Below are 228,790 nucleotides of genomic sequence, written 5' to 3'. Positions count from 1 at the left end.
CGGCCGCCTCTATGACATGGCCACCCGCGATGTGCTGACCGGCCTGCCCAATCGCCGCCATTTCCTGGAGATGGGGGAGCGGGAGGTGCGCCGCGGGCGCGAGGCGGGCCAGCCCCAGGCCCTGTTGATGATCGACATCGATCATTTCAAGGCCATCAACGATACCCTCGGTCACGCTGCGGGTGATCGCGTGCTGTCGCAGTTCGGCCGCTTGCTGCAAGGCTGGCTGCGCGCGGGCGAGGTGGCGGGCCGCATCGGCGGCGAGGAATTCGCCGTCCTGCTGCCCGACGCCGATACCGTGGACGCCGCCGCGCGGGCCGAAACCTTGCGCCGCGCGGTGGAGGCGGCGCCGATCAACGGCCATGCCACCCTGGCCTGGACGGTGAGCATCGGCGCCGCCCGGGTGTCCGGCGGGGCCGACGGTCTGGCCGACGCCCTGCGCCGGGCCGACCTGGCCCTCTACGCCGCCAAGGCCGCGGGCCGCAACCGCGTGCACCTCAGCGCGGATTCCTGATCGCCGCCTCCCGGGACCTCGGCAAGGTCGCGCCGCATCAGGCGTCGTAGCGGCCGGGGGCGGGGACGCGTTCCAGGGCCATGGGCCGCACCGGCAGGGAAAGGCCATGGGCGCCCAGGGCGCCGGCCATGGCGCGGGACGCCACCATCAGGCCGTCGGTGGTCCCCGGCCGCATCAGGTGCTCCACCAAGGCATAAAGCCGGGCGGCGGCGGTGGGATCGGCGGAGGGTTGTGCCAAGGCCAGCAGGCGCAGCAACTGGCGCTCATCCGGCGTCAGGTCCTGGCAACCGGGGCATCCCACCCGCGGCCGTTGCCGGGCCGAGCGGCCGTACAGCAGCAGAAAGGCGCGGAAGGTGGCCATCACCTCGTCCGCATCCTCGCCGCAGGCCTGCAGAAAGGCGTGGCGGATCAGGGGACAGCCGCGCCGGGCCGGGCTGGCATATGGCTGGGCCATGTGGCGCAGGCTCCATACCAGCAGCCTTTCCCCGGAACTCAGGCCTTCCAGCGGGGCAGGCTGGGGTAGGCTGTCACGGTAGGTGATCATCAGATCGTCGGGCATCTCGGGCCTGGCAGCTGTGATTTTCGATAAGACCACGATAGTGAGAATCATTATCAATTTCAATGCAGAGATTAATGGCTTTTTAGGGGGATGATTCACTACTTTTGGTCAGGCGGTTAAAGCCTTTACGCCGGGTTAACCTTTCCGGCGCGAGGCTGGACGCCAGGCCAGGGCCCGTATCGAGGGCGAAAGGAACGGCCTGGGACAGGTACTCGGGGGGAGGAATGCGATGCGCGACACGGGGCCCGTGACCAACCGTGAGGTGGAGTTGCGCGAGGGGGAACTGCTGGTCTCCCGTACCGACCCGTTGGGCCGCATCACCTATGCCAACCGCGCCTTCATCCGCGTCAGCGGATTCAGCCATGAGGAATTGATCGGCGCGCCGCACAACCTGGTGCGCCATCCCGACATGCCCAAGGCAGCCTTCGCCGACCTCTGGGCCACCATCCGCGCCGGCCGGCCCTGGGACGGGCTGGTCAAGAACCGCACCAAGGGCGGCGATCATTATTGGGTGCGCGCCAACGTCACGCCGGTGATGGAGGGCGGTACGGTCGCGGGCTTCATCTCCATTCGCAGCAAGCCCGGCCGGGATGAGGTGCGCGCGGCCGAGGCGCTTTATGCCGAGCTTCGCGCCGGCCGGGGAGCTCTGAAGGACGGCGCCGCCGCCGCCACGGGCCTGGGCCCCCGCCTGCGCCACTACGCCGGCAGTGTGCGCGGCCGCATGATCCTGACCATGGGCACCATGATCGCCTGCACCCTGGTGGCGGGCGGCCTGCGTTTCCTCGGGCCCTTTGGCGAAAAGCTGGGGGACGCGGGCGCCGACAGCACCCTGTGGCTGGGCGCCAACGCCGCCATCATCCTGGTGTCGCTGGCCGTGTCCGTGCTGGGCGGCAGCCTGATCCTGCGCACCCTGCGCCAAGCCCTGGGCCGGGTGGAGGGGCACTTCGCCGCCGTGGCGGCGGGGAAATTCGACCACGCCATGCCAGCGGATCCGGTGGCGGAGTTCCAGGCCATGACCGCGACGCTGCGGGCCCTGCGGGCGCGCCTGGCCTTCAGCACGGACGAACGGGTGGAGCTGATGGAGCGCACGCGCGAGGAGGCCCGCCTGGCGCTGCTGGAAACCTGCCGCGCCATCGAGGCCGACCTGACGGCCACCTGGATGGGGGTGGAGCGGGGCAGCCACCGGGCGGTGGACGGGGTGGAGCATCTGAAGCAGGCCGTGACCGTGGTGCGGGAGAACACGGTGGCCGTGTCGGCCGCGGCGGAGCAGGCCAGCGGCAACGCCGGCAACGTCGCCGCCGCGACGGAGGAACTGGGCGCCGCCGGGGATGAGATCGCCCGCCAGGCCGCCCGCTCCAGCGACGTGGCCCGCCGCGCCGTGGACAGCGCCCGCCTGGCCGCCGGCGCCATCGAACGCATGGAGGAGGCGACGCGCCAGATCGGCACCGTCACGGACCTCATCGCCGATATCGCCGGCCAGACCAACCTGCTGGCCCTGAACGCCACCATTGAGGCGGCGCGGGCGGGTGACGCCGGCAAGGGCTTCGCCGTGGTGGCGCATGAGGTGAAGTCGCTGTCCGGCCAGACGCAGAAGGCCACGGACGACATCGGGACCCAGGTGGCGGGCTTGCGCGGCGCCGTGTCGGCCAGCGTGGACGCCATCCGTGCCGTCATCACCGTGATCGGCGAGATCAACGAGGCCTCGTCCGCCACGGCAGCGGCCGTGGAACAACAATCCGCCGCCAATGCCGAGATCGGGCGCAGCGCGTCGGAATCCGCCGGCGCCGCCCGGCAGGTGTCGCACAGCGTGGGCAGCATCCGGGGGCAGTCCGATGAGATCGCCACCATCGCCGCCGACCTGGACCTGCGGGTCAGCGAGACGCAGACCGCGGTGGTGGATCTGAAGCGGCGCATGACCATCGCCTTGCGCCAGTCGCTGGCCGGTGACCGACGCGCCGCCGACCGCGTGCCATGCGACATGCCGGCGACGGTGCAGGTGAGCGGCCGTCCCTACGCCGGCCGGCTGCAGGATTTGTCGGCGCGCGGCGCCCTGGTGACGGCGGACGGCCTGCCCGCGCTGGCCGACCAGCAAGAGGTGGCGCTGGCCGTGGACGGCGTGGGCACGGTGGCGGCGGTGGTGGCGGGCACCAGCGAGCTGGGCCTGCATCTGTGCTTCATCCATGTCGACGCCGCGACCCAAGGCCGGCTGAAGGCGACGCTGGACCGGGCGCTGGAACGGCACCGCGGCTTCATCGACCTGGCGCTGGGCGCCGCCGGCCGCATGGGCCAAGCGCTGGAAGGGGCCCTGCAGGCGGGCGAGATCACCGAGACGGCGCTGTTCTCGCACGACCTCGACCCCATTTCCGGCACCGACCCGCAGCAGTACATGGCGGCCTATACCCCCATCACCGACCGCCTGTTCCCCGACATCCAGGAACCGGTGGCGGCGGGCGACCCGCGCATCCAGTTCTGCGCCGCCGTTGTGCCCTCGGGCTACCTGCCCACCCACATGAAGCGGGTGTCGCAGCCGCAGCGGCCGGGCGACTACACCTGGAACATGGCGCACAGCCGCAACCGCCGCCTGTTCAACGACCGCGCCGGCCTGGCCGCCGGCCGCAACACCGGCGATTTCCTGGTGCAGTCCTATTCGCGCGACATGGGCGGCGGGGTCATCGTCCGCCTGAAGGAGGTGGACGCCCCCATCCGGGTGCGCGGCCGCATCTGGGGCAATGTCCGCGTGGCGTTCAAGGACGAATAGCGTTCCCCAACCGCCAGGTGCGGTCATTAGGCGCCCTGTGTAAAATTTTTGACGCACCCACAAATTTGAACCGTCCCGCGCCGGGCGTCGCCGCTATGCGGCGGCGGCGGGGGTTGGCGGCTTTACCTGCGCGCGGGAGCGCATTACCAGGGAGGGACAAACGTTAAGCCGCCATCACCATCCCCGGGCCAACCGGGGTGAAGGCGGGCCGGGGCCGGGGGGCCTCGGGATGGGCCTGGGTTGAAGGGGGGGCATAAGCCATGCAGATCGTCAGCACCACCGACCGCCGGCGGCAAATGCCCATGGGCGACCGCATCCGCGCGCGGCGCAAGGCGCTGGGCCTGACCCTGCAGCAGGTGGCCGAGCGCTCCGGCCTGTCCGCCCCCTTCATCAGCCAGGCGGAACGGGATTTGAGCGTGCCCTCGCTGGTCTCGCTGTTGGCCCTGGCCGACGCCCTGACCGTGGACCTCACCTATTTCATGGAGGTGCCGGACAGCGGCACCATCGTTCACCGTGCGGCCAAGCCCCGGCGCATCGAGGTCGACAGCCCGGTGGATTACATCGATCTGGCCAGCAACCTGGCGGACCGCAAGCTGGACATCATCCTGATGCGGGTGCCGCCCGGCCATGCCTTCCCCACCGACCAGCGCAATGGCGAGGATTTCCTCTACGTCGTGGAGGGGGAGATGACGGGAACGGTGGGCAAGACCAAGGCCAAGCTGGGTGCCGGCGACAGCCTGCATTTCGACAGCCTGCAGCCGCACAGCGCCCGCAACGCCTCGGACCGGGACGTGGTGCTGCTGTACGTCGGCACACCGTCCATCTTCCGCAAGTCGGCCGACGGCGTCATCGAGGCCGGCGAGGCCGACGCCTGAGATCTCCTTCCGGATCACCCCCATTTGTCCTAAGCAGCGTATTGCATCCGGCCTCGTCCTGACCCACTACTAAAGGCAACAGACAGGGGCTGGGGCGATCCGTGGCAGCGGTCGGCCGCCCCTACGGATGGGGTTCATGAAAAACACGATCAGCGCACTTCTGCTGTCGCCCGGCCTGATGCTGGGGGCGACCGCCGCCTTCGCCGATTCCACACCCGCCACGCCGCCCACCGGCATCCCCGAGGACAGCCGGGCGTGGATGGAGGATATGAACAACGCAGACGCCCTGGCCTGGGCCAAGGCGGAAACGGACCGCTCCACCGCCGTGCTGCAGGCCGACCCGCGCTATCCCGCCCTGCTGGCGGAGGCGACGGCCATCGCCGAAAGCAAGGACCGCGTGCCGGGCGTCAGCTTCCGCGGCGACGCCGTCTATAATTTCTGGCAGGACGCCGACCACGTCCAGGGCCTGTGGCGCACCACCACCCTGGCCAGCTTCCGCAGGGACAAGCCCGACTGGCAGACCGTGCTGGACGTTGACGCCCTGGCCAAGGCCGAGGGCGTGAAGTGGGTGTTCAAGGGCACCGACTGCGACGAGGAAACCCGCCGCCACTGCGTCGTCCACCTGTCCAACGGGGGTGAGGACGCGGTCACGATCCGCGAGTTCGACATGAAGAGCCGGGCCTTCGTGCCCGGCGGCTTCACCCTGCCGCGCGGCAAGCAGAATGTCGCCTGGGCGGACACCGAAACCCTGCTGGTGGCCCGCGACTGGGGCCCCGGCACCATGAGCGGCGCCGGCTACCCCCTGGTCATCAAGACGCTGAAGCGCGGCCAGCCGCTGGACCAGGCGCAGGAGGTGTTCCGGGGCCAGCCGTCGGACATGTCGGTCGGCGCCGAAACCATGCGTGACGCCCAGGGCCACCAGGCCACGCTGATCACCCGCAACCTCAGCTTCTTCGAGGTGGAGACCTATCTGCTGGCGGGCGGGCAGCCGAAGCGTCTGGCCCTGCCGCTGAAGTCCCGCGTGCACGGCATCCACGAGGGCCAACTGATCGTGGAGGTGAAGCAGGATTGGACCGCGGGCGGCACCGCCGTGCCCCAGGGGGCCGTCGTGGCGCTGGATCTGGCGGCGGCCACGGCCGATCCGGACCATTTGCACCCGGTGCCGGTCTACACGCCGACCTCGCGCGAAGGCCTGAACGGCCTGGACTTCACCAGGCACCACCTGTTGATCAGCCTGACGGACAATGTGAAGGGCCGCGTCTATGTGGCCGACCGCAACGCCGACGGCAGCTGGCGCCGCGCGCAGCTGCAGCTGCCGGACAACGCCAACATCACCGTCACCGGCACCGACCGCGATCATGACCGCGCCTTCGTCACCGTGGCCGGCTTCCTGGAGCCGCTGACCCTGTCGCTGGTCGATACCAACACCGGGGCGGTCGAAAGGCTGAAGTCCACGCCGCCGCAGTTCGACGCGTCCAAGGCGGTGGTGGAACAGCGCGAGGCGGTGTCCAGCGACGGGACCCATGTGCCCTACTTTGTCGTGCGGCCGCGCGACGTGCCCTTCGACGGATCCACCCCCACCCTGCTGTACGCCTATGGCGGGTTCGAGGTGCCGATGCTGCCCCGCTACCTGGGCGCCACCGGCAAGATGTGGCTGGAACGCGGCGGCGCCTATGTGCTGGCCAACATCCGGGGCGGTGGGGAGTTCGGCCCCGCCTGGCACGAGGCTGGCCTGAAGACCAAGCGCCAGGCCATTTACGACGACTTCGTCGCCGTGGCCCGCGACCTGGTCGCCACCAAGCTGACCAGCACCCGCCGGCTGGGCATCGAGGGCGGCTCCAACGGCGGCCTGCTGATGGGCGTGCAGTTCACCCAGCATCCGGAACTGTGGCGCGCGGTCGTCATCCAGGTGCCGCTGCTGGACATGCTGCGCTTCCCCGTCATCGGCGCCGGCGCCTCCTGGATGGGGGAATACGGGGACCCGGCGGTGCCGGAAGAGCGGGCCTTCCTGGCCGGCATCTCGCCCTACCATAATCTCAAGGCAGGGGTGACCTATCCGGAACCCTTGTTCGTCACCTCGGCCAAGGATGACCGGGTCAATCCCGGGCACGCCCGCAAAATGGCGGCCAAGATGAAGGAGATGGGCCTGCCCTACCTCTATTACGAGAACACCGAGGGCGGTCACGCGGCCAGCGCCAACCTGAAGGAAACCGCCCGGCGGCAGGCGCTGGAGTTCACCTACCTTTTACGGAAACTCAAGGATTAGGGATCAATCCTGGAACGGGGGCAGAAGTTCCCTGCCTCCGTTCCGCCGTCCCCCTGACCCCGGCCGTCGCTGTCGCCAGGGGGATGGATCCCGATCCGCCGAGGCTGTCGCGTCCCATGCCGTCCGTTTGTTCCCGTGTCCTTCCGGCTTTGCTTTTGGCGCTGTCGCTGGCGGCATGCGCGCAAGATCCGGCTGTCGAGCCGGCGGCCCCGCTGTCCGGCCTGTCCTCCACCTACACCGATCCCTACGCCTGGCTGGAAACGCCCGACTCGCCGGATGCGCTGGCCTGGGTGGCGCGGCAGAACCAGCGCACGCTGGCGGAACTGACGCAGGACGCGCCCCTGTCCGATTTCATCTCCACCGCCACCCTGCTGGCGCATGAGGCGTCGGAAGAGGGTGGCAGCGGCGCGCTGCCCTCGGGCGGGGCGGTGGACGGCAAGGATCCGGCCGTCACCACCATCGACGGCGTGCGCCATGTCTATGCCGGTTCCAATTGCTACGGCACGGTCGATCCCGACGCGCCGTCCCCCGCCCCGGGGGCGGACCCGGTGGTCATGGGGCGCACCTGCCTGGTGTCGCTGTCGCGCACGGGCGAGGACGCGGTGGAGGTGCGGGAATACGACCCCGTGGCCAAGGCCTACGTGCCCGGCGGCTTCCACCTGCCCTACGCCAAGCAGACGGTGGTGTGGCTGGACCATGACACCTTGCTGGTGGCCCGTGGCTGGGATTCCAGCGACACCGCGCTGACCCGCTCCGGCTATCCCTACGTGGTCAAGGTGGTGCAGCGTGGCCAGCCGCTGGACCAGGCGCATGAGATTTTCCAGGGCCGTGTCACCGACACCTCCGTCAGCCCGGCCATCTTCCGCGACCGCCAGGGCCACCGCGCCATCGTGCTGGTGCGGCGGCCCAGCTATTTCACCACGGAACATTATCTGGTCGAAGGCCGCCACACCCTGAAGCTGGGCCTGCCGCCGCTGGCCGAGCTGGCGGTGCTGGCCAATGGGCAAATGGTGGTCAAGCTGGGGCAGGACTGGCAGACGGCCAGCGGCCGCACCTTTCCCGCCGGCTCCTATGTCTCGGTGGATCTGGATGCTGCCCGTCACGACCCGGCCAAGCTGAAGGCGGCCCCCGTCTATCTGCCCGGCCCGCGCGAGGCTGTGACCAACCTGGTGAAGGCCAGGTCACACCTGGTGGTCACCAGTGACGAGAATGTGCGCGGCCGCCTGACGGTGTTGACCCGCGTCGACGGCGGCTGGAAGACGACCCGTGTCGACCTGCCCGACATGTCGGCCGTCAGCATCAAGTCCAGCAGTGAGGACAAGGACAAGCTGACCGTGACAGTGGCCGGCTTCCTGACGCCCCAGGCGGTGTGGAGCGTGGATTTGGACAGTGCCGCCGCCACCCTGGTCAAGGCCGGCAGCCCTGGCTTCGACGCCAGTCCCTACACCGTGGACCAGTGGCAGGCCGTGTCCACCGACGGCACCGCCATCCCCTACTTCATCGTCCACCGCAAGGACATGGTGCTCAGCGGCGACAACCCCACCCTGCTGACGGCCTACGGCGGCTTCAACCTGTCGCGCCTGCCGACATATTCCGCCACCATCGGCAAGCTGTGGCTGGACCGGGGCGGCGTCTATGTCGTGGCCAACATCCGGGGCGGGGGCGAGTTCGGCCCCGCCTGGCACGAGGCGGCGCTGAAGACCCACCGGCAGAAGTCCTTCGACGACTTTACCGCCGTGGCGCGCGACCTGATTCAACGCCAGGTCACCCGGCCGGCACGTCTGGGCATCAGCGGCGGCTCCAACGGCGGCCTGCTGATGGGCGTGGCATTGACCCAGCATCCCGACCTGTGGGGGGCGGTGGCCATCAAGGTGCCGCTGCTGGATATGCTGCGCTATGAGGCCATCGCCGCCGGCTCGTCCTGGGTGGCGGAATACGGCAGCGTCTCGGTGCCGGAGGAACGGGCCTTCCTGGCCAGCATTTCTCCCTACCAGCGGCTGGATCCCACGCGCACCTACCCGGAAACCCTGATCATGACGGCCACCCACGACGACCGCGTGGGCCCCGGCCATGCCCGCAAGTTCGCCGCCCGCATGGAGGCGCTGGGCAAGCCCGTGCTGTTCTATGAAAGCGACGAGGGCGGCCACGGCACTCGGGGCCTGGATGACGCTGCCCGCGCCCGGGGCCCCGCCCTGGAACTGGCCTACTTCGCGTCCCGCCTCATGCCGCGGCATGCCGAGCGTTCCGTCGGCGGCCAAGTGGTGGCGGGGGCCGCCGACTAGGCATCGTTCCGCGAAAATCCTATCTATGTAGCCTCTCCGTCCGCGCCCTGGACGATGCGGCATCCGGATGCGACAAAGGTCCCCTGGCGGGAACAGCCGGGGCCTCCATGCCCCCGGCCTGTTGGGGGATGAGGAATGGCCTTGGGCTTGCGGCGGCGCCTGTTGCTGCTGCTGATCGGTACGACCGTGCCTTTCTTCCTGTTGCTGCTGGGCGAAAGCCGGGCCCGGCGGGACGAGGCCGTCGCCGCCGCCGAGGCCCAGGCGGTGGAACTGGCCCGCATGGCGGCGGACGAACAGGAACGCCTGCTGGACCAGGTGCGGCGGCTCAGCCTGGGCTTCGCCCAGCATTCCGCCCTGCTGCCCACGGACCAGTGTGTCGACGACGCCCGCATCCTGAAGGCGTCCCAGCCCTGGGTTTCCAACATCCACGTGGTCAAGCCCGATGGCTCGGTCATCTGCTCGTCGGCGGACCAGCCTTGGTCCAACTACAGCGACCGCGAATACGTGCGCCAGGCCTTTGAGACCGGCCGGGCCAGCACCAGCGACTATGTGTTCGGGCGGCCCAGCAACCGTGTGATCCTGGGCACCGCCCAGCCGGTGTACCGGCCGGATGGGCCGGCGGATTCGGGCAAGCCGGACGCCTTGGTGCTGGCCGGGCTCAGCATGGATTGGATCGAGAAGACGGGCGCCCGCTTCAGCCACGACGGGTCCCTGTTCCTGCTGGTGGACCGCACCGGCACGGTGCTGGCCCGCATCCCTGAACGGCGCGATCTGGTGGGACATAATTTCAAGGACAATCCCTTCATTCAGGCGGTGCTGAACGGGCCGACGGACCGGGGGGAATTCGTCACCCTGGACGGGGTGGACCGGCTGGTGGGCATCGCCGCCCTGCCCAGCAGCGGAGCGCACGTCGTGGTGGGCGCGGATCGCGCCGCCGTCCTGGCCCCCATCCTGGCCGATCAGCGGCGCACCCTGGCCTTTGGCGGTGTGGCCGCCCTCTGCGCCTTGCTTCTGGGCTGGGTGGGGGTGGAGGCGACGGTGCTGCGCGGCGTGCTGGCCCTGCGCCATGCCGTCTCCCGCTTGGCCGCCGGTGACAGGGGCGTGCGCGCCGCCATCGCGCCAGGCACGGCGGAGTTCGCGGAGCTGGCCCGATCCTTCAACGACATGGCGGCGGCGCTGGACCGGCACGAGCGTGAGATCGCCCAGCGCGAGGTCCAGTTCCGCGACCTGACGGAGGTGTCCAGCGACTGGTTCTGGGAAACCGATCCGGAAGGGCGCTTCACCCAGATGTCCCAGGGCGTCAGCAGCCTGGGCATCCCGGCGGGGCATTTCCTGGGCCGAACCCGCCGCGACTTCGCCCTCGATCCCGACAATCCCGACCTGTTGGCTTACGAGGAGCGACTGGCGGCGCCCCAGCCGTTCCGCAACCTGACCTACAGCCTGTACGGCGAGGACGGGGCGCTGCGTCACGTGGTGGTCAGTGGCAAGCCCTTCTTCGATGAAGCCGGCGTGTTCCAGGGCTTTCGCGGGTCGGGGCGCGACCGTACCCACCAAGTGGCGGCGGAAGAGCGCCTGCGCCTGCTGCAATCGGTGGCGGTGCACGCCACCGATGGCATCATGATCACCGAGGCCGACGCCCTGGACGAGCCGGGCCCCCGCATCATCTTCGTGAACGAGGCCTTCACCACCGTCACCGGATTCTCCTGGGACGAGGCGGTGGGCCGTTCCCCCCGCTTCCTCCAGGGGCCGCTGACCGACAGGGCGGCGCTGGAGCGTATCCGTCAGGCGCTGGTGGCGGGGGAACCGGTGCGCCAGCGCCTGCTGAACTATACCCGCGACCGTCGTCCCTTCTGGGTGGATCTGGCCATCTTTCCGGCCCGTGTGGGCGCCCGCGTCACCCATTACGTCGCCTTGCTGCGCGACGTGTCGGACCAGGTGGCGGCGACCCTGCACCTGAACGCCCAGGTGACGGAACTGGAGGCGGCGCGCGCCACCCTGCAGGCGCAGCGCACCCTGCTGGACAACGTGCTGAACGCCTCGCTGGACGGGGTCTTTGCCTATGACACCATCCGGGACGAAAACTTCGACGTCAGCGACTTCCGCTTCGAGCTGGTCAACGTCACCGCCGAGAAGATGGCCGGCTACTCCGCCCACGACTTGGTGGGCCGGGGCCTGAAGGAGCTGTTCCCCGATCTTGCGGCCGGTGGCCTGTTCGACCGCTATGTCCAGGTGGTGGACACGGGCCGCGCCGCCACCTTCGAATATCACCGGGACGAGGACGGGCGCTGGTTCCGCATCACCGCCGTGCCCTGGGGGCGCGGCCTGGTGGTGACCCTGTCCGATATCACGCGGGAGAAAAAGCGCGAGGGCGACCTGGCCGCCCTGGCCGATGACCTGGCCGGCGCCAAGCAGGCGGCGGAGGCGGCCAACCGCGCCAAGTCCGATTTCCTGGCCAATATGAGCCATGAGATCCGCACGCCCATGAACGGCATCATGGGCATGACCCAGATCCTGCTTGGCACCGCGCTGGCGACCGAGCAGCGCGCCTATGCCGAGGCCATCCACGACAGCGCCCAGGCCCTGCTGAACATCATCAACAACATCCTGGACATCTCCAAGCTGGAGGCCGGCAAGGTCGAGCTGGAGATGGTGGACTTCGTCCTGGATGAGGTGGTTGAGGGCGTGATGGCCCTGCTGACGCCCCAGGCGCGCGAAAAGGGGCTGGATCTGGACGTTTCCGTGGCGCCTGAAGTTGCCGGCGCCTATCGCGGCGACCCCACCCGCCTGCGCCAAGTGCTGCTGAACCTGATGGGCAATGCCGTGAAGTTCACGGCCGAGGGTCGCGTCAGCCTGGCCATCACGGCGGCACCCGCTGAAAACGGCGGAGATCGGGCGGACGACCGCCGACGCCTGCGCTTCACCGTCGTCGATACGGGCGTGGGCATGGGCGCGGAGCAGCAGGCCCGCCTGTTCGAGAAATTCACCCAGGCCGACACGTCCATCAACCGGCGCTATGGCGGCACCGGCCTGGGCCTGGTTATCTCGCGCGAGCTGGTGCGCCTCATGGGCGGCGGCATCACCCTGGACAGCGCGCCCGGCGCCGGCTCCACCTTCGCCTTCACCATCCCGCTGAAGCCGTCCAGCGTGCAGGTGGCCCGCCGCGCCGCGGCCGTGGCGGCGCTCAGCGGCCTGCGGGCCCTGGTGGTCGGGGCCAGCGGTCTGGTGAAGGCGCTGGAGCGCCTGGATCTCATGGTGACGTCCGTGGCGGACGCGGACGCCGCCGTGGCCGAGGTGGCGGCGGAGGAGGCCTGGGCCTTCGACATCGTGGTCATCGCCGAGCCCCCCTCCGACGCCGCCGTTGGCGCGGACGGTCCCACCCTGGCTGCCCGGCTGCGGACCCTGCCCCGGGCGGCGGCGGCCAAGATGGTGGTGGCGACCGGCCGGCCACAGGTGGCCGAAGCCGACACGGCGGTGGACGGCGTGCTGACCCAGCCGGCGCGGGCCCCGGCGCTGCGCGCCCTGCTCCTGCGCCTGTTCGGCGGCGGCGACGTGGTGGAGGCCGAGGTGGACGGGCCGCTGGCGCGCGACCAGGGCGCCCGCGGGCTGGGCCGCCGCCTGCTGCTGGTGGATGACAACATGGTCAACCGGTCCGTCGCGCGCATCATGCTGGAACGCGACGGCTATACCGTCGACATGGCGGAGGATGGCCAGGCGGCGGTGGCCGCCTGCCAGACCACGGCCTATGACCTGGTGCTGATGGACGTGCAGATGCCGGTGATGGACGGCGTGACCGCCACCCAGGTGCTGCGCCGTGACCTGGGCCTGCGCCATCTGCCCATCCTGGCCATGACCGCCAACGCCATGGTGGGCATGCGCGAGGAATACCTGGCCGCCGGCATGGACGACTACGTCTCCAAGCCTTTCGACCAGCAGCAGTTCCTGGACACGGTGGCGCGCTGGGTCGCCAGTGGCGCCGACCATGCCGCCAGCCCCCAGGCTGATGCGGAAGCCACGCCTCCGGCGGACCCGATGGCCGAGGACGACGCTACCCTGGCGCGGCTGGACCCCGCCGTGCTGGCCGGGTTGCAGGCCATCGTGCCGCCGGCCGACTTTCAGGTGCTGGTGGAGAATTTCATCGAGCACGGTCTGGCCCGGGTGCGGCGCATCCAGGCCCTGGCGGAGGCATCGGACCTGACGCCCTTGCGGGCGGAGGCGCACGACCTGATCTCCACCGCCGGCAATGTCGGCCTGGTAGGCCTGCAGGCGCTGGGCCGCCAGATGCACGAGGCCTGCGCCGACGGGGATATGGGCACTGTGCGGGCCCTGGCTGTCCGCGTCGGCCGTGTCGGCCCCGGCGCCTGGACGGCGCTGGGCGAACGGTTTATCGGTAAGGCGGTGGAGACGGCGGGCAACTAGCCCCCAGAGAATGCCGGCAGGACAGCATGAGCAAGGGCGCGATCGTATTCGCGGAGGATGAACCCGGCCTGCGGGCCATGATCGGCGCCTTGCTGAAGGCCGGTGGCTACACCCCGGTGCCCGTGTCCGACGGTGCCCAATGCCTTCGGATGCTGAGCCAGGTGCAGCCGCGCGCCCTGCTGCTGGACATCACCATGCCCACGCTGGATGGTTTGCAGACGTTGAAGGCAGTGCGGGGCAGCCACGCCCTGTCCATGGTGCCGGTCATCATGGTCACCAGCCATGCCGAGGCCGAGGTGCTGCAGGAGGCCCTGCGCAACGGGGCCGCCGGCGTGATCCTGAAGCCCTTCAAGGCCGAGGAATTCATTCCCCGCATGGAACGCTGCATCGCCCAGGCGCGCGGGCGGCGATAGACCGTGGCTTGGCCGTCCCGGATTGGTACAGTGTCGCCGACGCGTCGGCGATCATGAAAGGCAGGAGATGAGCGTGACGGCAGGGGACCAGGCGGCAACCGCGCTGGATGAGGCGGCGATCGGCCGTTGGCGGGATCGCATACGCCAGACCACCTTCGCCAATTATCATTTCGAGATGGGCATCGCCCTGCTGATGGGCGGCGACGCCCAGGCGGCCCACGGCGCCCTGCAGCGGGCCGTGGAGATCCAGCCGGACCTGGCCATCCTGTATCCCCTGCTGGCCTGGACGGAAGAGCGGCTGGGCCAAGCCGAGGCCGCGCGGCAGCGGCAGGCGGACCTGCAGGCACGCGCGCCGGCCTTGTGGCTGGACGGTTGTGCCAACCTGTCCGCTCGCCTGCTGAAGGACGGCAAGGCGGAAGGCGTGGCATGGGCCCGCCGCTTCGTGGAGCTGGCGCCCGCCACCGACATCCGCGTGTCGGCGCTGGCCGGCCTGGCAGCCCACGTCGAAGGACGCGTCCCCGATGCGCTGGCCGCCTGGGCGCACGCGCTGACGGTGGCGAGCGACATCCCGGCCAGTTCAGCCGACGACTTGGCGAGCGCCCTGGCCGATATCTCCAACACCCTTTTCGCCCAGTGGCGGGACGACCAGGTGCGGCGGACGGAGTTGGCGCTGGCGGCCGCGCGGGTCGCCAGCCGGCTGGTGCCGACCCGTCCGGATTTGCGCTTTCAGATCATCCGATGCCTGGTGCGCCTGGTGCGGCCACAGGAGGCGGTGCCCGAGATCGAAGGTTACGTCGCCCTGGTGGGCGCGGCCGCCGCGGATGACAAGAACCTGCTGCTGCAATGGGGCATGCGTGACCTGGCGGCCGGCGACCTGGCGGCGGCGGAGGAGCATTTCAGCCGCTGCGCCCAGGTTGACACCGGCTGGGCCCTGCCGGAAAGCCACCGCGCCCTCGTGGCGCTGCGCCGGGGTGACGCGGCCCAGGCGGCGGCCCACGCCCAGGCGGGCTGCGCCCGCGAGCCGCGCAACTATTTTGCCAACCAGTGCCGCGGCCTGGTGGAGTTTGAGGCGGGTGCCTTGGCCGAGGCCGTCGCCAGCCTGAAGCAGGCCAGCGCCCAGGCGCCCAACCAGCCGCTGGCCAAGCTGCTGCTGGCCATGGTGCTGGACGGTGCCGGGCAGGGGGCCGAGGCGGTGGCCGCCTATCGCGAGGCCGACGCGGAAGGTGGGGCGCTGATGCACCGTCAGTTGGCCCTTTACCCGGCCGCCTACCAGGACCGCGTGGCCAAGCTGGCCCAGAAGGCGGGTTGATGAAGGCGGTTGATCAGGTTGATGCCGGTCACGCCTTGACCAGGTGTTCCAGGGCCGCCACCACGCGGTCGACATCGCCGTCGGTCATGGCGGGGAACAGCGGCAGGGACAGGCACGCCTGGTACCAGCCGTCGGCGCCAGGCAGGTCCAGGCTGCCGTAGCGCTCCCGGTAATAGGGCTGGTGGTGCACCGGGATGTAGTGCACCTGGCTGCCCACGCCTTGGGCCTTGAGATCCGCCATGACGGCGGCGCGGTCCCGGCCCAGGGCCATGAAGTCGATCAGGACGACGTAAAGGTGCCAGGCGGGCTCTCCACCGCTGCGCCCCGCGTGCCGAATGAGGTGGGCCAGAGGCGCGAGGCGTTCATCGTAGCGCGCCACCATCTCCGCCCGCCGGCGGGCGAAGCGGTGCAGCTTGCCCAACTGGCTCAGGCCCAAGGCGGCGTGGATGTCGGTCAGGCGGTAATTGTACCCGGGCGCCGGCATTTCGTAATACCAGGGGTTGGCGGCACCGGTGGCGCCAAAGGCCGCCTTCCTGTCCTGGAAACTGCCGGGGTCACGCACCATGCCGTGGCTGACATCGCGCCGCAGGCTGCGCGCCAGGGCGTCGTCATTGGTGGTGACCATGCCGCCCTCGCCGGCGGCGATGGTCTTGACCGGATGGAAGGAGAAGCAGGCCATGGCGGAGCGGTCGCAGGCGCCGATGGCCACGGTTTCCCCATCTCCGGTGGCCCCGGCCCGGCTGGCGCGGCGGCTGCCCACGGCGTGGCAGGCGTCCTCGATGATGGCTAGGCCGCTCGCCTCGGCCAGGTCGCCCAGGGCGTCCAAGTCCGCCGCCTGGCCGGCGAAGTGCACCGGCGCCAGGGCGCGCACCCGCCAGCCGGCGGCCTGCGCCCGGGCGATGGCGGCCTCGGCGTCCGCCCGGCGCATCAGGCCGGTTTCGGGATCGACATCGGCGAAGGCCACCTCCGCCCCGCAATAGTGGGCGGCGTTGGCGGTGGCGAGGAAGGTGACGGCAGGCACCACCACGGCGTCACCGGGTTGCAGGTCCAACGCCATGCACGCCAGGTGCAACGCCGCGGTCCCATTGGCGCAAGCGACGGCGTGGCGGGCGCCCACGGCTTGGGCGAAGGCCTGCTCGAACCGGGTGACGGTGGGGCCTTGCGTCAGCCAGTCGCCGCGCAGCACGGCGGTGACGGCGGCGATATCGTCCTCATCGATGGCCTGCCGGCCATAGGGCAGATAGGGAGGCGAAGACGGGGTGTCGGCAGCCATTACGGCCTCTGCAGCAGGACGGCCAAGCGTTCGGGGGTCAGCCAGTCCGTGTTGCTGTCGCTGCGATAGCTGAAACCATCGGGTACCGGCTTGGCCCCCAGCTTGACGTAGGCCTGGCGCGTCCACCAGTTGAAGGCCGGCTCGATGACGTAGCGGTCCTCCATCTCGAAGGTCTGACGGCTGTCGTCCTCGGTGATCATGACCTCGTGCAGCTTTTCGCCGGGACGGATGCCGATGACCTTGTGCGGCAGGTCCGGCGCCATGCAGCGGGCCAGGTCGCCCACCCGCATGCTGGGAATCTTGGGCACGTAGATTTCGCCGCCCTGCATCATGCCGAAGCAGGACGCCACGAACTCCACCCCATGCTGCAGGGTGATCCAAAAGCGCGTCATGCGCTCATCCGTGATGGGCAGCTCGCCCGCGCCCTCGGCGATCAGGCGGCGGAACAGCGGGATGACGCTGCCGCGCGACCCCACGACGTTGCCATAGCGCACGACCGCGAAGCGGGTGCCCACCGATCCCGACAGGTTGTTCGACGCCACGAAAATCTTGTCGGACGCCAGCTTGCTGGCGCCATACAGGTTGATGGGGCTGGCGGCCTTGTCGGTGGACAGGGCGATGACCTTGCGCACCCCCGCCGCCAGGGCCGCGTGCACCACATTCTCCGCCCCATAAACGTTGGTGCGGATGCATTCGATGGGGTTGTACTCCGCCGTCGGCACATGCTTCAGGGCGGCGGCGTGGATGCAGTACTCGACCTCGCGCATCGCCATTTCCAGGCGGGACCGGTCGCGCACGTCGCCGATGAAGAAACGCAGCACGCCCTCGTGGGTCACGCCCAGCTGCTGCTGCATTTCATACTGTTTGAACTCATCGCGGGAGAAGATGATGATCCGCCGCGGCTTGGCGTGTTCCAGCAGATAGCGCACGAACTGGCGGCCGAAGGATCCGGTCCCGCCGGTGATCAGGATGGATGCGCCGTTGAAATCGGCCAGGGCCGATTTAAGGAACTTCGACGTCATGTCTGCCCCCGCCGCCGGTGGAACCGTCCCCCCGGGCCTGAAAGATCGCGGAGATCGCCCGGAGAGGACGGTCGCCGGATGGTCAGGGGGAGTATAGCGCCAACATCAGGGCAAGTATCAACAATCTGTGTGGTTTATGTAATCACCATACAACTGCTATCCTAACGGGGTGGTTACACGGGGTGGGCCTTCCGTTGGCGGCGAAACGGTGGTTGAACCTCCGAACAATGTTCCTGACAGGTGATGAATGGTCCATGGCGGCGCCGGCACGGGGGCGAAGGGCGACCGGCAGGCTGGCGGGCAGATCGCCGGCTTGCTGGCCCAGGCCATGGACCGGCACCGCGCGGGCGATCTCGCGGGGGCGGAGACGCTGTACCGCAGTATCCTGGCACTGGATCCGGCCCAGGCCGATGCGCTGAACCTCTGCGGCGTGGCCTGCCATCAGCAGGGGCGCTCGGCCGAGGGGCGCGCCTTGCTGGAACGGGCGCTGGCCGTGCGGCCCGATGACCAAGGCTCGCTGGAAAACCTGGGCCTGCTGCAGGTGCAACAGGGGGACGCGGCGGCGGCGGTGCCCCTGCTGCGGCACACCCTGCGCCTGTTTCCCCGCAGCGTTTCCGCCTGGATGTCCCTGGGCTTGGCCTATTCAGAGCTGAAGGACTATCCGGCGGCCATGGCCGCCTATCACAGCCTGCTGGATATCGCCCCCACCCATGTCCCCGCCCTGCTGAACCTGGGCGATCTGATGCGCCAGCTCTATGATGGCGAGGGCGCGGCGATCATGGCCCGGCGCCTGCTGGCGCTGGAGCCGGCCAACCCCCGGGGCCTGATGTCGCTGGCCAACGCGCTTCAGGTCCTGGGTGACCTGCCGGGGGCGGAGGCCGCCTTCACCCGGGCGCTGGCCCTGGACCCCCAGGATCCGGCGCTGCGCTACAACCGCTCCTATGTGCGGCTGGCGATGGGCCAGCTGTCGGGTGGCTGGGCCGATTATGGCAGTCGTTTCGCTACCGGAAATATCCAGCCGTGGCGGTATGCCGACCGTCCCCAGTGGGCGGGTGGTCCCTTGGACGGGCGCCGTCTCATGATATGGCGGGAACAGGGGCTGGGCGATGAGTTCATGTTCTCACCCCTCTATGTCCCGGCCCTGCGCGCGGCGCTAGGGGGGGCTGCCGGCGGCAGTGTCGTCATCCTGACGGAGCCCAGGCTGATCGGCCTCATGTCGCGCTACCTGCGGCGCGAGGTGCCGGATCTGGCCGGTCGGGTGGAACTGCGGCCCGAGCCGCTGGGCGGCAACGATTTCGACGTGCACCTGCCCGCCGGCGGCTTGCCCGCCCTGTTCGGTGCCCGCCTGCGCGATTATGCAGGGCGGGGCGGCGGCTGGCTGGCGGCCGACCCCCAGGCGGTGGCGCACTGGCGCCAACGCCTGGCCGACCTGGGCCCGGGGGTGAAAATTGGCATGTGCTGGACCTCCGGCATCAAGGCACCGCACCGCGATCCCAATTACCTCGGGCTGACGCGGTGGGCGCCGCTGCTGTCCCTGCCGGGCATCACCTGGGTGGATCTGCAATACAGCGACGTCACGGCGGAGCGGCGGACGGCGGCGGAACAGGGGCTACGCCTGCCGCATCGCTTCACCGACCTGGACCAGCGCAATGATATCGAGGGTGTGGCCGCCCTGATCTCCGCTCTCGACATGGTGATCACCGCCCCCACCTCGGTGGGTGAGCTGGCGGGTGCCCTGGGCGTACCCATCTGGCGCATGGAATTGCCGGGCGACTGGTCCATGCTCGGGACCCGGGTGCGGCCCTGGTACCCGGCCATGCGCATCTTCCCGGCCGAGACGGTGGCCGATGCCCTGGACCAGGTGCGTACAGCCCTGCTGGGGCTTGCTGATTTCGATATCGAAACAAATGACCGTGGGCCAGCGCCCCGGGCAATGTCCCGCCCCCCCGACTTGCCGACCCTGGCCCAGGCCTATGATCTGCTGACGGCCGGCCGCGCGACGGAGGCGGTGGCCGCCCTGGACGCGCTGATCGCATGGGGCGAATTGGCGCCGGCCGCCCGGGGGCAGGCGCTGCACCTGCTGGGACTGGCGCGCTTCCATGCGGGCGACGCCGCCGGGGCGGTGCCGGCCATCGTCCAGGCCCTGGCCCTGCTGCCGCCAGAGCAATCGGCCATGCCGGCCAACAACCTGGGCAACGTCCTGCGCCAGCTGGGCCGCCTGGCCGAGGCGGAGGCCGCCTACCGGCGGGCGTTGGCGCAGGACCCGGCCCTGGCGGCGGCGGCGTCCAACCTGGGGGCGCTGCTGCGGGACCGGGGCGACTTGGCGGGGGCGGAGGCGGTGCTGCTGCACGCCCTGCGGCTGGCGCCCGACCGGGCGGAAACGCTGGTCAACCTGGCGGGCACGATGACGGCGCTGGGGGCCCCGTGGCAGGCGGAATCCCTGGCCCGCCGGGCGGTGGCCCTGGCGCCGGGGATGGCGCATGCGCACGGCAACCTGGGTACCGCCCTGGTGGCGCAAGGCCGCCTGGTGGACGGAACGCGCCACCTGGCCGCGGCCGGGGCGCTGGACGCCGCTGATCCGCTGATCCAATTCAACCTGGGCTTGGCCCGCCTGGCGCAAGGGGACCTGGCGGCGGGCTGGCAGGGCTATGCCCGCCGCGACCTGGGCGGTGCGGCGGGTCCGCTGCCGGCGCCGCCGTGGCGGGGGCAGGATTTGGCGGGACGCACCCTGCTGGTGCGGCGCGAACAGGGCCTGGGGGATGAATTGCTGTTCCCCAGCCTCTACCGCGATCTGGCGGAACAGGTGGGCCGGCTGGCCATCGATTGCGACCCGCGTCTGGCCACGCTGTTCGCCCGCGCCTTTCCCGGCGCCGTCATCGCGCCGGCGGGCCGCGTGCTGGACGGTGGCGGCGCCCCGGCCCCCGACGCCGCCCTATCGGCAGGGGACCTGCCGGCCCTGCTGCGGCCGGACCTGGCCAGCTTCGCCGGGGCCCCGACGGCCTACCTCACGGCCGACCCCGCGCTGGCGGCACTGTGGGCCACCCGTCTGGCGGCGTTGGGCCGGGGCCTCAAGGTGGGTTTGTGCTGGCGCAGCGGCCTGCGGACCGAGGAACGCGGCCGGTTGCTGTACCCGCAGCTGGATGAGTGGGACCCGCTGCTGCGGCTGCCGCATGTGCACTTTGTCAGCCTGCAGTATGACGGCGCGGCGGCGGAGCCCGAGCTGGTGGCGGCCGAGGCGCGCCTGGGCATCCGCATCCACCGCTGGCCCGACCTGGATTTGCGCGATGATTTGGACGGTGTCGCGGCCCTGATCAGCGGCCTGGATCTGGTGGTGACGGCCGGCACCGCCGTGTCGGAACTGGCCGGCGCCCTGGGGGTGCCGTGTTGGCGACTGGGCGCCACCTTCGAATGGACCCGGCTGGGCAGCGGGGCGCGGCCCTGGTTCCCCGCGCAACAACCCTTCTTCCCGCCCGAGGGCGAGGTCATCGGCATGGTGCTGCCGCACCTCGCCTGGCGGCTGGCCGGCCTGGCCCGTACCGCTGCCGCCGAGGATCCCGTGTCGTCGCCCGCGGCACCGTCACCCGACACACTGTACGCCGACGGCCTGGCGGCGCGCGACGCGGGCCGGGTGGACCTGGCTGTGGAGCGGTTGGGCCAGGCGGCGGACGCCGGCCATGCCGGCGCCCTGGCGGCGCTGGCCGGCCTGCTGCGGCGGGAGGAACGCTGGGCGGCGGCGGCGGACCGTTACCGCCAACTGCTGCGCCTGCGCGCCGACAATGCCGAGGCGCTGTCCGGCCTGGGCCTGGCCCTGCAGGGCTTGGGCCAGGGGCCGGACGCCCTGCGCTGCCACGACCGGGCCGTGCAGCTGGCGCCGGATCGCGCCGCCCTGCACGCCAACCGTGGCCTGACGTTGACGGCGCTGGGGAATGACGAGGCGGCGGCCGAGGCCCAGCGCCGGGCGACGGAGGCCGATCCCGGCTGGGTCGGCGGCTGGGTCAACCTCGGTGTCGCCCTGACCCGGCTGAACCAGCCGGACGCGGCGCTTGAGGCCTTTCACCGGGCATTGGCGATCGAGCCGGCGTCGGCGGCGGCGCTGAGCGGCCTGGCCAACCTGCGCCTGCTGCTGGGCCAACCGGAAACCGCTGCCGCCCATCTGCGCGCCGTGCTGACGCAGCAGCCCGATGACGCCGACACCCATCTCAACCTGGGCCGGGCCCTGATCGACCTGCGCCTGGTGGAGGAGGCGCGCGACCATTACCGCCGCGCGCTGGCGCTACGGCCCGGCTGGGCCAAGGCCCGGGTGAACCTGTCCATGCTGGCGCTGGAGCTGGGCGACCTGGAGGCCGGCTGGCACGATTATCCCGCCCGCTTCGCCGTGCCCGACAGTACGGCCCGGCGGGACCTGGTGCTGCCGGCCTGGACCGGTGGCGACGTGCGGAACCGTGCCTTGCTGGTATGGGGCGAACAGGGTCTGGGCGATGAAATCCTGTTCGCCAGCTGCCTGCCCGGCCTGCTGCGCTGGCTGGGCGCGCGGGGCTGCCGCCGCCTGGTGGTGGAGGTGGACGCCCGGCTGGCCGGCCTGCTGTCCCGGGCGCTGGAGCCTCAGGTGCCGGCGGGCCTGGACCTGGTGGTGCGCGGCCGCACCGACACACCGCGCGACGCCGACATGCATGTGCCCATGGGCGGCCTGCCGGCCCTGCTGCGCCGCTCCCTCGGGGACTTTCCGGCGGAGCCGCCGCCCTGGCTGCGTCCCGATCCGCAGCGGGCGGCGTTCTGGCGCGGCCGCCTCGACGCCCTCGGTCCCGGTCTCAAGGTCGGCTTGTGCTGGCGCAGCGGCCTGCGCGGCCTGGGGCGGCAGAACCTGTACCTGACCCTGATGCAGATGGTGCCGCTGCTGACCGTGCCGGATGTCCGTTTCGTGGTGTTGCAGTACGACGCTCGCGCCGGCGACGCTGCGGCGGAGATGGCCGAGGTCCCCGCCGCCACCGGCGTGACCCTGCATCTGTGGGATGACCTGGACCTGCGCGACGACCAGGAAGGGGTCGCGGCGCTGATGGCGGGGCTGGACCTGGTGGTGTCGGCCGGCACGGCGGTGGGGGAGCTGTCGGCGGCCCTGGGCGTGCCCACCTGGCGGTTCCAGCACATGCCTGCCTGGGCGTCCCTGGGCACCGGCGCGCGGCCCTGGTTCCCGGCACAGCGCCAATGGTTTTCCGGCTGGGGTCCACCGGAGGTGGTCGTCCCGGCCATGCGCCAGGCCCTGCTGCGCCTGAGGGCGGCGGCGGCCGCCCCGCCGATGGATGACCCAGCCACGGTGGAGGCGGGCATGGCCGCCCATCGCGCCGGCGACCTGGCAGCGGCGGAGGCGATCTACCGGTCCGTGCTGGCGCGGGCGCCCGGGGATGTCGACGCCCTGCACCTGCTGGGCGTGGTGATGGTGCAGGATGGCCGGGTGGATGAAGGGGCCGGCCTGCTGCGCCGCGCGGTCGCGGCGGACCCCACCTTCGCCCAGGCGCACAACAGCCTGGGCGGCGCCCTGCGAGCCGCCGGCGATTTGCCTGGCGCCCTGGCCGCCTTCAGCCGCGCCACGGAACTGATGCCGGACTATGTCGAGGCCTGGGGCAACCTGGCCGGGGTCCATGTCGAGCTACGTGTCTGGGATGCGGCGTTGGCGGCGACGGGCCGCGCCCTGGCGCTGCGCCCAGGGTATGCCAAGGCCCTGGTGGAACAGGCCCGCGCCCTGGCCGGCCTGCGGCGCACGGCGGAAGGCCTGGCCGCCGCCCAGGCCGCCGTGGCGGCGGAGGAGACGCCCTACACCCTGACCAATCTGGGCCTGGCCCTGGGGACGGAGGAGATGTGGGGCCAGGCGCGGGCCTGCCACGAACGGGCCCTGGCCCTGGACCCCACCTACGTCGAGGCCGCCAACAACCTGGCCCTGACCTGGCTGGGCGAGCGTGGCCCCACGCGGGATGCCATTCGCCAGACCCAGAGCCGGGCCCGCTCGGGCTTCCAGCGGGCCCTTGCCCTGCGGCCGGATTTCGCGCCCGCGCGCTACAATCTGGCCATCCTGGACCTGGCTGAAGGGCGGCTCGCGGCTGGCTGGTCCGGCTACCAGGCCCGCTTCGACGCCGGCCAGGCCCTGCCCCATCGTCGCTTCCCCCAGGCCCGTTGGCAGGGGGAGGCGCTGGGTGGGCGCCGCCTGCTGGTGTGGCGGGAACAGGGCCTGGGCGACGAGCTGCTGTTCGCCAGCCTGTACCGGGACCTGATCGCCGCCCATCCCGAGGCCAGCTTCGTCCTGGAATGCGACGCCCGGCTGGCCGGCTATTTCACCCGCGCCTTCGTGGTCCCGGGGAGCGACCAAGTGACGGTGGCGCCGGACTTCATCACCGCCGCTGCCGCCGGCGCCGACCTGCACATCCCTGCCGGCAGCCTGCCCCAGGTGCTGCGCGGCGGCCTGGGCGCCTTCACGGGGCCGGCCTACCTGGCGCCCGATCCGGCGCGCCTGGCCTCCTGGCGGGCGCGGATGGACGCGCTGGGGCCGGGCCTGCGCGTGGGCCTGTGCTGGCAAAGCATGGTGCGCGACCTGGACCGGGACAGCGCCTACACCCGCCTGGCCGACTGGGCGCCCCTGCTGCGCTTGCCGGGAGTCATTCCGGTGATGCTGCAATACGGCGAGGTCGAGGAGGAGGTGCGGGCGGTGGAGGCCGCCCTGGGCGTCACCCTGCACCGCTGGGCCGACACCGACCTGCGCCAAGATCTGGAGGCGGCGGGCGCCCTGACCGCCTGCCTGGATTTGGTGATCACCGCCCCCACCTCCGTCGGGGAACTGGCGGGCGCCTTGGGGGTGCCGGTCTGGCGGGTGGGAACGCGCATGGACTGGTCCATGCTGGGCACCGCCGTGCGGCCCTGGTTCGCCGCCATGGCGGTGGTGCCGGCCCCGGCCGACGGCCGCGCCGCCGATGCGGTGACGACCGTGGTGGCTGCCGTGGATCGGCTACGCGGTGGGGCATCCGTACCCCCGCAACCGCCATCTTCCGATGTGGACGGCCTGCTGGCCGCCGCTGCCGTGCGCCATCAGGCCGGCGACGCCGCCGGCGCCCTGGCGTCCTATCGCGCCGTGCTGGACCGCCAGCCAGACCAGCCGGTGGCCCTGCATCTCCTGGGCTTGGCCCTGGCGCAGCTGGGCCGGGCGGAGGCGGGGCTGCCCTTCCTGCGTCGAGCCGTCGAGGTGGCGCCCGGCTATGCCGCCGCCCAGTCCAACTTGGGTAACGTGCTGCAGACCCTGGGTCGCGCGGCGGAGGCTGAGGGCCATTACCGCCTGGCGCTGGACGCGGAGCCGGACCGGCCGGACGTGCTGACCAACCTGGGCAACGCCCTGCTGGCCCAGGCGCGCGCGACGGAGGCGGCGGCGTGCCAGGAACGGGCCCTGGAGTTGGCGCCGGACCTGGCGGCGGCCGCGTCCAACCTGGGGACGGCCCTGCTGGCGTTGGACCGCCCATTGGCGGCCATCGACGCCTTCCGCCGGGCGCTGGGTGGCGCCTTGTTGCCGCGGGAGGTGCCGGACACTCAGGATCCCGTGGTCATCGACGCCCTCTGCGGTCTGGGCGAGGCCCTGCGCCGCGCCGGCGACATCTTCGCCGGACCGCCCTGGCTGGAGCGTGCCGTGGCCCTGGCGCCCGATCAGGCGACGGCGTGGAACAACCGGGGCCGCTGCCTGAACGATGCCGGCCGCTATGCCGCCGCCGGCGACAGCTATGCCCGGGCCACCGAGCTGGACCCGGCCCTGGCAACGGCGCGCTTCAACCGCGGCCTGGTCGATCTGCAACTGGGCGTCCTGGACCGGGGCTGGCAGGGCTATGCCTGGCGCTTCGCGGCCGAGGACAGGGGCGGTGCCCCCCGCTTCGACCGGCCGGCCTGGCGCGGGGAAAGCCTGGCCGGCCGCAGCCTGCGGGTGTGCCACGAACAGGGGTTGGGGGATGAGCTGCTGTTCGCCAGCCTCTATCCGGCCCTGGCCGCGCGGGCGGCACACCAGGGGGCCACGGCCGTCCTGGTGGAATGCGATCCGCGCCTGGCCGGTTTGCTGGAGCGCAGCTTCCCCACCCTGCGCTTCCTGCCACGGCCGCGCCGGCAGGGGGCGGCCGGGCTGGAGCCGGCGGGCGCCGACTTCGTGGTGGCTGCGGGCGACCTGGCGGCCCTTTTGGCGCCGACGCTGGCGGACTTTGCCCGCGACGGGACGGCGGCAGGCTATCTGCTGCCCGATCCCGTGCGAGTTGCCCACTGGCGGGGCCGGTTGGCGGAACTGGCTGCCGGGCCCGCCCTGGTGGTGGGAATCGCCTGGCGTTCCGGCCAGCTCAGCACCGAACGCTCGCGCGCCTATTCCACGCTGTCGCAGTGGCGGTCCATCCTGTCCCTACCGGGGGTTATGGCGGTCAGCCTGCACTATCAGCCGGCGGTGGAGGAGATCGCGGCGCTGAAGCGCGACCACGGCCTGACGGTCCATCGCTTCGCCGATGCCGACCTGCGCGACGATCTGGAAACGGCCGCCGCGCTGACGGCCGCCTGCGACCTGGTGATCGGCGCCGCCACGGCGGTGGGGGAAATGGCGGGGGCGGTGGGCACCCCCTGCTGGCGCTTCGCCTCGCGCGACTGGACGACCCTGGGCACCCCGGTGCGCCCCTGGTTCCCGTCGCATCGTCTGTTCGCGCTGGAGAAATACCGGCTGGAACCCGAACTGGCGCTGGAGGCCATGGCCATCCAACTCCAGCGCTTGTTGGGGTAGAAGGGGATTCAGCGTCCGGCGGGGATGTCCCATTCCTCCAGGGTGCGGCTGGCGGCGTCGCCGTCGTCGAAGCCGTGGATGGCGACGTGGGTGCGGCCGCTGCGATAAGCCCAGACTTCCGCCCAGGCGTACAGGCGGTCCATCTCCCCCGTGCCGCCCGCCTTGACCGCCGCCAGGGGCGACCCGCCGGACCCGATAATCACCTGCCAGGCCTGCCCACCCTGCGCCTTGGTCGGCTGCCAGGCGTGGAAGATATGCTCATGCCCGCAGAAATATGTCGCGTGGTGGCGTTCCACGATCTGCCAGAAGGTGTCGCGCATGGCCTCGCCGCCCGTTTCCAGGCCGGTTTCCTTCTCGGCTTTGCCCGCCTTGTCCTTCGGCACGGGGAAGTCGTAGTTGTAGGCCATCTTGTGGCCGAAGATGTAGATGTGGGTGGCGCCGCGCGCCTCGGCCGCCGTCAGGTCGGCCTCCAGCCAGGCGACAGGTGCCGTGCCGTCGGCGCCGCTGGGGTCGGTGTTGATGACGGCGATGTGGACCGGGCCGGTGTCGAAGCTGTAGGTCAGCTGGCGCTGGTCGCTGGTGATGCGATCGGTGCCGATGGCCGGCGTGTTGTCCACCGACCAATGGGTGGCGGGCATGCCCGTCAGGCGCTGCCACAGCGGGACGTCCAGCACCAGGTCGCCCATGTTCGCCCGCCAGGCATCCTCATTGGCGGTGTTGGCCAGCTTTAAGGTCTTGCCGTTGGGCTGCTTGACCTTGCTTTCCGTTTCATGGTTGCCGGCCACGGGCAGAACGTAGATGCCCGTTTCCATCAGCGGGGCCATCATGCCCCGCCAATAGGCGTATTCGCGGTCCAGCAGGGGCCGGTCGGGGGTGTAGCCCATGACCATGTCGCCCAGGAAGATGAAGGCCTGGGCGTGGGCCGCCTGCACCTCGCGGCTGATGCGGGCCAGCTGCCGCGTCGCCTGCAGGAACGGGGCATCATGCACGGTCAGGCGCGGATCCTCCGGATCCTGGCGGCTGTCGCCCACCGTGGCGAAGTGGAAGACCACCGGATCGTCGGCGGGCGCCGCCCGGGCGGGCAGGGCGGCGGGCAGGGCAGAGGACAGGCAGGCGCCGGCAAGCGCCAGCAGGCGGGTGGGGCGGATCATTGGGGGAATCCTGAAAATGGGAAAGGGGGCGGCAAGGCGGCCGCCCCCGACGGTTGCGCCCAGGCTCAGTATTTGACCTGGACGGTGCCCTGGATCTGGCGCCCGGCCTGGAAGGTGTAGAGGCCGCCGCCATAGGTGGTGATGGCCCGGTCGTTGGCCAGGTTGAAGGCCGCCAGCTTCAGCCGCACCATGCCGAAATCGTAGGAGATCGAGGCGTCGGTGGTGGTGTACTCGGGGATCTCCCACGCCTGGCCCGGCGCCAGGAAGGTGCCGTCGGCGGTGGTGGTGGCGGTGTTGCCGTTATAGGCCACGACTTGGCGGCCCACCTGCTTGCGGCTCAGCGTCATCTGCCAGGGGCCCTGGTTGAACAGCACGCCGACGGCGTCCGTCCACTTTGGCACCTTGGTCAGGCCCTGGTGCGCCGTCAGATCCTTGGCGGCGTTGATCGAACCGTTGACGAAGAAGGTCACGCCGTTGTCGAAGCTGTAGGCCGCTTGGCCTTCCACGCCGCTGTACCGGGCATTGCCGGCGTTGACGTAGAACTGGCCCGTGGGGTCGGCGACCGACAGGTTGGTGACATCGATCCTGTAGATATCGGCGTCGACCGTGACATTGTCGCGGCTCCACACCGCACCCAGCTGGTAGTTGGTGGTTTCCTGCGGCTTCAGGGCATTCAGGTCCAGGTTGTTCACATACAGCGTGGACAGGGACGGGATCAGGAAGCCGGTGGCGTACTGGGCGTAGACCGCCACATCCGGCGTGATCTTGTAGTTGGCCGTCAGGAACTTCAGCGTCTTGTCATAGACATTGTCGCCGTGCAGCGGCCCGCGGGTGAAGTTGGTCACGCCGCTGTTCTCCATGGCGGCGTCCACGGTGCGGTCGAAGTTGACGTACTTGACGCCCGGGGTGATGGTCAGCCGCTCGATGGGGCGCAGCTCAAAATCGGCGAACAGCTGGTACTGGAACCACGAGCTGTCCTCCAGCGTCTTGACGTTGGAGACGTTCTTCACCACCGGGGCCGTCAGGCTGGAATACTTCAGGTCGTCGATGCCCTGCGTCAGGTCCTGCAGCAGGTTGTGCCGGTCGGTGCTGGAGGTTTCCACCAGACCGCCCACCTTCAGCGTGCCGAAGGTCCAGTCCTTGTTGCCGCGCAGGATGTCGCCGAAGACGCGGTAGCGGTTGCCCTTGCTGTAGCCGCCGATGTCGGTCTTGGGCAGGTTCTTGTTGCCGACGGTGGAGGTGTTGACCGCCCCCACCAGGCCGGCGACATCGTTCACCGATTCCGTCTGGTTGGAATAGAAATTGGTATAGGCGTCGTTGTCGACGCTATAGCCGTCGCCCAGATCGCCCTTCAGGTTGATGTAGTCGAAGTCGCTGGATTTACGCTGCTGGTTGTACTTGTAGTAATGCTCGTCCTTGGGATTGTCGTTCAGCGCGAAGTCCTTGCCGTAGGCCACGACCTGGGCCCAGGTTTCGCCGGGGCCGGCGTCGGACTGGTAGAAGTGGGTACGGTTATGGGTGGCGAACAGCGTCGCCTGCCACTTCTCGCTGATGGGGACCTGGATCTTGATCAGCTGGTTCTGGGCGTCGCCGCCGGAAAAGCTCAGCTCGCCGTCCGACTGCCGCTCATCGAAGTTCAGCAGGATCTTGGTGCCGCCCAGCTCGTCCAGCTTGCCGGTCTGGATGGTGGAAACGAAGTTCTGGGTGTTGAACGAGCCGAAGGTAATCTTCTGCGACAGGCCGAACTTGTCGTCCACGGTGGGTGAGAAATAATGGATGGCGCCGCCGAAGTTGGCTTGGCCCAGGTCGCCCGCCGCACCCGGGCCGCGGTCCACGACGGCCGACCCGATGGTGGACGCCGGGAAGTACGAGGCGGGGTGGTGCGTGGGATCGTTGGTGTCGCCGAAGGCCATGCCGTCATAGGTCAGGTTGAACTGACCGTCGGCGAAGCCACGCAGAGTGACCTTGTTGGTCTCGCCAACGCCGCCGCCGTTGGAGGCGATGCCACCAATGCTGGGCGCGATCAGGACGGTGGTGGTGAAATCGCCGGTCTCGGGCGTCGCTTGCTCGATGTAACGGCGGCTGATGAAGGATTTCGGCTGGTTCTGATCCAGCGATGCCTTCACGGGCGCCTCGGCGGCGGCGCGGTTGCGCTCCGCCTCGATCAGGATGGTGTCCACGTCCACACCTTCCGAGCCGGTGCCGGCGGTGGACCGGCTGGCGCCCCCGCCTGTGTCCCCACTGCCGGTACCCCCACTGCCCGCGTCCCCATTGGCGCCGGCGTCCATGGCGGCGGCGGGTGCAGCCCAGGCCCCGCCGGTCCAGGCCAAGCCCACGGCGCTGCCGGCCAACAAGGCGGCGCGGAGGAAACGGCGGCTGCTTCTTGTTTTGTTGAACATTTTTCGGCTCCCCATGAAAAACGTGGCGCTTCACTAGGTTTCGCGCCTTGGGGGTGCACGTTAAATTTTAGTTGATTGTTTATTTCGGTATTATTACTGGGAAAGAAATTGTCTGGGGATTCGGTCGACTAACGACGACGTTATAAATTAAACATTCTGTTAGTTTTGACGCAATCGGCACGGGAATCCGGCGGAACCACTTGGTCCTTGTTGATCCGGCCTTAACGCCGATCATCGTTTGACATGAACGCCAGGAGCGATGCCAGCCTTATACTGATAATGATTTTCATGGCGCGCGGGCCGGCCCACTGCGCCACTATGACGCAGCGGGTCACCGACCCCACCCCGGTCGGTGGATCAGGATTCAGTGGATCGGGATTCAGCGGGTCAGGATGTTGACGGCCGCGAACAAATCCAGGATGTGGCGGGCGCGGACGTCCCAGGTATGGTGCGCGGCGGCCTGGCGGAAGCCCGCCTGGGCCACGGCCGCCAAGCCGGCCGGGTCGGCCAGTGCCGCCTCGATGCGTCCGGGCAGGGTTTCCAGGGCGGTCCAGCGATAGAACAGCATGTCACGTCCGTCGGTGTAGTGGCGGTCGTAGTAGCGGCTGATGTCGGACACCACAGCGGCGCCGTTGACCTGCGCCGCGAACACCCGTTCGTGCCCGCCCGCGACGAAGTTGTTGTTGCTGTTCAGTACCAGGCGGGTGCGGCGCAGCAGGCGCAGCGTCTCCTCGAAGCTGCCTTCGCCCCGCCAATCGAAGGCGGGGAAGGGCCGGTCCTCCCATCCTTTGCCATAGACCACCAGCGGCACCCCGGCGGCGTTCAGGGTCACCAGCAACTGGTGCCGGCGATAGGCTTCCACATAGCGGTAGACCTCGCGTGATTTGCGGATCAACTGGGTGCGGCTGGCGGGGGTCAGGCTGGTGTCGCGGGCGGCCACCACCTGGTCGATGGCGTCCTCCAGCGACAGCGTGTCCTGGCTCAGCGCCAGATCGGCGGCATCGTCGAACAGGGTGGTGACGAAGTTGCGCTCGGCGGTGTGCCATTCCCGCCGGGGTGTGCCCCGGTAGGTGCCGGTGAACAGCAGGGGGATGTCGCGCCGCGCCGCCCAGTCCTGGAACAGCGTTTCCTCGTCCGGCATGGCTGGGGGAATGCTGGTGTTGGCGCCCGGCGGCATCAGCGACAGCGCGGCGAAATGTTCGGGGGGGAAGCTGTCGCGCACCAGCTTCACATGGCTTTCGTCGAGGAAGCTGACGATAAGCCGCCGGTCCATCTTGATCTCCAGCCGGGGCCACAGATGCACCGGATGGTCGACATGCAGGGTGATGAACAGGCTGTCGACTGCATCGTACAGCGTCTGGTCGCCGACGCGCATATCCACCCCCATGCCGTTCAGGGAGTAGAAGAACTGCACCGGCTGGCTGAGTGCGGCGTTCAGCCGCGCCATTCCATCGGGGAGCAGCAGGTCGATCACGATGGCCTCGTGCCCCATGGCCGCGAGGGCCGCCGCCAGCTGGTCGATATGCAGCCGAAGCGAGCCGTACTGCGACTGGCCCTTGAACAGAACGATACGCATGACTTCTCTCCTGGGGCATCGGCCCTTGGCGCCTAAGGTGCCCCAGCCGGGCTGGTGACGCCAGCATCGGACGTCGGTGCCCAGATGGTCATGAATCGTTAACCAATATGTCGCCGTCTTTTCAAGCGGATGGCGTAACGGACGGTCTCCCCAACCCTCGCCGGATGATCGTCCATGACCTTGGTGAGCCGCCGCCGGGCCCTGTCGCTGTTGCCGCTGGGGGCCGCCGCCCCGCTGGCGCTGAGCGCGCACACTAGCCGCTGGCGGGTGCTGGCCACGGCCACCCCCGAGGTGGAGCGCCTACAACCCGTCTGACGAGGGCCGTATACCAAAATGTCACACCGTTTCCAGTAAACGGATCGGTAATCGCATTGTCTTAAAATATTCACATCGTGTTGCTATGCAGCATGCGCTTTCAAGCCGGGCATAAAGGTGGCCATATCACTTCTGTGTATTACCGGATGGGGAAGATTTTAAATAAATCGAAGGGGGAAATTCGATGCTGAAGAATCGGTTGTTGGCGGGTGTGTCTCTGCTCATCCTCGGTATTTCGAGCGCCACGTTCGCGCAGACGGCGCCGGACGCCGCGGCGGATGCCGACACGCTGCAGGAAATCGTCGTGTTCGGCCGGGGCGAAACCCGCCAGGTGCAGGCTATCACGCCCATGGACATGCAGATCGCCGTTCCGGGCGCCAGCCCCATCAAGGTGATCTCCAAGCTGCCGGGCGTGAACTACCAGGCCGCCGATCCCTACGGCGCCTACGAATGGGCGGTGCGCATCTCCGTGCGCGGCTTCAACCAGAACCAGCTGGGCTTTACGCTCGATGACATCCCGCTGGGTGACATGAGCTACGCCAACGACAACGGCCTGCACATCAGCCGCGCCATTTCGTCCGAGAATCTGGGCGTTACCCAGATGGCCCAGGGCACCGGCGCCCTGGACACCGCGTCCACCTCCAACCTGGGCGGCACGCTGAAGTTCAAGTCGGCCGATCCGGAGACCACCGCGGGCGGCCTGGCCGCCGTCAGCTACGGCAGCAACGCTACGGTGCGGGCCTTCGGCCGCATCGAAACGGGTGAGATCGACGGCGGCGGCCGCGGCTACCTCAGCTACGACTACCAGCACGGCAACAAGTGGAAGGGCCAGGGCGAGCAGTGGCAGCAACAGGCCAACGGCAAGTTCGTGCAGCCGGTGGGCGAGGGCACGCTGACCACCATGGTCAACTACTCCGACCGGCATGAGAACGACTACCAGGACCTGTCCTTGGCCCTGATCGGCAAGTTCGGCTACAAGCTGGACAACATCTCGGACAACTACACGCTGGCCAAGGCCATCGCGACCGCCTACCAGGCGGGCAGGCCTATTCCAGCACCCTACTCCACGCCCGACGACGTCTACTTCGACGGCGCCGGCAACCGTGAAGACATCATCGGCTCGACCCAGCTGGAATACCCCATCAACGACCGCCTGTCGCTGAAGGCCATGGTCTATGGCCATCATGACAAGGGCATGGGCACCTGGGATACGCCCTACCTGGCGACCCCCGCCGCCTTCGGTGGCTCGCCCATCTCCATGCGCACCACGGAATACACGGTATCCCGCATCGGCACGGTGGACAGCCTGACCTACACCCTGGCCGACCACACCATCGAAGGCGGCCTGTGGTTCGAAAACAACGACTTCGACCAGGCCCGCCGCTTCTACGGCTTGGGCATCAACAGCCCCGGCCGCACGGCCGATGAGTTCCAGGAGAACCCCTTCGCCACCCAGTGGCAGTACGCCTTCAACACCAAGACCTATGTGTTCCACCTGCAGGACACCTGGCAGGCCCTGGACAAGCTGAAGATCAACTACGGCTTCAAGTCAATGAAGGTCGAGAACGAGAGCCAGACGCAGCGCTACACCTCGGCCAGCGACATCATCAACGGCTCCATCGACACGTCCAAGGGCTTCCTGCCGCAGATCGGCTTCAACTACCAGCTGACCGACGAGGCCGAGCTGTTCGGCGACTACGCCAAGAACGCCCGCGCTTTCGTCAGCTCGCACACCGACGGTCCGTTCTCCACCACCCAGTCCGGCTTTAACGCCATCAAGGACAAGCTGAAGCCCGAAACCTCCGACGCCTTCGAAGTGGGCACCCGCGCCCATGTCGACACGTTCGAGGCCGTGGCCGCCGCCTACTACGTCAGCTTCCACGACCGCCTGCTGGCCACCACCGTGGGCTCGGGCATCCAGGGCAACCCGTCGGCCCTGTCCAACGTGGGCGGCGTCACCTCCAAGGGTATCGAACTGGCCGGCACCTGGAAGTTCGTGAAGAACTGGTCGCTGTACGGTTCCTACTCGTACAACAAGTCCACCTACGACGACGACACCCGGAACGGCGACGGCACCCTGTACGCCGCTACCAAGGGCAAGATCACCGTGGACAGCCCGCAGAACATGGTGAAGGCTGAGCTGTCGTTCGATAACGGCATGTTGTTCGGCGCCGTCTCTGGCAACTATATGAGCGAGCGCTATTACACTTACATCAACGACGGCAAGGTCCCGGGCTACATGACCGTGGACCTCAGCTTCGGCTACCGCTTCCAGGGCGGCGGCTGGCAGCGTGACCTGGAAATCCAGGGCAACGTGACCAACCTGTTCGACCGCCACTACGTCTCGTCCATCGGCACCAACGGTTACACCGTCAGCGACCCGACGGGCTCCTTCCAGACGCTGCAGGCCGGCGCGCCGGCCGCCGTGTTCGTCTCGGTGCGCAAGAAGTTCTGAGGTCGCGTAAATTGCATAAATGCGACATTTTGGGGGTGTGACCTTTTGCGGCCTCACTCCTTATGAGGAAAGACCTATATCTTTCAGGGGCCTCGCCGGCTAACCGGCGGGGCCCATTCTTTTTTTTCCGCGCAGGATGGGACGGATCGCATGCACCAGCTCACTTTTGGCGATCGCCTGCAAGCGGTGATCCGGGACGATGCCTGGCGCATGGGGCTGTTGGCCCATGTCCGCACTCTGGACCTGCCGGATTGCTGGATTGGCGCAGGCTTCGTGCGCAACGCCGTGTGGGATCAGCTGCACCGCCAACAGGCCGTCCCCGAAACGGCGGGCGAGGCGCCCGACAGCGACGTGGATGTGGTGTGGTTCGACGCCGCGTGCCCGTCCATCGCGGTGGATCGCGACCTGACCGACCGCCTGCTAGCCCTGGCGCCCGATGTCCCTTGGTCGGTGAAAAACCAGGCCCGCATGCATTGCCGCAATGGGGACGCGCCCTATACCGGCTGTGCCGACGCGTTGCGCCATTGGCCGGAAACGGCCACGGCCGTGGCGGTGCGCCTGACACCGCAGGATGCGCTGGAGGTCCTGGCGCCCTTCGGCCTGGACGACCTGTTCGGGCGCCTCATCCGCCCCACGCCGGCCTTCAGGGGCGCCAAGCGCGAAATCCTGCGTCAGCGGGTGCGCGAGAAGCGCTGGCTGGAACGCTGGCCTCTGCTGCGGGTGGTGGACGCGGACTGAAAAAGCTGCCGTCACCCCCCGCCCGAGGCCCCCCGCCCGGGGCGCGGCTGGTTTTCGAAACTAACCGTTTCCTATTTGAGCGATCCTCGGTACTGAAGACGGCTGTCCTTGTTCCCAGCACAGGTCCGCCGTCCCATGACCGTGTCGTCCGAAACCACACCCGGCCAGGTTGCACCTGGCCAGCCGACACCTGAGCAAACCGCGTCGCGCGGCCTGTCCGCCGGGCTGACCCTGCTGTTCGCCATCACCTGTGGCGCCGTCGTCGCCAACATCTATTACGTCCAGCCGCTGCTGGCCGACATCGCCGCCACCTTCCAGGTGGGCATGGGGACGGCGGGCATGCTGGTGACGGTGACCCAGGTGGGCTATGCCCTGGGCCTGCTGCTGGTGGTGCCGCTGGGCGACACCCACAATCGCAAGCGCCTGATCCTGACCCTGCTGGCCCTGTGCATCGTCCTGTTGCTCGCGGCCGCGGCCAGCCCCGGCTTCCTCATCTTCGCCGCCGCCTCGCTGGGCGTGGGCGTGCTGTCCTGCGCCGCCCAGGTGGCGGTGCCCTTCGCCGCGTCCCTGGCGCCGGATCACAGCCGGGGCCGCACCGTGGGCACGGTCATGAGCGGCCTCATCCTGGGCATCCTGCTGGCCCGCACCATCGCCGGCGCCATCGCCCATTACGCCGGCTGGCGCGCCGTCTATATCGCCGCCGCTGTCGTGATGACGGTGCTGGGCGCCCTGCTGGCGCGCGCGCTGCCGGCCGACCCCGTCCGTCCCAGCATCCCCTACGGCCGGTTGATGGCCTCCGTCCTGCACCTGGCCCGCACGGACGCGGTGCTGCGCTGGCGCTCGCTGATGGGGGCTCTGGGCTTCGCCGGCTTCAGTGTGCTGTGGACCGGCCTGACCTTCGTGCTCAGCGACGCGCCCTATCATTTCGACCAGGCCACCATTGGCCTGTTCGGTCTGGCGGGCCTGGCCGGCGCGCTGGCCGCCAGCCGGGCGGGCCGCCTGGCCGACAGGGGCCATGCCCACGCCGCCACCGGCCTGTTCGCCGCCGCCTGCCTGGCCGCCTGGGGGTTGATGGCCTTGACCCACTGGTCGTTGATCGCGCTGACCGCCGGCATCCTGCTGCTGGACATTGGCGTGCAGGGCCTGCAGATCACCAACCAGAGCGTCATCTACGCGGGCAATCATGGCGCCCGGGGCCGGGTCACCACGGTCTACCTCACAACCTATTTCGTGGGCGGCGCCTGCGGCTCGGCCGTGGCCAGCCTGGCATGGGACCTGGGTGGGTGGGTGGCCGTGTCGGCCACCGGCGGCGCCGTCGCCCTGGCGTTGCTGGGCAGCTGGCTGCTGGCCCACGCTCGCCGCGAGGAAGTGTGAGGCTCAAGGCCCGCTGACCACCAGCCGGTCGGCGCCGATGTGCCGGCGCAACACGTCGGCCAGGGCCGTGGCCTGGACGGTGCGGAAAGGGTCACGGCCGGTCAACACCAGGGCCACGTTGGCCGGCGTGATGTCCAGCACGGCGGCGATGGCCACCTGCAGCTTCAGCCGCCGCACCTCCGCTGCCAGGTTGTGCGACTGGCCAGGGTCGATATGCACCCCCTTCTCACCGGTGCGGAAAGCCAGTTGCACGGCGCCCGTGTTCGGCCGGGACGCCGGGGGTGCACGGGCGAGCAAGGGGACGGCATCCACCCGGCCGCCCTCGCCGGACGGCGTTTGCGCCGTGGAGAAGTCGGGCAGGGCGGGGCAGCCATCGGCCACCGCCCGCGCCAGGGCGCGCATATGCTCCAGCCGCGCCTGGCCGTCCTGGTCCAGCTTCGCCTCCAGCCCCTCCATTCCCGCCAGCCAGCGCTCCAGGACATGGCGCGTGCCCAGGGCGCGTGGCTCGGTCGACGCCGCCAGCTGATCCATCAGCGTGGCGCTGGTCTCCAGCTCCAGCCGGGCCAAGTGGCGTTCCAGCAGGGCCAATTGCTCCATCGCTTCGGTGCGGCGCGGTTCCTCCAACGCGTCCACCTGGGTGCCGATGACGGCGACGAACGACAGGACCTCGCTGAACAGGGGCGACAGGCGGCGCAGGGTGGCATACGCCTCGTCCACGTGCGGCTCCGCCGCCAGGGTGCGGGCGCAATCGGCGCCCAGGGCGCGCACGGCCTCGTTCAGCTGGGCGATCTTCTGGTGGGTGGCGCGATAGCGGCGGGATTGGTCAGCGTCACGCGGCCGCCGGCCCTCCTGGGGGCGGCGCCGGACGTCGGGGATAAGGGCCGGCGGTGATGCCGTTTCCCTGGACATGCTTGTGCGGCCTGGCCTCTTTGATCGAGACTGCGTCGACTATCGTTAGTTTACCATAAGTCGGTCCTCGCGCCAGCGGCGTGGGGAAGGGGCTCTCTGGGGCATTTTGGGGAAAGGGGTGTCGCCGTGGCGACCATCGCTGAGGCGCTGCAGGCCGCCTTGGATCATCATCAGGCGGGCCGCCTGGCCGAGGCGCGCATCCTCTATGGCCGGATCCTGGCTGCGGCGCCCGATACCCCCGACGCCCTTTACCTGTTGGGCGTGCTGGATGCGCAGGCCGGCCACTTCGACGCGGCGGCGGCCGGGCTGGAGCGGGCGCTGGCGTTGCGGCCGGAGGCCGTGGCTTATCGCCTGACCCTGGCCAAGGCGCTGATGGCGTCCGGCCGGGCGGAGGCCGCCATCCTGCAGTTCCGTGCCGTCCTGGCCCAGCAGCCGGACCAGGCGGAGGCCTTGGCAGCCCTGGCGCGGCTGTTGGCCGGCCGGGCCGAGCCAGGCGGCAAGGATGAGGCGGCCGGCCTGTTCGAACGCGCCGCCCGGCTGGCGCCGGCGGACGCAGCCTTGGCCCTGGACCAGGGGCGCTGCCTTCACGCTCTGGGGCGCCTGGACGCGGCGGCGGCCGCCTTGGCTCGCGCCCTGTCCCTGGCGACAGGGACGACCGCGGCCGGGGCCCACATCACGCTGGGCCGGGTGCGGGAGGCGCTGGGGCAGGACGACGCGGCGCTGGCGGCCTACCAGGCCGGGCTGGCCGTCCCCGGGCTGCCGGCGAGCGATCCCGCGATGGCGGCGCAAGGCCTGCAGGCCCAGGGCGCGCTGCTGCACAAGCAGGACCGGGCGCAGGACGCCGCCGCGGCCTATGAGGCGGCACTGGCGCTGGCGCCGGATCTGCTGCCCGCCCGCTTCGGTCTGGGCCAGGTGCTGGCCGGTCTGGGCCGGCTGGAGGCCGCCGCCGATTGTTTCCAGGCGGTGCTGGATCGCGACCCCGCCAACCTGATGGCGTGTGAGGCGCTGTGGCAGCTGCGTGAGCGTCAGGACCGGCCGGACCAGGCGCTGGCCGCCCTCGATCGCGCCCTGGCGCTGGCGCCGGACCGCCCCGACCTGCTGTTCGCCCGTGCCCGCCTGCTGCATCAGGACCAGCAGGACGGCGAGGCGGTGTCCGCTTACGCAGCTCTCATGGCCATGGGTGACCTGGCGCCGGACCTGCGTGCGGCGGCGGCCAGCAACCGCGCCACCTTGCTGGTCGCCCGCGGCGATATCGCGGCTGCGGCGGCCCTTCTGCCCGATGTCCAGGCTCTGGTTCCGGGCGCCGGCGCGGCGGGGATGGAGGACTGCCACCGCCTGGCCCGCCTGCTGGCCGACGTCGCGCCTGTGACGGATCAGGCGTGGGGCGCCCTGGGCCGCCTGGTCGCCTGGGTCGCGACGGAATGGCGGGCGCGGGACTATTTCTGGAAAAGCGCCTACTACCTGGCGCTGGAGACCGGCAACCATCTGCTGGGCAAACCCGATGGCGCGGCGCGCCTGCCCCGGCTGGTGGCGGCCGTGACGGCGGCGGCCATGGGGCGCGACCCTCTGCTGGACCCCTGGTTCACCTTCCTGGACGGATGCGTCGCCCTGCGCCTAGGGCATGAGAGGCGGGCACGGGAATGTTTCGCCGGCCTGGAACAGGCCCTGCCCTTCGCCGCCCAGGTTCCCCTGGGTGATGATTTCCAGCGCTGGACCGCAGCGGCCGCCCCTTTGCACGCGGGCTTCGACGCCACGCTGGATTGGGGGCGGACGGCGCCGGGCGACGCCGACGAGCCCGTGGTGCTGGTGGCGGCCGACAGCCGCTATGTGCGCCGCTTCCTGCCCTTCCTGGCGGCCTCCATCGCCGCCGTTGCCGCCGGCGCCCGCCTGCATGTCCATATCTGCGACCCGGCGACGGATGACGTCGACTTCCTGGCGGCGGCGGCCCCCGGCCTGCGCCTGGGATGGTCGACGGAGGCGCTGGATGCGGATCTGCACCATGAAACGCGCCTCACCTATCTAACGGCCGCGCGCTTCCTGCGGCTGCCTCAAATCCAGGACCGTTATGGCGCGCCACTGGTGGTCGCCGACATCGATGCCGCTTTCCTGTCCGACCCTGCCCGCTTCGTCGCCGCCCTGCCCGCCAGCCGCCCCGTCGCGGCCACCTGGGGCCCCGCCAACCTGGCGGCCCCCTACGACGCGGTCGGCGGTGGCCTGGTGGTGATCGGGCGGGGGGGCGTGGCCCGGGCCTTCGCCCGGGGCGTGGCCGACCTGCTGCTGTATCATTGGGACCGCAGCCGGAAAGGGGGACCGGTCCTGGGCTATTTCCTGGATCAGGTGGCCCTGGTGGCCGGCGTCCGTTTCGTGCTGACGCCCGATCGCCTGCTTCCCGTCCACCGGGCCGGGCGCGTCTATCGGCTGGATGGCGGCGTGGGGCCGGCGATGTTCGTGCCCATCGTGCCGGAGAAGGCCCTGCCCGATATCGATGCGCGCCTGGACCAGGCGGTGGCGGCGCTGCGGGCGGGTGTGGGGCGCCAGGCGCTGGAAGCGTTCTTCCAAATTCCGCCGCTGGCGGACGCCTAACCTTTTGCACCAGTCCCGGCACGCGCCGGTCCTGGCCTTCGCGCCGCGCTCCCGGCAGAAAATCGACAGGAACACCGGGTTGGACGCCCGGTTGTCGAGGATTTGGTAATCATTTGGCGTTAACCATGGCCGGTAGGTCGCCCGCCGCGGCGATTTCTTGGGAAGGGATTGCGGACCCGGTCATGATTGGGCGGCGCTTTTTGCGGGCGGGGGGCGCCCTAGCTGGGCGGTTGGGGGCTGGGCGGTTGGGCCTGGCGCTGCTGCTTGCCTGCGCCACCGCGTCGGCCTTTGCCGCCCCAACGCCCGGGCCCGCCGGCGCCCTTGATCCCTGGGCCCGCCTTTCCGGCCCCGAGTTCGACCATTTCCCCGCCGCCCTGCGCCTGCCCAGCGATGTGGTGACCAGCCTGGCGCAGACCCGCCACGGCGTGGTCTGGTTCGGCACCTTCGGCGGCTTGGTGCGGTTCGACGGCTATCGCACCCAGATATACCGGGGCTCGCCGGACACCAGTGCTGGCGGCGGCTCGCCGGCTGGCAAGCAGGGGGCCGGCGTGCCATCGCCCTCTTATGTCCTGCCAGATGCCTATGTGCGCAGCCTGCTGTACATCGACGACGGCGGCCTGCTGATCGGCACGAACGCCGGCGGCCTGGTACGCTTCGATATGGACGCGAATGGCTTCCGGCCCGTGCCCATTGCACACCGCGCCACCGCCGCGCGCATCATGGCCCTGGGGCCGGCCCGTGACGGCGGCGCCTGGGTGCTGTCGGATCAGGGGCTGGACCATTACGACCCGCGTACCGCCACGGCATCGCCTGTGGCCGATGCGGATGCCGGCGGTGTCAGCCCCCGTCTGTTCGCCGTGCTGGAGGACAGCCGGGGCGCCTTGTGGCTGGGCGGCCATCCCGGTCTGTTCCGGCGCGGCGCGGGTGAGACGGCGTTCACCCGCGTGGCCGCCCCGGTGGACGACCCTATCCTGGCGCGTGTGCTGGCCGACGACGTCTGGGCCTTGTATGAGGACGGCCAGGGCCGCGTCTGGGTGGGTACGGGCGAGAATGGGGCCTTCGCCCTGGACACCACCACAGGCCGCCCCCTGGCGATCAAGGGCCTCAGCGGTGCGGATAGCCTGGCGGCGCGCCACACCGTGCGCGCCATCACCGAGCCGGAAGGGCCCGGCGGTCCCCTGTGGCTGGCCACTGACGGCGTCGGCATCCTGACGCTGGATGCCGATGACCGGGTGGGCGTCCTGTCGCATTCCGAAATGGTGTCGACCTCGCTGGCTGGCGACGTCGTGCGCGCCTTCCTGCGCGACCGCAGCGGCAATGTCTGGGTGGGCACCCAACGGGGCGCCGACCGGGTGGAGGCGGGGCAGCGCCTGGTTTCCACCGTGCAGGCCGCCCCGCCAGGCGGGGTCGGCCTGGCGGATGCTGACGTGCATGCCCTGACCACGGACGCGCGGGGGCGCGTGTGGCTGGGACTGGGGCGCGGGCTGGTCGACGTGGTCGACCCCGCCGATGGCACCCTACGCCACGTCGTCCTGCCGGGGGTGGAGCAGGGCCGGGACATTTACAGCCTGGCGGTCCTCCCCGACGGGGCGGTGCTGGCAGGGGGGCGCGGTGTCACCCGCATCGATCCCGCCACCTTGGCCGGCACCTCGTCCTGGATACCGGCGCTGGACGGCGTCGTCGTCCTGTCCCTGGCGACGGCGACCACGCCCGCTGGAACCACCGTGCTGTTGGGCGGCTATGACGGGCTGTATATCCGCCAGCCCGACGGCACCCTGACCCATATGGTCCATGATCCGGCCGATGCGGAAAGCCTGCCCGCCGACCAGGTGAACAAGATCCTGGTGGTGCCCCCGGGCGCCGATGCTCCCCAGGGCACGGTATGGCTGGCCACATCCGGCGGCCTGGCGGTGGCTGACTTGGCGGGCCTGCCGCGCCCGCGCTTCCACACGCTGCGGCGCGCATCGCAGGCCGGCGCGATAGGCAGCCTGCCGCACAACGTGGTCAACGATGTCGTCGTGGATGGCGCCGGCAATCTGTGGGCCGGCACCTATGGTGGTGGCGTGGCCGTGCTGACGCCGGCGCAGATGCGGGACGCGCTGGCCGGGCGCGCGGGAATCGCCCCACTGGTGGTGGATGAGACGCAGGGCCTGGCCAACAACGCCGTATCTGCGCTGGCGGTGGACGGCGACGGCAGCGTCTGGGCCGCCGCCGCGGCCAGCCTGGTGAAGTTCAACGGCCCCGGCTTCCCGCCCCGCGTTCTGGGCGCCCGCGACGGCGTCATCGTCCGCGCCTTCAACATCAAGGCGGCGACCCGAGGTGCTGGGGGCGAGGTGCTGTTCGGCGGCATGGGCGGCCTGACGGTCATGCGCCCCGGAATGCTCCGTCCATCCGTGCCCGTCGGCGTGCTGGCCGTCACCGCTCTGGATGTGAACCACAAGGCACAGTCGCCGGGCCGCCTGCCCCCACCGGGCGGCACCCTGACCCTGGGCGCCGGTGTGAGGACCATCCGGCTGGCCCTGTCGCTGCTGGACTTCCGCGCCCCGCACGACACCCGCTACGCCTATTGCCTGGATGGGTTCGATGAGGATTGGGTGGAGGTGAACGGCGCCCAGCCCCAGGCCGTCTACACCAACCTGCCTCAGGGCGATTACACCTTCCGGGTGCGCGCCTGGACCGACCTGCCGGGCCTGGCCCTATCCAACAGGCAGGAGGCGACGGCCGGTTTCGATCCTGACGCCGAACCGGTGGCGCAGCCCGGCCAGAACACGGCGGACGCGCTGTCCATCCCACCCATGGCCGAGCTGGCCTTTCATATCAGGGTCTTGCCCCACTGGTACGAACAGGCCTGGTTCCGGCTGCTGATGGTTTTCGGCCTGGTGGCGCTGATTGCCTGCGTGCTGGCGATCCGGACGGAGGCGCAGATGCGCCGCGAACGGGCGCTGGGCCGCATCGTCGCCGCCCGCACCCGTGATCTGCGCGCCGCCAACACCAAGCTGGAACAGCTGGCCAGCACCGATCCGCTGACCGGCGTCCTGAACCGGCGCCGCTTCTTCGAACTGGCGCGGCTGGAATGCGATCGCTGCCGCCGCTACGGCCGAGTCTTCTCCGTCATCCTGTTCGACCTCGACCACTTCAAGCGCATCAACGACACCTTTGGCCACCTCATGGGGGACGAGGTGCTGCGGGCGGCGGTGGCGGTGGCGGCCAAGGCCTGCCGCACCGTGGACCTGCTGGCCCGCTTCGGCGGGGAGGAGGTCATGATGCTGCTGCCCGAGACGGACATCGCCGGCGCGCAGGTGGTGGCGGAACGCATCCGCACCAGCCTGGCGGAGATGGAGGTCGCCTACGACGGGCAGGTGGCCCAGGTGACGGCCAGCCTGGGCGTGGCCCAGTGGCGCAGCCCCGATGAGACGCTGGAGGATCTGCTGGCGCGGGCCGACGGCGCCCTCTATCAGGCCAAGAAGGGCGGCCGCAACCGCACCGTGCTGGCCTATAACGAGGTGGAACGGGCGGCCCGCATGGGCTGGGCCATCGTCCCGTCCGGCGACCCCACGGAGGATGAGGCTGCAGCGGCGCTGGTGGCCGACACCCCGCCGCTGGAGCCGCTGGCGAGGCTGGCCGGCCTGGGTGATGCCACGCTGGTCGACCCCTATGAACGCGAAACCTACGACCGGCCGGCATCCGGCCCGGATGAGGATGCGCCGCCCGAGCCCAAGGCGGCGTCCAGTTAGCTCGCACCAGCGGTATGAGCGGTGGCTCATGCGGTTGTAGGCCCCGACCGGGGCCGCCGGAAGTTTCCGGGGAGCGTCAGCGGACTGGAAACTGAGGATAAGCCAAGCCGGCGGATGCCGGCGCCCGGCGTTTGAGGAAGCTCACTAACGAGTCACCGGCCCGTGTACCAGGCCGGGCAGGGCCAGCCAATCCTCCGGACCGTCCAGCGACAGGCCGGGGTTCCAGGACCGGTCGTGGCCGATGGCCGCGCCCCAGCGTTCCAGGAAGGCCAGGCGCTCCTGCTCCACCCGTTCCCGCCGGTCGGACGCATAGGGTTCCAGCGCCGTCAGGACGGCGTGGGGCGTCCACAGCGTGGCGTAACCCGCCTGTTCCAGGCGCAGGCAGATGTCCACGTCGTTGAAGGCGATGGGGAAGGTGTCGGCATCGAAGCCGCCCACCGCCTCGAAGCAACTGCGGCGGATGGCCATGCAGGCGCTGGCCACGGCGCTGACGCGGTGGGCGCATAGGCCGATGCCCAGGTCGCCCACGGTATCGCCTGGCCGCCCGGCGAAGCGCGACCCGGCCAGGCGGGCGGCACCCGGACCGTTGCCCAGGCCCAGCACGATGCCGCCGTGCATGATGGTGCCGTTGGTCGACAGCACCTTGGGGCCCACGGCGCCGATGTCCGGGCGCAGGGCCTGCGACACCAGCTCGCGCAGCCATTCGGGGTGCTGCGGTTCCATGTCGTCGTTCAGGAACACCAGCACCTCACCGGCGGCGGTGACGGCGGCGCGATTCATCATGTCGGCGAAGTTGAAGGGGCCGCGATGCGGGATGACCCGGGCGCCCGGGCGGTCGCGCAGCGACTCCAGATAGGCCAGGGCCTCCGGGTCGCGGCTCTCATGGTCCATGACCAGCAGTTCGAAGGCGGAATAGCGCGTCTCGCCCAGGATGGCCTCGACACAGGGGCGCAGCAGGTCCACCCGGTCCCGGGTGGGCATCAGCAGGCTGACCACGGGCTGGCGATCCGGCAGGGGCCAGATGACGCGGCGGGCGGTGTGGCCCTCGCCCCTGGGGTCCTTCTCCGTCACCGGTTCGGCCACCGCGCCGGGATGGTAGGTCGCCAGGAAGGCCTGCAGGGCCGGCAGCCCGCCCAGGGGCAGGGGCCGGCGACGGCGCATCAGCACGCGCGGCATGTGGCGCACGTGCTCCCGTCCCGCCAGGTGCGTCGCCTCCAGCAACAGGCGGTAACGGTCCAGCCGGCCCGGCTGCTGGCCCACCGCCATGGCCCGGCGCGCCAAGGCGGTGCGCATCAGCAGCAACTGACCGGGATAGACGCCGCTGGACCCGTACAGCAGGTCAGGGTCGAAGGCGGGCTTCAGCACCGGGCGCAGGGGATGGCCCAGGCGGTCGGTCCATTCCTCGTCGGTGTAGAGGATCTGGGTGTCCGGGTTCTGCGCCATGGCCAGCACGCACAGGGCCAGGGCGTGGCGGGGCAGCAGGTCGCCGGGCGACAGCAGGGCGACGGTATCGCCCTCCACTTGGCTCAGGACGGGCAGGCCGGCGCCCCGGCGCTTCACGCGCGGGTCGCGGAAATCGGCGGCGGTGTCGGCCGGCAGCCATAATTCCCAATTGTCGTGGATCTGCCGGGTCAGGCTGTCGACCGTGCGGCGCACGGCGATGGCCCAGGCGGCGGGCTTGAGGCCGCTGTTCTCCGGCCCCAGCATGATCAGGCTGACGCGCGGCGGGGCGGGCAGGCGGGCCAGGGCCACGGATATCTCGCCGGCCTCGGTGCGGCGGGGGCCGTCGCGGCGCAGGGTCCAGGCGCGGTAGAACGACCGGGGCGCCAGCGACTGCCACAGGCGGCTGGCCACGTCGGCGAATTGGCCATGGGTCACCATGCGGCTCAACGCCCGGACCAGCGCCATGCCCGTGGGGCCGCGCAGGGGTTTCGTGGGCGGGGGTGGGGCCGCGTCTATGGCCGTGCCGGGCACGTGCACGCTGCCAGGGTGCGCGCCGAGGGGCGCCCCTTCAAGGTCATGCGCGGCCACCGCGTCTTGCGACCCCCTTGCCGGGGGGGGGTCCGGGTTCTTCTGATCCACGTGCCGGTTGCCCCGCCTCTTGGAAAACAGCTTCGGTCCCGTCGGCGCCCTCAGGCGCCCCGGTCCCCAGAAACAACAAAGCGCCAACCCCGCGCCCGGGTTCAACCCGGCACTGATCGGCGCTCCCCAACCGGCCGGTTCCCATCCCATCGGGGCCGCCCATGTCGTTATCAGGCGATTCATGGGGGACAGCCCGCCCCCGGGTCAAGCGGCAATGCGGGGTGCCTCTCTCCGGTGGCCAGCCGCTTAGAAGGGGTGTCGCCAAGGCCGGGGGCGGCTGCTATCCAAGATGGCCATGGACGCCCCCACCTTTGCCTCCGCTGCCCCGTTTCCCGGCCGTATCGCGGCCCTGGTCGTCGCCTACCGGGCCGATGACCGCCTCGCCACCTGCCTGGCCGCCGCCGCCGGCGCGGCCGACCGCGTTTTCCTGTTCCAACAGAATCGGGGACTGGACGCCGCCGATGACGCCCGGGTGGACCGGGCGGTGGCGGCGACGGGCGCGACCCTGCTGGCGGATCCGGCCAACATCGGCCTGGCGGCGGCGCAGAACCGCCTGATGGACTTGGCCCTGGCCCAAGGGGCCGACTGGTTGCTATTCCTGGACCAGGACAGTGTGCCGCGCCCCGGCCTGCGGGCCGCCTATGCCGCCGCCTTGGCAGCCGCCCCGCCGGACACCGGCTTGCTGGCGGCGCGCAACGTGGAACCGGATGACGGGCCCGACTCGCCCTGGGTGGTCAGTCCCGACGGCCAGCGCTGGGCGGTGGTGCGTCGACTCGACGGTCCGCTGCTGCCCGACCTTCTGTTGGCCCCCGCGTCCGGCAGTCTGGTCAGCGCCGAGGCCGCGCGGGCCTGCGGCCCCCTGCGCGACGATTTCTTCATCGACTGGGTGGATGTGGAATACGCCCTGCGCCTGCGCCGTGCCGGCTTCCGTCTGGTGGCGGTGCGCGATGCCCTGGTGGATCACCGGCTGGGCGCGGTCACCCACGTCCAGGCGGGCGGCCGGGCGCTGGCAATCACCCATCACGCCGCCCGCCGCCGGTGGTTCCAGGCGCGCAACGCGCTGTGGACCTGGCGGCTGCACCGGCGCGCGGTGCCGGCGCTGACCGGCTGGACACTGCGCATCCTGGCCTCCACCGCCATCAAGATCGCGGTGATGGAACGCGGGCGCCTGCCCAAGCTGGCGGCCTTCGCCGGCGGGCTGTGGCATGGGGTGTGGCAGGGCCTGCCGCGGCGTCCGCACCCCTAAAGCCGGGCTTGCCGCCGCCAGGGCCGCGCCGTATCAGTCGTGTTTCAGGCGCTGAGAGTTTCCTTCGCATGACCACCGACTGGACCCGGGGCTACGCCTCCGACATCGACTACACCCGGGGTTGGTACCGGGAGCTGTCGCCCCTGTGGCTGGACACCGCGCTGGTGCTGGCGGGTGTGGCGCCGCCCCAACCGGGGGAGCGTGGCCCGGTGTGGCTGGAGCTGGGCTGCGGCCATGGCCTCTCGGCCCTGGCTCTGGCGGCGGCCCGGCCGGACATGACAGTCATCGCCGTCGACTTCAACCCCACCCACATCCACGGCGCCCAGCGCCTGGCCCAGGCCGCGGGCCTGGCCAACATCCGCCTGATCGAGGCCGACTTCGCCGAGTTGGTGGAGGATGCGACCGGCCTGCTGCCGTCCCTGGACTACGTCGCCCTGCACGGCGTCTACACCTGGGTGGGGGCGGAAAGCCGCCAGCATATCGCCCGGCTCATCGCCCGCCGGCTGAAGCCCGGCGGGGCGGCCTATCTCAGTTACAACTGCCTGCCGGGATGGGCGGCGGCCATGCCGGTGCAGTTCCTGCTGAACGCCTACGGTCAGGCCCTGCCCGGCCCCAAGGCCGCCGCCGGCGACCAGGCGCGCGACCTGCTGCTGCACCTGCTGAACCAGGGGGCCGGCTATTTCAACGGCAACGCCGCCGCCAGCGCCCGGGCGGACCGCCTGCGCGGCGCCACGGCGCCCTACCTGGTGCACGAATACATGCACAGCGGCTGGCAGCCGGCCTACCATGCCCAGGTGGCGGACGACCTGGCGGCGGCCAAGCTCAGCTACGCCGGCAGCGCCGCCTGGGTCGAGAACTTCCCCGACCTGATGATGACCCGGGCGCAGCAGGACATGGCGGCGGCGGCGCCCACCCGGGCCCTGGCCGAGACGGTGAAGGACTACGTCACCAACCAGCCGCTGCGCCGCGACATCTTCGTGCGCGGGCCATTGGCCCTGGACGCCCGCCAGCGCGTGGCCCGCCTGGGCGCCCTGCGCCTGGTGGCCCTGGGCGAACCCGGCGCCGCCCTGCCGGACTTCACCCTGCCCTTGGGACCGCCCGATCCGGAGGTCTCGCGCCTGTTCCACCCGGTGCTGGCGGTGCTGGCCGGCGGGCCCGCCACCCTGGCGGACCTGGTGGAGCATCTGGCCCGCACGGTGCCGGATTGGGGCCATGACAGCGCCGGCTGGCTGCTGCGGGCCCTGGCCATCCTGGTGGCGGGCGATGTCCTGGCCCCTTGCCTGGCCGATGGCCAGATCCAGGCGGCCCTGCCCGGCGTGCGCCGCCTGAACCAGGCCCTGCTGGCCGACAGCCTGGTGACCGGTGCCACCTTGGATCCCGAAATCCGCTTGCCGGAACGCCTGGCCTCCGCCGTCACCGGCGGCGGCGTCATGGCCTCGGTGGAGGAGATGGGCGCGCTCGCCGCCCATTGGGCGGGCGAGGTGGTGATGCCGCCCGACGCCCTGTCCCGCCTGGCGCGGCTGGGCGTGCTGTGACGGCAATAACATGGCGCTTTGACGCCCCCAGCGGCGCATGCCGCTTTGACGCACGGGTTGCGGCGGCTTAATCTCCGCCGCCTGATCTATTGTCCCAAGACGACCCATCCATGACTCATGCCCCTTTCTCCCAGCCTGTCACCGCCGTGCGGAGTCATTGATGCTGGCGAAGCTGGTGCTCCTGGTCGGGTTGGTCGTCCTGGTGTGGAAAGCCTATCAGTGGGGTGCCCTGGCCCAGCGGCGCAAGATGGCCGGTGGGGCGCCTACCGCGCGGGCGCCGGGTGCCAGGGCCCCCCGGGCGCCGGAACCCGCCGCCGAGGATTTGCACGCCTGCGCCATCTGTGGCGCCTACGTCGCGCGCGGCTCCACCCCCTGCGGCAAGCCCGAGTGCCCGCAGCGGCGCTGACGGATATCGCCAGCGCCGCCGGATACTCAGCCTACAGCGTCACCACCACCCGGCCGTTGACCGTGCCGGCGCGCAGGCGGTCGAAGATGGTGTTGATGGTGTCCAGGGGCTGGACCTCCACCTCCGCCTTCACCTTGCCCTCGCCGGCGAAGGCCAGGGCCTCGGCCAGGTCGGCGCGGGTGCCGACGATGCTGCCGCGCACGGTGATGCGGTTCAGCACGACGTCGAAGATGGGCAAGCCGAATTCGCCGGGCGGCAGGCCGATCAGGGCCACGGTGCCATGGCGGCGGCTCATGCCGACGGCCTGGGTGAAGGCGGGGCGGGAGACGGCGGTGACCAGCACGCCATGGGCGCCGCCGATATCGCTGTGCAGGCGCTTGGCCGGGTCTTCCTTGCGGGCATTCACCGTCAGGTCGGCGCCCAGCTTCCGGGCCAGTTCCAGCTTGTCGTCGGCGACGTCGATGGCGGCGACGTGCAGGCCCATGGCCTTGGCGTACTGCACGGCCACGTGGCCCAGACCGCCGATGCCGGTGATGGCGACCCACTGGCCGGGCCGCGCTTCCGTCTCCTTCAACCCCTTATAGACGGTGACGCCGGCGCACAGGATGGGGGCGATCTCCTCGAAGCCCACGTTGTCCGGCAGGTGGCCGACGAAGTTGGGGTCGGCCAGGACGTATTCGGCATAGCCGCCGTTGACGGAATAGCCGGTGTTCTGCTGGGCGGTGCACAGCGTCTCCCACCCGGTCAGGCAATGCTCGCAATGGCCGCAGGCGGTGTAGAGCCAGGGCACGCCCACGCGGTCGCCTTCCTTCACATTGGTGACGCCGGCGCCCACGGCGGCGACGTATCCCACGCCCTCGTGACCGGGAATGAAGGGCGGCTGCGGCTTCACCGGCCAATCGCCGTCGGCGGCGTGCAGGTCGGTGTGGCAGACGCCGCTGGCCTGGATGCGCACCAGGATCTGGCCGGGGCCGACCTCCGGCACCGCCACCTCGCGGATGTCCAGGGGCTTACCCAGGGTATGGACGACGGCGGCCTTCATGGTCCGGGGCAAAGACATGGGGAATGGTCCTTCCTATCGGGGGCGAACGGCGGTGGCCGTTCGTTCGCCGACAGAAGATACCGGCGGGCCGCTCGCAGCCTTGAGATGGGTCAAGGACCGGACGGATCTACCTCTTCCGTGATGGCCAGCACCGTTTGGCGCACCTCGGGCGGCAGACGGTCCAGCACGCCGGCCACGCCGTGCAGGGCGGCGCGCAGGCTGTAGACCTGGTCGATCAGCGACAGCACCAGGGGCAGGGTGTCGTCGGCCACGCCCATGTCGTGGCGCAAATCGCGGATCAGGGCCACGCGGGCCACGTCCACGGGGTGGAAGCGCCAGTCGGCCGCATGCTCCGGTGCCAGGGGGCCATCGGGCCGCACCCAGCCTTGCGTCACCCACCAGTGGATGTCCTGCTCGCCCACGTCGGGGAAACGGGCGCACACGGCCTCCAGCGTCAACAGGGTCAGCGTGCCCATGGCTCAAGCTCCCTCACGGTCCAGGTCGGCCAGGCCGGCGCGCGGGTCGGCGTCATGCCGGGGCTTCCAGCCTTCCAGGAAGGTCGCCAGTTCCGGCTCCTCCCCTGGCGGCAACACCACCTTCAGCTCCACCACCTGGTGGCCAGCACGAATGCCCCGGCCCTTCAGGCGCAGGCGGGTGCCGCTGCTGGAGCGGGGCGGGATGGCCAGCATGACGCTGCCATGGATGGTGGGCACCTTGACCTTGGCGCCCAGCATCGCCTCCTTCAGGGTCACCGGCAGTTCTATGATGATGTCGTCGCCGTCGCGGCGATACAGCGGGTGGGGTGAGACCGCCACCTCCACGAAGGCGTCGCCGTGGGGGCCGCCGTTCACGCCCGGCCCGCCCTTGCCCGCCAGGCGCAGCGCCTGGCCGTCCTTCAGGCCGGCGGGAATGGTGACGTCCAGCACCTGGCCGTCGGGCAGGGTCAGCCGGCGGGTGGCGCCCCGGGCGGCGGTCAGGAAATCCACCGTCAGGGAATAGTGCGCATCCTGGCCTTTCAGGGGGAAGCCGCCGGTGCGGGGGCCGCCCCCGGGACCGCCACCGCCGCCCTGGTTGAAGGCGCGACGCAGCAGGCTTTCCAGGTCGTCATGGTCGAAACCGCCGAAGTCTTCGGCGCCGGCGGAATAGCGGGCGTGCCCCCCGTCCCCGGCGTACTGGCGGTAATAGCCGCCCCCGCCAGCGGGCCCGCGTGGGGCCGTCTCCGCCCCGGTGGCGTCGATCTCCCCCCGGTCGAAGCGGGCGCGCTTCTCGGCGTCCGACAACAGGGCGTAGGCGGCGGCGATCTCCTTGAACTTGGCCTCGGCCTCCGGCTTGCCCGGGTTCAGGTCCGGGTGGTGCTTCTTGGCCAGGGCGCGGTAGGCGCTGCGGATGGCTTTCTCATCGGCGTCGCGGGCGACGCCCAGCAAGGCGTAGGGATCCACCGTAGGCTACCTCATTCCAGGGAAGGGACCAGGGGATGCGATCATGCGGCCGGCCTTGGGGCGGCCCGTTGGGGTTCCCGCAGTGGGACGGCCCGCGGTGGGGCGGCCGGCCTCCCCCGCCGGGGGCAGCAGCAGGGCTTCCGCCTGGCGCAGCACCGTGGCCGGGGTGGGACCGGCGTCCAGGATAGCCCAGCGCACCTCGCCGGCGCCCTTGCGCATCTGGCTTAGCAAAACGGGCATATCCGCGTCCGACGCGTCCCGGGCCGGCCCCTCGCTCCGCCGGTGCAGCCGCTCCGCCAGCACCGCCTCCGGCGCTTGCAACCACAGTCCGGTGAAACGGACATGGGCCCGCGCCGCCACGTCCGCCGCCAGGGCGCGTTCGGCGGGGTCGGCGAACACCGCGTCCAGGATGACGCTGCGCCCGGCGGCCAGGCAGGCGGCGGCTTGGGTGTGCAGGCGGTCGTAGACGGCGGCGCTGACGGCCGGGCTGTAGGCCTCATCGGTCAGCGCCTGCTCCGGCGCCACGCCGAACAGCTGCTTGCGGATGACGTCGGTGCGCAGCACGCGGGCGCCCGGGGCCGTGCCCAGCAGGGGGGCCAGGGCCCGGGCCAGCGTGGACTTGCCGGTGCCGCTGAAACCGCCCACCGCCACCACGCGCGGCCGGTCGCGGCGCAGGAAGTCCAGCGCCAGCTGCAGGTAGCGGTCGGCCTCCACCGCCCCGGCGGTCTTTTGCGTGGGCGTGGTCTGGCGCCGGGCGGCCGCGGCCGTCACCTGGGCCCGCACCGCCGCCCGCACCGACAGGAACAGGGGCAGGGCCGGCAGCCCGCCCAGGGGCTGGCCTTCCCGTCCGGCCATATCCTCCCCCGTCAGGTCCAGGTAGCGGTTCAGCACCAGGCTGGCCAGGTCCGCGCGGTCGCGGAAACACAGGTCCATCAGCAGGAAGGCCAAGTCGTACAGCACGTCCGTGCAGGCGAGCGCGGGGTCGAACTCGATGGCGTCGAAGGGCGTGGGCGTGCCGTCCACCAGGCAGACGTTGCCCAGGTGCAGGTCGCCATGGCAGTCGCGCACCCGGCCCGCGTCCCGCCGGGCGTCCAGCAGGCCGCCTTGCGCCGACAGGGCCGCCTGCACCTTGGTGTTCCAGGCGCGGATGTCGGCGGCCGAGAAGGCGTCGCCCGGCTTCAGGTTGGCGCGGGTGATGGCGATGGCCTCAGCCAGGCCCTGGGCCCCGCCGCCCTCCGTGCGCCCGGGCTGCGCCCGGTGCAGGCGGGCCAGGCGGTCGGCCAGATCCAGCATCAGCTGCGGCGTCAGCCGGCCCTGTGTCGCCATGCGGTCCAGCAGGGCGTCCTGGTCGAAGCGGCGCATGACCAGCAGCCAATCCACCACCTGGGCGTCGGGCAGGGGCGGCTCATCCTCCCCCGCCGCCCATTCCGGTCCCAGGGTCAGGCCGTCGGGCGTGCGCAGGACGGGGCGCAGGCCCAGGTACAGGTTGGGGGCGAAGCGGCGGTTGACCGCCAACTCCGCCAGGCAGAAATGCCGCCGCCGTTCCACCGTGGAATAATCCAGATAGGAATAGCGCACGGCACGCTTCAGCTTGTAGGCGCGGTCGCCGGCGAGGAAGACGTGAGAGATGTGGGTGTCGATACGCTCCACCCGGCCACGGGCCCCGAAGGATTCCGGATGGGCCAGGAAGGCGAGCGTCTCGGTCTGGTCGTCCATGGGGGCAGACTCCCTGATTGCGGAAAGGCGGGACCCGGTGCTGCGGGCTCTCTTGGGGGAAAAGCATAGGCCCCCCGGCGGTTCCGCCGCTTTGAGCGGGATCAAGCGGCGGTGCGCCCCGTTCCCTTGCGGAACACGCGTGCCACACCCGCGTCAAAACGGGGCGCGCATGCGGGAAACGCGCCGGTCGCCGCCTTGATTTGGGGTTCGCCCGCCTTGTAAGGTGCGCCGCAACGCAACAAAGGGCCGGGGAGGACGGGTTTTCGAAGCCCAAAAGTTCCTTTTCCGCCCTTCCAGTGTGAAGACGGTCAGGCAATGGCGGCCTCAGGCGCGGCGAAGCTCAGTTTCCAGGGACTTATCCTGACGCTCCACCAGTTCTGGTCGGAGCAGGGGGCCCTGATCCTCCAGCCATACGATATGGAGATGGGGGCCGGCACCTTCCATCCCTCCACGACCCTGCGCGCCCTGGGCGCCACGCCGTGGAAGGCCGCCTTCGTGCAGCCGTCGCGCCGGCCCAAGGACGGCCGCTATGGCGAGAACCCCAACCGCCTGCACCAGCATCACCAGTACCAGGTGATCCTGAAGCCCTCGCCGGCCAACGTGCAGGAGATTTACCTGGAAAGCCTGCGCCGCGTGGGCATCGACCCGGCGCAACACGACATCCGCTTCGTCGAGGACGACTGGGAAAGCCCCACGCTGGGCGCCTGGGGCCTGGGCTGGGAGGTGTGGTGCGACGGCATGGAAGTGACGCAGTTCACCTACTTCCAGCAGGTCGGCGGCATCGAGTGCGAGGTGGTCGCGGCCGAGCTGACTTACGGCCTGGAACGCCTGGCCATGTACATCCAGAACGTCGAGAACGTGTACGACCTGGACTTCAACGGCCAGGGCGTGAAGTACGGCGACGTCTACCACCGCAATGAGCGGGAGCAGAGCGCCTATAACTTCGAGGCCGCCGACACCGCCATGCTGCTGCGCCATTTCGAGGATGCGGAGCATGAGTGCGCCGAGTTGCTGAAGCGCGGCCTCGCTTGGCCGGCCTATGAGCAGTGCGTCAAGGCCTCGCACAACTTCAACCTGCTGGACGCGCGCGGCGTCATTTCCGTGGTGGAGCGGCAGAGCTACATCCTGCGCGTCCGCAACCTGGCCAAGGCCTGCTGCGAAGAGTGGGTCAAGGGCGACAAGAAAGTGGACTGGACCCTGCCTGGGCCCGTTTCCGGTAAGGGGGCCTGAACCATGGCCGAGCTGCTGATCGAGCTGTTTTCCGAGGAAATCCCCGCCCGCATGCAGGTGCGCGCGGCGGACGATTTCAAGCGCCTGGTGACCACCAAGCTGGTTGATGCCGGCCTGGCCTTCACCGACGCCATCGCCCATTCCACCCCGCGCCGCCTGACCCTGGCCGTGACCGGCCTGCCGGTACGCCAGGCCGATGTGCGGGATGAGCGCAAGGGCCCGCGCGTCGGTTCCCCCGACGCGGCCGTCCAGGGCTTCCTGCGTGGCGCCAGTCTCGCCAGCCTGGACCAGTGCGAACAGCGCGACACGGGCAAGGGCGTGTTCTGGTTCGCCGTGGTGGAAAAGCCGGGCGGGGCCACGGTCGACGCCCTGCCGGGCATCATCGACGCCGCCATCCGCGAGCTGCCCTGGCCCAAGTCCATGCGCTGGGGCAACAACACCTTCCGCTGGGTGCGGCCGCTGCAGTCCATCCTGGCGCTGTTCGACGGCGCGGTGGTGCCGGGTTCCCTCACCCTGAAGACGGCCGAGCCGGCGCCCGAGGCGTCGGAGGGCAACGTCTGTCTGGGCGGGGAGCCCACGGCCGTCACCCTGCCCTATGGCAACACCACGCGCGGCCATCGCTTCCTGGCGCCGGACACGCTGACCATCACCGATTTCGCCGATTACCAGCAAAAGCTGGCCGGCGCCTTCGTCGTGCTGGACCGTGAGGCGCGCAAGGCCCGCATCCTGGAACAGGCCAACGCGCTCGCCGCCGCCGAGGGCCTGAGCTTGCGCGACGACCCCGGCCTGCTGGATGAGGTGGCGGGGCTGGTGGAATGGCCGGTGGGCCTGATCGGCACCATCGATCAGGCCTTCATGGACGTGCCGGCGGAGGTGCTGACCACCTCCATGCGCACGCACCAGCGCTATTTCGCCCTGGAGACAAGTGACGGCAAGCTGGCGCCGCGCTTCATCCTGATGGCGAACCGCACCACCGAGGACGGCGGCAAGGCGGTCGTGGCGGGTAACGAGCGCGTGCTGCGCGCCCGCCTGTCGGACGCCAAGTTCTTCTGGGACCTGGACCGCAAGGTGCCGCTGGAAGACCAGGCCAAGAAGCTGGCCGAGATCACCTTCCATGCCAAGCTGGGCACCACGGCGGCCAAGGTCCACCGGGTGGAGGGCCTGGCAGCCGTCATCGCGCGGGCCATCCATGCCGACGTGGACGCCACCCGTCGCGCCGCCCGCCTGGCCAAGGCCGATCTGGTGACCGGCCTGGTGGGCGAATTCCCCGAGGTGCAGGGCGTCGTCGGCCGCTACATCGCCTATGAGCAGGGCGAGAACGCGGCCGTGGCCGAGGCCATCGCCGACCATTACAAGCCCCTGGGCCCCAGTGACAGCTGCCCCACCGCCCCCGTCTCCGTGGCGGTGGCCCTGGCCGACAAGATCGATACCCTGGTGGCGTTCTTCGGCATCGATGAGAAGCCCACGGGGTCCCGCGATCCGTACGCCCTGCGCCGTGCCGCCCTGGGCGTCATCCGCCTGGTGGTGGAAAACGGTCTGCGCCTGGACCTCGGCGACCTGTTCCTGGTGGCGCGCGGCCAGCTCAACCTGGACAACGCCGCCCTGGACGGCGAGTTGCTGGCCTTCTTCGCCGACCGCCTGGTGGTGGCCCTGCGCGAAAAGGGCGTGCGCCACGACCTGATCGCGGCCGCACTTTCTCATGGAACAGGGGCCGGCCGGGCGGAGGGCGACCTGGTCCGCCTGCTGGCCCGCGTGGACGCGCTGGCCGGCTTCGTCAACACCGACGATGGCGCCAACCTGCTGGCCGCCTTCCGCCGCGCCGCCAACATCCTGCGCATCGAGGAGAAGAAGGACGGCCACGCCCATGATGGTGTGCCGGACGCGACCTTGCTGCAGGTGGATGAGGAAAAGGCGCTGGCGGCGGCGCTGGATGCCGCGCGCACCGCGTCGGAGCCGGCGCTGGCCGCCGAGGACTATGTGGGCACCATGGCCGCCCTGGCCAGCTTGCGCGGCCCGGTGGACGCCTTCTTCGACAAGGTGACGGTGAACGCCGACGATCCGGCCTTGCGGGCCAGCCGGCTGCGTCTGCTGGCCGGTATCCGCCGCACGTTGAACCATGTGGCGGACTTCTCGGTCATCGAGGGTTGAGTCGCGGGGGCCGGGAAACCGGCCCCCGTTTTCGTTTGGCGCTTGCGGTCACAATCTTGGCCCTTCCGTTGGCTCGGATAGTCTGCAAGGCTTTGATTTCAGTACGCGTGACAAAACGGGGCCCGGCTTGACCGGATCCTGAAAAAACACAAATCGCAGTGAAAAACTTCGGGGAAACTGGCGAGTGGCGGGCCATGAGCGAACTGGCCGACACTCCGCCGAACTCATCGGGTGAGGAACCATGAGCGTGTCCAAGTGGGTGTACAGCTTCGGTGATGGCAAGGCCGAGGGCCGGGCCGAGATGAAGAACCTTCTGGGTGGCAAGGGTGCCAACCTGGCGGAGATGAGCAATCTGGGATTGCCCGTGCCGCCCGGCTTCACCATCACCACCGAGGTCTGCACCTGGTTCTATGACAACGGCCGCCAATACCCGGCCGAGCTGAAGGACCAGGTGGCCGCCGGCCTGAAGGCGGTGGAGGGCATCATCGGCGCCACCTTTGGCGATGCCGGGAACCCGCTGCTGGTCTCCGTGCGCTCCGGCGCCCGCGCCTCCATGCCCGGCATGATGGACACGGTGCTGAACCTGGGCCTGAACGACGTCACCGTCCGGGGCCTGGCCAAGCGCGCCGGCGACGAGCGCTTCGCCTATGACAGCTACCGCCGCTTCATCCAGATGTACGGCAACGTCGTTCTGGACGTGGACCACCATCATTTCGAAGAGATCCTGGACAGTCACAAGCGCGACCGGGGCCTGAACTACGACACCGACCTGGAAGCCGGCGATTGGCAGACGGTGATCGAGGGCTACAAGGAGGTGGTGCAGGAAGCCTTGGGCCGCCCCTTCCCGCAGGATGTGCAGGAACAGCTGTGGGGCGCCATCGGCGCCGTCTTCGGCAGCTGGATGAACCAGCGCGCCATCACCTATCGCAAGCTGCACGACATTCCGGCCAGCTGGGGCACGGCGGTCAACGTCCAGGCCATGGTGTTCGGCAACATGGGCGACGACTGTGCCACCGGCGTGGCCTTCACCCGCAACCCGTCCACGGGTGAGAACGCCTTCTACGGCGAATACCTCATCAACGCCCAGGGCGAGGACGTGGTGGCCGGCATCCGCACGCCGCAGCACCTGACCGTCGCCGGCCGCCAGGCCAACGGCTCAGACCTGCCGGCCATGGAAGAGAGCATGCCGGAGGTGTTCCAGCAGCTGGACGCGGTGCGCCTGAAGCTGGAGCGGCACTACCGCGACATGCAGGACATCGAGTTCACGGTGCAGCAGAAGAAGCTGTACATGCTGCAGACGCGCAATGGTAAGCGCACCACCGCCGCGGCGCTGAAGATCGCCGTGGACATGGCGCGCGAAGGCCTGATCGATGAGGCCGAGGCCGTGCGCCGCATCGAGCCCAAGTCGCTGGACCAGCTGCTGCACCCCACCCTGGACCCCAAGGCGGAGCGCAAGATCATCGCCAAGGGCCTGCCGGCCAGCCCGGGTGCCGCCTGCGGCAAGGTGGTGTTCTCGGCGGACGAGGCGGAGCGCCAGTCCCAGATGGGTGAGGCGGTCATCCTCTGCCGCGTGGAAACCAGCCCGGAAGACATTCACGGCATGCACGCCGCCGCCGGCATCCTGACCACCCGCGGCGGCATGACCAGCCACGCTGCCGTGGTGGCGCGCGGCATGGGCCGGTCCTGCGTGTCGGGTGCGGGTGAGCTGCGCATCGACTACAAGACCGGGGTCATGACCGTGCGCGGCGAGAAGATCGCCGCCGGCGACGTCATCACCATCGACGGGTCGACCGGTGAGGTCATGCTGGGCCACGTGCCCACCATCCAGCCGGAACTGTCCGGCGACTTCGCCACCCTCATGGGCTGGGCCGACCGCTTCCGCCGCATGAAGGTGCGCACCAACGCGGAAACCCCGCTGGACGCCCGCACCGCGGTGAAGTTCGGGGCCGAGGGTATCGGCCTGTGCCGGACCGAGCACATGTTCTTCGATACCGAGCGCATCATCGCCGTGCGCGAGATGATCGTGGCGGAGACTGAGGCCGGCCGCCGCGCCGCCTTGGCCAAGATCGCGCCCATGCAGCGCCAGGATTTCGTGGAGCTGTTCCGCATCATGGCCGGCCTGCCGGTCACCATCCGCCTGCTGGACCCGCCGCTGCATGAGTTCCTGCCCAACAGCGAGGCGGAGATGGACGAGGTGGCCAAGGCCGCCGGCACGGACATCCAGCGGGTGCGCCACCGCGCCCTGCAGCTGCATGAGGCCAACCCCATGCTGGGCCATCGCGGCTGCCGCCTGGGCATCTCCTACCCCGAAATCTATGAGATGCAGGCTCGCGCCATCTTCGAGGCGGCGGTCGAGGTGGGCAAGGCCGGCCAGACCGTGATCCCGGAGATCATGATCCCCCTGGTCGGCACCAAGAAGGAACTGGACATCTTGAAGGCCGTCATCGACCGGGTGGCCGGTGAGGTGAAGCAGTCCTCCGGCGTGCAGATCGACTATCTGGTCGGCACCATGATCGAGCTGCCGCGCGCAGCATTGCGGGCGGCGGAGATCGCCCAGTCGGCCGAGTTCTTCAGCTTCGGCACCAACGACCTGACGCAGACGACGTTCGGCATCAGCCGCGACGACGCCGCCAGCTTCCTGCCCGACTACCAGCGGGCCGGCATCTTCGAGCACGACCCGTTCGTGACCCTGGACACCGAGGGCGTGGGCGAGCTGGTGTCCATCGCCGCCGAACGGGGCCGCAAGACCCGTCCGGAGATCAAGCTGGGCATCTGTGGCGAGCACGGCGGCGACCCGGCCTCCGTCTACTTCTGTGAGAAGGTGGGCCTCAGCTACGTCTCCTGCTCCCCCTATCGCGTGCCCATCGCCCGCCTGGCGGCGGCGCAGGCGGCGCTGATGGGCGAGAAGCCCGCCAGCGAGGCGTAAGCGCCCATTCCGCGTCGAAGGTTGAGGGCGGCGGGGGCGACCCCGTCGCCCTTTATCTTGTGCGCCCGGGAAAGCGGTTCAGCTCCCCGTGGCCGCCTTCTGGAAATGCTGGCGGGCGATGGCGTCCAGCCGGCCCTCGCGGTACAGCGCCTCGGCCGCGTCCCGCAGGATCGCTGTTTCGGGGGCGTCGCGGGTGGCCGGGTCGCAGGACAGCCAGGCCTCCATGGCACTGACCTGCACGCGGTCGCCCAGCTGGTCGGTCAGGTTGTTTTCCCGCGCCACCACGTCGATGACGGAGGAGATGCCCATCACGGCGTTCACCCGGCCGTGGGCCAGCATACGCAGGCCGTTCAGTGTGGACGGCACCGTCTGCACGGTGATCCCGTATTGCTGGATGGCCGGGACCAGGGCCTGGGTGCCCGTGGCCGTCACGGCCACCGGGCCTACCGCCCGCAGGTCATCGGGCTTCGCCAGCGTCACCCCCTGACGCGCCACCGCCACCAGCGGCACCCCCATGGTCAGGGCCAGGGGCACGATGGCCCGGTACGGGTCGCGGATGGGCACGGCGACCATGCCATAGACCTTGGGACCGCCCGGCGGCCGTTCCCGCGCCAGCTCGGCATACAGGCGCACCACCGGCAGTAGTTCGACGGTGGCGCGGATGCCCGCGCGATCCAGGATGGCCTGCGCCTGCTCCACCACCAGGCCCCTGGCCTCGCCGTCGGCGCCCCGCTCCCCCAGCACCGGCAGTTCCGGCACCAGCACGCGGATGGGCTGGGGCGCCGTCTGCGCCGCCGCGATACCCGACGCCATGCCACTGGCGGACAGTGCCAGCAAGATCGACAGGATGGTGCGGCGGGTGGGGGTCATGGTGTGGGCACGCCCGGCGAGGGGGAATTGCCCGGTCAGATGGTCAAGGTCCCCTGCCTGGACTACCCCAATTCAGCGCGCAGCTGCCCTAACGGCAGTGCAGTCGTCTCCTTGACGGTCGACACAGCCATCATCGAATTTATTTCGCGCACGCCCGGCAACTGCGACAGCTTCTTGAAGAACAGGGCCTCATAGGCCTCGACGTCTTTGGCGACGATGCGCAGCAGGAAATCCACCTGGCCCATCAGCACGAAGCACTCCAGCACCTCCGGTATGTCGGCGATGGCGCGGCGGAAGGCGTCCAGGCTATCGCCGGCGTGCGCCTCCAGCTTCACATGGGCGAACACCAGGAAGTTCAGGCCCAGTTCCCGCCGGTCCAGCAGGGCCACGCGCTGGCGGATCAGCCCCGTTTCCTCCAACCGCTGGATGCGGCGCCAGCAGGGTGATTGCGACAGCCCCACCTTGTCGCCCACGTCGGCGGCCGAGGCGGCGCCGTCCTGTTGCAGCACGTCCAGGATCTTCCAATCCAGCCCGTCCAGCTTGTGCCGCATGATCCATCTCCATAGGGTCAATTCAAAACATGAGTCATGTTGATAATGGCGATTTCAGACAGTCTTCGCAAAGACTATGCGCGCCTTGGCCGTTATTGTTGCTCTCATCCGAACACGATTTGTTGACGAGACGCCGCCATGCCCCCCCTGGATTGCCCCCCCGCCGACTATGCCGTCCTGCATCCCACCCTGACGCTGGTGCGCAGCGGCGATGGTTTCGTCGCCCTGGCCGTGAACCGCGCCGGCCCGGTGGACGTGACCCTGGATTGGAGCCGCCTCGACCCGCTGGAGAACACCGACGGCCTGGACGCCGCCATCGACTACGCCCTGTCGGTGGCCCGCCACCGGGGCGAGGCCGACCGCCGCGCCGGCCGGCCCTGGGCCACGGCCCATGCCGTCGTCGTCGGGTATGAGGGGGACGCGGCCGAGGCCGCCGTGCGCCGTGCCGTCGCCGTGGCCGCCGTGCCGGTCGCAGGATTGCCGGAGACCCGGGTATGACCGCCGCCGTTGCCACCGCCGCGCCGTCGAACGCCAGCCCCGTCATGCTGTCGGTGGCGGCCGACGCCAGCCCCGGCCTGCTGTCCCGTCTGATGGGCACCCTGGCCCGCCTGGACATCGTGCCCCTGCACGTCTATGCCCGCCGCCGCGCCGACCTGCCGGGCGAGGACATGCTGGAGGTGGACATCCAGCTGCCCGACACCGCGTCGGCCTACAGTGAGCGCGTGGCCGCCCTGTTCCGCGGCGTGGTGGGCGTGCATCAAGTCGCGGGGAGTATTTGAAATCGAGGATGGCCAAGCCCGCGGATGCGGGCGCCCGGCAATTGAGGGAACAGCTTAAAGCGGCTGCACGGCTGGTGCTTCCGTCCCAACCCGCCAGCTGCGCAGGCCCAGGATGGCCAGGACGATGAAGGCGGCGTAAAGGCCGGCGGTCAGGTACAGGTCCTTGACCACGTACATGGCGACATAGACCACATCGACGGCGATCCACAGCCACCAGTTCTCGATGTGCTTGCGCGCCGTCCAGTACTGCGCCACCAGGCTGAAGCCGGCCAGCGTGGCATCCAGATAGGGTAGGGAAGCGTCGGTCCACCGGGCCATGGCCAAGCCCAGGACGGCGCTGGCGGCCCCGCCGGCAGCAAGGCCGAGGATGGCGTCGCGAACGGATAGGGGCCGCACCACCACTTGGCCGTCGTCGCGCACCCCCCGCCACCAGCACACCCAGCCATAAACCAGGAAGGCGCCAAACACGGCCTGCAAGACCATGTCGGAGTACAGCTTGGCCTCCAGGAAGACCACGCCATAGAGCGCGACTGAGGCCAGGCCCAGGGGCCAGCACCACAAGGACCGGCGGGTGGTGGTCCAGACGGCCAGCGCGCTGACGATGACGGCGACGATTTCCAAGGGGGACATGGGGGAAGGGGCGCCGCTGTTCGGGGTTACAGGGTCAGGTCGCGGATGAAGGCCAGCAGGCCCTGGCCGTCGGCCCCGTGGAACCAGGCGGCGTGGCTCAGAAAATAGCCCTCGTACGCCAGGCCCGCGTTCTCCGCCGAGTGCGTGACGCCGTGGAAATAGTCGGTCTCCGCCAGGGCGAATTCCGCATGTACCAGGGGCAGCAGGGCCGCCAGCGCCTGGCGCCGGGGCGCATCCAGGGGACTGACGGCATGGTATCCCGCCATCAGCGCGGCTACCTGGTCGTGGTGCGCGGTGGGCTGCCGCCCTTCCGTCAGGGCCAGCCATTCCACCGTGTTGCGCTCGATGGCCGTGGCCAGGTCGTAAAGCGCCGTGGTGCGGTCGGCCAGGCCGAAGTCCAGCACCGCCGCCACCTTGGCCGTGGGGCTGGCATCCGTCCAGGTGAGGTTGGACGCGTGCGGGTCGTTATGCGTCCACAGGCTGGGCAACTGGTCCACGTGCGGCCGCAGCGCGTCATGGAAGGGCAACAGCAGGCGCTGGGTGTCGCGCCGCCAGGGGCGGGTTGACAGGTAATCGGCCAACGCCGGCCGGGCCGCCACATAGTCCGCCATGGCCGCCAGCGGGTCGTCGCTGGAAAACAGGGTGAAGCCCGACACCAGGGCTTGGTCCCGGCGATGCGGGCGGTCGAACCCTTCCGAGGCCTGGTGCAGGCGGGCCAGGGCGGTGCCGGCGGCGCGCGCATGGCCCAGGTCGCGGAAGGGCGTCCAGGATAGGGCGTCCCGGTAGAGATCCAGGCCCGGCGCCAGGCCGTGGACCTCATAGGTCCACTCGCCCAGGGTCAGGGCGCGGGCGCCGGTCGCCGTCGCCAGCACGTCGCAGATTTGCACGCCCAGGGGCGCGCCGCGCTGGCGCAGATGGTCCATGAAGGCGTGCTCATCCTCCAACTGGGCAGAGGTTCGCACCCGGGCATGGTGGCGCTTCACGAACACCGCCGCGCGCGCGCCACCCGCCGTCGCCACCACCGAGGCGGCGGAGAACGGGCGCGGACTGTGGCTGAGGATGCCGCGCACCGCGCCCACATCGGGGTAATGGCGCAGCAGGCCCGCCACCTCCGTCCCCGTCAGGGGCGGCCAGTCAGGCGACACCGCGCCCACCCCCATCCCATGGGCCATGCCATGGGCGTGATGCAAGCTGTCGAGAGTGGACCGGGCGGGGGAGGCGCTCATGAAGCGAGGATGAAACCTTACAGGGAATACTGCAGCGTGAAGCGCGCCGTGCGCGGCGCCCCCAGATGCAGATAGGCGTCGCCGGCGCTCTCGCCAACATCTTTCCAGTAGCGCCGATCCAACAGGTTGTCGACCGACAGCCGCAGGGTCAGCTTGTTGTCCAGCGCGCTGGGGGCGTAGCGCAGGCCGGCGTTGAACAGATGATAGGCCGGCGCTGTGGCCACGGCGTCACGCGCCGCCGCCCGTTCCCCCACGTATTGCCAGCCGGCCAGCAGGGCCAGCCCGTCCAGGTGCGGCAGGGTATAGTCGGCGTAAAGCGTGGTGCGCACGTGCGGCACGTTGATGGCCTGGTGGCCGTCATAGCTGGGGGTGCCGGTGCCGTAGGCCACGGCGTGCATGAAGGTGGCGCTGGCCGTGAGGCGCAGATCTTGGGTCACCTGGCCGGCGGCATTCAGTTCCAGGCCGTCGTGACGCTCCGTCCCCTGGCGCACATAGGTGAAGCCATATTCGCTGTCGTCGGGCTTGGCGTACTCATACGCCTTGCTCAGGCGGAAGACGCTGGCGCCCAGCAGCAGGCCGTTCCAGTCGTACTTGGCCCCCACCTCATCCTGCCAGGACAGGGACGGCGACAGGATCTCGCTGGCGTTGGTGGCCCAGGCCGGCGCCTGGCCGCCCAGGGACAGGCCGCGCGCATGGCTGGCGTACAGGGCCACAGCAGACAACGGCTTGTAGACCAGGGCAACCTGCGGCAGGGGCAGGGTTTCCGCTGTGTTGCGGACGGTGGCATGGTCGATGTCGTAGGCGCGCTCGCGCAGGAAGACAGTGCGCACGCCGGCGTCCAGCTCCAGCCCCGTCACCAGGGCGCCCAGGTCGATGCGGTCCATGGCGCTGATGGCGTACTGGCGGCTGTCCAGCCGTTCGTAATTGGCGCCGGGATTGTTGGGGGACGGCGCGAAGGCCAAGGGCGTGGGGTTGTAGATGTTGTCGCTGCCGACATAGTCATAGACGTAGTCGGTCTGCGTCACCGTGCGGCGGAAGACGCTGGCGCCCAGGGTCAGGCTGTGGCCGATGGCCCCCGTCGCCAGCTTGCCCAGCAGCTGGGCCTGGGCCTGGTCATCCTCCCGCGCGTCGTTGGGGCTGCGGTAGTCGTAGACGTCGAAATCGCCGTTGGGCGCGAAGTAATAGTCGGGCGAATCGCCGGCAGCACAGCTGGCCACGGCGTAGCAGCCATAGGCGAAGGCCACGTTGTCGTCGATGACGGTGCGGCTGTGGCCCACCTGCACCGTCAGGCGCCAGTCGTCGCTGAAGCGGTGCTCATACTGGCCGGACAGGTTCAGGGCGTTGATGGTGACGGGCTTGGTCCAGGGCTGGGTGCCCAGCATGCGCGACGGCGACACGGCGTCCAGCGCCGGCAGGGCCGTGCCACCCAGCAGCTGGTAGCCGGAGACGGAGTGCTGCACCCGGCGCTGGTACTCCAGGTCCAGATTGAAGGTGTCGTCCTCTGTCGCCCGCCAGTCGCCGGCGATGGACCCGAAATTGCGGTAGCCGTCGGCATGGTCGACGTAGCTGGCGATATCCTCATGCGCCGCGTTCAGGCGCAGGCCGTACTGCTTGCGCGCGCCGAACAGGCTGCCGACATCCACCGCGCTGTAGAACCCGCCGCGGTTGTCGGTGCCCAGGGTCAGGCTTTGCACATCCGCCGGCCGCTTGGTGACGTAATCGACCAGGCCACCCGGGGCCACCACGCCGGCGTCCACCCCGGCCAGGCCCTTCAGGAACTCCACCCGTTCCTTGTTTTCCAGCGCCACCGGCTGCTCACCGGCGATGGTCAGGCCGTTGATCCGCAGGCCGGTGGCCAGGTCCAGGGGGAAGCCCCGGATGGCGATGTCCTCGTAATAGCCCTCCGGCGCGTAGTTCTCCCCGATCGAGGCGTCGTTGCGGATCAGGTCGCTCAGGCGCCGGGCCTGCTGGTCGTCCATCAGGTCGCGGGTGACGACGCTGACTGAGGCCGGGGTGTCCAGCACCGTGCCGGCGGCACCGAACTGGGTGTCGGTGGCGCGGAAGCCCTGGTCGCGCACGCCGGTGACGATGACGGTGTTGGGCTGGTCCGCCGGATCGGCGTGCGCCGCTCCACTGATCACCAGGGCGATGGTCGCCACGGACTGCGTCAGACGGCGGGAGAAAATCGTCACGGGACTGTCATCCTGAAAGGGCGGCGCTGCCGTGCCCGCCGCTGGACGCGCGGGGGGGGCAAGCCACGAACAGCATTGAGATTGGCGGCTTTTTGGCGGATTCCCGCCGCCGGGTCAAACCTCTGCCTGCTCAGGGCCGGGTTGCGCCAGTGCCGGACCCAGCAATGAGAATGAGATTGATTCTTAATTTCATGAGTCATATAGCTGCACCAGGAACCAACCTGATGGGGAAAACAAGAATGCGGCAAACGCTGTTGAAGGCGACCGTTCCGGTTTGGCTGCTGGGGGCGCTGGGGGGCGCCACGCTGGCCCATACCGCGCTGGCGGCGGCTCCCGAACCGGCCCCCGCTGATGGCGCCGATGCTGATCCGGCGGCGACGATCACCGTGACCGCCACGCGCACGGCCAAGGACATCAGCGACGTGCCGGCCAGCGTCAGCGTCATCACCAGCCAACAGATCGACGAACAGCTGGTGACGGACATCAAGGATCTGGTGCGCTACGAACCCGGCGTCTCCGTCCGTAAAAGCCCGGCGCGCTTCACTCTGGCTGGTGGCGCCACCGGCCGTGATGGCGACAGCGGCTTCAACATCCGGGGGCTGGAGGGCAACCGCGTCCTGATGCTGACCGACGGCATCCGCGTGCCCGACGCCTACAGCTTCGGCGCCCAGAACATGGGGCGCGGCGACTATGTCGACCTGGGCCTGCTGAAGTCCGTCGAAATCCTACGCGGGCCGGCCTCGGCGCTCTACGGCAGCGATGGCGTGGCTGGTGCCGTCAGTTTCATCACCAAGGATCCGGACGATTTCCTGACCACAGGTACCACAGGTAAGGACTGGGCGGCCCAAGGCAGCGTCGGCTACACCTCCGCTGACGGGGCTTGGTCCAAGGGCGCATTGGCCGCCGGCAAGGTGGGCAAGCTGCAGGCCTTGGTGGCGTACACACGCCGCGACGGTAACGAAACCACGACCAACGGCAACAACAACGCCGCCAACACCGACCGTACCACCGCCAACCCGCAGGACCTTTATTCGAACGCCGTCCTGGCGAAGGTGGTGTACGAACCGTCGGATGCGCACCGCCTGCGCCTGACCTTCGACCATGACGACAACCACACCAACACCACGGTGTTGAGCGCCATCGCCAAGCCGCCGTTGGCTGCCACCAGCGTGCTGGGCCTGATCGCCCGGGACCGGGAGGATCGCAACCGCGTCAGCCTGGATCACCGCTACGATATCGGCGCGGACGTAATCGACAGCCTGCATTGGACGGCCTACTACCAGGAAACTCACGCCACTCAATACGGGGCGGAGGATCGCAACACTGCCGTTGACCGCACGCGCGACAGCACCTTCGACACGCGTGTCTATGGCTTCGACCTTCAGGCGCAGAGCAAGACGCTGGGCCACGACCTGACGCACACCTTCGTGTACGGCGGCGACTACTCCGTCACCCACCAGGAATCGCTACGCGACGGCACGGTGCCCTCGGCCGGCGACGCCTTCCCCTCGCGGGCCTATCCCACCACCGACTACACCCTGGCCGGCATCTTCCTGCAGGACGAGATCAACGCCTTCGACAAGCGGCTGACCCTCTACCCGGCCGTGCGTTTCGACTATTACGACCTGTCGCCCAAGAAGGACGACCCGCTGTTCACGGCGCTGACGCCCATTTCCAAGGACGACAGCCACGTCTCGCCCAAGCTGGGCATCCTCTATCATCTGCTGCCGGACGTGGGCGTGTTCGTGAACCTGGCCGAGGGCTTCAAGGCGCCGGCGCCGTCGCAGGTGAACAACGGCTTCGCTAACCCGACGCAGAACTACAAGTCCGTCTCCAACCCCAACCTGAAGGCGGAAACCAGCCAGACCATCGAGGGCGGCTTCAAGTTCAACGGGGGCTGGGGTGAAAAGACGGGGGGTGCTGGTGTCGGGAACGCCGTTCTGGGTGGCGGCCGCTGGGATGCCAGCGTCACCGGCTATGCCGGCCGCTACCGCGACTTCATCGACCAGGTGCAGGTCGGCGGTACCTTCACCGCCGCCAACCCGGCCATCTACCAGTACGTGAACCTGTCGCGGGTGACCTTGCAGGGCGCGGAGGCCAAGGGCCAGGTCACCCTGAACTCGGGCATCGGCGCCCTGGCCGCCTTCTCCTACACCCACGGCGAAAGCAGGTCGGGCGGCGTCACCACGCCGCTGGATAGCGTGGACCCGTGGAAGCTGGTGCTGGGCGTCACCTACCGCGACCCGGCGGGCCGCTTCGGCGGCCAGGTCACCATGACCCATTCCGGGGCCAAGGACCGGTCCGACGTCAGCAGCGCGACCTACTTCATTCCTGGGGCCTTCACCATCCTGGACGCCACCGCCTACTGGAACGTGACGGAGAACGCCAGCATCCGCGCCGGAATCTTCAACCTGACGGATGAGAAGTACTGGTGGTGGGGCGACGTGCGCGGCCAAGCGTCCACGTCGACGGTGCTGGACGCCTGGACCCAGCCGGGCCGCAACGTCGGCGCCTCCCTGACCCTGAAGCTGTGACCCTGAAGCTCTGATCCCGATCCGGCCGGCGTGGGGGCGCTTGGCCGGATCCCCGGTGGCGGCGGGTCCCGCCCGCGCCCGCCGCCACCTTCTTCCCCGATCGCATGACCTGCCCCAAGAGGCCACCCGATGACCCTGCATGACACCCTGAAGACGCCTGGCATCCTGAAGACTGGCCGCCGGACCTTCCTGACCGGCGCCGCCCTGCTGGGCGTGACCGCCCACTTGCCGCTGGCCGCCCGCGCGGCCGAAACCGCCGCACCCTCCACCGCCGCGCCGGAACAGGACCGTAAAGCCATCCTGGCCATGGCCGGCACCTACAAGGTAACTTTCGATTTCCGGGAAACCACGCCCTTCCTGGCCGACTACAAGCCCATCGCGCCCAAGGTCAGCGGCGGGGATGAGGTGGTGCGGGTGGTGGAGGACACCGGCTCCATCATCCGCCTGCAGCACATCCTGGTGGTGGATGGCGAGGACGGCCTGCCCGTGGTGGTGAAGCATTGGCGCCAGGACTGGGTCCACCAGCCCGCCACCGTGCTAACCTACCAGGGCACCGGCCACTGGTCGCTGACCCCGGTGGAGGGGGCGGCCGCCAGAGGCGCCTGGTCGCAGACCGTCTGGCAGACGGACGATTCCCCGCGTTATGGCGGGGTGGGCCGCTGGCGCCACGATGCCGGCGTCTCGCGCTGGACCAGTGATGAGACCTGGCGGCCCCTGGCCCGCCGCGACGCCACCCGGCACCCGCCCTATGACCGCTACAGCGGTACCAACCGCCACGCGCTCACGCCCGCCGGCTGGGTGCATGAGCAGGACAACGCCAAGATAGGGCCCCGCGACGGCACGTTGGTGACCTTCGTGCATGAGACGGTGGTCAACACCTACAACCGCTCCGACGACTTCCCCGTCGCGGCGGCGGAGGAGTACTGGGCCAGGACGTCCACCTACTGGGCGGCCGTGCGCGCCGCCTGGGACCAAGCCATCGCCCGGCACCAGGGGGTGAGCGTGACGGAAGAGGCCAACAACGGCTCCGTCACCGGCAAGGCGCTGATGGGCTTGGCCGACACCATCGCCAAGGGCGATAAAAGCACGCCGGACGCCGTCGCCGAGGCCCGCCGCGTCATCGCCGACGCGACGCAAGTCCCGGCCAAGTCCGGCGCCTGATGTCGCCCCAGCCGTGTCCGGTTTTCACGCCAGCCACAGCGCGGCAAGGGCCACGGCCGCCGGTAGGGCCTGGATCATCAGGATGCGGCGGCTGACGGACCAGGCGCCGTAAGCGCCGGCCACGATCACGCACAGCAGGAAGAAGGTCTTGATGTGCAGCGCCGCCGACGGGTCGGGATAGGACAGGCCCCAGACCAGGCCCGCCGCCAGGAAGCCGTTGTACAGGCCCTGGTTGGCGGCCAGCACGGCCGTCTGCGCCGCCCTTTCCGGGGAGTTGCGGAAGGTGCGCAGGCCCAGCGGCTTGGTCCACAGCACCATCTCCAGCACCAGGAACCAGGCGTGCAGCAGGGCCACGATGGCCACCAGGATGTTCGCGATAACGGCCATGGAAAGGACGTCCCCCAAAGGTTGTTATAGGCCCACTATGCCGGGTGCCGGGATGTTGGCAAACACCAAAGGAAAAGGCCGCCCAGTCGCCCGGGCGGCCCCCTCGATCACGCCTGGTTCAGGCGCTTACCACTTGTAGGCCACGCGGAAATAGTACATGCCGCCGTCGTACCCGAAGGGCGAGGTGTCCGGGTACTGGTCGCCATAGTTCAGGCGGCCGGCACTGCGGTTCTTCTGCGGATAGGTGTCGAACAGGTTCTGCGCGCCAACGGTGGCGGTCAGGTCCTCGGTCACCTTGTAGGCGATCTCCGCGTCGAAGATCCAATTGGGGTCGTAATGCTGGCCGGCGCTGGAATTGTCCTGCCAGGCGCCGTAGTAGCTGCCGCGGTACATGAGGCTGAACGCGCCGATGTCGTAGGTGGCGGTCAGGTTCACGCGGTAATGCGGCAGGCCGTTCTCGATGTCCGCCTTGCGGTTGGCATCGATCACGCTGGCGTCGTACTTGGTGACGTCGGTGTGGTTGATGTTGGCCGCCGCCGTCAGGTGCAGGTCGCCGTCATAAACTTCGAAAGTCTTGTTGGCGACGATGTCCACGCCCTGGCTGCGGGTGTCGAAGGCGTTGGCGAAGAAGTTCACGTTGCCCAGGGTGTTGGCGCCCGTCACGCCCAGCGCCGCCAGCTTGATCTGGTCGGCGGCGGAGACGGTGAAGTCGCTGGTGATGCCGATGCGGTCCTCGACCTTGATGTTGTAATAGTCGACGGTCAGGTTGACCCCGCCCGGCAGATCGAAGACCAGGCCGCCGGCGATGTTGAACGAGGTCTCGGGCTTCAGCGTCTTGGCGCCGTAGTACTGGGCCACCGCGCTGTCGACGGGGAAGGTGCCCAGCACGATGGGCTCCGGGCTGCCCGCCTTGAAGGTGGTCTGCGTGCTGCTGATGTGCGACTGGCCGGGCGTGGGGGCGCGGAAGCCGGTGTTGATGGACGATCGCACGGCCACCCAGTCAGTCAGCTGATAGCGGCCGAAGATCTTCCAATTGGTGGTGTCGCCGAAATCGTCGAAGTCTTCGTAGCGCAGGGCCACGCCGGCGCTCAGGTTCTTGATGATGTCGGCTTCGGCGTCGGCATAGAAGGCGTAGTTGCCGCGCGGGTACTGGCCGGCATCGGTGGCGGTGAAGCCGGGATAGCCGTTGGACCCGATGGGCATGCCGTAGGTGTAGTATTTGCCGGCCTGGTACGAGGCCACGTCGCCGGACTTGATGGTGTAGGTCTCACGCCGGTATTCACCGCCGCCCGCCAGCGTCAAGGGGCTGGCCAGCCAGCTGAGGTTTACCGGATAGGTCAGGTCCAGGTTCAGGTTGGTTTCCTCCTGAATCTGGGTGCCGACATAGAACTGGTGCGGGCTGCTGGGCCCGAGCGAGGGGTTGACGGTGTTGCGGATGCTGTAGCGCAGCTCATCCTTGCCGTAGCTGGCGCTGGCGTCGATGATCAGGCCGTTCTTCAGGGTCGTCTTGTAGCCACCGGTGATGCTGCTATCCAGGATGTCGCCGTAGAACCAGGGCGTGAAGCCATTGGGGAAGACGCTGTTCCACTTGAACGTGGCGCCGCTGTCCAGGGTGATGGGCGTGATCAGCCACGACACCGTGGTGGGGTTGCGGTAGTTGAAGCTTTCCTTGGCGTAGCTGTGGCCGAAGTTGCCGAACAGGTAGACCTTGGAATTGTCGCCCAGGTCGATGCCGCTGTTGATGAACAGCCGCTCCGCCTCCACCGCCGGGTCGCCGAAGCGCTGGGCCGGGTTGGGGATGGTCAGGCCCTGGGCCGTCAGCTTGGCGGCGTCGGGGCGCTGGGTCCCGCGTGAGGTCGGGTCGTTCTTCACATACTCGGCGCTGATGTTGACGAAGCCGCGGTCGCCCAGGGGCAGGCCGGAGTTGGCCTGGATATGGGCGCTGCCGCCGTCGCCGGCGTAGGTCTGGCCCCATTGGGCCACCACCGTGCCCTGGTCGGCGCTGTCCTTCAGGGTGAAGTTCATGACGCCGGCGATGGCGTCGGACCCGTACTGGGCGGCGGCGCCGTCGCGCAGCACTTCCAGCTGCTTGATGGCGATGGAGGGGATTTGTGCCAGGTCGGGGCCTTGCGAGCCCTGGGTCAGGCCGTTGGCGCCGATCTGCACCAGGGCCGAGCGGTGGAAGCGCTTGCCGTTGATCAGCACCAGCGTCTCATCGGGCGGCAGGCCGCGCAGCGTCGGCGGGCGCACGAAGGTCGACCCGTCGGAGATGGAGAAGCGGGCGACGTTGAACGACGGCACCAGTTGGCGCAGCAGGTCGTTGGTGTCGCCGCCGGCCTGGTGGGCCAGATCCTCGGGCGTGAAGACATCGATGGGCGACGGGCTGTCGGCGACCGAGCGGTCGACGCGGCGGCTGCCCGTCACCACGATTTCCGACAAGGCGTCGGCATCGGCGGCCGGCGCCGTGGCGGCGTTGGCCGTGCCCATGGCCAGCCATCCCGCTGAGCACAGCAGGGCGATACCCAAGGCTTTACGCGCACTTATGGCGTTGGTGTTGTTTGTAAGCGTCATGTTGGCCCCCTGATCTTTGGATGTTTTGTTAGATCACGGCAGCTTGATGGCGCGATTCCCCGCAAATTTTATGAAACGAAGCGACTCATTGCCCCGGCCGCCTCTTTTCAAATCCTCATCGATTGCGATGCGGAAGTAGATTTGCCTTTTTGAAAGGCGTCATGACTTACAGTCGTATTCCTTTCCCTTGCCTTGGCCCTTCCGGACCCTTTCCTGGATTTCGGGGCTTCCCGACCCCCATCCAGGAAAAGTGTCCTTCAAGACGCGTTGAACTCCAGGCCGACCGCCCCGATCAGTGGGTGACGGTCGGCGCCTTGTCCTGCGGATGGGCGTTCGCCTTCACTTGCGCAACGAAGCCCGGGTCCACGGCCGGCGCCTTGTTGCCCCAGGCCTGCCGGACGTAACTGATGATGTCGGCCAACTGCGCCTCGCTCAGCAGGGCCGCGAAGGTGGGCATGCCGCCCCGGCCTTGCAGCACGGTGCGCACCATCGGCTCGGGATCGCCCTGCACAAAGGGGTCGCCCGCCAGCGCTGGGAAGGCGCCCTTCACGCCCAGGCCGGTCTTCTGGTGGCAGGCGGCGCATTTGTGGTTGAACAGATCCTGGCCCTTGGCCACGTCCTGCGCCAGGGCCGGCGACGTCATGGCCAAGCCGGCGACACCAGCGGTGAGGATAGCGGCGGTGAGGATGATGGTCTGGCGCATCCTGTCCCTCACGCCGCCACGCGCTGATGGATCTGGGCGATCTGGTGCCAGGCGGACTCGATGGCCCCGGCCTGCCAGCCGCCGATATAGCTGATGTGCTCTCCCGCCAGGTAGATGCGGCGGTCAGGCTTGACCAGCACCGGGTAGGCGTTCGCCCGCGCCTCCGCGCTCCAGTTGCCCCAGCCGCCCAGATTGTACTGGATCAGGTGCCAGGAGGCGGAGAAGGCGGTCTCGAAGCTGTCCTTGTAGTGGGGGAAGATGCGCTGCCCCGCCTCCAGCGCGATGGCCGCGCGCTCCGCCGGGGTGTTGCCGCTCATGTCCGTCGCATCGGCGCCGAACATATAATAGCCCAGCAGCACACCCTTGGCCGACTGCCAGCCGGATGACGGCAGGCTGATCAAATTGATGCCGGGGGCGTCGGTGTAGACATGGCCGCCATAAATGGCGTCGTCCTCTTCCCAGAAGCGGCGTTTCATCTGCAGGCCGATCTTGCACACCGGATCATAGGACAACTGCCCCATGGCCTGCTTGTAGGCGTCGGAGAAGTCGGCATCGATGGTGCGCAGCACGCTGACCGGGATGGTGCACAGACAGTAATCGGCGCTGATCGTGGCGCGCTTACCCGTCTTGGTGTCCAGGTAGTCCACCGTGACGCCGCTGTCGGACTGGCGGATCCGCTCCACCTCCGCGTTGTACTTGATCAGATGGCCGACGTGCTTCTCGAAGCCCTTGGCGATGCGGTCCATGCCGCCTACGGGCTGGAACATGGTGTGCTGCTGGTCGAAGGTGCCGACCGACTGGACCATGCGCCACAGCCGGGACTGCACCAGATCAGGGAAGGCGTAGGGGGTGCTGGGCACGCCGGGACCGGGGTCATCGATGCCGGCGCCCGGGTTGACCTTGTAGCCGCGGCCTTCCGTGCCGCGATAGCTGAGGTCGCTCTCCAGATAGCCTTCGCCGCGCAGGTACTCAATGAACAGTTCCACGTCGTCCTTGGCCAGGCCGGTGTCCAGCTTGCCCGAGGTGGCGGCCTTGGCCACCAGTTCCGACGTGTAGCCCCGCATGTCGGCCCGTATCTCGAACTGGCGCACGCGCTTGCCGGCCAGGGGGCCCTTCACCGTGTCGAACTGGGCGTAGCTGGCGTCGTTCTCGTTGACGAAGACCTCCAGCGGGATGCCGAACGTCTTGGTGTAGTGCAGGGTGGAGCGATGGCAGAACGGGATGCGCCAAGGGCCGTGGTTCAGGTACAGGCCCTCATCGAACTTGCACTCCTGCTCCTCCCCGCCCAGCTCTGTCATCTTGAAGCCCTTGCGGGCGGTTTGGCAGCGGCCGCCGCCGAAGGCGCGGGCTTCCAGGATGGTGACCTGATAGCCCAGCTTGGACATTTCATAGGCCGCCGTCATGCCAGCCACGCCGGCACCCAGGATCAGTAGCTTGTGCCCCGCGCCTGACCCGCGCAGGGCTGGCGGCGCGCTGGTCATGGAGGCGATCCCCGCCCCCCAGGCGTTCAGCGCCGTCATCACCATGGCGCTGCCGCCCAGCAGCGCCGCCTTTTCCAGAAAATGGCGCCGTGTCACCCCGGCGCGGGGCAGGTCCGTCATGGCAGGCATATGCACCCTCCTTGTCCGCATCGCGGGACCGCCCGCCGGTTCGCGGCGGGTGTCACCAGGCCCTTGGGTCGCCGGAACGGCGTCAGGGCGCGCGGGCGGCGATCACCTCGATCTCGACCATCAGGCCGGGGGCCGCCAGGCCCGCCACCTGCACGGTGGTGCGGGCGGGCTTGTTGGGTTGTTCGGCCGTGCCGAAGAACTGCGTGTAGCCGGACATCATGCCGGCGAAATCCATCTTGCCGTCATGGGCCGGATCGCCCACCAGGTAGACGTGCATCATGACCACGTCACCCAGGGTCAGCTTCTGGGCGGCCAGCGCCTCCTTGATTTTGTTCAGGGTGCTGACGGTCTGGGTGGCGGTGTCGCCATAGGCCTGCGGGCTGCCCTTGGGCGCGCTGGGGTCGGCCACCGACGGCGTCATGCCGCTGAGGTACACCACGTCCGATCCCGCCGGCACGGATACCGCGGCGGAGATGGGGAAGCCACCGGCGGCGTCGGTGCGGGTGATGGGCTGCTTGGCCGTTGCCGTTCCGCTGGATGAGATGATGCCGGCTTCGGTGATGATGCCTGCCAGCACGGCGGTCAGGGCCAGGGCGCCCAGGAAGCGGGCCATGCGGCGCTCGGGACCGCGGGGGGGATGGGTGGTCAAGGCAAGGCTCTCCTGTTCCGTTTTTTATGGTCCTGTATCGACGGATGCGGCGCCTGATGGCGCGCGCCCGTGCCACTTTTGATTTCAAGCGGCGGGACTTGTCGTCTCCGGCCCGCCGGGCCGGGCCCGGCGGGCGGAGTGGGGTAATCGGCGGCGGCTTCGGACGTGTGCGTCGCACAATTTCCGTGAAGTCGCCGGTACAGGGGTGCGCTGCCGGGTCAGCGCCGCGCGCGGCTCCCGGGGCGTGTCCTCATGCTCTGGTTGACGGGGGTGTGAAAGGAAATGATCGCTTAAAATATGAATAGCCGCCCGCGTGGACGGCCACACCTGCAATATTATTATAGGAATATAAAATATCGCGAGTCGGAATCTTGCCGGCGCGCCGGCCAATCACCAGATCAGCGCGACCGGGAGTCCGGGAAATATTTTTGACAATGATGGTGACGGCCCGTTTCGTCATGCGTCTCTGTCAAATTGAGGAGTGGATGGAAGTCTGCTCGCGTTTCTCTTTATCGACCCAACTGCCAAAACCCCGGTTCCAGCCCCCCATTTCAGGGGGATGAGACCGTTTTCACTCTGTCAGGGTTTATCAGCAATAACCGGGCCAATTCGTTCGCGGCTGCGATATAAGCATTTCGGCCGAGGCAACGGCGAACCGGGCGCACAGCGATTGGGCAATTCAGGATTGTTACAGGCATGTTGCCGCAAAGCTGTGCAGACGCGACGGCCCTATGAAGCTTTAGGCTGTGGGGGGCTGACTGTCGGGAACGACACTGGACAGGCCGGTCGCTTGCTGTAAGCAGGAAGGGACCCCACGCGGCCACACTAATCCCGACGTCCTTTCGATGCGCCTGCTGAAACCTTTGGCCCACGGCCCCATCGCCCGTCTATGGGGCGCGTTGTCGCTGTCGGCGGTGGGGGACCAGCTGCATCAAATGGCGCTGGTCTGGTTGGCCGTGGGGCTGGTGGGGCCGGACACCGGGTATGTCGCGGCGGCCGACACGGTGGCGCTGATGACGGTGGCGCTGCTGGCGGGCGCCTGGGTGGAACGCTGGGACCAGGGCAGCGTCATGATGGCGGCCGACTTGGCGCGCGCCGGCTTGGCGGCGGTGCCGGTGCTGGCGGCGCTGACCGGCCATCTCACCCTGTGGACCCTGGTGGTGCCGTCGGTGGCGCTATCCGCCCTGGCGGGGTTGTTCGACCCGGCGCTGCAGGCTTCGTTGCCGCGGCTGACGGCGGACCGCAGCCTGCTGGCCGCGACCAACGCCCTTTTCGATGGCACCTTGCGTCTGGCGCGCCTGGTCGGTCCCACCCTGGCGGGCGCCCTGGCGACGCTGATGCCGCCGGTGGCGCTGATGGGGGTGAACGGCCTCAGCTTCCTGGCATCGGCCTGCGCCGTGTTCAGTGTCCGGTCGCATCTCGCCGACCCGGCGGGGAAGGCGCCTATGCGCGCGGCGGCGGCGGTGGACAGCCTCGCGGGCCGCTTGCTGGCCGGCTGGCGCCTGGTGCGGCGGGAGCCGCCCTTCACTTACCTGCTGTGGCGCAGCGGCCTGACCGGCGGCCTGTGGACGCTGACCATTTGGCTGGCGTTGCCGCTGCTGGTGCGTCAGCAGGGTTTGGCCGGGTTCGGCCTCAGCGGGCTGTCCGCCCTGGCCCTGCTGTTCTCGGCCTATGGCGCCGGCAACCTGATCAGCAACCTGGTGGTAGGCAGCCTGCCGCCGGGGGGCGTGCTGACCCGCCGGCCCATGGCCCTGGTGGTCGCGGGGGACGTGCTGGTGGGCGGCGGCTTCGTCGTCATGGCGCTGGCCACGTTCGTGCCCGCGCCATGGACATTGCCCGCCATCGCGCTGTCGGCCGCGGCCACGGCCACGGGTGGCCCGGTGTGCCAAATCCCCCTGACCACCCTGCGCCAGACGCGGTTCAGCGGGGGTGAGATTGCGGCCGTTTTCCGCCTGTTCCTGGTGCTGGACTGCCTGGGAACGCTGGTGGCCATGACGGCGGCACCGACGTTGTTGAACCTTCTGCCCACGCCCCTGGTCATGGCCGCGTGTGGCGCTGTCATCCTGGGCACGGCGCTGATCTTTGGCCGGCGGGCGGACCGGCACACCATGGCTGGGCAGACCATGGTTGCGGGCTAGGGCCATCGCGGTTACGCTCCCGTCATCCGCGTGACTGGCGTAAGCCCCGGATGACGGGGCCAGATGGAATACCATCGGGAAGCGCGGACGCACCCCGTGCCGCACGCCTGGGCCATCCACCCGTCACAACGGAAGGGGCGTCCCATGCTTGCCAGCCTGATCCCTATCCTCGTCGCCTTGCTGCTGGGGGCCATGGCCCCCGGGCCCAGCTTCGTGCTGGTCACCCGCACCGCCGTCACCCAATCCCGCCGCAACGGCCTGGCCGCCGCCGCCGGCATGGGCGTGGGCGGCACCTTCTTCGGCACGTTGGCCCTGCTGGGCCTGACCGCCCTGCTGACCCAGGTCGCCTGGCTGAACGTGGCGCTGCGCCTGGCGGGCGGCCTCTATCTGCTCTATCTCGCGCTGCGCATGTGGCGCGGGGCGGGCACGCCCCTGGGCAAAGCTGCGGGCACGCCCCTGGGCAAGGCTGCGGGCACGCCGCTCGCCATGAACGCGGGCGCCGCCACCGATGGCCGCGCGCCGTCGCTGGGCCGGGCCTTCGTCGTGGCGCTGGCCACCCAGCTCAGCAACCCCAAGACCGCCATCGCCTACGCCGGCATCTTCGCGGCCTTGCTGCCGTCCTCTTCGGTGTCGGGTGGGCCGCCATCCCACCTGCTGCTGTTCCTGCCGCCGGTGATCTTCCTGATCGAGGCCGGCTGGTACAGCGTGGTGGCCCTGGCCTTCTCGGCGGAGGCGCCGCGCCGGGCCTACCTCAAGGCCAAGGGCGGCATCGACCGGGTGACGGGCACGATCATGGGTGTGCTGGGCCTGCGCCTGATGGCGGATGCCGTGCGCGACATGGCCCTGGCGCGCTGAGGGGGGACATGAGCATGCCGGATATCAACATGCTGTTGGCGTTCAGCCTGGTGGCCCTGGGCATGGTGCTGACGCCCGGGCCCAACATGGTCTACCTGCTGTCCCGCACCATCTGCCAGGGGCGGGCCGCCGGCTTCGTCTCCCTGGGCGGGGTTGCGCTGGGCTTCCTGGTCTACATGCTGTGCGCCGCCTTCGGCATCACCGCCCTGGTGTTCGCCGTGCCCTACGCCTACGACGCCCTGCGCTTCGGCGGGGCGGCCTATCTGCTGTACCTTGCCTGGCAGGCGCTGAAGCCCGGCGGCCGCTCCCCCTTCCAGGTGCGGGCCCTGCCGGTGGACAGCCCGCGCCGACTGTTCAGCATGGGCTTTCTGACCAACCTGCTGAACCCCAAGATCGCCATGCTGTACCTGTCGCTGTTGCCGCAGTTCATCGTCCCGGGCAAGGGCAGCGTGCTGGCGCAGAGCCTGGCCCTGGGCGGCGCCCAGATCGCCATCAGCCTGACGGTTAACGCCCTGGTGGTGCTGACCGCCGGCGGCCTGGCGGCTTTCCTGGGCACGCGGCCCACCTGGCTCAGGATGCAGCGCTGGCTGATGGGTACGGTGCTGGCCGGCCTGGCCCTGCGCATGGCGACCGAGGCCCATCGTTAAGCTTTCGCCCCAAGGCCTCAGGATGCATCCCGGGGGGTCTTGGCCACCCGCAACAGCGGGCGCCAGAGCTTTCCGGCGGGCATGGCGCAATGGAGATCGGGGAAGGTGGGCGCGGACGCGCCCACCCGAACCGCATCAGGCCATGTAATCGTGCAGCACCCGGCCGAAGGGCAGGGTGAAGTCCACCACCTGGTGGCGGCCGCCGACGATGCGGCGTACCGGCAGGTCGGCCACGCGGCAGTTGACGTGGGGCATCAGGTGCAGGCGGGCCGGGCCGTCCCAGGCGCCGTGGACATGGATGTCGGTCAGGTTGTAGCCCACCAGCTGGGCCACCTTGGGGCCGCCGTCCACGTCGGGAATGAACTTCAGGTTCACGTTCAGCTTGCCGATGCCTTTGGCCACCTCATCCAGCCGATCGGCCAGGCTGAAGTGCTTGTAGGTCATGGTGCCCATGGCCACCCGCTCCTCATCGTAGTGCAGCGTGCCGGTCAGGGTGTCCTTCTGCACCTTCAGGCGGGGGATGCCGTACTTCTTGGGGAAGCCCCAGATCTCGCGGCCGGCGGTGATGGGCGGCTCATCGTCCAGATACATCTGAACCGAGAAGTTGCAGGGCTCGCCATTGAACTGGGCGACGATGCCGGTGCCGCTCTCCTCATAATCCCCGAAGCCGGAGCTGTCGGGCATCTTCATCCATTCATAGAAGCACAGGTTGCCCGGCGCCGGCTCCAGCGGTTCCGGCAGGGCCCGGCGGATGGCCTCCGGGTCGCTTTCATAGGTGATGATCAGATATTCGCGGCGGATGAAGCGGTAGGGCCCCCGGGGGTAGCTGGGGCTGAACAGGGGCATGGAACTGGCGGAGAGGATCTCGTCACGATTCATGTCGGCACTACTCCCAGGCATTCGGGGCCTAAAAGGGGGAAGCACCGGGACCGGTCGATAGGCGGGATGGTTGCTGGACCTTGGCGGCGGACCGATACCCGGACGAAGGGATGATCAGGATGGCGGATGCATTCCCGGAAAACCATTCCCTGTCCGAGTAATTTTTGTTGCGCCGCATCAAACGAAAGGCACACGGGGGGCGGCGAATGACCGCACCCCGTTTCCCTAGTGTTATCAATAACCGACGGTGAAGCGGCGGTTGGCGTGTGCCGGGCTCTCCACCTCATCCACCAGCGCGACCGCGAAATCCTCGTAGCTGACCTGGCTCTTGCCCGTGGCGTCGACCAGCAATTGGTCATCGGCCAGGCGGAACCGGCCGGTGCGTTCCCCGGCGAAGAAGAAGGCGGACGGCGACAGGAAGGTCCATTCCACGCCCTGGCCGGCACCCTGGCGCAGGGCGTTCAGCACATTGCGGCCGGCGCCGGCCTCGGCTTTGTAGGCGGCGGGGAATTCCGGCGTGTCGATCAGCGCCACGCCCGGCGCCACCTCCAGCGAGCCGGCGCCGCCGACCATCAGCAGGCGCCTCACGCCCGCGGTCTTGATGGCGCTGAAGAGCGAGGGCAGGTCCAGACCCTGGAAGTTCGTGCTGCTGATGACGGCGTCGTGACCGGCCAGCAGCGGGCCCAGGCCGGCGTCGTCGTTGGTGTCGCCGGCCTTGGCCGTCACGCCGTCCTGGACCGGCACCTTGGCTACGTCGCGGGCGATGGCGGTGACGGTGTGGCCGCGGCGGCGCAGCTCCGCCAGGATGCGGGTGCCGACATTGCCGGTGGCGCCGATCAGGGCGACTTTCATGGGATGTCTCCGGTTTGAGCGCTGGCGAACAGTCGCGCAGCGGACTAGGTTACGTTCGGTAACCAAATGCCATTTTGACCGCCAAGTTTGAAGAAGGCACGTTTCGGTGCCCTGGTTATCGCGGCATTACCACCCCACGCCCATACGAATTGACGCGCTCAGGACGGAGACACTCAATGGATGGACGCACGCCTGAAGCAGTTGTGGAACCCGTCATCGCCGGGGATGTGGTGGCCGCCGGCTACCGCCTGGACGCGGAGGACGGTGTCTGCCCCGTGCGTGATGTGCTGGACCGCTTGGGTGATGCGTGGAGCGTCCTGGTTATCCGTCACCTGGACGGGGGCCCTGCCCGTTTCAACGCCCTGCGCCGCGCCATCGACGGCATCTCCCAGCGCATGCTGGCCCAGACCCTGCGCAAGCTGGAACGCGACGGCTTGGCCAGCCGCACCGTGTTCCCCACCACCCCGCCTCAGGTGGAATACGCCCTGACCGATCTGGGCCGCAGCTTCTCCGCCCACCTGGCGCAACTGGCTCAATGGGCCTTCCTGCACCAGCCCGCCATCCGCGCCAGCCGCCGGGCTTATGATGCCGCGTCCGGCGACGATGACTAGGAATAGGAATTAGCCGCCGGCGGTGGCGCGCAGCTGCTCGGCGATGGCGGCCAGCCGGTCGCCCAGATCCTTGGTGGCGGCGGTGCTGGCCTGCTCGTGGGCGCGGCTGCTGTCCACCAGGGACTTCAGGTCGCCGGTCAAGTCCAGCAGGCCGCGGATGGTGCGGTCGGCCGCCTCCATGCGGATGCGCAGGCCATCGGCCAGGGACTGCACGGTGGCCAGGTTGGGATCGACGCGGGGCGTCAGCGCTTCCGTCAGTCCGCCGGTCAGGGCGCGCAGGGACTCCGTCGCCTCATCCTGGCGGGCCAGCGCGCGGTTCAGGGCGTTGGTGGCGCCGCTGGCGTCGGTCGCCAGGCTGGTGGCCTCCCGCTGCAGGTCGCGCACCGCTTGCTCCACCCGCGTCCCGGCGTCGCCCAGGCCGGCGGCCAGCATGTCCGACAGGCGGGTGGCGGTGTCGCCGATGCTGCCGGCCCGGTCGCCCAGGGCGTGGGCCGTGGCCTCCAGCCGCGCGATGGCCTCGTCGGCGGCGGCCTTCTGGTCGGGATCGGCGCTGCGGCGCTCCAGCTCGGCGCGCATGGCCTCCGATATCTTGCCGAGGCTGTCCAGGGTGCGGGTCATCTCGCCCGCGCGCAGCGCCACGCCCGCCGCCGCGCCCGCCAGGTCGCGCTGCACCGCCGCCAGGCTTTCCGCCACCGGCTCCAGGCGGGTGCTGTTGGCTTCGGCCGCGGTCTCGATCAGGCGGTTGGCGCGGTTCAGGCCGTCCAGCGCCCCCGACAGGTTGCGCGTGACCTCATCCGCCGTGCCGCGCAGCAATTCGGCCGAGCCTTCCACCCGGCCCGTCACCCGTTCCAGCCGATCGCCGGCGTGGGCCAAGGCGGCCTGCAGGTTGCGGTCGCTGTTGCCCACCGCCTCCGTCGCGCGCGTCAGGCCGGCGGTGGCCTCGGCGGAACTGCTGGCTAGCATCTCGCCCGAGGCGCGCAGCAGCTTGACCGAGGCCAGCAGCTTGTTCTGCAGGTCGCCCATGGCACTGTTCATGCGCTCGTTGGCCTGTTGCGCTTCGCTCGTGGCATGGCGCAATTCCCCCTCCGTCTCCGACAGGCCGCGCACGACGCGGCCCACGTCCTCGCCCGCGGTCAGCACGGTGTTGGCCACCAGGTCGGCATTGCGGCGCAGCGCCTCCACCAAGTTGTCCAACCCACCGCCGCCGCCCCGGTCGTCGAAGGCGTGAACCTGCAGGGCGGCGCGGCTCAACAGCTCCGTCGCCTCCTTGATCTCGCGGTTGCTGTCGCCGGCGGCCTTGGCCACGGCGCCGCACAGCTCGCCCATGCGGCGCACGCTGTCGGTCAACTCCTGCCGGGTGTCGCCCAGCAATTCCGTGAGGTCGCGCTGGGTGCCGCTCAGCAGGCCGGTCAGGTCGCGCCGGGTGTCGGCCACCAGGGTGGACACGGCATCGCCATTGCCGGCCAGGGTGTCACCGGCGCTGCGCAGGCGGGTGGTCAGCTGGTCGAACAGGTCGCCGGCGTCGCCGTCGAACTTCAGGCGCACGCGCCCGTTCTCGGTGATAATGGACACGTCGGGCAGATCGGCCACCTGGCGGCGGAAGCCCTCGATGGCGCGGGCCATATCGCCCAGTTCGTCCACGCGGTCGGTGCCGGCCACGGGCACGCGCCAATCCCCCCGGGCGACTCCGCCCACGCTGTCGCGCAACTGGGCCAGCGGCACCAGCAGGCGCAGGCGGATCAGCCACAGGGTCGCCGCCGCGGTGGCCAGCATGGCGCCCACGGCGGCGATTCCCAGCCAGAAGCCGGCGCGGGCGGGGCCGGCCAGCACGTCGGCCGTGGTCTGCACCTCCTGCCGGCGCAGTTGGGCGATGCGGTCGGCCACGGCGGCATGAAGGGTCATCAGCGACAGGCCGGTGGCGCCGGACAGGGCCTGCGGCTTGTCGCCGGCGGCATTCACCGCCGCGCGATAGCGGTCGATGAGGCGGTGCAGATCGCGCGCCAGATCTGATTCGGCCGTGGTCAGGCGGTTGCCTTCGAAGGCGCGGACGTTGCGGTCCGCCGTTTCCAGCGCCTGGGCGATGTCGGCCCGCGCCTGGGCGCTCCCGGTTTCGGCATACACGGCCAGCGCGTTCAGGAGCCCGCCGTTGCCCAGGGCCGACCGCGCCTCATCCAGGGCGCGGGATTTGGCGGCGGCTGCGGCCGGCGTCTCATCCAGCGACCGATCGACGCGGCTGAACAGGGCCATGTTGTAGGTCGCGGCCGCCACCAGGGCGACCGATGCGGCAACGACCAGGGCGGCGATCCAGCCGCTGGCGCGCCGCAGGCTGCCGGCGTGGCCCCCACTGGCGGCGCCGTGCGATGAACTGACCCCTGACCTCATACCCCCCACCCGCCTGTCGTCCTATTCCATACACGCCAGTCGCCAGGGGCGCCGTGCCCCGGCGACGTCGGCCCCGGCCCAGGGTGCCCCGGTTTAAGGCGCCCCGGCCCGAGGCGCCCCCGAGCCTAAGGCGCATGGTGTGGGAAGGCGCCCCATCTTCGTCAATCACTTTGTACTTAAGCACCTTGCGCCGGCTGGCACGATGATGGGTTGGCGTCGTCGGGCGCGTACCAAGACCGCGCGACCAGGGTGTGGGGATTGCGACCTTAATGCCGGGCGCGGGGCGGGGGCTTGCCCCCACGCCGGGCAGGGCGTAGGAAGGATCAGGTCGGGCGAGGTTGGTGCGCCTGGATCCTGGGTGAGGAGGCCCGGTTGTCTGCGCCGTTGTGGCTGCGCGGGTTTCGTATCGAGGGCCTGTATGCGTATCGTCCAGATCATATTGTCCAAAGGGTTCCGGGGGGCGGAGCGCCACGTCGCGGAACTGGCGATGGCCCAGGCGCGCCACCACGACGTTCTGCTGATCGTTCGGGCTGACTGCGCCGACGCGGGCGGTCGTTCCATCCGCGACCAGCTGCCGCCCTCGGGCGCGCTGCCGGGACTGCGGGTGGTGACGGTGGGGCCCGGCCTCATGGCGCCTGGGATCTGGGGCCATATCCGCCGCTTCCGGCCGGATGTCATCCATTGCCATGGCGGCCGCGCGGGTCAGACCGTGGGCCGGCTGCGGCCGCTGTTGCCGGGCCGCCCGTCCCTGCTGGCCACCATGCACCCCGACTACCGCCGCCGGTGGTACCAGAACCACGACGCCGTGGTCGCCACCACCGATTGGCAGGCGCAGGAGGCCAAGCTGGGCGGGTTCGAGGGGCGCATCGCCCGCGTGAACCTGTGGCGGCAGGCACATCCGGTCCCGCATGCCGGCCGCATCGCCGCACTGCGCGCGGAAATGGGTGCGGAACTGCCGGGCGACGTGCTGGCCTTGGGTGTGGGGCCGCTGATCCGGGAAAAGGGTTTCGACCTCTTGGTCAGCGCGGTGCGCGGGTTGGACCACCCGCACCTCAAGCTGGCAATCGTTGGCGATGGGCCCGAGATGGGCGCCTTGCGCCAGCAGGCGACCGACTGCCCGGCCATCCGCTTCCTGGGCTTCCGGGGCGATGTGAAGGATTTCTACCACGCCGCCGATCTGTTCTGTTCCCCTTCCCGGTTCGAACCGTTCGGCCTGGTGTTCCTGGAGGCGCTGGACGCCGGCGTGCCTGTGGTGGCCTCCGCCTCGGAAGGGGCCCGCACCATCCTGCAGCCCCCGTCGCAGGACGGAGGGGACGCGTTCAGCGCGGCCGACGGCGCGCGAACGGGCAACGGGTTGGCGCTGGCCCCGCTGGCGGCCCTGGGCGATGCCGATGATCTGGCGGAGCAGTTGAGCGTGGCGCTGGAGGCGGTGGCGCAGGCCCGTGGGGCGGGGCTCCGCCTGCGTCACCGGCCGGAGCTGCCCGCCTACAACCAGGCCACCAGCCTGGAAGCGCTGGAGCGGCTCTATGCCGAACTGGTCGCCTCGGCCGAGGCCGCCGCGGCCGCCGCGCTCAAGGCCGGGGCGCCGGCACCGGGCCACTGACCGTCAGCGGCACGCCGCCGCAGCTCAGGGCCACGTCGGGCTTTTCCACGTCCTCGATCCGCAGAACCGCGAGGCCCAGGGGCCCCAGGCTGCTGCGCATTTCGCCCACCTCGCGCTCCCCCCACAGCACCGGCGTGCCGGCGGCGGGCAGGGCCTGCCCGTCGGTTGCCGTCACCCGCATCAGGCGCTTGCGGATCAGGGCGCGATAGTGGGTGCGGGCGGTCAGTTCCTGACCCATGTAGCAGCCCTTGTCGAACGCCACGGCGGATAGGTTGTCCATGCCGTTCTCGAGGGGAATGGATTTTTCCGGCACCAGGTCCCGGCTGCCATCCGGCACGCCCAGGTCCAGCCGGCGCCGGGCATAGGCGTCGGCCGCGTCGGGCAGGCTCTCCGCCACCGGGCGGGGCAGCAGCAGGCGCAGGCCCAGGCCGGCATGGCGCGGGTCGACATAGGCGATGGCTGGGCCCTCCGGCGTTTCCATGATCCCCGCAGCACCTGGCGCGGCGCCCGCCGCGGCCCCATCCAGGGCCACGCCTACCGCCCACCGGGCGCTGGCATCGGCCAGGGTCACCTTGGACCGCAGCTTGTACATCGACAGGCGGCGCAGCAAGTCGGGCGCCCGCGCCGCCTCCGTCTCGATCAGCAGGGTTTCGTCGCCATCGGCATCCACCTGGGCGGTCACGAACAACTCGTGCAGGAACTTGCCTTGGGCGGTCAGGAACAAGGCGTAGATGGCGTGGGAAGGGCTGACGCGGCGGACGTCGTTGGTGATCAGCCCCTGCAGGAAGGTGCGGGCGTCAGACCCGGTCAGCGCCAGCACGCCCCGGTCGGCAAGCCGGCCCGCCGCCCCGTGCGCGAGCAGTGGCCAGGAAAATGCGACGCCTTCAGTCATGATGCCGGACCTGAACAGTTTTCCCATCGGGGTGCTTCAACAGGTAAGGGGTGGCGCGTCCCGCCGCAAGGGTTCCCACCCGTATGCAGGGGTCAACCGCCATCGCCGCATTGGCAAGCGTCTGAGGGCACTTGTATAAGGGGCCGGTCGCCGGGGTCATGCCGTGGGTTGGGGGCCAGTCTGTTGCGGGTTTTGTTCATCACCTCCACCCGTCTGGGCGACGCGGTGCTGACAACCGGCTTGCTGGGGCATCTGGTGGACCAGCTGCCGGACGCGCGCTTCACCATCGCCTGCGGTCCCATCGCCGCCCCCCTGTTCCGCGCCGTGCCCCGCCTGGACGAGATCATCGCCATGCCCAAGCGGCGCCTGGCCGGGCACTGGCTGGACCTGTGGCGGCAGGTGGCGGGCCGCCGCTGGGATTTGGTGGTGGATCTGCGCGACAGCGCCGTGTCCCGCCTGATCCTGGCCCGCCGCCGCGCCACCTTCCGGGGCGGTGACGATCGCCAGCCCAAGGTCGTGTCCCTGGGCCTGGTGCTGGGGCTGGAGCCGCCGCCCAACCCCCGCTTGTTTCTGAATGAGGCCATCCGCGACGAAGCGCGCGTCCTTTTAGGGCCCGACACCGGGCCCCCGATCCTGGCGCTGGGCCCCGCCGCCAACTGGACGGGTAAGGAATGGCCGGCGGATCGCTTCGCCGCGCTGGCCTTGCGGTTGGTGGCCGGCCCGCTCGCGGCCGGTCCCTGTCCCGCCCGGGTCATGGTCCTGGCGGCGGAAGCGGAACGGCCGCGCTGCGCGCCGGTGCTGGACGCTCTGAGGGCCGCGCTGGGTGCTGGCCGGGTCATCGACCTGGTGGGCCGCACCGATCCGCTGCTGGCGGGCGCCTGCCTGGAACGGGCGCGGCTGTTCGTCGGCAACGACAGCGGCCTGATGCACGTGGCCGCCGCGGCCGGCACGCCCACGCTGGGGCTGTTCGGGCCCACCCCCTCGCATCTCTATGCGCCGTGGGGTTCCCAGGCCCGGGCCGTGGTGGCGCCGGCAGCCGAGCCGGGCGCATCGCCCGAGGCCCGGATGGCGGCACTTTCCCTTGGCCAGGTGGCGGACGCCGCGGCAGAATTGCTGGTCCAGGTAACGGGCCGGCCCATGCCTATCCTGTGACCTGATGAAAAAGCGCTAGGACCATCGCCGTTCCCGAGTAAAAGGTGGGGGCCTTGGTGGCCAGGCTGGGGGGCCTTGGGCCACCGGAGAGATACGCTGGAGCAAGATGTCGTCAACCCAGACCACGCGCGAACTGCGGACCAGTGCACCGGTCATGTCCCCCTTGCCCGCCGCTACGCCTGCGGCCGGGCCCACCGCCGTCTCCCGGAAAGCGGCGCCCTTCAGCCTGGCATGGACGGGCCTGACGCTGTTCCTGCTGACCGTGCTGGGCTTCGTCTGCGCCCTGCTGCCCCTGGGCACGGCGCCCGCATTGATCAGCCTGTCCTTCCTGGGCGGCATCCTCTACGCGCTCACTGCCCGCCGGCTGCCCGCCCTGCTGACCGCCCGCGCGACCTGGCGCGCCACGCCGCTGCTGCCCCTGGCGCTGTGCCTGCTGCTGGGGGCGGTATCCGTGCTGTGGACGCCCGTGCGCAAGGACGGCGTGGGTCAGCTGCTGACCTTCCTCTACACCGTCGTGCCCTTCCTGTTCTGGATCGGCACCCTGCGCGAGGTGGATGAGCAGCGACGCTGGCTCCTCATCCGCTGGGCCGTCATCGGCATGCTGGTGGGCCTGGCCATCTTCGCCGTCGAGGTGGTCGGCGACCAGCCCATCTACCGCCTGGAAAAGGCGCTTGAAGGCACGAAAGTCGACCATGACCGGGCGCTGAACCGGCCCGCCGTGCTGTTCGCCACGCTGGCTTGGCCCCTGGGGCTGGGCCTGGCGCGCCTGGCCTGGGTCACGGGCCGGGGGGCCGTCGCCCGCCTGCCGGCGCTGGCGGCGATGCGGTTGCCCCCGGCGGGTCGGGCCATGCCGTGGGCCTGGGTGATGCCGGCGGCCTTCTTCCTGGCGGCGCTGGGCGGCACCAGCGCCTCGGCCAAGGTGGGCCTGGGCATGGGCCTGGTATTCTACGGCCTGGCGCGGCTTTCCGCGCGCGCCGCCCGGGTGGTGCTGATCGTGGCGCTGGTGGCCGGTCCCACCCTGTCCATTCCCATCTCGCTGGCCTTGCACCGCGCCGGCCTGACGGAAGAGGCGCGCATGCCGTGGAGCTTCCGCCACCGGGTGGAAATCTGGGACGTGGCCGCCCGCCGCATCCTGGAAAAGCCCCTGGTCGGCTGGGGACTGGACAGTTCCCGCAACATCCCGGATGAGGGCGAGGTCTCCAAATTTCACCCCGAATCCCCCATCATCCCCCTGCATCCGCACAACATATTCCTGCAGGTGCTGCTGGAGCTGGGGGTGGTGGGCAGCGTGCTCTACACATGGCTGGGCGTGGGGCTGGCCTGGGGCACGCGGCGCCTCCCGGCCTATGCCCAGGCCACGGCGCTGGCGGCCATCGCCGCCACCGTCGCGGTGGGCTGTTTCTCCTACGGCGTGTGGCAGACCTGGTGGCTGTGCGGCGTCATGCTGGCGGCGGGCCTGCTGGAACTGAACCTGCCGGCGGGATGGTGGACGCGGACCGGCAAGGCCTGACGCGGGCGGGCCGGCATTGCTGACGGCTTGCCCCCGGCGGGCTGGCGGGGGTAAATGGCAACCCCATATCCATTGCCCAACCGCCCTTCCTTTGAGGACCCGCCCATGCCGCCCGTGAAAAAGAACCCGCTGAACCTGAATGCCCTGCAGCTGAAGACCCTGACCCTGCTTCAGGTCCTGGCCGGGCTTGAGGGCGTGGGCCAGCCGGTGGTCGAGGGCGGCGTGATGGTCGATCGCTTCCCCCACGCGCACGGCAACCACTTCCACCTGGGGCCTTACACCGTGATGTCGGCCGATGCCACCGGCCTGTCCAACGAGGCCGCCTGGGTGGCGCTGGAGCGCAAGGGCCTGATCAAGTCGCAGTTCCCCAACGCCGCCATCGTGACCGAGGCGGGCCTGGCCTACGACACTGGCATCCGTGGCCAAATCCTGCACGGCTCCGACCACTAAGGCCGCTTGAAAGCAAAAAGGGGCGCGCCGGTCCGGCCGGCGCGCCCCTTCTTCATTTAACGGCCGCTTACAGGCCCAGCAGGCGCTTCCTGGCGGCCGCGTATTCGTCTTTAAGCTTCGCGATCAGGTCGGCGGTGGGCAAGACGTCGCCGATGGCGCCCACGCCCTGGCCGGCGCCCCAGATGTCCTTCCATGCCTTGGCGCCCGAGGCGGCCGCGCCGAAGTTCATCTTGCTGCGGTCCACCTGGGGCAGGTTGTCCGGATCCATGCCGGCGGCGACGATGCTGGACTTCAGGTAGTTGCCGGCGACGCCGGTGAAGAAGGGCGTGTAGACGATGTCGGACGCGCTGGCCTCCACGATGGCCTGCTTGTAGCCGGCGGCGGCGTTGGCCTCGGTCGTGGCGATGAAGCGGGTGCCCATGTAGGCCAGGTCCGCCCCCATCGCCTGGGCCGCCAGGATGGCGTCGCCGGTGGCGATGGCGCCGGACAGGATGATGGGGCCATCGTAGAAACGCCGCACCTCCCCCACCAGGGCGAAGGGGCTCAGCGCCCCGGCATGGCCACCGGCGCCGGTGGCCACCAGGATCAGCCCGTCCACACCGGCCTCCAGCGCCTTTTCCGCATGGCGCAGGCTGATGACGTCATGGAACACCAGGCCGCCATAGCTGTGGACATGGGGCACGATGTCGCCCGGCGCCCGCAGTGAGGTGATGATGATCGGCACCTTGTGGCGCACGCACACTTCCATGTCGTGCTCCAGCCGGTCGTTGGACTGGTGGATGATCTGGTTCACGGCATAAGGCGCGATCTTGGCGTCCGGATTGGCGGCGCGGGCGTCGGCCAGGGTGGTGTCGATGCGCGTCAGCCACTCATCCAGCGCTTCCTTCGGCCGGGCGTTCAGCGCGGGGAAGGATCCGACGATGCCGCCCAGGCACTGGGCGATGACCAGATCCGGGTTGGACACGATGAACATGGGCGAGGCGATGACCGGCAGCGCCAGGTTCTGGGCAAGGACGGGCGGCAGGCTCATGGAACGGCGTCTCCCCTAAGTTCTTGGCCTGTATTTCTTGAGCGGCCGCGCAGGGCCGGTCCAGCCTCAATGCCATGGGGTCGGAGGGCCGTCAATGCGGGGGACGGGGCCGTTTTCCGCCGAAAAGCTTAAAGCCCAGGCGCAGCCCACTGCCGTGCGCCAAGAAATTTTTAACGGCACCGGCGCAAGAAAATGGGTGGGGACCGGGGGCAGCCGGTCCCCACCCAAGGAGCCTCAGGCGGGAGGGGAACCACGTGTCTGAGGGCCGGGAGAACTTTAGGAGCTGAGAGAACTTTAGGGATAGTTGCGCGGCACCGGCGCCGGGGGCGGCGCCATGGTGCTGGAATTGGGCGGGGCGACACTGCCGATCAGGTTGTTGTCGGCGTCGTAAACGGCACCGCCGCCGGCCGGATAAAACACCACCTGGCCGGCGGTACGGCCGCGCTCATCCACCATGCGGTAACTGTGGCTGAGGTCCACCCGCTCGGGCCGGGACGTCCCGCAGGCGGCGACGGTGGTCAGGGCGGCGGCGGCCAGCAGGCCGCGCCACAGGAAACGGTGACGATTATTTTTCAAGATTTCCTCCGGTCAGCAAGGGTTTCAACGACGCCCCCAAGTCTTTTTCACGGATCAGGAAATAGGCCCGCAAATCACCAATCACAGGTGGAACGCTAGCATGGGCACCGCCACCTGTCATGAAGCAGTCCGACGTAGGCGGAAAGGCGGGTGAATTCTAGGGTTCTGCTTGCCCACGACGAAAAGGGGTGCCCTAGTACTAAGGCACCCCCATCCGGCCTACGCGGGTTGGTTTAGGAAACGACAGCACCGGGTCAGGTGCCTCAGGTTCACGCCACCTTGGGCGACAGCAGGTCCTCCAGCCCGATGCGGCGGAACATCTCGGCCCGCACCCGGTCGGCGACGCCGTTCACCACCTCCGCCCCGTCCTGCGACGGGTCGATATGGGTGCGGAAGGGGCGCTTGCCGTGGGGCAGGTCCACCACCCGCACGATGGCCTCGGCCACGCTGGCGGCGTCGGCATCCGGCGGCTCCAGCGCCGCCAGGCCCTTCAGCGCGCGATCCGGCACATCGGCATAGGGCCCCTGGTTGTATTCGGTGGCGCGGTCCGTGTCGGCCGGCGATCCCGAATGGGCGAAGTGGTTGGTGCCCTTGGTGAAGGCGCCCGGGACGATGATGGCCGTCTCGATGCCCCAGCGGGTCAGTTCCGAGGCGTAACTGACGGCCAGGCTGTCCATGGCGGCCTTGGCGGCGAAGTAGGGCGCCAGATAGGGCGGGGTACCGCCCCGGGTGCTGCTGCTGGACACCCACACCACCAGGCCCTTGGCCTGGCGGCGCAGGTGCGGCAGCGCCGCCCGGTTCAGCCGCTGGGTGCTCAGCACGTTGATGTCGAACAACTGGGCGTACTGTTCCGGGGTGAAGGCCTCGGCCGGGCCGAAGGACATGTGGCCGGCGTTGTGCACGATGACGTCCAGGCGGCCTGCTTCCTTGATGATCTGGGCGACGGCGGCCTCGACCGAGGCGTCGGACTGCACGTCCATCTCCGCCGTGCGCAGATCCACGCCATGTTCGGCGGCGTAGGCCTTGGCCTTTTCCACCTGTGGGGCGTTGCGGTCCCGGGTGTCCCGCATGGTGGCGTAGACGGTGTGGCCGGCCTGGGCCAGGGCGCGGGCGGCCAGGGCGCCGAACCCGCTGGAGGCGCCGGTGATGACGATGACTTGGCTCATGATCGCATGCTCCTCATTCCCTCTGGTGCCGGTTCAGATGATGCCGCCGTTGGCGCGCAGCACCTGGCCATTGATCCAGGCGCCATCCGGGCCCGCCAGGAAGGCAACGGCGGCGGCGATGTCCTCCGGCTGGCCCAGCCGCTCCAGCGGGGCCTGCTTGGCCAGGCGGTCCACCACTTCCTGCGGCTTGCCGTTCAGGAACAGTTCGGTGGCGGTGGGGCCGGGGGCGATGGCGTTGACGGTGATGGACCGGCCGCGCATTTCCCGCGCCATGACCACGGTCAGGGCCTCCACCGCCGCCTTGGTGGCCGCGTACACGCCGTACGTGGGCGGGTACAGCCCCACGATGCTGGAGGAGAAGTTGATGACCCGGCCGCCCTCGCGCAGGCGCTGCGCCGCCTCGCGCAGGGTGTTGAAGGTGCCCCTCAGGTTGACGTCCATCAGCTTGCCGAAGGCGTCGTCGGCCATGTCGGCGATGGTGCCCAGGGTCATGATGCCGGCGTTGTTGACCAGGATGTCGACGCCGCCGAACGCGGCCTCCACCCGGTCGAACATGGTCTTCACGGCGTCGGCGTCGGCCACGTCGGCCTGCACGGTCAGGGCGCGGCCGCCGGCGGCCTCGATCTTGGCGGCGACGGCCTCGGCGGCGGTGGCGCTGCCGGCGTAGTTGATGATGACGGTGTGGCCGTCGCGGCCCAGCCGCTCGGCGATGGCGGCGCCGATGCCGCGGGAGGCACCGGTCACCAGCGCGACCTTCTTGCCGTTCGTGTTCGTGGTCATGACGTGATCCTTTCCTTCGGTTCGGGCCCGGATTGTCGCGGGCTGCTGCAGTCGATGAAGGAAAGGTGCGCCCTAGCTGATTCTGGATAAATGGCGTATATTTGCCATCATTATCCAAAAATCATCAACAATCCGTTGGCAACCCATGGACCGCTTCGACGCCATGCGCGTCTTCACCCGCATCGTGGAACGGCGCAGCTTCACCGCGGCGGCGGAGGATCTGGGCATGCCCCGGGCGACGGTGACCCACACCCTGCAACAGCTGGAGGGGCGGCTGGGCACGCGGCTGCTGAACCGTACCACGCGGCACGTCAGCCCCACGCTGGATGGCGAGGCCTTCTACCAGCGTTGCCTGCGCCTGCTGGCCGATGTGGAAGAGGCGGAGGGCGCCTTTCGCGCCACCGATCCCAAGGGCCTGCTGCGGGTGGACGTGCATGGCAAGCTGGCGCGGCACTTCCTGTTCCCCGCCCTGCCGGAATTCCTGACCCGCCATCCCGGCCTGGACCTGAACATCAGCGAGGGCGACCGCCTGGTGGACCTGGTGCGCGAAGGCGTGGACTGCGTGTTGCGCGCGGGCGAGCCGCGCGACAGCGCCCTGATCGCCCGCCGCGTCGGCCTGATGCCCCAGGCCACGGTGGCCAGCCCCGCCTATCTGGAGCGCCACGGCGTGCCCGTCACGCCGGATGACTTGGCCAATGGCCATCAGGCGGTGAACTTCGTTTCGTCCACCACCGGCCGGCCCTTCCCCTTTGAATTCATGGTCGGGGAAGAGAGGCGCAGCCTGACCCTGCCGGGGCGGGTCAGTGTGGCCAGTGCGGAAAGCTTCACCGAGGTGGCCCGCCTGGGGCTGGGCCTGATCCAGACGCCGCGCTATCACCTGGGCCCGGACTTGGCGTCGGGACGGCTGGTGGAGGTGCTGTCCCTCTATCCGCCGCCGCCCATTCCCGTCTCCGTCCTTTATCCCCACAATCGGCAGCTGTCGCCGCGCGTGCGGGTATTCGTCGACTGGGCCGGGGGACTCTTCCGTTAATTCCCTCAGGCGCCGGGCGGCCACATCCGTGGCCTTGGCTTCCTCGCATTTCAGTCCGCTTGACGCTCCCCGAAATGCTGCGGCGGACGCGGTCGCGTCCTAGCGGCATGGATGCCGCTTAAAGGGTAGCGCGGGTCTCGTGCAAATAGGCCCGCACCGTGCGGGCCAGGGCCTCGTTCTGATTCAGGGGCGGCTGCCAGTCGAAGGCGGCGCGAAAGGCGCTGTCGTCGATCTCCAGCGATCCCGTCAGCCGGTCGGCGATGCCGGACAGGCGGGGAAGGTGGCTGGCCAGGCTCCAGAACGCTGCGGGCAGGGGGACCAGCCACGGCCGCCTGCCGGCGGCGGCGGCCAAGGTGGTCACCAAGCCGCTGGTGGACAGGGCGGGCTGGTCGGCGATCAGGAAGGTGCCGGTGATCTCGACCCGTTCCACCGCCCGGGTGATGGCATCGGCCAGGGTATCCAGGCTGACCAGGCTGCGCCGGTTGGCGATGCCACCCAGGGGCACCACGGGCCAGCGCGTGGCCAGGCGCAGCAAGGCCGCCATGTTGGCCTTCACCCCCGGCCCATGAACCAAGGGCGGCCGCAGGATGGCCAGCGACAGGGGGCTGTCCGGCGGGCATAGGGTGGTCAGCGCCTCCTCCGCCGCGCGCTTGGACTGCCCGTAGGCGTCCTCCGGCAGGGCGGGATCCAGTTCCGTCAGGGGACGGCCGGGGCTGTGGTCGCCCTGGGCCTTCACGCTGCTGACATAGACCAGGCGACGCAACCCCGCCGCCTGCGCTGCCTGGGCCAAGCGTACGGTAGCGGTGACGTTCAGGGCCTGCAGCGCGGTCGGCGTGACGTTGCGCTGATGCGCCAGGCCCGCCAGGTGGACCAGGGCCTGCGCCCCCTCCAGCACCGGGGCCCAGTCCACCGGGCCGGCCAGGTCACCCACGGCTACCGGGGTCACGCCCGCAGGCAGGCCTACGCCGGCGTTGCGCACCACCGCGATGACCTCGTGCCCGCCGGCCAGCAGCCGGGGCAGCAAGGCGCGGCCCACGAACCCAGTGGCCCCGGTCACCACGATCTTGGCCATGTCCGTTTCCTCGTGCCTGCCCTTGGATTCCGCCTCAATGACACGGACGCGGGCGGCAGGGCAACGGAGGAAACCGCCAAGCTTTACTGATAGTTCCGGATAACGCGGTCCAGCGTGCCGTCGCGCCGCAAGCCCTCCAGCGCCGTGCGCAGACGGGCCACCAGGGTGGGGTCGGTGCCCAGGTTGCAGGCGATGCCCACCGGCGCCACGCTGAAGGTCAGCACCGGCTCGATCGCCACCCCCGCCTGGCGGGCCAGCCAGCGGCCGCTGATGGCGCCGGCGGCGGCCAGGTCGGCGCGCCCGGCGGCCAGCATGGGCATCTGGTTCGCCAGCGACACCTCGGTGATGTCCAGCCCCTGGTCGCGCAGGGTGGTGGCAAGCATGGTGCCCACCGGCACCAGGATGGACAGCGGTGTCCCCCGCGCCTGGGCCTCGGCCGCCAGGGTCTTCACCTCGTCCAGGCTGGCCAGGGTGTGGGTGCCGTCGGGATGGGCGCGATGGTAGTGCAACCAATCCGCCCGGGCGAACAGGGCGGCGCCACCTTGCGCGATGGGCGCCACCCACTGGAATTGGGTTTGCCGCTCCGGCGTCTCGTTCGCCGCGAACAGGCAGGTTCCCGGCACCTCCTGCACTGTGTGATAGCCGCGGCGCCACGGCATGACCTGCACCTGGTAGGCGATGCCCGCCGCCGTCATCAGCGACGGCAGCAAATCGCCCATGATGCCCGTCAACCGTCCGGTGGCAGGGTCGGTATAGTTCAGCGGCGGGTTTTCCTCGGTGATCAGCGTCAGGGACACCGCCGCCTCCCCCGCCCGGGCCGCCGGCGGCGCTGTCCCCAGCAAGGCGCCCAGGCACAGCGCCGCCAGCCGCATGGGGCGGCGCGCACGCGGGGAACGGACTTGGGGGAAACGGACTGCGGCGGGGGGATGGGACATCGCTTCCTGGCGGCGGCGCTGCGGGGAAGATCCGCGCCGGGAAAGGGCGAACGAGGGGCCGGGCGGAAAAAGGCATTGTCCGCCCGGATTACCTTCTAATTTCTTAACGATGGCCCAATTTCTTAACGATGACGGGGCGCGGCTGCCGCCCGCGTCATTGCAGGTTTGCGGCGCTGGCGATCTTGTGCCGCACGACGCCGCTGGCCGCCGCCAGCGCCGCCGCGCGCTGCAACAGCCAGCCGCGCATTTCCGGCGGCTGGCGATCCAGGATGGCCTCCACCGCCAGCGCGTCGCCCGCCGTCATGTCGGTGGCGGCGTTCAGCAGCAGTTCCGCCAGCGCGCGGCAGTCCGCCGCCTGGCCCGCCGTGCCGGCCTGGAACAGATGGCGCATGCGGGCGGCCGCCCCATCGGGATCCTGGCTGTACAAGGGGCGGGCCGGATCGGTGACCTGAAGGTCGGTATCGGGGATGTCGGGTGGCGTCATCTGGCCGGTTCCTTCGGGGAAGAAGAGGTCGGTCGGGACGTCGGATACCCTAACATCGGCCCCCCGCCGGGGGGAGGCTGCCAAACGGAGAGGGCCGTTCGGGCTAGCCGCTCGCCGGCGGGGCGCTACACCGCTGCGGGGTTTTCGATGGGCGTCTCCGCCGGTGCCGCCGCCGGCGGGGTGCGGACCGGCATGGCGATGGCGCGCAGCGACTTCGACGTCAGGCCCAGGGCGACGATGCCCCACAGCGCCAAGCCGCTGCCCAGGAACATGACCTGCGGCGGGATGTAGCGCATGAGCCAGCCGCACAGGGCGGACGACAGGGGCGCCAGGCTCATGACGATGAACATGAACAGGCTCATGCCCCGGCCCAGCATGGCGGGCGGTATGCGGCGCTGGATCCAGGTGAAGACGCCGATCTGGATGAAGCCCGCCAGGCAGCCGGCGATGGCCATCAGCAGGGCCGCCTGCCAGGTGTGCTGGGCCAGGCCCATGGGCATGAACACCAGGGCCACCAGGCTGTCGATCAACAGGATGGTGGAACCCAGGGTGCGCAGGCGGAAGTTGGGCCGTGCGCCCGACACCGTCATGCCCACCAGGGTGCCCACGCCGTGCAGCCCCATCATCAGCCCGAACCCGTCGGCGCCGTCCGCCAACCGGTCGCGGGCGAAGACGGGCAGCACCGCCTGCAAAGGGCCGCCAATGAAAAAGGTGGTGGCCGAGAAATACAGGCACAGGGCCCTGAGCTCCGGATCCCGCCAGAAATGGAGGATGCCGTCGCCGATGGAGCGGAAGACGGCGCCCAGGCTTTCCCCCTTCCGCGCTGGGCCGTCGCCGGGCAGGGTCAGCATGCGCACCTGGTACAGGGTCAGGGCGGAGATGACGAAGGTGGCGCAATCCACCAGGAAGGCGGCGCCCAGGCCGGCCAGGTCGCTGGGCGCCCCCGACGCGGCAGCCTTGCCGCTGCCGCCCACCACGGCGATCAGGCCGCCGGCCATGAGCGGGCCCAGCAGCAGGGTGGCCTGGCGCAGGCCCATCATCATGCCGTTGGCGGCCTGCAGCTGGTCGCCCGGGACCACCCGGGGCAGGATGGTGGTACCGGCGGGGATGCTGAAGGCGCTGGCCAGGCCGATGCCGAAGGCCACCCCGCACAGCACGGGAATGGTCAGGGTGCCGGTCAGCACCCCGGTGCCCAATCCGCCGAGCAGGACGGCGTTCACGTACTTGGTCAGCAGCAGCACGCTGCGCGCGGGATAGCGGTCCACCAGGGCGCCGCCCACCAGCAGGAACACGGCGCGCGGCAGGCTGATCAAGCCCAGCACCAGGCCCATGGCCAGGGTGTCGTTGGTAACGGCCAGCACCAGCCACGGCATGGCCAGCAGGCTGAACTGGTCGCCCAGCATGGAAATGATGCCACCACCCAGCAGCCATAGGAAATTGCGGTTGCGCATCAGGGGATTGGGCGGACGCTTCGGCTTTGTCGTGGCGGACATGCGCTTGCCTCAGGACAACGGGGGTTTGGCGGTCTTGGCCGCCCGGGAACGTCTGGTCTTGGCCGCCGGTGGTGGGGGTACCGGCGGCGGGGGTGCTGGTGGTGGCGCCTGGGTGTATTCCGGGGGCAGGGGCGGCTGGCCCGTCGGAAACAGTCCCATCAGGCGTGCCCGGTCATAGTCGGGCGGCCGGATGTCGCCCGCCTCGATGGTTTCCACCAGCTTGGCCAGCCATGCGTTCTCCGTTTCCAGGTGGGCAAGGCCGTTTTCCAGGATGGCCCGCATGCCCGTGGATTGGACGGGCGCCAGATAGTCCGCCAACGCCTTCAGGGGACGGTGATAGTCCCGCTGCACCGCCAGGCGGTGGCGCAGCGCGTCCGCCACCGCGTCGGGATCGGCGTGGTGCAGGAACATCAGCGCGGGATAGAGCGGGTGATAGCGGGGCGAGACGTCGGCCAGCCGTTCCGCCATCAGGGCGTGGAACCGGGCGCGGCCGGCGGGCGTCAGCCCATAGGTGGTGCGTTCGCCCCCACGGGCCACCGCCTCCACGCCCTTGGCCTCGATCAGGCCGTCGCGCGCCAGGCTGCGCACGGCGTAGTACAGCGTGCCCACGTCCACGTCGATGTAATGGTCGACATGGGCCGCCGTCAGCCGCCGCTTGATTTCATAGGGGTGCAGGTCGCCGCCCTGCAGCACGCCCAGGATGAGGAGTTCCGCTTTCATAGTTTAAACAAACTAATATAGTTGGATTAAACTATCAATCGGCTTTTTACCCGGGTTTTATGGCCGTGACGGTTTTCCGTTCGGCCCCGCGCATGCCCCTTGCGGGCGGGCGCCACCCGCGATTCAATGCGCACCCATGAACCGCCTCACCCTCCGCATTGATTTCGGTGACCAGGGCGCCGTCGGCCCCGGCAAGATTCGTCTGCTGGAAGCCATCGCCGAGCACCACTCCATCTCCGCCGCCGGGCGGGCCATGGGCATGTCCTACCGCCGCGCCTGGCAGCTGGTGGACGCCCTGAACCAAACCTTCGCCCAGCCCTCGGTCACCACCCAGGTGGGCGGCGGCGGGGGCGGCGGCGCCGCCCTGACCGAGTTCGGGCAGGAATTGGTGGCGGCCTATCGCGCCATGGAAAAGGCGGCGGCCGAGGCCACGGCCGACATCCGCGCCGGCTTGGCCGGCCGCCTGCGGCCACCCGGCGCCTAAGGTCGCAAGCGGCCAGCTGGACAACGTTGTCAGAAGACGCCGCGCGGCCCTCGTGCTATCCCTCCCACCATAAGAATTGGCAGGAGGTACACCCATGCGTTTCGCCGGCTTCGCGACATTCGTCGCCGCCATGGCCACGGCCGTCATCGCCCATGCGGACGACAATGATCATTTCCGCAGCCGCATCACCCTGTTCGACGTCGCCAGCGGCAAGACCACGGTGCTGTTCACCGACGATACGGTGTGGGAAGCGCCGAACTGGGCGCCGGATGGCCAGTCGCTGCTGGCCAACAGCCAGGGCGTCCTCTACCGCATCCCGGTGGCGGGGCCGGATGCCGGTCATCCGAAGGCCATCTCCATGGGCGACCTGCGCTGCAACAACGACAAGGCCTATACCCGCATTGGGGACAAGATCGCCGCATCCTGCGGGGTGGGATCCATGCGCGACAGCTTCGTCTATGTCGTGGGCAAGGACGGCGTGGCCAGGACCGGGGAAGCGCGGCGCATGACGCCCGCGACACCCAGCTATTTCCACGGCTGGTCGCCGGACGGCCAGTGGCTGTCTTTCGTCGCCAAGCGCGACGGCGCGCAGACCTACAACCTTTACCGCGTGCCGGTGGACGGCCCGGTGGATGGAAGCGCCGAACAGCGCCTGACCAACATCGCCGCCAGCGACGACGGCCCGGACTACAGCCCCGACGGGCGCTGGATCTACATCAACTCCGACCGGCAGGGCGGCTGGGACATCTGGCGCCTGCCGGCCGATGGCGCGGGTCCCAAGGAGTCGCGGGCACAGCGGGTGACGCACGACGCGCTGGAGGATTGGTTTCCCCACCCTTCGCCGGATGGACGCCATCTGCTGATGCTGTCCTTCCCCGCCGGCACCAGGACGCATGATGGGCGCATTCCGGGCGTGCAGTTGCGCCTGATGGACCTGCCGGGCGACGGCGCGCCCAAGGCCGATGCCCCAATCCGCAGCCTGCTGACCTTTTTCGGCGGCCAGGGCTCCCTCAACGTCAATTCATGGTCGCCGGACAGCCAGCGCTTCGCCTTCGTCAGCTACGAACCCTTGCCTTAACTTCCCTGGTCGAGGGCAACCGCCTTGACGATGGCCCACAGCGGTTGGCCGGGGGTGATGCTCAGTGCGTCGGCGCTGGTGCGGGTGACGCGGGCCAGCACCGGGGCGCCCACGCATTCCAGGCGCACCACCCGGCTGCCGTCCGCGTCATCCCGCACGTCGGCGACGATGCCGGGCAGGATGTTCAGGGCCGACAGGCCCTGCGGCGCCCTGTCGGACAGCAGCACGTCGCGGGCGGGAATGCGCAGGCGGGTGCGGGCGCCCGACGTCAGGTGGGGCGGCAGGTGGGGGACCAGGATGCGACCCGCGGCCGTGTCCAGATGGAACAGCCCGTCGGCGGTACGTCCCCCCACCACGGCGTCCAGCAGCGACCCCGCCTCCGCCCCGCCCGTCAGGTCCATCAGGTCGGGGCGGGACCATAGGGTGCCGGGGGCACCCACCGCGCGTACCCGCCCCTGGTCCACCATCACCACAGTGGTGGCTAGGCGCGCCACTTCCGCCACCGCATGCGTGACGTACAGGATGGGCAGGCCGGCATGGTCGCGCAGCCGTTCCAGATAGGGCAGGATCTCGGCCTTGCGCGCCTCATCCAAGGCTGCCAGCGGTTCGTCCATCAGCAGGATGCGCGGGGCGGCCAGCAGGGCGCGGCCCAGGGCCACGCGCGCCTTTTCCCCGCCCGACAGGCCGGCCGGGCGGCGGCCTAGCAAGGGGCCGATGCCCAGCAGGTCGGTCACCGAGTCCAACGTTGGCGCCTCCGCCGTCACATGGCGGCGGGCGAACCAGCGGCCATAGAGCAGGTTCTGCCGCACCGTCAGGTGGGGCAGCAGCCGCGCCTCCTGGAAGACATAGCCGACGCGGCGGCGGTGGGGTGGCAGCCACAGGCCGGCCGCGGTGTGCACCAGCGGCACGCCGTCCACGGCGATGCGGCCCCTATCCGGGCGCTTCAGCCCCGCCACCAGGTCGATGAGGGTGCTTTTGCCTGAGCCTGACTGGCCGAACAGCACGGTCAGGCCCCGGCCGGCCGTCACTTGCGCCACCAGGTCGAAAGCGCCTTGGCGCAGGGTGACATCAAGGTCAAGGGCGGGCGGCGCGCTCATTCACGCCACCCCGCTGATGCGCCGGCTGACGCTGCGCGCCAGCGCTTCCGACAGCAGCAACGCCATCAGCGATAGCACCACCGAGACCGCCACCAGGCGCAGGGCGCCGGCGTCGCCGCCGGGCGACTGGGTATAGGCGTAGATGGCGCCCGACAGGGTCTGGGTGCGGCCGGGGATATTGGAGACGAAGGTGATGGTGGCGCCGAATTCGCCCAGCGCCTTGGCGAAGGCCAGCACCGCGCCGGCCAGCACACCGGGCAGCATCAGGGGCAGGGTCACGGTGGCGAACACCCACAGCGGTGGGGCCCCAAGGGTGCCGGCCGCCTGCTCCAGCCTGGTGTCCACCGCCTCGATGGACAGGCGGATGGCCCGCACCATCAGGGGGAAGCCCATGACGCCGGCGGCCAGCGCCGCGCCCGTCCAATTGAAGGCGAAGACGATGCCGATGCTGGCCAGGGGCTTGCCCACCCAGCCCTGGCGCCCCATCAGCAGCAACAGGGCATAGCCCGTCACCACAGGGGGCAGGATCAAGGGCAGGTGGACGACACCATTCAGCAGGTCCCGTCCCCAGAACCGGCCGCGGGCCAGCGCCAGGGCCACGGCGATGCCGGGGGGCAGCGACGCCAAGGTGGCCCAGATGGCCACCTTCAGGCTGAGATGGATGGCCGCCACCTCGTCCGGACCAAAACCGAAGTCGTTCATGAGGGCCGAGTGGTCAGGAAGGAATCACTTCGCCGACAGTACGGTGAAACCCTGGGCCTCGAACAGGGGTCGCGCCTTGGGGCCGGCCAAGAAATCCAGGAAGGCCCGCGCCTGGGCGTTGGTGGCCTCCTTGGCCAGGGCGATGGGATAGAGGATGGGCGCGTGGCTGTCGGCGGGGAAGGTGGCGACGATGCGCACGCCCGGTTCCGCCACCGCGTCGGTCTTGTACACGATGCCCAGCGGCGCTTCCCCCCGGGCCACCAGCGCCAGGGCGGCGCGCACATTCTCCGCCGGGGCCAATCGGTCCTGCACCTTGTCCCAGGCGCCCAGCTTTTGCAGGGCGGCCTTGGCGTACTTGCCGGCGGGCACGGCGGCCGGGTCGCCCACCGCCAGGCGGCCCCCCTTCTGTGCGGCATCCAGCGCCTGGTCCAGGGCGAAGCCGGGCTTGATCTCGATGGTGGTCTTGGCATCGGCGGGGGCCACCAGCACCAGGTCGTTACCCAGCAGGTCCCGCCGGGTGGCCGGCTGGACCAGCCCCTTGCCCGCCAGATAGTCCATCCAGTCATCATCGGCCGAGATGAACACGTCGGCGGGGGCGCCTGCTTCGATCTGCTTGGCCAGCGCGGAACTGGCGGCATAGGTGACGGTGGCCTTGGCCCCGCCGCCGGCGACGAAAGCCGCGTTGGCGTTGTCCAGCGCGTTCTTCAGGCTGGCGGCGGCGAACACCAGGGGGCCGGTGCCCTGGGCCAGGGCGGTATGGGGGCCCAGGGCCATCACCGCCGCCACCGCGCCGGCCATAGCCAGCCGACCCAGCATCCGCCGGCTCCACATTTCATGCATTGTCTTGCCCCCTCGCGTTGCAGTCACACGCTATATCCTGATGAATATAGCGTGTGACTGGGGCCATCGCCACGCGTATCCGCCGCCTGGATCGATCATTTCATCGCGGTGATGCAAACGATCGCCGTCCGCAACGGCGAACGGGCCAAAGGCTGTCGCGCGATTTGCAAGCGGACTGCATGCCCTCTTGCCGCTGGCGGCGGCTCCGGGGCGGCATCACCCTGGCCCCCTGTGATTCTGCGGAGACGTCTTCCGCGCCTATCTCATGTCCAATTGGGGGCTAACGCCATGACCAGCATTTCGTCCGGCACCAACATGACCGTCTCGCTCAGCTCCCTGCTGCAGGGTGGTGGGGCGGCGTCCAGCGGCGCATCGTCTTCGTCGTCCGCGGCGTCCTCCGACGGCAGCGGGTCGGCTGGCGGCGCCAGCGGCAGTTCCTCGACCAAGACGGTAACCAGCACGGTCACCACCACGGCGTCAGACGGATCGACCACGACCACCGTCACCTATTCCGACGGCTCCACCACCACGACCACCACACCGGCTACTCAGTCGGCCACCCAGTCGGCCAGCGGCAGCGGATCTCCGGGAAGAGCGGTTCAGCAGGACAGCGACGCCAGCGGCGCCAGCAACGGTGGCGGCCAGGGCGGGCAGATCAGCTCCGTCAACATGCTGGTGTAATCAAATTACCTTGCGCACAATATAATTATTCCTGTAGCCTCGCGGGACGATCGGGAATCCCTAGGGGCGCAGAACTCCGGGGGCTTCCCGCCAGCGCGGAAAACGGGGGAAGGCCATGGCCACGGTTTACGACTACACGGTGCGGGACGCGGCCGGCGGCCCGGTGGACATGGCGGCCTACAAGGGCAAGGTCGTGCTGGTGGTCAACGTCGCCAGCAAGTGCGGCTTCACACCGCAGTACAAGGGGCTGGAAGCCCTGTACCGCAAGTACAAGGACCAGGGCTTGGTCATCCTGGGCTTCCCCTGCAACCAGTTCGGCCAGCAGGAACCGGGCGATGCTCAGGAAATCCAGAACTTCTGCTCCCTGACCTACGATGTGACCTTCCCGGTGCTGGCCAAGGTCGAGGTTAACGGTGACAAGGCCGAGCCGCTGTATGAACACCTGAAGGCCCGCGCCCGCGGCTTCCTGGGCAGCAAGTCCATCAAGTGGAACTTCACCAAGTTCCTGGTGGGCAAGGATGGCAAGGTGAAGCGCTACGCCCCCCTGGCCAAGCCGGAACAGCTGGAAAAGGCCATCCAGGCGGCGTTGGGGGCTTGAACCTCCCCCCCCCCGGGGGTGCCAGCGGCATGAGATTTGGCGTTAGACCCGGTATTCCTGAGCCAGCAGGCCCATGACCAGGCTGTCGTGCCACTGGCCCAGCAGGGAATAGGTCTGCCGCTCCCGCCCCTCGATCTGGAAGCCCAGCTTTTCATAGCAATGGACGGCGCGGGTGTTGATGGCCAGCACCCGCAGGCCGATGCGGTGCAGGCCCAGAGGGCCAAAGGCATAGGGAAACAGCAGGCGCATGGCCCGCATGCCCAGGCCCCGGTCCAGCACGCCCGGATCCAGCAGCCCTATCCCCAGGCTGGCGGTGCGCAGGCCTGGTGCCAGCGCGTCGTTCACCCCGCCCAGGCGCACGCTGCCGATCATCCGATCCGGCAAGGAGCCGTCCGGGCCCTTCACCCCCGGCTCCGGCAGGGCGATGGCCCAGCTGTAGGGGAACTTCAACTGGTCGGCCATCCACAGGTCGGCGTCGGCCTGGGTGTAGCCCGCCGGTGCGCCGCTGCCGTCCCAGCCCATCAGGCGGTGGATTTCCAGATCGCGGCCCAGGGCCAGGCGGGCGACGACATCGTCCAGGCGCAAGGGCCGCAGGATGACGACGCCGTCGCCCAGGGTGGGCACAATCATTGGGGCGGGTATCGCATCCGCATCCGCCATGAGGGCATCCTTCCGTCACCAAGTCCCGCGTCCAGCTTCCCCGAAGGGATGCGGGAATGGCAAGGCGTCAGGCGGAATAGGAAGGCGATATAGGTCCGTCAGGACTCGATCTTGATCTGATCCGGGTCGGACACCACGATGTGGGTCTGGTAGTAGGATTGGCCGGTGCGTTCACCGCTCTGGTTCAGGTACCAGATGGTGACGCGCCGCGCCTCACCCAGCACGGTGATGCGGTGGCCCTTGAAATGGGCGTCGGCATCCTCGCCGTAGGCCTGTTTGAAGGCGGGCAGGGCGCCCGGCAGGATCTCGATCGAAAGATTGTGCGGGTCGCGATAATCCGCCTGCGAATTCAGGAAGATGCGGCCGTTCTGCCGGCCGGTCGCGACCACATCCAGGATGTAGGTGTCGGAATAGACGTCCGGCGCCACGGCGGCGGCGTAGTGGATGGCGTCCTCAGGAGTCAGCGGCTGGGTGGCGCAACCGGCAGCGAGAAGCGTGGAACCGAGAAGCAGCAGCGCGGCGGTCTTCATGGCGATGTCCCTGGCAAGATGAGGCGCGCCGGCAGGATACCCCAGGCCGGCGCCTTCCTTCAATTTCACGGCGACCCTGCGGCGTTTTTGCAACCGGGCCGGTGGCGCTGTCAGGCCGCCGGCGCCAGCAGCCACAACAGGAACAGCACCAAAGGTAGGTGGAACAGCAGCTGGGTAAAGCTGAAGCCCACAATATCCTTGGCCTTCAGGCCCAGCACGCCCAGCAGCGGCAGCATCCAGAAAGGGTTGATCAGGTTGGGCAGGGCCTCGGCCGCGTTGTAGACCTGCACCGCCCAGCCCTTGTGGGCGTTCACATCGATGGCGGCCTGCATGACGTAGGGCGCCTCGATGATCCACTTGCCGCCGCCCGAGGGCACCAGGAAGCCCAGGATGGCGGAATAGATGCCGATGACCACGGGGAAGGTGCCGCCGCTGGCCAGGCTGACGAACAGATGCGCCAGGTGATGGGAGATGGACTGCCCATCCGACCCCGGCACCTGGGTCAGCAGCTGGGCGATGGCGCCATAGAAGGGGAACTGGATCAGCACGCCGGCGGTGCTGGGCACGGCCTTCGACACCGCGTTCAGGAAGCTGCGCAGCCGCCCGTGCAGCAGCAGGCCCAGCATGATGAAGAAGAAGTTGTAGGTGTTGAGGTTGGAGATGACGCCGAGGGCCGGCTTGTTCTGGAACTCGTGTACCAGGAAGCCGGCGCCCAGCGCCACGATGACCAGCGGCAGGATGGGCGTCAGCTCCAGCCAATCGCCCGGCCGGGTGGCGGCACCTGTCTCGGCGGCGGCCTCCGTCACGTCCACGCCCAGGTCGGCGGCGGTGCGGGCCTGCGCGTCGCCGGGGGCGGAATAATAGGCGATGGCGACGGACACCAGCAGAATCACCAGGCCCATGACCATGGACTGCCACAGAAAGATGGTCTGGCTCAGGGGGATGATGCCGGTGATGTCCGCCACCGCCTTGGGTAGGCTGGCCGGGTTGGCCTGCAGCATGGCGGCGGACGAGCTCAGGCCCAGGGCCCAGGTGGCGCCCAGGCCCAGGTAAGCCGCCGCCCCCGCCGCGCGGTAATCCACGCGGATGTCCTGGCGCCGGGCCAGCGCCCGCACCAGCAGGGCGCCCAGCACCAGGCTGAGGGCGTAGTTGAGGTAGGAGGCCGCCATACTGACGAAGGCGGTGAAGGCGACCGCCCCCCGGCCGGTGGCCGGCACCCGCGCCAGCCATTCGATCAGCCGCAGCACGGGCGGCGAGCTGGCCACGACATAGCCGGTGATCACCACCATGGACATCTGGATGGTGAAGGGGATCAGGGACCAGAACCCATCGCCCACGCCGGTGGCGACGGCACCCACCGGCGCGCCCGTTGCCAGGTTGCCGGCGGCGACGATGATGACCCCCAGGACGACGAACACGAAGGCGTCGGGGAACCATTTCTCCGCCCAGCGGGTGAAGGCAACGGCGCAACGCGCCAGCACCCCTTCGTCGCCCGCCCCGGCGTCACCTGCCGTCTTACCGGCCATCTTGTTGATTGCCATTCACGTGTCCTCCACGCGGGTCTCCCCCGCCGCCATTAACCTTAGCGGCGGGGGCGGGGAAAACCAGCGGAAGGTGGGGTGTCAGGCGCTTGAAGTGGCGGACGTGGGGGGGCCCGCGGAAAACCCGAGTGCCGCACAGAAGGTCATGACCTGCTGTGTTCCTTCGCGTGAAGATCAGCAGTAGAACGTCTATGCCCAAGACAAAATCGGCCAAGAGAACGGCCCAATGGAAAGACTGATGAACGCCAAGATTGGCATGCTCCAGCCAAAAGGGAAGATTCAGCGGAAATAGGACGCCAATTCGCGCGAAGGCTTGGGAAAATGACAGACGTCCGCCATCGGGACGGCCCACCGTCAACCTCATAAGGCGCTTGCCCGGCGTTGCTTTTAGGGGGCTACTAATAAAAATAGTAGAATAAAGAAGCCATATCAGAGAATTAGTAATAGAGGCTGTCAATGGAAAATCGACTTGGCCGTCTGGCGATCGCTGCCCAAATATTGGATAACCAAAGAGGAGCGATAGTGCCCACATTGGCGGGAAAAGAATAAGCAAATCGAGCGCTAGGGCGCCGGCACGTGGCCAAAACCCCGCCCATTCCATTGCATCTGAGGACGCCTGGGGGTTTGGTACCAAGATGGTCAATACGGCTCCGAGCACGCTGATTGGAAGGGGGCAGTCTTCAAATTATATCCCCTCATCCGGGGTCTTGAATACCCGGGTGCCGCAGATGCGGTCATGGCCGGCGGTTTTTTGGTCGGTGAAGGCCACCATCAGGTAGTTGACCAGCAGGGCCACGCAGACGACCAGTGCCACCGCCAGATACAACAGCGGTGCTGTCTTGGCCTGGGATTGCATCAGCAGCAGCGGCAGGGTCAGCAGTTCCTGCACGCCGATGCGGGCGAAGGCGATGCCGGGGCCCACCCGTCCACCATCAGGCCGGGCCACGACCAGGGTCATGAAGCGCTTGCCCGGCGTCGCCCGCATGCCGCTGGCGACGAACAGCGTATGGTAGGTGAGGTACAGCGCGATGTTCACCACCGTCGCCGTGCCTAGGGCCACCGGTGGAGCCCCGGATCCGGCCGACATCTGCGGCGCGAGCGGATAGCCGAAAGCCACGGCCAGGGTCAGGGAGACGACGAACAGGATTAATGTGTCGATGAGGGCCGCGAGCGCCCGGCGCCAAAAGCCGCCGTAGGTCCAGCCAACGGGGATGGTGCTGTTTTGTAAGGGAAGGGTGGGGACGGCCGTCTCGACGCTCATGGTCCCTCTTGTCCGTTGGTTGAGGGGTGGGTCCATGAGGGTAGGCCCATCGGAGCATGTGGACAATGCCGCCACAACAAGTGTCACCGTCTTGAATGAGACGGGGCCGGTGAAGGCGGCGGCAGTGCCTGAAATATTATCGCCATTAAAGCGCCGTTTACGTTAAATCAGGATGGTTTGCCGAGTTAATTGGCCGTTCATCCCAAGTAAATGGCGCTGTGATTATTGTGTGGCGACTCTTATCACTCTCTCTCCAATAGGGCAAGGGGGTGAGCGTTACGATTTGTTGACTGCACGGCGACTTGTGACGAGTTGTGACGGTTCGCACAACGTCCTGGCGCCCTGGGTCAGCGCATTTCAATTCCCGAGGGGGCATTGCGGGCGGCTCGCCATAATCACCAGGGTGGGCAGGGCCCTGGCGTCGTGATGGGCACACGGCTCAGGGCTGCTTTTTATCATCCGCCTGGGGTGCGGGGGATTCGCCCTCCGCCGCTGGTTCCGCCTCCGGCGTCACCCGGCGCAGGCGTGGACCCATCACCTGGAAAACCGGACCGCCGACATACGAGAAATAAATCTTGCGTTGGCTGTGGGAGACGAACATGCGGTGGGCACGTAAAAAGTCCAGGCCCAGAAGCATTTCCGGTACCTCGCGACCGCCATGGCTGAACAATTCGCCGAAGCGCAGGCGGACGTGTTTAATCTCCTCATCCCCGAGGCGGAAGCTGTCGAACACGCCGATATAGTCTTGGACCTGATCGTCGCCGATGCCCGCTGATTTGCCGCTGCGCGTCACGCCGGGGCTTTCCGGTGTCAACCCTGCCCGGGCCGCTGCCCGTTCTGTTATCACCGAAGTGGATGCGCCGGTGTCGAGAATGGCGCGGATTTCCTCACCGTTGAGCAGGACCTTCAACCAGATCTTCGGATTCTCTTTTGAGAAGCGGCTGATTTCCGCCTCGTTGTAAGTATCAGTCCAATAGGCCAAGGCGACGTCGTCGCAGTTCTGGGGTTGAAAAAGACTGACTTTATTATGGACTATATCGATATCCAGGTCGAACTTGGAAAGGAAATTCTCCCCCATGAGCCCGAATATCTTCTCATTGTCCGACAGGTCATGATTGGTGAATACCGGATAGTCGATGTGATGGGCTTTCCAATCGCCCAGCCGCAGTTCGTCGATCCTGGCTTCCTCGACGCTGACCCGGCCCCCGACGCCTTCCATGTAAAATTCCCGGCACCCAATGCCCGGACAACTGCAACCTTTTCGCCGCCGGCTTGGTGATCGTGCCGAAAGTGGCGCCGGTGTCCATGATCAGATAGCCGTCCTGGCCATTCACACCCACGTCCAGCAAGGGCATGTTGGCGTCCATGGTCAAGCCTAGGGTGCCGACTCGCAGCAATTGGCACTTGTGCTTGTCTTCGCCCGCCTGGGCGTTGCTGTGCGCGCCCACCGTGGCGCAGGCCAGGGTCAGGCCCAGGGTCGCCACCGCCAGGTGGCGGAGGGTGCGACGGCGGCGCGTCGTCATGGTCATGCTTCTTCCTGCATTGATGGCTTCGGGCGGTTTGGTCGGGTGGTTGCTGCGCTGGGGCCGGCCATCGAATCCATGGGCTTCACCACCGGGCGGGTTCGCGCTGGTGCGGCCTTCAAGCATTCCGCCCGGCGCGCCGGCACCGGGACCATGCCGATCCCCAGCCGGGGCCGGTTTCCCCATCGTCACAGTCAGACTATCCCCTAGGCCATCGCACCACGCGCGGCCATTGCGAAAACAGTGCCACGACCCCTGCTGGTTGTGGAAGGTGGAACATATTGAAATGCAATTATGTCGCTGGTCCCGATGATCCAGCGCCAGGAACGACGTGACATCACTCGTTAGGGTCAGTCTGGCGGGCTTCAGTGCCCTTCCGTCTCCGCCGGCGCCGTATCGGCCGCCTGGTCGGCGCGAGGCAGCCGGGGGCCCATGACCTGGAAGATGGGCCCGCTGCCGACATAGGCGAAATAGAGCCGGTGCTGGCTGTGCGAGATGAACACGCGGTGGGCGCGCAGGAAGTCCAGGCCCAGCAGCATCTCGGGCACGTCCCATCCTCCGTTGCCGAACATTTCGCCGAAGCGCAGGTGCACGCGGCGGATTTCCTCATCCCCCAGCTTGAAGCTGTCGAACAGGCCAACGTAATCGTCGACCGCGTCATTGCCGATGCCGCCGGACTTGCCGGCGTGCGTGACGCCGGGAGTTTGCGGCGTCATGCCCACCCGCGCCGCCGTTTGCAAGGTCATAACCGATGTCTCGGCGCCCGTATCCAGGATGGCGCGCACCGGCTGTCCGTTGACCAGGACGGTCAGCCAGATCGGCGACCCATCCTCCCGCATGCGCTCGATCTTCGTGTAGTCGTAGGGGACGCCCCAATAGGACGCCAGGGCGGTATGCTCGCAATCCTCGGCATGGAAGAGGACCAGGCGGTTGTGGGCGATGTCGATGTCCAGGTCGAAATTCGACAGGAAGCGTTCGCCCAACACGCCGACGACGTCCGGCCCGTCGCCAATGTCGTGGTTGCTTAAGACCGGCATCTCCACCCGATGGACCAGCCAGTTGCCCAGCGTCATGTCGTCGATCTGGCTGGAATACAGGGCGACGCGGCCGCCCACACCCTCGACATGCAGGCCGGGCTCCCACCCATGGCGGAGCTTCAGCCGTTCGGCGGCCGGCCTGGTGATGAAGTTGGTATCGGCGCCGGTGTCCAGCAGCATGTGAACCTGCTGGCCGTTGATGCCCACGTCCACCAGGGGCATGTTCCGGTCCATGGTGATGGCAAGGTTGCTCACCGGCTGCAGCTGGCATTTGGACTTTTCGGCCGCGGCGGGTGACGCCGCCAAGCCCAGGCACAACAGGCCACCGACCTTGGCCAGCATGATGAGCCGACGCCATACCGCCGCGGGGCCCGCCACCGCGGCCGGGCCCGCACCCCTTGCAGTCAGAACCATATATGCCCCCCAATCCCCGTTCACCGGGGCCGGCGCGCCCCAGGCGCCGGTTTCTGGCGCCAGGATAGTACGGCACGGCCCCGGCAGCACCAGGGATTTGCGAGGCGGCGATCAGCCCTTGGCCGGGAACATCTGGGCCGTGACCTCGGCCATTTCTTCCGCCGAGGGCTTGCGGCGCGGACTGGACAGCGACCAATCCTGACCGAAGGGATCGGTCAGCTTGCCATACCGGTCGCCCCAGAACTGATCGGCCAGGGGCATGGCGATGGTGGCGCCGGCCGCCACGGCCCGTTCCCACGCGGCGTCCACGTCGGCCACGGTGATGTGCAGGGTGATGGAACAGATGCCGACGGCTCTCGGGCTACGGCTGCGGCCGCCGGCATATTCCGGAAAGTCGTCGTTCAGCATCAGCACGCCGCCGTCGGGGAACACCAGGCTGGCGTGCAGCACCCGGCCGTCCGGTGTCAGATGGCGGCTGGCCTCGGTGGCGCCGAAGGCGCGGGTGTAGAAGTCGATGGCGGCGGCAGCGTTGTCCACCGTCAGGTGGGGCAAGGGGTGGCGCGGATTGGGCTCGGTCATGGCTGGTCTCCTCCCGGTTCGGTGTCGTGGCCGGCCAGCTGTCCCTTGACCGGCGCCAACCATCCTACACGGTCGGGATGACCTCCCCACGCACCCTTCAGGATGCCTCCCAGGCCGCCGCGCGCACGGATCAGCGGCTCAGTAGAACCAGGGGTTGGCCTGGCGGTGGCTGGCCTCGAACGCGCGGATGGCCTGGGCGTGGCGGGCCAGCGTGGCGCTGACGCCATCCAGGCCCTGGATCAGAGCGTCACGGCGCAAGGCCTCGACGGCGAAGGGGATGGTGTGGCCGTCGGCGTCCACGGTGATGGTTTGCGCGGGAAGGTCGACGGTCAGGCCGTTGGCGCCCGGCCGGCTGATTCGGGCCATAAGGTCATTGATCACGGCGGCGTCCAGGGTCACCGTCAGGATGCCGTTGCGCTGGCAGTTGTCGTTGAAAATGCCGGCGAAGCTGGTGCCGATCAGGGCGCGGATGCCCAGTTGGGCCAAGCCCCACACGGCGTGCTCGCGGGAAGAGCCGCAGCCGAAATTGGGCCCCACCACCAGGAAGCGGGCGTCCTGCCAGCCGGGGCGGTTCAGGATGAAGTCGGGGCGCGGCTGGCCGTCGGCGCCAAAGCGCAAGTCATAGAACGCGCCCCGGTCCAGTCCCTTGCGGTCCACGCCCTTCAGGAACTGCTTGGGCATGATGACGTCGGTGTCGACATTGGGCTGGGGAAAGGGGGCGGCCGGGCCGGTGACACGGATGAAGGGCTGCATCAGGCGACCTCCTCCTGGGTGCTGAACGTACGGACGTCGGCCAGGTGGCCGGCGACGGCGGCGGCGGCCACCATGGCGGGGCTCATCAGGTGGGTACGGGCGCCCTTGCCCTGTCGGCCCTCGAAATTGCGGTTGGTGCTGGAGGCGCAGCGGTCGCCCGGCCGCAGCACGTCGTCGTTCATGGCCAGGCACATGGAACAGCCGGACTGTCGCCATTCGAAGCCGGCGTCGGTGAACACCCGGTCCAGCCCCTCGCGTTCCGCCTGCGCCCGTACCTGGGTCGACCCCGGCACGATGATGGCCCTCACCCCCGCCGCCACCCGCCGGCCGCGCAGGACACGGGCGGCGTCGCGCAAATCCTCGATGCGGGCATTGGTGCAGGACCCGATGAAGGCATGGCTGATGGCGATGCCGTCCAGCGCCGTCCCCGGCGCCAGGCCCATATAATCCAGGGCGCGGGTCAGGGCGGCGCGGCGGCCGGGTTCGGCTTCGCCCTCCGGCGCCGGCACTGTCGCCGTGATGACGCCCGCCTGGTCGGGACTGGTGCCCCAGGTGACCATGGGCGCCACGTCTTCCGCAGCCAGGTGGACCTCGCGGTCGAAGAGGGCGCCCTCGTCAGTCTTGAGCGCCAGCCAGGCCTCCGCCGCTTGGTCCCACAGCGCCCCTTTGGGGGCCCGGGGCCGGCCGTGGATGTAGGCCAGCACCTTCTCATCCGCCGCGATGACGGCACCGCGGGCCCCGGCCTCCACAATCATGGTGCAGACGGTCATGCGCCCCTCCACGCCCATGGCGGCGATGGCGGGGCCGGCGAACTCCACGGCGTAGCCGGTGGCGCCATCGGCGCCGATGCGGCGGATGACCTCCATCACCAGATCCTTGGGCGTCACGCCGGGGGCCAGCGCCCCGTTCACCGCGATGCGCAGGGTCTTCAGCCGGCGGTACACCAGGGTCTGGGTCGCCAGGTAATGCTCGATGTCCGAGGTGCCGATGCCGAAGCCCAGGGCGCCCAGGGCGCCATAGGCCGTGGTGTGGCTGTCGCCGGCCGCCACCACCATGCCCGGCATGACCAGCCCCTGCTCCGGTGCCACCACATGCTCGATCCCCTGGCGCGGATCCAGGATGTCGAACAGCTCGATGCCGAAATCGCGAGCGTTCTCGCGGAAATAGGCGATCTGCGCCGCCGCCTCTCTGTCCGCCACCTCCAGGGTGCGGTGGCTGGCGGTGGGGTTCACGTGGTCCACCACCATCAATGCGGCCGCCGGGTTCCACACCGGCCGTCCCGCCTCACGCAGGCCGCTGAAGGCCTGGGGGCTGGTGTACTCGTTCAGGATGGTGCGGTCGACGTACAGCAGCAGCTGTTCCCCTGCCCGCTCACTTTCCGGGCGGGGGCCGCCGTCATCCAGGCGGCAGACGGTATGGGCGTCGATGATCTTGTCGTACAGCGTGCGCGGCATGCGGCTTCTCCCTATGGAAACCACTATGGCGGCCGCCCCAGCCTTCGCCCAATGCCGTCTGGTTATAAGCTTATGCGGCGGTACCCCCGGCCACGTGCGCCCAGAACTTTTCCGCCACGGCGGATTGGCGCGCGCGCGACCGGTAGAGGTGGATTTCCATCGGGATGTCCCAGCCGGCGTCGCCCGCCCGGACCAACTCGCCGCGCTCCAGATGCTCCGCCACCAGGCTCAGGGGCGACCAGCCCAGGCCCCGCCCGTCCAGCGCCATGGTCACCAGCAGCTTGGCCAGGTGCGAGGTGAAGGTGGGCTTCAGGTGGGTGGCGGGCAGAGCCGTCTCCAGCGCCGCCGCCACGATGCGGCCCATGCCGGACTCCGGGCGATAGGCGACGTAGGACACCGGCGCGTCGGCGTCGCCGGGCAGGCTGTGCAGGGGCCGCCCCTCAGCGTTGGGCGCGCTGACCGGCACCAACACGTCGTCGCCGATATGGACGGAGCGGAACTGCGCGGACGCCAGCAGGGTGCTGGCCGCCGGATAATGGTGGCACAGCAGGAACTGCGACTGGCCCTGGATCATCATGCGTTCACAGATTTCCATGTGGTTGGCCACCATCTGGACGTTGATGTTGAAGGGCAGCGTTGCCTCCACCCGGCGCAGCCAGGCGGGGAAGAAGGTCAGCGACAGGGCGTTGGTGGCGGCGAAGCGCAGCAGCTCGGTATGGCCCTGCGCCACCTCCCGCGCCTCATCCCGGCCGCTGGCCAGGCGGCGCAGCGTCTCCTCCGCCGTCACCTGGAAGGATTCGCCGGCGGCGGTCAGCTCCACCGTGTGGGTGGTGCGGTGGAACAGGGGTGTGCCCACCCAGTCCTCCAGCGCGCGGATGCGGCGGCTCAACGCGGGCTGGGTGATGTTGCGGTTCTCCGCCGCGCGGGAGAAGCCGCCGTGCGCCACCACCGCCAGAAAATCCTCCAGCCACGCCACTTCCATATCCGGTTCCCGCCCTCGGTCGCCCATCCCTAGTCGACAAAGCGCTCCAACGCGCCAGCGTCGCGCACCTCAATGCCGCCATAGCCCCGGCGCACCAAGCCGGCCCGTTCCAGCCGGCCCAGCGCCCGGTTGGCCGTCTGGCGGCTGAGGCCCAGCATGCCGGCCAGATCCTCCTGCGACAACGGCAGAAGCACGGGCGCGCATCCCGTGTCATCCGGCGGCGCCTCCTCCAGGCGGCACAGCAGCGCCAGCAGGCGGGCGGTGCGCTGGGGCGTGGGCAGGGCCAGCACCTCGCCCAGATAATGGGTGGCCTGGCGCAGATGGCGGCTGAGGATGCCGGCGAAATTGGCCCAGCGGCGGGGATCGGCCCCGACGATCTGCGCGAAGGCCTGGGCCGCCAGGTGCAGCACCACGCTCTCCCCCCGCGCCACCGCCGTCTGCCCCCGGGGCAGGCCGTCGACCATGGACACCTCGCCGAACCAATGGCCGGGCCCGGCGTGCAGGATCACCACCTCCCGACCATCCTCCTGCACCGTGGCCAGCCGCATGCGGCCCGTGACCAGGGCGTACAGCCCATCCGGCGCGTCGCCGCCGCGATAGACCGCTTGGCCGTCGGCGTAGGTCCGCAGTCGCCCCCGCGCCAGGATCTCGGCGCGCAGATCCGCCGGTTGCTCCGCCAGCCACCCCCGCCCCTCCAGCACCTGGGCCACCGCGCGCTTGTCCACCTTCCACTCCCCCAAAACGGTTCGGCTCAGATTGTCAAATCCGCGACATTCTTGGCAACCATCCAGGCGTAGGCTGTGCGCATCATAAAAGCATCGGGAGGATTCCATGTTCGACACCGCGCCCAGGCTGGCCCCCACCGACCAGCCGCCCCTGCGTGACCGCGTCTCGGCCGAGGAATGGCGGCTGCGCGTCGACCTGGCGGCGGCCTACCGCCTGGTGGCCCTGTTCGGCTGGGACGATCTGGTGTTCACCCACATTTCGGCCCGGGTACCGGGGCCGGAGCACCACTTCCTCATCAATCCCTACGGCATGCTGTTCGAAGAGATCACGGCCAGCAGCCTGGTGAAGGTGGACATGGACGGCAAGGTGGTGCTGGACACCGGCTTCCCTGTCAATCCGGCGGGCTTCACCATTCATTCCGCCGTGCACCAGGTGCGCGAGGATGCGGGCTGCGTCCTACATCTGCACACCGCCGATGGCACGGCGGTCTCCACTCTGGAAGAAGGGCTGCTACCCCTGAACCAGACGGCGCAGCTGGTGATCGACGACCTGGCCTATCATGACTACGAAGGGGTGGCGTTCGAGCATGACGAGCGCCCGCGCCTGCAGCGCGACCTGGGCACCAAGAACACCATGCTGCTGCGCAACCACGGCACCCTGACGGTGGGCCGCACGGTGGCGGAGGCGTTCACCCGCATGTATTTCCTGGAACGGTCCTGCACCATGCAGGTGCGCACGCTCACCATGGGCCGGCCGCTCTACCCCGCCGCCCATGAAGCCATCGAGCGTAATATCCACATCAGCCGCATGGGCGTGTCCCAGGCCGCCAACCTGCTGGTCTGGCCGGCCCTGCTGCGCCGGCTGGCGCGACAGATGCCGGGGTATCAGGACTGATCCTAGGCAATGTTGGGTACGGCTCAGGAAATCAGGTTCAGGCCAACGGCGACGGCGGCCTCGGCGAGGGCGTGGTCAAGGGTGGCCAAAGGCAGAGCCTGTCGTTGCGCCAGTTCCAGATAGGCCGCGTCATAGACGGTCAGCCGGTGCTGGCGCGCCAGAGTTAGAACGGCGGTTTCATCCGGAGAACGCTCCACCATCACGCCTAGCCTGGCGAGCCGATACAGAAAGGCCGCCGTATCCTCCGGAGTAAGCCGCCGGCGGCGCTCGCTGACGATCAACGTATTGCGGACTTCAAAACACCAGAGGGCGGGGGCATGTGCGCGGTCCGTGCGAATTCGCTCAAGCGCGCGTGGCGATGGGGTGGTCTTCATCTCTGAAGGCCCAACAGGCGGCGACAGACGCGTCGATCACGAAGGGCATTAATATTTGTGCCCTTCGTGACGAGCCGACAGCAGGTCGTCCAGGGAAATTCGGCCAGTCTTCTGCTGAAGGCCGCGGATGCCCTCAATGGCCCGGTCGATCTCCTCCTGCCGGCTCTCCGCTTCAGGAATGAGCCGCGCGATGGGGCGGCCGTGCCGGGTGATGATAATGGTCTCCCCACGCTCCACCTCATCCAGGATTTGGGGCAGGTGGGTTTTGGCTTCCGACGATTGAACTTCGCGCATAACTTTCACTTTCGACCAGTCGAATCGACCAATCTCATTTTATATGAAAGCGACGGAACATTAATCAGCCTTGCACGGTCGAGCGGGGCCGTAGGGCTTCGCCAGGCCGGCTCGCCGTCAATACCCCTCATTCACCCAGTGTTGCGTCGACTTCTTGGGACGCTTGTAGCCGTTGTCCGGCTGGCGCGGGGGCAGGGGCAGTTCCACCGGGCTCAGATCCTTGTAGGGAATCTGGTGCAGCAGGTGGGCGATGCAGTTCAGGCGCGCCTTCTTTTTGTTGTCGGCGTCGACGATGTACCAGGGCGCATGGGCATGGTCGGTGTGGGCCAGCATCACGTCCTTGGCCTTGGAATATTCCACCCAGCGGCCGCGCGACTCCAGGTCCATGGGCGACAGCTTCCAGCGCTTCATGGGGTTGTGCATGCGCTCCACGAAGCGCTTCTCCTGCTCCTCATCGCTGACCGAGAACCAGTACTTGATCAGGATGATGCCGGATTTCACCAGCATCTCCTCGAACAGCGGGCAGGCGCGCAGGAACTCCTGATACTCATCCTCGGTGCAGAAGCCCATGACCTTCTCGACACCGGCGCGGTTGTACCAGCTGCGGTCGAACAGGATCATCTCGCCGGGGCCGGGCAGATGCTGGACATAGCGCTGGAAGTACCACTGGCCCTTTTCCCGCTCCGTGGGCGTGCCCAGGGCCACCACGCGGCAGATGCGGGGGTTCAGGCTTTCGGTGATGCGCTTGATCACGCCGCCCTTGCCGGCGGCGTCGCGGCCCTCGAACAGCACCACCACCTTCAGGCCCTGGATGCGCACCCATTCCTGCAGCTTCAGCAACTCGAACTGCAAGCGCGCCAGCTCATCGATATACTTGTAGTGCTTGGCCGGCCGGCCGGGCTTGCCCGGTCCCAGGATGTGCCAGCGGTCCTCGATGCGCTTATGTTCCTTGGCGTTGCGCAGGATTTCGCCGTCCAGCGGCGGGGCCGGGCTGATGTCTGCCATCTCTTCCGGTGTGGGCTCGCCCGCCTCGCCGCCTTGGGCGGCGCCATTCGTGTGCTGCGTGTTCTGGTTCGCATGCTTCTTGGACTTGCCGGCCATGGCGTCTCAGGCCTCCCAGTAATGTGCGCGGGTGAACCGTTGCGGTTCCTTGCCAGGCACCTTGTCCCTGAATGGGCACCCCATCCTTGCGCCATGTCAATGCGCCCTTCGGTTATGAGGATTGCATAATGAAAGTCACTGGGGCAGGATGGCGGGGACGCACTACGATCAAGAGGACCAACGATGGTTGTCCCGGGTGAGGCCGACAAGCAGGTGGGCGAGGCGGAGCGCATGGCGGCGCTGGCCCGCATGGACGGGCTGGATTTCCTGCGTGCCATGATGGCGGGCGACCTTCCGCCGCCGCCCATCTCTCACACCTTGGGCTTCACGCTCAGCCATGCCGAACACGGCTACGCCGTCTTCACCGGTACGCCGGCCCACGCCTACTACAATCCCATCGGTTCGGTGCATGGTGGCTGGATCGCCACCCTGCTGGACAGCTGCATGGCCTGCGCCGTGCAGACCACGCTGACCGGCGGGCGCGCCTATACCACGCTGGAACTGAAGATCAACTATATCCGGGCCGTGACCTCGGCCACCGGCCCGGTGCGGGCCGAGGGTCGCATCATCCACGCCGGCGGCCGCACCGCCACCTCCGAAGGCCGCCTTGTCGACGCCGACGGCCGGCTGTTAGCCCACGGCACCACCACGTGCCTGGTGTTCGACCCCCGGCCGCCCAAGGCCTGACCCACTTTGGGCTGGGCTGCCGGCGACTGGATTGTTGGCCGGTAAAGGCGCGGTGGGCGGTGTTCCGCCGCCCGCCCGCCCGTCCAGTTCCTCCACGATGCGCCGGTGCAGGGCGCCGTCCAGGGGATAGCCCGCCATCAACGCCAGGGTGGCGATGAACAGGCCGCAGGGCAGCAGGGACATGAGCAGGCGCAGGCCGCTCAAGGTTTCCGCCGACTGGGCGGCGTTGGGCACGAAGCCGATGGCGGACAGCAGCCAGCCCAGCAGGGCGCCGGCCAGGCCCAGCGCCACCTTCTGCGCCAGCGAGGCCACGCCGAATATCTTGGCCTCGTCCCGGCGGCCGAAGCGCCATTCGTTGTAATCGACCAGGTCGGGCAGCATGGCCCAGAAGCCCACCGCGTGGACGGTGCAGCCCACGAACAGGGCGGCGATGGCTGCCACCGCCAGGGCCGGCCGGTCGCTGGGCGCCGTCAGGAAGGCCAGGGAGGACAGCGCCGCCAGGCCCGTTCCCATCTGCCACGACACCTTCTTGCTGGTGCGGCGGGACAGCCATACCCAGAAGGGCACGCTGACGGCGCTGGCAGCGGAGAAGGCGGGCATGGCGTAGGCGGCCAGGTCCATGTCGCCCACGTCATACTTGAAGAAATAGACCAGGTTGCGGAACTGCAAAGCGCCCGCCACCTGGATGAAGCCGATGGAGACCAGCAGGCGCATCAGCGGGCCGGAGCGGGCCAACGTGCGCAGGAAGCCGACGACATCGCTGTCAAGCGTGGCGCGCGAGGCGGGCGTCAGGGCCGGGTACGGTTCTTCCTTGACCACGCTGGCGCACAGCCAGAACAGGGCGACGGACAGGGTGCCCACCACCAGGCCGCTGATGCTGTAGCCCAAACCCGCATAGGCACCCCCGTGTCCCCCCGCCGCCATCCGGTCGATGCGGGCGGCCAGGGCCGGCAGCAGGAAGGACACGGTGATGCCGCCGATGAAGGCGCAGGTCATGCGGTAGCCGGTCAGGCTGGAGCGTTCCTCCGCGTCCTGGGTGATGCGGGCGGACAGCGAGGCGTAGGGGATGGAGACGATGGTGTAGACGCCGCGCCAGGCCATGTGGCTCAGGATGGCGTAGGCGATCAGGCCGCCCTGGCCGAAGCCGGGCGCGGTGAAGCAGGCCGCCATGACGGCGCCCAGCGGCACGCCGCCCCACAGGATGAAGGGGCGGTACCGGCCCAATCGCGTGCTGGTGCGGTCGGCCCACACGCCCATCAGGGGATTGGCCAGGCCATCGGCGATGGCGGCCACCAGGAAACCCACGCCCACCCACACCGGGGGCACGCCCTGCACATCCGTCTGGAAATAGGCCAGGAACAGGGTCATCGCCTGCCAGTGCAGGTTCAGGCCCAAGTCACCGATGGCGTAGCCCAGCTTGGTCTTCAAGGCGACGGGCGCCTGTCCGTATGCCATCTTCCCCCCGGGGAATTCTTCTCTTGGGGCCAGGGTGGCGGCGGCAATGACAGCGGTGCCATCCTCCCGCTTCCGACCCAGGCCAATCCCAGGAAACAACATCCGGTGGCGGTCACGCCAGCATGCCTTTCGGACGGTGGCGGTCAAATGATGGACGGGCGCGCTTTTTTGCGCCATCGATGCAGGATTGCCGCAGCCTGGCGCTTTGGGCGATTGTGAGCGCGCGCCGGCCCCAGGGATGGGGAGGCGGCACCGATACAGGGATGGGAGTGACATATGGCGGGGCCTGACCGCAAGCCGACGATCATCGATGTGGCGCGCCTGGCGGGGGCGTCCATCAAGACGGTGTCGCGGGTCATCAACAAGGAACGCTATGTCAGCCCCGACATGCAGGAGCGCATCGAGAAGGCGGTGGCCGAGCTGGGCTATCAGCCCAACATGATGGCCCGCAGCCTGGCCAGCGAACGCTCCAACCTCATCGGCCACCTCTACGGCGACGCCGGCGGCCCTTACACCCTGGAAATCCAGGTGGGCCTGCTGAACCGCTGCCGCGCCCACGGCTATCATTTGATGATCGAGGAAATCGATTATCGCAGCCCCAACGTGGAACAACGGGCCAGCGCCATCGTGAACCAGATGCGCCTGGACGGCGTGGTGCTGACGGCCCCGGTGACCGACAACCCCATCGTGCTGCGGATTTTGGAGGAGGCGGGCGTGCCCTATGTCCGCGTCACGCCGCAGCAGGAATCGGAAACCTCCCCCTCCGTCCGCATTGATGAGCGGCAGGCGGCCTACACGCTGACCCAGCATCTGCTGGCCCTGGGTCACCGTCGCATCGGCTTCATCAAGGGCAAGGCCAACCACACCGCCACCATCCTGCGCTACACCGGCTATTGCGAGGCGCTGACCGACGCCGGCGTGACGGTGGACCCGGTGCTGGTGGAGCAGGGGGAGTTCACCTACGCCTCCGCCGTGGCCTGCGCCCGCCGCCTGCTGGACCAGCCGCACCGCCCCACCGCCATCTTCGCCAGCAACGACGAAATGGCCGCCGCCGTGGTGGCGGAGGCGCACAACCGCGGCTTCAGCCTGCCGGCCAACCTGTCGGTGGTGGGCTTCGACGACACGCCGCTGGCCGAGATGATGTGGCCGCCGCTGACCACGGTGCGCCAGCCCGTGCGGGAAATGGCGGAAACGGCGGCCGACATCCTGATCGGCCTGCTGTCCCAGCGCGGCAAGGTGGACTGGCCCAAGCCCGTGCCGCACCAGGTGCTGGCCCACACCATCCTGCTGCGCCAATCCACCGCCCGTCCGCCGGGCAAGGCCTGATCCCCCGAAGCATGGACCCCTAGCGGCGCCCGCCCACGGCCGGCGCGGCCTGGGGCGGGCGGAAGCCGTTGCGATAGACCTCCTCCACCAGCTCGCGGTGGGTGGGCAGGCTGGACACCGCCTGCGGGGCCACGGTGCGCAGGCCCCGGAACTCGTGCCCCGCCTCGTCCATGCGGCGGTGAAGGGCGCGCGCCGGCTCCAGGTCGGTTTTGAAGCCCATGCCGTACAGGACGTATTGGTAGCTGGCCGGCAGGAAGGTCTCGTGGTCGGCCACGAAGTCGAAGCGTCCGGGCGGCCGGTGCGCCCATACGGCCAGGCGGTCGCGCAGGCTCTCCGGTATGGTGGCCGGGTCGGCGTTGTCCCGCCAATAGGCGCTGTCGGTACGCCGGGTGATGCAATAGTGCAGCTTTAGGAAATCGACGATCCGCTCATACCGCTTGCCCATCAGCGCGTTGTAGGTGCGGGCGGTGGCGGCCATGGACGCGGCCGTCTGGGCGCTGTCCAGCCCCGTCTCGCCCCAGGGGAAATACTGGGCGATCATGTGGGCCGCCACCTCGATCAGCATGATGCCGGTTGATTCCAGCGGCTCGAAAAAGCCGCCGGACAGGCCCACGGCCACGCAGTTGCCCACCCATTGGGCGGTACGGCAGCCCGAGTCGAACTTCAGCAGGCGGACGTCGCGCCCCTCGGCCGCCGGGCCCAGGTAACGGCGCAGCACCTGTTCCGCCCGGGCGTCGTCGGTGTGGCGGCTGGAATAGACATAGCCGGTGCCCCGGCGGTCGTTCAGGCCGATGTCCCAGGTCCAGCCCGCCTCATGCGCGGTGGCCACGGTGTAGGAGGGGATGGGCGCGTCCGGCCGGTCATAGGGCACCTGCAGCGCCACCGCCCGGTCGTTGAACAGCACGTCCTGATAGGACTTGAAGGGCACCTTGAGGGCCCGGCCGATGATCTCCGCCCGGAAACCGCTGCAGTCGATGTAGAGGTCGGCGCTCAGGCTGCCGTGCTCGCGCGTTTCCACCCGTGCCACCGCGCCACTGCCGTCCAGCACCACGTCGGTGACGGTGCCCACCCGGTGGCGTACGCCCAGCTCGATGGCCACAGTGCGCAGCAACACGGCCAGGCGGTTGGCGTCGAAGTGATAGGCGTAGTTCAGGGGCGCCGCATAGGGCGGGTCGATGGGCCGCTTGGGTCCGCGCGCGGCGTCCGCCACCGCCTTCTGCAGGGTCACCGCCTCGGCGAAGGCCAGGTCGCCGGCCCCGCCCAGCAGCCAGTAGGGCAGCAATTCCGGCCCGTTGCCCTGGTGGGGAAAGTTGAACGGATGGAAATAGTGGGTGTGGCCGGCCACGGCGCCCAAGGCTTGGGTTGGCGACGCGTCGGGCGCGGGCGTTTCCGCCCAGTCCACGAAATGGACGCCCTGCTTGAAGGTGGCGGTGCTTTCCCGCAGGAAGCGTGCCTCATCGATGCCGATGGCGGCCAGGGTGGAACGGATGGTGGGGAAAGTGCCCTCGCCCACGCCGATGATGCCGATGTCGCTCGATTCGATCAGGGTGATTTCTGTCCCGCCGGACAGATTGGCGCCCAAGGTCTTGGCCAGGTAGGCGGCGGTCAGCCAGCCGGCGGTGCCCCCGCCCACGATCAGGATACGGCGCTGGGCGCCTTCCGCTGCGGTCATCACTTCCTCCCTAAGGGCCGCCTGCCCCTTGGCGGAACGGCGGCGGTTCTTATGTTTCTCAAACCATTTAGGGCGGGATCGTCGCTTTTTGGGGCAGCGCCCGCCAGCCTCGTCACCCAGGGGTTGCCGGTCGATTTGTTGCGCTGCCGCAGGCTTCGTCCTGCGCATGAGGCCAGAATACCACGGTTGCCGCCATATGACAGCGCTGTGCGACAACGTTGTCATAATTTTGTTGACAGCATTGTCAGCCCCGCTAAACATGCGACCCACAACGGCGCCGCATCCATTGGATGTGGGCGGTGACCGTCGAATATCCGCCTAGAGCAACCAGGCTAGAATAAAAGGGAGGAAGCGAGATGAAGGCGAGACTCGGACTCTATCTGCAAGCAGCGGCTGTGATTGCCCTGTCCGGCGGCGCGTACGCGCAGACCGCGACGGCCCCGGCCGGTCCCTCCGACACCATTGCCGAAATCGTCGTTACCGCGACCAAGCGTGAGACCAAGCTGCAGGAAACCCCGATCGCCGTGTCGGCGTTCAGCCAGGAAAGCCTGGACAAGCAGCAGGTCAAAGACATCACCGATCTGTCCAAGTTCGTGCCCAGCCTGCAGTTTGGCCAGCAGGGCGACCAGAACGCCATCACCCTGACCCTGCGCGGCATCGGCAACGACAGCGCCTACACCGAAGTGGCCGACCCCGAGGTCGCCATGTACGTCGACGGCATCTACTCGCCGCGCGCCCAGGGCGCCTCGGTGCTGATGTATGACATGGAACGCGTGGAAGTGCTGCGCGGCCCGCAGGGCACCCTGTTCGGCCGCAACGCCACCGTCGGCGCCGTCAGCCTGATCTCCGCCAAGCCGACCTTCGACAAGGAATACGGCAACGCCGAGGTCGTCGCCGGCTCCTACGGCCGCTTCGGCACCCGCGGCATGTTCAACCTGCCGGTCTCCGACAAGCTGGCGTTCCGCGTCGCCTTCGTGACGGACAAGCACGACGGCTACGTCGACTACCAGCCGGCGCCGAACGTCCCGGGCGTGAACCCGGCCGCCTATGTGACCAGCGGTCCGAAGTACTACGCCGGCGACCAGAAGTCGTTCCGCGTCAGCGGCGCCTGGCGCCCGACGGACCGCTTCAGCTGGGACCTGAACTTCGAGTGGTATGAGGACACCGGCACCCCGGTCGAGCCGCTGATGCAGACCCCGCGTCCGGGCACGAACCTGTGGTCGGTGCAGGCCGACACCGCGCCGTTCCAGGACCGCACCGCGAAGTCCGTCCACAGCAAGATGGACTACGACATCAACGACTACCTGCAGTTGTCCTACATCGCCGGCGCGTCCTGGCTGGGCGGCAACAACCAGGTGGACGCCGACAGCGGCGTGCTGCCGCCGACCAGCGCCACCACGCCATCCGGCGCGTTCGAGCAGAACAGCACCGTCTGGTCCAGCTACGACTTCTTCAGCCACGAACTGCAGCTGAAGTCGTCGGGCGTGCACACCATCGACTGGATCCTGGGTGCGTACTACTCGCACGAAACCAACAAGATCCGCTTCGACATCGACCAGGCCAACGGCTATCGCCTCGGCACCTTCAGCTGGGCCGGCAGCTTCATCCAGTCCGACCGTGAGATCGAGTCCGCCGCCGGCTTCGGCCAGGCGACCTGGCATGTCACCGATGACATCCGCCTGACGGGCGGCGTGCGCTACACCCGCGACGACAAGGAAGACATCGGCGGCCGCAACGTCACCTGCAACGGCTGCACCCAGGGCATCTTCGGCCGCGATCCCTACTCCATCCCCGGCTACACGGCGTCGCCCAACGACGTCTATGGCCAGTGGAGCAAGGCCACCTGGCTGGTCCGTGCCGATGCCGACATCATCAAGGACGTGCTGATGACCTATGCCAGCGTCGGCACGGGCTTCAAGTCGGGCAACATCGAGGACGGCGGCAAACTGGCCGGCCCCGAGACGCTGACCAACTATGAAGTCGGCGCCAAGACGACGCTGTTCGGCGGCCGGGCCACCTTCAACGTGGCGGCCTACTATGAAGACTTCACGGGTTATCAGGTGAACCAGGCGGTCACCACCCGTGACGCCGCCGGCCATGTCATCGGCTCGCAGATCGTGACCCAGAACGCACAGGGCGCCAAGGCCTACGGCCTGGAAGCCGAACTGGCCGCCAAGGTCACGCCGCGTGACACGATCAACCTGTCGCTGTCCGCCCAGCACACCGAGATGGAAGAGCTGCAGAGCATCGACGCCCGCCTGTACAGCGGCGGCGATGTGTCCCACCTGGTCGAGCTGAAGGGCAACGAGCTGCCCCACGCCCCGGCCCTGTCGGGCACCGTCGGGTACGAGCACGTGTTCGACCTGCCCAACGGCGGCACGCTGACCCCGCGCGTCTCCACCCATTTCGAGACCCGCAGCTACCTGTCCTTCTTCAACGCCGGCACGTACGACGAGCAGAAGGCCTATACCCGCACCGACCTGGCCGTCCGTTACGACGCGCCCAGCGGCAAGTGGTCCTTGGAAGGCTTCGTCCAGAACGTGGAAAACGCCAACATCAAGTCCAATGCCGGTGCTTTCGGCGGCCCGGCCACCCCGGTGTGGACGGCCGTGTACCAGCCGCCCCAGACCTGGGGTGTGCGGGCCCACGCCAGCTTCTGATCCGGTTCGTTCGCGTTGTTCGACCCCCGGGGCGCGAGGGGCTCTCCTCTCCCGCGCCCCGGTTTTTCCCTTCTTGGCAGGATACACTCTCCCCGAATCCTGCACCTTGATGGGCGGTGCCCCCGCACCGCCCATCCTTTATCCCCCTGTCGCCATCGCCGTCCGAAGCCACGATGACAACGCGTCACGTCGCCTGATTTCGCCCCTGATTTGGGAGACCCCATTGGCCCAGCCAGAGAAGCGGTCGATCACCATTCGGGAGGTCGCGGACCTGGCCAAGGTGTCCATCAAGACCGTGTCACGGGTCATCAACCGCGAGGCCGGCGTTTCCCACGAAACGCACGCCCGGGTCATGGACGCCATCGCCCGCCTGGACTACCGCCCCAACCTGAACGCCCGGGGCCTGGCCGGCGACCGCTCCTTCCTCATCGGCCTGTTCTATGACAACCCCAGCGCCCACTATATGAGCGACGTGCAGGCCGGTGCCGTGGCCCGCTGCCGCGAGGGCGGCTTCCACCTGCTGGTGGAGCCCTGGGACAGCACCGACTCCAACGTGGGTGACCAGGTCCTGAACCTCATTTCCCAGCTGCGGCTGGAGGGGGTCATCCTGACGCCGCCGCTGGTCGACCACGCCGGTGTGCTGGAGGCCCTGCGCGCCTCGCGCATTCCGCTGGTACGCATAGCGCCGGACACGGATCGCGAGACGGCGCCCTTCGTCTACATGGACGACTACGCGGCCTCCCGCCAGATGACGGCCTACCTCATCAGCCTGGGCCACCGCCGCATCGGCTTCCTGCTGGGCCATCCCGACCACGGTGCCACCGAACAGCGCTACCGCGGCTTCCGGGATGAACTGGCGGAACACCGCATCCCCCTGGATCCGGAGCTGGTGCGCCCAGGCCACTTCTCCTACCGCATCGGCATGGCTTGCGCGGAACAGCTGCTGACCCTGGCCGATCGTCCCACCGCCATCTTCGCCAGCAACGACGACATGGCGGCGGCGTCCGTCGCGGTGGCGCAGCGCCTGGGCCTGTCGGTGCCGGCCGACCTGTCGGTCGCGGGCTTCGACGACACGCCGGTGGCGCGCATCATCTGGCCGCAGCTGACCACCATCCGCCAGCCCATCAGCCGCATGGCGGCGGCGGCAGCCGACCTGCTGATCGACCGCGCGGTGCGGCGCCAGCCCTGGACCCATCCCATGCCCCGCCGGCTGCTGGAGTTCGAGGTGGTTGTGCGGGAATCGACCGCCCCGCCGTCCAGCGTGCCGTCCCTCGGCCGCGCTCGGCGCTGATCCAACCCAACACTCAAGGCGCGCGGGGACCGGTCTCGTGCGGGAGGACTGTCATGGCCAGTGATGTCAAACTTAAGGGCGGGCATGACGTGCACGCCGGCTCCGGCCTGGTGGTGATGCTGACCCTGGTCGCCACCCTGGGCGGCCTGCTGTTCGGCTACGACACCGCCGTCATCTCGGGTGCCGTGAAGTCCATCGACGCCAACTTCATCGACCCCTTGGGCTTGGCCGATACGGCGCGCGACAGCCTGTCCGGCTTCACCATCTCCAGCGCGCTCATCGGCTGCATTGTCGGCGGCATGATCGCCGGGTGGGTGGCCGATCGCTTCGGGCGCAAGCGCGGCCTGTTCCTGGCGGCCGTGCTGTTCCTGATCTCCGCCATCGGGTCGGCCCTGCCGGAACTGGGGCTGGGCACCATCGGCCGTATGGGGCCGGCGGCGCTGACGCCCTTCATCATCTACCGCGTCATCTGCGGCGTCGGTGTGGGCATCGCCAGCATGCTGTCGCCGCTGTACATCGCGGAGATCGCGCCGCCGCATGCCCGCGGCCGCCTCATCTCCTTCAACCAGATGGCCATCGTGCTGGGCATCGCCGGCGTCTATTTCGTCAACTGGGCCATCGCCGCCCAGGGCGACACCGCCTGGCTGAACAGCGTCGGCTGGCGCTGGATGCTGGGATCGGAGGCGCTGCCCGCCGCCCTGTTCCTGGTGCTGCTGGCCTTCGTGCCCGACACGCCGCGCTGGCTGATCAAGGTGGGCCGCACGGCGGAGGCGGAGGCCACGCTGACCCGGCTGATGGGCCCGGCCGAGGCCGCCCTCACCCGGCGGGAGATCGAGGGCAGCCTGGTGCAGCATACCGACCGTCTGATGGCCTACGGCGTCCTGGTGCTGGCGGTGGGCATCATGCTGTCGCTGTTCCAGCAGCTGGTGGGCATCAACGCCGTGCTTTATTACGCCCCGCTGATGTTCGAGAACATGGGGGCGGGCACCGACAGCGCGCTGCTGCAGACCGTGGTGGTGGGGGCGGCGAACGTGCTGTTCACCCTGGTGGCGATGTTCACGGTGGACCGGCTGGGACGCAAGCCGCTGCTGATCGCCGGCGCCGCCGTCATGGCGGTCGCCATGCTGGCCCTGGGTTGCCTCCTGAACCTGCATCAGATGGGCATCGGCGCCCTGGTGGCGGTGGTGGTCTACGTCGCCGGGTTCGCCTTTTCCTGGGGCCCCGTCGTCTGGGTGCTGCTGGCGGAGATCTTCCCCAACCCCATCAAGGGCAAGGCGCTCAGCATCGCGGTGGCGGCCCAGTGGGTCGCCAATTGGGTGGTGTCGTGGTCGTTCAAGGTGCTGGACGGCAACGCCACGCTGAACGCCATGTTCAACCACGGCTTCGCCTATTACCTCTACGGCGCCTTCAGCATCCTGGCCGGCCTGTTCGTCTGGCGCTTCGTCCCCGAAACCAAGGGTCGCAGCCTGGAGGAGATGGAGGGTGTGTGGAAAGCGACCGGCCGCTGAGCCTTCCTTCTGGCGGTTGATAGCGCTCACAGCTATAGGTTGGATGGCGCGCCAGGGCAGGGGCGTGCCGCTTCCTTTTCTTCGGCAAGGTGGTGCGGGTGGCGTCGTTGTTCGAGACTGGTCCCGGGGACGGGGACAGGGTGTTGGCCGACCGGCGGGCGGTGCTGGCCTTTTGGGTCGGGTGCGCCGTGGTGACCGTGGGCGTGGTCCTGCACCTGCCCATGTTCCTGATGGCCAAGGACGTCGGCTATCGCCTGGCCGACATGCCGATGGACATGGGCATGACCATCGGCATGGGCCTGATCATCGTGGGCGTCCTCATCGCCGCCTATGGCCTGCTGCCGCGCAAGACGGCGGTGGCGGCAGTCGACCTTGCCGTGGTGCATGATGACGGCCCGTTGCGCGCGGCGCACTGGCGGCTGATGGCGGTCATCGTCGTGGCCCTGGTCATCGACGTCATGAAGCCGGCCAGCCTGGGCTTCGTCCTGCCCGGCATGCGCGATGAATATGGCGTGGACAAGATGACCGTGGCCTGGCTGCCCATGGCGGCGCTGGCCGGCACGGTCGTCGGTTCCTTGATCTGGGGGGCGCTGGCGGACGTCTATGGCCGCCGCGCCTCCATCCTGCTGTCTTCCGTCATGTTCGTCGGCACCTCCATCTGCGGGGCCATGCCCGATTTCTGGTGGAACGTGGCCATGTGCTTCCTCATGGGGGCGGCGGCGGGCGGCATGTTGCCGGTGGCCTACGCGCTGCTGGCGGAAACCATGCCGCTGCGCCATCGCGGCTGGAACCTGGTGCTGGTGGGCGGCCTGGGGGGCATAGGCGGCTACCTGGCGGCCAGTGGCCTGTCGGCCCTGCTCCAGCCCTTGTATGGCTGGCGCATCATGTGGCTGCTGAACCTGCCCACGGGCTTGATCCTGGTTTTTCTCAACGGCCAAATCCCGGAATCACCCCATTTCCTGCTGCTGCGCGGCCGCCTGCGCGAGGCGGAGCGCACGCTGGCCCGCTTCGGCGCCGCCCTGACGCGCGGGGCGGAAGGCACGCCCGCGTCCAAGGGGGGCGAGACCCACTTTCTCAGCGGCCGCACCCTGGCCCTGACGGTCACCGCCCTGGCGTGGAGCTTTACCAATTTCGGGCTGCTGCTGTGGCTGCCGGCCGAATTGACGGCCCGGGGCATGGATGTGGTCGTGTCCAGCCGCCTGTTGGCGGCATCCGCCCTTATCGCTTGCCCGACCATCGCGGTGGCGGCGCTGCTCTATTTCCGCTGGAGTACGAAGTGGACGCTGGCGCTGATGATCGTCGTCGCCATCGCCGGCTTGGGCGGCGTCATGCGCCTGGGCGACGGGGCCGGCCTGTTGGACGTGGTGGCGCCGGTGGCGCTGCTGATCGTCGGCAGCAACGGCATCCTGGCCGTGCTGCTGCCCTATACGGCCGAGAATTACGCCGTGGGCCTGCGCGGCCGCGCCACCGGCTGGGTCGCCGGATGCAGCAAGGCCGGCGGCCTGGTGACCCAGTGCCTTGCCATCGCGGCGCTGGTACCAGGCCTCGGAACCCTGGCGCTGGCCATTTGCGGCCTGATGGCGGCCTCGCTTCTGCTGGTCATCTATTTTGGCTCCGAAACACGGGTTGGCCGGCGGGATGCGGATCCTCCATCGACGGCCGCAGCGGTGGAAACCAGCGGCGCTTGAGGCTGCCTTCTCCAACGGGGTACCCCGAACGTTCGAGTTCTCCCCGGCCTGCGGTAACGGCACCATAGCCATTCGGCGCTGTGCGAACGGGAGTGTTGGCGACGGCATGCCAAATCTGATCAACAAAATTGCGACCTGGTGGCTGGGCGAGGGTGAGCAGCCGGCGGCACCTGCCCGTCCCGCCCGTCCCGGTGCCGTCGAGCCCATCACGCCCGACGCTGGCCCGGATGATATCCAGGACAGGCTGGGCGCCATCCTGGAGCATCAGGCGCGGGTCAGTGCCGGAACCGTCCAGCTTCTGGGCCTGGAAAGTTTGAAGGAAAAGCTGGGATCCCGCTGGCCCTCGGTACGCGACCGCGTACACCAGTTGACCGAACGCCTGCTGAACCAGTCGCTGGGCCCCGGCGACGTGGTTTTCCCCTATGGCCCCGACACCTATCTGGTGGTCTTCGCCCAGATGGATGAACGCGCGGCCAGCCTACTCTGTGCCCGCGTGCTGCAGGACCTGCAGCGCCTGCTTCTGGGCGATGCCGACACCGCCACCATCGTGGTGCGCACCGCCGTGCGCCAGGTCACGGGCGACCTGGTGCTGAAGCCCCATCGCCTGGCCGACCTGCTGGCCGGCACCGCCCGCGCCGAGGCCGTGGCCAGGGAGCAGGAGGAGGAGGAGGCACCGGCGTCGGGAAAGGCCGCGCCCGGCTGGACCGATTTGCACGGCTCGCCGGGCCGCGGCGGGGGCGGCACCCTCATCCAGGACGCGGCCGGCGTTCCCGGCGCCCCCGGCTGGATGCCCTTGCCCAGCCAGGGCGGCCGGGCGGGCGGCGGCGCGGCGGGCTTCCGCCAGGGTGAGGTCACGACCGCCTGGGCGGCGCATGGCCAGCTCGGGCCGCTGGAAATCGTCTACCGCCCCGTCTGGGACGCCAACCACCAGGCGTTATGCCTTTATATCACCCGGGGGCGGCGCATGCGCCGGGGCGGGCAGGCGGTCTATGGCTATGACTCGATCCCCCAGGCGGCGGTTGGCGCGACCTTGTCGGCCGAAACCCTGAACGCCATCCTGGACCTGGATGAGGAAGCAATGCGCCAGGCCATCGCCGCCTACCTGGAACTCTACGACAACCGCTTCCGCTTCTTCCTTTCCCTGCCGGTGCATTACGAGACGCTGGCCGGGGTGCAGCGCCGTCGGTCCTACGTGGCGCTGGCCAGCCGCATCCCGTCCCACCTGATCCCCTTCTTGACCTACCATCTGGTGGGCCTGCCCGAGGGCACGCCCACCGGGCGGCTGGCGGACTTCGTCACCGCCCTGCGTCCCTTTGGCCGAAACCTGATGGTGGGCGTGGCCCTGGGCCGGCAGGACATGTCCACGCTGGCGACGGCGGGGGTGAAGGGCGTGGGCGTCATCCTGCCCGGCGCCGGGGACAGGACAGCCATTGATCACCCCGGGGCGGAGCGGCCCAGCCCGGAACGGGTGGCGACCGACCTGGGTCTGGTGGCGGCCGAGGCCCGGCGCCATCGCCTGAAACTCTATGTCGAGGGCGTGGACTCGGTGGAGATGGAGGGACTGGTGGACCGCGTGGGCGCCGACTTCATTGCCGGCGACCTGATCGGCGGCTGGACGGAAACGCCGGAACACATCGTGCGCATGTCCCGTGTCGATCTACTGGCCAATTCCCGGCAGCCGCCCTCTTAGAAAGCAGAGCTCTTAAAAGAGACGGACCCTATTGCGCCTTGGGCCCCGGCCGCTGGTCAGGGGGCAGCTTGGCCCGCAGGCGCCGCGCCTCCGCCGGGTCCTTGGGCGCGCCGTCGCCGTTCTCGTACATCTGCGCCAGCAGGGCTATGGCGCCCTGTTCGCCGCCGTCCGCCGCCTTGCGCAGCCAGTGCAGCGCCTGGGCGTCGTCGCGGGCGACACCCTCGCCCTGGCGATATTGGAAGCCCAGCGCGAACTGGGCGGGAACCCAACCGCGTTCAGCCGCCATCATGTTCCAGCGCGCGGCCTCCACCGGGTCCTTGGTGACGCCCACGCCGGCCAGGTAGATGGCCCCCATCTGGCCCTGGGCGCGGACGAAGCCCTGGCTGGCCGCCTGCTTGTACAGGCGCGCCGCCTCCGTGGGGTTGGGGGGCACGCCGGTGCCGTTTTGATACATCCAGCCCAGGTTGGTCTGGCCGGCGGGGTCGCCCTGGCGGGCGCCCAGGGTATAGAGACGCACCGCCTCGGCCACGTTCTTGGGCACGCCGCTGCCGTTCTCGTAATGCCAGCCCAGGCTGACCTGGCCACGGGCGTTGCCCTGGTCGGCCGCCAGCTTGTACAGGCGCGCGGCCTCCGCCGGGTCCTTGGGCAGGCCGTTGCTGCCCTGGTCGTACAGTACGGCCAGCCCCACCTGGGCCTGGGCGTTGCCCTTCTCCGCCGCCTGGCGCAGATAGGCCAGCGCCTTGTCCTGGTCCACCGGCACGCCCAGGCCCTGGCCGTAAATTTTGGTCAGTTCCACCATGGCGCCGGCGTCACCCTGGTTCGCCAGCTGGGTCAGCGTGGGCAGTGCCCCGGCGTAATCGCGCCTGGCCATGGCCAGGCGCGCCATGGCCAGGTCGGACGCGTTGTCGGCCCAGGCCGGTCTGGCGCCTCCGCCGAACGCCAGCAGGGCGGCAAGGGCCAGGGGTAGGGCCAGTTTCGAGAGGTGGTGGGCGGCTTGGCGCAGAAATCGCGGCATGGGGGCTGGTCCTTGGCCGAAAAATGGGGCCCGTCAGGTCGGGCGCAGAATGTCGCGCAGCCAGCGGTTGGCGGGGTCATCGTCACTGGCGCGATGCCAGTAGAGATTAAACGCCAATGGCGGCATGTCCAGAGGCAGGGGCAGGGTGACCAGGGCCCCCCGGCTGCCGTCCACCAGCGGTTGGCTGTGGTGTCGACCCATGGTCAGCAGCAAGCCGCCGCCTTTCAGGCCCGCTTCCGCTACCACGCGGCAGGCGGTCTCATACCGTTGGCAGCGCAGCGAAATTTTCCGCTGTATGCCCAGGCGCAGCAGGGCGTAGTCCTCCACCGCCGGACCGCTGCGGCGGGAGGAGACGGCGATGTGCGCCGCCGCCATATACCCCTCCAGATCAACGGGGACATGGCCTGCGGCCGCGACCAGGCAGTAGTCGTCGCTCAACAGCGGCAGGTGGCGCAGGTCGGGGTCGGGCGCCAGGGTCACATCCACCGCCAGGTCCATGCGGCCCCGCGCCAGATCGGCTTTCATGGTGGCCCGGTCCAGCCGCACGCTGTCCAGCCTGGGGCTGGATCCCTCCGCCAGGTGCCGGCGCAGGCGGGCCATCATGGCCGGCAGCAGGGCGGGTTCCACCGCCTCCGGCATGGCGATGACGGCCTGGCGCAGGTCGCGGTCCGGCTGGAAATCCTGGGCGTCGGCCAGGGCCCGGCCCAGGGCCGCCAGCGCCTCGCGCACCCGGGGGGCCAGGCGGCGGGCCAGGGCGGAGGGCGCCACGCCCCGGCCATCGCGGGGGAACAGGGGCTCATCACCTGCGCCCAAATGCGGGCCCAACTGGTCGCGCAGGCGGGCCAGGGCATGGCTGACGGCCGATTGCGACAGCGCCAGCTCATCCGCCGCCCGCGTCAAGCTACGCGCCCGGTAGACGGCGTCGAACACCCGCAGCAGGTTCAGGTCCAGCCGCGAAAGCAGGCGGATATCATGAACATCATTCATGGTTTATCGCGCATAAACTTCCCATCCGTTCATGTCAATCCGGCGCTACACTCCCCTCAACAAAAGGGAGAGAACGCCGATGGACTTCCAGCCCAGCGCCCGCGGCCAGGACTATCTGGATCGTGTCCGCCGCTTCATCGCCGACCACATCGCCCCGGTGGAGGCCCAGTACTGGCACGACGTGGCCGCCCATGACGGTCCCGACTGGACCGCCTGGCGCGTGCCACCCAAGATGGAAGAGCTGAAGGCCCGGGCCAAGGCCGAGGGCCTGTGGAACATGTTTCTGCCCGACGCGGAATTGGGCGCCGGCCTCAGCACCCTGGAATACGCCCCTATCGCCGAGGCCACGGGCCACAGCCTGATGGCGCCGGAGGTGTTCAACTGCAACGCCCCCGACACCGGCAATATGGAGGTGCTGTGGCGCTACGGCAGCAAGGACCAGCAGGAACAGTGGCTGAAACCCCTGCTGGCCGGGGAAATCCGCAGCGTCTTCAGCATGACCGAGCCAGAGGTGGCCTCGTCCGACGCTACCAACATGGCGGCCACGGCGGTGGTCGAAGGGGACGAGGTGGTGGTCACGGGGCGCAAATGGTGGTCCAGCGGCATCGGCGATCCCCGCGCCCGCATCGCCATCGTCATGGCCCGCACGCCGGATGAGAGCCGCGACCGCCATCACCAGCATTCCATGGTGCTGGTGCCCCTGGACGCGCCGGGCGTACGCATCGAACGCATGCTGCCCGTCTTCGGCGCCTGGGACGCCCCCCACGGCCATGGCGAGGTGGTGTTCGACCGGGTGCGCGTGCCCGCATCCAACCTGATCGCCGGCCCCGGGATGGGGTTCGAGATCGCGCAGGGGCGCCTGGGGCCCGGCCGCATCCATCACTGCATGCGCTGCCTGGGCGCGGCCGAGGCGGCGTTGGACCTCATGATCCGCCGGGGCACCAGCCGCACCGCCTTCGGCCGCCCCCTGATCGATCTGGGCGGCAACCGCGAACGCGTGGCCGAGGCCCGCGTGGCCATCGACCAGGCCCGCCTGCTGACCCTCTATGCCGCCTGGAAGATGGACAAGGTGGGAACCCAGGCGGCCCTGACCGAGATTTCCGCCATCAAGGTGGTGGCGCCCAGCGTGCTGGAACGGGTGGTGGACGACGCCATCCAGATGCACGGCGGCGCCGGCGTGTCGGGCGACACGCCGCTGGCCGGCTTCTACGCCCAGGCGCGGTCCCTGCGCTTGGCCGATGGACCGGATGAGGTGCACAAGGCCATGATTGCCCGCATTGAGCTGGCCAAGCGCGGCTACAAAAAGACACCGGCATGAGCCATCGGCTCTTGTCGGCGTAGGCCGCGACTGCCGCCGCCGGAGTTGTCCGGGAAGCGGAGCGGAACGGGAAACGAGGAAGCCAAGCGGCCGGATGGCCGCGCCCGGCGACTGAGGGGCCTTTAATCCCTGGATTAAAGGCCAATGAAAATAAGGGGAGGATTGACGGCATGGGCATCACGCCGAAGACGGGGCCGCAGGGCGGGCGTATCTTCATCACGGGCGGGGCCAGCGGCCTGGGCCTGGCGCTGGGCAAGCGCTACGCCCGGGCCGGCTGGCGCGTGGCCGTGGGCGATATAAACCCCGACGCCATGGCGGCGGCGGTGGCGGAACTGTCGGCCATCGCGCCCGACGCCTTCGCCATTCCCTGCGACGTGCGCGATGACGCGGCGCTGGACGCGGCCGCCCAGGCCCTGACCCAACGCTGGGGCGGGGTCGACATCGTCGTCAACAACGCCGGCGTGGCCCAGGCCGGCAACATCGACGACACGCCGCTGGATGATTGGCGCTGGATCATCGACATCAACCTGATGGGCGTGGTGCGGGGCTGCAAGGCCTTTACGCCGATGTTCAAGGCGCAGGGCCACGGCTATTTCGTGAACACCGCCTCCATGGCTGGCCTGCTCGATATGCCGACGATGAGCGCCTACAACGCCACCAAGGCGGCGGTGGTCTCCCTTTCCGAGACGCTGCAGCACGAACTGGCGCCCAGCGGCATCGGCGTCAGCGTCATCTGCCCCTCCTTCTTCAAGACCAACCTGGCCAGCAGCCTGCGCACCACCGACCCCCGCCTGCGCGCCCGGGTGGACAAGCTGCTGAACCGCCCCGGCATCACGGCGGAGGATGTGGCCGAGTACGTGTTCCAGGGCGTGGCCGCAGGCCGCTGCCACCTGCTGCCGCACAAGGAAGGCCGCCGCTTCTGGCTGATGAAGCGGCTGATGCCGCGCGCCTGGTACGTGGCCATGATCGACAAGCGGGCGCGCAGCATGGCAACACCGTCGCGCATCGCCGCCGGCCAGCCCCAGCAGCCGGCGGCCCCCTCGACCGGGTCGCGCGGATGACGGCGGCTTCCGCGGCGGGGGAGGCGCCGCCCCGTCCCGTGACCGACCGGGCGGGCCCGGTTCGGCCGGGTGAGGATCTGGACGTTGCGGTGGTCGACCGCTGGCTGAAGGAACGGCGGCCGGACCTGCGGGGCCTGCCGGCCGTGACGCAGTATTCCGGCGGGGCCAGCAACTGGACTTACCGCCTGGCCTATGGCGAGGACGGGGCGGAGGGCGACTTCATCCTGCGCCGGCCACCGGCCGGCACCAAGGCCAAGTCCGCCCATGACATGGCGCGTGAATTCCGTGTGCAGCAGGCGCTGAAGCCCGTCTTCCCCTGGGTGCCCACCATGGTGGGGCTGTGCCAGGACGACCGGGTCATCGGCGCCGATTTCTATGTCATGGAACGCATCGCCGGCATCATCCCCCGGGCCAACCTGCCGCGCGGCCTGGACATGGGGCCGGATGCCGTGCGCCGCCTGTGCCTGGCCATGGTGGATAAGCTGGTGGCCCTGCATCGCGTGGATCCGGAGGCCGCCGGCCTTTCGGCCTTGGGCAAGGGCGACGGCTATTGCCGCCGTCAGGTGGAGGGTTGGTCCGGCCGCTACCAGAAGGCGCGCACCTGGAACGTGCCCTCCTTCGCCAAGGTGCGGGCCTGGCTGGCCGCCAACACGCCGGCGGACAGCGCCGCATGCGTCATCCATAACGACTGGCGCTTCGACAATCTGGTGCTGGACGCGGCTGACCCCACCCATGTCATCGGCGTGCTGGACTGGGAAATGGCCACCATCGGCGACCCGTTGATGGATCTGGGCGGGGCGCTGGCCTACTGGGTGCAGGCGGACGACGACTTCTTCATGCGTTCCATCCGCCGTCAGCCCACCCACCTGCCGGGCATGCTGACGCGGGACCAGGTGGTGGCGCATTACCTGGCGGCCATGGGCGACCGGCTGGACGCGAAGGCGGTGGATTGGACCTTCTATGAGGTGTTCGGCCTGTTTCGCCTGGCCGTCATCGCCCAGCAGATCTATTACCGCTATCACCACCGCCAGACCCGCAACCCGGCTTTCAAGCGCTTCTGGCTGCTGGTGACCTATCTGGATTGGCGGTGCCGCCGCATCCTGCGCCGGGCGGGGCGCTGATCCCATGGTGGCGCTGCACCTCATCCGTCATGGCCAGGCCTCCTTCGGGGCGGACGATTACGACCGGCTGTCGGCGCTGGGCATCGCCCAGGGCCGGGTGGTGGGCCGGCAGCTGGGCGCCCGGTTGGGGGTGGCGGACATCGTCGCCGTCAGCGGCAGCCTGAACCGTCACCGCGACACCGCCGCCGCCTGCCTTGAGGCCATGGGCCGGGGCGGCACGGCCTTGTCCATCGATCCCGACCTGAATGAGTACGACCCGGCCGACGTGGTCGCCTGCCATCGTCCCGATTTGGCTGACGCCGCCGCGCTCAGGGCGGAACTGGCCACCGCGCCCGATCCCCGCCGCGCCTACCAGGCCCTGTTCGCCGAGGCGGTGGCCCGCTGGATGGGCGGGCAGCACGATGCCGACTACGCCGAATGCTGGCCGGTTTTCCGCAACCGTGTGCTGGCCGGCTTGGCCCGGGCGGCCCAGTTGGGCAACACCGTCCTGGTCTTCACCTCCGGCGGCCCCATCATGGCGGCGGTGCAGGCGGTGCTGGGTCTGGATGATGCCGGCGCCCGGCAGGTGCACTGGGCCCTGGTCAACGGCGGCGTCACCAAACTGCTGGCCTCATCCAAGGCCGTGGGCCGGGTAGGGACGGGCTGGTCGCTGTCCAGCCTGAACGAGCAGGCGGGCCTGGACGGGCCGGACGGCCTGCTGACATATCGCTGAGGAACAGAGATGCCAGCCAAGACCATCCTCATCACCGGTGCCAGCTCCGGCTTGGGCCTGGGCATGGCCCGGGAATTCGCCGCCCTGGGCCGCGACCTCGCCCTGTGCGCCCGCCGCACCGACAGGCTGGTGGCGCTGCGGGACGAACTGCTGCGGGCCCATCCCGGCATCCGCGTCGCCATCCGCCCGCTGGACGTCACCGACCATGCGGCAGTGTTCGAGACCTTCCGTGCTTTCGATACCGAAATGGGTGGGCTGGATCGCATCATCGTCAACGCCGGCATCGGCTCCGGCCGGCGCATCGGCACCGGGCACTTCGCCGACAATCTGGCCACGGCCCAGACCAACTTCGTGGCGGCCCTGGCGCAGTGCGAGGCGGCACTGGAATTGTTCCGACCCCGGAATAGAGGCCATCTAGTGGTCATCTCCTCCATGAGCGCCTTGCGCGGCCTGCCCAAGCATATGACCACCTACGCCGCCACCAAGGCCGGCCTGGCCGCCCTGACGGAAGGTATCCAGGCCGACCTGCTGCGCAGCCCCATCCGGGTCAGCAGCATCCTGCCCGGCTACATCCGCACCGAACTGAACGAGGGCGCCAAGCGCCTGCCCTTCGCCATCCCCGGCGACGTGGGCAGCCGCCTGCTGGTGCGCGCCATCGAGCGGGAGCCGGCCAAGGCCTACGTCCCTGCCTGGCCCTGGGCCTACATGGCGCCGATCATGAGGCTGCTGCCCCTGTCGCTGGTGGCCAAGCTGGCTTAGGTGGCCTTGCGTCGCCAGCGGCGCCACACCAGGCGCAGCAGCCAGCCGGCCAGAGCCGCCAGCGGCAGCCAGGGCAGGATGCGGGCGGTGAAGGTCATGACGTTGGCCAGCGAGTCCACCAGGATGTCGCAGAAGTCCTTGGCCGCGGTTTTAAGGGGGCGCCAGTCCACACCGTTGGGTTTGGGCTCATCCGGCTGAATGCCCTCGTACCGGATGTCGACCTTCACCATCTCCGTCTGGGTGCGCAGGTAGTCACGCTGGGCGGTGGCGCTCTCGATATCGCCCTGCACCTGGGCCAGGGTGTGTTCCACGTTCAGCAGGTCGCCGACGTTCTTGGTGTTGGTCTGATGCAACAGGGTGGTCAGCCGTTCCCGCAGGGCAATCTTGGTTTCCAGCCGCTTGTCGACATCCAGCACGGCCAGCGTCTTGTCCTCGCTGGTTTCGGAATGGGCGGCGATCTCCGCCGGCGGGGCCGCCAGGCCGGCGGTGAAAGGGGCCAAGGCTGCCGGTGGCAGGCGCAGGCTGGTGTGGGCGCTGACTTGGCCCCGGAATCCGTTGCGGTTCAGCTGGGACTCAAGGATCTCGCACCCCAGCTTGGCGCAGGCGTCCAGATCACGGCGCTGTGCCATCTCCACCGCCTCGGTCGGCAGGCGCAGGGTATAGCTGTGGCTGAGAGCCACATATCGGCGCTTCATGGCCTCCAGGCCTTGCTGCGACGCCATGCCAAAAGAGGGAACGAAATCCTCCTTCGATCCTGGGACGGGCCCCGTCGGCCGGGATACCGCCGCCATTTCCTTCTTCTCCGCTGTCTTGCCGCAGGCCCCCAGCGCCAGGCAGGCGGCCGTCACCAGCAGCAGGCGCCGCTGGTCCCTCCATCCCAACATGCCACGATCCCCATCGCAGAAATTGAACGATGATGGAGCCTATGAACTCATGGTGGCGAATCTTCGGAAGATTCGTGGCGTTGTCGCCATAATCGTTACCGCCACTTTCCTGGCGCCGCGACCTCGGCGTTCACAGGCCGGCTTGCCGGCCTTCACTGAAACGCGGTGTTAATACGAAACGGTATCTAGCCATTCGATTGAATACAACCAGGAATGCCAAGGGCTTCCGAGAAATAATCATCTGGGATTGGAGTAAAATCCTGTCCATTTGGTCATGTTTTTTCGGTGGGGCGGCAGGGGGCCATTGACAGGGCGGGGATGGCCCGCCATCAACGGGGCGCGATACTGCGGTTGCGAAACCAAGGGGGCGGTTGGTGGTGAAGGCAAGGACCTGGCCGGTCATGGCCGTGGTGGTGGCGATGGGGCTGTCGCTGCTGGGGGCCACCGGCGCCCGCGCGACCCAGGCCGGGACGGCCAGGCCGGCGGCGGGGGAATCGGCGCCCTTCCTGATCGTCAGCGACATGCACCTCAACCCGCTGGATGACGCCAGCCTCGCCGCCCGGCTGGACGCGGCGCCCGCCGAGGACTGGCCGGCCATTCTGGATGCCACCCCCGGCCGCCGCCTGTCGCCTTTCGGCCGGGACAGCAACTGGTTCGTGCTGCGCTCCGCCCTGGCCGCCATGCGCCAGGCCCAGCCGCACCCGGCCTATATCCTGCACACCGGCGACATGCTGGCCCACGATTTCCGCGACACGTTCGAGGCGGCGTTGCCGGCGCACAAGGGGGATGAGGCAGCCTACCGCGCCTTCACCCTGAAGACGGTCACCACCCTGTTGGAAACCTTGCGCGCCACCTTCCCCGGCGTGCCGGTGCTGACGGCGCTGGGCAATAACGACAGCTATTGCGGCGACTACGCGGTGCAGCCCAACGGCCTGTTCCTGGGCGACACCCTGCCGCTGCTGACCCAAGGCTTCGGCCGCACCCTAAACGGCCGGGCCGACCAGGCCGGCATCGGGCGCGACTGGCGCCAGGCCGGCAACTACGTCATTCCGCATCCGACCCTGAAGGGCGTGCGCGTCCTGTCCTTCGACACGGTGATGCTGACCCGCAAGTACAAGAACAGCTGCGGCCGGCCCGATGACACGCCACAGGACACGACGCTGGCCTGGCTGCACCAGGCCCTGGCCGACGCCAGGGCGGCCGGCGACAGCGTCTGGCTGATCACCCATGTGGTGCCGGGCATCGATGGCTTCGCCACCGCCAACAACTGGTCCAAGGCGGCCAAGGCGGCGGCGGCGGCCGGTCAACCGATACCCGCCTGCACCGCGCCCGTGGAACTGTTCGCCCCCGGCATGGAGGCGCGGTTCGAGGCGGAGCTGGCGCAGTATCACGACATCATCAAGGTGCTGTTCGCTGGCCACATCCATATGGACGACCTGCGTCTGGTGGGGCCGCCGGGTGCCGGCGTGCCCGTGCTGGTGACCCCGGCCGTCAGTCCGGTCTATCAGCAGAGCCCCTCGTTCAAGTTGGGGCAGGCGGCCCCCGACGGCTCGGTCGCGCACCTGACCACCTATTACCTGAGCAACCTCAGCGATCAGCCCAGCGTCAAGACGGCGCGCTGGGTGCCGGAGTATGACACCGCCCAGGCCTGGGGCGCCAAGTCGCTGACGCCCGATGCCCTGCGCGCCATCATCGCGCATATCCGTGACAGCGGCCCCGCCCGCGCGCTGTACCGCAGCATCTACAGCGTCGCCCGGCCCCAGGCCTCCGCCATGATTCCGGATAACCAAGCCCTGTATCTCTGTGCCCTGGATAACACCCTGGCGGAGGCCTACACCCGCTGCGCCTGCCCGGCCCCCTGAAGGAGCAACCATGTCCGTCCGCGCCCTCATCCTCGCCCTGTCCCTGACGGTGCTGGCCGGTTGCGCCCACCAGGCGGCACCGGTGGCGGACCTGCCCAACCTGGGCGTGGTGAAGACCCAGCTGGTGGCCTATCACGACAGTGGCGCCTATGACCGCGACCTGGCACGCGTGGCGGGAGAGGCGGGGGCCTGGATCACGGCGCGCGCCGCCACCCTGCCGGCCGGGTCCCACCCCGCCCTGGTGCTGGACATCGACGAAACCTCGCTCAGCAACTGGCCGCAGTTGAAGATCAACGACTTCGGCTACATCAAGGCCGGCGGCTGCGACCTGGACCGGGGGCCCTGCGCGGCCCCGGCGTGGGAGATGATGGGACGCGCCGCCGTGATTGCGCCGACGCTGGAGCTCTATCGCCAGGCGCGCGCGGCGGGCGTCGCGGTGTTCTTCATCACCGGCCGGCCGGAGGGGGAGCGCGAGGCCACCGCCCGCAACCTGGTGGCTGCCGGGTATGAGGGCTGGGCTGGCCTGGTGCTGCGCGCACCCGGCGCCCACGGCTCGGCGGCGGATTATAAGACGGGGGAGCGGGCGCGCATCGAGACGCAGGGATACACCATCATCGCCAACATGGGCGACCAGGACAGCGACCTGGCCGGCGGCCACGCCGAGCGCACCTTCAAGCTGGCCAATCCCTACTACTTCATCCCCTAAATCCTTAAGCCGGCCTGTCAATCTTGCAATTAAGGCGGGTCGCCCGCATCCTCGGCCCCGACCCCGCGCAACCGCGGGGGCCAGCGCCGCGCGGCGGCGGAGCGAATGCCTTGGGGGGCGGGGATGAGTGGGGAGATCGACGCGGCCGGTGGCCTGGCGGAAGCCAGCCTGGTCGCCAGCGCCATCGAGGGCGAACGGCACCACACGGCCGTCAGCCATGAGGATGGGCACCACCGTTGCGCCAACTGTGGCGCGCATTTGGCTGGGGCCTATTGCCATGCCTGCGGACAGCCGGGGCACGTCCACCGGTCCATGCTGCACATCGCGGAAGAGTTCTTCCACGGCATCCTGCATTTCGACAGCAAGGTCTGGCGCACCTTTCCCATGCTGGCGTTCCGGCCGGGCAAGTTGACGCGCAACTATGTCCACGGTCACCGCGTGCGCTATGTCTCGCCCCTGGCGCTGTTCCTGTTCTGCGTCTTCCTCATGTTCTTCTCCCTATCCTTCATCGATACGCCCAACAAGGTGATCAACGGCAACGCGTTGAAGAACCTGGACCACGGATCCATGGCCGATGGCCGGGTCGAGCTGGAATCGGCGGTGAACGACGCCAAGGCGGAACTGCAGGATGCGGAAAACGACCTGGCCGAGGCGCGGCAGGATGGCGGCAACGTCGACAAGGCCATCGCCCGGCGCGATAAGCGCCAGCAGGAACTGAAGGTGGCGGAGGCCGTGCTGAAGGCCTTCGACGTGGCGGCGGCCGCCAGCCTTAAGGCGACGGAGAAGGTTGGCCAAGCGGCGTCCACCGCTTCAGCTCCGGCCCCGGCCAGCGCCCCGGCTCCCGCTGCGGTTCCGGCGGAAGGGGCGCCGCTGCCAGTGCCCACGGCCGCCCCCGACGCGGCGGCATCTTCAACCGGACCCGAGGCTCAGCCCCATAAACCCACCAAGGAAGAGCATCATCAGCAGCAGATGGCCAAGCTGTTCGGCGCCACGGACGAAGAGCCGGCCACGGGGGATGAGCCGTCCTGGGCGCGGGCGGCCAAGCGCCTGGCCGATTCCAAGGAGATGTTCGACATCGACCTCGGCATGCCGAAGCTGGAGGAACATATCCGCCACGCCCTGCGCAACCCCGAGCTGACGCTCTACAAGATGAAGGAATCGGCCTCCAAGCTGTCCTTCCTGCTGGTCCCGCTATCCGTGCCCTTCATCTGGCTGATGTTCCTGTTCAGGCGCGGCATCTATCTCTACGACCATGTGGTCTTCGCGCTGCACTCCCTGTCTTTCATGGCCGTGCTGACGGCGGTGGCGGCCCTGGGCTCCCGCGCCGGGCTGGGGGCGGCCGCCATCGGCAGCCTCATGTGCTTCGTCCCGCCCGTCCACATGTACGCCCACCTGAAGGGCGCCTACCGTCTCGGCACCTTTGGCACCCTGTGGCGCACCATGGTGCTGCTGTGGGTGGCCCTGCTGGCGCTGACCTTCTACCTGATCTTCATCGTTTCCATGGGGTTGGTGGAGTAACCGGCGCCTAGTCCAGGCTTTCGGTCAGGCTGGCGGCGATGGTGCGGGTGGGTGTGGTGGCGTCGGGGTTGGCCAGCACCAGTACCCGGCGGCCCTGATGGGTATAGGCCATGGCGGCGCGGATCTGCGGGTCGTTGCGGAACAGCGCCATGAAGGACCCGTCGGCGTAGGCCTGATACAGCCCGTCCTGCAGCATGTCGGCCAGCCGGTCGTTATGCTTGGCCACGAAGAAGTAGAGGTAGAAGTCGCGGTAGAGCAGCGCGACGTCGCGGGCCACCGTCACCGGCACGCCGGCCTCACGCGCCCGCTCCACTTCCTGGTCGATGTCCAGGCTGCTGCGCGGCACGGCGTCGGCACCGCCGGTGGCGACCTCGTTGTACAGGTTGCCCGCCGTCTCATGCACCGTCTGGCCGGCGGCGCGCAGCAGACGGGCTTCGGGCCAGCCAGGCCCCTGCGCCAGCGACACCTGCCCCGGCGACAGGGGCGTGCCGGCGTTGATCTTGGCCTGCGCCGCCTCATTCACCGCCAGCAGGCGATAGCCCATCAGCCCCCGGTCCAGCGGCACCCGCACTGGCTGGAAGTGCGCCTCCAGCGCCGGGGCGGTAGGCAGCCAATAGACATCCACCGTGCCGTTGTCCGGCTGTTCCAGCAGGCGCAGCACCTGTGCGGTGGGCAGGGTGTGGTTGTCGACCTTCAGCACATAGGGCCGGCCGCTCTTGTCCAGGGCCAGCTTCAGCACCTTCAGCACGTAGGCGGGCGCTGTCCCCTGGTTCAGGGCGTGCACCACCAGCGGCGCCGGGGCTGGGACGGAGGCGCCGGGGATGGCCAGGCCGCCCGCGTCGACGGGATCATCGCTGGCGGCCGGGGCGGGCACAGCCCAGAAGGTGGGTATCAGGAAGGCGAGGATCAGGAAGGCGAGGGGCAGCCGCAAGACGGGCTGCCGCTGGCTGAACCGCGGGGCGGGCATCATGGCGCGAACACATCCCTTCGGCCCCTTCTGCCAAGGGGCCGTTGTCGCTTGGTGGTGGCGGGCCCTTCTGGGCCTTGGTACGGCCGACCTTATCGGCGGCCTTCTCCCAGGGCGACCACTGATCCCGAGGGATCAGGGTTGCCCAAGGGACCGAAGACTACGCCGTCGGGCCTAACCAGTCGTTAAGGCTTGAGCATTAGGTCGCCTGGCGGCGTCTGACCTATCCGCGCGCGGCGATCTTGCGGAGGTGCGACATTTACGCACGGATCCGCTGGCTATCCCACAGCACAGCTAAAGAAAAATGACAAACATCCATAATAATCAAACAGTTAACATGATCCACATGGCGAGTTCCGGCAAGTGTCTGTTAATCCCTCTTTAAAGGAGGGAAGGGGATCAAGGGGGCGTCATTTCATCGGACCGCCATTGGCCGTCCACAGCAAGCCGCATCCAGGAAAGGACCCCCCTTATCATGACAGCCTGGCGCAACCTCTCCATCCGCCTGAAGGTCCTGACGGCGTTCCTGGTGGTCTTCCTGGCGACGCTGGGCCTGGGGCTGTTCGGCCTCAGCCGGACGGAAGCGGTAAGCGGCACCGCCGCCGACATGCGCGACAATTGGCTGCCGTCGACGGCGTTGCTGGGCCGTCTGGGTGTGGCGGTGGCCGACGCCCGCGTGGTCGAGGGGCGGGTGATCATCGCCGCCAGCGCCAACGACACGACGCTGATACAGGCCACGGTCAAGCAGTACGCCGGCGCGACCGCCGCCGTGGAAAAGGCGCGCGCCGATTATCAGCCGCTGGTGACCGCCGGCACGGATGACGAGCGGCTGATGAAGGAGTTCGACGTCAATTGGGCGCAGTACAGGGCCATCGCCGCACGGGTCCAGGACATGGTGGCCAAGGGTGAGGGGGCGCGGGCGTTGCCGCTCTACCTGGGCGACGGCCTGAAACAATACCAGGCGGCGCGCGATGCCATCATCGCGGACAACGACTTCAACGGGAAAGAGGGCAAGAAGGCCGCCGACGCGGGCCAGGCCCTATCCGACAGCGCCGTGTGGACGACCTGGGTGGCCATCGCCGTCACCGCCCTGCTGTGCGGCGGCGCCACGGTGGTCATCGTCTCGGGTGTCGTCCATCCCATCGCCCGCACCACCGGCGTGGTCGAGACCATGGCGGCCGGGAACCTTGGTATCACCGTCACCGACACCGAGCGGGGGGACGAGGTGGGCACGCTGGCCCGCGCGCTGGAGGTGTTCCGCGACGGCATGGTCAAGGCCCGCGACCTGGCCCAGGCGCAGGAGCTGGAGCGCCAGGCCAAGGAACGCCGCGCCGTGGCGCTGGAAGGCCTGGTCAAGGGCTTCGAGGCGAAGGTGGCCCAGTTGGTGGACGCCCTGGCGGGCGCCGCGACGGAAATGCAGGCCACGGCCGAGAGCATGGCCAGCACGGCGGAGCAGACCAACACCCAGTCCAGCGCCGTGGCCGCCGCCGCCCAGCAGGCCTCCGCCAACGTCCAGACCGTGGCCTCCGCCACGGATGAGATGGTGGCCACGGTGCAGGAGATCAGCAGCCAGGTGGAAAAGTCGCGCACCATCGCCAGCAAGGCCATCCAAGAGGCGAACGACACCAGCGGCACCGCCCGGCGCCTGGCCGACAGCGCCCAGCGCATCGGCGAGATCGTGCAGCTGATCAGCGCCATCGCCGGGCAGACCAACCTGCTGGCGCTGAACGCGACCATCGAGGCGGCGCGGGCGGGCGAGGCGGGCAAGGGCTTCGCCGTCGTGGCCAGCGAGGTGAAAAGCCTGGCCAACCAGACCGCCAAGGCCACCGGCGACATCGAAAGCCAGATCGGCGAGATCCAGGGCCTGACCACCCAGGCGGTGGCCGCCATCGAGAGCGTCAGCCGCACCATCAACGAGATGTCGGACATCGCCATGGCCATCGCCTCCGCCATCGAGGAACAGTCGGCCACCACCTCGGAAATCGCCCGCAGTGTGAACGAGGCTGCCAAGGGCACCGAGGACGTGTCGCGCAACATCACCGGTGTGCACCAGGCGGCCGTGGCCACCGGCGCCGCCGCCGTCCAGCTGCAGGATTCCGCCCGCGACGTGTCGCACCAGGCGGAGGATCTGAACGCCGAGGTGTCGCGCTTCATCATCGGGGTCAAGGCCGCCTGATCCGGCTGTGACGCCTGCTTCAGCGGCCCGGGATCCCAGGATGCCGGGCCGTTCGTTTTCGGGGCTTTAATGAACGGCGGCCCCTTCTGCTATGGAATTTTAATGGCCCGATGGCGGCTCAATGGGGCCTGGACGACCCCTGCCGGACGATGCCGCCATGTTGGGCTTCACCACCCTGATCGACCTCATCACCCATGCCCCCGACCTCGACAAGGCGGACCAGTCGCCGCCGGCGCCGCACGCGGCCGACTGGTCCTTCGCCACGCCGGCCCACCTGCCGGCCGGCGGTTCCGTGTGCGTCGACCTCGCCGCCGGCCGGGTGTGGATCAGCGATCCCCGCCGTGCCGGCGACTTCCCTTTGGCTGAGGTGGCGGTGCAGCCCATCCGGCCAGCCGACATCGCCCGCCCGGAGGCGTTGGCCCAGGTCGTCCTGTGGGCGGGGGAGCCGGTGCCCTGGCGCTACCGCGTCCCCTGCGTCTCCTGGCGGCAGGCCCGCACCGTGGCGGCGGAATTGGCCCTGGTGCTGGAGCGCGCCGCCGGCGAAGAGGGCAGCCGCTGCCTCAGCTTTTGACCTTCCGCCTGTCTTGCGGGCGGGGTACCGCTTCGGCCGGTGCGGCGTGAAGACGGGCCCCGCCCTGGGTAGGCCGCCGGCCCAGACCCCCCGGCGGCCTATTCCTTTTGTGCGACGCAAAACCTTCTTCGCGCCTGCGAGAGCGCTTGGTTATACTGCGGCCTCGCGGGGTTATCCCTGCCGCCGGTGGCAAGCGGCGCGCGGGACTGACTGAAGAGGGAAAGCTGATGGCCGTTACCGACGCGACCGGCCCTAGGGGCCTGTTTGACCAAAAGGGCCCGTTCGAGATGCCCGAGGGCTTCCTTGACCCCAGTAATCATTGGCCTTTCCGCCTGTGGCAGGATGGGCTGGCCTACACGGTCGACGCCTTCCAGCGCACCGCCCTGGTGATGGACGTGCTGCGCCAGCGCGGCGCCCAGTACCATGAGCACATGGCGCAAACGGCGCCCACGGTGCTCAGCTTCGAAAGCGAGACGGTGCTGGATGGCGCCACCTTGCCCCGGCCGGTGAATTATTCGTTGCAGCGCATCATTCCGCCGGCGGGCGTCGAGCTGGACCTGAAGAAGCGCCCCTTCGTCATCGTCGATCCCCGTGCCGGCCACGGCCCCGGCATCGGCGGCTTCAAGTCAGACAGCGAGATCGGCGTGGCCCTGGCCGCCGGCCATCCCTGCTATTTCATCGGCTTCCTGCCGCGCCCGGTGCCGGGCCAGACGGTGGAGGATGTGATCGCGGCCGAGGCCGCCTGCCTGGAAAAGGTCATCGAGTTGCATCCGGAGGCGGAAGGCAAGCCGGTGGTCATCGGCAACTGCCAGGCGGGCTGGCAGCTGATGATGACGGCGGCCATTCGCCCGGACCTGTTCGGCCCCATCATCATCGCCGGCACGCCCCTGTCCTTCTGGGCCGGCCATCGCGGGCAGGACCCCATGCGCTACAGCGGCGGTCTGCTGGGCGGCAGTTGGCTGACGGCCTTCGCCAGCGACATGGGCGCTGGCCTGTTCGACGGCGCCTGGCTGGTGCAGAACTTCGAAGGGCTGAACCCCGCCAACACCCTGGTGGGCAAGCAGTACGCCCTGTGGGACAAGGTCGATACCGAGGCGCCGCGCTATCTGGGTTTCGAGAAGTGGTGGAACGGCCACGTCCTGCTGAACGGCGAGGAAATCCAGTACATCGTCGACAAGCTGTTCGTGGGCAACCGCCTAGCCACCGCCGACATCGTCACCAAGGACGGCGTGCGCGTGGACCTGCGGGCCATCCGCTCCCCCATCATCGTCTTCTGCTCCAAGGGTGACAACATCTCCCCGCCGCCGCAGGCGCTGGGCTGGATTTGCGACCTGTATGAAAGCGTGGACGACATCCGCTGCCACGGCCAGACCATCGTCTACGCCGTGCATGAAAGTGTGGGCCACCTGGGCATCTTCGTCTCCGCCGCCGTGGCGCGGAAGGAACATCGCGAGTTCGCGTCCAACATCGACTTCATCGACGTGCTGCCCCCCGGCCTGTACGAGGCGCAGATCCTGCCCGCCGAAGCCGCCCCCTCCGGCCAGTCTGGGCAGGAGGGCGACCCCAACGTCCTGCGCTTTGCCGCCCGCAGCATCAATGACGTGGCGGCCCATGTCGAACCCCTGCCGGACGACGAGCGCCGCTTCGCCACGGTGTCCCGTCTCTCCCGCGTGACGCTGGGCCTCTACCGCGACCTCGTGCAGCCCTGGGTGCGCCAGCTGGTGGGGGAGACGACGGCGGAAATCCTGCGCGGCCTGCATCCCCTGCGCCTCAGCTACGAACTGTTCTCCGACACCAACCCCTGGCTGAACGGCGTGCCGGAGCTGGCCGCCGCCGCCCGGCGCGACCGCCGCCCAGTAGGGTCGGAGAACATCTGGCGCAACCTGGAACAGCGGCTGGCCCGCCAGATGGAAACGGCGCTGGATGTCTACCGCGACCGCCGCGACGCGACGGCGGAGGCGCTGTTCATGGGCATCTACGGGCATCCGCTGACTCAGGCGCTGTTCGGCCTGAACGCCGACGACGCCCCGCCCCGCAGCCATCCCGGTGAAACCCCCGAACATCGCCGCTTCCTGGCGGAACAGGGGGCGGAGCTGCGCCGGCGCCTGCATGTGGGCGGCCTGCGCGAGGCCGGCATGCGCGCCCTGCTGCATGTGGGGCTGGCGGAGCGCATGGCCGACGCCCGTGGCTTCAACGCCCTGCGCGGCCTGCGCGACATCCATGGCCGGGGCCTGGAACTGGCGGAGTTCAAGCAGCTGGTGCGCGACCAGTTCCTGATGCTGCTGCTCGATCCGGCGGCGGCCCTGGAAACCCTGCCCGAGTTGCTGGCCGGCGCCACGGCGGAGGAGATCACCCGCCTTTCGGAAGGCCTGGTGATGGTGGCCGGTGCCGCCGGCCCGCTGGACACCAAGGGCCGGGAACGGCTGGAAAGCATGGTGGCCTTGTTCAAGGACCTGGCCGCCAAGGCGCCCAAGGCACCGGGCGAGGCCTCGGTCGCAGCCACCGCACCCGCAGCCACCGCGCCGGCGTCCGGCGCGGAACCGCCCAACCCGGTGCTGGACGGGTCGCCGGCCGTTGCCCCGCCCGCGCCTGAGGAGCCGCCTCAGGCGCCCAGGGCCACGGCCAAGCCGGCCGCGGCCAAGGTGCGTCGCGCCAAGGCGGCGCCCACGCCCAAGGAACCGCCGCCGGCCGAGACTTCCGTCATCTCAGATGAACCCACGAGCCCGCCGGTGGACGTGGCGGCGGAGCCCAAGCCGGGCCCTGTGGCCACCGCGCCGGTGACCGTGCCCAAGCGCGCGCCGGCTCCCCGCCGGGCCAAGGCGCCGCGCCGGTAAAGGGGCCCTAGATGGCGGCTGCCTTCACCTGAGCCGCCAGGGTGTCCAGCGCCGGCTGGCGGGTGAAGGTGGGGCGGCTGACCAAGCGGATCAGGCGTCCTGCACCGGCACCGGCCAGGGGGCGGAAGACCACATCCTGGCGCCCCGCATGGACCGCCGCCGCCAGGGCCGGCACCAGGGTGGTGCCGTAGCCGGCCGCCACCATGTTCAGCAAGGTTTCCAGGCTGGTGGCGCGCAGGGACCAGCCGCCGGGGTCGGGTCGGGCGCAGGCGGCCAGGGCCTGATCGCGCAGGCAATGGCCGTCCGCCAGGACCAGCAGGTCGGTCGCTAGCGCCGTTTCGTCCACGGCGTCCCCAGTTTTGGCCAGCGCATGGTCCGGGGGCAGGGCGGCCAGAAACTTTTCCTGGAACAAGGGCTGCTCCACCAGATCCTCGCCCGTCACCGGAGTGGCGATCAGGACGGCATCCAATTGGCGGCGGCGCAGCCGTTCCACCACGGCGTCGGTGGTGTCTTCCCACAATTCCAGCGTTAGGGCGGGGCAGCGCCGGCGCAAGGGGGCGAACACCCGGGGCATGAGGTAGGGCCCTAGGGTGGGGATGACGCCCAGGGTCAGGGGACCTGCCAGCGGATCGCGGGCGCCCGCGAGGGCCACTATGGCGTCGGCCTCCGCCACCGCCCGGGCGGCATGGACCAGCACCTCCTCCCCCAGCGGCGTGGGCGCCACCCATTTGTTGGTGCGCTCGAACAGGGGGGCGCCCAGCCGCGCCTCCAGCTTGGCCACCTGGCTGCTGAGGGTGGGCTGGCTGACGTTGCAGGCGGCGGCGGCCCGGCCGAAGTGGCGGTGCTGGGCCACGGCCAGCAGGTATCGCAGGTCGCGAAGGTTCACGAAGACGCCCTTTCGAAAGCGCACTGACGATATATGTAGTCTATCGTCATGATACGAACAATCGATTTTACGCATGAAGGTCGGACGGCGTAGCTTTTCCTCGTCGGGCGCACGGACGCCCAAGCCCATCAGAAGACGACGAGGGACGAAAGTCATGACCAGCCAGCCACCCCGCATGACCACCACCGGGGGCGCCCCCATCGCCGACAACCAGAACAGCCTGACCGCCGGCCCGCGCGGCCCCGTGCTGATGCAGGACTATCAGCTGATGGAAAAGCTGGCGCACCAGAACCGTGAGCGCATTCCGGAGCGTGTGGTGCATGCCAAGGGCTGGGGCGCCTTCGGCACCCTGACCGTCACCCATGACATCACCCGCTACACCCGCGCCAAGGTGTTCGGGGCGGTGGGCAAGAAGACCGACCTGCTGATCCGTTTCTCCACCGTCGCCGGTGAACTGGGTGCTGCGGATGCCGAGCGCGACGTGCGCGGCTTCGCCGTCAAATTCTATACCGAGGAAGGCAACTGGGACGTGGTGGGCAACAACACGCCCGTCTTCTTCATCCGCGACCCGCTGAAGTTCCCGGACTTCATCCACACGCAGAAGCGCCATCCCCGCACCAACCTGCGCAGCCCCACCGCCATGTGGGACTTCTGGTCGCTGTCGCCGGAAAGCCTGCACCAGGTCACCATCCTGATGTCGGATCGCGGCCTGCCGCCCAGCCCGCGCTTCATGAACGGCTACGGCAGCCACACCTACAGCTTCTGGAACGACCAGGGCGAACGCTTCTGGGTGAAGTTCCACTTCAAGACCCAGCAGGGCCACAAGCACCTGACCAATGATGAGGCTGCCCAGGTGGTGGGACGGTCGCGCGAAAGCTATCAGGAAGACCTGTTCGGTAGCATCGAGGCGGGCGACTTCCCGCGCTGGACCCTGCAGGTCCAGGTGATGCCCGAGGCCGACGCCGACAAGACGCCCTACAACCCCTTCGACCTGACCAAGGTGTGGCCGCACGCCGACTACCCGCTGATCGACGTGGGCGTGGTGGAGCTGAACCGCAACCCCGACAACTACTTCGCGGAGATCGAGCAGGCGGCGTTCAGCCCATCCAACGTCGTCCCCGGCATCGGCCACAGCCCCGACAAGATGCTGCAGGCCCGCATCTTCTCCTATGCCGACGCCCACCGCTATCGCCTCGGCACGCATTACGAGGCGCTGCCGGTGAACCAGCCGAAGTGTCCGGTGCACCACTATCACAAGGACGGGGCCATGCGCTTCTTCCGCAACGACACCGGCAACCCCGACGCCTATTACGAGCCCAACAGCCTGGGCGGCCCGGCCCAGGACCCCAGCGTGGCCGAACCGCCGCTGCGCCTGTCGGGCGAGGTCGGCCGCCATGACCACCGCGCGGGCAATGACGACTACAGCCAGCCGCGCGCCCTGTTCACCCTGATGGACCAGGGTCAGAAGGAGCGGCTGTTCGCCAACATCGCCGCCGCCATGCAGGGCGTGCCGCAGGCCATCGTGGAGCGCCAGCTGGGCCACTTCGCCCTGGTCCATGCCGACTACGCGGCGGGTGTGCGCCGGGCCCTGGCCCTGGGCGAGGGCGCCGGCCGGCCGGAAACGGCCATCCCCTGACAACCCATCCCACCCTGGAGCCCGTCCCCCAACCGGCCCTTCCCCGTGATCCCCCATCGGGAACCGGCCTTGGCACCAGGGAACCTGGTGACCGGGTGTGCCTAAAAAGCCACCCGGTCACATTTTTCTTTAATCATCGCGCACTTTCAGGTTGTGACCGGGCGGCCCGGCGGCTTAGCCTCCAGCCCATCACAACAAAGGGTCATATTCCGATGCGCCTCGTCACCCAATTCAGCCAGCAAACCGCTGTGCCGCTTGGGGCGGGGCTTTGTCTGTTTATGACACGGGGTTTGGGGGACAACGGCTAACCGCCGTCCCCGACACACCCGATAACAGGCCCCGCGAGCAGCTGCCCGCGGGGCTTTTTGTTGTGCCCCAATCCCGCCGATGCCGCCGTCCCATCCCTTGCGGGGCGGTGGCGTCACCACCCTGGCAATGCCGGCGCGGCGCGGGAACGACCTTTTAAAATTGGGATGGTTCTCATGGACTTGGACACGCTGATCACCATCGCGCCCAACCTGTTCTTGCCCGCCGCTTTCGCCGGCGTCTTCCTGAAGGCCATGCTGCTGGGCCTGGGCGTGGCGGCGCCGGTGGGCCCCATGGCCTTCCTGTGCATGCGGCGGACGCTGGCCGGCGGCTGGCGCCTGGGCCTGGCCACCGGGGCCGGCATCGCCACCGGCGACGGCGTCTACGCCGGTGTCGCCGCCTTGGGCTTGACGGAGGTCTCGGCCTTCGTCACCCACCATGGCCGGCCGCTGCACCTGCTGGCGGGGCTGTTCCTGGGCTGGCTGGCCTATGCCGCCCTGCGGCCCAAGCCCGCTGGCCCTGAAACGCTACAGGGCAATAGCCGGCCCGCTGCCCTTTCGACGCTGTCTCTGCCGCGCGCCTGGGCCTCCTCCTTCCTGCTGACCCTGACCAATCCGCCCACCATCATCGTCTTCGCCGCCATGCTGACGGCCTTCGTTCCCCTCTCGGCCCTTGCCGGCGCGGAGGTGGCGCGCCTGCGCATTGCCACCACGGTGGCGGGCGTGGCGGCGGGGTCCCTGTTGTGGTGGGTGGTGCTGGTGGCGGGTGTGGCGGCCTTGCGCGGCATGATGGCGCCGCGCGTGGCACGGGCGCTGGACATTACCGCCGGCCTGGCCTTCCTGGCCTTCGCGGCGGTGGAGCTGCATCGGGCGGTCCTGCCGTGAGAGGCGCGTCAGCGTCCGCGGTATTGGGCCAGGACATGCCGGCCCTCGGGCGACATCTTGGGCAGCACCTCCATCATGATGTCCTCCAACACCGGGCCGATGGGTTGGCGCTGTTCGCGGGCGTTGGCCATGGCGGCGCGCAGGGCGTCGGGGTCCAGCGGCGTGCGGTCGATTTCCGCCCGCACCTGATCCATGGCGGCGGTGAAGCGGCCCTGCGCCGCCTCCAGCTGCGCCATATGACTGACGATGGCGCCGCGCAGCAGGCTGCGATCCCCCGCCGGTAGCTGTTCCGCCAACTGCCCCACCAGGGTGGCCAGCGCGTTGCCGGCGGCGGAGCGGGCCAGCACCGGGGGCAGGGCGCCCAGGGCCGTCCGCTGGCGCCATTGCTGGGCGCCCAGGAAGGCCAGCAGGAACAAGTTCAGGGCCAGGGACAGGAGGAAGAGGAAGCGCAGAACCGGTGAGCGCATGGGGGCAAACCTTCGGTGAAGAATTGGGCGGACGGGAACGGGGGCGCTACCCCCCCAGCCAGTCACCGCCCACACCCGCCAGGGTGAACAGGGTGGCCAGCGAGGCCGTGGCTGGCGCCGCCGCCTCGGCCGGCGGCGTCAGCCAGGTGCCGGCCAGCCAGCCGGCCACCGCCATGGTGGCGAAGACGGCGCCGGCCGGCCGCCAGGACAGCCATGGGATCGACGGGGCCGGAACCTGCCGCTGGCGGATGCGGCGCAGGCTGGCGTCGATGCCGGCCTGGACGCGGGCCGCGCCCGGCGCATCTTCTTCCAGGCCGTCGCCGGCAAGCGGGGCCCAGCGACGCAAGGCGGCTTCCCACAGGTCGCGCGCGTCCGCATTCTGGGCACGCAAGCCATGGGCGGCGCGCCGGGCCCTCGGCGGCCAATGGTCGATGTCCGGCCCGTGGGCCGCCAGCAACTGGGCGAATTCCTCAATGGTCATGGCTCACCCTTCCTTCCAAAAGGCTCCTTGCCGCCCCTGGTCAGCGCCCGCTCCAGCGCGCCCCGGGCACGGTACAGCAGCGACCAGTAAGCGCGCAGGTTCAAGCCCAGCACGGCCGACGCCTGGGGCCCCGGCATTTCCTGGTAATAGAACAGCACCAGGGCTGCGCGCTGCTTTTCCGGCAGGCTGGCCAGGGCATCGCGCACGCGCCGTTGTTCCGACCGGCGTTCCATAGTCTCGGCGGCCCCCTCACTGGGGTCGGCCACGTCCATCGCCGCCTCCAGCGGGGCGTGCCGGCGACCGCGCAGGCGGTCGAGGCACAGCCGGTAGGTGACGGTGTACAGCCAGGTGGACAGCTGGGCGCGGCCGGGCGTCCAGCGTGCCGCATGGTTCCACACCCGCACCAGCACCTCCTGCGCCACGTCGTCGGCCTCCGCCTCCGAGGTCAGCAGGCGCTTGGCCAGTCGCCAGGTGGCCGCATAGTGGCGCTGGCCCACCTGGCGCAGCGCCCGCTCGTCCCCCTGGGCGACGCGGGCCATCAGGGCGTCGTCGTCCGCCCCATCGTCCCCATGGGCGGCGGGCAGGCGGCCCCAGGGCTGCTGGCCCGTCACGGGACGTCCTGTCGCAAGGACGCGCCCCGCGCGCTCAGGCTGTCGCCGGGGCGGCCGAACAGCTGGCGCAGGCGGGCGCGCACCCCCTGCGCCCGGGCCACGTCACGGGCCATGGCCGTCCACTCGCGCAGGCACACCACCAGCGGGTTGGCGCTGGGCGCGACATGGGCCAGGCCGTAGGTCAGTGGCGCGTCGGGCGACGCCTGGCCGAAGGTGCTGAATAGCCGGTCCCAGACGATGACCACGCCACCGTAGTTGCGATCCAGGTATTCCGGGTTGCTGGCATGGTGCACCCGGTGGTGGGCGGGGGTGTTCAGCACCCATTCCAGCGGGCCCAGGGTGCCCACCGCCTCGGTATGCAGCCAGAACTGATAGAACAGGTTCAGCGCCAGCATCGCGGCCACCGCCACCGGGTTGAAGCCCAGGAAATACAGGGGAACGTAGACCAGCCAGCCGCAGGACAGCACTTCCGTCACCCCCAGCCGAAAGGCGCTGGCCAGGTGCAAGGCGGTGGGGGAATGGTGGACGCTGTGCGATGCCCAGACCCAGCGCACCTCATGACCCAGGCGATGGCCCCAGTAGTAGCAGAACTCCTCTCCCGCAAACAGCAGGGTCAGACCCCACCAGCGGTCCAGCGGCACGGTGGCGATGCGGTGGGTCCAGGCATACCAGGCCACCGGCGCCACGACGCCGGCCAGCACCAGCTTCATGGGGATGCGCATCAGCAGGACCGCCACCGAGGTCGCGGTTTCCGACCAGGGATAGGGCCGCCGCCGCGCGGCGTACCACGCCACCTCCGCCGCCACGGCGGCCGCGACGAAGGGGTAGAACTTCAGGGGAAGGACGCTGGCGCCACCCAGGATGGCCATGGCCGAACCTCGCGGGAAACGGTGGATTTGGCGCTGATACGCAGGCCGTGCCCTTCCGTGTTCGGGCGGGTTCGCAGGATTTTTGAAAAACGGGATCGAATAGTTGGCGGGGGGCGTGGCGTACCAGGGCCAGGCGGCGGAAATGGCCGTCCCTGTCCCCCTCCAACACGGATACCTGAAATGATGTCCAAGACGCTTGTCGGCACTTCCCTCGCCCTGTCGTTGGTCCTGGCGCCCATGGTGGCCTTCGCCCAGTCCCAGGATGGCCAGCCGGCCCATCCCGCCGCGCGCGCCGCCATGAAGGCCTGCCAGCCCGACCGCCAGGCCTTGTGCAAGGACGAACAGCCCGGCGGCGGCCGCATCCTCGCCTGCCTGAAGGCGCATGAGGACAAGCTGTCGCCTGACTGCAAGGCGGCGCTGGCTACCCTGCCGGCCAAGGGCCAGGCGCCTCAGAACCAGTAAGGCCGGGCCAGCAAGGGCGGGTTCCTGGGGCAGCCCCCTGTGCAAACAGACAGGGCTGCCCTCCAACCCAAGGCGTTGGCGGGGGCGGACGATCTGCTATTCTGCGGCCCTCCGGACCCGGAATGGGGTTCGTCCTTCGGAGCCCGCGTTTCCATGCCTGCCGCCGCGCCGCCACCATCCGCCCCGTTGTCCCCGGTCGCCACCGCCCCGGTTTCGACATCCGGGCACGCGCATAGCGCCGCCGCGTCCGGCGCGCCGGAGCGGCTGACCCTGGCCCTGCCCAAGGGTCGCATCCTGGATGAGGTGCGGCCGCTGCTGGAGGCGGTGGGCCTGCGGCCCGAAGCCGCGTTCGACGATCCCAAAAGCCGGGCGCTGCGCTTCGCCACCAACCTGCCGCATGTGGAGATCATCCGCGTGCGCAGCTTCGACCTCGCCACCTTCGTCGCCTTCGGCGCCGCCCAGATGGGCGTGTGCGGCAACGACGTGCTGATGGAATTCGACTATCCCGAAATCTACGCGCCCCTGGACCTGGGCATCGGCCATTGCCGCCTGGCCGTGGCCGAGCCGGTGGCCGAGGCGCAGGGCGACGACCCCTCGCGCTGGAGCCATGTGCGCGTGGCCACCAAGTATCCGGAGGTCACCCGCCGCCACTTCGCCCGCCGCGGCGTGCAGGCGGAATGCATCAAGCTGAACGGCGCCATGGAACTGGCGCCCAGCCTGGGCCTGTGCCAGCGCATCGTCGATCTGGTGTCCAGCGGCGCCACCCTGAAGGCCAATGGCCTGGTGGAGATCGAGCATATTGCCGACGTGACCTCGCGCCTTATCGTCAATCGCGCCGCTTTCAAGACCCGCCATCCGGAGATCCAGGACTGGATCAACCGTTTCACGGAGGTTGTCACCCATGCCGCGTGAACTGCGCACCACCGATGCCGGCTTCGAGGCGGACTTCGACCGGCTGCTGCATGCCAAGCGGGAATCCCAGAGCGACGTGGCCGACGCCGTGGCCGAGGTGCTGCGCGACGTGCGTCTGCACGGGGATGAGGCGCTGATCAAATACACCAGCCGCTGGGACCAGCTGGACCTGACACCCGACCGGCTGCGTATCGCGGAGTGCGAGATCGAGGCCGCCGTGGCCGCCTGCGACCCCGAGGTGATCGAGGCGCTGAAGGTCGCCGTCGGCCGTATCGAGGCCTTCCACCGCCGCCAGACGCCCGACACCTACGATTACGTGGACGAGGCGGGCGTGCGCCTGGGCGCACGCTGGACACCGCTGTCCGCCGTGGGCCTGTATGTGCCCGGCGGCCTCGCCTCCTACCCCAGCTCCGTCCTCATGAACGCCATCCCGGCCAAGGTCGCGGGCGTGAAGCGGCTGGCGATGGTGGTGCCGACGCCGGAGGGGGCGCTGTCCCCCCTGGTGCTGGCGGCCGCCCGCATCGCCGGCGTGGATGAGATCTACCGCGTGGGTGGCGCCCAGGCGGTGGCGGCGCTGGCCTATGGCACGGCCACCATCCGCCCGGTGGACAAGATCGTGGGGCCCGGCAACGCCTATGTCGCCGCCGCCAAGCGCCAGGTGTTCGGCACCGTGGGCATCGACATGATCGCCGGCCCCTCGGAAATCCTGGTGGTGGCCGACGGCGCCAACGACCCCAGCTGGATCGCGGCCGACCTGTTGTCCCAAGCCGAGCATGACAGCAGCGCCCAATCCATCCTGATCAGCGATGACGCGGCCTTCATCCAGGCGGTGCGCGCGGCGGTGGACACCCACCTGAAGACCCTGCCCCGCGCCGTCATCGCCGGGGCCAGCTGGCGCAACAACGGCGCCATCGTCCTGGTGCGCGACCTGGACGAGGCGGCGGCCCTGGTGGACCGCCTGGCGCCGGAGCATCTGGAACTGGCGGTGGCCGATCCGGACGCGCTGGCGGCCAAGGTCAACCACGCCGGCGCCATCTTCCTGGGCCGCTACACGCCCGAGGCCATCGGCGACTACATCGCGGGCCCCAACCACGTGCTGCCCACGGCCCGCAGCGCCCGCTTCTCCTCCGGCCTCAACGTGCTGGACTTCATGAAGCGGACCACCCTGGTGGGCTGCGACGCCGCCAGCCTGGGCCGGCTGGGGCCGCAGGCCGCCATCCTGGCCGATGCGGAGGGGCTGGGCGCGCACGCGCTGTCGGTTCGCGTCCGGCTGGGCCGCTGAAGGGGCGCGGGCATGTCGGACGCCCCGAAGCCGGACGCTGGCCGCCAGCGCATCGTTCACGTCGAGCTGGTCGAGCAGACGGCCATCCGCCGCCGGCCGGAGGTGGAGCATGAGCGGGCGGTGGCGCTGTTCGACCTGGTGGAGGAGAACCAGCAGTTCCAGCTGGTGGACCATCCGGACGCCGGGCCCTATCGCCTGTTCCTGTCCATCGAGGACAACCGCATGGTCTTCGATCTGCGGGACGAAGGGGATGCGGAGGTTGATCGCATCACCCTGCCGCTGACACCCCTGCGCACGGTCATCCGCGACTATTTCCTGATCTGCGAGGGCTATTACAAGGCCATCAAGACCGCCAGCCCGTCGCAGATCGAGGCCATCGACATGGGCCGGCGGGGCCTGCACAACGAGGGCTCCGACCTGCTGCGCGAGCGGCTGGCCGCCAAGGTGACCATGGACCATGGCACCGCCCGCCGCTTGTTCACCCTCATCTGCGTCCTGCATATCCGGGGCTGAGGGGAAAGATGGCGGAGCGCCCGGATCCTTTCGCCGCCTTCGCCCCTGCCGTGCACCCGGCCCAGATCACCAGCGTGCTGTTCGCCTGCACCCACAATTCCATCCGTTCCCCCATGGCCGCGGCGCTCTTGCGCCACCTGCACGGCCACCGCCTCTATGTCGACAGCGCCGGCGTGCGCGAGGGCGACCCCGACCCCTTCGCCGCCGCAGTGATGGAGGAAATGGGCATCGACATCAGCCGCCACCGCGCCAAGACCTTCGACCAGTTGGAGGACACCAGCTTCGACCTGGTGGTGTCACTGTCGCCGGAGGCGCAGCACCGCGCCGTGGAAATGACCCGCACCACCGCCTGCGACGTGGAATTCTGGCACACCTTCGACCCCAGCTTCATCGAAGGCAACCGCGAGACCCGCCTGGCCGCCTACCGCCAAGTGCGCGACAGCCTGCTGGCCCGCATCAAGCAGCGGTTTCCGCTGGGGCCTGTGCCGGTGTTGTGAGGGGCGCTTTACGCGAGGTGCTGTGCGATGCCGCGTTATCTACTGATGCTACTCGCATGCCTGACCGCGTCCGCCGCCCTCGCCGCAGGGCGAAGTGAGGCGCAACGGGATGTTGAGGGCTATGCCATCGCTACCTGTTTGATGGCTCAGGACCGGCCTTACCTGAAGGACCAGGGCTATGGCTGGGGCGAGACTATCGTGCAAGGCAGAGGCCGTGATCCAGAGATGTTGGCGCCGGTGAAGGCGGCCGTGACGGCGGTCCTGGCCAAGGGCGACATGCCGGTGGCGCGGGATGAAGGCAGCCCGCAGCAAGGCAAGGCGCTGCCCCTTCTCTATTGCGGGGAGATCATCGACAAGCCGGGCGTGCGCGCTGCCATCAACCAGGTTCTGGCCAAGCTGGGCAAGGGCAGGTGACGCTTAGCCCGGTCACCGCCCGTCCCTCCCATACCAGAACCGGTCCGGCAGGGCCGCCGTCTCCGGCGACAGCAGCGGATTGGGAATCTCGATGCGGCGACGGCTGTCCAGATGGGCTTCGGTCAGCATCTGGCGGATGTAGGGGCTGTCGTTGAAGTATTTCAGGAAGCTGCCGTCCTCATAAGCTTTCAGCAGCCCCCTCTCGATGGCGGCGGCCAGGGCCTCGTTGGCCTTGCTGGTGTAGAAAAAGCTGTCGAAGGGGTAGACCAGGACAAGATCGCTTTCCACCGCCAGGTCGGGCACGTCGGGCGTGCGGTGGGCGACCTCGGCAAAGATCTCGTTGGCGCCGCGGGGGAAGTAATCGATGCGGTTCAGGCCCACCAGGCGGAACAGCAGGTCATAGCGGAAGGCTTCCACCGGCAGGCCCGCCGCCTGCAGAATGTCGACGTCGGGCCAGCCCAGGGCCTGGCCGGCGGTCAGGCGCTTCAGGTCGTCCAGGGTGCGGACGGCGGAAAACTTGGCCTGCGCCGCCTTGTTGATGATGAACAGGCGATAGCCCAGCACCCCCCGGAACAGGGGGATGCGGATGGGCCGCAGCTCCCGTTCCAGCTTGGCGGACATGCCGTTCCACAGCAGCGTCACCTCCGTCCCCTGTTGCAGCGCCACGGCGGCGCGGGCCTGCTCCATGACCGTGGTGCTGGGCCGGATGGTGTAGCGTGCGCCCACCTTATTCAAGGCCAGACGCAGCAGGCCCAGGGGATACTCATCCCGGGGGTCGGTGGCGCTCTCCGTGGCGCGGGGATAGACGATGGTGAAGACCTCATCGTTCTGCGCGCGCGCCGGGGGTGGGTAGGCGTCATCCGTGGGCGGCACGGCGTTGCCGGCACCCCGCGTGTTCGTCGTCACCAAGGCCGTGCACAACAGTGCCGTGGCCACCCTTGTCCACCCCATCGAACCGTCCCCCGCAGGCCGCGCCGCATCCCCCCGGCGGCGGCGTGGCCCCCTTATCTTGCCTTATGTCTTGCCCTATGGCGGCACCATTTGCGGCGCGTATTTTGACAAATGAAATCGTTCCAGGCGCCGATGCCAGAAATCGTTGCCGGCCGGTTCTGCGCCATGGCGCGGGCCGACACGGTATGGAACAATTACTGCCTGCCTTTTCACAACCCGGCGGTGTCTGATGCGTTGGCTTGGCGTGGCGCTCGCGTGCCTGTTGCTTCCCGTTTCCTTGTCCGGTTCCTATGCCCAGGCCCAGACGAAGCCGCCCGAAGCACCGCCCCCGGGGGCAAGGTCCGCCTCCGCCCCGCCGCCCCTGATGTTGCAGCATCCCAGCCTGTCGGCCAGCCTGATCGCTTTCGATTACGGCGGGCAGATCTGGACCGTGCCACGCGCCGGTGGCCAGGCCACCCTGCTGGTGGCGGGCCAGGGGCAGAACAGTGGTCCCGTCTTCTCCCCCGACGGCAGCCTGGTCGCCTACACCGGTACCTATGATGGCAACACCGACGTCTATGTTGTGCCCGCCACCGGCGGCCAGCCGCAGCGCCTGACCTGGCACCCCGGCCGCGACGTGGCGGTGGGCTGGACGCCGGACGGCAAGAACGTGCTGTTCCGCACACCGCGCACCACGCCGCGTGATCTGGAGCAGCTCTATACCATCCCCGTCACCGGCGGCACCGCCACCCAGCTGCCGCTGCCCTCCGGCTTCCAGGCCAGCTATTCGCCGGACGGCGGCCGCCTGGCCTACGTGCCCTTCTCGCAGTGGCAGCCGGCGTGGAAGCATTACCGCGGCGGCCAGACCTCGCGCGTGTGGATCGCCGCGCTGAGCGACAGCAGCGTGGTCAAGATCCCGCGCGACAACTCCAACGACCGCAATCCGCTGTGGGTGGGCGACACCGTCTATTTCCTGTCGGACCGCGAGGGGCCGGTGGCCCTCTACGCCTATGACGTCAAGACGGCCAAGGTCACGTCCGTTGTCCGTAATGAGAGGGGCTTCGACATCCAGTCGGCGGCGGCCGGCCCGGGCGGTATCGTCTATGACCAGTTCGGCACCCTGAACCTATACGACACCACGACCCGCCAGGCGCATGCCGTGCCGGTGACCATCTCCGGCGAACTGCCGCAGACCCGGGCCCACCTGGAAACTCTGGATCCGGGCCAGATCCTGCACGCGGCCCTCTCGCCCACCGGCAAGCGGGTGCTGTTCGAAACCCATGGCGAGATCCTGTCCGTGCCGGCGGAAAAGGGCGACGTGCGCAACCTGACGCAAAGCCCCGGCGTGGCCGACCGCGACCCCGCCTGGTCGCCGGACGGCAAGACCGTGGCCTGGTTCTCCGACCAGGGTGGGGAGTACGCCCTGCACCTGCGCTCCGCCGATGGGCTGGGGCCGGTGAAGGTCATCGGCCTGGGCCAGCCGCCCAGCTATTTCTACGGGCCGCTGTGGTCGCCCGACAGCAAGAAGATCGTCTACACCGACAAGCGGCTGAACCTGTGGGTGGTCGATGTGGATCATCCCACACCGGTGAAGGTGGACACCGACCGCTATGATAGCCCGGCCAGCCAGCTGAACCCGGCGTGGTCGCCGGACAGCCGCTGGATCGCTTACGCCAAGCAGCTGCCCAACCACCTGCACGGCATCTACGTCTACAGCCTGGCCGACAAGAAGACGCAGATGGTGACGGACGGGCGCAGCAACGCCGCATCCCCCCGCTTCGACCGCGGCGGCAAGTACCTGTACTTCGTGGCCTTTACCAACAACGGCCTGGACCAGGGCTGGCTGGACATGTCCAGCATGGGCCGCGCCACCGACGGACGCGTCTACGTCATGGTGCTGCGCCGCGACCTGCCCTCACCCCTGGCGCCGGAGAGTGATGAGGAAGCGGCCGGCGATGGCAAGAAGGCCGGCCAGGATGATGGCGACAAGAAAGGGGATGACAAGAAGGGTGATGGCAAGAAGGTTGCGGAGGTCCGCATCGACTTCGCCGGCCTGGACCAGCGCACCCTGGCCCTGCCCATCCCGCGCGTGAACCTGGCGGGCATCGAGGTCGGGACGGAGGGTATCGTCTTCGCCGCCGCCCAGCCCGTGGCCCTGACGGACGAGGATTACCTGGATGGCGACGAGAACGGCCCGCCCAGCCTGGAGGTCGCGCGCTTCGACCTGAAGACGCGCAAGACCGACAAGTTCGTGGATGGCGTGGACGCCGGCAGCTTCTTCGTCTCCGCCGATGGGCGCAAGGTGCTGTACGCCCAGCACGGCCGCTGGTTCGTGAACGGCGCCGACAAGGCGCCCGACGCCGGGGCCGGCGCCCTGAAGCTGGATGAGATGCAGGTCTGGGTCGACCCCCGGGCCGAGTGGCGGCAGATGTACCATGAGGCCTGGCGCATCGAGCGCGACTTCCTCTACGACCCCAAGGCCCAGGGCCTGGATTTGGCCAAGGCTGAACAGGTCTACGCCCCCTTCCTGGAGGCGCTGGCGGGCCGCGTGGACCTTAACACCCTGTTCGCGGAGATGACCGGGCACATCGGCCTGGGCCACACCTTCGTGGGCGGCGGCGCCTTCCCCAAGCAGGACAAGGTCAGCGTCGGCCTGCTGGGCGCCGACTACCGCGTCGTGGCCGGCCGTTACCAGTTCGCCCGCATCCTGGAGGGCGAGAACTGGACGCCCGGCGCCCGGGCGCCCCTGACCCAGCCGGGCGTCAACGTCGCCGTGGGTGACCTGTTGCTGGCGGTCAACGGCAACGAGGTCAAGACGGACCAGGAGGTCTACCGCTACTTCCTGGGCACGGCCGGCAAGCAGACGGTGCTGACCGTGGGCCCCAAGGCCGACGGCAGCGGGTCGCGCCAGGTGACGGTGGTGCCCTTGCCCTCGGAAACCAAGCTGCGCCTGCACACCTGGATGGAGGAGAACCGGCGCAAGGTGGACCAGCTGTCGGGCGGGCGCCTGGCCTACGTCTACCTGCCGGACACGGCGGCGGGCGGCTTCGCCAACTTCAACCGCTACTACTACTCGCAGGTGGGCAAGCAGGGCGCCATCGTGGATGAGCGCTTCAACCATGGCGGCCAGATCGCGGACTTCATCGTCGAACAGATGAAGAAGACGCCGCAGATGATCGACGCCACCCGCGAGGGAGAGGAGATGGTGGAGCCGGCGCAGGCCATTTACGGTCCCAAGGTCATGATCATCAACCAGATGTCGGGCTCCGGCGGCGACGCGCTGCCCTGGCTGTTCCGCAAGGCCAAGCTGGGCACCCTGGTGGGGGTGCGCACCTGGGGCGGCCTGGTGGGCATCGGCGGCTATCCCCCGCTGATGGACGGCGGCTCCATCACCGCGCCGCGCTGGGCGCTCTACGGCACCCATGGCGAGTGGGAGGTGGAGAACATCGGTATCCCGCCGGATGTGGAGGTGGAGCAGGACCCCGCCCTGGTGCGCCAGGGCCACGACCCGCAGCTGGAAAAGGCGGTGGCCGTGGCGCTGGACCAACTGGCCAAAAACCCGCCCCAGACCTTCACCCGCCCGGCCTACCCGGACCGCAAGCCGGTGCTGCCGGAGACGGGTCGGTGAAAGCGGAAAGGGCGATGTAGGTATGTACCTACATTGCCCTTGATTCAGGGGATTGCGGGGGCCATTCTGGCAGGGTGGCTCTCAATCCCACCCCTTGGCGACTATCATGACCCGCATTGTTTCGGCCCGTGATGCCAATCAGCAGTTCTCGGACATTCTTGGCGAAGCCGCTGATGGGGAAACCGTGATCATTACCCGCAGAGGGACGCCGGTTGCCAAGCTCGTGCCCTATACGGCTCCGGCGGATGAGGGGGCTTGGGATAGGCTGTTGGCGATGCTTGAGGAAGGACTGCCCCTGGGGGGCGGAACCTTCAGCCGGGATGAGTTGTATGAGGACCGCTGAGCGTGTCCATGCGGTTCACAATCGACACGAACGTTCTAGTCTACGCCGCTGACAACCAGGCCGGGGAAAGACATCGCAAAGCGGTGGACGTCTTGGCGCGGGCTCGTGGGCGTGACTGCGTCCTGACGGTTCAGGCGCTGGCGGAATTGTTTCGCACGTTGACAGGGCGTCACAAGGTGCCGGCTGTGCGGGCGGCGGCCATGGTTCAGGTATGGCGCGACGCTTTGCCCGTCGTGGCGGCGGACGAGATTTGCCTGGTGGAAGCCATGGACGCGGTGGCCGCCCATAACTGGTCATTCTGGGATGCCATGATATGGGCGACCGCCAAACGGGCGGGGTGTCGATTGTTGATCACCGAAGATGGCCAGGATGGTCGGACTTTGGGTGGGGTCACCCTGGTCAACCCCTTTGCCGACAGTCCATCCCCCCTGTTGGCAACGGCCCTCGGCCGCAAAACTTGATTATACCGCCTCAGCCACCACGCCGTCGGGCGGATCCGTTCGGCTGGGGGCGGGGTCGGGGATGCGCAGGCCGTGGGTGTGGGACAGCATGGCCTGGGCGATTTCCCGCTCGCCCATGATGACCAGGCTGGCGCCGTGCTGGCGCAGATGGTCCACGGCGGCGTCGGTATGGGCGCGGGCGATGATGTCCAGATGCGGGTTGCGCTTGCGCGCCTGGGCCACCACCTGCCCCGCCTCGAAGCTGTTGGGCACGGCCACGAACAGCCACCGCGCGCCATCCAGGTTGGCGGCGGCCAACACATCCGGCTGGGCCGCATTGCCGGCGATGACCTCCTGCCCGGCGCCGCGCAGTTGTTCCAGGATGCCAGCGTCCTCTTCCACCACCAGCACGGGCGTGCCGTCCTGGCGCAGGGCCTCGCCCACCAGGCGACCGACACGGCCGTACCCGATGATGATGGCATGGTCGGTCAGGGCGGTAGGTTCCGGTGCAGAAAAGGTCTTGACCTTGGCCGGGGCCTCCGCCGTCTCCGCCTCGCCGGTGGCCGCCGCCGCTTTGCGTTGGCGCCGGGCGGCCAGGCGCTGCAGGCCGATGAACACCAGCGGGTTCAACAGGATGGACAGGATGGCGCCCGCCAGGATCAGGCTTTGCCCCGTGGGGGGCAGCAGGCCCAGATCCACGCCGAACGCTGCCAGGATGAAGGAGAATTCGCCGATCTGCGCCAGACCGCCGGCGATGGTCAGTGCCGTGGGGACGCTGTGGCGGAAGGCGCGCACCAGCACGTAGGCTGCCACCACCTTGCCCACCAGGATGATGGCCAGGGTGCCCAGTAGGGGCAGCGGATGGTCGATCAGGATGTGCCAGTCGAACAGCATGCCCACCGACACGAAGAACAGCACGGCGAAGGCGTCGCGCAGCGGCAGCGATTCCTCTGCCGCCTCATGCGCCAGGGGGGATTCGGCCAGGGTCATGCCGGCGAAAAAGGCGCCCAGCGCGAAGGACACGCCGAACAGCTCGGCCGCGCCGAAGGCCACGCCCAACGCCACTGCCAGCACGGCCAGGCGGAACAGCTCACGTGAACCGGTCTGGGTGACGCGGTGCAACACCCAGGGGATCAGCCGGCGCCCGCCCACCAGCATCAGGGCGACGAACAGGGCCACCTTGCCCAGGGTCAACGCCAGGGTCAGGGCCAACTGCGACAGGGGGGGCGAGCCCATGCCGCCCAGCAGGTCACCCAGCGCCGGCAGCAGCACCAGCGCCAGCACCATGGCCATGTCCTCCACCACCAGCCAGCCGATGGCGATCTTGCCGCCCTGCGTTTCCATCAGCCGGCGTTCCTGCAGCGTGCGTAACAGCACCACCGTGCTGGCGACCGACAGGGCCAGGCCGAAGACCAACCCCGCCCCCAGGCCCCAGCCCATCAGGCGGGCCAAGCCCATGCCCATCAGGGTGGCGACGCCGATCTGTGCCAGCGCGCCCGGAATGGCGATCAGTTTCACCGACATGAGATCGGACAGGGAGAAATGCAGGCCCACCCCGAACATCAGCAGGATGACGCCGATCTCCGCCAGCTGCGACGCCAGGTGCTGGTCGGCGACGAAGCCCGGCGTGAACGGGCCCAGGATGACCCCCGCCAGCAAATACCCCACCAGGGGGGAGATGCGCAGGCGGGTGGCGATGGCGCCCAGGACGAAGGCGCAGCCAAGGCCGCCGACGATGATGGCGATCAGGGGGGTCTCATGCACCATGGGTGGGGGGTGGCCTCCGGATATGGTTTTGGGGGCGTATGCCCCGGCTTCGCGGGGCACCCTAGCAGGCCGGGCCGTCCCATCCCACCCTGCAACGGGCGGAATCCGCCTGGCGCCGGCATTTTACGCGCAGGAATGGAAACGGCAGTGACGGGGGGCACCAGGGCACCGCGTCACCGCCCCCCGCGTCACTGCCCCACGCGTCACTGCCGTTGTTCACGCCGTCACTGGCCCAGGTTTACGGACCGAGCCGCGCCACGTTGTCGTCGGAATTGCGGTCGATCAGCTTGTTGTAGGGATCGATGCCGACGAACGCCGGCTTCCTGTCCACCACCAGCTCGATGGTCTGGTCGCCGAAATGAAGCGGGTGCTTGGCCAGGTGGATGACGTCGTGGTCACCGAAGGCCCCTTTCCCCGGCTCGGCGCTGAACAGACCGATGTCGATGGGCATGGCGACGAAGGGGATGGGCGCCTCCTTGCCTTGGCCGTCCGCCTCGAATTTGGCGGCGCTGACGGTCACGCTGACCTTGTACCGGCCGTCGGGCAGGGCCTCGGCATGCGAGGCCGTGACCTTCAGGTCGTACAGGATGATCTTTTCCAGCATGTCGCTGATCAGGTCGGCCTGGTCCGGCGCCTCCGCCTTCAAGGCCGCCACCAGGTCGGTGGACAGGGCGTAGCGGTCGGTGCGGGCCCGGCTTTCCTTCAGCAGGCGGGCCAGCGCCCGGTTCACCGTCTCCTCGCCCAGATAATCCTTGAGCGCGTACATGGCCAGCGAGCCCTTCTGGTAGTGGATGTAGGGCTGCCCCTCCACCCGCACCAGCGGCAACTCCTCCAGATCCTCGTGCCCACGCGCGCCCAGGTAGCGGTCCAGTTCGAACTTCAGGAACTTGCGGATCTGGTTGGGGCCGTATTCATGCTCCATCACCATCAGGGCGGTGTACTGCGCCAGGCTTTCCACCAGCAGGGTGCCGCCCTGGACGTTGGCGGCGATCAGTTGGTGGCCCCACCATTGATGGGCTACTTCGTGCGCCGTGACGTAGAACACCGGATCGATCTTGGTCTTGTCGCGCAGGTCGCTGACGAAGCCGATGCCCTCGGAATAGGGAACCGTGTTGGGAAAGCTTTGGGCGAAGCGGCTGTAGTCCGGGAACTCCAGCACCCGCAACTGCCGGTGCTGATAGGGGCCGAAGTTCTGGCTGGCGTACGTCAACGCCCGCTTCATGCCCTGCATCATGCGGTCCACGTTCCAGGCGTGGGGCTGATGGTAATACACCGCCAGGTCCACGGCGTGCTCGCCCTCGCCCCAGGTGTCGCGCGCCACGGTGTAGCGGGCGGACAGCCAGGATTCGAAATGGGCGATGGGGGTGTCGGTGCGATAGTGGAAATAGCGGCGGTCGCAGCCCATCGCGTCCTTGGCCATCCATTCCTTCTCCAGGTAGCCCGGCGCTATGGCGATCTGGTCCGGCACGGTGGAGATGGTGGTCTCGAAATCCACGAAGTCGGCGTCGGGGCCCAGGTCCGACACCGTCCACTGGCTCTGGTCCTCCAGCTTGGCCATGCGGTCGATGGGCTCCAGCCCGTGCTTGCGGCGGCGGAACCGGTCCTGCAGCAGCCGGGCCTTGGTGAAGCCGATGACGGGCAGCGCGCGGCCATAGCCGATGAAGCTGCCGTTATCCACCACCATGGGGGCGCGGGCGTTGTTGGTGAAACCCGGGTGGCGTTGGCCGATGGTGAAGTCCAGGGAGCGACGGTCCCCGGGGGCCAGCGGCTGGTCCAGGGTGAAGATGTAGTAGTTCAGCGCGTGATCCTCGGTGGTCAGCCGCGCGCCTTCCAGCGACGCTTTCTCCAAGTCGATACCGACGGGCAGGACCATGTGCACCTGGGACAGAGGGGCTTGCGTATGGTTTTCCAGGACATAGCGTCCGCGCGCGTCGAAGCCCTGGACCGCGGGATAAAGGTCCACATCGACCGACACGCTCGTGATGCGGGGTTGGGGCAGGCTCTCGTACCGGCGGTAGGCTTGCTCGAACGCCACCTCCTGGGCCTCGTCCCCGTCCCGGCTGTGGAAGGTGTTCAGGTCATGGGTGTTGTGGTGGATCCACACCCCGCTGGCGACGAAGGCCGCCAGCAGCAATCCCGCCAGGGCGCCGGTGGGCAGGGTCCAGCCGGTCATCAGCGCCCGGCCCCGGTCGCGCCAGGTCAGGGTGCGGCTGCGCGGCCACATCAGGTGGGTCAGCAGCAGCAGCAGCACGGCAGCCGCCCCCCAATAAACGCTGAACCAGGTATGGCCCGCCAGGAAATGGCCATAGCCGTTCATATCGGACAGGTGCAGGTCCGGCGCGCCGCCGTACAGCAGCAGGTTGTCCTCCAGCCCCAGGCGTTGCGCCGTCGCCAGCAGGACGGTGTAGACCACCATGACGGCATAGCCGACGAACTTGTTGGGCGACAGCACCTGCGCGAACAGGGTCAACGCCGCCACGATCAACATGTCGGGGAAGGCCATGCCCAGCAGCGGCGTCAGGTACAGGCCGGGCTCGATGGCCACGGGCCCCCGGGCGATCTGCACCCCGACCGATGGCAGGATGGCGACCAGCCATAGACCGGCCATGACCAGGGCCACTGTCAGGAACTTGGACAGGGTGAAGACCCAGCCGGGGGCCGGTGTGGCGCCCACGATGTCGGCCATGCCCGCCTGGCGTTCCCGCCACACCAGCTCACCCGTGTAATAGCTGGCGATGGCCAGCGGCGCGATGGTGAAGGTGCCCAGGATCAGCAACACCATGAGGCGGGTCACGGGGTAGGTTTCCGTGCCGTACCATTTGTTCTGCAGCAGCAGCGACGCCGTCATGTTGATGGTGCTGAGTGCCAGCAGGATCCAGAAGCTGGGGCTGCGCAGGGTGGCGCCCACCTCGAACGCCAGGCGGCGGCGGAGCATCAGCCACGCCGCGCCCAAACCCAGGCGGGGCGGGACGGGCCGGAGCACGGCCGGCGGAAGGGTCGCGTCCGTGGCCACCTTGGCGGCGGCAGCCGGCCGGGGCCCCCGCCGCACCGCCCAGGCGTCCCCCGCCAGCCCGATGCCGAACAGCGCCAGGCCGACTCCGATCCATATCGCCCGGTTGGCCAGCAGGATGCCGGCCAGGGGCGGCAGCTGGGTGTTACGCTCCACCACCGTCCAATAGCGGGTGACGTTGGCGTAGGGCGACAAGCCGAAGGGGTCGAGATAACCGACCAGCGTGCGGTAGCTGGGGTCGGACATGGCGTTGCTGCTGACGGCGTAGATGCCGATCAGGGCGATCATGACCACATACGTCGCCATCTGGCGACGGGTGAAGGCCGCCACGGCGAAGAACAGCGCGCCCGTGACCAGCATGTTGGGAACGCTGAACACGCCCAGCGCGTACAGGTAATCCAGGGGGCGGAAGGCGCCGAAATGTTCCGGATCCACCCACCAGGCCAGGCGTCCGACGATGATGCCCCATTGGCAGGAGGAGATGGCGAAGGCGCAGGCGATGATGGCGCCCATCAGGCGCCCGCCCAGCAGCAGGGGGCGGGGCACCGGGGTCGCGCCCACCATGCCCGCCATGCCCGTGTCGGCGTCGCGCAGCACCGGGTCGGTCAGGCCGCGCAGCACCATGGTCATGGCGAACAGGCTGAGGATGCCCGCGATCTGCAGCACCACGAAGGGGCTGTCCATGTGGACGCCGTTGCTGCGGCCGCCCACCTGTATCTGCTCCACCGTCGTGGCCAGGAAGGTGATGAGGAAGAAGATGAGGAAGTTGATGATCAACGCCGGCTGGCGCAGCTGATAGCGCAGCTCGAACCAGGCGATGCGGGCAAGAAGGCACAGCGCGGCCATGGGGTGACCTGTCCGTTGCGGAAAAAGGGGAAGGGCGGTCAGGGGCCGGCGGCGTCAGGCGGCCAGCACCGCAGGATGGCGCCGCTGGTACAGGGCCGCGAAATAGACGTCCTCCAAATCACCCGCCACCGCCTCGAACCCGGCACCGGGGTCGCTGTCGGCCAGGACGTGCAGCACGCTGCGCCCGCCCACCAACCGCGTGGCGATGACCTGGTGGGATTGGCGGTAGGCCTCGACCTCCGCCTTGGCCACCACCTTGCGCCAGACGCGGCCGCGCATGCCCTCGATCAGGGCAGCGGGGTCGCCCTGGGCCACGATTTGCCCGCCCTCGATGATGGCCATGCGCGGGCACAGGTCGGCCACGTCGTCGACGATGTGGGTGGACAGGATGACCACCACATTCTCCCCGATCTCCGACAACAGGCCGTGGAAGCGGTTGCGTTCCTCGGGGTCCAAGCCGGCGGTGGGCTCATCCACGATGATCAGGCGCGGGTCGCCCAGCAGGGCCTGGGCGATGCCGAAGCGCTGGCGCATGCCGCCGGAGAAGCCGGACAGGGCCTTCTTGCGCACATCGTACAGGTTGGTCTGTTGCAGCAGGGCGGTGACCTGCTCCCGCCGTTCCGCCTTGTTGGACAGGCCCTTCAGCACAGCCAGGTGGTCCAGCATGTCCTCCGCCGAAACGCGGGGATAGACGCCGAATTCCTGGGGCAGGTAGCCCAGGGCCCGGCGCAGGCGCTGGGGTTCCGCCAGCACGTTGACACCATCGAAGGTGACGCGGCCGCCGGACGGCTGCTGCAGGGTGGCGACGATGCGCATCAGGGTGGATTTGCCGGCGCCGTTGGGGCCCAGCAGGCCGAACATCCCCCGGGGAATGTCCAGGGTCAGGCCACGCAGCGCCTGCACGCCGTTGGCATAGGTGTGCGTCAGACCGTCGATCTGCAGCATGGTTTCAGTGTCCCCCGCGTTCATCCCCGTAAATCAGGCATCCCCGCAAATCAGGGCGTTAGCGTCCATGGTATTGCAGGGGCAAGGCAAATCAATGCCATTATGGGGTGACGGCGAGGGGCCAATTTCAGCCGGCGCTTGTGCGCCGCCCCGGCTCAGGCGCCCGTTGCCAGGTCGCCGACCAAGGGCGGGGACGGTGTTGGCGATGCCGCGGTCTTACGCCGGGTCCGCTTGCGCCGAGGCTTGGCCAGGGGCGCCTCAGGCGACGATATCTCGGGCGGCGCCACCGCCTCCAGCGCCGCCAAGGGCGGCGGGTCAATCGTCTTCTCGGTGGGCACCGCCACCACCGGCGCCGGTTCCGGCATATCCGCCGGTGCGGCCGTCTCTTCGGCCGCTGCCGTGCCGGGCGCCTCCGCCTCGGGCTGATGGGTCTGCATCCAGGTGTAAATGATGGCCATTAACACGAAGGCGGTGGCCAGCAGGCCGCCAGCCAGCATGTGCACCGTGTCGCCCCGGCGCAGCAGGCTGAGGCCGAACAGGATACCGGCGGCGCACTGCACCGGCACCAGCAGGCGGGCGCCCAGGCGGCGCCAGGGATAGGCGCGGGCACGGGCCAAAGCGGTCCGGACGGCGGTCCGCGAGGTGTCGCGCGCCATCCGCCCCACGCGGCGCGGACGGTGCGCCAGCCACTGCCGGGCCAATGCGGTCGCTGGCCGCAGACGGGCATGGAACCGGCGCAGCAGCGCCAGACCGGCCGCCCCCCAGGTCCGACCCCGGCGCAGGACGGCGCGCCCGGCCCGGCCGGCCTCGGCCCTGCCTGCCGCCCTGATTACCGCGCTGACCCGCCAAACCAGTCGGCCCGCCCCGTCCAGGCCCTTGGCGAGCCTCTCCAGTACGCCCCAGCCCATGGCGGCCATGTGGGAGGCCAAGTGGGCGGCCAGGCGCGACGGGGCGCCCGGGCCCTTTCGGAGCGGCGGACCCAACCGGGCCGGGGCGGCGGCCTGCCGCTCCATCACCCGTAGGGTGCGGGCCAAGCGCCAGGTCAGGCGGCTCGCCTGGTGGTCCAGGACATAGCCCGCCCGCACGGCCAGGGCGATCCAGGCGCGGCGCAGGCGGGCGGGCGCGCCGGTGCTGCGCTGGTCCCGCATGTGGCGCGCGGCATTGTCCAGCGCACAGTCGCGCCAGTGGCGCAAGGTGCCGGCGGCGGCCTGCGGGCCGGTCAGGGTCAGGAACAAGGACAGGCGCTGCCCCCAGGCGCGGGCGCGTCCGAACAGGGCGGCACCCGCGCGGTGCCGAAGGGCGCCCAGCCACAGCAAGGCCAGGGTCCAGGCGATGGTCACCCACCGGCCCAGGCTGGCGCGGACGCGGTAAAGGCAACGGGCCACGGGACCGGCCGGCGGATGTGCCGAAACCGCCGCCCCGGTTGCCGCCCCGGTTATGGCCGCGTCGGCCGTTTGCGCGATCGCGGCCCCCTGATCCCTGTCGTCCCCCGACATGGCGCCCCTGCCTATCTCTGGGGTGGCGCCGCCCCCGGTGGCCACCCAAGGGCACAGTCTGGCACGTTCGCGGCAGCCCGCAAGGTGCCGCGCCTATGCCGTTCGGACGGGCAACGCCGTCGCGCGTGGGGCCCCTTGAGTCCTATGGACAGGCGGGGGTCAGAGCGCCAGGCCGAAGGCCAGGCGCAGGCCCTCATGCAGCTGCACGCCATAGCCGCCCAGAACGGCCAGCCGCTCGATCAGCACCAGGATCAGGGCGGAAAACAGCACCAGCCGCAGGGTGGCGCGCAGGCGCCGCTCCGGCTTCACCTTGGTCCACACCCGCAGCAGGGCGGCCAGGAAACCCAGGCCCAGCAGAACCGCCGACACCCGCAGGCCCACGACTATCCCCAGCGTGCCGAACAGGGCGACCAGCGCCGCCATGCCCACCAACACCAGGCGTAGGATCATGCCCCTGCCGCCCATCAGCGGACGACCTTCACCAGGGCGTGATTCTTCTTGCCGGACGACAGCTTGATGATGTCGCCGTCGGTGATGTCGGCGGCGGTGATCTTGGCCTGCTCATCGGCGATGCGGATGTCGTTGACCTTGGCGCCGCCGCCCTTGATCAGGCGCCGGGCCTCGCCGTTGCTGCCCGCCAGGCCGGAACGCAGCAGCAGGGCATAGGCGGGGATGCCCTCTTCCAGTTCCGCCAGGCCCACGTCGATGCTGGGCAGGCCCTCGGATGTCGCACCCTGCTCGAAGGTCTGGCGGGCGGTTTCGGCGGCGGCAGCGCCCGCCTCCTCCCCGCGCATCAGGGCGGTGACGGCGTTCGCCAGGATCTTCTTGGCCTCGTTGATCTCGGCGCCCTGCAGGGCCTCCAGCCGCGCGATCTCATCCAGCGGCAGCTCGGTGAACAGCCGCAGGAAGCGGCCCACGTCCGCGTCTTCGGTGTTGCGCCAGTACTGCCAGAAGTCCCAGTCGCTCAGCCGCTCCGGATTCAGCCAGACGGCGCCGTTGGCGGTCTTGCCCATCTTGGCGCCGGATGCGGTGGTCAGCAGCGGGGCGGTCAGGCCGAACAGGGCCGCCTGCGACACGCGCCGGCCCAGCTCCACGCCGTTGACGATGTTGCCCCACTGGTCCGACCCGCCGCACTGCAGCTGGCAGCCATAGCGGCGGTTCAGCTCCACGAAGTCATAGGCCTGCAGGATCATGTAATTGAATTCCAGGAAGGTCAGCGGCTGTTCCCGGTCCAGCCGCGTCTTCACGGAATCGAAGGTCAGCATGCGGTTGATGGTGAAGTGGCGGCCCACGTCGCGCAGGAAGGGGATGTAGGCCAGCTCATCCAGCCAGTCGGCGTTGTTGGCCAGGATGGCGCCGTTGGGGCCGTCGTTGAAATCCAGCAGCCGGTCCATGGGCTTGCGGATGCCCAGGATGTTCTGGGCGATGGCGTCGTTGGTCAGCAGCTGGCGGGATTCGTCCTTGCCCGACGGATCGCCGATCTTGGTGGTGCCGCCGCCCATCAGGGCGATGGGCCGGTTCCCCGTCCGCTGCAGCCAGCGCAGGATCATGATCTGCACCAGGCTGCCCACGTGCAGGCTGTCCGCCGTCGCGTCGAAGCCGATGTAGCCCGTCACCGGCCCGGCCAGGAAGGCGGCGTCCAGCGCCTCCATGTCGGTGCACTGGTGGAAGAACCCGCGCTCCGTCATGACGCGCAGGAACTCGGACTTGGGGGCGTAGGGGGACGCGCTGCTCATGGATGAACTCTGCCAGCTGGGAAACGTCTGTCGAAAAGGAAGACGTCTGTTATCACATCCCCCATTCCTATAAAACGCCGGCCCGTAAAACCAGCCAGGTTCTTCGTGGGGAATGGGAGTGACGACGGGAACGGTGCTGGCCTCGGCGTCGCGCTCTCGATCAAGCCGCCCGGCTGCCTTCCAATCGGCGCAGCGCCTCCGTGTCGCGCCGGGGCGGGGCACCGAACATGCGGGCGTATTCGCGGCTGAACTGCGACGGGCTTTCATATCCGACCTGGAAGGCCGCGTCCTCGACGTTGGCCGCGCCTGAGACCATCAGGCGCCGTGCCTCCAGCAGGCGTAGCCGCTTTTGGTACTGCAGCGGCGTCATGGAGGTCAGGGCCTTGAAATGCCGGTGAAAGGCCGAGGGGCTCAGCTGGGCGACGGCCGCCAGCTCGTGCACCCGAATGGCGTCGGTGTAGCGCGCCCGCAGCATGTGGATGGCGTTGATGACACGCTGGGTATGGTTCTGGGCCAGGGTCATGCGCGCGACCTCCGCGCCATGCGGACCGCTCAGCAGCCAGTAGCAGATCTCGCGCATGATGGCGGGATACAACACCGGAATGGCCTGGGGCTGGTCCAGCAGGCGCACGGCGCGCAGGGCGCAGTCGGCCAAGGGGCCGTCGAAGTCGGTGACGAAGACGCCGGGCCCGGTGGCGTCGCTGACGGGCAGGGGATTGTCCAGCCCCTCCCACACCTCACGCAGGATGCCCAGGTCCAGCTGGATGACGATGCCCAGGTAGGGCTTGTCCGGACTGGCCTCGCTGACCTGGCCGGAGGCCGGCATCTCCACGTTGACCATCAGGGCCTGTCCGGCGCGGTAGTGGTAGCGCCGGTCGCCGAAGGCCGTCCATTTGGCGCCCTGAACCACCAGGCACAGGGCCGGCTTGTGGATGATGTGCGATGGCGGCTTCTGCTGGTTGGTGCGCATGACGATGAAGCCGTCGATGGCGGTGAGATAAGGGCTGCTTCCGCTTTGCGCGTCCGTGTAGCGGCTCACCGCCTCAACCAGGGCGTCCAACATATCCCATACCCTCGCTTGGGGGCCCGCTTGGGGGCCGTTGCGTCAGGAAGTGGGAAGCCGAGCAGGATCAGGCAAGAACTAGCGGGGTTCCGGCATTCAAGCGAAACGGGCCGGCGCCTATCTTCCAGGTCAACACCCATTCGCACGGAGATGAGCGATGACCTTGGAAAATTCAGTGATGTCAAAGGGCAAGGTGGCGATCGTGACGGGTGGCAGCCGCGGCCTGGGGCGCAGCACCGTCCTGGCCCTGGCTCGCGACGGCATGGACGTGATCTTCACCTACCACGCCAACGGGGCCGAGGCGGACAAGGTGGTGGCGGCGGTCGAAGGGCTGGGCGCCAGGGCGGCGGCCCTGCGGCTGGACACGGGGGCCGCCGCCACCTTCGGCGGCTTCGTGGACCAGGTGCGGACCGTGCTGGCGGGCTGGGGCGTGGAGCGCTTCGATTTCCTGGTGAACAACGCCGGCACCTCGCACCACAACGCCATCGCCACAACGACGGAAGCCGAGCTGGACGCCCTCTACAACGTGCATTTCAAGGGCGTGTTCTTCCTGACCCAGGCCCTGCTCCCCCTCATGAACGACGGCGGCCGCATCGTGAACGTTTCCACCGGCCTGACCCGCGTCTGCGTCCCCGGCAGCGCCGCCTACGCCGCGATGAAGGGGGCGGTCGAGGTGCTGACGCGCTATTTGGCCAAGGAATTGGGTGAGCGCCGCATCGCCGCCAACACGGTCGCCCCCGGCGCCGTCATGACCGATTTCAGCGGCGGCATCGTCCGCGACAACCCCGAGGTCAACAAGCGGGTGTCCGACATGACCGCCCTGGGCCGCCCTGGTGTGCCCGAGGACATCGGCCCCATGATTGCCAGCCTGCTGACCGAGGCCAATCGCTGGGTCAACGGCCAGCGTATCGAGGTGTCAGGCGGCATGGTGCTGTGAGGCGGGTGGCCTCAATCGCCGGCCAAGGGCACGCGGGCCTCTTCGGCGATGGCCTGGTTCAGGCGGTCGATCAGGGCGCTGGCGGTCGACTGGGTGCACATGACGCGGCCCGGCTGGCTGGGGCCGGCGTCGGGCGCGGGGATGGTCCGCAGGTCCGCCGGGGAGATGTGCCGTGCCGCCAGCATGCGGTCCAGCGCCAGGCGGTTGATAAGGGCGAAGTCGATGCGGCCCTTGGCCACCATGGCCACCAGGGTGCTCTGGCCGCCGCGCACCCGTTCGCGGTTGGGGGCGTCGGGCGCGGGGGCTGCCGCTGGTTGGCCCGCCCCTGGTTGGTCAGGGCGCCCCGGCTGGATGTAGCGTTCGTCCGCCCAGGACCCGTCGGAAAAGCCGAAGACCAGGTCTGGGCGGGTCAGCAGGTCCGCCAGCGTCGGGTTGGTGCCGATGCGCGGGTCGCTGGCCCGGACCAGCAGCACCCAATCCGGCGCCGGCCCCAACGGATCGGTGAATTTGAAACGACGGGCCCGGTCGGGCGTCAACGCCCAGTTCAGGGTGCACAGGGGCTGGCGGCCGGTGTCCAGGTCGTTCAACAGCCGCCGCCGGGTCCACGGCTCCTGCCACACCAGGGTCAGGCCGGCGCGGGCCGCCACCCGGTTCATGGTGTTGACCAGAGGGCCATAGGGCTGCTGCGTCTCGCGGTTCCAGTTCAGCACGGGCGGCTGCTCCGCGAAGACCATCACCAGCGTGGGGTTGGGTGGAGGCGCGTCATCAATGACCGCGCGCGCCGCCGGCGCATAACCCAGCGCGCCGCCGCATGACAAAAGGACCACCGCCCGGAAAACCGCCATCGGGGCGCGTCGTCCGGGCCGGGTGCGTACTCGGGGAAAGTCCGGGCCGGCCTTATTCGGCGGCAAGCGTCTTGCCCAGGTTGCTGTCCAGGTAGGTGCCCACGACCTCGTTCAACGCGTCGGACCGATCGTTGAAGAAGTGGTTGGCGCCCTCGACCTTCTTGAAGTCGATCTTGATGTCGCGCTGGTTGGACAGCTTGTTGACCAGCTTGGTCACCGCCGCGTCCGGCACCAGTTCATCCTTGTCGCCGTGGACGATCAGGCCCGAGGACGGGCAGGGCGCCAGGAAGCTGAAGTCGAACATGTTGGCGGGCGGGGCCACTGACACGAAGCCGTCGATCTCCGGCCGGCGCATCAGCAGCTGCATGCCGATCCAGGCGCCGAAGGAGAAGCCGCCGATCCAGCAGGCCGTGGCGTTGGGATTGTAGGTCTGCAGCCAGTCCAGCGCCGACGCGGCGTCCGACAGCTCGCCCTCGCCCCGGTCATAGGTGCCCTGGCTGCGGCCGACGCCGCGGAAGTTGAAGCGCAAACAGGAGAAGCCGCGCTGCGCGAAGGCGTGAAACAGGGTGTAGACCACCTTGTTGTTCATGGTCCCGCCATACTGCGGGTGCGGATGCAGCAGCAGGGCGATGGGGGCGTTGGTCGACTTGCCGTGAAGGTAGCGCCCCTCGATCCGGCCGGCCGGTCCATTGATGATGACTTCAGGCATCGTGCTCCGTTTCCGCTGCTGTATGGGACGTGGTACCCGTACCGTTGGAACCCGCACGGGGGGAAAACAGCCACATCAAGGCCCGTGGCGCTGGCATCGCTTGACCCCGCATGCACGCGATCTTATATCGCAAGGCTGGGCCTCCTGGAGCCATGTGCGGACGCATCGGACAATCTGACCCCCCGTTTCTCGGGACGGCCAGGCTGCAATGATGGCAGACGACCATTCCGGGCGCGATTTATACCACAGCGAGCGCATCGGTGTTCAAGCGTCTTCAAGAAGAGATCGAGGGTATTAAAGCCCGCGACCCGGCGGCGCGCTCCACCTTGGAGGTGCTGCTGTGCTATCCGGGCCTACATGCTGTGCTTTTGTACCGCCTGGCCAACCATTGCTGGCGTAACGGCTGGCCGACGCTGGGCCGATTCATTTCGCACCTGGCCCGCATGGGCACCGGCATCGAAATCCACCCCGGCGCCACCATAGGCGAGGGATTCTTCATCGACCATGGCATGGGCGTGGTGATCGGCGAAACGGCGGAGATCGGCCGCAACGTCCACCTCTATCATGCGGTCACCCTGGGCGGCACTTCGCTCAGCAAGGGTAAGCGCCATCCTACCGTGGGCGACAACGTCATCATCGGCGCCGGTGCCAAGATCCTGGGCGCCATAACCATCGGGTCGGGGGCACGCATCGGCGCCAACGCGGTGGTGGTGGCCGACGTCGCGGCGGGCGCCACCATGGTCGGCATCCCGGCCCGCGCCGTCACGGCCAAGGCCAAGACGGAAAAGGACCAGTTCCTGGCCTACGGCACGCCCTGCAACAACCTGCCCGACCCCGTGGCCCGCGCCCTGCAGGCGCTGACCGACCAGGTCAGCACTCTCAGCCGCCGCATCGAGGAGCTGGAGCAGGCGGCCCCCATCGTCCCCTTGGTCTCCCCCGAGATCATCGCCCCTCAGATGGTCCGGGCCGGCGTCGGGGACGAGGAGTGCGGCAAGCCCGGCCGCCCCCCCTGCTGAGCGCCCCGACCGTCCCTTCCAACCGGTTCACCCTGATGCCGTCGACCTATCTCGACCATAACGGCACCTGCCCGCCCCGGCCCGAGGCTGTCGCGGCCATGGTGGCGGCGCTGTCCCTGCCGGGCAACCCGTCCTCCGTCCATGCCCAGGGGCGTGAGGCGCGGCGGCGGGTGGAGGTGGCGCGCCGCCAGGTGGCAGCATTGCTGAACCTGCCACCCGCCACGCTGATCTTCACCGGCAGCGGGACGGAGGCCAACGCCCTGGCGCTGGCCAGCGCCGGCGACCGCCCCGTCATTACCAGCACCATCGAGCATGCCAGCGTGCTGGAGGCTACCCCGGGGGCCCTTCGCTGCCCGGCCACCCCGGATGGCGTGGTCGATTTGGGCGCGCTCGACATGATGCTGGGTGCTGCCGGCCGCCCGGCCTTCCTGTCGCTCATGGCGGTGAACAACGAGACCGGCGTCATCCAGCCGGTGGCCGAGGTGGCGGCCCTAGCGCGGCGCCACGGCGCCCTGTTTCACTGCGACGCCAGCCAGGCGGTGGGCCGCCTGGCCTGGGACTGGGCCGCCCTCGCGCCCGATTACCTGACCGTTTCCGCCCACAAGATCGGCGGGCCCCAGGGGGTGGGTGCCCTGGCCGTGCGGGACGGCGTTCCCCTGGCCCCCATCCTGCGCGGCGGCGGTCAGGAGCGGCGGCGGCGGGCGGGGACGGAGAACGTGGCCGGCATCGTCGGCTTCGGCGCGGCGGCGGCGGCCTGCGACGCCGGCGCCTTCAACCGGCTGGCGGTCTTGCGCGACGGGCTGGAGGCGCGCCTGCGGGCGGCGGCGCCGGAACTGGTGGTGGCCGGCGCCAGGGCGGAGCGCGTGGCCAATACCAGTTGCCTGGTGACGCCCGGCTGGCGGGGGGAAACGCAGGTGATGGCGCTGGATCTGGTGGGCTACGCCGTCAGCAGCGGATCCGCCTGCTCCAGCGGCAAGGTCGCGGCCTCCCACGTGCTGGCGGCCATGGGGATGGGCCCGGATCTGGCCGGTTGCGCCATCCGCGTCAGCCTGGGCTGGTCGACCACCGAGGATGAGGTGCAGCACTTCGCCGGCGCCTGGACGGCTCTGCATGGCCGCCGCGCGCCGGCGCCGGCGGCGCAGCAGGCACACCTATCGCCACAGGATAGGCAGTCTGTCGTTTCCCAGACGGCGCGGCAGCAGTAGGGTTGCGCCCCGGCTGGCTTAAGCAGGCCGGGCTAGGGTATGACTCCCCGGGGGCGGGGTGAAGCAGGGGTAGGCGGGCGCATGGCCGAGGGTAGTGGTGGGAACAAAGCCCCGCAGAACGGGGCGGGACAGGGTGTCTCCGGCGTGGTGCCGGGCGGCATGGGGGATTGCTGGGCCTGTGGCAAGCCGGTCTCCGGCCGGGCGCTGTTCTGCCACAACTGCGGCTCCATCCAGCCGCCGGCCGACCTGGACGCCTTCGCGCGCCTGAACCTGGAACGCCGCTTCGATGTCGAGCGCGCGGTGCTGGACCGCCAGCGCGCCGGCTTCACCCGCATTCTGGATCCGGAACGGCTGAAGTCGCGCGGACCCCAGGAACGCGCCCTGGCCGACCGGCACCGCCAGGCGGTGGAACAGGCCTACGCCACCCTGCGCGATCCCGCGGCCCGCGCCCGCTATCTCCTGGACCTGGTGCGCCCGGACGGCGACCTGCCGGGCACGCCGGGCAAGGGGCCGGAGGATGCCGACATGGCCGATCTGGCGGCCCAGGTGGCAGAGCTGCACGCCGCCAACCCGGTGGATGAGGACCAGCTGGAGCAGGCGACCCTCGGTGTCATCGGCGCCATCGCCGGCACCCTGGTGGACCTGTCCGCCGCCTTCCACAACGACAACCTGGCCGCCGTGCCGGCACTGGCCGAGCGCCTGGCCCTGTGCCAGCAGCTGGGTGAGGCGCTGGGCGCCGTGACGCCGCCCGACGTGGATTGATTCCCGGCCTATCGATCCCCAATCCTTGATCATCCCCCGCCCTCAGGCGCTATGTTTGGCAATGGGCGGCGCCTGGACCGCCCGGCAGGCACCGGGTGCGGGGCATGGACAAGACTTACACCAGCGTTTCCTCCTTTGACGGCGGCGCCCGGCGGCCGGGCCCCGCGGGGCCGCTCGACCGTCTGCGACGCCTGATCGCGCCGGAACGCGGCGACCGGGAGGATACGCAGCTGGCCGTGGCCTTGTGCTTCGTCGCCGGCATGACCAATGCCGGGGGTTTCCTGGCGGTGGGTCAGTACACCTCGCACATGTCGGGGGTGGTGTCGGGCCTGGCCGACAATTTGGTGCTGGGCGCCACCGACATGGTTCTGATGGGGCTGCGCGCCCTGGGCGCCTTCCTGGCCGGCGCCGCCTGTTCCGCCATCCTGATCAACTGGGGCCGGCGCCGGGCCAACACCAGCCAGTACGCCTTGCCCCTGTCGCTGGAGGCCGCCCTGCTGCTGCTTTTCGGCGCGCTGGGCATGCTGCGCCCAGCCGTCCCCCATTTCCTGGACGTGGCCGTGCCCCTGCTGTGCTTCATCATGGGCTTGCAGAACGCCATCATCACCAAGATATCCCGCGCCCGCATCCGCACCACCCACCTGACGGGGATGGTGACGGATATCGGGATCGAGCTGGGCAAGATGCTTTATTGGAACCGGCGGGCGCCGGACGCCGTCAGGGCCGCCGGCCAGGACGCCACCCGCGTCCACGCCGACTTGGCCAAGCTGCGCCTGCTGTCCAGCCTGGTCGGCTCATTCTTCATTGGCGGGGTACTGGGCGCCCTGGGCTTCAAGGTCATCGGCTTTTCCGTGACGGTGCCCCTGGCCCTGCTGCTCCTGCTGCTGGCCATCGTGCCGCTGATTGATGACCTGCGGCGCGCCCCCGCCCGGCGCTGACGGCTCAGGGCGCGCCTACCCCCGGCATCACCCGCACCTCCAGCGCCGACGGGTAGTCGGGGCTGCGGTAGACGCGTTCGCGTGCGGCCTTGAAGTCCTCCGGCTTGGCATTGGGGATGTCGACGAAGGTTTGCGGGTTGCGGTCCGTCAGCGGGAACCAGCTGCTCTGAATCTGCACCATGATGCGGTGGCCGCGGCGGAAGGTGTGGTTGACGTCGGCCAGGGCGTAGCGAATGGGCGTCACCTGGTCCGGCACCATGGGTTCCGGCTTTTCGAAGCTGTTGCGGAACTTGGCCCGCAGCGGGTCGCCGCGCACCAGCTGCTGGTATCCGCCCAGATCGACCGACGGCGGCGGCACGTCGGCCTTGGGGTCGGTCGATCCCTCCGCCCCACCGGCCTGGCCGGGCGGCAGGTTCTGCGGATAGACGTCGATCAGCTTCACCACCCAGTCGCTGTCGGTGCCCGAGGTGGAGACGAACAGCTTGGGCGATACCGGCCCGACGATGGTGACGTCGTTCTCCAGCGGGGCGGTCTGGTAGACCAGCACGTCGGGCCGGGTGGTGGCGAAGCGTTGGTCGGCCACCATGTACTCCTTGGGCACGTCGGTGGTGACATAGCCGACGTAGGGCACGGGATGGGCCGGGTCGCTGACGTATTCGTCGAATTTGGTCCCGTTCTTGGCCGGCGCCGGCGCTGTCCAGGCCAGGCCGCCGCCGGGCTGCAGGTACAGGGTGCGGGTCTGCGCCTGCTTGGGCGGCCAGGACGCGTATTGGCGCCAGACGTTGGTGCCCGTCTCGAACACCGTGGCCTTGGCCAGCTTGGCATCCGGCGCGCCCTTCAGGTGCTGTTCGAAGAAGGGGAAGAGGATGTTCCGGCGGTAGTAGTCGCCGGTGTCGGAAGCGAAGTCCACCGCGCCCAGTTTGCGGCCGTAGGACCGGGCCCAGCCGCCGTGCACCCACGGGCCGATCACCAGGTTGTTAGGCGTGCCGGGGTTCTGCGCCTCGATGGCGTTGTAGGTGGTGAAGGGGCCGTGCAGATCCTCCGCGTCGAACCAGCCGCCCACGGTCAGCACGGCGGCCTTGATGTTCTTCAGATGCGGGGCGATGGCGCGCGGCTTCCAGTAATCGTCGTAGGTGGGGTGGTCCACCATTTCGCGCCAGTTGATCCCATCCTCCTTGCTGAACAGGTCGCTAATCTGCGCCAGGCTGCCCTTCCTCAGGTAGAAGTCATAGCCGTCGGTGGTGCCGAAATCATAGTCCGACCAGCCGCGCGGTTCCGTGGTCGGGTTCTTCTGTGGCTTGAACGCGGCGTAGAAGCTGAAGTTGGCCGCCAGCATGTAGGCGCCGCCGTGGTAGGCGTCGTCGCCCATGTACAGGTCGGTCACCGGCGCCTGGGGGGAGGCGGCCTTGATTGCCGGATGGCTGTCGATGATGCTGGCGGAGGTGAAGAAGCCCGGGTAGCTGATGCCCCAGATCCCGACCTTGCCGTTGTTGCCGGGCACGTTCTTCAGCAGCCAGTCCACGCTGTCGTGCATGTCGCTGCTGTCGTCGGTGTCCGTCTTGGACTTCTTGACGTCGATGTGCGGGCGCATTTCCACCCAGCTGGCGCCGGACATGAAACGGCCGCGCACGTCCTGGAAGACGAAGATGTAGCCGGACTTGTCGAAGTCCGGTGACGGGCCCAGCTGCTTGGGATAGGCCTCGCTGCCGTACCACAGCTCCCTGCCCACCCGGGCGCCGACACCATAGGGCGTGCGCACCATCAGGAAGGGATAGGTCTTGGACTGGTCCTTGGGCACGTAGACGACGGTGAACAGCTCCACGCCGTCGCGCATGGGAACGCGGTATTCGTACTTGGTGTAGTGTTCCGACACGCTGTAGGGCTTGTCCTGCCCCTGTTGCGTCGCCCCCTGGGCCGCCCCTTGGGCCAGGGCCACCGGTGCCGTCATCGACCCCGCCAGCGTCAACGCCAAACCCAAGGCGGCCACCGCGCGTGCCGCGCCCTTGCCCATCGTCATGCCATTCCCCATCCAGCCAAATCCCATCGCGGGCGATCCGGCGCCCGAACCGTTTGGCCGTCAAGCTAAGCCATTACGGATCCTGGCGGAAGCGGGGATTGGGATGAGGTCAGGAACAGCCGTCAGCCGTCTCCGGCGCCTCGCTGTCGGCGGGGCGGGGGATGTGCAGTTCGGTTGCCAGGGCGGCGTCGCTGCTGCAATAGGGCTTCTTGGTCTGCCAGTTGCGGATGCGGCGGAAGGTGTCGGCGGTGGTGCCCACCGGGTCGTCGTCCTGGGCGTTGGCGGTCAGCTGATAGACGGCGATGGTGGTGGGAGCCGGGTCGGGGACGGAGTCCCCAATCTTGCGGGTGGCGATCAGCAGCAAGGTCTGCGGCTTGCCCTCCACCGTGCCGTGGGCGAAGATGACGGAGCGCACGGCGTCCTCAAATGTATGCGGGCTGTCGCGGACGATTTCCGCCACGCCGGGCGGTGTCTCCGCCTCGACCGACACCAGGTTCCAGCCGTGGCGGTCGCCGCCGGCCGGTTTCATCATCACCATGTAGGTGGCGTGGCCCCAGGCGTTGCCGTTATCGCGCCAGGCGCGGATGACGATGGCCGTCCGTCCGTCCGGGGCGAAGTTGTCCAGGGTGTTGACGCCGTACTCAAGGGCGATGGGATTCAGGTTGGCGATGCCCTGGGGACCATCGCCCGGTGCCGCTTTTGCGCCCTGGGGCTTGGCCGCGACGGCGGGCTGAGCCGCCAGGGCGGCCATTGGGGCGAGGGCCAGGAACGATGGCAACAGCCAGCGAAGGGACGGCATGGGGCGGGCCTTGTCTGTCATGGGTGAGCCATGGGTGACGATTTCCGACCTTCATACAGCGCCGTCCGTGTCGGTTCCATGACGCGTCCCGTCGCGGGCGCCCCGTTGGCGGCCGGCATGCGTGACGCCATCTTTACAAGTGGCCCGCCGCCCTCTACCAAAGCAGGCTGATCCGGGCGGCGTCCGGGGCGCCCGCCGGTGATGACCCGTTTATTGGCCAACCCTTATCAGAGTGATCCAGATCCCATGCCCAAGATGACGTTCGTTGAGACCGATGGAACCCGCCGCGAGGTGGACGCCCCGCTGGGCCTGTCGATCCTGGAGGTCGCGCGTCGGCACAACATCGATCTGGAAGGCGCCTGCGAGGGCTCGCTGGCTTGCTCCACCTGCCACGTCGTCGTGGCGCCGGAATGGTACGACCTGCTGCCGGATGCCAAGGAAGATGAGGAGGACATGCTGGACCTGGCGTTCGGCCTGACCAAGACCTCGCGCCTGGGCTGCCAGATCCGCATCTCCGAAGAGCTGGACGGCCTGGTCGTGCAGCTGCCGGGCGCCAAGTGATGCCGACGGCATGAGGTTCTCCTCATGCCGTTGTAGCCCGCGACCGCGGGCGCCGGAGCGAGCACCGAAGGGCGGAGCGAGAAAGCCAAGCCCGCGGTGCGGGCGCCCGGCGTCTGAGGGCGTGCAAACGCACAGGCCGGCCTTGCGGGAATGACCGCCAGGCCGCGCTTGCGCTTTGGCGCATCTTGGCCCATATGCGGGCCCATGAATTCCCTAGGCTTCGATAAGGCACCGGCCGACACCCGCGTGGTGGTTGCCATGTCCGGCGGGGTGGACAGCTCGGTCACCGCGGCCCTCCTGAAGGAGGAGGGCTACGACGTGGTGGGCGTCACCCTGCAGCTGTACGACCACGGCATGGCCGTGGGGCGCAAGGGCGCCTGCTGCGCCGGCCAGGATATCTACGACGCTTCCCGCGTGGCCGAGACCATCGGCATCCCCCATTACGTCCTGGACTATGAATCCCGCTTCTCCGACGCGGTGATGCAGGATTTCGCCGACAGCTACCTGCGCGGCGAGACGCCCATCCCCTGCGTGCGCTGCAACCAGCGGGTCAAGTTCCGCGACCTGCTGGACCAGGCGCGCGATCTGGGGGCGGAGGCGCTGGCCACCGGGCACTACGTGCGCCGGGTGCAGGGCGCCAACGGGGCGGAACTGCACCGCGCCGCCGATCCGTCCAAGGACCAGAGCTACTTCCTGTTCGCCACCACCCAGGCGCAGCTGGATTTCCTGCGCTTCCCCCTGGGCGGCATGCCCAAGACGGAAACCCGGGCGCTGGCCGACCGCTACAACCTGCCGGTGGCCGACAAGCCCGACAGCCAGGACATCTGCTTCGTCCCCAACGGCTCCTACGCCGCCGTGGTGAACCGCCTGCGTCCCGGCGCCGTCACGCCGGGCGACATCGTCCATGTCGACGGCCGTGTGCTGGGCCGGCATGACGGCGTCATCAACTACACCGTGGGCCAGCGCAAGGGCTTAGGCCTGGGCGGCAATGCCACCCTGGCGGTGGAGCCCGGCGGCGACACCGATCCGCTGTACGTCGTGCGCGTGGACGCCGCCAGCGCCCAGGTGGTGGTGGGCCCGCGTGCGGCCCTGGCCCGGACCCGTGTGACCGTGCGCGAGGTCAACTGGCTGGGCGGCGCCGCTCCGGCCGCTGGGCTGCCCGTGACGGTCAAGCTACGCTCCGCGCAGCCGGCCCTGTCGGCCCGTCTGTTCCTGACTGATGAGGGCCCCTCCCCCGGGGGGGCCATCGTGGACCTGGACCAGCCCCAGTTCGGCGTCGCTCCCGGCCAGGCGGCCGTCTTCTACCAGGGCGACCGCGTCCTGGGTGGTGGCTGGATCGTGGGCGCGGTCTAAGCTGCCGCCACACAAATAGAAACCTTAGACCCAGCTTGGAAATCCAGCCGAGCGCTCTGCGCTTGAGGGAATGCTAAATTTGGCATATCGTGCCTGACGACCTGACGACCTGACGACCTGACGACCTGACGACCTGACGACCTGACGACCTGACGACCTGACGACCTGACGACCTGACGACCTGACGACCTGACGATGAAGGAGAAGCTGAAATGACCACCCATTCAGCCGGCCCTAAGGAGGGGCATACTGGTTATGGTTTTGGGAAGACGAGAAGTCCGATGGGTAGCCTCAAGCCATAAGGATTTGAGGGAATTTCCTGAGGATGTTCAAGATTTGGTGGGCTTCGGACTTTACCAAGCCCAAATTGGGAAAAAGCATCCCAATGCGAAGCCGCTGAAGGGCTTTGGCGGCAGTCAGATTTTAGAATTGCTTGATGACCATGATGGGGATGCGTACCGGTGCGTCTATACGGTCCGCTTTGAAGCCGCCATCTATGTCCTTCATGCCTTTCAGAAGAAATCGAAGAGGGGTATCGCTACCCCTCAAGCCGATATGGATTTAATTCGGACCCGCCTGAAGTTGGCTGAAGAAGATCATCGTCGGCGCCAAAAGGATAAGCGCAATGAGTAACGACGTAATGGTGAGTAGCGGCAACATCTTCGCGGACTTAGGCTTGCCTGACCCGGAAATACGCCAGGTCAAGGCGGAAATTGCGTCGCGCATCAGTGACGTGATCGAAGAACGTAAGCTGACCCAGGCCCAGGCGGCGCAAATCCTGGGCATTGATCAGCCCAAGGTGTCCGCCCTGGTCCGGGGCAAGCTGTCGGGTTTTACCCTGGATCGGTTGCTGCGTTTCCTGAATGATCTGGACGTGGACGTGGAAATTCGCCTGACGCCGGCCAAGGGTAAGGCGCACACCGCCGTCGCTGCTTGAGGTTCCTTTAATGGATGCCGGGCGCCCCAGCCGCACCGCCCTTGCCGTCGCCGGTTTGCGGGCGGCGCACCAGATCATGGACGGGCCGGTGGTTTTCGCCGATCCGGTCGCCTTGCCCATCCTGGGGCCAGGTGCCGAGGCGCGCATCCGCTCGGATGAGGCGCGGCTGCGCACGCCCACCGTGCGCTTCCTGCGCGCTTCCGTCGTGGCCCGCAGCCGGTTCGCCGAGGACACGCTGGCCACCGCCGTCGCTGATGGCGTGCGGCAGTACGTGGTGTTGGGCGCCGGCCTCGACACCTTCGCCTACCGCAATCCCTATCCTGATTTGCGGGTGTTCGAAGTGGATCATCCGGCGACGCAGGCGTGGAAACGGGACACGCTGGCGACGGCGGGCATCCTGCCGCCATCCAGCGTCGCCTATGCCGGCGTGGATTTCGAGCGTGACACCTTGGCGGAGGGGCTGGCCCGTGCCGGCTTTGACCGGAGTCGGCCGGCTTTCGTCGCTTGGCTGGGGGTGGCCATCTATCTCACGCGCGATGCCATCGTGGACACGCTGCGCGCCATCGCGGCCCTGCCCATCGGCAGCGGCATCGTTTTCGACTACAGCCTGCCGCCGGACACCCTGAGCGAAGGACAGCGCGCCGCCTTTCAGGCCATGGCGGACCGCGCGGCGGCGGAGGGCGAGCCGTGGCGAAGCTTCTTCACCCCCGATGCGCTGGCGGCCGACCTGCGCGGGCTCGGCTTCGGCGCGCTGGAGGATGTGGGGCCGGTCGAGTTGAATCCCCGCTATTTCGCGGGCCGCACCGATGGTTTGGTCCTGGGTGGCATCAGCCGCCTGATGCACGCCGCCGTTACCAGGCCGCCGCCGTAACCGCTCTGGACCGACGTCGCGGCCTTCAGCGCGGACGGTCGCCTTCGCCTGGTTCTGGAAAACGGATCCGCTTAGGCCGGAGGGCAAGGCCCCCTAGCCGGACGGCGCACGCATAAGGGAGGTATCGCCAGCGGTTTTGCCCGCGCGTAGTCTGACCCCACCACATTCGGCATGCGGAACAAGGGCTTGCCGACACCTTGGGGAGGATGAGGATGCTGCGTACCGTCGCGATCACGTGCCTGGCGGCTCTGGCCCTGGTGGGGTGCTCCATGCCCACGCCGGTGTCCAATGTCTCGGCGGAGGACTTGGCCGGCACGGGATGGGAGCTGCAGCATTGGCAGCAGCGCAACGGCGGCGCCTATCCTCTCATGCCCGGCGGCAACGGCGGGCCGATCAGCATACGCTTCAGCCGCGATGGGGCGGCCAACATCCTGTCGGGCAGCGCCGGCTGCAACCGCTATCGCGGCGGCTATACCCTGGGCGGGGGATACCTGCAGGTGCTGCCGGCCGCCACCACCCGCATGGCCTGCCTGTCGCCGGAACGTGCCAAGCTGGAGCAGGACTACCTGAACGTCCTGGCCAACGCCACCACCCTGACCCGCGAGCGTGATCCCGGCCGCGACTTGGATACCCTGACGCTGGCCAGCAGCGAGGGCGACGAGCTGCTGTTCGTGCGTGTCCTGGGTGGCGAGGCGCCGGAACCGGGGTCGGTCGGCAGCACCGTGGGCCAGTAAGCGCTGTCGGGATGATGCAGAAACAACAAACCCCTGGGGTCCGTGCAGGTCGCCCCAGGGGTTCGTGTAAGCGGCCGGTGCGGGTTAGACACCACCGAATTGGTAGCAGCGGAGGGATTTGAACCCCCGACCAAGGGATTATGATTCCCCTGCTCTACCACTGAGCTACGCTGCCATAAACCGCCGCCGGACAGGCCGGCGTTGGTGAGGGCCGTCATGTAGGACACCTGACCCGGCGCTGTCAAGGCCCTCGCCAAAGCCCCGGCGCATTTTTCGGCATGGGTCCGATGCGCCGCCCAACGCGGCCCTTATCAGGCGCCAATCCCTGCCACGCCGGGCGATCGGCGCGGCGAAGAACAGGTGGCGGGGCAATGATACCACCGATACAGTCACGGCCGCATCCTATCCGCCTGGACGCCGCCAAACCCGCATGCTGTCCCTGATCACGGCCCCCTTCCGCCTGCTGTTCCGCCTGGTCGGGTTCCTCATCCTCATGGCGGTCGTCCTGGTAGTGGTCTTCCCCTACGCGGTGGATCTGCCCGGCTGGGCCCAGACCGTCATGGCGCGCGTGAGCGACGACCCCGCCAGCGGCGTGGTGGTGCGGGCGGAGCCGGAGGTGCAGCGTGGCGTCATCGCCCGCCTGGTGCTGCATGACCTCAGCCTGGCCAATCCCCTGACGCCGGACCGGCCGTCCATCACCGCCGCCCGCGCGGTGGTGGAGGTGGACCCGCTGGCCTCGTTGACCAGCGGCCGGCTGGTGCTGCGCACCCAGATCCTGGACCCGGTGATCTATGCCGACCGGCCCATCAATCTACGCGGCCTATTGGCGGGCGTGGATCGCACCCTGGGCGGCGCCGGGGTGAGCAACAGCGTCAGCCTGGTGGGGGGCAGCGTAAGGCTGTCAGGCAAGGGTGCGGACACCGGCATCGACCTGGGTGCTGTGACGGTGGAGGCGGCACCGCGTGCCGATTACGCTGGCACGGGTCGCGGCCCGTCCTGACCGGCAACGGCTTCTTCTTCCGCCGGCCGGTGATGGATGTCGGCCCGCCGCGCCAGCCAGGCCAGCAGCACCAGGCCGGGAATGCCCAGGCCGGCGCTGATGGTGAAGTACAGCGGCCAGGAATTCAGCTGGTCCGCCAGCCAGCCGGTCCCGCCCGACAGGATGTCCAGCGGCAGGGTGGCCAGGCTGGACAGCAGGGCGTACTGCGTGGCGGTGAAGCCCGTGTCGCACAGGCGGGACAGGAAGGCGGTGAAGGCCGCGGCGCTCATGCCGCCGGCGAAGAATTCCAGCCCCACCACCAGGCCCAGCAGGGTCACGCTGTGCGGCTGCGTCGCCAGCACGGCGTACATCAGGTTGGTGATGATCATGAAGGTGCCGCACAGGAACAGGCCGCGCACCGCGCCCGTGCGCCCGGCCACCGTGCCGCCGGCGATGGCGCCGGCGATGGCGCAAGCCATGCCCAGCATCTTCGTCACCGCCGCGATCTCCACCTTGGTGTAGCCGTCGCTCAGGAAGAAGTTGGTGGCCATGACGTTCACATAGACGTCGCCCAGCTTGTAGATGGCCACGAACACCAGGATGGCCAGCCAGCCGCGCCGGGTGGCGAAGCGGGTGAAGGGCGCCACCACCGCGTCCTGCACCCAGACGTCGAAGCGCTGGCGGGGCGGGGCCGGCGGACGCGTGGGCTCCGGCGCCAGCAGCACGGCCACCATGCCCACCACCACCAGGGCGGCCATGATTACGTAGACGGTGGACCAGGGCACCAGGGTGGACAGGTACAGGGCGCCGGCGCCGGCGACGATCATGCCCAGGCGGTAGCCCACCAGATAGGCGCCGGCCCCCGGCGCCTGCAGCGTGTCGGGTAGCAACTCCACCCGCAGGGCGTCCAGCACGATGTCCTGGCTGGCCGAGGCGAAGGAGGTGGCGATGGTGGCCATGGCCAGCCAATAGAGGTTGGCGGCGGGATCGCTGGACGCCATGGCCAACAAGGCCAGCATCAGGGCCGCCTGTGTCACCAGGGCCCAGCCGCGCCGCTGGCCCAACGCGCGCGTCAGCAGGGGTAGGGGCAGCCGGTCAATCAGCGGCGCCCACAGCGGCTTGAAGGTGAAGGGGCTGCGCACCATGGCGAACAGGCCGATGGCGGTGCGGCTGACATGCACCTCCGTCAGCCAGGCCGACAGGGTGGAGAACAGCAGGAAGTACGGCAGTCCGCTGGCGAAGCCCAGGAACAGCACCGTCAGCACGCGGCGATCCAGCCAGAGGGTCCATCCGGAAGCGGGGGCGGCGGATGGCGGAGTCGACGGTGCGGTCATGGAGGCGGCGCTGCCCTTGATGTGGCCCCTTGATGGGGCCCCTTGGTGGGGACGTCTGGGACGGCGCCATCATCGCCTGCGCGGCACGCCCCCGTCCAGGCTTCACGCCATCACGCCGGCAGCCCGGCCGCGAACAGGCCGGTCACTTGGCGCGCCAGGGCCTCGGGCGACGCCCCATCGGCTTCGGCGCCTTTGCCGCCGCCCGCGCGCCCACCGGCCCGTTCATGAGCGCGCGGGAGCGCCTGGCCGCAGGCTGATGTTCCGGGCTGATGGGCCCTTTATCCTTTATCCGTTCTGCGTGATGATCGGCGGCCGTCTTGGGGACGGTCAAGGATAACGGCGTTGAAGGGGACAGGGGTATGGCGAGGACCGGCGCGCGGATGCTGGCGGGTGTGGCTTTGGGGTGGACGCTGCTGGGCGGCACCGCGCTGGCGGCCGAAAAGGTGCACCCCTGGGCGCTGGAGCTGCATGGCGGCGCCGGCACGGTCGATCCCGCCAAGCTGACGCCGGAGGCGGCGGCCGCTTACCAGGCCGGCATGGCCGCGGCGCTGGAGGCCGGCACCGCCGTGCTGAAGTCCGGCGGCACGGCGCTGGACGCGGTCGAGGCGGCGGTGAATGTGCTGGAGGATGACCCCTTGTTCAACGCCGGCCGGGGCGCGGTCTTCACCGCCGCCGGCCGCAATGAGATGGATTCCGCCATCATGGACGGCGCCACCCTGAAGGCCGGTTCCGTCGCCACCGTTACCCACACCCGCCACCCCGTCAGCCTGGCCCGCGCCGTCATGGAAAAGACGCCGCACGTCATGCTGGCGGGCGAAGGCGCGGACGCATTTTCCAAAGAAGCGGGCCTAGAACAGGCCGACCCCGCCTGGTTCTTCACCGAACGGCGCTGGCAGGCGCTGGTCAAGGAACTGACGGAGAAAGGCCTGCCCGTGCCGCCCCGCCCGGCGGGCGCCCCGCCCGAGCCGGACAAGCACACCCTGCTGGACCTCAGAAACTTCGAGCCGGCGGACGCCCATCGCTTCGGCACGGTGGGCGCCGTGGCCGTGGACGCCAAAGGCAACGTGGCCGCCGCCACCTCCACCGGTGGCATGACGGCCAAGCGGCCGGGCCGCATCGGCGACAGCCCCATCATCGGCGCCGGCACCTATGCCTCCAACCAATCCTGCGCCGTCTCCGCCACCGGGTCGGGCGAGTACTTCATCCGCCTGACCGTGGCGCGGGAAATCTGCGCCCTGGTGCAATACCGGCATATGAAGCTGCAGGCGGCGGTGGATGAAGTGATCCAGCACCGCCTGACGGCCCTGGGCGGTGACGGCGGCGTCATCGCCGCCACCCCCGACGGCACGTTGGCCTGGGGCTTCAACACCACCGGCATGTACCGCATCCGGGTGAAGCAGGGCGGGACGCCGGAATTCGGCATCTTCAAGGATGAGGGCGCCGCCAAGGCCCACCCGAAGAACGAGCCCTGATCCCATGCACCGTCTGTTCACGGCCTGCCTGATCGCGTGTCTGTCCTTCCTGCCGCTGGCGGCGTGGGCGGACGATGCTCTGCTGCTGATCCGCCCGGCCAGGGTCTGGACGGCGGAGGAGGCGGCACCCCACGCCGGCTGGGCCGTGTTGGTCAGGGGCGACCGCATCCAGGCCGTGGGGCCGGAGGCCTCCTTGGGCGCGCCGGCTGGTGTGGCGGTGCTGGATTTGCCGGGCGCCACGCTGCTGCCCGGCCTGATCGATCTGCACTCCCACCTGTTCCTGCACCCCTATAACGAGGCGTCGTGGGATGACCAGGTGCTGCGGGAAAGCCTGTCTTACCGCACCCTGCGGGCGGGGCGTCAGGCCACGGCCACCTTGATGGCTGGTTTCACCACCCTCCGTGACCTGGGGACGGAGGGGGCGGGCTATGCCGATGTCGGCCTGAAGAAGGCCATCGAGGATGGGCTGATCCCCGGCCCGCGCCTGTTCGTCGCCACCCGCGCCATCGTGGCCAGCGGCGCCTATGGTCCCCCCGTCGCCAAGTTCCGCGAGGATATGGACCTACCCCAGGGGGCGGAGGAGGCGAGCGGTGAGGCGGCGGTGGCCGCTGCCGCCCGCGGCCAGGCGGCGCGCGGCGCGGATTGGATCAAGTTCTATGCCGACTACCGCACCGGGCCGGACGGCGGCACCCGCCCCACCTTCAGCCGGGCGGAAATGGCGGCCCTGATCGCCGCTGCCCACGACACCGGCCGCCCGGTGGCGGCGCACGCCGCGTCGGATGAGGGCATGCGCCGGGCGGTGCTGGCCGGCGTGGACACCATCGAGCATGGCTATGGCGGTACCGACGCCACCTTCCAGGAAATGGCTAAGCGCGGCGTCGCCTACCTCCCCACCCTGACGGCGCCGGAGGCCACCAGCCGCTATTTCAAGGGCTACGTCCCCGGCCAGACCCCGCCCACGCCGGCCATGCAGGCGGCGGAGGGAGCCTTCCGCCGCGCGCTGAAGGCGGGCGTCACCATCGGCTGTGGCAGCGACGTGGGCGTCTTCGCCCATGGCGAGAACGCGCGAGAGCTGGTGTGGATGGTGCGCTACGGCATGACCCCGGCCCAGGCGCTGACGGCGGCTACGGCCACCAACGCCCGCATCCTGGGCCAAGCCGACCATTTCGGCCGCATCCACGCCGGCCTGCTGGCCGACCTGGTGGCCGTGACCGGCGACCCCACCCAGGATATTGATGCCGTGGCCAACGTCGTCTTTGTCATGAAAGGTGGCACGGTGGTACGGAAGCCGTGAGGAGAGACGGGCCGTGAAGCTATGGAGCCTGCCTGAAGCCGTCGATGACGCATTGTGGCGTTTGGAAAGCGACCTCCGGCAAGGCCGGGCGCGCGAGGATAGCGTCCAGCGGGTCGTGTCTCTGATCGCGGGCCTGCCGCCTCAGAAGCTGGTGGCGGTGGGCCAACACGTCCGCGACGCCCTCGTCGCCGTTCCGCCGGCGCCGGTGGAATTTTTGCAACGATGGCTGGGTGGCGCAGAGGGGGAAATGGGCCTGCTGCGTGCGACGCCGGGTCTGGAGTATCTGTTTCTTTTCCACCGTGACGGCCACCTCCGCCAGGCCGCCCTGGACAAGATAGACCAGGCGCCGCCGGGTGTGTTTTGGATAGCGGCGATCGCTTATCGGCAAAACGACTGGGCGCCGGCCGTGCGGGCGGCGGCACGACGATGCGTTGTGCGGGTGGCTACACATGTGGGACCGGAGGGCCTGGCGGATGCAGCCTACTTCCTGCTGGCCAGGGTACCGACATGGGGACGATGGCGGCTTGAGCCCCACGTCCACCCGGAAAACCTTTTCCTGGTGCGGCCCGAAATGGCGGATGCCCTCGCCCACCGGATAGGCCGTGCGGTTGCCGGACCCGCCGGCAGCATCCTGCGCCAGGCGTTACGTCAGCCGTATCTGGATGGCCATCTGCCCGCTCTTGCCGTCGGTGCGGTTCAGCCCATCGTGCGTATGGTTGCGCTGCACACCCTGATTGAAGGGCAGGCCGCGTGGCCAGAAGGATGGAGCCGTGAGATGATCAACAAGCCGTTCAATATCTATCGTCCGGTTCGGCTATACGCGACCAGGCCCGTTGTCTGTCCGGCCACGAAGACCTGCTATCTGGAGCAGGCGGCCCGCGATCGGTCCGTGGTCGTGCGTCGCTTGGCGGCGGCGACCTTGGCCCAAGCGTTGGGGCGGGAGGGCGCGGCCTGGGAAGAATGGGAACCCGTGCTGGCTCGGCTGGAACGGGATTCCGACCGCGCCATCCGGGACCGCATCGCTTTCATTCGCCGGTACCGTGCACAGGGGCGCGACCCGTTGGTGCCGTTCCTTGAGGCATTGACCAACGGCGAGGATTTCGACCCCGGTCGTGACGTCGACCGGGGCCATGAAGTGGAGCTTTGAGGAGTGCGCCGCCCTGATCACGCCGCCATAGTCTTGGCGAAGCGCTGGAAGGCGGGGCGTTCGGCCAGGCGGTTGAGGTAGGCGCGGAAGACGGGCTTGTCCTTGAACAGGCCCATGACGTCCAGGGCCCAGTACATCATGACCCCCCACTGGGTGTCGGCGGCGGTGAAGCGGTCACCGACGGCGTAGTCGTGGGCGCTCAAGGTGCGCTCCAGGTTGGTCACCATGTCCTCGAACTTGCCGTAGGCCGCCCCCTTGCCGTCGTAGGGCCACTGGTTCATGTGCGCCACCAGGCAGGGGTCGACCACGGAATCGATGTAGACCACGCTGGTCAGGTAAGGGCCGCGGCGCGGATCGTCCAGGGCGGGGGCCAGGCCCGCCTCCGGAAAGGCATCGGCCAGGTAGAGGGTGATGGCCGCGCGCTCCGTCACCACCACGCCGTTATGCCGGACGGCCGGCACCTTCTTGTGCGGTTGGATGGCGCGATAGCTTTCCGGCGCGCCGCCTTCGGCCCGGATGTCGATGTGTTCGCTCTCATAGGGAACGCCCAGTTCCTCCAGCAGGTAATGGATGCTGGACGAGCGGGTGCTGGGGCAGTGGAAGAAGGTGAGCATCGCGACGTCTCCCAAGGGTGTCGGTGGTTGGTCTCGGGGGTCACTTTACGAAGTTCTGCTGACAGAATATGGCAGTAGTGCGTGCATGAAAAAGGCGGCGCCCCGGGGACGCCGCCTTCTGATCTGTAAAGACCCGGATGTCGCTTACGGACGGCCCAGGAAGTCCATCTTGCCCAGCTCCACCCCATTGTGGCGCAGGATGTCGTAGGCGGTGGTGACGTGGAAAAAGAAGTTGGGAATGGCAAAGAACAGCAGGAAGGCCTGGCCGGGGAAGTGCACGTCCTCGCCCCGGATCTTCAGGGTGATGGTGCGCTCTTCACTGCCGTCGATCTGGGCCGGGGTCACGCCCTTCAGGAAATCCACCGTCTTGGCGATGCGGGCCTGCAGGTCGGCGAAGGTGGTTTCGGTATCCGGGAAGCTGGGGACCTCGACGCCGGCCAGACGGGCGGCGGCACCCTTGGCGGCGTCGCTGGCGATCTGGATCTGGCGGGCCAGCGGGTGCATGTCGGGGGCCAGGCGGGCATTCACGAACACCGCCGGGTCAATCTTCTTGGCATCGGCATGGGCGGCGGCCTTGTCCAGGATGGCGGACAGGTTGCCCAGCAGGCGCAGGAACACCGGCACGGAAGCCTGGTACATGGAAAGCGACATCGGGTGCACTCCGATAGGGTTAGGATGGCGGCCAAGATACGGGCGCTCCGGGCGGCGGATGTGCGCGCGGTCACCCTGGCGCTTGAATTTTACATGACCGATGTGGCGAACGGCTTTTAAAAGCGGAAGTTGAGGCCGACCCGTGCCACCTGATCGGTCAGGCCCCGGATGTTGCCGGCGTCCTGGCGCAGTTCCAGGCTGCCGATCACGCTCAGCGTCTGGCCCCAGCGGCCGGTGGCCACGGGTGCGGCGTAGCTCAGCGCCATGTCCGTTTCCGCCCCGTCCGGCCGCAGCGACACCCGCGTAGGCGTGGTGGTGGCATAGCCTTGGTCGTCCACGCTGGTCATCAGCAGGGTGGCGGCGCCGGCGACCACGCGCAGGGGGCGGCGCCAGACGGCCGTCAGGCTGTCGCCTTCCGTCACCGCGTCGCGCTGGGCCAGCGCCAGGCCATAGGATCGGGCCAGCAGGGGCCCGATGCCGCTGACGACGCCATGGGCACTGTCCGCCGCGCCGGTGCGGGCCAGGCTGGCATCCAGCATCAGGCTGCCGCCCCGCCACAGGGAGACGGCGGTAGCCAGCCCCAGGGACACGGTGTCGTTATGGTCGCCCAGGCCCAGCACCCCGCCGCCGCGATAGCGGCTGCCCAGCAGGCCGTCGCGCTCATCCAGCAGGCTGGCCGACAGGCTGGTGCTCCAGCCCGGCCCCAGGGTCCAGTTCAGGCCGGCGGCCACGGCGTCGGCCTGGCGATCCAGCCCGCCACCGGTCAGCACAGGGCCCCGCCAGGGGTTCCAGTCGCCGCCGGCCAGGTCGCGCCGGGACACGGTGTCCGCCCCAGGGGCGCCGGACCAGCTGAGCGCCAGGCGGGCACCGCCGAGGGCGCGGCCCACCCAGCCATCCAAATCCGTGCCCAGCGCCGCAAATCCGCCCCCCTGGGCCAGCCCGGTCAGGGCCGTGGACACGCCCAGCGTGCTGGCGGTCGTACCGGCGGCGTCCGCCACCGGCGTGCCGTCGCCCCACAGCGCCTGGGCGAAGGAGGCGGATGCCGGAAAGCCCTGACCGGCGGCCAGCGTCAGGCCGCCCTGGCTGTAGGCCAGGGCCCAGCCGTCATGGCCGGCATAGCCGTCGCGCGGCGCCAGGGGCTGGGGCCGGCCAACGATGTCCAGGCCGGGGCCATCGGTGTAGGCCAGCATCAGGCGGCCGCCATCGGCGAACTTGGTGCTGCTGGTGGTGACGGTGGGCGCGGGCAGCGCCGCGGTGATGGAGGCGGCGGAGACCGGCTGCTTGGCGATAAGGCCGCTGAGGTTGACGGTGAAGTTGCGCTGATAACCGTCGAAGGCGGTATAGCTGGCCAACTGGGCGCTGATGCCGCCCAGCGCGCCCAGGGCGCCGCCGGTGATCAGGCTGCCCGTCAGGCCGGTGACGGGCAGGGACTTGCCGTTGGCCCCCACCACCGACAGGGCGCCCAGCGGCTTGAACGCCGCCGTCAGGTTCATCAAGCCGTTGCCGTAGGTGTTGTCCACACCCTTGGCGCCCATGTCGGTGGCCGAGGCGAACAGCACGGCGGTGGCGGTGCCGTTGCGGTACAGCACCGGCCACGTGGCTTCCAGCAGCGCGACGGCGCCGGACACCATGGGGGCGGCCATGGATGTGCCGCTCCAATAGGCCAGGGCGTTGGCGCCGTACTGGATGCCGGGCGCGACGATGCTCTCCCCAGGCGCCATCAGCCAGAGGGAGGCGTAGCTGACCCGCGTCGTCCCGGCGACGGCATAGCCGGAACCGGGCGTGTTGGAAAAGCTGGACAGCTTGTTGGCGCCGCTGACCGATCCGGCGAAGGCCAGATGGGTCAGGGCCGTCGCCGACAGGCCGGTGGAATTGGCGCCGCCGTTCAGGACGGTGGCGGAGTTGCCGCCGGCGAACACCAGCACCGCACCCTTGGCTGCGGCGTAGTTGATGGCGGTGACGATGGTGTTGGTGGGCAGGTAGGTCAGCGACAGGTTGATGACCTTGGCGCCGGCGTCGGCGGCCTTGATGATGCCGTTGGCCACATCCGTGTCCGTGCCGCTGCCGCTGACGTTCAGCGCCTTTTCCGACAGGATGGTGGCCTTGGGCGCCACGCCGGCCATGCCGGCCCCGCTGCTGGTGACGGCGCCGGCGGCGATGGCGGCCGTGGCGGTGCCGTGGCCGTTGTCGTCGGTGTAGCCCCTGGGGCAGGTGAATGTACGGGCGGCGCAGGAGGAGGCGGTGGACACGCGGCCGGTGACGTCCGCCTGGGTCGCCACCACGCCGGTATCGACCAGGCCGATGGTGATGCCGCTGCCGCCGGTGGCCGCCACCTCGATGGCGTTGGTCAGGCCCAGTTGCGACCACCAGCCGGCGGAGTAGCCGGTGGCGTAGGTCTGCGCCGCGGCGGCGGTGGGCACGCAAGCGGCGGCCAGCAGAACCAGACGAGGAAGGGACCTGCGGGGATGCCTGTTCCGGGCCGTCATGTCATGCTCTCCCAGCCGCCTTTGGTGGCCTGATGATCGGCCCGTTTTGGGCACGTGAGGACGGATAGCCTACGCCATTTCGGCTAGGCCTGGACTCGGCCATCTGGATAGGGTGGTGACTGGTTCAAGGGCTGCTGCGACGGGCAACCGCGTTTGCTGGGTAACAGTAATGCGCGGAAGGGCCTCAAGAAGACTGGAAAAGTATAAAACGGGGCAGTACATAACGAGACCGGCTTGCTGCCAGACTTGAAGGGGCGTTCGCGCCCGCGATCGTCGGATACCTCCGTCGCTACTCTTAAAGTCTTGGAATTCAGGCCGGTTTTCGGGTTTCACGAGGTGGGTCATGGCACAGGATAAGGCGGGGCGCTGGGCGCCCGATAGCTGGCGGTCTCGGGACGTGCGGCAGATGCCGGCATATCCCGACACCCGGCGCCTGGAAGCTGTGGAGGCCCGCCTCGCCAACTATCCGCCGCTGGTCTTCGCCGGTGAGGCCCGCCGCCTGAAGGATCACCTGGGGCGCGTGGCCAAGGGCCAGGGTTTCCTGCTGCAAGGCGGTGACTGCGCCGAAAGCTTCGCCGAGTTCCACCCCAACAACATCCGCGACACCTTCCGCGTGATGCTGCAGATGGCGGTGGTGCTGACCTTTGGCGGTGCCACGCCGGTGGTCAAGGTGGGCCGCATGGCCGGCCAGTTCGCCAAGCCGCGCTCCGCCGACCTTGAGGATATCGGTGGCGTCTCGCTGCCTTCGTACCGTGGCGACATCATCAACGGCTTCGACTTCACGGCCGAGGCGCGGGTGCCGGATCCGGAGCGCATGGTGCAGGCCTACAACCAGGCCGCCAGCACGCTGAACCTGCTGCGCGCCTTCGCCCAGGGCGGCTATGCCGACCTGCACAAGGTGCACCAGTGGAACCTGGGCTTCGTCGACCGCAGCCCCCAGGGGGAGCGCTACCGCGACCTGGCCAACCGCCTGGATGAGGCGCTGGCCTTCATGGCCGCCTGCGGCATCACGGCGGAGACCACCGCCCAAATCCGCGAGACGGAGTTTTTCACCAGCCATGAGGCCCTGCTGCTGCCTTATGAGCAGGCGCTGACCCGCGTCGACAGCACCACGGGCGATTGGTACGACGTCTCCGCCCACATGCTGTGGATCGGCGACCGCACCCGCCAGCCCGATGGCGCGCACGTGGAATTCCTGCGCGGCGTGAAAAACCCCATCGGCCTGAAGTGCGGCCCGACCACGGACCCGGATGAGCTGATCCGCCTGATCGACATCCTGAACCCGACGGACGAGGCCGGCCGCCTGACGCTGATCGCCCGCATGGGTCATGACAAGGTGGCGGACAAGCTGGCGCCGCTGCTGCGCCGGGTGCGGGACGAAGGTCGCACCGTGGTGTGGAGCTGCGACCCCATGCACGGCAACACCATCAAGTCGGCCACCGGCTACAAGACGCGCCCGTTCGAGCGCATTTTGGCCGAGGTGCGGGGCTTCTTCGAAGCCTGCCGGGCTGAAGGTGTGCATGCCGGCGGCGTGCATTTCGAGATGACCGGCCAGGACGTGACGGAGTGCACCGGCGGCGCCCAGGCCATCACCGAGCACGCGCTGGCCCAACGCTACCACACCGCTTGCGACCCGCGCCTGAACGCCAACCAGGCGCTGGAGCTGGCCTTCCTGGTGGCCGAAGGGCTGAAGGCCAGCCGGTCCGGCCAGCCGCGCCGCATCGAGGCCGCCGAGTAAGGCTCATTCCGCAATCGGAATAAAAACGGGCGGGCGCCGCAAGGCCCCGCCCGTTCGCTCTTGTACCGGGCCGTGACGATCAGGCCAGGGCGGCGTCCAGGGTGATCTCGGCGTTGAGCACGCGCGACACCGGGCAGTTGGCCTTGGCCTCGGCGGCCAGGTCCTGGAACTTGCCGGGCTCGATCCCCGGGATCTTGGCGCGCACCGTCAGCTTCACGGCGGAAATGCGCCAGCCGCCCCCTTCGCCCTCCATGGTCAGCACCGCGTCGGCCTTGATTTCCTCCGGGGTGAAGCCGGCGCCGGACAGCATGAAGGCCAGCGCCATGCTGAAGCAACCGGCGTGGGCGGCGGCGATCAGCTCTTCGGGGTTGGTGCCTTTGCCGTCGCCGAAGCGGGCGATGTAGGAATAGGGCACGCTGGACAGCGTGGCGCTCTGCGTCGTCAGGGTGCCGTCGCCATCCTTGCCGGTTCCATGCCAGACGGCATTCGCGGTGCGCTTCAACTGGGCCATGACGCTCCTCCTCGGTGCAATGGGGTACACCCTTGACCGCTCTATCGAGGGCCTGGGCGCTGCGGGTACAGTAGCAAGCTATCGTGTCAGTTCCATGCGGCGACCCCCGTGATGCGCTGATCGCAACCATTCCAGGCCGTCCATGCACCATCTTCCGCGCCGCCTGTATTTTCCCCCGGACGCTCCGTGAGGGGCCGGCTTTTATATGTCAGCCTGCTGACCGTGGTCCTGCTGCACCCGATGGCGGCATGCGCCCAGGCCTATCAGGACCGGGCGTGGCGGCGGGTGGACGCCGCCACCTTGGCCTTCCATGGTGAAATCCTGCCCCGGCGCTTCCTGCCGGGCGAGCATCCGCTCGGGGATGCTGACCTGCTGGCCCGCAACCTGACGCCGGAGACGCGGACCCTGGTGCTGGATTCGGGGGGCGGCGACGTGGCGGTCGCTCTGGAAATGGCCCGCCTGATCCATGGGCGGCAGCTGGACGTGATGGTCGAGGGGCGCTGCGCCTCGGCCTGCGCCCTGCTGCCCTTCCTGGCGGGACGGCGCAAGACGGTGGCGCCCGGCGGCGTGGTGGAATTCCATTCGACCAACAGCCTGGACCCGCGCGACACCGCCGACGCCCGCGCCCGCCTGATGGCGCAGATGGACGCTATCCGCGGCCAGATCCCCAACCTGGCCCAGGACGGCGTGACAGTGACGCCGCCCGACCTGGGGGGCGCCACAGTGGAGGCCATCCTGGCCGCCCGCCGCCAAAACGCCGCCAGCCTGCGCCAGGCCATCGCGGCGCTCTATGGGCAGTGGGGCGTCGCCCCGGCCCTGCTGGATGACATCGACCAAGCGGCTGACGCCTATCTGGCCGATCATCCCGGCGCGGCGCGTGACCAGGTGTGGTGGTGCCTGGCGCCGGCCCTGTTGGCCGGCCGCTACGGGGTGATGGGACTGGAGGCGCCGGCGGGGCCTTTGCCTCCGGACGTGCTGGCCAATCTGGAGCGCACCGTGGGCGGCGTGCACCTCATGCGAGAGCGGTAGCACGCCTCAAGAGGTGTGGGGTTCCATCCACCAGCGCCGGCTGAAGGTCAGCACGTCGTCCATCTGCCGGTCCAGGACACCCAGCATGCCGCCGGTCCAGGTCTCGAACGCGGCGTTGCCATCCAAGGTGCGCACGTTCTGCGGCAGGGTCCGAATCAGGGCGGTGGCGTTCTCGCCTTGGCCGTAATCATGGCCCAGCTGCTGGAAGTAAAAGCCGGGCAAGGTGAAGCGGGGCCGGCCGCGATAGGCCAGGACCACGGTGTCATAGCTGCGCTCATCCAAGGTGGCGGCGGCTTGCAGCAGGACGCGCAGCACATCCAGCGGCGTGGCCGTGGGCGCCGCGCCCCAGACGTCCACCACCAGGGTGCCCGGCAGCAGCAGGGCCCGGTGATAGGCGACGACATGAACGGCGGTATTGCGCGAATCCTGGTCCAGCGCGCGGGCCACGGGCAGGGTGACGCTGACCAGATTCCATCCGGCAACGACGATGGCCACGATGGCCAGGCCCAAGGCCCCCTTCACCCACTTGGACAACACCCATACCCCGCCAACCGACGCGCTGGCGCCATGCTAGCGTTCCTATGGAGGATTGCAATCCATAGGCGTAAAACGTTCAAATATTAATCTGTTAACGCGAAGTCCATCGCCATCTCGGCATGCAACCGCGTCGTATCGAATACTGGCAGGTCACTGTCGCCCTGACCCATGATCATGCCGATTTCCGTGCAGCCCAGGATGACGCCGTCGGCACCCGCCGCGCGCAGGCGATCCACCTCCGCCAGGATGGCGGCCTTGGAGTCGGGCAGCACGATGCCCCGGCACAGTTCCTCGTAGATGACGCGGTGGACGGTGTCCCGTCCGGCGGCGTCCGGCACCAGGGTATCCACGCCATAATGCTGGGCCAGGTGGCCGCGGTAGAAGTCCTGTTCCATGGTATAGCGCGTGGCCAGCAGGGCGGGGCGGACGCTGCCGCCGGCTTTCAGGGCGCGGCCGGTGGCGTCGGCGATATGCAGCAGGGGGATGCTGGTCGCGGCGCGCACGGCGTCCGCCGTCTTGTGCATGGTGTTGGTGCCGATCATCAGCGCCTCGGCGCCCGCGTCCTGCAGGCGGCGGGCGGCATCGGCCATCAGGGCCCCGGCGCCGGCCCAGTCACCCGCATGCTGCTTGGCCGCCACCTCGGCGAAATCCACCGACCACAGCAGCAGGCGGGCGGAATGCAGCCCGCCCAGCCGGTCACGGGCGATGGTGTTGAGATGCCGGTAACAGAGCGTGGTGCTTTCCCAGCTCATCCCGCCGATCAGGCCTAGCATACGCATGGTGGACGCCCCCTTCGCTTCGTGCGAGGGAAACGCTCTCACAGCACCATGGCGGCCGCCAGCTTGAACGGCGCACGGGTGCGTTGCACCCGGGCCAGCAGCCAGGCGCCCTCCAGCGCGATGAAAAAGCGTGCCGCCCGTTCCCGCGGGTCGCTGACGCCCAGGCGTTCGGCATGGCCCGCCGTGCGCACGGCCCAATCCTCCAGCACCTCCGCCACCACGGCGGACAGGCGGGTGGAATCGGGAATGGCGCCGATGACCAGAGCGGTCACGGGGCAACCGTCGCGCCAGTCCGACGCCTCGAACCAGTCTGCGATGGTGTCGGCCAGGGCGTGCACGCCGTCGGCGAAGGTGGGCGCGTCGGTGAAGGCCTGGTCGATCAGGCGGGCGATGCGGTGCCCGGCCAGGCGGGCCGCCTCTTCCGCCAGCTCTTCCTTGCCGCCGGGGAAGTGGTGATAGAACGAACCCTTGGGCGCACCGCTGACGGCGATGATCTCGTTCAGGCCCACGCCATTGTAGCCCTTGCGCCGGAACAGGGTCACGGCGGTATCGACGAAATGTTTCTTGGCATCGGACAGGCGCGGCATGCCCCTTAATGCCAATTGTATGTCGGTCGGTCTAGTGATATCCCGTTCTATGGCGATCACCATAGAACGGGTCGCGACGGACGGGGGAGGGATGGATGACGGACGATACGGGCGACCAGTCGGTACACATCACCACCCCGGACGGCGCTCAACTGGCCGGACGCCTGGTCCTGCCGCCTGACGGGCGCGAGCCCCGGCTGGCTGTCGTGCTGCATGGCGCCACCGGCGTGCCGCGCGACTACTACACGCGTTTCGCCGCCTGGCTGGCCCAGGCCCGGGACGCGGCGGTGCTGACCTATGACTACCGCGATTTCGGTGCCTCGGCCGCCGGGCCGGTCACCCGATCCGGCGCCACCATGGCGATGTGGGGTGTGATCGACCAGGCGGCGGCCCTGGATTGGCTGTGCGACCATTATCCGGAAACGGAGATTTGGGTGATTGGCCATTCCCTGGGCGGCCTATGCCTGCCCTTTCACGCCAATGCGGGACGGGTGGCGCGGCTGATCGCCGTGGCGTCCGGTCCCGCCCATTGGACCAAGCACCCGCTGAGCTACATGCCCTCGGTCGTCGCCTTCTGGTTCCTGCTTGGGCCGCTGGCCACACTGTTGTGCGGTTACCTGCCCGGGAGACTGTTGGGCCTGGGGGCGGACTTGCCCAAGGGCGTGTTCTGGCAATGGCGGCGCTGGTGCACGTCACGCGGCTTCTATCGGGTGGATTGGGGGCAGTCCATGCCTCACCCCACGCCCGATCGCATGACGGGGGCCGTCACCCTGGTGGGCATCGCGGATGATGAGATGATGCCGCCGGAACGGGTGCGCCGTCTGGCGGACTTCTACCCGGCCGCCACCATCCGCCACCGGGTCATCACCCCCGCGGAAGCCGGCTCCAAGGCCATCGGCCACCTGCGCGTGTTCGCCGAGCGCAATGCCCGCGCCTGGCCGCTGCTGCTGGATGGTATCGCTTAAGCCGCCACCGCCGTCGGGGCGGCAACCGCCCTTTCCAGACGGCCCAGCAGGGTGCCGAAGAGGGTGGTTTCCGCCCGGCACATGGCGGCCAGGCGGGCGGGTTCCCACGCGCCCAGGGCGCCCAGCCGCTCCGCCATGTCGGACAGGTGGCCCTGTTCCTCCGCCAGCAGGCTTTTCAGCGAGATTTTGGATCCCGCCCCGCGCAACGCCGTCTCATACAGGTGATAGAACCACACGGCGCGGAACTCCACGATCAGCGACATGTGCAGGTACAGCACCTTGGAGCGGGGCGGTTCGCCCGCCAAGGCCTGTTCCACGGCGATGTCCAGCTTCTGGAAATACAGACGGCCGGCGGCGGGCGACAGCAGGTCGGCCTGGACATAGTCCAGCGGGCGGCGGGCCACGCCCTCGGCATGGCGCTTGAAGAAGAAGGCATGGCGTGCCTCTTCCGCCAGGTGCTTCAGGGTGGGCAGGTCCATGCCGGCGCCATGCTGGGTCGCCATGATCTTGTTGCTGCCCATATGCTCCATCAACGACAGCTCGTTCATGAAGCGGGCGTGGGACGCGGGCGTGCGCAGGATATCGGCCAGGAAGGCCTGGACACGGGGGACCAGAGGGGCGTTATCGGCCTCGAAGGCGCCGCGCACGGTATCCAACGACTGCTGCATGATTCTGAAACCCTTACACCAACCGGCTTCCGTGACCGGGCGGGCGCACTCTGCGCGCGGCGTTTGGCCCTGGGCAATAGGATTCGCCCCCCGTCCAAATAGGGGCCATCATTCGTCGCAGTTATGCCACCATGCGCGCGCAGCCTGACATGGATTGACGAGAACCAGGGTGGAACCTGCCATCATGTCCAGTTATGCGGTACCTGAACGCGCTGTAGCCAGGCGCCTCGGCCTTCGCCACGGCGCCATGACGGCCCTGGCGCTGCTGATGACCCTATCCCCGTTCATGGGCGATCTGGCGCGCGCTCAAGAGGGTGCCCCGGCCTACGACGATGGGGGCGACCAATACGCGGGCGATCCGCCGGCGCGGGTGGGGCGGCTGGCGCGGGTGCAGGGCACCGTCTCCTTCCACACCGCCGACGGCACCCAATGGGACCCCGCCACCCCCAACTACCCCCTCACCAGCGGCAACGCGCTGTGGACCGAGCCGGGGGCCAGCGCCACGGTCGATGTGTCCACCACCCGGCTGATCATGGACGGCACCACCGAGCTGGATATCGACAGCCTGGACGACCGCGACTTCACCGCCGACCTGGCGCAGGGCCAGGTCTATGTGCGCATACGGGGCCTGTTGCCCGGCGAACGCTACAGCCTGCGCACGCCGCGCGGCCTGGTGACGCTGGAGGGACCCGGCAGGTATGAGGTTTCGGCCGGCGACACCGACACCCCCACCCGCGTCACCGTGCTGGAAGGGTCGGCGCAACTCAGCGGCCAGGGCCTGTCCCTGCGGATCAATGGCGGACAGACGGGGGAGATCACGGGCGACAATCCGCCCAACGTCAATGTGCGGCCCGCCGAACACGACCCCTTCCTGACGGCCATGCTGCGCACCGACCGCGTCGGCTCTTCCACGCCCCCGCCGGATGTCATGGCCATGCCGGGCGCCGACGACCTGGGCGAATACGGCAGTTGGCAGGCCACGCCCGACTATGGCCAGGTCTGGTATCCGCAGGTCCAGCCGGACTGGGCGCCCTATCGCGACGGTCACTGGGCCTATGTAGCCCCCTGGGGATGGACCTGGATCGATGACGCGCCCTGGGGCTTCGCTCCCTTCCACTATGGGCGCTGGGTGGACATCCGTGGCCGCTGGGCCTGGGCGCCCGGTGGCGCCGTCGTTGTCGGCGGGCCGCCACCCCCGCCGGTCTACGCCCCGGCGCTGGTCGCCTTTTTCGGGGCCGGCGTGGCCATCGGCGTCAGCATCGGCGGCCCCCATTACGACGACAGGGGACACCCGCCCGTCGGCTGGTGCCCGCTGGGCTGGCAGGAGCCGTACCACCCCTGGTACCGGGCCAGCCCGCGCTATGTGGAGTATGTGAACCGGCCCGTGGTCCGCAACCTGACGGTCGTGAACAACGTCACCAACGTCACCAATATCACCATCAACAATTACGCCAACCGGCGTGGCGCCTCGATGATGCCGGCGGATGCCATGGTCGCCGGCCGTTACGGCCGCTATAATGGCGGCGCCCGGCCTTGGGACGAGCATCAGTTCGCCAACGCCCGCGCCGTTGTGGGACGACCGCCGTTGCAGCCCACCGTCGCCACCGCCGGCGTGACGCCACAGGTGGCGCAGCGTCTGCACCTGCCCGGCCCGCCGGGCGGAACTCCCGTCCCGCACCCGGCCAACCCCGGCCCCCGTTTCGAGCCACGGGCCGAGGGCGCAGGTCCCCGGCACCTGGATTTGCGCGGGCCTAATGGTGTTCCTGCCGGGGGGCCGCAGGCCGGCGCTTTGCGGCCGGGCGATCCGCATCCCAATGGCAACGGGCCCGGGGCCGACCACCCTGGTGGTTTCCGTCCGATGGACCGCCGGCCGGATGAGCCGGGATTCCATCCGGGCCAGCCGGGGACGAACCGGCCCGAGGGCGCCGCCTGGGCCAACCGGGGTCCCGGTGGGCTGCCTACCTTGCGCGACCATAACCAGCCGCCCGGCCCGCCGCCGGTTCATGAGGCGGCGCAGGAACGCCCCGGACCCACAGCCGGTCAGGCGTCCCCTCCCGCGCAGCGGCCCGATGGACCGCCACAGCAACCCAGTCACCAGGAAGGGGGGGGCGGCGGTCCGCCGCATTCGGCGGTCCATCCGCCTCAGGGCCAGCCAGGCCCCGCCCAACAGGCCGGTCCCGAACGCCCGCAGGGGACGCCCGCGGTCCCGCACGGGGAACGCCATCGGCCTGACGCGCCGAACTTTGAGGAACGGCGCCAGCCGCAGGGGCCGCAGCCACCGCATCAGGCCGAGCGCCCCCAACCCCCGCACGACGTCCATCAGCCGCCCCGGCCACAGGAGCCGCAGATGCGACCGCAGTCACCGCCGGAGCCCCGGCCGCATATGGACAGGGCGCCCCGGCCCGAACCGCAGCGCATGCCGCCGCCCCAGGCGCGGCCCGAGGCACCGCATCCACAGCCCCAACAGCACCCGCAGCCTCAACCGCACGCCGAGCCGCAGCATCAGCAGGCGCCGGGCCACCCCAACGACCCCGGTCAGCCCCATCACAACTGACCCCGTCCCAACTGACGGGGATGGCGTTCAGGCCTGTTCGGCCGCGCGGAAGCCGTCGTGGTGGCGGATCACTTCCTTGATGATGAAGTTCAGGAACTTGGCTGCGAAGTCCGGATCCAGGTGGGCGCCCTCTGCCAGGCGGCGCAGGCGCTCGATCTGCGCCGCCTCGCGGCCTGGGTCGCTGCTGGGCAGGTCGATGCGCGCCTTCAGCGCCCCGACCTGCTGCGTGCACTTGAAGCGTTCCGCCAGCATGTAGATCAGGGCGGCGTCTATGTTGTCGATGCTGTCGCGCAGGCGCTTCAGTTCGGGATGAATGGCGGGGGCAGGGTGCTCGGCGCCGGACATGGCCACTCCTTGGGATCACGGACGGGCCCGACAGTACAGCCCGCCGCCGACCGCCGTCAGTGAAAATTATGAGGGGCTTTTATAACAAACGATCGCGCGTGGGCTGGAAGCCGCAACAGGCGATGCATAAATTCAGACCTTCCTGAACCAAATTTACGGGGGGGTGACCGTGGAGGCCCGGGGAGAGACGGGGGCCGCGGCGGGCGGCTGGCAATTGGCGCAGATGAACGTCGGCACGGCGCTCTATGCTATGGACGACCCGCGCATCGCCGATTTCGTGAACCAGTTGGACGAGATCAACGCCCTGGCCGAAGACAGCCCCGGCTTCGTCTGGCGCCTGCAGTCGGACAGCGGCAACGCCACCGACATCCTGGTCAGCGACAATCCGCGGTTCCTGGTGAACATGTCGGTGTGGGCCTCGGCTGAGGCGCTGTTCGATTACGTTTATAAATCCACCCATCGCACCGTCATGGCGCGGCGGCGGGAATGGTTCGAACGGCCCGTGGACATGTACCAGGTGCTGTGGTGGGTTCCCGCCGGCCATCGCCCTACCCCGCAGGAGGGGTTGGAGCGTCTGGCCCATCTGGAACGGCACGGGGCCACGCGCCACGCCTTCACCTTCAAGCAGAAGTACCCGCACCCGGCCGCCCCGCCGGCGGCGCCCGAGGACATGGCGCCGGAACCGCATTGCGTCGGCTGGGAGTGAGCGCGCCCCCGGAAGGTCTCATTAAATCCCGGGGGGCGGCGTTTTTTCGCCACCTTTGGGCGGTGTCATGAAAGTGCCCGGCGAGGCCGGGACCTGTTCATGTTGAAAGGATCGAGACCATGCCCGTCCTGACCCGCCCCACCACCAGCGCCTCCCCGTCCGTCGGTCCGTCCTGGCGTCGTCGCGGGATCGCTGCCCTGGCCCTGGTTTTCGGCCTGGCGTTGGCGCCGTTCATGACGGCCGGCAGCGCCCAGGCCGAGGTGGTCCATCACCGCGTGGTGCATCACCGCCACCATCATCACCACCATCACCATGTGCACCATGTGGCGCATCACGTCCCGGTGCATCATCCCCATGGCTAAGGCCGGGTGATGGCGGCCCGGAGCCGACTCACTTTTGCGGGGTAACCCTCGCCCGTCGGCCGGCCATCCGCCTCTGAAGGAACGCCCCGGCGGAACTTTACGGTTCCCGGGGCGTTTCTATATCCGTTCCGCCCCGCCTACCCGCCGGCCCCGGTTCCGGGGTTCGGCCCATTCCAGGGGTTCCGTTGGGCAAAGGACATACCCCCGCCCGGATCACATTGTTTGCGGTGTTGCGACGTTTTTTCGCCACCATTGGGCGGTCCCCTGATGTCACGCCTTTCTTACAAGGAATGGAGGACGACCCATGTTCACGAAGTTGACCACCGCGGGCTGGGCCCGCACGGCGACCGCGCTGACCCTGGCCGCCGGCCTGGCGTCCGCCCCCGTGTTGAGCGCTGCCGCCTGGGCGCAGACCGCGCCGCCCGAGGGCACGCCCATGCCGGGCACGCCGCAATCCGAGGATACCACCCGCAGCGGCACGCCGTCGACCCTGCCGCCGGCGCCGGATGCCACCAGCCCCAGCCCGTCCAATTCCCACGGCCTGCCGGGCGACCGCGCCGGGATGGGCCAGCAGCCGGGCCAGCAGCCTGGTATGAACCAGCCGGACGTTTCGTCGCCGTCGACCATGCCCCCGGCCCCGTCGGACCAGAGTGGCTCCATGTCGTCCTCGTCCGGCCAGGCGGTGACGGAGAAGCCGCCCGTGGTGCAGCCGCTGCCGCCGCATGACCCGAACGACGACAAGGGCAAGGCCGCGAAGTCGTCCAAGGCCAGGAAGTCGGCCAAGCACACCGCCCAGAAGAAGACCGATCCCGGCCAAAGCCCGGAGGAGGCCGCGCCGCCGCCCCCGGCGCCGTCCAGCCCGGATAGCGGCACCACCGGTTCGACCAGCCAGCCGGACAATCCCCGTCTGTAAGGTACGGCCGGACGCGCGCCTGTGAGGCAACCGTCCATCTCCCTTCAGGCGCGTTGTGCGAAACCCCCGGGGCCGGTCCCCGGGGGTTTTGTCATAGCCACATGTCATCGAATGATTTTTCAAAAAGGCTTATTTATCCTATAAATTTCGCATGGCGGTGCCGACCGTCCAAAAAGGCCCCCGGGCTATGGGGCCGATCACTTGAGGAACGTCCCATGCGAAGAATGCTCCTGGCCCTGGCGGCCTTGCTCGTCGTGCCGCTGTTGATGCTGGCCCACCCGGCCAAGGCGGATGACCCCAAGGATGCCGAGCCGCCGCGCCAGGCCAACGGCCTGGCCTTGACCCCACCCATGGGTTGGAACACGTGGAACAAGTTCGCCTGTGACATCAATGAGGACGTCATTCGCAAGGCGGCCGACGCCATGGTGTCCTCCGGCATGGCCGGCGCGGGGTACAAGTATGTGGTGATCGACGACTGCTGGCACGGCGCCCGTGACGCCCATGGCGATATGCAGCCCGACCCCGTCCGCTTCCCTTCCGGCCTCAAGGCCCTGGGCGACTACATCCATTCCAAGGGCCTGAAGTTCGGCATCTATTCCGACGCCGGCAAGATGACCTGCGGCAAGCGGCCGGGCAGCCTGGGTCACGAATACCAGGATGCCGCCCAGTACGCCGCCTGGGGCGTGGATTACCTGAAATACGACTGGTGCTACACCGGCACGCTGGACGCCAAGGCCGCCTACACGCTGATGAGCGACGCGCTCAGGGCGTCTGGCCGCGACATCGTCTTCAGCATGTGCGAATGGGGCACGGCCAAGCCTTGGCTGTGGGCCCAGGCCGTGGGCAACCTGTGGCGCAGCACCGGCGACATCTATGACGGCTGGCAGGGCAAGAAGGGCTATTCCCTGGGTGTCATGGACATCCTGGATCTGGAAGCCGACCTCTATCCCTATGCCGGCCCCGGACATTGGAACGACCCCGACATGCTGGAGGTCGGCAACGGTGGCATGACCGACACGGAATACCGCGCGCACTTCAGCCTGTGGGCCCTGCTGGCGGCCCCCTTGATCGCCGGCAACGACCTGACCAGCATGAGCCCGGCCACCAAGGCCATCCTGACCAACGCCGAGGTCATCGCCGTGGACCAGGATGCGCTGGGCGCCCAGGGCCGCCGTGTCGCCAAGCAGGGCGATGTGGAGGTTTGGGCCCGGCCGCTGGCCAGCGGCGACCGCGCCGTGGTGCTGCTGAACCGTGGCACGGCGCCGGCCAGGATCACCGTCAACTGGGCGGATCTGGGCTATCCGGCCAAGCTGTCCGCCAAGGTGCGCGACCTGTGGCTGGCCAAGGACCAGGGCACGTCCAAGGGCGGCTACACCGCCGAGGTGGCGCCGCATGGCGTGGTCATGGTGACGGTGCGTCCGGCCGTTTAATTACCTGTGGGCGCTCCGCTCCGACGGGGCGCCCACCCGATCAGTTCTTGGGCGTGGTGCGGGCCAGCAGGTCGGCCAGCTTGTCCTGCCACAGCACCGCCCAGGTGTGGCTGCCGTGGCCGTGGGTCTGGTCGCTGGCAGGGATCAGGATGAACTGGCCCTTGGGGATGCGCTTCACCAGCTGTTCGGCCAGGCCCAGTTCCGGCGGATTGATGAAATCGTCGCCGGAATTGATCCACAGCACCGGCGCCTTGATCGTCTCCAGCTTGGGGGACGGGTCGTAGAAGCGTGATGCGTCCAGCTGATAGATCAGGTCATTGGCCTCCATCCCGCTCACGTCCAGGATTTTCTCCACCGCGGCGTCAGCCGCCTCGCGGGTGGGGTAGGCCTTCTGCATCTGGATGGGGGCGCTGCCGGCGATGGACAGAAGGGCGGCGGCCGTGCGCAGGCCTTCCGTCGGCTGGGTCTTGTATTCGCCGCCCTGCCAGGTGGGGTCCTTCTTGATGGCGGCGATGGACATCTGGCGCCACAGGCGGTTGCGGCCGGCGATGGCTTGCGGCAGGCACGCCAGCGGCATCAGCGCGTCCATGGCGTCGGGGTAGGTCTCGCCCCAGACGAAGGCGTGCATGCAGCCCATGGACGTGCCCATGACCAGGCGCAGATGGTCCACGCCCAGCCTGGTCACCAGCTGGTGTTCCAGCGCCACCATGTCGTCGTAGTCATACTGCGGGAAATGGGCGTGCAGGCCGTCGCTGGGCTTGCTGGACTTACCGTGGCCCACATCGTCGGGCAGGATGATGTAATAGCGCGCCGGGTCCAGCACGCCGCCCGGCTGGAACAGCACGTCGCTGAACTGCGGGCGCAGGAACTGGGCGCCGGTGCCGCCGGTGCCGTGCATGATCAGGATGGCGTTGTCGACATGACCCTTGGCGTCGCGGTGCGGCGTGCCCAGGGTGGTGTAGTGCAGCCGCACCTCGGGCAGGGTCTCGCCGGTCTTGAACTTGAAATCCTTCACTGTCACGTCGCCTTCCGTGGTGACGGGCTTTACGGGCTCGGCGGCGAAGGCGGCGGCGCTTGTCAGCAGGGCGGCACCCAGCAGCAGGGGCGCGCAAAAAGCGCGGGCGGCGGATCGGATCATGGCGTGAAGGCTCCAGGCGGGGTTCTTATCGTATGCAATATACGTCGGCATTCACCCAACCCGGTATATTCCGTTGGTCGGTCCCCGTCCCTGGGGCGCGACCGTGCCAGGGTCAGCGGGCGGCGGACGGTCCCCGGGCGGCGATGGCCTTGTGCGCCCGGTCCAGGAATCCGTGGGACAGGGCGTGGTATACCGCCTCCGCCCCCATCATGCGGGCGGCGCCGCAACCGATCAGGCTGCCGGCCATGATGGGCACGGCCATGGCGTGGTTGCCCGTCATCTCCAGCACGATGACGAAGGCGGTGATGGGCGCCTGCACCACGCCGGCAAAATAGGCGACCATGCCCACCAGCACCGCGACCTCGGCATTGGCGCCGGGCAGCAGATGCCCCAGTTCCGCACCCAAGCCGGCGCCCACGGCCAGCGAGGGGGAGAAGATGCCGCCGGGAATGCCACTGACGGAAGACAGGGCCGTGGCCAGCCACTTGGCCGGCCCGAAGATGGGGGACACCGCGGCCGCGGCTTGCGGATGGGACGCCGCCTCCAGCAGGGCCTTGGCCTGGGCATAGCCGGTGCCATAGGTGTCGCCGCCGGTGGCCAGGCCCAGCAGGGCCAGCGCCAGGCCGCAGAAGGCGGCGAAGGGGATGGGATGGGCCTTGATCCAGCGCCCGGCGCGGCCGGCGTGGCCTGGCCAGTGGCCGACACCCTTGGCCATGCGAACCACCACGCGGCTGAAGGCGCCGCCGGCCAGGCCACCGACGACGCCGCACAGTGGCACCAGCGCCCAATCCTGCCAGGTGGCCATATGGGCCGTACTTTGCCCGAAATAGAGATAATCGCCCTGGATGGCCAGCGGGGCGGCACCGGCCACGGTCACGGCGGCCAGCACCAGGGCGCCGGTACGCATGTCGAAGCCGCGCCCCATCTCCTCGATGGCGAAGACGATTCCGGCCAGGGGCGTGTTGAAGGCGGCGGCGACGCCGGCGGCGCCGCCGGCCAGCAGCAGGCCGGGGAAGCGTCCGCCGAACGTGGCGCCCACCCGGTGCATGAGCGAGGCGCCCACCTGCACCGTCGGCCCCTCGCGCCCGATGGAGGCGCCGACCGCCAGCCCCACCAGGGTCAGCACGATCTTGCCCACCGCCAGGCGGATTGAGACCAGGGCGGTCCGTTCCCGCTGGTCGCGCAGTTCCCGGGCGGCAATGGCCTGGGGTATGCCGCTGCCGCCGGCATTGGGGAAATAGGCCCGCGTCAGCCAGGCCGACAGCGCCAGCCCCGCAGGGGTGAGCAGCAGGGGCAGCCAGGGCCGGCCTGCGATAGCGCTACCGAACAGTTCCTGCGCCTTGTCCGCCAGGGCGGCGAAGACGACGGCCGCCAGGCCCACCAGCACGCCACCACCCCAGAATACCAGCCGCCGTTGCCACCCCTCGCGTGAAAGCCACAGGCGGCGGGTGCGTCGGTATGCTGCCATTGCCATGGGAGGGGGCCCCTTCTCGGGAAATTGTGTCTGGAGGGACGGTGAGGATGTCGATGCACCCTAGACCATGATCCGGCGGGGGGCGACCTGATCCTGCCCTTGGTAAGGTGAACGCAGGACCGTTAGCTCGTCATGCCTGCGGCCTTGGGGAGGGCCGCGGTGGCGGTTTCAATTCGGCCCGATGCCAATTGGGTCCGCTGGCTGTAAGGTGCGGCGAATTGACGGCCCCTCGTGCCTCCAAGGACGTGATCGCCCATGACAGACGTGCCCGACGCCGACGAGCGCGCCCGTATGCTGCTGGCCCAGGCGCACGCGCGGCTCGACGCGGGTGATGGCGCGGGGGCGGAGGCGCTGTGCCGTGACGCGCTGGCCCAGGATCCCGCCTGCGCCGCCGCCTGGAACATGCTGGGCGTCCTGTTGCTGCAGCGTCGGGACGCGGCAGCAGCGGAGTGCTTCGCCCAGGCCGCCCACCATGGCCCCCAAGTACTGGAGCATCACCGCAACCTCGCCGGTGCGCTTTACCAGATGGGCCGCCCGGCGGATGCCGCTGCGGCACTCGGCCGCGCCCTGTCCCTGCTGGGCCCCCATGGTGGGCTGCTGGCGGCCCTGGGCGACGCGCGGATGGCGCAGGGCGACGCCCCCGGCGCCGTCACGGCCTATCGCGCCGGGCTGGACCATCTGGCGCCCGGCCCTGAGAGGATACGGGTTCAGGGCAATCTCGTGCGTGCCCTGTGCGCCTGCGGTTGGTGGGATGAGGCGGTGGCAGTGGCGCGGGAAAGGGTGACGTTGGCGCCCGGCGCCCTCACCTGGCGCGACTTGGCCAATACCCTGCTGGTGGCCGGCCAGGTGGACGCGGCGGTGGAACCGGCGCTGACCGCCGTGGCGCTGGCGCCGGACCGGGCCGATTTGCGTGTCGTCGCCTCCGCCGTTCTGATCGATGCCAACCGCATCGACGAGGCGGCGGCGCAGGTGGCGTCCGCCCTGGCCCTGGCGCCGGACATGGCCGAGGCCCAGGCCAACCGCGGATTCATCGCGCTGCGCCGTGACGACGCCGTTGGGGCCGCCGCTGCTTTCCGCGCCGCCCTCGATGGCACGCCCGCTGGCGGTGGCCTTCCCTTGGCCGCCCTGCATGAAGGCCTGGGCACGGCCCTGCTGCGCCAGGGCGACATCGCCGGTGGCGCCCCCCATTTCGCTTGGCGCTATCGGACCCCGGGCCTCGGGCCGGCGCTGGCCGGCATACCGGTATGGGATGGCGTGGTCCGGCCCGGTGTCGCGCTGGTGGTGACGGCAACCCAGGGACTGGGCGATGTCATGCACTTCATCCGGTATGCCCCGTTCCTGCGCCAGGCGGGCATGCGGGTCATCTTTCGGGGCATGGGTGCCTTGGTGGATCTGCTGAACGCATCCGGCCTGGTGGAGGAGGCGGGGCCTTTGGCCCAGCTGCTGCCGCCGGATGCCGCCTGGGTGCAGGCAGATTGCCTGGCGCTGCTGCCCCTGGCGGCGACGTCCCTGGGCTTCGCGTCTGATACCGTCCCCTATCTGGTGCCGCCACCGGACGCCGTCCAGCACTGGGCGGGGGTGCTGGATGGCCTGCCGCCGTTCCGCGTGGCGCTGGTGTGGGCGGGGGCGACCCGCCTGTCCTACCACCGCCACCGGGCGCCGCGCCTGGCGCCCCTGCTGCCGCTGCTGGACGATCCGGCGCTGGCGGGCCGGGTGGGCTGGGTCTGCGTCCAGACTGACGATGGGCGGCGCGACCTGGCGACGGTGGGTGCCGGCTTGGCCGACCGGACGGATTTCCTGGATTTGGGCGATAGGCTGCGCAGCCTGGCCGATACCGCGGCCATCCTGGCACAGGCGGATCTGGTCATCGCGCTGGACACGGGCGTGGCCCACCTGGCCGGGGCCCTGGGGCGTCGGCTTTGGCTGATGCTGGATACGGGCAGCGAATGGCGCTGGTTCTTGGGGCGGGAGGACAGCCCGTGGTACCCGACCGCCCGCCTGTTCCGGCAGCGGCGCCCCGGCGACTGGCCTGGCGTGGTCGCGGATATGGCGGCGGCGTTGCGCGCCCAGGTCGCGGAATAGCGGCGGGGCGGCCTGGATGGCCCGTCCCCGCCGCCGAAATCTTACTTGCCGTCCTTCGGCGTGCCGGTGCCGTTGAACGCCTCGGTCTTGCCGCCCATGCTGGCGCAGGTGCCGGCCTTCACGGCCTTCCAGTCCTGGCCGTCATAGTTCTTGGTGGACTGGCCAGCGCAGGAATGGCTGCCGGAGGCGTTGGCGCAGCTGTTCTGTCCAGCCTTGGAGATGCCATAGCACTTCTCGGTGGCGTCGGCGGCGTGGGCCGGGCCGGCGAACGCCGCCAGCGCCAGGGCGCCAGCCAGGGCCGCCGCGACGGTCACGGCCGTCTGCGGCGTGGCAGGATTGTCGGCGGCCTGCCGAACGGCAGGCGAAACACGGGATTGAGACATGGGCCTTCCTCCTGTTGGGACCGGGTGACGGCCGTGTCGGCCCCTCCGGCTAGGGGGAAGATAAGGGCAGGCGGCGATACTTGCAAAACAGCCTTTAGCGCGGATCGTGCGACAAAACGGATAGTATCGTGCGTGCAGGTCTCGAAAGACGGGAAAGCCTGAAGGAAAGCCTCCGCCCATGACCGACACCTTCCAAACCGATGACCTGGTCCGTTACGCCGTGGGCCTGCACAAGGCCGGCAAGCACGAGGCGGCGGAGGCCATTTATCGCCAGGTCCTGACGCGCGATCCCGGGCGGGGCGATGCCGCCCACCTGCTGGGTATGCTGCTGGCCCAGACCGGCCGCCTGAAAGAGGCGGAGTCCCACATCCGCCAGGCCCTGACGCGCTTCGACGCCATGGCCGATCTGCATGCCAGCCTGGGCCTGGTGCTGGCGGACCTGGAACGGCTGGAGGACGCGGCGGCCAGCTGGCGGCGGGCCCTGGCGCTGGCGGCACCCGGCACACCCTGGGTGCGGGAGGTTGCGGCGCGGCTGGCCGCCGTGCCCGCGGTTCCCGCACCGCCGCCGCAGGGGGATGCCGTGGCCCTGCTGGCCCTGGCGCGGCAGCGGCTGCGCACGGACGACCTGGGGGCGGCGGAAGCCCTGTGCCGCGAAGCCCTGGCTGCCGACGGCACGTATGCCGACGCCTGGAACATGCTGGGCGTGCTGGCGCTGCAGGTGCGGGATGAAGCCGCTGTCGAGCATTTCGCGGCGGCGGTGCGGCATGCGCCCCAGAATGTGGCCCACCACAGCAACCAAGCCGTCGCCCTGTATCAGCTGGGTCGGCCGGCCGAGGCGGCAGAGGTGATCAACAACGCCCTGACGGTCATCGGCGCGCGCGCCAGCCTACTGGCCCAGTTGGGTGACGCCCGCTTCGCCCAGGGCGACAGCTTCGCCGCCGCCGCCGCTTATCGGCTGGCGCTGGATTATCTGGCGCAGGAACAGGCCCGGGGGATGGTCTCTGGTGTCGACGCCCCCCGCGTCCAGGGCAATCTGGCCCGGGCGTTGTGTGCGTGCGGCCTGGCGCGCGACGCGGTGGCCGTGGCGCAGGCGCGGGCGGCGGCGGTGCCGGGGGTAGACGCCTGGCGCGACCTGGCTATCGCCTTGCTGGCGGCGTATGACCCGGAGGCCGCTCTGGCGCCCATCCTGCGGGCAGTGGAGGCGGCGCCGGAACGGGCGGACCTGCGCGTGACTGCGGCGGCCGCCTGCATCGACGCCAACCGCGTGGATGAGGCGGCCGTCCATGTGGCCGCCGCCCTGGATCTTGACCCCCACTCGGCCGAAGCGCACGCCAACCAGGGTTTCCTCGCGCTGCGGCGCGGGGATCCCGTGGCGGCGGAATCCTGTTTCCGCACGGCCCTGGACCATCATCCGCCCACGCGCGACGCCAACATCGCGGTGTTGCACCAGGGGTTGGGCATGGCCCTGCTGCAGCAGGGGGACGTCGTCGGCGGCGCCCCCCATTTTGCCTGGCGCCGGCACATGCCCGGCCTGGGGCAAGGCTTGGCCGATGTGCCCGCCTGGGACGGCGTGGTGAGGTCAGGCACCCATCTGGTCGTCACCGCCACCCGGGGGCATGGCGACGTGATGCAGTTCATCCGCTATGCGCGGCCGCTGCGGGCGGCGGGCATGCGGGTGGTGTTCCGGGGCATGGATATCCTGCTGGACCTGTTGGCGGCCTCCGACCTGGTGGAAGACGTCGGCACCCTGCGCGACCCCTTGCCGTCGCCCTGGCCAGGGCACCAGTGGATGCAGGCGGACTGCGTGGCCCTGCTGTCCCTGGCGGGCACGGGCTTGGGCTGGGCAGCGGACACGGTGCCCTACCTGGCCCCGCCGGCCGATGCCGTCGCGCGCTGGGCCGGCGTGCTGGACACCTTGCCGACGGTGCGGGTGGCGCTCAGTTGGGCGGGCTCGACCTTGTTTCCCTATCACCGCCACCGGGCGCCCCGCTTGGCACCCCTGCTGCCGCTGCTGACCGATGCGCGCCTGGCTGGCCGCGTGGGCTGGGTGTCGGTACAGACGGATGACGGCCGCCGGGATCTGGAAACGGTGGACCTGCCCCTGGCGGTGCGCGAGGACCTTCTGGACGTGGGCGACGGTCTGCGCAGCTTCGCCGACACCGCCGCCATCCTGGCCCAGGTGGATGTGGTCATCACCCTGGACACCGCCGTGGCCCATCTGGCCGGCGGCTTGGGCCGGCCCCTGTGGCTGATGCTGGACACGGGCTCGGAATGGCGTTGGCTGACCCGGCGGACGGACAGCCCCTGGTATCCCACCGCCACCCTGTTCCGCCAGGCCCGCCCCGGCGATTGGCCCGGCGTGGTCGCCGCCCTGGCGGACGCGCTGTCGGCCCATGTGGGGGCGTCCGGGGTGGGGCCGCTCCATAGGTAAGAGCCACGGGTCAACTTGACTTGATGCCCGGTCTTTTGGGTTAGGGTGCCATCATGGCGCTTGAACCGTTTCGTCTCACCGCCAATCGTTTAAGGGGTGAGGTGGCGATGCGGGATCTGACGGACGTTTTCGATCGTACGGGGGCGGTGCACTGCCCGTCGTATCGCGGCCTGTGGGGCGAGATCTGGTCGCTGCCCAGCTATCATCCCGCGCCGCCACCGCCCCTGCCGGCCGGCGACCGCACCGTCCTGGTCATACCGGCCTTCCTTACCACCGATCTCTTCACCCAGCCTTTGCGCGCCTTCCTGGACCGGTGCGGCCATGCGCCCCAGACCTGGGGGCTGGGCATCAACTGGGGGCCGACTGCGCCGGCGCGTGCCGGCCTGCGCCGCCGGCTGGATGAGATCTGCGCCGTGACGGGCACGACCATCGATGTGGTGGGCATCAGCCTGGGCGGCCTGCTGGCCCGCGACCTGGCGCAGCACAGGCCGGACCAGGTGCGTCGCGTGGTCACCATCGGCAGCCCGGTGCGCTTGCCCACGGCCACACCCCTGGAGCCCCTGATCCGCCTGATTGCCCGCCATTATCCCGAGGATTTGGAGCCTGGGCAGCTGTCCCGACCCCTGCCCATGCCCACCACCGCCATCTACAGCCGCGACGACGGCGTCGTCGCCTGGCAAAGCTGCTGGGTGCCGGAACCGCAGGGCCGGGTGGTCGCCGTGGATGGCGCCCATGTCACCATGTGCCGTAATCCGGACGTGCTGCGCGCCGTGGCGGAAGCGCTGGCCTGAACTCGTGTGACAGTCCCGATTCTGAACAGCCCCGTCAGGGCGTCGCGTCGTCGCGGAAGATCATCTCGATGGGCAGGCCGAACAGGCGTCCAATCCTGAAGGCCAAGGGCAGCGACGGGTCGTAGCGGCCCGTCTCCAGCGCGTTGACCGTCTGGCGCGACACGTCCAGCCGGCGGGCCAGGTCGGCCTGGGTCCAGCCATAGCGGGCGCGCATCTCACGCAGGCGGTTGTTCATACGGGAAGCCCTTTGTGATGGCGGCCCTTCCCATTACGGGTCGGGGCGTCACTCCTCGTCATTCTCGTCCCCCTCCGGTGCCTGCAGCCAGCGCCCCAGGAACTGACCCACGACCAGCAGCAGCACCATCAGCGGCCACACCGTGAACATGGACAGGCGCGGAAAGCCCGCGACCTCAAGGAAGCCGTAGGTGAAGGTCAGCAGGGCGGTGCCGGCGAAGGCGAAGCCGATGGCGATCAGCTGCACCCGTCCCTCTTCCGGCCCACTGCGGCGCAGGTGGCGCACCACGGCCCACCAGATGCCGACGCAGGCTACCATGGGGGCGAAGGCCACCACGGTACGGGTGCCGCCCTGGACCCAGCCGTTGTTCAAGGCCATCAGGGCCAGGGTCATCAGCAAGCCGTAGGCCAGCAGGGCCACGACGAATTCGATGAGATAGCGTTTGCCGGGCATGCGTGGGGATCCGTTGGACGGGCGGGGGCTATCCCCCGGAGAATACAGACAGGTCGCTCACTCAGACAAGTATGCGCGACATGGCGGTGTCGTTGCCTCGGTGGCGCATCACGCGTCGGTGATCAGGGTGTTCAGGGCGTCCAGCCGGTCGGCCAGGGGACCGTCGCGTCGGATCAGCATGCGGATTTGCACGCGCGTCAGCGCAAAGGGCAGGGGCGCCAGCTCGCCCGCCAAATGCAGCGTCTCCAGCAGATGCAGTCCGTTGCGATGAACCAGGACGCAAAAATCCGCCCGGCCGTAGCGCACGCGCTGCAGCATGCCCTCCGTCGTGCCGCTGCGTTCCAGGTTCAGGCCACGGGACTCCAGCGCGTCCATCTCTGCGCCATAGGCGCTGCCCAGCGGAGCAACACCCGCGCGGCCGAACAAATCGGCGACGGTGCGGTAGCGCCCCACATCGGTACTGCGCACGAAGGCGCGCACGTCGTCACCGGCATAAGGGGCGGTATAGAGCATGCGGTCCGTGCGCTCGGCGTTCCACAGGGCGGAGACCAGCAGGTCCACCCGGCCGTGCTCCAGCGCCGCCAGTGCCCTTTGCCAGCGGCCGAACGTCAAAGGTATGGCCGCCAGCCCCAGGTGATCCAATGCGGCCTGCGCCTTCTCGGCCCCCAGGCCACGGAGCCTATCCCCCTCCTCCCAGCTATAGGGGAACCAGGCGGGGTTGCCGCCAATGCGGACGGCGGGCGTTTGCGCTCCAGTCTGCCGCGCAGCCGTGGCCCATAGCGCAGCGCCGCCCAGGACGCCGCCAAGTACCCCGCGTCGCGGGATCACGCCGGCGGCGGTGCCTTTCGCACCGGTTGCCGTAATCCTCATCTGCCCCATCCGGCCCCGCCCTCCTGGACGGCCGTCCGCCGGCCGCACCGTCGGGGGCGCTATTCGTTCGTTTGCAGGATGGCAAAGGATCGCAGGCCTGTCGCCCGGGTTCTCGGCCCGTCAGCAATCTTTCATGGGGCGTTTTAGACGTGGACCGGCGGCCGGCCGCAAAAGCGAACCCCCGGATGCGGGGGGCATCCGGGGGCGGTCTTACGGGAACATGTCGTCCACGGCGCTCTGGCTCAGCTTGCCGTCGCTGGCGGGGGGCTCTGGTGCCTTGGCTGGCTTGGGCGGCGGGGGCGGCGGCGCCACTGGCGGCGGCGCCGCGACCGGGGCGGGCGGCGGGGGCGGTGGAGGCGGCGGGGGGGCGGCCACCGGGGCGAAGCCACCGCCATCCATCAGGGCATCAACCATGTTCTGGTCGATACCGCCACGCAGGGCGGGGCCGTGCATCAGATGGCTATCGGGCCGGACGTCCTGCGGGTCGTCCATGATGGCCTCGGCCGCTTCGGTTTCCAGGCCCCAGATTTCGATCATGGTGTGCACCCGGCGCTCGATATAGCGCATGGTGTTCACGACCTTGGTCATGCGCTGGCCGGTGATGTCCTGGAAGCTGCACGCGGTCATGATCTCCATGACCTCGTTGTCCAGTTCGCTGGCCACCGCCGGCGACTCGCCGCGCAGGCGGTCTGCCACCGACTGGATACGCTCGGCCCCGTTCAGGATCTCGGTGGTGGCGTGCTCGGTCGCCTGCAGGATGGCATCCAGTTCCTCGGTCGCCAGCATGATGCGGTTGGCCGAGGGGTCGTCCGGCTTCAAGGCCGCGATTTCGCGCCGGGTCTGGGCGATGTGTGACGCCATTTCCTGCAGCTCCCGCCGCAGGATGCGGATATGGGCGCCGGAACTGTCGACCTCGCCCCCCGTCTTGGCTTCCTTCAACAGGCGGCGCACGTCGTCGATGGCGACGACGCGGCCCCGGCGGTCCCGCATGCGCAGAAAGGCACGCCCGCGCGCCGTGGACTGCAGCGCGTCCTCGATACGGGCGTATTCCTCGTCAGACAGGTCGGAAAAGAAATCCGACACAGGCATCACCCCAGCGCGCCGATGACGCTCTCGATCTTTTTCTTCAGCGTGTCGGCGTTAAAAGGTTTCACGATGTAGTTGTTGACGCCGGCTTCCTTGGCGGCAACGACGTTCTCGGTCTTGGACTCCGCGGTCACCATAATGAAGGGCGTGCCCTTCAGGCGGACGTCCGCGCGCACTTCCTTAAGGAGCTGAAGGCCAGTCATCGGCTCCATGTTCCAGTCCGAAATGACCAGTCCGAAAGTGGACGCGCGCAGCTTGGCCAACGCCTCGGCGCCGTCGGCGGCCTCGTCGATCTTGGTGAAGCCGATCTGCGTGAGCAGGTTCCTGATGATGCGCCGCATCGTCGCGTAGTCATCGACGACGAGGACCTGGATATTCAAGGACACGCAAACCCCCAAGTGCCAAAAGTTGAGCGGAGGATGGAAACAGGGCGCGGGAGAGTGCCCCCTCCGATCCGGTGGCCGGTCAGGAAATCCTGCCGGGTGGGCGTTCTGCCCGTTCCGGGACATGAAAACACTTCCCGGCGCGTCCCTTCTGAACGGCGCCGCGCGGCACTTTGGAAGGCGCCCAAACGGTTGTCAAGCATCGCCCCGGGATAGCTTGTCTCTTTGACGGAATCACCAATAGCCGACCCCAAAGGCTTGAGCGCCTTGCAACTCTTGGGCGGTCTCAGCGGCGCGGGACCAAGGCCAGGATGCGGTCGCACGCCTCGGTGATCGCGGTGTCGGCGACCAGGCGGGCGGCCACCTCGGCGCAGCGGCGTTTCATGGCGTGATCGTCGGTCAGGTGCTCCAGTGCCGCCGCGACGGCGGCGGGGCGGTAGCGGCGCATGGGCAGCTGCCTGCCGACGCCCAGGGCGACTGTCCGGGCGGCGTTGTCGAACTGGTCATGGGCCATGGGCCGGATCAGTTGTGGCACGCCGGCGGCCAGCGCCTGGCTGATGGTGCCGATGCCACCGTGGTGGACGAAGGCGGCACAGCGGGGCAGCAGGCGGCTGAAGGGCGCATAGTCCACGCGCACCACGTCTGGCGGCAGCGGGCCTGGCACCTGGTCGGCATGGCGGGTCAGCAGCACGCCGCGCCGGCCCGACAAGCGGCAAGCCTCCGCCGAGGCGGTGAAGAAATCCAGTGCCCGCGCCGTGGCGGTGCCTGAGGTGAAGGCCACGGGCGGCGGACCGGCGGCCAGGAAGCTCTCCAGCTCCGGCGGTAGGTCCATGCCGGGCGCGCTGTCGTACAAAGGGAAGCCGGTCAGGACCAGGCCGGCGGGCCAGTCGGGCTGGCGCGGCGCGTACCAGTCGGGGAACAGTCCGATGACCAGATCAGCCTGGTTCAGCCAGTCGCCCATGGGGCGGTGCACCGGCGCCAGGCCCACGGCCCGGCGGTGCCGGTTCAGCACCGCACCCAGGGTTGGGGCCACCAAAAAGTCGTCGACCAGGCGCCAGAACAGCCGCTTCAGCCAGCGCGGCGCCCGGGCACCCGGCACGGGGCCCCCATGGCGCGGAAGCGTGTGCAGGGTGCGCAGGACGGCGGGCGCCAGGTGGACGGTGACGGCGGGCAGGCCGTGGCGCTCGGCCAGCGACCGTGTGGCGAAGGCCAGCGTGCTACCCACCACAAGGGTTTGGCCAGGCACCACGGCGGCGTCCAGCGTGGCCCAGGCCGTCGCCCCCGTATGTTCCATGGCTTGGGCCATGACGCGCAGCGATCGGCTGGGATGGTTCAGGTCGGGATGGCGCAGCAGGCCGTCATAGAATTCCGCGCTACCCAGGGCGGTGAAGGGCAGTCCTGCCTGACGCGCCAGCGGCTCGAACACCGCGATGGCGAACAGGTGGGGTTCATGCCCGCGCCGTCGCAGTTCCGCGCCCAGGGCGATGAAGGGCAGGACGTCCCCATGCGAGCCGGCGGCGACGATCAGGATTTTCACGCGTGTCAGCGCCTTCATTCATGATGACGTCCCGGGCTTACCTTGGCCTTGGCGTGGCGGCAAGGGCGCTTGGGTTCTTCGTCCGCCATCGTGTAAGGGCGGCGGGCCGTTGCCTGGCCATCGTCCGGGCGCTAGGGTCCCAGCCCACATCTTTAGTTCCTTGTGAAAGGGCCACCCGCCCCATGCGCCGTTCCATCTTTCTCGCCGCCATGCTGCTGCTGTCGCCCGCCGCCCTGGCGCAGTCGGTGCCGGCAAAGTCCGCCCCGTCCAAGCCGGCGTCCGACTTGCCCGCGGGTGGCCTGCCCAAGATGGGCGGTGACTACCAGGCGGCGGAGGCCCTGACGGTCAACGGCGTACGCCAGGACCTGCGCGTCTTCCATGATCAGGGGCGGGAACGGCGCGAGATGAGGGAGGGGGGACTCAGCACCATCCTCATCCTCCGTCCCGATCGCGATACTGCCTTCGTGCTGCAGCCGGAGTCGCACATGGCGGCCCCCCTGTCTCCCCAGGATCCGGAGGCGGCCCCCGACCTGACCCGCCTTTCACAACTGGATGCCGAGGCGCTGGGCCGGGACACGCTGGGGGGTGAGACGGTGGTTCGCTACCGCGTCATTGGTACCTATGACCAGGGGGGCGGGTTCGAGGGCCAGGTCTGGTCCACGGCGGACGGCATCTACATGCGGGTCGAGGGCACGGCCAACGACGGCAACGGCCCGGTCACCATTCGCCTGGACTTGGCCGACTTGAAGCGCGGCCGGCAGGACGGGGCCCTTTTCGAGTTGCCCAAGGGCTACACCATGATGAACTTCGGCCCAATCGACGCGCCCGTTCCGGAAGGCTTGCGCGGGGATACGCCCAAGCCGTAATCCTTATCCCCGCGGGTGGGCCCCTGGGGTGGCCCTATCGGGGTGGGGGAAGCCACCGTCCAGGACAAAACAACCGGCACCGTCCGGCGTCCGGCCCTGATCTCAAGGGCGGCGGGATGGGCGGCCGGCTTCGCAGGAGCGGTTTGATGCGCGGGCACAGCTTTATCTATTCCACCCTGATCTATCCCACCCTACTGGCGGCGACGCTGGCCCTTCCGTTCGCGGCGGGCACCGCCCAGGCGCAGGTGCCGCTGAACGCCCGCCCCGCGATCGGCGGCCAGGTCGATGCCCAGCACCAGTTCATCCTGGATTATGCCAAGCAGCCCGGCGTGGAAATGTCGACCAACGGCGTCGCCTATCGTTTCCTCCGCAAGAAGGAGCCGGCCGTCGGCCAGCAGCCCAACCCCAGCAACCGCATCCGGGTGCATTACGAGGGCAGGCTGACCGACGGCACCGTCTTCGACAGCTCATACCAGCGGGATGAGACGGCCGTCATGTCCCTGGAAAAGGTGGTGAAGGGCTGGGTCGAGGTGATCCCGCGCATGCATGTCGGCGACAAGATCGAAATGGTCATCCCGGCGGAGATGGGCTACGGCCAGAAGGGCTCGGGTGACGGTGTGATCCCCGCTGGCGCCACCCTGATCTTCAAGGTCGAGTTGTTCGAGGTCCTGCCGGGCGAACTGCGCAGCAAAGGCGCCGGCTGATCGGGGGCGCGATCGTCCCGGGGGCTTGCGCGCCGGGCGTCGCCGCCTAAAGACTCTTGCGTTGTTGCGCCCAACCCCGTCACATCTTGGGACGTATGCCGTTCGGGGAAACCCGCCGGTACCAAGGGAACAGGCACGGGCAAGGTTTTGGGATCAGTCGCCGTCGTGAGCATGGGGACGACCGCCATGGGGTCGGGGCGAGTGCAGCGCCGGCTGGCGGCCGCCCTGCTCTGCGTCCTGGGCTGGCTTGGCGCCCTGTTGGCGCCTGTGGCGGCGCAGGAATACGCCTTCCGCTCTTACACCCAGGAAGATGGCCTCGCCAACTTGTCCATCACAGCCCTGGCGCAAGACGCCATGGGCTTCCTCTGGGTGGGGACCGAGAACGGGCTCTATCGTTTCGATGGTGGAAAGTTCCAGCGTTTCGGCCCTGCCGAAGGGCTGAAGGAACCTTACGTCAGCGCGATCCACGTGACACCGTCGGGCGTGCTGT

The 228,790-nt window shown here is 69.0% G+C and carries 193 protein-coding genes, 1 tRNA gene, 1 pseudogene and 1 riboswitch (2 of these 196 running past the window's edge); of the genes and pseudogenes, 98 read left to right on the top strand and 97 right to left on the bottom strand.

Annotation, left to right across the window (positions count from 1 at the left end):
• A protein-coding gene (locus Y958_RS21765) for a GGDEF domain-containing protein (RefSeq protein ID WP_186291399.1) crosses the window boundary here: on the top strand, positions 1-514 show its end. It extends 707 nt beyond the left edge of the window; only the last 514 of its 1,221 coding nucleotides appear in the window; the start codon falls outside the window, past its left edge; it ends in the stop codon at positions 512-514.
• Between the two features lie 37 nt (positions 515-551).
• Here the strand turns inward: Y958_RS21765 and Y958_RS21760 are convergent, their stop codons facing one another.
• Entirely contained in the window at positions 552-1,073 is a 522-nt protein-coding gene (locus Y958_RS21760) for a hypothetical protein (protein ID WP_040849395.1), read from the bottom strand.
• A 229-nt stretch (positions 1,074-1,302) separates the two neighbouring features.
• Between Y958_RS21760 and Y958_RS21755 the strand changes: the two genes are divergently transcribed.
• The 7 genes from Y958_RS21755 (at position 1,303) to Y958_RS21725 (ending at position 15,392) form a co-directional block, all read left to right on the top strand.
• Positions 1,303-3,831 carry a methyl-accepting chemotaxis protein gene (locus Y958_RS21755; RefSeq protein ID WP_088873928.1) on the top strand — a complete coding sequence of 843 codons (2,529 nt, stop codon included), beginning with the start codon at positions 1,303-1,305 and terminating at the stop codon, positions 3,829-3,831.
• 260 nt (positions 3,832-4,091) lie between these two features.
• Positions 4,092-4,706 (top strand): helix-turn-helix domain-containing protein, encoded by a 615-nt coding sequence (locus tag Y958_RS21750; RefSeq protein WP_088873927.1) that lies wholly within the window; start codon positions 4,092-4,094, stop codon positions 4,704-4,706.
• A gap of 136 nt (positions 4,707-4,842) precedes the next feature.
• A complete protein-coding gene (locus Y958_RS21745; RefSeq protein ID WP_088873926.1) occupies positions 4,843-6,972 on the top strand; it encodes a prolyl oligopeptidase family serine peptidase in 2,130 nt (709 codons plus the stop codon).
• 116 nt (positions 6,973-7,088) lie between these two features.
• Positions 7,089-9,254, top strand: a complete 2,166-nt coding sequence (locus Y958_RS21740) for a prolyl oligopeptidase family serine peptidase (protein ID WP_186291398.1) — start codon at positions 7,089-7,091, stop codon at positions 9,252-9,254.
• Positions 9,255-9,389: 135 nt separating this feature from the next.
• Complete coding sequence (locus tag Y958_RS21735; RefSeq protein WP_088873924.1) at positions 9,390-13,670, top strand: response regulator; 4,281 nt, start codon at positions 9,390-9,392, stop codon at positions 13,668-13,670.
• Between the two features lie 26 nt (positions 13,671-13,696).
• Entirely contained in the window at positions 13,697-14,083 is a 387-nt protein-coding gene (locus Y958_RS21730) for a response regulator (RefSeq protein ID WP_088873923.1), read from the top strand.
• A gap of 67 nt (positions 14,084-14,150) precedes the next feature.
• A complete protein-coding gene (locus Y958_RS21725; RefSeq protein WP_088873922.1) occupies positions 14,151-15,392 on the top strand; it encodes a tetratricopeptide repeat protein in 1,242 nt (413 codons plus the stop codon).
• 28 nt (positions 15,393-15,420) lie between these two features.
• On the opposite strand, the gene pseC is transcribed toward Y958_RS21725, so the two are convergent.
• Both pseC and pseB read right to left on the bottom strand, forming a co-directional pair.
• Entirely contained in the window at positions 15,421-16,665 is a 1,245-nt protein-coding gene (pseC, locus tag Y958_RS21720; protein ID WP_088873921.1) for a UDP-4-amino-4,6-dideoxy-N-acetyl-beta-L-altrosamine transaminase, read from the bottom strand.
• Positions 16,665-17,687 carry a UDP-N-acetylglucosamine 4,6-dehydratase (inverting) gene (pseB, locus tag Y958_RS21715; RefSeq protein ID WP_088873920.1) on the bottom strand — a complete coding sequence of 341 codons (1,023 nt, stop codon included), beginning with the start codon at positions 17,685-17,687 and terminating at the stop codon, positions 16,665-16,667. Before pseB ends, pseC begins: the two co-directional genes overlap by 1 nt.
• Before the next feature lie 247 nt (positions 17,688-17,934).
• On the opposite strand from pseB, the gene Y958_RS21710 reads away from it, so the two are divergent.
• Positions 17,935-26,463 (top strand): tetratricopeptide repeat protein, encoded by an 8,529-nt coding sequence (locus Y958_RS21710; RefSeq protein WP_088873919.1) that lies wholly within the window; start codon positions 17,935-17,937, stop codon positions 26,461-26,463.
• 8 nt (positions 26,464-26,471) lie between these two features.
• On the opposite strand, the gene Y958_RS21705 is transcribed toward Y958_RS21710, so the two are convergent.
• The 3 genes from Y958_RS21705 to Y958_RS21695 all read right to left on the bottom strand — a co-directional run bounded on the left by Y958_RS21705 (position 26,472) and on the right by Y958_RS21695 (position 31,589).
• Positions 26,472-27,614 (bottom strand): metallophosphoesterase family protein, encoded by a 1,143-nt coding sequence (locus tag Y958_RS21705; RefSeq protein WP_088873918.1) that lies wholly within the window; start codon positions 27,612-27,614, stop codon positions 26,472-26,474.
• A 65-nt stretch (positions 27,615-27,679) separates the two neighbouring features.
• Positions 27,680-30,013, bottom strand: coding sequence for a TonB-dependent receptor (locus Y958_RS21700; RefSeq protein WP_088873917.1), 2,334 nt, complete (start codon positions 30,011-30,013; stop codon positions 27,680-27,682).
• 379 nt (positions 30,014-30,392) lie between these two features.
• Positions 30,393-31,589: a glycosyltransferase family protein gene (locus tag Y958_RS21695; RefSeq protein WP_088873916.1), complete on the bottom strand. Its 1,197-nt coding sequence runs from the start codon at positions 31,587-31,589 to the stop codon at positions 30,393-30,395.
• Between the two features lie 174 nt (positions 31,590-31,763).
• Here Y958_RS21695 and Y958_RS32060 point away from each other — a divergent pair, with 174 nt between their 5' ends.
• The 4 genes from Y958_RS32060 (at position 31,764) to Y958_RS21680 (ending at position 36,471) form a co-directional block, all read left to right on the top strand.
• Positions 31,764-31,904 carry a hypothetical protein gene (locus Y958_RS32060; RefSeq protein WP_186291397.1) on the top strand — a complete coding sequence of 47 codons (141 nt, stop codon included), beginning with the start codon at positions 31,764-31,766 and terminating at the stop codon, positions 31,902-31,904.
• 184 nt (positions 31,905-32,088) lie between these two features.
• Positions 32,089-34,359: a TonB-dependent receptor gene (locus Y958_RS21690; protein ID WP_088873915.1), complete on the top strand. Its 2,271-nt coding sequence runs from the start codon at positions 32,089-32,091 to the stop codon at positions 34,357-34,359.
• A 150-nt stretch (positions 34,360-34,509) separates the two neighbouring features.
• The gene (locus Y958_RS21685; protein WP_088873914.1) at positions 34,510-35,097 is read left to right on the top strand and encodes a nucleotidyltransferase family protein; all 588 of its coding nucleotides are present in this window, start codon (positions 34,510-34,512) and stop codon (positions 35,095-35,097) included.
• Positions 35,098-35,232: 135 nt separating this feature from the next.
• Entirely contained in the window at positions 35,233-36,471 is a 1,239-nt protein-coding gene (locus tag Y958_RS21680; RefSeq protein ID WP_088873913.1) for an MFS transporter, read from the top strand.
• Positions 36,472-36,474: 3 nt separating this feature from the next.
• Here the strand turns inward: Y958_RS21680 and Y958_RS21675 are convergent, their stop codons facing one another.
• Positions 36,475-37,380: a hypothetical protein gene (locus Y958_RS21675; protein ID WP_088873912.1), complete on the bottom strand. Its 906-nt coding sequence runs from the start codon at positions 37,378-37,380 to the stop codon at positions 36,475-36,477.
• Between the two features lie 126 nt (positions 37,381-37,506).
• On the opposite strand from Y958_RS21675, the gene Y958_RS21670 reads away from it, so the two are divergent.
• Together Y958_RS21670 and Y958_RS21665 are read left to right on the top strand one after the other, a co-directional pair.
• Positions 37,507-39,963: a tetratricopeptide repeat protein gene (locus Y958_RS21670; RefSeq protein ID WP_088873911.1), complete on the top strand. Its 2,457-nt coding sequence runs from the start codon at positions 37,507-37,509 to the stop codon at positions 39,961-39,963.
• Between the two features lie 245 nt (positions 39,964-40,208).
• Positions 40,209-43,697, top strand: a complete 3,489-nt coding sequence (locus tag Y958_RS21665; RefSeq protein WP_186291396.1) for a ligand-binding sensor domain-containing diguanylate cyclase — start codon at positions 40,209-40,211, stop codon at positions 43,695-43,697.
• Positions 43,698-43,841: 144 nt separating this feature from the next.
• On the opposite strand, the gene Y958_RS32875 is transcribed toward Y958_RS21665, so the two are convergent.
• Positions 43,842-45,728 carry a glycosyltransferase gene (locus Y958_RS32875; protein WP_145727647.1) on the bottom strand — a complete coding sequence of 629 codons (1,887 nt, stop codon included), beginning with the start codon at positions 45,726-45,728 and terminating at the stop codon, positions 43,842-43,844.
• 346 nt (positions 45,729-46,074) lie between these two features.
• Here Y958_RS32875 and Y958_RS21655 point away from each other — a divergent pair, with 346 nt between their 5' ends.
• From Y958_RS21655 to Y958_RS21645, 3 genes are all read left to right on the top strand, one after another.
• Positions 46,075-47,025 (top strand): glycosyltransferase family protein, encoded by a 951-nt coding sequence (locus Y958_RS21655; protein WP_186291395.1) that lies wholly within the window; start codon positions 46,075-46,077, stop codon positions 47,023-47,025.
• Positions 47,026-47,093: 68 nt separating this feature from the next.
• Complete coding sequence (locus tag Y958_RS21650) at positions 47,094-48,560, top strand: methyltransferase regulatory domain-containing protein (RefSeq protein ID WP_088873907.1); 1,467 nt, start codon at positions 47,094-47,096, stop codon at positions 48,558-48,560.
• Positions 48,561-48,720: 160 nt separating this feature from the next.
• Positions 48,721-48,966 (top strand): hypothetical protein, encoded by a 246-nt coding sequence (locus Y958_RS21645; RefSeq protein WP_088873906.1) that lies wholly within the window; start codon positions 48,721-48,723, stop codon positions 48,964-48,966.
• Between the two features lie 31 nt (positions 48,967-48,997).
• Here Y958_RS21645 and adhP read toward each other — a convergent pair whose 3' ends face one another.
• The 4 genes from adhP to Y958_RS21625 all read right to left on the bottom strand — a co-directional run bounded on the left by adhP (position 48,998) and on the right by Y958_RS21625 (position 53,163).
• Positions 48,998-50,026: an alcohol dehydrogenase AdhP gene (gene adhP, locus Y958_RS21640; RefSeq protein WP_088873905.1), complete on the bottom strand. Its 1,029-nt coding sequence runs from the start codon at positions 50,024-50,026 to the stop codon at positions 48,998-49,000.
• Between the two features lie 92 nt (positions 50,027-50,118).
• Entirely contained in the window at positions 50,119-50,484 is a 366-nt protein-coding gene (locus Y958_RS21635; protein WP_088873904.1) for a chaperone modulator CbpM, read from the bottom strand.
• Between the two features lie 3 nt (positions 50,485-50,487).
• The gene (locus Y958_RS21630) at positions 50,488-51,447 is read right to left on the bottom strand and encodes a DnaJ C-terminal domain-containing protein (protein ID WP_088873903.1); all 960 of its coding nucleotides are present in this window, start codon (positions 51,445-51,447) and stop codon (positions 50,488-50,490) included.
• Positions 51,448-51,453: 6 nt separating this feature from the next.
• Positions 51,454-53,163 carry a bifunctional aminoglycoside phosphotransferase/ATP-binding protein gene (locus Y958_RS21625; protein WP_088873902.1) on the bottom strand — a complete coding sequence of 570 codons (1,710 nt, stop codon included), beginning with the start codon at positions 53,161-53,163 and terminating at the stop codon, positions 51,454-51,456.
• A gap of 315 nt (positions 53,164-53,478) precedes the next feature.
• On the opposite strand from Y958_RS21625, the gene Y958_RS21620 reads away from it, so the two are divergent.
• From Y958_RS21620 to ppdK, 3 genes are all read left to right on the top strand, one after another.
• Positions 53,479-54,393 carry a glycine--tRNA ligase subunit alpha gene (locus Y958_RS21620; protein ID WP_050898121.1) on the top strand — a complete coding sequence of 305 codons (915 nt, stop codon included), beginning with the start codon at positions 53,479-53,481 and terminating at the stop codon, positions 54,391-54,393.
• A 3-nt stretch (positions 54,394-54,396) separates the two neighbouring features.
• Entirely contained in the window at positions 54,397-56,541 is a 2,145-nt protein-coding gene (gene glyS, locus Y958_RS21615; RefSeq protein ID WP_088873901.1) for a glycine--tRNA ligase subunit beta, read from the top strand.
• Between the two features lie 241 nt (positions 56,542-56,782).
• Complete coding sequence (gene ppdK, locus Y958_RS21610) at positions 56,783-59,467, top strand: pyruvate, phosphate dikinase (RefSeq protein ID WP_186291394.1); 2,685 nt, start codon at positions 56,783-56,785, stop codon at positions 59,465-59,467.
• 78 nt (positions 59,468-59,545) lie between these two features.
• Here ppdK and Y958_RS21605 read toward each other — a convergent pair whose 3' ends face one another.
• On the bottom strand, positions 59,546-60,337 hold the full coding sequence (locus Y958_RS21605) for a substrate-binding periplasmic protein (RefSeq protein WP_088873900.1): 792 nt from the start codon (positions 60,335-60,337) through the stop codon (positions 59,546-59,548).
• A gap of 62 nt (positions 60,338-60,399) precedes the next feature.
• On the bottom strand, positions 60,400-60,888 hold the full coding sequence (locus tag Y958_RS21600; protein ID WP_088873899.1) for an Lrp/AsnC family transcriptional regulator: 489 nt from the start codon (positions 60,886-60,888) through the stop codon (positions 60,400-60,402).
• Positions 60,889-61,026: 138 nt separating this feature from the next.
• Between Y958_RS21600 and Y958_RS21595 the strand changes: the two genes are divergently transcribed.
• Positions 61,027-61,386: a hypothetical protein gene (locus Y958_RS21595; RefSeq protein WP_088873898.1), complete on the top strand. Its 360-nt coding sequence runs from the start codon at positions 61,027-61,029 to the stop codon at positions 61,384-61,386.
• Positions 61,383-61,667 (top strand): hypothetical protein, encoded by a 285-nt coding sequence (locus Y958_RS21590; protein WP_088873897.1) that lies wholly within the window; start codon positions 61,383-61,385, stop codon positions 61,665-61,667. The genes Y958_RS21595 and Y958_RS21590 overlap by 4 nt, the downstream gene beginning before the upstream one ends.
• A gap of 54 nt (positions 61,668-61,721) precedes the next feature.
• Here the strand turns inward: Y958_RS21590 and pnuC are convergent, their stop codons facing one another.
• Genes pnuC through Y958_RS21575 form a run of 3 tightly spaced genes read right to left on the bottom strand, consistent with a single transcriptional unit; the run spans position 61,722 to position 65,715 of the window.
• On the bottom strand, positions 61,722-62,297 hold the full coding sequence (gene pnuC / locus Y958_RS21585; protein WP_088873896.1) for a nicotinamide riboside transporter PnuC: 576 nt from the start codon (positions 62,295-62,297) through the stop codon (positions 61,722-61,724).
• A 26-nt stretch (positions 62,298-62,323) separates the two neighbouring features.
• Complete coding sequence (locus Y958_RS21580) at positions 62,324-63,523, bottom strand: phosphotransferase enzyme family protein (protein WP_211098642.1); 1,200 nt, start codon at positions 63,521-63,523, stop codon at positions 62,324-62,326.
• Between the two features lie 17 nt (positions 63,524-63,540).
• A complete protein-coding gene (locus Y958_RS21575; RefSeq protein WP_088873894.1) occupies positions 63,541-65,715 on the bottom strand; it encodes a TonB-dependent siderophore receptor in 2,175 nt (724 codons plus the stop codon).
• Between the two features lie 239 nt (positions 65,716-65,954).
• Between Y958_RS21575 and Y958_RS21570 the strand changes: the two genes are divergently transcribed.
• Positions 65,955-68,249: a TonB-dependent hemoglobin/transferrin/lactoferrin family receptor gene (locus Y958_RS21570; protein ID WP_088873893.1), complete on the top strand. Its 2,295-nt coding sequence runs from the start codon at positions 65,955-65,957 to the stop codon at positions 68,247-68,249.
• A 129-nt stretch (positions 68,250-68,378) separates the two neighbouring features.
• Positions 68,379-69,410, top strand: a complete 1,032-nt coding sequence (locus tag Y958_RS21565; RefSeq protein WP_211098641.1) for a DUF6607 family protein — start codon at positions 68,379-68,381, stop codon at positions 69,408-69,410.
• 24 nt (positions 69,411-69,434) lie between these two features.
• Here the strand turns inward: Y958_RS21565 and Y958_RS21560 are convergent, their stop codons facing one another.
• The 5 genes from Y958_RS21560 to Y958_RS21540 form a co-directional block, all read right to left on the bottom strand.
• The gene (locus Y958_RS21560; protein WP_088873892.1) at positions 69,435-69,797 is read right to left on the bottom strand and encodes a DUF1304 domain-containing protein; all 363 of its coding nucleotides are present in this window, start codon (positions 69,795-69,797) and stop codon (positions 69,435-69,437) included.
• Positions 69,798-69,923: 126 nt separating this feature from the next.
• Positions 69,924-72,368: a TonB-dependent receptor plug domain-containing protein gene (locus Y958_RS21555; protein WP_244909499.1), complete on the bottom strand. Its 2,445-nt coding sequence runs from the start codon at positions 72,366-72,368 to the stop codon at positions 69,924-69,926.
• 292 nt (positions 72,369-72,660) lie between these two features.
• Positions 72,661-73,071, bottom strand: a complete 411-nt coding sequence (locus Y958_RS21550; protein WP_186291393.1) for a c-type cytochrome — start codon at positions 73,069-73,071, stop codon at positions 72,661-72,663.
• A gap of 8 nt (positions 73,072-73,079) precedes the next feature.
• A complete protein-coding gene (locus tag Y958_RS21545) occupies positions 73,080-74,681 on the bottom strand; it encodes a flavin monoamine oxidase family protein (RefSeq protein ID WP_244909498.1) in 1,602 nt (533 codons plus the stop codon).
• A gap of 82 nt (positions 74,682-74,763) precedes the next feature.
• Positions 74,764-75,330, bottom strand: a complete 567-nt coding sequence (locus Y958_RS21540; RefSeq protein WP_244411194.1) for a RidA family protein — start codon at positions 75,328-75,330, stop codon at positions 74,764-74,766.
• A gap of 845 nt (positions 75,331-76,175) precedes the next feature.
• Between Y958_RS21540 and Y958_RS21535 the strand changes: the two genes are divergently transcribed.
• The 3 genes from Y958_RS21535 (at position 76,176) to Y958_RS21525 (ending at position 78,970) form a co-directional block, all read left to right on the top strand.
• Positions 76,176-77,468, top strand: coding sequence for an MFS transporter (locus tag Y958_RS21535; protein WP_088873891.1), 1,293 nt, complete (start codon positions 76,176-76,178; stop codon positions 77,466-77,468).
• Positions 77,469-77,488: 20 nt separating this feature from the next.
• A riboswitch (ZMP/ZTP riboswitch) is annotated at positions 77,489-77,588 on the top strand.
• Between the two features lie 24 nt (positions 77,589-77,612).
• Positions 77,613-78,323, top strand: a complete 711-nt coding sequence (locus Y958_RS21530) for a LysE family translocator (protein WP_088873890.1) — start codon at positions 77,613-77,615, stop codon at positions 78,321-78,323.
• Between the two features lie 8 nt (positions 78,324-78,331).
• Positions 78,332-78,970 (top strand): LysE family translocator, encoded by a 639-nt coding sequence (locus Y958_RS21525; RefSeq protein WP_244909497.1) that lies wholly within the window; start codon positions 78,332-78,334, stop codon positions 78,968-78,970.
• Positions 78,971-79,105: 135 nt separating this feature from the next.
• On the opposite strand, the gene Y958_RS21520 is transcribed toward Y958_RS21525, so the two are convergent.
• Together Y958_RS21520 and Y958_RS21515 are read right to left on the bottom strand one after the other, a co-directional pair.
• Positions 79,106-79,849 (bottom strand): acetoacetate decarboxylase, encoded by a 744-nt coding sequence (locus Y958_RS21520; RefSeq protein WP_040847588.1) that lies wholly within the window; start codon positions 79,847-79,849, stop codon positions 79,106-79,108.
• Between the two features lie 234 nt (positions 79,850-80,083).
• Complete coding sequence (locus Y958_RS21515; protein WP_088873889.1) at positions 80,084-80,701, bottom strand: NAD(P)-dependent oxidoreductase; 618 nt, start codon at positions 80,699-80,701, stop codon at positions 80,084-80,086.
• Between the two features lie 176 nt (positions 80,702-80,877).
• Here Y958_RS21515 and Y958_RS21510 point away from each other — a divergent pair, with 176 nt between their 5' ends.
• Positions 80,878-81,312 (top strand): winged helix-turn-helix transcriptional regulator, encoded by a 435-nt coding sequence (locus Y958_RS21510; protein ID WP_088873888.1) that lies wholly within the window; start codon positions 80,878-80,880, stop codon positions 81,310-81,312.
• Between the two features lie 9 nt (positions 81,313-81,321).
• On the opposite strand, the gene Y958_RS21505 is transcribed toward Y958_RS21510, so the two are convergent.
• The gene (locus Y958_RS21505) at positions 81,322-83,694 is read right to left on the bottom strand and encodes a HAMP domain-containing protein (RefSeq protein WP_088873887.1); all 2,373 of its coding nucleotides are present in this window, start codon (positions 83,692-83,694) and stop codon (positions 81,322-81,324) included.
• A gap of 418 nt (positions 83,695-84,112) precedes the next feature.
• Between Y958_RS21505 and Y958_RS32870 the strand changes: the two genes are divergently transcribed.
• The gene (locus Y958_RS32870; protein WP_186291392.1) at positions 84,113-85,297 is read left to right on the top strand and encodes a glycosyltransferase; all 1,185 of its coding nucleotides are present in this window, start codon (positions 84,113-84,115) and stop codon (positions 85,295-85,297) included.
• On the opposite strand, the gene ygfZ is transcribed toward Y958_RS32870, so the two are convergent.
• A complete protein-coding gene (ygfZ, locus tag Y958_RS32865) occupies positions 85,266-86,189 on the bottom strand; it encodes a CAF17-like 4Fe-4S cluster assembly/insertion protein YgfZ (protein WP_186291391.1) in 924 nt (307 codons plus the stop codon). The genes Y958_RS32870 and ygfZ overlap by 32 nt on opposite strands.
• A 183-nt stretch (positions 86,190-86,372) precedes the next feature.
• Between ygfZ and Y958_RS21490 the strand changes: the two genes are divergently transcribed.
• The 3 genes from Y958_RS21490 (at position 86,373) to Y958_RS21480 (ending at position 89,301) form a co-directional block, all read left to right on the top strand.
• Positions 86,373-87,341, top strand: coding sequence for a glycosyltransferase family 9 protein (locus Y958_RS21490; protein ID WP_088873884.1), 969 nt, complete (start codon positions 86,373-86,375; stop codon positions 87,339-87,341).
• 106 nt (positions 87,342-87,447) lie between these two features.
• Positions 87,448-88,851: an O-antigen ligase family protein gene (locus tag Y958_RS32860; RefSeq protein ID WP_088873883.1), complete on the top strand. Its 1,404-nt coding sequence runs from the start codon at positions 87,448-87,450 to the stop codon at positions 88,849-88,851.
• Between the two features lie 105 nt (positions 88,852-88,956).
• On the top strand, positions 88,957-89,301 hold the full coding sequence (locus tag Y958_RS21480) for a hypothetical protein (protein WP_004272344.1): 345 nt from the start codon (positions 88,957-88,959) through the stop codon (positions 89,299-89,301).
• A gap of 67 nt (positions 89,302-89,368) precedes the next feature.
• On the opposite strand, the gene Y958_RS21475 is transcribed toward Y958_RS21480, so the two are convergent.
• The 4 genes from Y958_RS21475 to Y958_RS21460 all read right to left on the bottom strand — a co-directional run bounded on the left by Y958_RS21475 (position 89,369) and on the right by Y958_RS21460 (position 92,853).
• A complete protein-coding gene (locus tag Y958_RS21475; protein ID WP_088873882.1) occupies positions 89,369-90,331 on the bottom strand; it encodes an NAD(P)H-dependent flavin oxidoreductase in 963 nt (320 codons plus the stop codon).
• Positions 90,332-90,625: 294 nt separating this feature from the next.
• Complete coding sequence (locus tag Y958_RS21470; protein ID WP_004272345.1) at positions 90,626-90,907, bottom strand: hypothetical protein; 282 nt, start codon at positions 90,905-90,907, stop codon at positions 90,626-90,628.
• A gap of 269 nt (positions 90,908-91,176) precedes the next feature.
• Positions 91,177-92,073 carry an SDR family oxidoreductase gene (locus tag Y958_RS21465; protein ID WP_211098640.1) on the bottom strand — a complete coding sequence of 299 codons (897 nt, stop codon included), beginning with the start codon at positions 92,071-92,073 and terminating at the stop codon, positions 91,177-91,179.
• 33 nt (positions 92,074-92,106) lie between these two features.
• Complete coding sequence (locus tag Y958_RS21460; protein ID WP_088873880.1) at positions 92,107-92,853, bottom strand: SDR family oxidoreductase; 747 nt, start codon at positions 92,851-92,853, stop codon at positions 92,107-92,109.
• A 145-nt stretch (positions 92,854-92,998) separates the two neighbouring features.
• On the opposite strand from Y958_RS21460, the gene Y958_RS21455 reads away from it, so the two are divergent.
• Entirely contained in the window at positions 92,999-93,883 is an 885-nt protein-coding gene (locus Y958_RS21455; RefSeq protein WP_088873879.1) for a LysR family transcriptional regulator, read from the top strand.
• A gap of 118 nt (positions 93,884-94,001) precedes the next feature.
• On the opposite strand, the gene Y958_RS21450 is transcribed toward Y958_RS21455, so the two are convergent.
• The 5 genes from Y958_RS21450 to Y958_RS21430 all read right to left on the bottom strand — a co-directional run bounded on the left by Y958_RS21450 (position 94,002) and on the right by Y958_RS21430 (position 98,587).
• Positions 94,002-94,955 (bottom strand): NAD-dependent epimerase/dehydratase family protein, encoded by a 954-nt coding sequence (locus Y958_RS21450; RefSeq protein WP_088873878.1) that lies wholly within the window; start codon positions 94,953-94,955, stop codon positions 94,002-94,004.
• Between the two features lie 83 nt (positions 94,956-95,038).
• Entirely contained in the window at positions 95,039-95,890 is an 852-nt protein-coding gene (locus Y958_RS21445; RefSeq protein ID WP_088873877.1) for a substrate-binding periplasmic protein, read from the bottom strand.
• A 154-nt stretch (positions 95,891-96,044) separates the two neighbouring features.
• A complete protein-coding gene (locus tag Y958_RS21440) occupies positions 96,045-96,374 on the bottom strand; it encodes a hypothetical protein (protein WP_088873876.1) in 330 nt (109 codons plus the stop codon).
• Positions 96,375-96,499: 125 nt separating this feature from the next.
• Positions 96,500-97,867, bottom strand: a complete 1,368-nt coding sequence (locus Y958_RS21435) for an MFS transporter (protein ID WP_088873875.1) — start codon at positions 97,865-97,867, stop codon at positions 96,500-96,502.
• A 9-nt stretch (positions 97,868-97,876) separates the two neighbouring features.
• The gene (locus Y958_RS21430; protein ID WP_088873874.1) at positions 97,877-98,587 is read right to left on the bottom strand and encodes a PadR family transcriptional regulator; all 711 of its coding nucleotides are present in this window, start codon (positions 98,585-98,587) and stop codon (positions 97,877-97,879) included.
• 136 nt (positions 98,588-98,723) lie between these two features.
• Here Y958_RS21430 and Y958_RS21425 point away from each other — a divergent pair, with 136 nt between their 5' ends.
• A complete protein-coding gene (locus Y958_RS21425) occupies positions 98,724-99,071 on the top strand; it encodes a winged helix-turn-helix domain-containing protein (RefSeq protein ID WP_088873873.1) in 348 nt (115 codons plus the stop codon).
• 94 nt (positions 99,072-99,165) lie between these two features.
• Positions 99,166-100,149: a TolB family protein gene (locus Y958_RS21420; RefSeq protein ID WP_088873872.1), complete on the top strand. Its 984-nt coding sequence runs from the start codon at positions 99,166-99,168 to the stop codon at positions 100,147-100,149.
• Here the strand turns inward: Y958_RS21420 and modC are convergent.
• Genes modC through modA form a run of 3 tightly spaced genes read right to left on the bottom strand, consistent with a single transcriptional unit; the run spans position 100,146 to position 102,764 of the window.
• Positions 100,146-101,246 carry a molybdenum ABC transporter ATP-binding protein gene (modC, locus tag Y958_RS21415; RefSeq protein WP_088873871.1) on the bottom strand — a complete coding sequence of 367 codons (1,101 nt, stop codon included), beginning with the start codon at positions 101,244-101,246 and terminating at the stop codon, positions 100,146-100,148. The two genes, Y958_RS21420 and modC, sit on opposite strands and share 4 nt — an antisense overlap.
• A complete protein-coding gene (gene modB / locus Y958_RS21410) occupies positions 101,247-101,948 on the bottom strand; it encodes a molybdate ABC transporter permease subunit (RefSeq protein ID WP_088873870.1) in 702 nt (233 codons plus the stop codon).
• Between the two features lie 24 nt (positions 101,949-101,972).
• Positions 101,973-102,764, bottom strand: coding sequence for a molybdate ABC transporter substrate-binding protein (gene modA, locus Y958_RS21405; RefSeq protein WP_088873869.1), 792 nt, complete (start codon positions 102,762-102,764; stop codon positions 101,973-101,975).
• A 312-nt stretch (positions 102,765-103,076) separates the two neighbouring features.
• Between modA and Y958_RS21400 the strand changes: the two genes are divergently transcribed.
• Both Y958_RS21400 and Y958_RS21395 read left to right on the top strand, forming a co-directional pair.
• Positions 103,077-103,469, top strand: a complete 393-nt coding sequence (locus Y958_RS21400; protein ID WP_088873868.1) for a hypothetical protein — start codon at positions 103,077-103,079, stop codon at positions 103,467-103,469.
• A gap of 115 nt (positions 103,470-103,584) precedes the next feature.
• Entirely contained in the window at positions 103,585-104,067 is a 483-nt protein-coding gene (locus Y958_RS21395) for a glutathione peroxidase (protein WP_004274194.1), read from the top strand.
• Positions 104,068-104,109: 42 nt separating this feature from the next.
• Here the strand turns inward: Y958_RS21395 and Y958_RS21390 are convergent, their stop codons facing one another.
• From Y958_RS21390 to Y958_RS21335, 13 genes are all read right to left on the bottom strand, one after another.
• Complete coding sequence (locus Y958_RS21390) at positions 104,110-104,727, bottom strand: GNAT family N-acetyltransferase (RefSeq protein WP_088873867.1); 618 nt, start codon at positions 104,725-104,727, stop codon at positions 104,110-104,112.
• Positions 104,728-104,825: 98 nt separating this feature from the next.
• A complete protein-coding gene (locus Y958_RS21385; protein WP_040849601.1) occupies positions 104,826-105,257 on the bottom strand; it encodes a hypothetical protein in 432 nt (143 codons plus the stop codon).
• Positions 105,258-105,367: 110 nt separating this feature from the next.
• On the bottom strand, positions 105,368-106,798 hold the full coding sequence (locus tag Y958_RS21380; protein WP_088873865.1) for a short-chain fatty acid transporter: 1,431 nt from the start codon (positions 106,796-106,798) through the stop codon (positions 105,368-105,370).
• Entirely contained in the window at positions 106,773-107,399 is a 627-nt protein-coding gene (locus Y958_RS33095; protein ID WP_088873864.1) for an RDD family protein, read from the bottom strand. The genes Y958_RS21380 and Y958_RS33095 overlap by 26 nt, the downstream gene beginning before the upstream one ends.
• A gap of 84 nt (positions 107,400-107,483) precedes the next feature.
• Entirely contained in the window at positions 107,484-108,059 is a 576-nt protein-coding gene (locus tag Y958_RS21370; protein WP_186291390.1) for an RDD family protein, read from the bottom strand.
• A gap of 439 nt (positions 108,060-108,498) precedes the next feature.
• Positions 108,499-109,278 (bottom strand): aspartyl protease family protein, encoded by a 780-nt coding sequence (locus Y958_RS21365; protein WP_088873862.1) that lies wholly within the window; start codon positions 109,276-109,278, stop codon positions 108,499-108,501.
• A complete protein-coding gene (locus Y958_RS31535) occupies positions 109,169-109,588 on the bottom strand; it encodes a pepsin/retropepsin-like aspartic protease family protein (protein ID WP_145960800.1) in 420 nt (139 codons plus the stop codon). The genes Y958_RS21365 and Y958_RS31535 overlap by 110 nt, the downstream gene beginning before the upstream one ends.
• A 359-nt stretch (positions 109,589-109,947) precedes the next feature.
• Positions 109,948-110,961 carry a retroviral-like aspartic protease family protein gene (locus Y958_RS21360; protein ID WP_186291389.1) on the bottom strand — a complete coding sequence of 338 codons (1,014 nt, stop codon included), beginning with the start codon at positions 110,959-110,961 and terminating at the stop codon, positions 109,948-109,950.
• 183 nt (positions 110,962-111,144) lie between these two features.
• The gene (locus Y958_RS21355) at positions 111,145-111,612 is read right to left on the bottom strand and encodes a VOC family protein (protein ID WP_088873860.1); all 468 of its coding nucleotides are present in this window, start codon (positions 111,610-111,612) and stop codon (positions 111,145-111,147) included.
• A gap of 138 nt (positions 111,613-111,750) precedes the next feature.
• Positions 111,751-112,365, bottom strand: a complete 615-nt coding sequence (leuD, locus tag Y958_RS21350) for a 3-isopropylmalate dehydratase small subunit (RefSeq protein WP_088873859.1) — start codon at positions 112,363-112,365, stop codon at positions 111,751-111,753.
• Positions 112,365-113,819, bottom strand: a complete 1,455-nt coding sequence (gene leuC, locus Y958_RS21345; RefSeq protein ID WP_088873858.1) for a 3-isopropylmalate dehydratase large subunit — start codon at positions 113,817-113,819, stop codon at positions 112,365-112,367. The genes leuD and leuC overlap by 1 nt, the downstream gene beginning before the upstream one ends.
• 70 nt (positions 113,820-113,889) lie before the next feature.
• Positions 113,890-114,801, bottom strand: a complete 912-nt coding sequence (locus Y958_RS21340; RefSeq protein ID WP_088873857.1) for a LysR family transcriptional regulator — start codon at positions 114,799-114,801, stop codon at positions 113,890-113,892.
• A gap of 29 nt (positions 114,802-114,830) precedes the next feature.
• The gene (locus Y958_RS21335; protein WP_186291388.1) at positions 114,831-115,526 is read right to left on the bottom strand and encodes a Crp/Fnr family transcriptional regulator; all 696 of its coding nucleotides are present in this window, start codon (positions 115,524-115,526) and stop codon (positions 114,831-114,833) included.
• Positions 115,527-115,632: 106 nt separating this feature from the next.
• Between Y958_RS21335 and Y958_RS21330 the strand changes: the two genes are divergently transcribed.
• Positions 115,633-116,421, top strand: a complete 789-nt coding sequence (locus Y958_RS21330; RefSeq protein WP_088873855.1) for a class II aldolase/adducin family protein — start codon at positions 115,633-115,635, stop codon at positions 116,419-116,421.
• A 23-nt stretch (positions 116,422-116,444) separates the two neighbouring features.
• On the opposite strand, the gene Y958_RS21325 is transcribed toward Y958_RS21330, so the two are convergent.
• The 3 genes from Y958_RS21325 to ppk2 all read right to left on the bottom strand — a co-directional run bounded on the left by Y958_RS21325 (position 116,445) and on the right by ppk2 (position 118,190).
• Entirely contained in the window at positions 116,445-116,795 is a 351-nt protein-coding gene (locus tag Y958_RS21325; RefSeq protein ID WP_211098639.1) for a type II toxin-antitoxin system VapC family toxin, read from the bottom strand.
• A gap of 48 nt (positions 116,796-116,843) precedes the next feature.
• Positions 116,844-117,089 carry a type II toxin-antitoxin system Phd/YefM family antitoxin gene (locus Y958_RS21320; protein ID WP_088873854.1) on the bottom strand — a complete coding sequence of 82 codons (246 nt, stop codon included), beginning with the start codon at positions 117,087-117,089 and terminating at the stop codon, positions 116,844-116,846.
• Positions 117,090-117,206: 117 nt separating this feature from the next.
• The gene (ppk2, locus tag Y958_RS21315) at positions 117,207-118,190 is read right to left on the bottom strand and encodes a polyphosphate kinase 2 (RefSeq protein WP_244909496.1); all 984 of its coding nucleotides are present in this window, start codon (positions 118,188-118,190) and stop codon (positions 117,207-117,209) included.
• 183 nt (positions 118,191-118,373) lie between these two features.
• On the opposite strand from ppk2, the gene Y958_RS21310 reads away from it, so the two are divergent.
• A complete protein-coding gene (locus tag Y958_RS21310) occupies positions 118,374-118,877 on the top strand; it encodes a PaaI family thioesterase (RefSeq protein WP_088873853.1) in 504 nt (167 codons plus the stop codon).
• Here Y958_RS21310 and Y958_RS21305 read toward each other — a convergent pair.
• On the bottom strand, positions 118,821-120,332 hold the full coding sequence (locus tag Y958_RS21305) for an MFS transporter (protein WP_186291387.1): 1,512 nt from the start codon (positions 120,330-120,332) through the stop codon (positions 118,821-118,823). The genes Y958_RS21310 and Y958_RS21305 overlap by 57 nt on opposite strands.
• 276 nt (positions 120,333-120,608) lie before the next feature.
• Between Y958_RS21305 and Y958_RS21300 the strand changes: the two genes are divergently transcribed.
• Positions 120,609-121,658 (top strand): LacI family DNA-binding transcriptional regulator, encoded by a 1,050-nt coding sequence (locus Y958_RS21300; RefSeq protein ID WP_004274201.1) that lies wholly within the window; start codon positions 120,609-120,611, stop codon positions 121,656-121,658.
• 19 nt (positions 121,659-121,677) lie between these two features.
• Here the strand turns inward: Y958_RS21300 and Y958_RS21295 are convergent, their stop codons facing one another.
• A complete protein-coding gene (locus Y958_RS21295) occupies positions 121,678-123,330 on the bottom strand; it encodes a tryptophan halogenase family protein (protein WP_088873851.1) in 1,653 nt (550 codons plus the stop codon).
• A 356-nt stretch (positions 123,331-123,686) separates the two neighbouring features.
• Here Y958_RS21295 and Y958_RS21290 point away from each other — a divergent pair, with 356 nt between their 5' ends.
• The 5 genes from Y958_RS21290 (at position 123,687) to Y958_RS21270 (ending at position 132,167) form a co-directional block, all read left to right on the top strand.
• A complete protein-coding gene (locus Y958_RS21290; RefSeq protein ID WP_040849611.1) occupies positions 123,687-125,990 on the top strand; it encodes a TonB-dependent receptor in 2,304 nt (767 codons plus the stop codon).
• A 223-nt stretch (positions 125,991-126,213) separates the two neighbouring features.
• On the top strand, positions 126,214-127,281 hold the full coding sequence (locus Y958_RS21285) for a LacI family DNA-binding transcriptional regulator (protein ID WP_088874145.1): 1,068 nt from the start codon (positions 126,214-126,216) through the stop codon (positions 127,279-127,281).
• A gap of 53 nt (positions 127,282-127,334) precedes the next feature.
• The gene (gene xylE, locus Y958_RS21280; RefSeq protein WP_088873850.1) at positions 127,335-128,789 is read left to right on the top strand and encodes a D-xylose transporter XylE; all 1,455 of its coding nucleotides are present in this window, start codon (positions 127,335-127,337) and stop codon (positions 128,787-128,789) included.
• A 98-nt stretch (positions 128,790-128,887) separates the two neighbouring features.
• Entirely contained in the window at positions 128,888-130,477 is a 1,590-nt protein-coding gene (locus Y958_RS21275; RefSeq protein WP_211098638.1) for an MFS transporter, read from the top strand.
• A gap of 106 nt (positions 130,478-130,583) precedes the next feature.
• Positions 130,584-132,167 carry a GGDEF domain-containing protein gene (locus Y958_RS21270; protein WP_088873849.1) on the top strand — a complete coding sequence of 528 codons (1,584 nt, stop codon included), beginning with the start codon at positions 130,584-130,586 and terminating at the stop codon, positions 132,165-132,167.
• Positions 132,168-132,195: 28 nt separating this feature from the next.
• Here Y958_RS21270 and Y958_RS21265 read toward each other — a convergent pair whose 3' ends face one another.
• Together Y958_RS21265 and Y958_RS21260 are read right to left on the bottom strand one after the other, a co-directional pair.
• Positions 132,196-133,182: a tetratricopeptide repeat protein gene (locus Y958_RS21265; RefSeq protein WP_088873848.1), complete on the bottom strand. Its 987-nt coding sequence runs from the start codon at positions 133,180-133,182 to the stop codon at positions 132,196-132,198.
• A gap of 33 nt (positions 133,183-133,215) precedes the next feature.
• Positions 133,216-134,169 carry a LysR family transcriptional regulator gene (locus Y958_RS21260; protein ID WP_088873847.1) on the bottom strand — a complete coding sequence of 318 codons (954 nt, stop codon included), beginning with the start codon at positions 134,167-134,169 and terminating at the stop codon, positions 133,216-133,218.
• Between the two features lie 79 nt (positions 134,170-134,248).
• Here Y958_RS21260 and Y958_RS21255 point away from each other — a divergent pair, with 79 nt between their 5' ends.
• From Y958_RS21255 to Y958_RS21235, 5 genes are all read left to right on the top strand, one after another.
• Complete coding sequence (locus tag Y958_RS21255) at positions 134,249-135,487, top strand: acyl-CoA dehydrogenase family protein (protein ID WP_088873846.1); 1,239 nt, start codon at positions 134,249-134,251, stop codon at positions 135,485-135,487.
• A gap of 170 nt (positions 135,488-135,657) precedes the next feature.
• The gene (locus Y958_RS21250; RefSeq protein WP_088873845.1) at positions 135,658-136,548 is read left to right on the top strand and encodes an SDR family oxidoreductase; all 891 of its coding nucleotides are present in this window, start codon (positions 135,658-135,660) and stop codon (positions 136,546-136,548) included.
• Positions 136,545-137,669 (top strand): phosphotransferase family protein, encoded by a 1,125-nt coding sequence (locus Y958_RS21245; protein WP_088873844.1) that lies wholly within the window; start codon positions 136,545-136,547, stop codon positions 137,667-137,669. The genes Y958_RS21250 and Y958_RS21245 overlap by 4 nt, the downstream gene beginning before the upstream one ends.
• 4 nt (positions 137,670-137,673) lie before the next feature.
• Positions 137,674-138,381, top strand: a complete 708-nt coding sequence (locus Y958_RS21240; RefSeq protein ID WP_088873843.1) for a histidine phosphatase family protein — start codon at positions 137,674-137,676, stop codon at positions 138,379-138,381.
• A 9-nt stretch (positions 138,382-138,390) separates the two neighbouring features.
• Positions 138,391-139,140 (top strand): SDR family oxidoreductase, encoded by a 750-nt coding sequence (locus Y958_RS21235; protein WP_088873842.1) that lies wholly within the window; start codon positions 138,391-138,393, stop codon positions 139,138-139,140.
• On the opposite strand, the gene Y958_RS21230 is transcribed toward Y958_RS21235, so the two are convergent.
• Entirely contained in the window at positions 139,137-140,024 is an 888-nt protein-coding gene (locus tag Y958_RS21230; protein ID WP_088873841.1) for a DUF4349 domain-containing protein, read from the bottom strand. The two genes, Y958_RS21235 and Y958_RS21230, sit on opposite strands and share 4 nt — an antisense overlap.
• 374 nt (positions 140,025-140,398) lie before the next feature.
• Here Y958_RS21230 and Y958_RS21225 point away from each other — a divergent pair, with 374 nt between their 5' ends.
• The 3 genes from Y958_RS21225 (at position 140,399) to Y958_RS21215 (ending at position 144,110) form a co-directional block, all read left to right on the top strand.
• Complete coding sequence (locus Y958_RS21225) at positions 140,399-141,886, top strand: metallophosphoesterase (protein ID WP_145727650.1); 1,488 nt, start codon at positions 140,399-140,401, stop codon at positions 141,884-141,886.
• 10 nt (positions 141,887-141,896) lie between these two features.
• On the top strand, positions 141,897-142,592 hold the full coding sequence (locus Y958_RS21220) for an HAD family acid phosphatase (RefSeq protein ID WP_088873839.1): 696 nt from the start codon (positions 141,897-141,899) through the stop codon (positions 142,590-142,592).
• 123 nt (positions 142,593-142,715) lie between these two features.
• Positions 142,716-144,110, top strand: a complete 1,395-nt coding sequence (locus Y958_RS21215) for a DUF3667 domain-containing protein (protein ID WP_186291386.1) — start codon at positions 142,716-142,718, stop codon at positions 144,108-144,110.
• Positions 144,111-144,117: 7 nt separating this feature from the next.
• Here Y958_RS21215 and Y958_RS21210 read toward each other — a convergent pair whose 3' ends face one another.
• A complete protein-coding gene (locus Y958_RS21210) occupies positions 144,118-145,080 on the bottom strand; it encodes a hypothetical protein (protein WP_088873837.1) in 963 nt (320 codons plus the stop codon).
• A 472-nt stretch (positions 145,081-145,552) separates the two neighbouring features.
• On the opposite strand from Y958_RS21210, the gene Y958_RS21205 reads away from it, so the two are divergent.
• From Y958_RS21205 to Y958_RS21195, 3 genes are all read left to right on the top strand, one after another.
• On the top strand, positions 145,553-147,253 hold the full coding sequence (locus Y958_RS21205) for a methyl-accepting chemotaxis protein (RefSeq protein WP_088873836.1): 1,701 nt from the start codon (positions 145,553-145,555) through the stop codon (positions 147,251-147,253).
• Between the two features lie 121 nt (positions 147,254-147,374).
• On the top strand, positions 147,375-147,824 hold the full coding sequence (locus Y958_RS21200) for a hypothetical protein (protein ID WP_088873835.1): 450 nt from the start codon (positions 147,375-147,377) through the stop codon (positions 147,822-147,824).
• 227 nt (positions 147,825-148,051) lie between these two features.
• On the top strand, positions 148,052-150,658 hold the full coding sequence (locus Y958_RS21195; protein ID WP_244909495.1) for a DUF3141 domain-containing protein: 2,607 nt from the start codon (positions 148,052-148,054) through the stop codon (positions 150,656-150,658).
• A gap of 7 nt (positions 150,659-150,665) precedes the next feature.
• Here the strand turns inward: Y958_RS21195 and Y958_RS21190 are convergent, their stop codons facing one another.
• Positions 150,666-151,544: a hydrogen peroxide-inducible genes activator gene (locus Y958_RS21190; RefSeq protein ID WP_088874142.1), complete on the bottom strand. Its 879-nt coding sequence runs from the start codon at positions 151,542-151,544 to the stop codon at positions 150,666-150,668.
• 154 nt (positions 151,545-151,698) lie between these two features.
• On the opposite strand from Y958_RS21190, the gene Y958_RS21185 reads away from it, so the two are divergent.
• Positions 151,699-153,180, top strand: a complete 1,482-nt coding sequence (locus tag Y958_RS21185; RefSeq protein WP_088873834.1) for a catalase — start codon at positions 151,699-151,701, stop codon at positions 153,178-153,180.
• A 482-nt stretch (positions 153,181-153,662) separates the two neighbouring features.
• Entirely contained in the window at positions 153,663-154,370 is a 708-nt protein-coding gene (locus tag Y958_RS21180; protein ID WP_211098637.1) for a LysE family translocator, read from the top strand.
• A gap of 8 nt (positions 154,371-154,378) precedes the next feature.
• Here Y958_RS21180 and Y958_RS21175 read toward each other — a convergent pair whose 3' ends face one another.
• From Y958_RS21175 to Y958_RS21160, 4 genes are read right to left on the bottom strand one after another with little or no spacing between them, the layout of a single operon-like run.
• Positions 154,379-154,837: a periplasmic heavy metal sensor gene (locus Y958_RS21175; RefSeq protein ID WP_088873833.1), complete on the bottom strand. Its 459-nt coding sequence runs from the start codon at positions 154,835-154,837 to the stop codon at positions 154,379-154,381.
• Between the two features lie 46 nt (positions 154,838-154,883).
• Entirely contained in the window at positions 154,884-155,318 is a 435-nt protein-coding gene (locus tag Y958_RS21170) for a hypothetical protein (protein WP_088873832.1), read from the bottom strand.
• The gene (locus tag Y958_RS21165; RefSeq protein ID WP_088873831.1) at positions 155,315-155,929 is read right to left on the bottom strand and encodes a sigma-70 family RNA polymerase sigma factor; all 615 of its coding nucleotides are present in this window, start codon (positions 155,927-155,929) and stop codon (positions 155,315-155,317) included. Before Y958_RS21165 ends, Y958_RS21170 begins: the two co-directional genes overlap by 4 nt.
• Entirely contained in the window at positions 155,926-156,798 is an 873-nt protein-coding gene (locus Y958_RS21160; RefSeq protein ID WP_088873830.1) for a sterol desaturase family protein, read from the bottom strand. The genes Y958_RS21165 and Y958_RS21160 overlap by 4 nt, the downstream gene beginning before the upstream one ends.
• A 180-nt stretch (positions 156,799-156,978) precedes the next feature.
• Here Y958_RS21160 and Y958_RS21155 point away from each other — a divergent pair, with 180 nt between their 5' ends.
• From Y958_RS21155 to Y958_RS21130, 6 genes are all read left to right on the top strand, one after another.
• The gene (locus Y958_RS21155; RefSeq protein ID WP_211098636.1) at positions 156,979-157,260 is read left to right on the top strand and encodes a cysteine rich repeat-containing protein; all 282 of its coding nucleotides are present in this window, start codon (positions 156,979-156,981) and stop codon (positions 157,258-157,260) included.
• A gap of 153 nt (positions 157,261-157,413) precedes the next feature.
• Positions 157,414-158,172, top strand: coding sequence for an ATP phosphoribosyltransferase (gene hisG, locus Y958_RS21150; RefSeq protein WP_088873829.1), 759 nt, complete (start codon positions 157,414-157,416; stop codon positions 158,170-158,172).
• The gene (hisD, locus tag Y958_RS21145) at positions 158,162-159,454 is read left to right on the top strand and encodes a histidinol dehydrogenase (protein ID WP_088873828.1); all 1,293 of its coding nucleotides are present in this window, start codon (positions 158,162-158,164) and stop codon (positions 159,452-159,454) included. The genes hisG and hisD overlap by 11 nt, the downstream gene beginning before the upstream one ends.
• A 12-nt stretch (positions 159,455-159,466) precedes the next feature.
• Positions 159,467-159,967 carry a UPF0262 family protein gene (locus Y958_RS21140; RefSeq protein ID WP_004272608.1) on the top strand — a complete coding sequence of 167 codons (501 nt, stop codon included), beginning with the start codon at positions 159,467-159,469 and terminating at the stop codon, positions 159,965-159,967.
• An 8-nt stretch (positions 159,968-159,975) separates the two neighbouring features.
• On the top strand, positions 159,976-160,464 hold the full coding sequence (locus Y958_RS21135; protein WP_004272607.1) for an arsenate-mycothiol transferase ArsC: 489 nt from the start codon (positions 159,976-159,978) through the stop codon (positions 160,462-160,464).
• Positions 160,465-160,605: 141 nt separating this feature from the next.
• Complete coding sequence (locus Y958_RS21130) at positions 160,606-160,878, top strand: hypothetical protein (protein WP_088873827.1); 273 nt, start codon at positions 160,606-160,608, stop codon at positions 160,876-160,878.
• 12 nt (positions 160,879-160,890) lie between these two features.
• Here Y958_RS21130 and Y958_RS21125 read toward each other — a convergent pair whose 3' ends face one another.
• Positions 160,891-161,829 (bottom strand): type 2 periplasmic-binding domain-containing protein, encoded by a 939-nt coding sequence (locus tag Y958_RS21125; RefSeq protein WP_244909494.1) that lies wholly within the window; start codon positions 161,827-161,829, stop codon positions 160,891-160,893.
• 364 nt (positions 161,830-162,193) lie between these two features.
• Here Y958_RS21125 and Y958_RS21120 point away from each other — a divergent pair, with 364 nt between their 5' ends.
• From Y958_RS21120 to Y958_RS21110, 3 genes are all read left to right on the top strand, one after another.
• Positions 162,194-165,436 (top strand): S41 family peptidase, encoded by a 3,243-nt coding sequence (locus Y958_RS21120; protein ID WP_244909493.1) that lies wholly within the window; start codon positions 162,194-162,196, stop codon positions 165,434-165,436.
• A 106-nt stretch (positions 165,437-165,542) separates the two neighbouring features.
• Complete coding sequence (locus tag Y958_RS21115) at positions 165,543-165,779, top strand: type II toxin-antitoxin system Phd/YefM family antitoxin (protein WP_040845528.1); 237 nt, start codon at positions 165,543-165,545, stop codon at positions 165,777-165,779.
• Between the two features lie 8 nt (positions 165,780-165,787).
• Positions 165,788-166,240, top strand: coding sequence for a PIN domain-containing protein (locus tag Y958_RS21110; RefSeq protein ID WP_040845534.1), 453 nt, complete (start codon positions 165,788-165,790; stop codon positions 166,238-166,240).
• On the opposite strand, the gene ybaL is transcribed toward Y958_RS21110, so the two are convergent.
• The 7 genes from ybaL to Y958_RS21075 form a co-directional block, all read right to left on the bottom strand.
• Entirely contained in the window at positions 166,241-167,986 is a 1,746-nt protein-coding gene (ybaL, locus tag Y958_RS21105) for a YbaL family putative K(+) efflux transporter (protein ID WP_088873826.1), read from the bottom strand.
• Positions 167,987-168,224: 238 nt separating this feature from the next.
• The gene (locus Y958_RS21100; RefSeq protein ID WP_244909492.1) at positions 168,225-171,842 is read right to left on the bottom strand and encodes an ABC transporter permease/M1 family aminopeptidase; all 3,618 of its coding nucleotides are present in this window, start codon (positions 171,840-171,842) and stop codon (positions 168,225-168,227) included.
• Positions 171,843-171,896: 54 nt separating this feature from the next.
• On the bottom strand, positions 171,897-172,787 hold the full coding sequence (locus Y958_RS21095) for an ABC transporter ATP-binding protein (protein ID WP_088874136.1): 891 nt from the start codon (positions 172,785-172,787) through the stop codon (positions 171,897-171,899).
• A gap of 155 nt (positions 172,788-172,942) precedes the next feature.
• Positions 172,943-174,172: a hypothetical protein gene (locus tag Y958_RS21090; protein WP_145727652.1), complete on the bottom strand. Its 1,230-nt coding sequence runs from the start codon at positions 174,170-174,172 to the stop codon at positions 172,943-172,945.
• A 270-nt stretch (positions 174,173-174,442) separates the two neighbouring features.
• Positions 174,443-174,733, bottom strand: a complete 291-nt coding sequence (locus Y958_RS21085) for a hypothetical protein (RefSeq protein ID WP_138918522.1) — start codon at positions 174,731-174,733, stop codon at positions 174,443-174,445.
• Between the two features lie 14 nt (positions 174,734-174,747).
• Positions 174,748-176,019 carry a tyrosine--tRNA ligase gene (tyrS, locus tag Y958_RS21080; protein WP_088873824.1) on the bottom strand — a complete coding sequence of 424 codons (1,272 nt, stop codon included), beginning with the start codon at positions 176,017-176,019 and terminating at the stop codon, positions 174,748-174,750.
• A 160-nt stretch (positions 176,020-176,179) separates the two neighbouring features.
• Positions 176,180-177,082: an AraC family transcriptional regulator gene (locus Y958_RS21075; protein WP_088873823.1), complete on the bottom strand. Its 903-nt coding sequence runs from the start codon at positions 177,080-177,082 to the stop codon at positions 176,180-176,182.
• Positions 177,083-177,260: 178 nt separating this feature from the next.
• Between Y958_RS21075 and Y958_RS21070 the strand changes: the two genes are divergently transcribed.
• The gene (locus tag Y958_RS21070; RefSeq protein ID WP_211098635.1) at positions 177,261-178,019 is read left to right on the top strand and encodes an SDR family NAD(P)-dependent oxidoreductase; all 759 of its coding nucleotides are present in this window, start codon (positions 177,261-177,263) and stop codon (positions 178,017-178,019) included.
• 11 nt (positions 178,020-178,030) lie between these two features.
• Here the strand turns inward: Y958_RS21070 and Y958_RS21065 are convergent, their stop codons facing one another.
• Together Y958_RS21065 and Y958_RS21060 are read right to left on the bottom strand one after the other, a co-directional pair.
• Complete coding sequence (locus Y958_RS21065) at positions 178,031-178,864, bottom strand: substrate-binding periplasmic protein (RefSeq protein WP_088873822.1); 834 nt, start codon at positions 178,862-178,864, stop codon at positions 178,031-178,033.
• 52 nt (positions 178,865-178,916) lie between these two features.
• The gene (locus Y958_RS21060) at positions 178,917-179,573 is read right to left on the bottom strand and encodes an alpha/beta hydrolase (RefSeq protein WP_004271979.1); all 657 of its coding nucleotides are present in this window, start codon (positions 179,571-179,573) and stop codon (positions 178,917-178,919) included.
• A gap of 260 nt (positions 179,574-179,833) precedes the next feature.
• Between Y958_RS21060 and cysE the strand changes: the two genes are divergently transcribed.
• The 4 genes and pseudogenes from cysE to Y958_RS21040 all read left to right on the top strand — a co-directional run.
• The gene (gene cysE / locus Y958_RS21055) at positions 179,834-180,589 is read left to right on the top strand and encodes a serine O-acetyltransferase (protein ID WP_050898013.1); all 756 of its coding nucleotides are present in this window, start codon (positions 179,834-179,836) and stop codon (positions 180,587-180,589) included.
• Positions 180,559-181,794, top strand: a complete 1,236-nt coding sequence (locus Y958_RS21050) for a cysteine desulfurase family protein (protein WP_244909491.1) — start codon at positions 180,559-180,561, stop codon at positions 181,792-181,794. Before cysE ends, Y958_RS21050 begins: the two co-directional genes overlap by 31 nt.
• A gap of 81 nt (positions 181,795-181,875) precedes the next feature.
• A complete protein-coding gene (locus tag Y958_RS21045) occupies positions 181,876-182,556 on the top strand; it encodes a hypothetical protein (RefSeq protein WP_145727653.1) in 681 nt (226 codons plus the stop codon).
• Positions 182,557-182,738: 182 nt separating this feature from the next.
• Positions 182,739-183,473, top strand: a pseudogene (locus Y958_RS21040) (YoaK family protein); the annotation flags it as partial.
• 25 nt (positions 183,474-183,498) lie between these two features.
• Here Y958_RS21040 and Y958_RS21035 read toward each other — a convergent pair.
• Entirely contained in the window at positions 183,499-185,511 is a 2,013-nt protein-coding gene (locus Y958_RS21035) for a CocE/NonD family hydrolase (RefSeq protein WP_244909490.1), read from the bottom strand.
• Between the two features lie 109 nt (positions 185,512-185,620).
• Positions 185,621-186,310 carry a hypothetical protein gene (locus tag Y958_RS21030; protein WP_145727654.1) on the bottom strand — a complete coding sequence of 230 codons (690 nt, stop codon included), beginning with the start codon at positions 186,308-186,310 and terminating at the stop codon, positions 185,621-185,623.
• A gap of 246 nt (positions 186,311-186,556) precedes the next feature.
• On the opposite strand from Y958_RS21030, the gene Y958_RS21025 reads away from it, so the two are divergent.
• The 6 genes from Y958_RS21025 (at position 186,557) to Y958_RS21000 (ending at position 190,766) form a co-directional block, all read left to right on the top strand.
• Complete coding sequence (locus Y958_RS21025) at positions 186,557-186,871, top strand: ferredoxin family 2Fe-2S iron-sulfur cluster binding protein (RefSeq protein WP_040848268.1); 315 nt, start codon at positions 186,557-186,559, stop codon at positions 186,869-186,871.
• A gap of 204 nt (positions 186,872-187,075) precedes the next feature.
• Entirely contained in the window at positions 187,076-188,224 is a 1,149-nt protein-coding gene (gene mnmA / locus Y958_RS21020) for a tRNA 2-thiouridine(34) synthase MnmA (protein ID WP_088873818.1), read from the top strand.
• A 255-nt stretch (positions 188,225-188,479) separates the two neighbouring features.
• Positions 188,480-188,857: a type II toxin-antitoxin system RelE/ParE family toxin gene (locus Y958_RS21015; protein WP_088873817.1), complete on the top strand. Its 378-nt coding sequence runs from the start codon at positions 188,480-188,482 to the stop codon at positions 188,855-188,857.
• A 7-nt stretch (positions 188,858-188,864) separates the two neighbouring features.
• Positions 188,865-189,161, top strand: a complete 297-nt coding sequence (locus tag Y958_RS21010) for a helix-turn-helix domain-containing protein (RefSeq protein ID WP_244909488.1) — start codon at positions 188,865-188,867, stop codon at positions 189,159-189,161.
• Between the two features lie 10 nt (positions 189,162-189,171).
• Positions 189,172-190,032: a class I SAM-dependent methyltransferase gene (locus tag Y958_RS21005; protein ID WP_088873815.1), complete on the top strand. Its 861-nt coding sequence runs from the start codon at positions 189,172-189,174 to the stop codon at positions 190,030-190,032.
• Between the two features lie 212 nt (positions 190,033-190,244).
• Entirely contained in the window at positions 190,245-190,766 is a 522-nt protein-coding gene (locus tag Y958_RS21000; protein ID WP_186291384.1) for an META domain-containing protein, read from the top strand.
• Positions 190,767-190,866: 100 nt separating this feature from the next.
• Here the strand turns inward: Y958_RS21000 and Y958_RS20995 are convergent.
• Positions 190,867-190,941 (bottom strand) — tRNA-Met (locus Y958_RS20995).
• 255 nt (positions 190,942-191,196) lie between these two features.
• On the opposite strand from Y958_RS20995, the gene Y958_RS20990 reads away from it, so the two are divergent.
• Entirely contained in the window at positions 191,197-191,766 is a 570-nt protein-coding gene (locus Y958_RS20990; RefSeq protein ID WP_088873813.1) for a hypothetical protein, read from the top strand.
• Here Y958_RS20990 and Y958_RS20985 read toward each other — a convergent pair.
• The gene (locus Y958_RS20985) at positions 191,736-193,079 is read right to left on the bottom strand and encodes an AmpG family muropeptide MFS transporter (protein WP_088873812.1); all 1,344 of its coding nucleotides are present in this window, start codon (positions 193,077-193,079) and stop codon (positions 191,736-191,738) included. The genes Y958_RS20990 and Y958_RS20985 overlap by 31 nt on opposite strands.
• Before the next feature lie 29 nt (positions 193,080-193,108).
• Here Y958_RS20985 and Y958_RS20980 point away from each other — a divergent pair, with 29 nt between their 5' ends.
• The 4 genes from Y958_RS20980 (at position 193,109) to Y958_RS20965 (ending at position 196,992) form a co-directional block, all read left to right on the top strand.
• Positions 193,109-193,336, top strand: coding sequence for a hypothetical protein (locus Y958_RS20980; RefSeq protein WP_145727655.1), 228 nt, complete (start codon positions 193,109-193,111; stop codon positions 193,334-193,336).
• Positions 193,337-193,438: 102 nt separating this feature from the next.
• Positions 193,439-194,551, top strand: a complete 1,113-nt coding sequence (locus Y958_RS20975) for an isoaspartyl peptidase/L-asparaginase family protein (RefSeq protein WP_088873810.1) — start codon at positions 193,439-193,441, stop codon at positions 194,549-194,551.
• A gap of 4 nt (positions 194,552-194,555) precedes the next feature.
• Entirely contained in the window at positions 194,556-195,845 is a 1,290-nt protein-coding gene (locus Y958_RS20970) for a metal-dependent hydrolase family protein (RefSeq protein WP_088873809.1), read from the top strand.
• Positions 195,846-195,858: 13 nt separating this feature from the next.
• Positions 195,859-196,992, top strand: coding sequence for a hypothetical protein (locus Y958_RS20965; protein ID WP_145727656.1), 1,134 nt, complete (start codon positions 195,859-195,861; stop codon positions 196,990-196,992).
• Between the two features lie 17 nt (positions 196,993-197,009).
• Here the strand turns inward: Y958_RS20965 and Y958_RS20960 are convergent, their stop codons facing one another.
• The 3 genes from Y958_RS20960 to Y958_RS20950 form a co-directional block, all read right to left on the bottom strand.
• Positions 197,010-197,606, bottom strand: coding sequence for a glutathione S-transferase family protein (locus Y958_RS20960; protein WP_088873807.1), 597 nt, complete (start codon positions 197,604-197,606; stop codon positions 197,010-197,012).
• A 144-nt stretch (positions 197,607-197,750) separates the two neighbouring features.
• Complete coding sequence (locus Y958_RS20955) at positions 197,751-198,257, bottom strand: DUF1993 domain-containing protein (protein ID WP_088873806.1); 507 nt, start codon at positions 198,255-198,257, stop codon at positions 197,751-197,753.
• A 116-nt stretch (positions 198,258-198,373) separates the two neighbouring features.
• Positions 198,374-200,743, bottom strand: coding sequence for a S8 family serine peptidase (locus Y958_RS20950; protein WP_088873805.1), 2,370 nt, complete (start codon positions 200,741-200,743; stop codon positions 198,374-198,376).
• Positions 200,744-201,086: 343 nt separating this feature from the next.
• Between Y958_RS20950 and Y958_RS20945 the strand changes: the two genes are divergently transcribed.
• The gene (locus Y958_RS20945) at positions 201,087-202,481 is read left to right on the top strand and encodes a class II 3-deoxy-7-phosphoheptulonate synthase (RefSeq protein WP_088873804.1); all 1,395 of its coding nucleotides are present in this window, start codon (positions 201,087-201,089) and stop codon (positions 202,479-202,481) included.
• A gap of 79 nt (positions 202,482-202,560) precedes the next feature.
• Here Y958_RS20945 and Y958_RS20940 read toward each other — a convergent pair whose 3' ends face one another.
• Positions 202,561-202,992, bottom strand: coding sequence for an OsmC family protein (locus Y958_RS20940; protein WP_088873803.1), 432 nt, complete (start codon positions 202,990-202,992; stop codon positions 202,561-202,563).
• Between the two features lie 186 nt (positions 202,993-203,178).
• Here Y958_RS20940 and Y958_RS20935 point away from each other — a divergent pair, with 186 nt between their 5' ends.
• A complete protein-coding gene (locus Y958_RS20935) occupies positions 203,179-204,021 on the top strand; it encodes a hypothetical protein (RefSeq protein ID WP_088873802.1) in 843 nt (280 codons plus the stop codon).
• Between the two features lie 6 nt (positions 204,022-204,027).
• On the opposite strand, the gene Y958_RS20930 is transcribed toward Y958_RS20935, so the two are convergent.
• From Y958_RS20930 to Y958_RS20920, 3 genes are all read right to left on the bottom strand, one after another.
• Positions 204,028-204,555 (bottom strand): hypothetical protein, encoded by a 528-nt coding sequence (locus Y958_RS20930; RefSeq protein ID WP_088873801.1) that lies wholly within the window; start codon positions 204,553-204,555, stop codon positions 204,028-204,030.
• Between the two features lie 86 nt (positions 204,556-204,641).
• Positions 204,642-205,337 (bottom strand): aspartate/glutamate racemase family protein, encoded by a 696-nt coding sequence (locus Y958_RS20925; protein ID WP_088873800.1) that lies wholly within the window; start codon positions 205,335-205,337, stop codon positions 204,642-204,644.
• A 38-nt stretch (positions 205,338-205,375) separates the two neighbouring features.
• The gene (locus tag Y958_RS20920) at positions 205,376-205,924 is read right to left on the bottom strand and encodes a TetR/AcrR family transcriptional regulator (protein ID WP_186291383.1); all 549 of its coding nucleotides are present in this window, start codon (positions 205,922-205,924) and stop codon (positions 205,376-205,378) included.
• 95 nt (positions 205,925-206,019) lie between these two features.
• Between Y958_RS20920 and Y958_RS20915 the strand changes: the two genes are divergently transcribed.
• Complete coding sequence (locus tag Y958_RS20915) at positions 206,020-206,889, top strand: alpha/beta hydrolase family protein (RefSeq protein ID WP_088873798.1); 870 nt, start codon at positions 206,020-206,022, stop codon at positions 206,887-206,889.
• Here Y958_RS20915 and Y958_RS20910 read toward each other — a convergent pair.
• The gene (locus Y958_RS20910; protein WP_088873797.1) at positions 206,886-207,557 is read right to left on the bottom strand and encodes a hypothetical protein; all 672 of its coding nucleotides are present in this window, start codon (positions 207,555-207,557) and stop codon (positions 206,886-206,888) included. The genes Y958_RS20915 and Y958_RS20910 overlap by 4 nt on opposite strands.
• Positions 207,558-207,825: 268 nt before the next feature.
• Between Y958_RS20910 and Y958_RS20905 the strand changes: the two genes are divergently transcribed.
• Positions 207,826-210,111 carry a FecR family protein gene (locus Y958_RS20905; protein ID WP_145727657.1) on the top strand — a complete coding sequence of 762 codons (2,286 nt, stop codon included), beginning with the start codon at positions 207,826-207,828 and terminating at the stop codon, positions 210,109-210,111.
• 27 nt (positions 210,112-210,138) lie between these two features.
• On the opposite strand, the gene Y958_RS20900 is transcribed toward Y958_RS20905, so the two are convergent.
• Positions 210,139-210,456: a chorismate mutase gene (locus tag Y958_RS20900; RefSeq protein WP_088873795.1), complete on the bottom strand. Its 318-nt coding sequence runs from the start codon at positions 210,454-210,456 to the stop codon at positions 210,139-210,141.
• A 169-nt stretch (positions 210,457-210,625) separates the two neighbouring features.
• Between Y958_RS20900 and Y958_RS20895 the strand changes: the two genes are divergently transcribed.
• The 4 genes from Y958_RS20895 to Y958_RS20880 all read left to right on the top strand — a co-directional run bounded on the left by Y958_RS20895 (position 210,626) and on the right by Y958_RS20880 (position 213,867).
• On the top strand, positions 210,626-211,162 hold the full coding sequence (locus Y958_RS20895; RefSeq protein WP_211098634.1) for a DUF3291 domain-containing protein: 537 nt from the start codon (positions 210,626-210,628) through the stop codon (positions 211,160-211,162).
• Positions 211,163-211,281: 119 nt separating this feature from the next.
• Positions 211,282-211,524: a hypothetical protein gene (locus Y958_RS20890; protein ID WP_088873793.1), complete on the top strand. Its 243-nt coding sequence runs from the start codon at positions 211,282-211,284 to the stop codon at positions 211,522-211,524.
• A gap of 304 nt (positions 211,525-211,828) precedes the next feature.
• Positions 211,829-212,437: a hypothetical protein gene (locus Y958_RS20885; protein ID WP_088873792.1), complete on the top strand. Its 609-nt coding sequence runs from the start codon at positions 211,829-211,831 to the stop codon at positions 212,435-212,437.
• Positions 212,438-212,652: 215 nt separating this feature from the next.
• On the top strand, positions 212,653-213,867 hold the full coding sequence (locus Y958_RS20880; protein WP_088873791.1) for a glycoside hydrolase family 27 protein: 1,215 nt from the start codon (positions 212,653-212,655) through the stop codon (positions 213,865-213,867).
• Positions 213,868-213,907: 40 nt separating this feature from the next.
• Here the strand turns inward: Y958_RS20880 and Y958_RS20875 are convergent, their stop codons facing one another.
• Together Y958_RS20875 and Y958_RS20870 are read right to left on the bottom strand one after the other, a co-directional pair.
• On the bottom strand, positions 213,908-215,005 hold the full coding sequence (locus tag Y958_RS20875; protein WP_088873790.1) for an alpha/beta fold hydrolase: 1,098 nt from the start codon (positions 215,003-215,005) through the stop codon (positions 213,908-213,910).
• A gap of 112 nt (positions 215,006-215,117) precedes the next feature.
• Positions 215,118-216,479, bottom strand: coding sequence for a chloride channel protein (locus tag Y958_RS20870; RefSeq protein WP_088873789.1), 1,362 nt, complete (start codon positions 216,477-216,479; stop codon positions 215,118-215,120).
• Between the two features lie 255 nt (positions 216,480-216,734).
• On the opposite strand from Y958_RS20870, the gene Y958_RS20865 reads away from it, so the two are divergent.
• The gene (locus tag Y958_RS20865) at positions 216,735-218,561 is read left to right on the top strand and encodes a tetratricopeptide repeat protein (protein ID WP_088873788.1); all 1,827 of its coding nucleotides are present in this window, start codon (positions 216,735-216,737) and stop codon (positions 218,559-218,561) included.
• Positions 218,562-218,602: 41 nt separating this feature from the next.
• On the opposite strand, the gene Y958_RS20860 is transcribed toward Y958_RS20865, so the two are convergent.
• Positions 218,603-218,944: a BufA1 family periplasmic bufferin-type metallophore gene (locus Y958_RS20860; protein WP_088873787.1), complete on the bottom strand. Its 342-nt coding sequence runs from the start codon at positions 218,942-218,944 to the stop codon at positions 218,603-218,605.
• 178 nt (positions 218,945-219,122) lie between these two features.
• On the opposite strand from Y958_RS20860, the gene Y958_RS20855 reads away from it, so the two are divergent.
• Both Y958_RS20855 and Y958_RS20850 read left to right on the top strand, forming a co-directional pair.
• Positions 219,123-221,375, top strand: coding sequence for a tetratricopeptide repeat protein (locus Y958_RS20855; RefSeq protein WP_088873786.1), 2,253 nt, complete (start codon positions 219,123-219,125; stop codon positions 221,373-221,375).
• Between the two features lie 107 nt (positions 221,376-221,482).
• Positions 221,483-222,166, top strand: a complete 684-nt coding sequence (locus Y958_RS20850) for a lipase family protein (RefSeq protein ID WP_088873785.1) — start codon at positions 221,483-221,485, stop codon at positions 222,164-222,166.
• 34 nt (positions 222,167-222,200) lie between these two features.
• Here the strand turns inward: Y958_RS20850 and Y958_RS20845 are convergent, their stop codons facing one another.
• The 6 genes from Y958_RS20845 to Y958_RS20820 form a co-directional block, all read right to left on the bottom strand.
• Positions 222,201-222,401: a helix-turn-helix transcriptional regulator gene (locus Y958_RS20845; RefSeq protein ID WP_088873784.1), complete on the bottom strand. Its 201-nt coding sequence runs from the start codon at positions 222,399-222,401 to the stop codon at positions 222,201-222,203.
• Positions 222,402-222,449: 48 nt separating this feature from the next.
• Positions 222,450-222,854, bottom strand: a complete 405-nt coding sequence (locus Y958_RS20840) for a hypothetical protein (protein WP_186291382.1) — start codon at positions 222,852-222,854, stop codon at positions 222,450-222,452.
• A gap of 108 nt (positions 222,855-222,962) precedes the next feature.
• Positions 222,963-223,724, bottom strand: a complete 762-nt coding sequence (locus Y958_RS20835) for a substrate-binding periplasmic protein (RefSeq protein ID WP_186291381.1) — start codon at positions 223,722-223,724, stop codon at positions 222,963-222,965.
• Positions 223,725-223,934: 210 nt separating this feature from the next.
• Complete coding sequence (locus Y958_RS20830; protein ID WP_088873782.1) at positions 223,935-224,813, bottom strand: protein phosphatase CheZ; 879 nt, start codon at positions 224,811-224,813, stop codon at positions 223,935-223,937.
• Positions 224,813-225,196 (bottom strand): response regulator, encoded by a 384-nt coding sequence (locus Y958_RS20825; RefSeq protein WP_004271341.1) that lies wholly within the window; start codon positions 225,194-225,196, stop codon positions 224,813-224,815. Before Y958_RS20825 ends, Y958_RS20830 begins: the two co-directional genes overlap by 1 nt.
• Positions 225,197-225,479: 283 nt before the next feature.
• The gene (locus Y958_RS20820) at positions 225,480-226,748 is read right to left on the bottom strand and encodes a glycosyltransferase (protein ID WP_088873781.1); all 1,269 of its coding nucleotides are present in this window, start codon (positions 226,746-226,748) and stop codon (positions 225,480-225,482) included.
• Between the two features lie 164 nt (positions 226,749-226,912).
• On the opposite strand from Y958_RS20820, the gene Y958_RS20815 reads away from it, so the two are divergent.
• The 3 genes from Y958_RS20815 to Y958_RS20805 form a co-directional block, all read left to right on the top strand.
• Positions 226,913-227,596: a hypothetical protein gene (locus Y958_RS20815; protein ID WP_088873780.1), complete on the top strand. Its 684-nt coding sequence runs from the start codon at positions 226,913-226,915 to the stop codon at positions 227,594-227,596.
• Positions 227,597-227,742: 146 nt separating this feature from the next.
• Positions 227,743-228,300, top strand: a complete 558-nt coding sequence (locus Y958_RS20810; RefSeq protein ID WP_186291380.1) for an FKBP-type peptidyl-prolyl cis-trans isomerase — start codon at positions 227,743-227,745, stop codon at positions 228,298-228,300.
• Positions 228,301-228,486: 186 nt separating this feature from the next.
• Positions 228,487-228,790, top strand: partial view of a ligand-binding sensor domain-containing diguanylate cyclase gene (locus Y958_RS20805; RefSeq protein WP_186291379.1) — the 5' portion only. It continues 2,831 nt past the right edge of the window; only the first 304 of its 3,135 coding nucleotides appear in the window; its start codon is at positions 228,487-228,489; the stop codon falls past the right edge of the window.

Origin of the sequence: Nitrospirillum viridazoti CBAmc (assembly GCF_000730165.1) — a bacterium.
Classification (GTDB): domain Bacteria; phylum Pseudomonadota; class Alphaproteobacteria; order Azospirillales; family Azospirillaceae; genus Nitrospirillum; species Nitrospirillum viridazoti.
Note: the sequence above shows the minus strand (reverse complement) of the source record. Positions and strands in the feature narration are given on the sequence as shown.

Bases quoted from the DNA above. Each gene is read 5' to 3' on its own strand.
- Y958_RS21760 (WP_040849395.1), bottom strand. From the start codon at position 1,073: ATGCCCGACGATCTGATGATCACCTACCGTGACAGCCTACCCCAGCCT.
- Y958_RS21755 (WP_088873928.1), top strand. From the start codon at position 1,303: ATGCGCGACACGGGGCCCGTGACCAACCGTGAGGTGGAGTTGCGCGAG.
- Y958_RS21750 (WP_088873927.1), top strand. From the start codon at position 4,092: ATGCAGATCGTCAGCACCACCGACCGCCGGCGGCAAATGCCCATGGGC.
- Y958_RS21745 (WP_088873926.1), top strand. From the start codon at position 4,843: ATGAAAAACACGATCAGCGCACTTCTGCTGTCGCCCGGCCTGATGCTG.
- Y958_RS21740 (WP_186291398.1), top strand. From the start codon at position 7,089: ATGCCGTCCGTTTGTTCCCGTGTCCTTCCGGCTTTGCTTTTGGCGCTG.
- Y958_RS21735 (WP_088873924.1), top strand. From the start codon at position 9,390: ATGGCCTTGGGCTTGCGGCGGCGCCTGTTGCTGCTGCTGATCGGTACG.
- Y958_RS21730 (WP_088873923.1), top strand. From the start codon at position 13,697: ATGAGCAAGGGCGCGATCGTATTCGCGGAGGATGAACCCGGCCTGCGG.
- Y958_RS21725 (WP_088873922.1), top strand. From the start codon at position 14,151: ATGAGCGTGACGGCAGGGGACCAGGCGGCAACCGCGCTGGATGAGGCG.
- pseC (WP_088873921.1), bottom strand. From the start codon at position 16,665: ATGGCTGCCGACACCCCGTCTTCGCCTCCCTATCTGCCCTATGGCCGG.
- pseB (WP_088873920.1), bottom strand. From the start codon at position 17,687: ATGACGTCGAAGTTCCTTAAATCGGCCCTGGCCGATTTCAACGGCGCA.
- Y958_RS21710 (WP_088873919.1), top strand. From the start codon at position 17,935: ATGGTCCATGGCGGCGCCGGCACGGGGGCGAAGGGCGACCGGCAGGCT.
- Y958_RS21705 (WP_088873918.1), bottom strand. From the start codon at position 27,614: ATGATCCGCCCCACCCGCCTGCTGGCGCTTGCCGGCGCCTGCCTGTCC.
- Y958_RS21700 (WP_088873917.1), bottom strand. From the start codon at position 30,013: ATGTTCAACAAAACAAGAAGCAGCCGCCGTTTCCTCCGCGCCGCCTTG.
- Y958_RS21695 (WP_088873916.1), bottom strand. From the start codon at position 31,589: ATGCGTATCGTTCTGTTCAAGGGCCAGTCGCAGTACGGCTCGCTTCGG.
- Y958_RS32060 (WP_186291397.1), top strand. From the start codon at position 31,764: ATGACCTTGGTGAGCCGCCGCCGGGCCCTGTCGCTGTTGCCGCTGGGG.
- Y958_RS21690 (WP_088873915.1), top strand. From the start codon at position 32,089: ATGCTGAAGAATCGGTTGTTGGCGGGTGTGTCTCTGCTCATCCTCGGT.
- Y958_RS21685 (WP_088873914.1), top strand. From the start codon at position 34,510: ATGCACCAGCTCACTTTTGGCGATCGCCTGCAAGCGGTGATCCGGGAC.
- Y958_RS21680 (WP_088873913.1), top strand. From the start codon at position 35,233: ATGACCGTGTCGTCCGAAACCACACCCGGCCAGGTTGCACCTGGCCAG.
- Y958_RS21675 (WP_088873912.1), bottom strand. From the start codon at position 37,380: ATGTCCAGGGAAACGGCATCACCGCCGGCCCTTATCCCCGACGTCCGG.
- Y958_RS21655 (WP_186291395.1), top strand. From the start codon at position 46,075: ATGGACGCCCCCACCTTTGCCTCCGCTGCCCCGTTTCCCGGCCGTATC.
- Y958_RS21650 (WP_088873907.1), top strand. From the start codon at position 47,094: ATGACCACCGACTGGACCCGGGGCTACGCCTCCGACATCGACTACACC.
- Y958_RS21645 (WP_088873906.1), top strand. From the start codon at position 48,721: ATGCTGGCGAAGCTGGTGCTCCTGGTCGGGTTGGTCGTCCTGGTGTGG.
- adhP (WP_088873905.1), bottom strand. From the start codon at position 50,026: ATGTCTTTGCCCCGGACCATGAAGGCCGCCGTCGTCCATACCCTGGGT.
- Y958_RS21635 (WP_088873904.1), bottom strand. From the start codon at position 50,484: ATGGGCACGCTGACCCTGTTGACGCTGGAGGCCGTGTGCGCCCGTTTC.
- Y958_RS21625 (WP_088873902.1), bottom strand. From the start codon at position 53,163: ATGGACGACCAGACCGAGACGCTCGCCTTCCTGGCCCATCCGGAATCC.
- Y958_RS21620 (WP_050898121.1), top strand. From the start codon at position 53,479: ATGGCGGCCTCAGGCGCGGCGAAGCTCAGTTTCCAGGGACTTATCCTG.
- glyS (WP_088873901.1), top strand. From the start codon at position 54,397: ATGGCCGAGCTGCTGATCGAGCTGTTTTCCGAGGAAATCCCCGCCCGC.
- ppdK (WP_186291394.1), top strand. From the start codon at position 56,783: ATGAGCGTGTCCAAGTGGGTGTACAGCTTCGGTGATGGCAAGGCCGAG.
- Y958_RS21605 (WP_088873900.1), bottom strand. From the start codon at position 60,337: ATGACCCCCACCCGCCGCACCATCCTGTCGATCTTGCTGGCACTGTCC.
- Y958_RS21600 (WP_088873899.1), bottom strand. From the start codon at position 60,888: ATGCGGCACAAGCTGGACGGGCTGGATTGGAAGATCCTGGACGTGCTG.
- Y958_RS21595 (WP_088873898.1), top strand. From the start codon at position 61,027: ATGCCCCCCCTGGATTGCCCCCCCGCCGACTATGCCGTCCTGCATCCC.
- Y958_RS21590 (WP_088873897.1), top strand. From the start codon at position 61,383: ATGACCGCCGCCGTTGCCACCGCCGCGCCGTCGAACGCCAGCCCCGTC.
- pnuC (WP_088873896.1), bottom strand. From the start codon at position 62,297: ATGTCCCCCTTGGAAATCGTCGCCGTCATCGTCAGCGCGCTGGCCGTC.
- Y958_RS21580 (WP_211098642.1), bottom strand. From the start codon at position 63,523: ATGAGCGCCTCCCCCGCCCGGTCCACTCTCGACAGCTTGCATCACGCC.
- Y958_RS21570 (WP_088873893.1), top strand. From the start codon at position 65,955: ATGCGGCAAACGCTGTTGAAGGCGACCGTTCCGGTTTGGCTGCTGGGG.
- Y958_RS21565 (WP_211098641.1), top strand. From the start codon at position 68,379: ATGACCCTGCATGACACCCTGAAGACGCCTGGCATCCTGAAGACTGGC.
- Y958_RS21560 (WP_088873892.1), bottom strand. From the start codon at position 69,797: ATGGCCGTTATCGCGAACATCCTGGTGGCCATCGTGGCCCTGCTGCAC.
- Y958_RS21555 (WP_244909499.1), bottom strand. From the start codon at position 72,368: ATGACGCTTACAAACAACACCAACGCCATAAGTGCGCGTAAAGCCTTG.
- Y958_RS21550 (WP_186291393.1), bottom strand. From the start codon at position 73,071: ATGCGCCAGACCATCATCCTCACCGCCGCTATCCTCACCGCTGGTGTC.
- Y958_RS21545 (WP_244909498.1), bottom strand. From the start codon at position 74,681: ATGCCTGCCATGACGGACCTGCCCCGCGCCGGGGTGACACGGCGCCAT.
- Y958_RS21535 (WP_088873891.1), top strand. From the start codon at position 76,176: ATGCGCCTGCTGAAACCTTTGGCCCACGGCCCCATCGCCCGTCTATGG.
- Y958_RS21530 (WP_088873890.1), top strand. From the start codon at position 77,613: ATGCTTGCCAGCCTGATCCCTATCCTCGTCGCCTTGCTGCTGGGGGCC.
- Y958_RS21525 (WP_244909497.1), top strand. From the start codon at position 78,332: ATGAGCATGCCGGATATCAACATGCTGTTGGCGTTCAGCCTGGTGGCC.
- Y958_RS21520 (WP_040847588.1), bottom strand. From the start codon at position 79,849: ATGAATCGTGACGAGATCCTCTCCGCCAGTTCCATGCCCCTGTTCAGC.
- Y958_RS21515 (WP_088873889.1), bottom strand. From the start codon at position 80,701: ATGAAAGTCGCCCTGATCGGCGCCACCGGCAATGTCGGCACCCGCATC.
- Y958_RS21510 (WP_088873888.1), top strand. From the start codon at position 80,878: ATGGATGGACGCACGCCTGAAGCAGTTGTGGAACCCGTCATCGCCGGG.
- Y958_RS21505 (WP_088873887.1), bottom strand. From the start codon at position 83,694: ATGAGGTCAGGGGTCAGTTCATCGCACGGCGCCGCCAGTGGGGGCCAC.
- Y958_RS32870 (WP_186291392.1), top strand. From the start codon at position 84,113: ATGCGTATCGTCCAGATCATATTGTCCAAAGGGTTCCGGGGGGCGGAG.
- ygfZ (WP_186291391.1), bottom strand. From the start codon at position 86,189: ATGACTGAAGGCGTCGCATTTTCCTGGCCACTGCTCGCGCACGGGGCG.
- Y958_RS32860 (WP_088873883.1), top strand. From the start codon at position 87,448: ATGTCGTCAACCCAGACCACGCGCGAACTGCGGACCAGTGCACCGGTC.
- Y958_RS21480 (WP_004272344.1), top strand. From the start codon at position 88,957: ATGCCGCCCGTGAAAAAGAACCCGCTGAACCTGAATGCCCTGCAGCTG.
- Y958_RS21475 (WP_088873882.1), bottom strand. From the start codon at position 90,331: ATGAGCCTGCCGCCCGTCCTTGCCCAGAACCTGGCGCTGCCGGTCATC.
- Y958_RS21465 (WP_211098640.1), bottom strand. From the start codon at position 92,073: ATGAGCCAAGTCATCGTCATCACCGGCGCCTCCAGCGGGTTCGGCGCC.
- Y958_RS21460 (WP_088873880.1), bottom strand. From the start codon at position 92,853: ATGACCACGAACACGAACGGCAAGAAGGTCGCGCTGGTGACCGGTGCC.
- Y958_RS21455 (WP_088873879.1), top strand. From the start codon at position 92,999: ATGGACCGCTTCGACGCCATGCGCGTCTTCACCCGCATCGTGGAACGG.
- Y958_RS21450 (WP_088873878.1), bottom strand. From the start codon at position 94,955: ATGGCCAAGATCGTGGTGACCGGGGCCACTGGGTTCGTGGGCCGCGCC.
- Y958_RS21445 (WP_088873877.1), bottom strand. From the start codon at position 95,890: ATGTCCCATCCCCCCGCCGCAGTCCGTTTCCCCCAAGTCCGTTCCCCG.
- Y958_RS21440 (WP_088873876.1), bottom strand. From the start codon at position 96,374: ATGACGCCACCCGACATCCCCGATACCGACCTTCAGGTCACCGATCCG.
- Y958_RS21435 (WP_088873875.1), bottom strand. From the start codon at position 97,867: ATGTCCGCCACGACAAAGCCGAAGCGTCCGCCCAATCCCCTGATGCGC.
- Y958_RS21430 (WP_088873874.1), bottom strand. From the start codon at position 98,587: ATGAAAGCGGAACTCCTCATCCTGGGCGTGCTGCAGGGCGGCGACCTG.
- Y958_RS21425 (WP_088873873.1), top strand. From the start codon at position 98,724: ATGAACCGCCTCACCCTCCGCATTGATTTCGGTGACCAGGGCGCCGTC.
- Y958_RS21420 (WP_088873872.1), top strand. From the start codon at position 99,166: ATGCGTTTCGCCGGCTTCGCGACATTCGTCGCCGCCATGGCCACGGCC.
- modC (WP_088873871.1), bottom strand. From the start codon at position 101,246: ATGAGCGCGCCGCCCGCCCTTGACCTTGATGTCACCCTGCGCCAAGGC.
- modB (WP_088873870.1), bottom strand. From the start codon at position 101,948: ATGAACGACTTCGGTTTTGGTCCGGACGAGGTGGCGGCCATCCATCTC.
- modA (WP_088873869.1), bottom strand. From the start codon at position 102,764: ATGCTGGGTCGGCTGGCTATGGCCGGCGCGGTGGCGGCGGTGATGGCC.
- Y958_RS21400 (WP_088873868.1), top strand. From the start codon at position 103,077: ATGACCAGCATTTCGTCCGGCACCAACATGACCGTCTCGCTCAGCTCC.
- Y958_RS21395 (WP_004274194.1), top strand. From the start codon at position 103,585: ATGGCCACGGTTTACGACTACACGGTGCGGGACGCGGCCGGCGGCCCG.
- Y958_RS21390 (WP_088873867.1), bottom strand. From the start codon at position 104,727: ATGGCGGATGCGGATGCGATACCCGCCCCAATGATTGTGCCCACCCTG.
- Y958_RS21385 (WP_040849601.1), bottom strand. From the start codon at position 105,257: ATGAAGACCGCCGCGCTGCTGCTTCTCGGTTCCACGCTTCTCGCTGCC.
- Y958_RS21380 (WP_088873865.1), bottom strand. From the start codon at position 106,798: ATGGCAATCAACAAGATGGCCGGTAAGACGGCAGGTGACGCCGGGGCG.
- Y958_RS33095 (WP_088873864.1), bottom strand. From the start codon at position 107,399: ATGGAATGGGCGGGGTTTTGGCCACGTGCCGGCGCCCTAGCGCTCGAT.
- Y958_RS21370 (WP_186291390.1), bottom strand. From the start codon at position 108,059: ATGAGCGTCGAGACGGCCGTCCCCACCCTTCCCTTACAAAACAGCACC.
- Y958_RS21365 (WP_088873862.1), bottom strand. From the start codon at position 109,278: ATGGAAGGCGTCGGGGGCCGGGTCAGCGTCGAGGAAGCCAGGATCGAC.
- Y958_RS31535 (WP_145960800.1), bottom strand. From the start codon at position 109,588: ATGACCATGACGACGCGCCGCCGTCGCACCCTCCGCCACCTGGCGGTG.
- Y958_RS21360 (WP_186291389.1), bottom strand. From the start codon at position 110,961: ATGCTGGCCAAGGTCGGTGGCCTGTTGTGCCTGGGCTTGGCGGCGTCA.
- Y958_RS21355 (WP_088873860.1), bottom strand. From the start codon at position 111,612: ATGACCGAGCCCAATCCGCGCCACCCCTTGCCCCACCTGACGGTGGAC.
- leuD (WP_088873859.1), bottom strand. From the start codon at position 112,365: ATGCAGCCCTTCATCCGTGTCACCGGCCCGGCCGCCCCCTTTCCCCAG.
- leuC (WP_088873858.1), bottom strand. From the start codon at position 113,819: ATGCCGCGCACGCTGTACGACAAGATCATCGACGCCCATACCGTCTGC.
- Y958_RS21340 (WP_088873857.1), bottom strand. From the start codon at position 114,801: ATGGAAGTGGCGTGGCTGGAGGATTTTCTGGCGGTGGTGGCGCACGGC.
- Y958_RS21330 (WP_088873855.1), top strand. From the start codon at position 115,633: ATGTTCGACACCGCGCCCAGGCTGGCCCCCACCGACCAGCCGCCCCTG.
- Y958_RS21325 (WP_211098639.1), bottom strand. From the start codon at position 116,795: ATGAAGACCACCCCATCGCCACGCGCGCTTGAGCGAATTCGCACGGAC.
- Y958_RS21320 (WP_088873854.1), bottom strand. From the start codon at position 117,089: ATGCGCGAAGTTCAATCGTCGGAAGCCAAAACCCACCTGCCCCAAATC.
- ppk2 (WP_244909496.1), bottom strand. From the start codon at position 118,190: ATGGCCGGCAAGTCCAAGAAGCATGCGAACCAGAACACGCAGCACACG.
- Y958_RS21310 (WP_088873853.1), top strand. From the start codon at position 118,374: ATGGTTGTCCCGGGTGAGGCCGACAAGCAGGTGGGCGAGGCGGAGCGC.
- Y958_RS21305 (WP_186291387.1), bottom strand. From the start codon at position 120,332: ATGGCATACGGACAGGCGCCCGTCGCCTTGAAGACCAAGCTGGGCTAC.
- Y958_RS21300 (WP_004274201.1), top strand. From the start codon at position 120,609: ATGGCGGGGCCTGACCGCAAGCCGACGATCATCGATGTGGCGCGCCTG.
- Y958_RS21295 (WP_088873851.1), bottom strand. From the start codon at position 123,330: ATGACCGCAGCGGAAGGCGCCCAGCGCCGTATCCTGATCGTGGGCGGG.
- Y958_RS21290 (WP_040849611.1), top strand. From the start codon at position 123,687: ATGAAGGCGAGACTCGGACTCTATCTGCAAGCAGCGGCTGTGATTGCC.
- xylE (WP_088873850.1), top strand. From the start codon at position 127,335: ATGGCCAGTGATGTCAAACTTAAGGGCGGGCATGACGTGCACGCCGGC.
- Y958_RS21270 (WP_088873849.1), top strand. From the start codon at position 130,584: ATGCCAAATCTGATCAACAAAATTGCGACCTGGTGGCTGGGCGAGGGT.
- Y958_RS21265 (WP_088873848.1), bottom strand. From the start codon at position 133,182: ATGCCGCGATTTCTGCGCCAAGCCGCCCACCACCTCTCGAAACTGGCC.
- Y958_RS21260 (WP_088873847.1), bottom strand. From the start codon at position 134,169: ATGAATGATGTTCATGATATCCGCCTGCTTTCGCGGCTGGACCTGAAC.
- Y958_RS21255 (WP_088873846.1), top strand. From the start codon at position 134,249: ATGGACTTCCAGCCCAGCGCCCGCGGCCAGGACTATCTGGATCGTGTC.
- Y958_RS21250 (WP_088873845.1), top strand. From the start codon at position 135,658: ATGGGCATCACGCCGAAGACGGGGCCGCAGGGCGGGCGTATCTTCATC.
- Y958_RS21245 (WP_088873844.1), top strand. From the start codon at position 136,545: ATGACGGCGGCTTCCGCGGCGGGGGAGGCGCCGCCCCGTCCCGTGACC.
- Y958_RS21240 (WP_088873843.1), top strand. From the start codon at position 137,674: ATGGTGGCGCTGCACCTCATCCGTCATGGCCAGGCCTCCTTCGGGGCG.
- Y958_RS21235 (WP_088873842.1), top strand. From the start codon at position 138,391: ATGCCAGCCAAGACCATCCTCATCACCGGTGCCAGCTCCGGCTTGGGC.
- Y958_RS21230 (WP_088873841.1), bottom strand. From the start codon at position 140,024: ATGTTGGGATGGAGGGACCAGCGGCGCCTGCTGCTGGTGACGGCCGCC.
- Y958_RS21220 (WP_088873839.1), top strand. From the start codon at position 141,897: ATGTCCGTCCGCGCCCTCATCCTCGCCCTGTCCCTGACGGTGCTGGCC.
- Y958_RS21215 (WP_186291386.1), top strand. From the start codon at position 142,716: ATGAGTGGGGAGATCGACGCGGCCGGTGGCCTGGCGGAAGCCAGCCTG.
- Y958_RS21210 (WP_088873837.1), bottom strand. From the start codon at position 145,080: ATGATGCCCGCCCCGCGGTTCAGCCAGCGGCAGCCCGTCTTGCGGCTG.
- Y958_RS21205 (WP_088873836.1), top strand. From the start codon at position 145,553: ATGACAGCCTGGCGCAACCTCTCCATCCGCCTGAAGGTCCTGACGGCG.
- Y958_RS21200 (WP_088873835.1), top strand. From the start codon at position 147,375: ATGGGGCCTGGACGACCCCTGCCGGACGATGCCGCCATGTTGGGCTTC.
- Y958_RS21195 (WP_244909495.1), top strand. From the start codon at position 148,052: ATGGCCGTTACCGACGCGACCGGCCCTAGGGGCCTGTTTGACCAAAAG.
- Y958_RS21185 (WP_088873834.1), top strand. From the start codon at position 151,699: ATGACCAGCCAGCCACCCCGCATGACCACCACCGGGGGCGCCCCCATC.
- Y958_RS21180 (WP_211098637.1), top strand. From the start codon at position 153,663: ATGGACTTGGACACGCTGATCACCATCGCGCCCAACCTGTTCTTGCCC.
- Y958_RS21175 (WP_088873833.1), bottom strand. From the start codon at position 154,837: ATGCGCTCACCGGTTCTGCGCTTCCTCTTCCTCCTGTCCCTGGCCCTG.
- Y958_RS21170 (WP_088873832.1), bottom strand. From the start codon at position 155,318: ATGACCATTGAGGAATTCGCCCAGTTGCTGGCGGCCCACGGGCCGGAC.
- Y958_RS21160 (WP_088873830.1), bottom strand. From the start codon at position 156,798: ATGGCCATCCTGGGTGGCGCCAGCGTCCTTCCCCTGAAGTTCTACCCC.
- Y958_RS21155 (WP_211098636.1), top strand. From the start codon at position 156,979: ATGATGTCCAAGACGCTTGTCGGCACTTCCCTCGCCCTGTCGTTGGTC.
- hisG (WP_088873829.1), top strand. From the start codon at position 157,414: ATGCCTGCCGCCGCGCCGCCACCATCCGCCCCGTTGTCCCCGGTCGCC.
- hisD (WP_088873828.1), top strand. From the start codon at position 158,162: ATGCCGCGTGAACTGCGCACCACCGATGCCGGCTTCGAGGCGGACTTC.
- Y958_RS21140 (WP_004272608.1), top strand. From the start codon at position 159,467: ATGTCGGACGCCCCGAAGCCGGACGCTGGCCGCCAGCGCATCGTTCAC.
- Y958_RS21135 (WP_004272607.1), top strand. From the start codon at position 159,976: ATGGCGGAGCGCCCGGATCCTTTCGCCGCCTTCGCCCCTGCCGTGCAC.
- Y958_RS21130 (WP_088873827.1), top strand. From the start codon at position 160,606: ATGGCTCAGGACCGGCCTTACCTGAAGGACCAGGGCTATGGCTGGGGC.
- Y958_RS21125 (WP_244909494.1), bottom strand. From the start codon at position 161,829: ATGGGGTGGACAAGGGTGGCCACGGCACTGTTGTGCACGGCCTTGGTG.
- Y958_RS21120 (WP_244909493.1), top strand. From the start codon at position 162,194: ATGTTGCAGCATCCCAGCCTGTCGGCCAGCCTGATCGCTTTCGATTAC.
- Y958_RS21115 (WP_040845528.1), top strand. From the start codon at position 165,543: ATGACCCGCATTGTTTCGGCCCGTGATGCCAATCAGCAGTTCTCGGAC.
- Y958_RS21110 (WP_040845534.1), top strand. From the start codon at position 165,788: ATGCGGTTCACAATCGACACGAACGTTCTAGTCTACGCCGCTGACAAC.
- ybaL (WP_088873826.1), bottom strand. From the start codon at position 167,986: ATGGTGCATGAGACCCCCCTGATCGCCATCATCGTCGGCGGCCTTGGC.
- Y958_RS21100 (WP_244909492.1), bottom strand. From the start codon at position 171,842: ATGGCCGCGCTGTGCCTTCTTGCCCGCATCGCCTGGTTCGAGCTGCGC.
- Y958_RS21095 (WP_088874136.1), bottom strand. From the start codon at position 172,787: ATGCTGCAGATCGACGGTCTGACGCACACCTATGCCAACGGCGTGCAG.
- Y958_RS21085 (WP_138918522.1), bottom strand. From the start codon at position 174,733: ATGATCCTACGCCTGGTGTTGGTGGGCATGGCGGCGCTGGTCGCCCTG.
- tyrS (WP_088873824.1), bottom strand. From the start codon at position 176,019: ATGAGCAGCGCGTCCCCCTACGCCCCCAAGTCCGAGTTCCTGCGCGTC.
- Y958_RS21075 (WP_088873823.1), bottom strand. From the start codon at position 177,082: ATGTTGGACGCCCTGGTTGAGGCGGTGAGCCGCTACACGGACGCGCAA.
- Y958_RS21070 (WP_211098635.1), top strand. From the start codon at position 177,261: ATGTCAAAGGGCAAGGTGGCGATCGTGACGGGTGGCAGCCGCGGCCTG.
- Y958_RS21065 (WP_088873822.1), bottom strand. From the start codon at position 178,864: ATGGCGGTTTTCCGGGCGGTGGTCCTTTTGTCATGCGGCGGCGCGCTG.
- Y958_RS21060 (WP_004271979.1), bottom strand. From the start codon at position 179,573: ATGCCTGAAGTCATCATCAATGGACCGGCCGGCCGGATCGAGGGGCGC.
- Y958_RS21045 (WP_145727653.1), top strand. From the start codon at position 181,876: ATGGCCGAGGGTAGTGGTGGGAACAAAGCCCCGCAGAACGGGGCGGGA.
- Y958_RS21035 (WP_244909490.1), bottom strand. From the start codon at position 185,511: ATGACGATGGGCAAGGGCGCGGCACGCGCGGTGGCCGCCTTGGGTTTG.
- Y958_RS21030 (WP_145727654.1), bottom strand. From the start codon at position 186,310: ATGCCGTCCCTTCGCTGGCTGTTGCCATCGTTCCTGGCCCTCGCCCCA.
- Y958_RS21025 (WP_040848268.1), top strand. From the start codon at position 186,557: ATGCCCAAGATGACGTTCGTTGAGACCGATGGAACCCGCCGCGAGGTG.
- mnmA (WP_088873818.1), top strand. From the start codon at position 187,076: ATGAATTCCCTAGGCTTCGATAAGGCACCGGCCGACACCCGCGTGGTG.
- Y958_RS21015 (WP_088873817.1), top strand. From the start codon at position 188,480: ATGGTTTTGGGAAGACGAGAAGTCCGATGGGTAGCCTCAAGCCATAAG.
- Y958_RS21010 (WP_244909488.1), top strand. From the start codon at position 188,865: ATGGTGAGTAGCGGCAACATCTTCGCGGACTTAGGCTTGCCTGACCCG.
- Y958_RS21005 (WP_088873815.1), top strand. From the start codon at position 189,172: ATGGATGCCGGGCGCCCCAGCCGCACCGCCCTTGCCGTCGCCGGTTTG.
- Y958_RS21000 (WP_186291384.1), top strand. From the start codon at position 190,245: ATGCTGCGTACCGTCGCGATCACGTGCCTGGCGGCTCTGGCCCTGGTG.
- Y958_RS20990 (WP_088873813.1), top strand. From the start codon at position 191,197: ATGCTGTCCCTGATCACGGCCCCCTTCCGCCTGCTGTTCCGCCTGGTC.
- Y958_RS20985 (WP_088873812.1), bottom strand. From the start codon at position 193,079: ATGACCGCACCGTCGACTCCGCCATCCGCCGCCCCCGCTTCCGGATGG.
- Y958_RS20975 (WP_088873810.1), top strand. From the start codon at position 193,439: ATGGCGAGGACCGGCGCGCGGATGCTGGCGGGTGTGGCTTTGGGGTGG.
- Y958_RS20970 (WP_088873809.1), top strand. From the start codon at position 194,556: ATGCACCGTCTGTTCACGGCCTGCCTGATCGCGTGTCTGTCCTTCCTG.
- Y958_RS20960 (WP_088873807.1), bottom strand. From the start codon at position 197,606: ATGCTCACCTTCTTCCACTGCCCCAGCACCCGCTCGTCCAGCATCCAT.
- Y958_RS20955 (WP_088873806.1), bottom strand. From the start codon at position 198,257: ATGTCGCTTTCCATGTACCAGGCTTCCGTGCCGGTGTTCCTGCGCCTG.
- Y958_RS20950 (WP_088873805.1), bottom strand. From the start codon at position 200,743: ATGACGGCCCGGAACAGGCATCCCCGCAGGTCCCTTCCTCGTCTGGTT.
- Y958_RS20945 (WP_088873804.1), top strand. From the start codon at position 201,087: ATGGCACAGGATAAGGCGGGGCGCTGGGCGCCCGATAGCTGGCGGTCT.
- Y958_RS20940 (WP_088873803.1), bottom strand. From the start codon at position 202,992: ATGGCCCAGTTGAAGCGCACCGCGAATGCCGTCTGGCATGGAACCGGC.
- Y958_RS20925 (WP_088873800.1), bottom strand. From the start codon at position 205,337: ATGCGTATGCTAGGCCTGATCGGCGGGATGAGCTGGGAAAGCACCACG.
- Y958_RS20920 (WP_186291383.1), bottom strand. From the start codon at position 205,924: ATGCCGCGCCTGTCCGATGCCAAGAAACATTTCGTCGATACCGCCGTG.
- Y958_RS20915 (WP_088873798.1), top strand. From the start codon at position 206,020: ATGACGGACGATACGGGCGACCAGTCGGTACACATCACCACCCCGGAC.
- Y958_RS20910 (WP_088873797.1), bottom strand. From the start codon at position 207,557: ATGCAGCAGTCGTTGGATACCGTGCGCGGCGCCTTCGAGGCCGATAAC.
- Y958_RS20905 (WP_145727657.1), top strand. From the start codon at position 207,826: ATGACCCTATCCCCGTTCATGGGCGATCTGGCGCGCGCTCAAGAGGGT.
- Y958_RS20900 (WP_088873795.1), bottom strand. From the start codon at position 210,456: ATGTCCGGCGCCGAGCACCCTGCCCCCGCCATTCATCCCGAACTGAAG.
- Y958_RS20890 (WP_088873793.1), top strand. From the start codon at position 211,282: ATGCCCGTCCTGACCCGCCCCACCACCAGCGCCTCCCCGTCCGTCGGT.
- Y958_RS20885 (WP_088873792.1), top strand. From the start codon at position 211,829: ATGTTCACGAAGTTGACCACCGCGGGCTGGGCCCGCACGGCGACCGCG.
- Y958_RS20880 (WP_088873791.1), top strand. From the start codon at position 212,653: ATGCGAAGAATGCTCCTGGCCCTGGCGGCCTTGCTCGTCGTGCCGCTG.
- Y958_RS20875 (WP_088873790.1), bottom strand. From the start codon at position 215,005: ATGATCCGATCCGCCGCCCGCGCTTTTTGCGCGCCCCTGCTGCTGGGT.
- Y958_RS20870 (WP_088873789.1), bottom strand. From the start codon at position 216,479: ATGGCAATGGCAGCATACCGACGCACCCGCCGCCTGTGGCTTTCACGC.
- Y958_RS20865 (WP_088873788.1), top strand. From the start codon at position 216,735: ATGACAGACGTGCCCGACGCCGACGAGCGCGCCCGTATGCTGCTGGCC.
- Y958_RS20860 (WP_088873787.1), bottom strand. From the start codon at position 218,944: ATGTCTCAATCCCGTGTTTCGCCTGCCGTTCGGCAGGCCGCCGACAAT.
- Y958_RS20855 (WP_088873786.1), top strand. From the start codon at position 219,123: ATGACCGACACCTTCCAAACCGATGACCTGGTCCGTTACGCCGTGGGC.
- Y958_RS20850 (WP_088873785.1), top strand. From the start codon at position 221,483: ATGCGGGATCTGACGGACGTTTTCGATCGTACGGGGGCGGTGCACTGC.
- Y958_RS20845 (WP_088873784.1), bottom strand. From the start codon at position 222,401: ATGAACAACCGCCTGCGTGAGATGCGCGCCCGCTATGGCTGGACCCAG.
- Y958_RS20840 (WP_186291382.1), bottom strand. From the start codon at position 222,854: ATGCCCGGCAAACGCTATCTCATCGAATTCGTCGTGGCCCTGCTGGCC.
- Y958_RS20835 (WP_186291381.1), bottom strand. From the start codon at position 223,724: ATGAGGATTACGGCAACCGGTGCGAAAGGCACCGCCGCCGGCGTGATC.
- Y958_RS20830 (WP_088873782.1), bottom strand. From the start codon at position 224,813: ATGCCTGTGTCGGATTTCTTTTCCGACCTGTCTGACGAGGAATACGCC.
- Y958_RS20820 (WP_088873781.1), bottom strand. From the start codon at position 226,748: ATGAAGGCGCTGACACGCGTGAAAATCCTGATCGTCGCCGCCGGCTCG.
- Y958_RS20815 (WP_088873780.1), top strand. From the start codon at position 226,913: ATGCGCCGTTCCATCTTTCTCGCCGCCATGCTGCTGCTGTCGCCCGCC.
- Y958_RS20810 (WP_186291380.1), top strand. From the start codon at position 227,743: ATGCGCGGGCACAGCTTTATCTATTCCACCCTGATCTATCCCACCCTA.